The sequence below is a fragment of the Klebsiella sp. K5-306 genome (assembly GCF_051835185.1).
Taxonomy (GTDB): domain Bacteria; phylum Pseudomonadota; class Gammaproteobacteria; order Enterobacterales; family Enterobacteriaceae; genus Klebsiella; species Klebsiella oxytoca.
The window spans coordinates 1-230686 of the sequence record NZ_JAIFJY010000009.1 but is presented as its reverse complement, the minus strand read 5'-3'; the positions used below and the strand labels follow the sequence as shown (position 1 = coordinate 230686).

The window sequence follows — 230686 nt, the reverse complement described above, 5'->3', positions numbered from 1 at the left end:
TGCGGGGCGCGGTTTTTGCGCCGGGCAGGATTTAAATGACCGTAACGTCGACCCCAGCGGGCCGGCGCCGGATCTCGGGCTCTCGGTTGAGCGTTTCTATAACCCGCTGGTGCGCCGTCTGGCGGCGCTGCCGAAGCCGGTAATTTGTGCGGTGAACGGGGTCGCGGCGGGTGCGGGAGCTACGCTGGCGCTGGGCTGCGATATCGTGCTGGCGGCGCGTTCGGCGAAATTCGTGATGGCGTTCAGCAAGCTTGGTCTGGTGCCGGACTGCGGCGGCAGCTGGTTTCTGCCGCGCGTGGCGGGACGGGCGAGGGCGATGGGGCTGGCGCTGCTGGGCGATAGCCTGAGCGCAGAGCAGGCCGCACAGTGGGGGATGATCTGGCAGGTGGTGGACGATGCCGAGCTGAAAGACACCGGCCTGGCGCTGGCCCGTCATCTGGCCGCCCAGCCAACTTATGGCCTCGGTCTGATTAAGAAGGCGCTTCAGCTTGCGGAAACCCAGACTCTGGATCAGCAGCTCGATCTTGAGCGCGATTATCAGCGCCTGGCCGGACGCAGCGCCGACTATCGCGAAGGCGTCAGCGCCTTCCTCGCGAAGCGTCCACCTCAATTCAGCGGGAAATAGCCGATGAGCAAAACGTTACCTACCGTTGCGGTAATAGGCAGCGGCACCATGGGCGCCGGCATTGCCGAGGTGGCCGCCGCCGCCGGGCATCCGGTACTGATTTTCGACATCGATCCTGAGGCGGTGGTTCGCGCCATCGACGGTATTGGTCAACGTCTGGCCTCCCGCGTCAGCCGCGGCAAGCTGGCGGCTGGCCAGGCTGAGGCGCTGCTGACGCGTCTGTCTCCGGCTGAGGATCTGAGCGCTTTAGCCCGCGCGGAGCTGGTTATTGAAGCTGCCTCCGAGCGCCTGGACGTGAAAAAAGCGCTGTTCAAACAGCTGGCTGAAATCTGCTCCCCGTCAACGCTGCTAGTCAGCAACACGTCGTCGATATCGATCACCGCCATCGCCTCTGGAGTCGCGCACCCGGAGCGGGTTGCCGGGCTGCACTTCTTTAACCCGGCCCCGGTGATGAAGCTGGTCGAAGTGGTCAGCGGCCTGGCGACCTCGGCGGAAGTCGTTGAACAGCTCTGCCAGCGGGTCTGCGCGTGGGGAAAACAGCCGGTTCGCTGCCGTTCGACGCCCGGTTTTATCGTCAACCGCGTGGCGCGTCCTTTTTATGCCGAAGCGTGGCGAGCGCTGGAGGAGCAGGTTGCCGCGCCGGAGGTGATTGACGCCGCTCTGCGCGACGGCGGCGGTTTTCCCATGGGGCCGCTGGCGTTGACCGACCTGATAGGCCAGGACGTTAACTTTGCGGTGACCTGTTCGGTGTTTAACGCCTTCTGGCAGGACCGCCGCTATCTGCCATCGCTGCTGCAGCAGGAGCTGGTTCTGGCCGGACGGCTGGGCAAAAAGAGCGGGCAGGGGGTCTACTGCTGGCCTGGCGAAGCGCAGCCTGAGCTGGCGCTGGCCACCGTATCAGCAGAACGCGCAGCAAAGTGCATTAAAAGTGACGTTGTCACCGAGCTGGACGAGGTGCTGCTGCTGGAAACGACCGGTGAAACCGCCCTGGCATTGAGCATCCAGCACGGCCGTCCGGTGGTGGTCTACGACCATAGCGCGGGCGAAACGGTGGTGCTGGCCAGCGCGGAAACGGCCTCACAGGCGGCGACCGACAAAGCCATTTTCTATTTTCAGCTGCAGGGCAAAAAAGTGCTGCAGATCGCCGACTATCCCGGGCTGCTGGTGTGGCGCACGGTGGCGATGCTGGTTAACGAAGCGCTGGATGCGCTGCAAAAAGGTGTCGCCAGCGCCGAGGATATCGATACCGCCATGCGCCTGGGCGTTAACTACCCGCGCGGTCCGCTGGCGTGGGGGGAATCACTTGGCTGGGGCCGGGTACTGCGGCTGCTGGAGAACCTACAACAGCACTACGGCGAGGAGCGCTATCGGCCCTGTACCCTGCTGCGTCAGAAGGCGCTGATGGAGAAACATCATGAGCAATGAAGCCTGGCGTAACGCCCGCGCGATGTATGAGAACGATAACTGCGCGCAAGCGCTGGGGATCAAGATTATCGAGATGGATGACGGCTACGCGCAGATGTCCATGGCGGTTACCGCGAACATGCTCAACGGCCATCATACCTGCCACGGCGGGCAGCTGTTTTCGCTCGCCGATACCGCCTTCGCTTACGCCTGCAACAGCCAGGGGCTGGCGGCGGTCGCGTCGGCGGCGAGCATCGATTTTCTGCGCCCGGCCTTTGTCGGTGAGCTGCTGACCGCGACGGCGAGAGTCAAGCATCAGGGCAAGCTGACCGGGGTCTATGACATCGAAATTGTCAATCAACAGCAAAAAGTTGTTGCCTTGTTTCGCGGTAAATCGCACCGCATCGGCGGCACAATCACAGGAGAAGTCTGATGCGCGACGCTTATATTTGTGACGGGATCCGCACGCCGATTGGCCGCTACGGCGGGGCGCTGGCCAGCGTGCGCGCCGATGACCTGGCCGCCATCCCGCTGCGCGAGCTACTGAGCCGTAACCCTAAGTTCGACCCGGCATCGATTGATGATGTGATTCTCGGCTGCGCCAACCAGGCCGGTGAAGACAACCGTAACGTGGCCCATATGGCGACGCTATTGGCGGGCTATCCCCACAGCGTACCCGGTACCACCATTAACCGCCTGTGCGGCTCCGGTCTGGACGCCATCGGCTTCGCGGCCCGCGCCATCAAAGCCGGAGAGGCGGATCTGATGATCGCCGGCGGCGTTGAGTCCATGTCGCGAGCGCCGTTCGTGATGGGGAAGGCCAGCGCCCCGTATCAGCGCCAGGCCGAGCTGTTTGATACCACCATCGGCTGGCGTTTTGTGAACCCGCTCATGCAGCGGCGATTTGGCACTGACAGCATGCCGGAAACGGCGGAGAATGTAGCTGAATTGTTAAATATCAGCCGCGCCGATCAGGACGCTTTCGCTTTCCGCAGCCAGCAGCGGACGGCTCAGGCTCAGCGCGACGGTATTCTGGCCCAGGAGATCGTGCCGGTCGACATTATCGGCTGGAAAGGGGCGGTAAACGTCGTGCGTGACGACGAGCATCCGCGAGCGGACACCACCATTGAACAGCTTTCGCGGCTAAAAACGCCGTTCCGCCAGGGCGGCGTAGTGACCGCGGGAAATGCCTCCGGCGTCAACGACGGCGCCGCGGCGCTGATTATCGCAAGCTCGCAGCAGGCCATCGTCCAGGGGCTGACGCCCCGGGCGCGCATTGTGGCCATGGCGACGGCGGGCGTCGAGCCGAAATTTATGGGGCTGGGGCCGGTTCCGGCGGTACGTAAAGCGCTGGAACGCGCCGGGCTGAACATTAACGACATGGACTTGATTGAGCTGAATGAAGCCTTTGCCGCTCAGGCGTTGGGCGTGCTCAGACAGCTGGGGCTGGCGGACGATGCCCCCCATGTTAACCCCAACGGCGGCGCCATCGCCTTAGGCCATCCGTTGGGAATGAGCGGCGCCCGGCTGGCATTAAGCGCCAGCCTGGAGCTGCAGCGCCGCAGCGGGCGCTATGCGCTGTGTACGATGTGTATTGGCGTGGGTCAGGGCATTGCCATGATCCTTGAGCGAGTGTGAGCGAATCTACCTGCGAGTACCCTACAAAATGACAACGATAACTCAATTAGACCCGATTGAAACCGCATCGCGCGACGAGCTACAGGCCCTGCAAACCCAGCGTCTGAAGTGGACCCTTAAGCATGCGTATGAGAACGTGCCGATGTATCGCCGTAAATTTGATGCGGCGGGCGTTCATCCTGACGATTTTCACGAACTGAGCGATCTGAGTAAGTTTCCCTGTACCACCAAACAGGATCTGCGCGACAACTATCCGTTTGATACTTTTGCGGTGCCGATGGAGCAGGTGGTGCGCATCCATGCGTCTTCGGGCACCACCGGCAAGCCGACGGTGGTGGGCTATACGCAAAACGATATTGATAACTGGGCCAATATTGTCGCACGCTCCCTGCGCGCGGCGGGCGGGACGGCGAAAGACAAAATTCATGTTGCCTATGGTTACGGGCTGTTTACCGGCGGTCTCGGCGCTCACTACGGCGCGGAGCGTTTAGGCGCGACGGTCATTCCCATGTCCGGCGGGCAGACCGAAAAACAAGCTCAGCTAATCCGCGATTTTCAGCCGGATATGATCATGGTCACTCCGTCCTATTGTCTGAACCTGATTGAAGAGCTGGAACGCCAGATGGGCGGCGACGCCAGCGGCTGCTCCCTGCGGGTGGGCGTGTTCGGCGCGGAGCCGTGGACCCATGCGATGCGGGCGGAAATCGAGCGCCGACTGGGTATTTCGGCGCTGGATATCTACGGTCTGTCGGAGGTGATGGGGCCGGGGGTGGCGATGGAGTGTCTGGAGACCGCCGACGGTCCGACGATCTGGGAAGACCATTTCTACCCTGAAGTGGTGAATCCGGACAACGGTACGCCGCTGACGGACGGCGAACACGGCGAGCTGCTGTTCACTACCCTGACCAAAGAAGCGCTGCCGGTGATCCGCTATCGCACCCGCGACCTGACGCGTCTGCTGCCGGGCACCGCCCGTACCATGCGTCGGATGGATCGCATTAGCGGACGCAGCGACGATATGCTGATTATTCGCGGCGTAAACGTCTTCCCGTCGCAGCTGGAAGAGGAGATCCTCAAGTTCGAACATCTGGCGCCGCACTATCAGCTGGAAGTTAATCGCCGGGGCCATCTTGATTCACTTTCGGTGCGCGTGGAGCTAAAAGAGAGCGGTCTGGCGCTGAACCACGAGCAGCGCTGTCAGATTTGCCATCAGTTGCGTCATCGGATCAAGTCGATGGTGGGGATCTCGACCGATATCAGCATCGTCAACTGCGGTAGCATCCCGCGTTCCGAGGGCAAGGCCTGTCGCGTATTCGACCTGCGCAAGGTTGCCGCTAACGGATAACGTTTTCTCCCGGAGGCGGCGCATTGCGCCTGTCCGGGCTACACGACGACACAACTCCCTGGCCCGGACAGGGGTAGCCCGGGTAAGGCGTTTACGCCGCGACCCGGGGAGTGTGCCGGGATTGATGTATCAGCTCGTCCTCTTCCCGGCTTGCGCTGTGCTTAGCCGGGCTATGTGTTTATCGCCGTCTGCGGGCCGGTAGCCCGGACAGGTGCGCCAGCACCGCCTCCGGGATTTCCTGTGCTATGATTCAAAAAGGACAAAAATAACAACAGAATGAATCAGATGAGTAAACTCGATACCTTTATTCAACAGGCCACGGAAACGATGCCCATCAGTGGAACCTCGCTTATTGCTTCTTTATACGGCGACGCCTTGCTCCAACGCGGTGGGGAGGTCTGGCTCGGCAGCGTAGCGGCGCTGCTGGAAGGGCTGGGCTTCGGCGAACGATTCGTGCGTACTGCGCTGTTCCGCCTGAATAAAGAAGAGTGGCTCGACGTGGTGCGTATTGGCCGCCGAAGCTTCTACCGTCTCAGCGACAAAGGCCTGCGCTTGACTCGCCGCGCCGAACATAAAATCTATCGCGCCAGCGCCCCGGAATGGGACGGCACCTGGCTACTGCTACTGTCGGAAGGGCTTGAGAAGAGCACGCTGGCGGAGGTCAAAAAACAGCTGCTATGGCAGGGATTTGGCGCGCTGGCGCCGAGCCTGCTGGCTTCACCGTCGCAAAAGCTGGCGGATGTGCAATCTCTGCTGCACGACGCGGGCGTGGCGGAAAATGTCATCTGCTTCGAAGCCCACTCCCCGCTGGCGCTCTCCCGGGCGGCGCTGCGCGCCCGCGTTGAAGAGTGCTGGCATCTCACCGAACAGAACGCGATGTATGAGACGTTTATCAATTTGTTTCGTCCTCTGCTGCCGCTGCTTCGCGACTGCGAGCCCGCAGAACTGACGCCCGAACGCTGCTTTCACATTCAACTACTGCTGATTCACTTCTACCGCCGGGTGGTGCTTAAGGATCCGCTGCTGCCCGAAGAACTGCTCCCTGCACACTGGGCCGGGCAAACCGCGCGCCAGCTGTGCATCAATATTTATCAACGCGTTGCGCCCGGCGCGCTGGCCTTCGTCGGCGAGAAGGGCGAAAGCTCGGTGGGGGAACTTCCCGCGCCGGGGCCGCTCTATTTCCAGCGTTTCGGCGGACTGTCGGGCGTATAAGGAGGCACCATGCCCATTTATCAGATTGACGGTATGACGCCGGTTGTACCGGACGAAAGCTATGTTCATCCCACCGCCGTGCTGATTGGCGACGTGATCCTCGGCAAAGGGGTCTACGTCGGGCCTAACGCCAGCCTGCGCGGCGATTTTGGCCGTATCGTGGTGAAAGATGGCGCTAACATCCAGGACAATTGCGTGATGCACGGTTTTCCCGGCCAGGATACGGTCGTGGAGGAGGAGGGACATATCGGCCACGGCGCGATTCTGCACGGCTGTACCATCGGCCGCAACGCGCTGGTGGGGATGAGCGCGGTGATTATTGACGGTGCCAGGATTGGGGAGAATAGCATTGTCGGCGCCTCAGCCTTTGTGAAAGCCAACGCCGAAATGCCCGCCAACCATCTGATTGTCGGCAGTCCGGCCAAAGCCATCCGCGCGTTAAGCGAACAGGAGCTGGCCTGGAAAAAGCAGGGAACGCGGGAGTATCAGATGCTGGTGGAGCGCTGCAAGCAGACGCTGCATCAGGTGGAACCGCTAAAAGAAGCCGAGCCGGACAGAAAGCGTCTCGTCTTTGACGAGAATTTACGGCCAAAGTCATCGTCCTGAGGGGAAAACATGGCAGAAAAATTATCCGCTCAATGCCACTGCGGCGCGGTGGCGTTTACCGTTGAACTCAGCGATGGCTTCAACACCGCTCGACGCTGCAACTGTTCATTTTGCCGGATGCGGGGAGCGGTTACGGTCTCCGCGCCGCTTTCAGGAATCGATATCTTACGCGGGCGGGAGAAGCTCACGGAGTATCGCTTTAACACCGGTGAAGCCGTGCACTTTTTCTGCTCGGTATGCGGGATTTACACTTTCCATCAGCGGCGTTCAAATCCGCAGCAGTACGGGGTGAATGTGGCGTGCATTCCAGGCGTGTCGCCCTTCGATTTTCCCTGCTTAGAGGTCAACGATGGCGTGAATCATCCGAAAGATGGCGGCGGGGGCGTAATGGGGTATTTGCGCTACGAGAAAAAGTGAAACTCTCCTCCCGCCGGGAAGCAGGAGGAGGCAAACCTTATGCGGCAACGACGCTGTCGATAGCGGCTTTCGCATCAGACTGCGCTTTCGCTGCGACTTCCGGACCGTAAGCGATGCCTTCAGCAAAGACGAAGTTCACGTCGGTGATGCCGATAAAACCGAGGAAAGTAGAGAGATACGGGGTCACCAGATCGGTCGGGGTATCTTTATGGATACCGCCGCGGCTGGTGACGACCACCGCACGTTTTCCTTTTACCAGACCTTCTGGCCCTTTCTCGGTGTAGCGGAAGGTGACGCCAGCGCGAGCCACCAGGTCGAAGTAGTTTTTCAGCTGAGTCGGAATGTTGAAGTTGTACATCGGCGCCGCAATAACAATCACATCGTTCGCCTGCAGTTCAGCGATCAGTTCGTCGGACAGCGCCAGCGCTTCCTGCTGACGCGGCGTCAGCGGCGCATCGCTCGGACGCAGGGCGCCAACCAGTACCGGGATCGGATTTGCAGCCAGGTCGCGCACGGTAATAACGTCTTGCGCGTGTTTTTCACGCCATTGTTCAACAAAATAGTCGGACAGCTGACCAGATTGCGAGTACCCTGCCAGAATACTGGATTTGAGAACTAATACTTTGCTCATGGGTGTTTCCTTTTTTAATGTGATTGACGGGCCTGTGCCCTGGTGCTTGATGACACTGTATTCACAATCATGTCACAGAGAAAGCGCAATAAATCGAACTCTGTATTCAGTTTTTTTGAACAAGGCACGAAATGCGCGGATGTGGTACTCTAGCGCAATATTTCATAAGAGATTTTTCCCGGCAGTGCACTGCCCGATAACGCTATGACAGAACAACAAAAATTCACCTTCTCACAGCTCTTTACGCAGCTGGATGGCCTGATGCTGCGCGATAAGTCGCGCTTTGCCCGTCGCCTGCACGGCGTGAAGAAGGTTAAAAATCCTGATGCCCAACAGGCCATTCTGCAGGAGATGGCGCAAGAAATTGAACAGGCGGCAGGGAGAGTCCTGCTGCGCGAAGCCGCGCGGCCAGCGATTTCCTATCCGGATAACCTGCCGGTTAGCCAGAAAAAACAAGCGATCCTCGAAGCCGTGCGCGATCACCAGGTGGTGATTGTGGCGGGGGAAACCGGGTCGGGGAAAACCACCCAGTTGCCGAAAATTTGCATGGAGCTGGGACGCGGCGTTAAAGGCTTAATCGGCCATACCCAGCCGCGTCGTCTGGCCGCGCGTACCGTTGCCAACCGTATTGCCGAGGAGCTGCAAACGGAACCAGGCGGCTGCATCGGTTACAAAGTTCGCTTCAGCGACCACGTCAGCGACAATACGATGGTTAAGCTGATGACCGACGGTATTCTGCTGGCGGAAATCCAGCAGGATCGGCTACTGATGCAGTACGACACCATCATCATCGATGAAGCGCACGAACGCAGCCTGAATATCGACTTCCTGCTCGGCTATTTGCGGGAACTGCTGCCGCGTCGCCCGGATCTGAAAATCATCATTACCTCAGCGACCATCGACCCGGAACGCTTCTCGCGCCACTTTAACAACGCGCCGATTATCGAAGTGTCCGGACGAACCTTCCCGGTTGAGGTGCGCTATCGGCCCATCGTTGAGGACGCCGATGACACCGAACGCGATCAACTGCAGGCGATCTTTGACGCCGTTGACGAGCTGGGACGTGAAAGCGCTGGCGATATCCTCATTTTTATGAGCGGCGAGCGGGAAATTCGCGATACCGCCGATGCGCTTAACAAGCTGAATCTGCGCCACACCGAGGTGCTGCCGCTGTATGCGCGGCTCTCCAATAGCGAGCAGAACCGCGTGTTCCAGGCCCATAGCGGGCGGCGAATTGTGCTGGCGACCAACGTCGCGGAAACCTCGCTGACCGTACCGGGCATTAAGTACGTTATCGACCCCGGTACCGCGCGCATCAGCCGCTACAGCTTCCGGACCAAAGTGCAGCGTCTGCCGATTGAGCCGGTTTCTCAGGCGTCGGCTAACCAGCGTAAAGGCCGCTGCGGCCGCGTATCTGACGGGATCTGCATTCGTCTTTATTCAGAAGACGACTTCCTGTCGCGCCCGGAATTTACCGATCCGGAGATTCTGCGCACCAACCTGGCGTCGGTTATCCTGCAAATGACCGCGCTCGGACTCGGCGATATTGCCGCTTTCCCGTTCGTTGAAGCGCCGGATAAACGCAATATTCAGGACGGCGTGCGTCTGCTGGAAGAGCTGGGGGCGATTACCACTGACGAACAGCAGACCGCCTATAAGCTGACGCCGATGGGGCGCCAGCTCAGCCAGCTGCCGGTGGACCCGCGTCTGGCGCGAATGGTGCTGGAGGCGCAAAAACACGGCTGCGTGCGCGAGGCGATGATTATCACCTCGGCGCTCTCTATTCAGGACCCGCGCGAGCGGCCAATGGATAAGCAGCAAGCTTCCGATGAGAAGCATCGCCGCTTCCACGATAAAGAGTCCGACTTCATGGCGTTCGTCAACCTGTGGAACTACCTGGGCGAGCAGCAAAAAGCGCTCTCCTCGAACCAGTTCCGCCGCCAGTGTCGGGTCGATTTTCTCAACTACCTGCGCGTGCGCGAGTGGCAGGATATCTACACTCAGCTGCGTCAGGTCGTTAAAGAGCTCGGCCTGCCGGTGAATAGCGAACCGGCAGAGTATCGCGAAATTCACACCGCGCTGCTGACCGGTTTGCTGTCGCACATTGGTATGAAAGATACCGATAAGCAGGAATACACCGGCGCGCGCAACGCTCGCTTCTCTATCTTCCCCGGCTCCGGGCTGTTTAAAAAGCCGCCGAAATGGACGATGGTCGCCGAGCTGGTGGAAACCAGCCGCCTGTGGGGGCGTATCGCCGCACGCATAGAGCCGGAATGGGTCGAGCCGGTCGCTCAGCACTTGCTCAAACGTTCTTACAGCGAACCGCACTGGGAGCGCGCGCAGGGCGCGGTGATGGCGACGGAGAAGGTCACCGTTTACGGTCTGCCTATCGTCGCGGCCCGTAAGGTCAACTACAGCCAGATTGACCCGGCGCTGTGCCGCGAACTGTTTATCCGCCATGCGCTGGTGGAGGGCGACTGGCAGACCCGCCACGCCTTCTTCCGTGACAACCTGAAGCTGCGCAACGAGATTGAAGAGCTGGAGCATAAGTCGCGCCGCCGCGACATTCTTGTCGACGACGAAACGCTGTTTGAGTTCTACGACCAGCGCATCAGCCATGACGTCATCTCCGCTCGCCACTTCGATAAATGGTGGAAGCAGGCCAGTCGCGAGACGCCGGATTTGCTTAACTTTGAAAAAAGTATGCTGATTAAAGAAGGCGCGGAGCAGGTCAGTAAGCTGGACTATCCGAACTTCTGGCACCAGGGCAATCTGAAGCTGCGTTTGACCTATCAGTTCGAGCCGGGCGCAGATGCCGACGGCGTGACGGTGCATATTCCGCTGCCGCTGCTCAACCAGGTGGAAGAGGCCGGGTTTGAGTGGCAGATCCCCGGTCTGCGCCGGGAGCTGATTATCGCCCTGATTAAATCGCTGCCGAAGCCGGTGCGCCGCAATTTTGTCCCGGCGCCAAACTACGCGGAAGCGTTTCTCGGCCGCGCGACGCCGCTGGAGCTGCCGCTGCTGGATTCCCTTGAGCGCGAACTGCGGCGGATGACCGGCGTGACTATTGACCGCGAGGCCTGGCAGTGGGATCAGGTGCCCGATCACCTGAAAATCACTTTCCGGGTGGTGGACGACAAAAATAAGAAGCTACAGGAAGGGCGCTCGCTGCAGGATCTGAAAGATGCCCTGAAAGGCAAGGTACAGGAGACGCTGTCCGCAGTCGCCGATGACGGTATAGAGCAGAGCGGGCTACATATCTGGAGCTTTGGCCGCCTGCCGGAGAGCTACGAGCAGAAGCGCGGCAACTATAAAGTTAAGGCCTGGCCGGCTCTGGTGGACGAACGCGACAGCGTGGCCATCAAGCTGTTTGATAATCCGCTCGAGCAGCAGCAGGAGATGTGGCGCGGCCTGCGCCGCCTGCTGCTGTTGAATATCCCATCGCCGATTAAATATCTGCATGAGAAGCTGCCGAATAAAGCCAAGCTGGGGCTCTATTTCAACCCCTACGGCAAGGTGCTGGATCTGATCGATGACTGTATCTCCTGCGGCGTCGATAAGCTGATCGATGAAGCGGGTGGCCCGGTGTGGAGCGAGGAGGGCTTTGCCGCGCTGCATGAAAAAGTGCGCGCTGAGCTCAACGAGACGGTGGTGGAGATCGCCAAACAGGTTGAGCAGATCCTGACCGCGGTGTTCAACATCAACAAACGCCTGAAAGGTCGCGTCGATATGACCATGGCGCTGGGGCTGTCGGATATTAAATCGCAGATGAGTGGGCTGGTGTATCGCGGCTTCGTCACCGGCAACGGCTTCCGCCGCCTGGGCGATACGCTGCGCTATCTGCAGGCGATTGAAAAACGGCTGGAGAAAATGGCGATCGACCCGCACCGCGACCGCGTGCAGATGCTGAAGGTGGAGAGCGTGCAGCAGGCGTGGCAGCAGTGGCTGAATAAGCTACCGCCCAATCGTCGCCAGGATGAGGACGTGCAGGAGATTCGCTGGATGATTGAAGAGCTGCGCGTCAGCCTGTTCGCCCAGCAGCTCGGCACGCCTTATCCGATTTCCGACAAGCGGGTGCTGCAGGCAATGGAGCAGATTACGGCCTGAGCCGCTGCATTCCCCGGTGGCGCAGGCTGCCGGGGAAAGCTGTTGGCGTCAGGCGTTCACCCACGCGAGGGTGAACCCGTCCCAACCTTTGCTGCCCACGGTTTGCAGGGCCGTTACCGTCAGGCGCGGGTCGCTGCCCATCATCGCAATAAACTCCCTGACGCCCTGAACGCGGTCATCTGCGCTATGCGGATCGGTCACTTCGCCGTCGCGCACCACGTTATCGCCAATGATCAGCGTCCCCGGGCGAGAGTAGCGCAAAGCCCAGCGCAGATAGTTTGGGTTATTCGGCTTATCCGCATCGATAAAGATCAGATCAAACGGCGGATGGTCGCCCAGCTTCTCCAGCGTGGCCAGCGCCGGGCCTTCCCGCACCTCAACGAGCTTATCCACGCCCGCCATGCGCAGGTTCTCGCGCGCCACGGCGGCATGGTGCGCATCGGCCTCCAGGGTGACTAATTCGCCATCGGCAGGCAATTCCCGGGCCATCCAGATGGTGCTGTAGCCGCCGAGCGTGCCAATCTCGAGGAGGCGTCTGGCACCTGTCATGCGCACCAGCAGGGCCAGAAACTGCCCCTGATTGGCGGCAACATCGATGGCCGGAAGCCCGGCGCGCTGGTTATTTTCCAGAACCTGGTTGAGCAAGGGATCGTTGGGGATTAACGCTTCCACCAGATAATTATCTACTGCCGACCACTGTTGTTGCATGTCAGATTTCCCGTATTACATCCCTGATGAATCAGACCAGCCGCCTCCCAGCGACCGGTACAAATCGACTTGCGCCAGCAGCAGATTGTTTTTCACCTGCACCACGCTGAGCTGGGTGGAAAACAGCGTACGCTGGGCGTCCAGGACGTCAAGATAGGATGAGTAGCCGTTGCGATAACGGTTTTGGGCAATGCGCAGCGTCTCCCGGGCTACGTCCTCCTGGGCCTGCAGCTCCGTCAGCTGCTCCCCGTAGCGACCAATAGCATCAAGGCTGTCATTGACCTCCTTAAACGCGCCGCGCACCGTTTTTTCGTAGCTATACAACGCCTGATTGCGCTGGGCCATCGACACGTCTACCTGGGCATTCAGCGCCTGGCGGTTGAGCAGCGGCGCCAGGATGCTGCCGCCAAGGCTCCATAAGCGTAGCGGATTATCCAGCAGGTCGGGCAGAGTGCGATCCTGCATGCTGCCGGTGGCGGTAAGGTTGATGGACGGCAGCAGCTGCGCCTGCGATGACGCCAGCGTGGCGTCGGCGGCCACCAGCTGACGCTGAGCCTGAACGATATCCGGGCGGCGATTGAGCAGGGTTGACGGCAGCTGGGACGGTAGCGACAGCGGCGTCAGCTGGGCAAAGGCGTTGCGCTTAACGGCGCCAGGATTAGCGCCGAGCAGCAGGCTGAGCGCGTTTTCCTGCTGGGCGATTTGGTGTTGCAGCGACGGAATTTGCGCCCGCGTCGAGCGCAGTTCGGAATCCGCCTGCATCAGTTCGAGGCGCGATGTATAGCCGGTCTCGAACTGACGTTTCGCCAGATTAAAGGCATCTTCCCGCGCTTTGAGCGTTTGTTGCGTTACCCGCAGCTGTTCGTCCAGCGAGAGCAGAGTGACATAGCCTGTCGCCACCGAAGAGGCGACGGTCAGGTTCGCCGCCGCGGCGGCGGCTTTTTGCGCCGCCAGACTGGCCTCCGCCGCGCTGGCGGCGCTGCGGTTAGCGCCCCAGATATCAACATCGTAGCTGGCGGTTAGCGCGCCTTTATACACCGTACTGTGGATCGGCAGACCGGTGGCGGCCGACTGCGACCGCGCGCGGGTACCGGTCAGGCCGGCGTCTAGTGAAGGAAAGAGGCTGCTGTCGGCGGCGTAGACCCGCGCCTGGTACTCGTTGACCCGTTCGCGGGCAATCAGCACGTCGCTGTTGTAGCGTAGCGCCTGGTCGACGTATTGATTAAGCGTACTGTCGTGAAAATTGCGCCACCACACGCCCTCGACCGGGCTGGCGGGGCCGATATCCGTGCGCCAGGCGGCGGGAATATGCAGCGTCGGCGCGGCCTGTGGGATATCAGCTGACTGGCAGCCAACCAGCGCAAGAATAACGGCGAGGGTGAGCGGACGAATCATCGCGTCTCCTCCTCGCGGGTGTCGATGGTGACCTGCACCGACATCCCCGGCCGCAGGTGCTGGCTGTTTTTCTGCCCCTCATCCACGGCGATGCGTACCGGAATGCGCTGGGCAATTTTGACGAAGTTGCCGGTGGCGTTGTCCGGCGAAATGGCGCTGAACTCAACCCCGGTGGCCGGGGAGATGCTCTGCACCGTACCGGTGAATTTCTCGCTGTTCAGCGCATCAACGGTAAAGGTTACCGGCTGCCCGACGCGGACCTCCGCCAGCTGCGTCTCTTTGAGGTTAGCGATCAGCCAGTGCTGTGGCGGTACCAGCGAGGTCAAATGCGTCCCGGCGGTCACGTAGGCGCCAAGGCGCACTGATATTTGCCCCAGCTGACCATCGGCGGGGGCGATAATGCGGGTATTCTGGAGGTCGATCTGCGCCAGTTCCAGCGCGGCCCTCGCACTGGCGACGTCGGCCAGCAGCGAATCCCGATTAACAATTGTCGATTGCAGATCCTGGCGCGACATTTCCAGCGTCGCTTTGGCCTGCTCGATATCCGCAGTCCCCTGCGCCGCGCTGGCGCGGGCGGAATCGCGTTCGCGGATCGAGAGCGAACCGTCGGCGGTCAGCTCCTGAACGCGTTTTAAATCCGCCTGGGTTTTCAGACTTTGCGCGCGGGCGTTTTGCAGCGCCGCTTCGTTACGTACGATGACCGCCTCGGCGCTTTTGCGCTGCTGCAGATTGTTCTTGAGCGCCGCCTCTTTCATCGCCAGCGTGGCTTCCGCCTGATGTACGCGCTGTTTATAGATGCGATCGTCGATCTGAAACAGCACATCGCCGGCTTTCACCTGATTAAAATCCTGAACCTTGACCTCGGTAATATAGCCGTTGACCTGCGGGCTGATAAACGTGGTTTGCCCGCGAACGTAGGCGTTATCGGTAAACTGGCTTTGCCGGGTAAACGGCGGCAGCTGCCAGGCGTAAAGAATAACCAGAACGCCGACAATACCAATTGCCGCGGCGGTAAAAATAGAGACCACGCGAATATTATTACGGGTGTTGGCCTGTTGTTTGGCCGCATCCTGCTGACTCATAATGACTCCAGAGTAAAAATTTTATTTGCTTCCCGTCGCGCGCTTTAACGCAACGCGGGCGGTAATACGTAATCTTATTAAGCGCCAGAAAACCCACACCAGCGTGGCGGCTGAAATCGCTGCCGTCAGCAGATAGGTATCATTGTAAGCGAGAATATTGGCCTGCAGCGTGGCGGCGTTTTGTAGCAGCGTGGTGGCCTGAACGTTGAGCAGGGTGCTGTCGCCAATCTGGCTTTGATACATTTGGCTGTACTGCTGCAAACGTTCAGTAATCAGCGGATTGAGGGTGGTCAACTGGTCGGCGAGCTGGCTGGAGTGAAACTTCTCCCGCCATGTCTGAAAGGTGCCGAGAATGGCCGACCCCAGCAGACCGCCGATATTCTGACTCATGCCGAACAGTACCGAGAAGCTTACCAGATTGCGCTGGTCGGCAATCACGCCGCCAATCCCTGCCAGCATTGCCGGAGCAAGGAAAAAGGCGCTGCCGAAGCCCAGCAGAAACTGGCTGAACATTAGCTGTTCCGGGCGGGTCAGGATGGTCGACTGGCTGTCGAGCAGCGAGGCAACCATGATCAGCGCCAGCGCCGTAGCGGTGGGCCAGTAGAGACGCTGCGGGTTGAGCGTCAGACAGCTGGCGACGATGCCGCAGATGATGCCGGCGAAAATCGACCACGCCAGATTGGTCATCTGTTCATTCTGCAGGCCGACGTACTGCAGCCAGCCGATGACCCCGGTATTTTGCTCCGCCAGCACGATGCGGATCAGCAGCATAATCAGCCCGAGGCGCAGAATGCTGCCGCTGGAGAGCCATTTAATATTGAGTAACGGGTTGCTGCGGTTATGTTCAAAGGCAATCGCGGAGACGATGAGCACCACCGCTCCCGCCAGCGCCCAGCCGATCCACGGCGCTTCAAACCACCAGTCCAGACGCCCCAGCGACAGCACCGCGGTAACCAGCGCCATTCCCGGCGCCAGCAGGAAGAAGGTGATAAAGTCTTTCTTCTCAAAAACTTTTTTACGATCGCTTGGGGGAAGCTTCAGGGCGATCACGCAGGCCAGCGATACCAGCGCCAGCCCCAGTTCAAAGAAGTACAGTCCGCGCCACTCGTCAATTTGCAGCAGTTCGGTGGAAAACAGGCGCGCCAGCGGGATCGCCAGCGATGAGCCGGTAATACCGATAGTCAACGCTTTTAGCCGATGGCGGGCGGGCCAGGCCTGCACCTGATAGTAAATGCCTAACGAGCTCAGCGCCGCAGCGACCATCCCATGGGCGGCGCGTACCATCAGCGCGGAGCTAAGGTCGTTGACGAACAGGTGAAAGAAGGTCACCAGCACATAGAGGACGAGAAAGCCTTCGGTGAAGGCGCGCAGGCCATACTGCTGACGGAATTTTACCAGCAGCAGGTTGATAGAGACGTTCGTCATCACGTAGACCGCCGGAAGCCAGGCTATCTCGGTGGACCAGGCGGCAAAGGTTCCCTGCAACAGTTGCAGGTTAGCGGTGACCACCGCGTTGCCCAGCGCACCGGTCAGGCAGACCAGCAGTCCAACGATCCCGTAGGCAATGCGCCTGGGCGTGCTGTGAATCGGGGTGGAAGGCGAGCCGAGGATCGCCGGTTTTTCGTGCGGAGCCCAGTCGTGGGGCACATAGGGGTTATCTTTACGGCGAGGCATTATTTTTTCTCTACCTCGCGCAGCAGTTTCTCCAGCACGCGCTGAGTCTGCTGCTGTTCGTCGGGCGTGATAGCGGTGAGGATCTCCTCACGCAGTTCATCGGCTACCGTTTTTACCTGCTGATACACCTCAAGGCCTTTAGCGGTGGCGATCAGCAGCCGTTTACGTTTGTCGCGTTCGGTTTTCACCCGCTCAACCAGCCCCAAATCCACCAGCCGATTAAGCAACGGGACGAGGGTCGCGCTTTCGACGCCCAGCTCCTGGGCCAGCTCGCTTTGCGATAGCGGCTGCGCGTTGCGCGCGATAGCGGAAACGGCGACCCAGCTGGCCTGGCTCATGCCGAGGTCTTTGAGGCGACGGTTGACCGCCAGCCGCCAATGATGGGCGGTCAAATACAAAAGATGGGAGAAATTTAGCTGTCGGTTATCCATAGTTCGGTCTGCAATATCGTTAGAGCTCTAATGATTTTATGTCTGGCCAAAACGAGAATTCAAGTCCGATTGATAAAAACAGGTTAACGGTATGTGCGTTTATTGTGGTAGAAGCTTTGGAAGGGGGGAAGGAGAGTTCTGGTCTCAGCCCGGCTTTAACCGGGCTGAGAAGGGGGATTATCCCGGATAAATACCGCGATCTTTACGCGCCATCAGAATTCGCTCACAGGCCACGATATAGGCGGCAGTACGTAAAGAGCACGCTTTTTCCACCGCTTTATCGTAAACGTGAACGATCGCATCGGTCATAATGCGGTCCATTTTGGCGTTGATCTCTTCTTCGCTCCAGAAGAAGCTGGCCATATCCTGCACCCATTCGAAGTAGCTCACGGTGACGCCGCCGGCATTACAAATGACGTCCGGCACCACCACGATGCCGCGTTCGGCCAGCACGTCGTCCGCTTCCGGATAGGTCGGGCCGTTAGCGCCTTCAAGCACCAGTTTGCAGCTGAGGGTTTCCGCGCGCTCGCGCGTAATCTGACCTTCCAGCGCCGCCGGGATCAGAATATCCATCGGCGTCGTCCAGAACGTTTCTTTGTCAATTTCGCGGGCGCCCGGGAAGCCGGCAATTTGCTTGTTCTCGGCCTGCCAGGCGGTCAGCGCGGCCATATCGATACCGCCTTCGTTATACAGCGTGGCGGTATGGTCCTGAATGACCACAATCCGCGCACCGACGCCAGCGAACAGGCGGGCCGCTTCACTGCCTACGTTACCAAACCCTTGCAGCGCGACCTTCGCGCCTTCGATTTCGATACCGCTGCGGCGGGCCACTTCGCGACCAGTGACGAAGACGCCGCGTCCCGTGGCCTTTTCGCGGCCCAGAGAACCGCCGAGATGAATCGGTTTACCGGTGACCACGCCGGTGATAGTGGTGCCGTGGTTCATGGAATAGGTGTCCATCATCCAGGCCATCACTTTACCGTTGGTGCCGACGTCCGGCGCCGGAATATCTTTTTGCGGCCCGATAATAATGCCGATCTCGCTGGTGTAGCGACGGGTCAGACGTTCCAGTTCACCTTCTGATAAAGAGAACGGATCGACGCGGATACCGCCTTTGGCGCCGCCGTAGGGAATATTGACTGCCGCACACTTAATGGTCATCCAGGCTGAGAGGGCCATGACTTCATTCAGGTCCACATCCGGATGGTAACGCACGCCGCCTTTACCCGGACCGCGTGAGAGGTTGTGCTGGACGCGGTAGCCTTCGAAGTGGCGAATGGTTCCGTCGTCCATTTGTACCGGGATATCAACGATCAGCGCGCGTTTCGGATGGCGCAGCGTTTCGATCCAGTAGGCCAGATCGCCGAGGTAGGGGGCGACGCGATCGATTTGACGCAGGTAGGTGGTCCATGGAGATGTACTACTTTCAGAAGCGTAAGATAACTTTTCCATAAGAGTCCTGTTTTGCAGTGATAATTATTTTGTTAACCGTGGAAAGATACAGCCATAAAATCTGTAACGAGAATGTTATCACCAATTTAATGGGACGGTATTTGGCAAAAATGCAGAATATGCTGCCGTTATCGGTAGGGTTGAAGTTTTTGTGAATAAAAAAACGCAAAACAGCGTCGACTACGGATGAATATGCATCTTTGTGCATTAAAGCCGTAGTTTGGACCCTTTATCCCTATTTATCAGAATCTTGACTTCCTTCAAAAAGTGAACAAAACGCTATATTTGTGTGTTGACTTTGTTGCATTGCAGTGAGCATCCTTCGGCTGCTGCCGGCAGGGTGAATGGGTTGCCGGCAGCGAATGGCTTTATAACATCTCGCTCCTGGTGGCGACAGCGCCGGGAGCCTGCTTTAAGCGGCTGGCGCAGAAAATCGCGATAAGTGAAATCACCACCGTTCCCGCCAGATACCATGCGACCGGTATCCAGTCACCGTCATATTTTGCCAGCAGTCCGGTGGCGATCAGCGGAGCGGTACCCCCGGCGAGCGCGGCGCCAAGCTGGTAGCCAAGGGTGATGCCGGTGTAGCGAACGTTAGCGCTGAAGATCTCGGAGCAGAGCGTCCCCAATACCGCGGTAACCGGTGCCCACAGAATACCGAAGGCGATCACCGTGGCGAGCGCAATGCCCCACGTGCTGCGGGTATCCAACAGCAGAAACCACGGTACGATAAACAATCCAAGCAGCACCACGCTGAGCGTGTACATTTTCTGGCGTCCGATTCTGTCTGAAAGCAGTCCCATCAGCGGGATCATAACCGTAGCAACCAGCGCACCGAGGGTGACGGCTTCAAGCGCCTGGGATTTTTGATAGCTCAGCGTGGTGGTGGCATAGCTGACCACGAAAGTCGAAAAAATATAGAATGGCGCGGTTTCCACTACTTTGAGGCCCGCAGCAATTAACACTTCGCGCCAGTGATACTTGAGCGTATCGCGCAGCGGCGCCTTTGCTACCTGGCCTGACTGCTTCACCTGTTTAAATTCCGGCGTTTCATCAATATCTTTGCGGATCCACAGACCAATAAGAACCAGCACCGAGCTGAGCAGGAAAGGGATGCGCCAGCCCCAGGAGAGAAACTGCTCTTCGCTGAAAAGGGTCATTAGCGAGACGATAAAAGTGGCCATCAGCATGCCAATGGTCACGCCCGCCTGCGGAATGCTGCCGAAAAAACCTTTGCGCTTTTCCGGTGCGTATTCGTAGGCCAGCAATAGCGCACCGCCCCATTCGCCGCCGATGCCCATTCCCTGAACGATACGTAAGGTTATCAGCAGCGCTGGCGCCCATAAACCGATCATCTCATAGGTGGGAAGCAGACCGATGGCGACCGTTGCGCCGCCCATCAGGGAGAGCGTCAGGACCAGCGTTTTCTTACGCCCGATTCGGTCGCCAATATGTGCGAAGACCACCCCGCCAATCGGGCGAATGAAAAAGGTCAACGAGAACGAGAGCCAGGAGAGGATTAAACCGATGACCGGATCGACCATCGGAAAGAAAATCTTGTTGAATACCAGCGCCGCCGCCGTACCGTAAAGGAAATAATCGAACCATTCAATGGCGCTGCCGGTGAGGCTGGCAATGAGCACCTTTTTGTTTTTCTTGAGAATTGATGTGGTGCTGCTCTCGTGCAAGGTCATCTTTTAGCTACTCCCCCAGAGTCATCACAACCCGGTGACACCTGATGATTTTCAGGTGCAACCTGGCGAGCGATGAGGTTATTTAATTGTTAAGGAAGCTAGGGTTGTATGTTGCATTTGGCAAGTCTGGTCGCCGCGTCAGGGAGCCGTTTTTGCCATTTTTACCGGCGAATCGCGCCGTTATTTAGCCGTTTATTTGAACGTATTCGCTAACAATCGGGCGTATGGTGGTGAGTTATTGAGGTGCAACCGTTCTGTTTTTGGACGTTTCTTGTTATTTCAATCTTGTTACCGCTCAGGCTTTATTAACCCTTAAAGGCGGCTCCGGTTTATCATGGTATCCACAATCCCGTGAAGTGTGACATTGGCGCAAAGGAGAGAACATGTCGGAGCATTTTCCATCACTGCCGGAGGCGACGCTAGCCGCGGCGAACCAGCTGGGGGCCTGGCTGGCGCAGCATGATTTGCCGCAGCAGCCATCAATCGATGTCGTGGTGCTGGCGGGCAATGCGGTGATCCCAACCATTGATTTCGCCTGCCAGCTGGCGGCGCATCACGCCGTTCCGCTACTGATCAGCGGTGGTATCGGGCATTCCACTTCGTTTTTATACCACGCGGTGTTGAACGATCCGCGCTATTGCACCATCCCGGTAGCCGATCGCGCCGAGGCGCACATTCTGGCCGATATTGCCCACCGGTTCTGGGCTATTCCTCGCGAATACATTGTCGTGGAAGACCGCTCCACCAACTGTGGAGAAAATGCGCGTTTTACCCGGCAAATGCTGGAACAGAGAGGTATTACGCACCGAACGGGCGTGGTGATCCAGGACCCGACCATGCAGCGGCGAACGATGGCGACCTTTGCCCGCGTCTGGCAAGACGCAGCGCATGCGCCAATGTGGCACAGCGCGCCGGGGTGTTCGCCGGTGTTGTGCAATGGCGCTAACGGCGTCACCTTTAGCGGCGATAGCAGCGGCCTGTGGCCGGTGGAACGCTATCTGGCGCTGATCCTCGGCGAGCCGCCGCGGCTGGCGGACAATCCGCAGGGTTATGGCCCGTTGGGTAAGGGATTTATCGCTCATGTGGATATTCCGCCGCAGATTATTGATGCGTGGCAGACGCTGCGCAAGGACCGTCTGCTGTCCGATACATTGAGCGCACGCCAGCTGGCTTAGCTATTAGCCTTAACGCTGTCAGTCAGCCGTTGTCTTTGGCAAGCGCAGGGATGGTCCGGACGTATCCGCCGCATTGCCCGTTTGCGTTGGCGATATCGCAAACGGGCAGGTAGTGTTACTGAATTGTGATTTTTTCAGCGCCGGCTTGGTCTGTTTTTATGAAATATCTCACAAAAACAAACGTCCGGCCTGTCTCTTTGACCTTTGGACGATAATTTTTAACATCTATTTCACCTGTTAAAAACAATAATCCTGAGGAGCAGACCATGACAGCACCCGTTCAACACCCTATGTATATTGACGGTCAGTTTGAAGCCGGCCGCGGTGATGCATGGATTGAGGTGATCAATCCGGCCACGGAAGCGCTCATATCGCGTATTCCTGACGGCAGCGCGGAAGATGCGCAGCGCGCGATTCTCGCTGCTGAGCGCGCTCAGCCGGGCTGGGAAGCCTTACCTGCGATCGAGCGAGCGGGGTGGCTGCGTAAAATCGCTGCCGGTATCCGCGAACGGGCCGACGAGATCGCCGCGCTGATTGTCGCCGAAGGCGGGAAGATCCAGCAGCTGGCGGCGGTAGAGGTCTCCTTTACCGCGGATTACCTGGATTATATGGCCGAATGGGCGCGTCGTTATGAGGGCGAAATTGTGCAAAGCGACCGCCCGGGAGAAAACATTCTGGTATTCAAACGCGCGCTGGGCGTGACCACAGGCATCCTGCCGTGGAATTTCCCGTTCTTCCTGATTGCCCGCAAGCTGGCGCCAGCGCTGATTACCGGCAATACCATCGTAATTAAACCGAGTGAGTTTACGCCGAATAACGCCATCGCTTTTGCGCAAATCGTTCATGATATCGGCCTGCCGAAAGGGGTCTTTAATCTGGTGCTGGGCCGCGGCGAAACCGTGGGTCAGGAGCTAGCCGGCAATCCAAAGGTCGCGATGGTCAGCATGACCGGCAGCGTCACCGCAGGGGAGAAGATCATGGCCGCGGCAGCGAAAAACATCACCAAAGTATGCCTGGAGCTGGGCGGGAAAGCGCCGGCTATCGTGATGGATGATGCGGATCTTGAGCTGGCGGTAAAAGCGGTGGTCGATTCTCGCGTGATTAATAGCGGGCAGGTGTGTAACTGCGTTGAGCGCGTGTATGTGCAAAAAGGGCTATACGATCGCTTCGTTAACCGTTTGGGCGAAGCGCTGAAAGCGGTGCAGTTTGGCGATCCGGCAGCGCGCGACGATATTGCCATGGGGCCGTTGATCAATGCCGCAGCGCTGGAGCGGGTTGAGCATAAGGTAGCGAAAGCGGTGGCTCAGGGCGCACGTATCGCTCTGGGTGGGAAAGCGGTGGAGGGTAAAGGCTATTTCTATCCGCCGACGCTGCTGCTGGACGTGCGCCAGGAGATGGATATCGTTCATGAAGAGACGTTCGGTCCGGTACTGCCGGTCGTGGCGTTTGATACCCTGGAAGAGGCGCTGGCGATGGCCAACGACAGCGATTACGGGCTGACGTCATCAATCTATACCCGCGATTTGAACGTCGCGATGAAGGCGATTAAGGGGCTGAAGTTTGGTGAAACCTATATTAACCGCGAGAACTTTGAGGCGATGCAGGGTTTCCATGCCGGATGGCGTAAATCAGGGATTGGCGGCGCCGACGGGCGTCACGGCCTGAATGAGTATCTGCAAACCCAGGTGGTCTATCTGCAGGCCTGATTTAGCAGAGGAGCGGCGCGTTCCCCGGAGGCGATGCTGCGCATCTGTCCGGGCTACAGGTTACCAGCCGTCTGCGGTCTCGTAGCCCGGGCAAGGCGCGTTGCGCCGCCCCCGGGAGAAACGTGCAGAACGTGGCAGACATTCCCGGAGGCGATGCTGCGTATCTGTCCGGGCTGGAGGTTACCAGCCGTCTGCGGTCCGGTAGCCCGGGAAAGGCGCGTTGCGCCGCCCCCGGGAGTTATTTGGCGAATTTATCCAGCACGCGAATCAGCTGGGTCACGAAACCGTATTCGTTATCGTACCAGGCGACGGTTTTTACGAGCTGGAGATCGCCAACTTCTGCGATCTCCAGCTGGGTGGCGTCGTAAATTGAACCGAAATGGCTGCCGATAACGTCTGAGGAGACGATCTCCTCTTCGGTATAACCAAATGACTCATTGTTCGCCGCCGCCTCCCTCATCGCCTGATTAACCTCCTCGGCGGTCACTTTTTTCTCCAGCACCGACACCAGTTCGGTCACCGAACCGGTTTTGGTCGGCACGCGCTGAGCGTGGCCTTTCAGCTTGCCGCTAAGTTCAGGGATGACCAGACCGATAGCTTTCGCCGCCCCGGTGGTATGCGGAATGATATTTTCCGCCGCCGCGCGGGATGCGCGTAAATCTTTGCCGCGCGGGCCATCAACCAGCGACTGGGTGCCGGTATAGGCGTGAATCGTGGTCATGGTTCCCACTTTAATACCAAAGGCGTCATTCAGCACTTTCGCCATCGGCGCCAGGCAGTTGGTGGTGCAGGATGCTACAGAAATTATTGTATCGTTGGCGTCCAGCGTATCGTCGTTAACGTGATAGACGATGGTCTTCATATCGCCCGCCGGCGCGGAGATCAGAACTTTTTTGGCACCGGCGGTCAGATGCGCCTGCGCTTTCTCTGATGAAGTGTAAAAGCCGGTACACTCCACAATAAGTTCAGCGCCCGTTGCTTTCCACGGAATATGCCGGGCCTCTTTTTCGGCATAAACGGTGATTTTTTTGCCATCAACGATCAGCGCATCTTCAGTAAAATCAACGCTCCAGGGGAAAGGTCCGTAGTTAGAGTCGTGCTTTAGCAGGTAGGCCAGCACTTTCGGTGAGGTGAGATCGTTAATGGCGACCACCTCTAAGGAACTATTAACCTCCAGTAACCGGCGCAGCACCAGCCGTCCAATACGCCCAAATCCATTAATCCCGAGTTTGCTCATGAAGAATCTCCAGGTCAGTTGAATCGTGATGTGAAAACTTCTCCAGGCTTAGTCCAGCAGTCAGGATAGGGCAACCAGCGAATTTTTTGCCGCGAGAAAGGTGGCCGCTAAATATAGCGGGAAAAGCGTGTAAATCCGGGAGGTTGAGGGTATGACGGAAACGGCTAATAATTTTTTGTTTCAGCGTTATACGCCACGGGCATATTGGCTGCGCAGAGAAAAGGAAAGGGCGGACCCGTAAAGACCCGCCCGAGGGCGATTATCTGGCCAAAGCGCCTGATTCAGCAAAAGCGGCTAGCGCGGCGCCGTCAAGACGATAGCGCACCCATTCACTTTGCGGCAGCGCGCCAATGCTCAGATAAAAATCGATGGCTGGCTGGTTCCAGTCGAGCACGCTCCACTCTAACCGGCCGCATTCTCTTTTAACCGCTAGCTGAGCAATGGTGCGCAAGAGTGCTTTTCCCGCGCCGTTGCCGCGAAACTCGGGCGAGACGTACAGGTCTTCCATATAGATGCCATTGCGTCCGAGCCAGGTGGAATAGCTGGTGAAGAACACCGCATACCCAGCGACCTTATTTTCTATCTCGCAGATCAGCGCTTCCGTTTTGCTGTCGCTGGCGAAAAGGGTGGCCTGGATCTCCTCGACCGTGGTAACCACCTGCTCCGGCGCTTTTTCATACACTGCGAGCTCATAAATCATGTCATAAATTGCTTTTGCGTCCGCCGGGCTGGCCTGACGAATGGTCATATTCATTGAATTACCTGTTGTGCCGTCGTGAGTTTGATACCGCAAAGCATAAACGTTAAGGTTAGAAGAATTAAGTGCAATGAAATCACTGAATGATGAATATTATGCATCCCGCCCTTCGCCGTCTTGATTTAAACCTGCTGCCGGTATTCGAGGCGGTCTACCGCTATCGCTCGGTCCGCCTGGCGGCGGAAGAGTTAGCAATGAGCACATCGGCGTTAAGCCACGCGCTATCCAGGCTGCGCGCGGCGCTTAACGATCCGCTTTTTTATCGTGAGGGTCACCGCATGTGCCCCAGCGTATATGCGACCCAGCTCGCGCCGTCGATATCATCTGCGTTAAAGTTTTTAAATCAGGAGCTCACCCCGCAGCCAAAGTTTGTCGCTTCCGCCAGTACCGACTGCCTACAGATCGCGATCACGGATTTCACCGCGCAGTGCGTTTTTCCAACCCTGATGTCCAGACTTCACCACCAGGCGCCGGGTTTGCGTTTCGAACTGCGTTATCTGCCGCATAGTCCGGCGCTGACGGAACTGCTGGCCGGAGAGGTGGACCTGGCGTTGGGTTTCAGCGCGCTCAATGAAGCGGAACATCCGGAACTGGATGAGATTCGCTGGCTGCAGGATGACTATGTTGCGATGAGTAACGAAAGGCGGAACAGACTCACGCTGGCGGATTATCTGGCGGCCCAGCATCTGGTGGTCACTCCGTGGAATGAAAGCCAGGGGGTTCTCGATGTGCAGCTGGCGAAAATGGGCTTCACGCGACATATCACCATCAAAACCCCCTCAATGCTGAGCGCACCGTTTATTATTGCGCAAAGTGAACTGTTGATGGCGATGCCGCGCTCGGCTGCTGAAAAGATGCTCGCAACCGCCGGGTTGAAGATTTTTGAACTGCCGTTTGAGGTGCCGCCATTTGAAGTGAAAATCTATTCCCATAAGCGCAGCGGTCAGCGCGGCGCAAGCCAGTGGCTGAAAGACACGCTGCGGGAGTGGGCGGCGCCGGAGGGCATCTGATGGCGGGTTTGACGAGTCAGCGATATATGCTTAACTCATGATATCAGAAATGTAAAATCTGTGTTAACAATCAAGGCGTGCATTGACTCTACGCGCTGCGCCGCTCATCCATAAAAGATAAGAGAGACAAATTGAAATTAGCCGGACCTCATCCAGATGAACTGCGTCGTCTGCAATCGCTGCGGGCATCCGGGTTACTGAATAGCGGAAAAGAAGAGCGCTTCGATCGCCTGACCAGGCTGGCGCGTACGCTTTACGATCTGCCGGTGGCGTCGATTAGCCTCGTCGGGGAGAACACCCTGCATGTAAAATCCTGCGCCGGACTTGATGTGGATACGCTGCCGAGGGATATCACCTTCTGCGCGCACACCATTCTGCAAACCGATCCTTTGATCGTCAACGACCTGCAGCAGGATATGCGCTTTCACGATAACCCGCTGGTGACGGAAGCGCCGTTTATTCGCTTTTATGCCGGGTATCCGGTTCAGCTACCTGACGGCGCGACGGTAGGTTCGTTCTGCCTTATGGATCATAAGCCGCGCGCTTTTTCCGGACATGAAATTCAGATATTGAGTGACCTGGCCGCCATTGTAGAAGATGAATTCAAAGTGCTGGACGCGGCGACCGCCGACGAACTGACGGGGTTATTTAACCGGAGGGGATTTTTGTCGTTAGCGGAGTATGCGCTGTTAACAGCCAGACGGCGAAGTGAACCGGCGAGCCTGGTGTTTATCGACCTCGATCGCTTTAAGCTGATTAACGATACCTGGGGCCATGAGCAAGGGGATAAAGCCCTGACGGCAATCGCCGATGTGATGAAGTCTACCTTCAGAGAGTCGGATTTAATTGCCAGACAGGGCGGCGATGAGTTTATCATCCTGCTTGCCAATACCGCCCAGCAGGCCGCGAACAAGGCGATGGAGCAGCTTAGCCAGAATGTTGCCGAGTATAATCAGCAAGCGGGTAATCCGTGGCAGCTGGCGTTCTCATGGGGCTGCGTTGAATACGATCCCCATGAGCACCATAGTCTCAATGACATCGTTGCAGTGGCCGACCGGCGGATGTATCAGGCTAAAACGAGCCATGGCGCAGAGCGCCGGTAGGCGTGTCGCCCGGCGTCGTCTGCCGGGCGTCTGCGGCATCCCCTGCGGTTCAGGCGGGTGATCGCCGCAGCTTGCGCAATCTTAGTGGAGTCCAAGACGGATCAATTCAACGGGCTCGAATTTGCCTTCAGCGCCTTCAACTTCTACTGTCTTATTACGACGCAGCTGGGCAGGAGTAAGACCATTGGCATGTATAGCAACAATTTTACCGGTTTTACCCGTCCCGTTAATCATTACCTGACTACCGTTAGTAATAGGGTTGCGGTTACGATCGTAAGTGATCATGGCTATTTCTCCTCTTAATAATCTGCAAATAAAACTCCGCTTAACCACCAGGCTTACTCCCGGCAACGGACGTATTACAAATACGCCTCTGAGGCTGGCGTTTTTTTGTTTTTGATCAACATCACACTTTTTAGCGGTCAGCGAAGGCCATTTCCTGACCGTTCGTCCGCGCGTTATGCTTCTGCAGGTCTTTGACTTTGTACACTATGGTTGCGGATGCTCAGGTTGCAGACGCGGTTGCGGCTGCTAAACTTTTGGCGGGCATAACGGAGCGGAACGATGAACAACAAAGACGAGCAAACGGGGCTGATCGGGCTTGCGATTGGCGCAGCGGTCATTGGCCTGGTGTCTGACCAGAAGCCAATTAATCGGGAAAGTATTGTTGAGGAACTGATGCGGTTAGGCAGGCAGAAGGGAGATGGCGTCGAGGACGAGATTTTTAAAAAAGCGGCAACGCTGGTGCGAAAGGGGATATAAACCCCGATAAAGAGATAAACGAAGCCCGGGTATCAGAAAACCCGGGATTACACCGGGAGCAAAGTCATCATTAGCCAGGCTAAAAAAATGCATATCAGCGTCATATACCAGACAAAACTCATTTTACCACCTGACTCTACAGCGCCATGCCAATCACTGCGTTAACCACGGATGAAGCCATTAACACGCCGCCAACGATATAACAGGTTCGGTTCTTTCGGCTCGCGGCTAAGGCCAGAAGAACAATAGCTGCGGCAAAGAATGGGATAGCTATGATGCTAAATGTGTTCATGATTCCCTGAGGCCTTATTCGTCAATATTCCCGCAAGTGGCTTCGCGGTTAAGAAGGCATAGACCGCGATTCGAAATCTACCGGAACCCGGTTAATCTTCCTGCATCCACATATCGGCTTCTTCAAACATTTCCTGCACGGCGCGGCTGATCTGCTCCTTCTCGTGCTTGCTGGCGTCGGTATTAATCGAAGCTAAAGTCATCATCGGTTTTACGCGGACGTCGGCATCGGGAAAAATGCGGTGAACTCGCTTCGTCAGCTCATTAAGAATGATCTCTTTAGCGCCGGCCAATCCCTCGAAATTTCTTTTGTCATAAATCAGTTCTACAAACATGCGTTATCCCGGTTATTTTGATGACAGCCAGTATTGTACTGTAATTATATACAGCGTCAAGGCGACAGAATAAGTTCCTCGCGCAGGCGCGATCTCTGCTTTTGCATCAAATGCCGGAGTAGGGCAATTGTTTTTTTATAAGTACGTAAAAGTTAATGAATTTTTAATAAAAGGTGGTTATGTTGACTCCATCACCATCTTTTTAAGGGTTTTCCATGCGCGATAAATACTCTGGCCTGCAGATAGGCATCCACTGGCTGGTTTTTTTATTAGTGATTGGCGCGTACGCGGCGATGGAGCTGCGGGGCTTTTTCCCGCGCAGCGCGCGGCCTGCCATTAATATGATTCACGTCTCGTGCGGTATTTCTATCTTTGTTCTGATGGTGGCGCGCCTGCTCGTGCGCCTGAAATCACCGGCGCCGCCGATAGTCCCCAAACCATCGCCGATGATGACCGGCTTCGCGCATCTCGGGCATCTGGTGATCTATCTGCTGTTTATCGCGCTGCCGATCATCGGCATAGTCATGATGTACTATCGCGGCAACCCGTGGTTCGCTTTTGGTCTGACCATGCCGCACGCAGCGGAAAGCGACTTTGAACTGGTGGATAATCTGAAAGCGTGGCATGAGCTGCTGGCCAATACCGGCTACTTTATTATCGGCCTGCACGCGCTGGCGGCGCTGATGCACCATTATTTCTGGAAAGATAACACGCTGCTGCGGATGATGCCGCGTAAGCGTTAAACCCCGCTAAACCCGCTTCGGCGGGTTTTTTGTCGCTCTTTATTTTAATTGTGATAAAAATGTTATCAACAATAAAAAAAGGGGAAGGGTATGAAAGTCAGACTTGCCATCGCAGAAGAGGCTCCGGCCCTTTGGGAAGTTCGTAATCAGGCGATTCGCCACGGCTGCCGTGAAAGCTATGCTGCGGAAGTCCTCCAGGCCTGGACTCCCGACAACATGCCTGAAGGTTATCGCCATGCGGTGCGCGATAATCCATTTTTTGTTGTTGATGATGGGCAGGGCAAGCCAGTCGCCAGCGGCTATCTGGATATCAAAGCGGGTAGCGTTGAAGCCATATTTACTTTGCCGACCTGGGAGGGTAAAGGCTGCGCCAGCATGATTATGGCGGCGATTATCGGGGAGGCGAAACAACGCAAGTTCAGGCACATTACCCTCGATGCAACGCCAAACGCGGCCGGTTTTTATCTGCGCCTGGGATTCACTTCAACCGGCGAAAAGCGCTGGCATTCGAACATGGCGAACGCCGACTTACGCTGTGAATCGATGATCCTTAGCCTCGACTGAGCGCAAATTCTCGCCGCTATGCTACGGTTAAAGCGGCGAAGCCATTTGCCTCATGGCAATAATAAATATAGTATACCCCCCTATATGATATGGAGGGCGACACCATGCCACATTCACCTGAAGATAAAAAGCGTGCCCTCAGCCGGGTAAGGCGCATCCGCGGCCAGGTTGAAGCGCTCGAGCGGGCGCTGGAATCTGGCGAACCCTGTATGACCATTCTGCAACAGATTGCCTCTATTCGCGGCGCCGCTAACGGCCTGATGGGGGAGATGGTTGAGATTCATCTGCAGGACGAACTGGTTAGCGGCGAAACGACGCCAGACCAGCGCGCCGCCAGAATGGCGGAAGTCGGGCATCTGCTACGATCCTATTTAAAATAAAATCACCACGAGGAAGAGAGATATGAAATCACGTGCAGCCGTCGCGTTTGGCCCAGGCCAGCCGCTTTCAATCGTTGAGATTGACGTCGCGCCGCCGAAAAAGGGCGAAGTGCTGGTGAAGATCACCCATACCGGCGTATGCCATACCGATGCTTTCACCCTCTCCGGCGACGATCCGGAAGGCGTCTTCCCGGCGGTGCTGGGTCATGAAGGCGGCGGTATTGTCGTCGAGGTTGGCGAAGGCGTAACCAGCCTGCAGCCGGGCGACCACGTTATTCCGCTCTACACCGCCGAATGCGGCGAATGTAAATTCTGTAAATCAGGCAAAACCAACCTCTGTCAGGCGGTTCGTGCTACCCAGGGTAAAGGCCTGATGCCGGACGGCACTACCCGTTTCTCTTATAACGGTGAACCAATCTACCACTACATGGGGACCAGCACCTTTAGCGAATACACCGTAGTGGCCGAAATTTCGCTGGCCAAAGTAAACCCGCAGGCGCCGCTGGACAAAGTCTGCCTGCTGGGCTGCGGCGTCACGACCGGCATCGGCGCGGTGCACAACACGGCGAAAGTGAAAGAGGGCGATACCGTCGCCGTTTTCGGGCTTGGCGGCATTGGTCTGGCGGTGATTCAGGGTGCGGTACAGGCGAAAGCCGGGCGCATTCTGGCGGTGGATACTAACCCGGAAAAATTCACCCTCGCCAAAGAAATGGGCGCCACCGACTTTATCAACCCAAATGACTACGATAAGCCGATTCAGGATGTGATTGTTGAGCTGACCGACGGCGGCGTCGACTTTAGCTTCGAGTGTATCGGTAACGTGAACGTGATGCGCGCGGCGCTCGAATGCTGCCATAAAGGCTGGGGCGAAAGCGTGATTATTGGCGTTGCTGGCGCAGGCCAGGAGATCAAAACGCGGCCATTCCAGCTGGTTACCGGGCGCGTCTGGCGCGGCTCCGCCTTCGGCGGCGTCAAGGGACGCACTCAGCTGCCGGGCATGGTGGAAGACGCGATGGCGGGCAAAATTCGCCTCGACCCGTTTATTACCCACCGTATGCCGCTGGATCGGATCAACGAAGCTTTTGACCTGATGCATGAAGGGAAATCAATTCGTACCGTCATCCATTTCGGTGATAACTGATTTTTCAGTCCAAACATAACCCGGGCTTGCCCGGGTTATTTCTGAATATACGCTATTCTCGCCGCAAATTTTCATAACCGCTATGCCACCGCCGCTGTTCCCGACGCTCCCGTTCTCGCTGAATATCTGATTTTTCATCTTCCCAGACCGCGCAGTGCGGGCCGCTAAAAACCTCGCAGGGCGGCTGGTCAGTGGTGAGCGGGTTGGCCGTTTTCTCTTCCCAGATCGTCGGATCGCGCAGGTCCACTTCCGGGGCCTTCAGCGCCTGTGCGGAGGCAGCGGCTAACGCCAAAACGGTGCCTGCGAGCAGGCGGCAGGTTGAACTCTTCATCCATTATCCTTGTTCAGTTTTTATTATTGATAACCATTCGCAATAATAACATGACTGAATGAAAATGGCGCGTTCAGGGAGATGAGAAGACAATTTCGCTGTCGTGATGTCGTGATGTCGTGATGTCGTGATGTCGTGATGTCGTGATGTCGTGATGTCGGGTAGCGGCTGGCGCCTGACCCGACCTGCAACACCGTGGATAACCACCGCTGGTAGGCACAGTAAGGCGTTTACGCCACCGGGCAATATCCAGGAAAGGTACTTCGCCAGTAAAAAGGGCCCCGGCTGGGGCCCTGAGGATTACTTCTGCTCCGGGAGCGCGTAGGCAATAATATAATCGCCGCGGTCCGGGGACTGGCGAGCGCCGCCCGCATTGATGATGATGTACTGCTTACCGGTTTTCGGCGAGACATAGGTCATCGGGCCGGACTGGCTGCCGACCGGCAGACGCGACTTCCAGATCTCTTTCCCGTTGGCGGTATCAAACGCGCGCAGGTAGAAGTCCTGGGTACCCGCGAAGAACAGCAGGCCGGACTGGGTGGCAAGCGAAGCGCCCAGCGTCGGCATGCCGATAGGGATCGGCATATGCATGCGGATCCCCAGCGGACCGGTGTCCTCTACGGTGCCCACCGGAACCTGCCACACCAGCTTGCCGGTTTTCAGATCGACCGCTGACATTGTGCCGAACGGCGGTTTCTGGCAAGGAATGCCCAGCGGCGACAGGAAGCGCTCGCGCATGGCGCCGAACGGGGTGCCTTCCATCGGCACTATCCCCATTTCGATACCGCTGGCGTCTTTCGCCACGTTGGCGCGCGGAACCATATAGTTGGCGAGGCCAAGGCGCATATCGTTGACGAACATCAGGCTATTATTCGGGTCAACCGACACGCTGCCCCAGTTCATCCCGCCCAGCGAGCCAGGATACTGCAGCGAACGATCTTCGCCCGGAGGGGTGAAGACACCCTGATGGCGCATCTCTTTAAACTGAATGCGGCACAGCAACAGGTCGACAGGCGTCGCGCCCCACATATCCGACTCTGTCAGCGTCTCGTTGCCGATCATCGGCATGCCAACGGAATAGGGCTGGGTCGGGGAGTAGCGCTCGCCTTTGACGTTGCCCGCAGGGACAGGGCGTTCCTCAACTTTGGCGACTGGTTCACCGGTGGCGCGATTGAGCATAAAGATCATGCCCTGTTTACTGGTTTGCACCAGTACCGGGGTGGTGCCGCCTTTACCGTCAGGAAGATCGTACAGCAGCGGTTGCGAAGGCAGGTCGAAGTCCCAGAGATCGTGGTGGGTGGTCTGATAATGCCAGCGTACCTGTCCGGTCGTCGCATCAACGGCCACGATGGAAGAGCTGTATTTATCGTCCAGCGCGGTACGTTCGCCGCCAAAGAAGTCTGGGGTAGCGTTACCGGTAGGCAGGTAAATCAGATTCAGCTTCGCGTCATAGGACATGGCCGACCAGACGTTCGGCGTACCGCGGGTGTAGGTTTGCCCTGCAGGCGGTTCACCGGTCAGGTTCGGGTTGCCCGGATCCCATGCCCACGCCAGCTTGCCGGTGTGAACATCATAGGCGCGAACCACGCCCGGAGGCTCGCCGGTGGAGAAGTTATCCGCCACGCGACCGCCAACCACGACCACGTTACCCGCCACCAGCGGCGTAGAGGTTTGCTGGTAGTAACCTGCTTTGATTTCCCCCATCCCCACGCTAAGGTCAACGATACCGTGGTCGCCGAATGCGTCGCACAGTTTACCGTTATCGGCATCAATGGCGATCAGACGGGCGTCGGTAGTTGGCAGGAACAGACGGCGGGAGCAGGCGGCCGGCTGCGTATCGGCGGCCGGCTGCGTATCGGCGGCAGAGGACACCTGGGCCTGGCTGTCTTCGTAATAGCCTAAACCACGGCAGCGCTGCCAGTTCGGCGCGGTGGCTTTTGAATCATAGCGCCACTTCTCTTTACCGCTATCGACATCCAGCGCCAGTACTTTGCTGTAGGGCGTACAGACGTAAAGCGTATCGCCAATCTGCAGCGGCGTATTCTGGTCTTCCGCGCCGGAGCCATTGCTCTGTGGGATATCGCCGGTATGGGCGATCCAGGCGACCTGCAGCTGGTTCACGTTCTGTTTGTTAATCTGGTCGAGGGCGGCGAAGCGATCGCCGTGGGTGGTGTTGCCCCAGTGCGCCCAGTTCTTCTGCTGCTCGCCGGCGGCGACCGGTTTAACCGGCACCGCCTCGCTGGCGCTGACCAGAGGCTGAGATTTGAACATCCAGCCGAAACTTGCCAACAGGACCACTGCCAACACCGCTGCCAGGCCAAACGCGGGCCCTTTATTCGCAGGCTGGCGGGAAAGGAACGGCCACACCAGCGCGCACAGGAAGGCCAGCACGCCGAGCGCGAACAGGCGCGAGAACAGCGGCCAGTAAGTCCATCCCGCGTCGCTAATCGCCCAGACGATCGAGACGATAAACGCCAGCCCATACAGCAGTATGCCGCCGCGACGGTTGCGGAAAATGAGCGCTGAGGCGATCACCATCACCAGGCCCATAATCGCAAAATAGAACGTCCCGCCGACCGAGGCGAGCTTTGCACCAAGAATACCGATAGCCAGACCGATGATCAGCATCAGTCCGGCGAGAAGCCACTGCAGGATCCGTGGGAACCCTCGCGGCACGTTGCCAGTTGCCATTTTTGTCTCCTTAACCACCCCTGAACAGGCGTGAACCAGATGAATCAAATTTTCAAGTTAACTCTTTTGAATGAAGTGACCGTGGCCTTCATAAAAGCGGGTTTTTTGCTGTTATTGATTTCGAGTGAACCATTTGGTGAAATCGTGGCTATGATAGATCTGTTAAATAAATTTGCGCAATTGTTAATGAATGATTTCGCACTAATTGATTATTGTGATGAATGACGTTAGTGAATCGCTGGAAAAAGAGGCTGCGTTTCCCCGGCGGCTGGAGGGGCGGCGCCGGGAGAAAAGCGGAAGACGCCGGTCAGACCGGCATAGATTTGCGAATGGCGCTCAGCAACGTTTGGCTACCGGCGGTGAGGGTGGCATCCACGCGGGTCAGAATACCGATAGGTTCGCCAGCGCCCTGAGTGGGTATGGGCAGCGCGGCGAGCAGTCCACGGCGCAGATCGTCCTTCACCGCGCCGGAGGGGACGAACCACACGTAGTCGTAATCGACGGTGAGCTGGCGCGAGAGCGAGGCCGACAGCGTTTCGATGCAGCCAGTGGGAATTTTACAGCCCTGGCTTTGCAGCAGGGCTTCCGCATTCTGTCGCGGCAGTGTGCCTTTTGGCGATACCACCACCGGCCACTCCATCACCCGGCTTAGGGTAACGGTTTCCTGCAGCAGCGGGTGCCCCGGACGAACCACCAGCTTCAGCGATTCAAGAAACAGCAGCTCATAGTTCAGACCGCTCATCAACTCCGGATCGGACATTCTTCCGATGCCGATATCGATTTCTCCCGATTTCAGGCCCGCCAGCAGCATGGTGTTATTCATGGTCGCGACCTGCAGGGTGATATCCTTTTGCTGCTGGTGAAACTGGCCAATCACCGAGGGCAGAATCCCCAGCGCAGCGGTTGGCAGCGCTCCGATACGCACGATGTCGTTGCTGAGGCCTTCTTTACGATTCAGCGCTTGCCCGGCGGTATTGAGCGCGTCCAGCACTTTCACCGCATGGGTAAGAAACTGTTCCCCGACCAGCGTGAGCTGAGCGCCAAGGCGTCCGCGCTCAAACAGCCGCGTACCGGTAAGCTGCTCCAGTTCATTCAGGGTTTTGGACAAAGCCGGTTGGCTAAGGTTTAAGGTTTCAGCCGCGCGCCCAAGAGTTCCCTGTTGAGCGACGGCCACGAAGGTATGTAGATGGCGCAAGCGAATGCGCTGACTGAAAAGACCATTTTTTTGCATAATCAATGTTAAGAACTGAGGCTGACCGGTGACAAGTAAGGGTGTTTAAATTTGTTAACTTCATAGCAAAATATTATTAACATTTTATATTATTATTTTACAAGTTGATTTTGTTGAGATTGTGGAAAAGCGCCGCCTCTGGCTGGCAGAGGCGGAGAAGGAACGGGCAAATTTAGATATCGAAGAACACGGTTTCGTTGTCGCCCTGTAAGTGAATATCGAAGCGATAAACGATTTCCGTGCCGCGCACTTCGCGCTGCCCGATGAGGGTCTGACGGCGAACTTCCCACTCAATCAGATTGAGTACCGGATCGGCCTGATTAGCGTCCTGCTCGTCGGAGAAGTACATCCGCGTATTAAGGCCAATGTTTATTCCGCGCGCCACCACCCATAAATTGACGTGAGGGGCCATTACGCGGCCATCACGGCCCACCACGGCGCCGGGTTTAATGGTTTCGAAGCGCCAGATACCGCTGGTAAAGTCCGAGCAGCTGCGCCCCCAGCCGCGAAACTCCGCATCCAGCTTTTTGTTTTGCTGCCGATCGTCCGGGTGATTGTAGCGCCCGGCGGCGTTGGCCTGCCAGATTTCCAGTAGCACATCGCGCACCGGCGTTCCGGAGCCATCGATGACTCTGCCTTCAATGGTAATGCGCTCACCCTCGGTCGCAGGGGTCGTCAGCGTTGGGCCAAAGTTATTCTCAAAGATATGAAATCCCGCGGCGTCCGGCGCCAGGCCGATATGCACATAAGGACCGGCGGTTTGTGAAGCGGTTTCGGGTAAAAAATCTCTCATCGGGCGGCCCCCTGCGTGCGGTTTTCAAACAGCGTGGCGCGGTGGCCGCGCAGCACGAGATCAAAACGGTAAGCCAGCGAGTCCAGCGGTACGGCGGCATGGGTATCCAGCTCGGCGATCAGCGTCCTGATGGCATCGTCGTTATTGATGGTTTTGACGATAGGACACTGTTTGATCAGCGGGTCGCCTTCAAAATACATCTGCGTAATTAAACGCTGTGCCCAGGCGTCTCCGGAGAGAGAGAAGTGAATATGCGCCGGGCGCCAGTCGCTTACCTGGTTGCGCCACGGGTAGGGACCGGGTTTGATGGTGCGAAAACAATAATAGCCGTTCTCGTCGGTCAGCACGCGTCCACAGCCGCCAAAGTTCGGGTCGATCGGCGCCAGATATTGATCCTTTTTATGTCGGTAGCGTCCGCCAGCGTTGGCCTGCCAGACTTCGACCAGCGTATTTTTCATCGGCCGACCGAATCCATCGCGTACGTAGCCGTGCACAATAATCCGCTCGCCAATCGGCAGGCCGTCTTTGGCGTAATTCAGGATCAGGTCGTTATCGAGCGCGCCGAGATCGTCGCTACTGAAAACCGGCCCGGTGATTTCCGAAAGTGAATTCTGTAGGGAGATGAGCGCATTGCGCGGCGAGCGCAGAACGCTGGTTTTATAGCCCGGCGCGTAAGCCGGAGGATGGCTGCTATAGTCGCGATGCAGAACCTCGCGCGGTGACCATTTGTCGTTCATCAGGGTACTCCGTTTTATCGGTAGAGAGGCATATCGTTGTTATGTCGCCACAAGCAGTGTGTGTAAATGTTTTGTTAATTTAAAGTGAAATTAAAGGGTGTTTAACATAACTATTGGTTATGAAGTGTTCAGGTGAAATTAAACGGGCAGCTACCGGCATCACAGTTTGTAAATTCTTCCCACCGTCTTCAGACAGCTTTTCTACACTCCAGGGAGAATTCACTGGAGGTAAGACATCATGGCGAACACCATCACGGCTGATGAGATTCGGGAGTGCTTTTCGCAGGCGATGTCGGCGATGTACCAGCAGGAAGTTCCGCAGTACGGGACGCTACTGGAGCTGGTGGCCGACGTTAACCTGGCTATTCTGGAGAATAACCCGAAGCTGCATGAACAACTGGCTAACGCCGATGAACTGGCGCGGCTGAACGTTGAACGCCACGGCGCGATCCGCGTTGGTACGGCGGAGGAATTGGCGACCTTGCGTCGCATGTTTGCCATTATGGGAATGTATCCCGTTAGTTATTACGATCTGTCGCAGGCTGGCGTGCCGGTTCACTCCACCGCGTTTCGTCCCGTTGATGACGCCGCGCTGGCGCGCAACCCGTTTCGTATTTTTACCTCGCTTCTGCGCCTTGAGCTTATCGCTAATGACGCGTTGCGTAAGCGGGCGGCACAAATCCTTTCCGGGCGCGATATCTTCACCCCACGCTGTCGTGAACTGATTGCGCTTTATGAACAGAAAGGAGAATTCACCGCCGCAGAGGCCCGGGAGTTCGTCGAACAGGCGCTGGAAACCTTTCGCTGGCATCGACAGACCCTCGTCGATGAAGAAACCTATCATGCGCTGCACGATGAGCACCGGCTGATTGCCGATGTCGTCTGTTTCCCCGGCTGCCACATCAATCATCTGACTCCGCGCACCCTGGATATCGATCGGGTACAGGCGCTGATGCCTGAATGCGGCATCGCCCCAAAGGCGTTGATAGAAGGGCCGCCGCGCCGCGAAGTGCCTATTTTACTGCGCCAGACCAGCTTTAAGGCTCTCGAGGAGCCGGTGATGTTTGCCGGAGAGCATAAAGGCACGCATACCGCTCGCTTTGGTGAAATCGAGCAGCGCGGGATTGCCCTGACGCCGAAAGGCCGCGCGCTCTACGATCGTCTTCTGGGCGAGGCGGGGGTGGGTAAGGATAACCTCAACCATCAGCGTCATCTGCAGGAGGTGTTTAGCGCGTTTCCGGACAGCGAATTCCTGCTGCGTCAGCAGGGACTGGCATACTTCCGCTACCGCCTGACCCCTGCCGGAGAAGCCCATCGTCAGGCGTTTCGCCCCGGAGACGATCCGCAGCCGCTGATCGAACGCGGCTGGGTGATTGCGCAACCGATTATTTATGAAGACTTTTTACCGGTAAGCGCCGCCGGGATATTTCAGTCGAATCTGGGCAACGAGGTGCAGACCCGCAGCCACGGCAACGCCAGCCGGGAGGCCTTTGAGGAGGCGCTGGGCTGCGCGGTTTATGACGAGTTCACCCTCTATCAGCAGGCGGAAGAGCGCAGCAAACGACGTTGCGGTCTGCTGTAAAATCAGTACTCTGCTGGCATGAGTCGTTAAAGGAAGCAGGTCATGCAGAATCCGTCCACCCCGCTGGTGAAAACCCGGCAGGGGATACTATCCGGCACCTCTGAAGAGAACATTCATATCTGGCGCGGTATTCCCTATGCCGCGCCGCCCGTCGGCGATCTTCGCTGGCGCGCGCCGCAGCCTGCTGCCCGCTGGCAGGGCGTGCGCCGGGCAGAGACCTTCTCGGCCTCCAGCTGGCAGGATATTGAATACTGCCGCGAGCTCGGCGGCGGCGATCCCGGCAGCTTTTCCGAAGATTGCCTCTACCTTAATGTCTGGTCGCCCGCCGCCCGATCGCAGCCGCTGCCGGTTATGGTCTGGCTGCACGGCGGGGGCTATACCATCGGCGCGGGAAGTTTGCCGCCCTATGACGGCAAAGCCTTAGCTTCCCGCGGCGTGGTAGTGGTGACGGTCAATTACCGGCTCGGGCATCTGGGCTTTTTTGCTCATCCGGCGCTGGAAGGGGAAGACGGCGAGCGTATCTATAACTTCGCGCTACTCGATCAGATCGCCGCCCTGCAGTGGGTGCAGGAGAACATTCACGCCTTTGGCGGCGATGCGGCTAACGTGACGCTGTTCGGCGAATCCGCCGGCGCGCGCAGCGTGCTGTCGCTGATGGTTTCGCCAAAGTCCAGAGGCTTGTTCCATAAAGCGATAATCCAGAGCGGCTATACCTTGCCCGATCTGCCGCGAGAGAAGGCGCTGGCGAAGGGGCAGCTTATTGCGGAACACTTTTCTTTGCCGCAGGCCAGCGCCGAACAGCTGCGGGCGATTCCGGCGCAAGCGTTCTGGTCGTTGACCGCGCCGTTGACCATCGGCCCGGCGCCTGTGGTTGGCGATGCCGTGCTGCCGCAGCCGATGCTGGAGACTTTTTTTAGCGGACGTCAGCATCCCCTGCCGGTGATGATCGGTTCGAACAGCGATGAGGCGAGCGTCATGGCGGTGTTTGGCGTCGATATCGCCGGGCAGATCCAGAAGCTTCGCCGTGAACGCCGTTTCGGTCTGGGTCTAATTAAATTGCTCTATCCCGGCGTGAAGGGAGATGAAGCGCTGGGGCGCGAAGTTTGCCGGGATATGGCCTTTACCACTCTGGGCTATGTGGTGATGCAGGCTCAGCAGCGAGTAGGGCAACCGTGCTGGCGCTACTGGTTTGACTACGTGGCCGAGGCGGAACACCAGACCTATCCGCACGGCGCGTGGCACGGTAATGAAGTGGCATACGTTTTTGACAATCTCGACCTTGCCGAGCCGGTACGAAATTATGCCAACGATCGCGACAGAGACTTTGCCGCCCGGGTCGCCGACTATTGGGCGAACTTCGCTCGCTTCGCCGGCAATGACTGTCATGAACTCTCAGGGCCGGTACGCTGGCCCGCCAGCGTGCGCGGACGGGATCGCCTGCTGCGAATCGGGCTGCACAAACGGGCCGGCTTTAAGGTGGAGAACCGCTTTATGCGCGCGCGTCTGGCGCTGTTTCGTCGGGTCATGAAGCATCATGTGACGCTGGATTAACATTATTCACAAAATCTCCGCTAGCCGGGTGGCGTTCTGCAAATGGGACAATGCGTCCCACTTTCGGCGGCTAATCCTCAGCCAGTGATTACACTATGATCAGCCTTATTAACACCATCTCCGCAGAACCGGCGTTCTGACGGAAAATCTGACGTTAAAATGAGGAAGAAATCATGGCCAAACCGTATGTTCGTCTGGATAAAAATGATGCCGCCGTGCTGCTGGTCGATCACCAGACCGGATTGCTTTCACTGGTGCGCGATATTGATCCTGATAAATTCAAGAACAACGTCCTTGCCCTTGGCGACCTGGCGAAGTATTTCGGTCTGCCGACCATCCTGACCACCAGCTTCGAAAACGGCCCTAATGGTCCGCTGGTGCCTGAGCTGAAAGAGCAATTCCCGGATGCCCCCTATATTGCGCGCCCGGGTAATATTAACGCCTGGGATAACGAAGATTTCGTTAAGGCAGTGAAAGCGACGGGCAAGAAGCAGCTGATCATTGCCGGGGTGGTGACGGAAGTGTGCGTGGCTTTTCCGGCGCTATCGGCTATTGAAGAGGGGTTTGATGTATTTGTGGTGACCGACGCTTCCGGCACCTTTAACCCGATTACCCGCGATGCGGCCTGGGATCGGATGTCGCAGGCTGGCGTGCAGCTGATGTCGTGGTTTGGCGTTGCCTGCGAACTGCATCGCGACTGGCGTAATGATATCGAAGGACTGGGCACGCTGTTCTCCAACCATATCCCGGATTATCGCAACCTGATGACCAGCTTTAATCTTCTGAATCAAAAATAAGCTTCTCTGCGGCCGGCGCTCGGCTGGCCGCTTCCCCTTTCTCTTCACTGTCGCTGAATTAAGCAGCAAACGCCGCCGGTTGGCGAAATCATCGCCGCCCCTGGCTATCGGCAATTCGGTCTGGTCCGGTGGACATATTTTTTTCACCTGATTTCTGCCCTCAACAATTGGATTATCAATCGTTTTTGTCTAGAGTGAGCGACATTCACGACGCATGGGTTTGTTACGTCGCGTCTCAATTCACATATGAAGAAGGATGCTCTCTCAGGCATGAACCGCAGACGTTTTCTCAAATCTTCCATGGCTGTTGCCGCCGTATGCGGAACGTCAGGAGTCGCCTCTCTATTTTCTAAAGCCGCATTCGCCGAAGATTCGGGAATTGCCGATGGGCAAACGCGCCGTTTTGATTATAGTGTCCTCCAGTCGATGGCCCACGATCTTGCCCGTCAGCCATGGGGCGGCGCACCTCGCGATCTGCCGCCAACCCTGGCAACCCTGACGCCGCAGGCCTACAACAGCATTCAGTATGACGCCGCGCACTCCCTGTGGAGCAACATTGAAGAGCGCAAGCTGGATATCCAGTTTTTTCACGTGGGAATGGGGTTCCGCCGCCGCGTGAGAATGTTCTCGCTGGATTCACAAACTCAACAGGCTCGTGAAATACACTTCCGGCCTGAACTGTTTAAATACAATGATGCCGGCGTCGACACCAAACAGCTGGTGGGCCAGAGCGACCTGGGTTTTGCCGGTTTTCGCGTATTTAAGGCCCCTGAACTGGCGCGTCGCGACATCGTCGCGTTCCTTGGCGCCAGCTACTTCCGCGCGGTGGACAGCACTTACCAGTACGGTCTTTCCGCCCGCGGCCTGGCGATCGATACCTTTACCGATACGCCAGAAGAGTTTCCTGACTTCACCTCTTTCTGGTTTGAGACCGTTAAACCGGGAGCCACGGTATTTACCGTCTATGCGCTGCTCGACAGCCCAAGCGTCACCGGCGCCTATAAGTTCATCGTTAACTGTCAGGAGACGCAGGTGATCATGGATGTGGAAAACCATATCTATGCGCGCAAAGACATCAAGCAGCTGGGCATCGCGCCGATGACCAGTATGTTCAGCTGCGGTAATAACGAACGGCGAATGTGTGACACCATCCATCCGCAAATTCACGACTCTGACCGTCTGTCGATGTGGCTGGGCAACGGCGAGTGGGTTTGTCGCCCGCTGAATAACCCGCAAAAGCTGCAGTTCAACGCTTTCCAGGATAAGAATCCGCGCGGTTTTGGCCTGCTGCAGCTGGATCGCGACTTCTCCCACTATCAGGATATTATGGGCTGGTACAACAAGCGCCCGAGTCTGTGGGTCGAACCGCGTAACCAGTGGGGCAAGGGGGCCGTCAACCTGATGGAGATCCCGACCACTGGCGAAACGCTGGATAACATCGTCTGCTTCTGGCAGCCGGAGAAGCCGGTGAAAGCCGGGGATGAACTGGACTTCCGCTATCGTCTCTACTGGAGCGCGCAGCCGCCGGTACGCTCGCCGCTGGCGCGGGTGATGGCAACGCGGACGGGGATGGGCGGTTTCCCGGAAGGCTGGGCGCCGGGCGAACACTATCCGGATAAATGGACCCGTCGGTTTGCCATCGATTTTGTCGGCGGTGACCTGAAGGCCGCTGCGCCTAAAGGCATCGAGCCGGTCATTACTCTGTCGAGCGGTGAAGCGAAACAGATAGAAATCCTCTACGTTGAACCCTTTGATGGCTACCGCATTCAGTTTGACTGGTATCCGACTTCGGATTCGACTGACCCGGTTGAGATGCGCATGTTCCTGCGCTGCCAGGGGGAGGCTATCAGCGAGACCTGGCTTTATCAGTACTTCCCGCCGCCGCCGGATAAACGCAACTATGTGGACGATCGGGTAATGAGGTAAGTGTCCGTTACTGCGCCCGTCGGGTAACCGCGCGGGCGCGTATTTTTTTAATCACATCGTTAATCAGAGTGCGCCATGTCCGCCGAAAACAGATCTGCTATCGAACATATCCCCGTTACGGATTCTCTCTCCCTGCGCGCGGTTGACGAGCGTCACGTGCCGGAACTGCATCAGCTGGTGATGAAAAACCAGCGCTGGCTTCAGCAGTCGCTGAGCTGGCCCGCTGAGGTGACTCACGAAGAGGAGACCCGCCGCCACGTGCAGGGCAACGTGATGCTCCACCAGCGCGGCTATGCCAAGATGTTTTTGCTCTTTCTGCAGGAGGAGATTGTCGGCGTACTGTCGTTCAATCAGATAGAGCCAATCAACAAGACCGCTTACATTGGCTACTGGATTGATGAAAGCCATCAGGGGCAGGGGCTGCTTTCGCAGGCCCTGCAGGCGCTGATGGACTATTTTGCCCGCAGCGGTACGGTCCGCCGCTTTGTGATTAAGTGTCGGGTGGCGAACCACAAAAGCAATCAGGTGGCCCTGCGTAACGGTTTTAGCCTCGAAGGGTGCCTCAGGCAGGCTGAGTATCTCAATGGTTCGTATGATGATCAGAATATCTACGGACGCATTATTGATGAATTCCCGGGGCGCGGCTGACGCTTTACCCGGGCGACAGGACGCACGGCCAGGTAGCCCGGGCAAGGCGCGTAGAGCGCCGCCCCCGGGAACAGAGAAGGGGCCGGAGGCTGAAAACCCCGCAGCCGGGCACAAAGGTTAAAGAAAGCCGACAATGGGCGTGCGGGTATAATGTTCGTCGCCGTTAATGACCTTCGCGCCCCGGATAGAAATGGCGTCTCCCGCGCTGGCTTCGATGCGTGCTTCATCGCCGATAGTGACCTGATGCTCGATCACCACATCGCCGCAAATCACCGTATGGCCTTCAATTAACACACTATCGTCCAGCAGAATCGGCCCGCCCCGCAGGTGCGCATGGCCGCCTACCATCACCCGATGCTTCAGCAGGCAGTTGCCTTCGACCACAGCGTGCTCCGCCACCTGCGAACTGTAGCGCAGGGTCGGGATAGCGTCTGCTTCCCGCCCGGCGATAATCCTCGCATGGCCATAAACGCGGGCGTTATCGCAGATCCAGACGTCGTTCTCTTCATTACCTTCGAGTCGCGCATGATCGAAAATTTCCGCCCGGTGCTCGACAAAAGCGTGTTCGACAAACGCATCGCCGTAAATTTGTGCCTGGTGAACGACGCGCGATGCGCTGACCGTGGCCCGCTGATAAATGCGCAGGATTTTATCGTTGTCGGCAGTCAGACCTTGAGCGGCGATAATTAAACAGTGGGGGAGGATCCGCGCGTGGTCGGCCAGGTGGCAGCACCCGCGAATGTGCGAGTGTGAAACGGTGACGTTGTCACCTATTTGCGCATTATGGCTCACTGCGGCGCTATCCAGACAAGCGTTACCGTTGACGATGGCCCCATGGCTGATAATGCACTCGCCGGTTAAGCGCGCATTGCCCTCAATTTTTGCCCCGGCAAATACGGCGCTATTAGGATCATAAACCCAGCACGCGCCCTCGTGGCTAAGGGCTGCTTCATCGTCCAGCCAGCCGCCTTCATCACCGCTTTTTACGTCAGCGAAATCACGTAAGGCGACAATTTGCCGCAGATTTACGCTATGTTTGTTGCCGTCGGCCTCATAGTGAAACTGGCGAACCTTCTCGCTGAGGTAATATTTGCGCATCTGACTATCTCATTACGTATGGTTAACATAAACATAGCAAAAAACTCCGTAGCGCGTTTTTGAAGGTTCCTTTAAAATGCAACTTAATATAATTTTAAATTTTAAACAAAATGAATAAAACGCAGCGCGCGAGTCGGGTGTTGAATCTTCCGGCGGGCTATTTTGGTATGGTACTGGGCATTATCGGCATGGGCTTCGCCTGGCGCTACGCCAGCACCATCTGGCCGGTGAGCCGGGTCGTCGGTGACGCCCTGGTGATCGCGGCTACGCTCATCTGGCTGCTGCTGGCGCTGGCATTTATTACCCGGGCGGTCCGTTTCCCGCACAGCGTACTGCAGGAGATGCGACATCCGGTGGCCAGCAGTTTTGTCAGCCTGTTTCCGGCGACCACCATGCTGGTCGCCATCGGCTTTGTTCCCTGGCTGCGGCCGCTGTCGCTGGTATTATTCGCGATTGGGGTGGTGCTGCAGCTGAGCTATTCGGCATGGCAGAGCGCCGGATTATGGCGGGGGAAACATCCCAGCGAGGCAACTACGCCGGGTCTCTATCTACCGACGGTGGCGAATAACTTTATCAGCGCCATGGCCTGCGGCGCGTTGGGCTTTAACGACGCCGGACTGGTGTTTCTTGGCGCCGGGATCTTCTCCTGGCTAAGCCTGGAGCCGGTGATCCTGCAGCGCCTGCGCAGCGATGGCGAACTGCCGACGGCGATGCGGACTTCTCTCGGCATTCAGCTGGCGCCGGCGCTGGTGGCGTGCAGCGCCTGGCTGAGCGTAAACGGCGGCGAGGCGGATACCTTCGCTAAGCTGCTGTTCGGCTATGGTCTGCTCCAGCTGCTGTTTATGCTGCGGCTGATGCCATGGTATCTACGCCAGCCGTTTAACGCCTCTTTCTGGAGCTTCTCATTTGGCATCTCCGCGCTGGCGACGACCGGGCTGCATCTCGGTCATCAGCATCCGGGCGGCTTTTTCCATACTCTGGCGTTCCCGCTGTTTCTGTTTACCAATCTGATCGTCGGCCTGCTGCTGGTTCGTACCTTCTTGCTGCTGGTGCGCGGTAAACTGCTTATTCGCGTTGAACGCGACGCATTATTAAAAAATAAGGATTAATCATGACGCTTCGTGACGAAAACTACTTTACCGATAAATACGGCATGACCCGCACCCATTCGGAGGTGCTGCACGCCGCCACGCTGATCGCCCCGGGCAGGGCGCTGGATCTGGGCTGCGGCAACGGTCGCAATAGCTTGTATCTGGCAGCCAACGGGTTTGATGTTACCGCGTGGGACAAAAACCCTGCCAGCATCGGTAATCTTGAAAGCATTCGTCAGGCGGAAGGGCTGGAGAATCTGCGGACGGCGATTAAGGATCTTAACGCCCTGAGCTTTGACGGCGAGTATGACTTTATTCTTTCCACCGTGGTGATGATGTTTCTTGATGCGCAGACCATCCCGGGTCTCATCGCCAATATGCAACGCTGTACCAAACCCGGCGGCTACAATCTGATCGTTGCCGCTATGGATACCGACGATTATCCGTGCACCGTTGGCTTCCCGTTCGCCTTTAAACCGGGTGAGCTTAGCCACTACTACCAGGGCTGGGCGTTCCTCAAGTACAACGAAGACGTCGGTGAACTTCACCGCACCGACGCCAACGGCAATCGTATCAAACTGCGTTTCGCCACCATGCTGGCGCGCAAACCGGCCTAACGCGCGGCTAACAGGCAGAGCTGGAACGCGGTCTGATAAGAGGCTTCAAAGGCGCGCAGCGGCAGAAATTCAAACTTCGAGTGGAAGTTATGCGCGCCGGTGAAGAAGTTTGGCGTTAACACCCCTTTTGCCGACAGGGCCGCGCCGTCGGTGCCGCCGCGCATCGGCGTTGGTTTCGGCGTAATGCCTAAGCTTTCCATTGCTTCGAACATCAGATCAATGGCGCGGCGATCTTCGCCAATCGCATTGCTGATGTTGCTGTAGGTATCGCTGACGTGAAATTCCACCTTACCGGTTGGATACTGCGCGGCGATTTTTTGCGCCACTTCGCCGATCTGCTGCTTGCGGCGATTAAAGCTGGCGAGATCGAAGTCGCGGATGCTGGCCTGCAGTAGGGTGCTATTTTGATCGCCCTGGATGCCGTTAAACCACACGTAGCCTTCGCGTCCGGCCGTATATTCCGGCGTTTGCTGGCGATCGAAATGGCTCATGTAATCGGTGGCCATCAGCAGCGGGTTCACCAGTACGCCCTTTGATGACATCGGATGGGCCGTGACGCCGGTAAAACGGATCTCCGCGGCGGCGGCGTTAAAGTTCTCATAGACGATTTCGCCGAGCTCGCAGCAGTCGATGGTCCACGCAAAATCGACGGCAAAGCGCGAGAGGTCCAACGCTTTCGCTCCCCGCAGACCCACTTCTTCATCCGGCACAAAGGCCACCACGATATCGCCGTGGCGATGCTCCGCCGTGAGGTTTTCCAGCACCGTCATCACCACCGTGACGGCGGATTTGTTATCCGCCCCGAGCACGCTGGTACCGTCGCTAAAAATAATCTCTTCATCGGGATAAGCGAGGATTTCCGGATGCTCGACGACGCGCAGCCAGATATCTTTCTCGCTGTTCAAACAGAGATCTTCACCAGTGAAGCGCAGAATTTGTGGATGAATCTCCGGTGACAAACCAACGTCAACGGTATCGATGTGGGTAATAAAGCCAATCCGCGGCGCGTCTGGGACATTGCCTTTTTTCACCGCCGTCACGGTGGCGTGTTCGTCAATCACAATGTCATCCAGCCCAAGCTGGCGTAGCTCATCCGCAAGGGCCTGCGCCATCGCGTGTTGCCCGGCGGTGGTGGGTAGGGTGGACGCTCGCGGATCGCTTTGGCTGGTTATCGCCAGATAGCGAAAGAAGCGTTGGGTTAATTGACTGGCCAGGGCTGATGACATAGTGATTCCTTCTTTATTCGAGTTTTCAGGTGTTTGCAATCAGGCTTTAGTGTTATGTATGGAAGGGAAAACAACAAGCTATTCATTAGCTGACAAATTAAAAAGGAAAACATATGCAACGCAGATTCACGACGCTTGCTCTGGCGGTAGCGGCCCTGACGGCCAGCTCAGCTATTAGCGCAAAAACGCTGGTCTACTGTTCAGAAGGATCGCCGGAAAACTTTAACCCTCAACTCTATACCTCGGGAACCAGCGTGGATGCCAGCGCGGTACCGGTCTATAACCGGCTGGTTGACTTTAAAGCCGGTACTACGGAATTAGTGCCGAGCCTGGCCGAAAGCTGGGAAGTCAGCGAAGATGGCAAAGTTTATACTTTCCATTTACGTAAAGGCGTTAAATTCCAAAGTAATAAATATTTCAAACCCAGCCGCGATTTTAATGCCGATGATGTTATTTTTTCATTTATGCGGCAAAAAGATCCTCATCATCCTTATCACAATGTCTCCAACGGCAATTATTCTAATTTTGAAAGCCTGGAGTTTGGTCAGTTAATTACCGCAATCGATAAGCCTGATGAATATACGGTGCGTTTTACATTAGCGCATCCTGAAGCGCCATTTGTCGCCGATCTTGCCTGGTATTTTGCCTCTATTTTATCGGCGGAATATGCCGATGCGATGTTAAAAGCCGGCACGCCAGAACGCGTGGACATGGACCCGATTGGCACCGGTCCGTTCAAACTCGCACAGTATCAAAAAGATTCCCGCATTCTCTTCACCGCTTTCCCGGAATACTGGCAGGGGAAAGCCCATATCGATCGCCTGATTTTCAGCATCACGCCGGACGCTTCGGTGCGTTACGCCAAGCTGGAGAAAAACGAGTGCCAGGTAATGCCGTTCCCCAATCCGGCAGACCTGCCGCGAATGAAAGAGAACAACGCGATCAATCTGATGAGCAAAGCGGGCCTCAACACCGGTTTCCTGGCGTTTAATACGCAAAAAGCGCCGCTGGACAACGTCAAGGTGCGCCAGGCCTTAGCGATGGCGATCAATAAACCGGCGATCATTGAAGCCGTCTTCCACGGCACCGGTACGGCGGCGAAAAACCTGCTGCCGCCGGGGGTATGGAGCGCGGATAGCCAGCTTAAAGATTACGAGTATGACCCGCAGAAAGCGCAAGCGCTGCTGGCGGAGTCGGGCGTTTCCGGGCCGATAACCATCGACCTGTGGGCGATGCCGGTGCAGCGTCCTTATAATCCGAACGCCAAACGCATGGCCGAGATGATTCAGGCCGACTGGGCGAAAATCGGCGTGCAAACTAAGATCACAACCTATGAGTGGGGTGAATACTTAAAGCGGGTTAAGGATGGTGAACACCAGGCGGCGCTGATGGGCTGGACCACCGCGACCGGCGACCCGGATAACTTCTTTGGCCCGTTGTTTACCTGCCAGTCGGCAAACGGCGGCTCTAACTCGGCGAAATGGTGCTATCAGCCGTTCGATAACCTCATCGCCGAGGCGAAATCGATAACCGATCGCCAAAAACGCGAGACGCTCTATCTGCAGGCGCAGCAGATGATGCACGACCAGATGCCGGCGGTGATGATTGCCCACTCGACAATTTTTGAACCGGTACGTAAAAACGTTTCTGGTTACGAAATCGACCCCTTCGGCAAGCATATTTTTTATCAGGTTGATATAAAATAAATACGAAAAAACGGCCCGCCGGCAGCGGCGGGTTTATTTTTTTACGCTACTTGACGTACCACCACTTTTGCCACAAAACTTACCCCTGTCTTTTGCTATAACACTTGCCGATAGATGGTATTCACAGGGATCAACCTATATGCGTACTCAGTTATTTTTTAAGGTCGCCGCGCTGGCTGGCCTGTTAGCCCTGGCCGGTTGTTCATCAAAACTGGCTAAACCTGAACAATATTCCGGTTTTTTAAAAGATTACTCAGGTTTAAAAGAAACCACCTCCGCTTCCGGTAAACCGGAGCTGCGCTGGATTTCTGCGGATTACAATCCGAACAACTATGACAATATCGTTTATAACCCCATCACCTATTATCCGGTCCCTAAACCGACGACCCAGGTTGGCGAAAAGGCGCTCAGCGATATCCTGAATTACACCAACAAAGAGATGAAACAGGCTATTTCCGAGCGTAAACCGCTGGCTACCACCGCAGGGAAACGCAGCCTGATCTTCCGCGGCGCCATCACCGGCGTGGATTCCAGCAAAGAAGGCCTGCAGTTCTACGAAGTGATTCCGGTGGCGATGATTATCGCCGGTACCCAGGCGGCAACCGGTCACCGTACCATGGACACCAACCTGTTCTTTGAAGGTGAGCTGATTGACGCGGCGACCAAAAAGCCGGTTATCAAAGTGGTCCGTAAGGGCGAAGGTAAAAACCTGTCCAACGAAAATACGCCGCTCACCGTCGAGACCCTGAAGCAGGTGATCGATGATATGGCGATTGACGCGGTGAAATTCGACCCTAATAACCGTTAATCAGGCGTATCCGTGAATAAAGGCGCTAGTAGTTGATAGCGCCTTTTTCATTTCTCCTCGACGGCAGCGCGAGCATCAGCAGCGATCCGAGCGAACTCAGGCCAGCCTGCGCCGCAGCAGCCACTGCTCCGGGCGAGCAAACATCACCAGATTGCCGAGCAGAATCAGCGCTAACCCGGCGACGGCGTTGCTATGCCAGACGTAGCCCTCATAAAAGGTGGAAATCGTCAGCGCGACGAGCGGAAACAACAGGGTACTGTAGGCGGCTTTGCTGGCGCCGATTCGCCCCACTAGCGTGAAATAGGCGCCGAAAGCGATCACCGAGCCAAACACCGCCAGATACAGCAGCGCGCCCATATAGCTTAGCGTCCACTGCGGGGCAAAACTATCGCCGCGTACCAGGGCGATAGCGCCCATGACCAGCGTGCCGTAAAGCATAGCCCAGCTGTTGGTGGTCAAGGTTTCCAGGCCGCGGCGCTGGTGGCGAAGGCTGAGCATATTGCCGAGCGAAAATCCGTAGGTGCCTAATGCGCTGAGCGCAATACCGAGCAGCAGCGATGCATTGAGGCCGTTGGCCCACAAATCATCCCAGAAGAGCGTTACGATCCCCGCCAGTCCCAGCGCGGCGGCCAGCCAGAAACGGCCCGGCGGCTGCTGGCGGAAAAAGAGAAAACTGTTAATCGCGTTAAACAGCACCGCCATGGAGAAGATCACCGACTCCAGCCCGGTATTGATATACGCAGCGGCGGTATAGAAACACCAGAAATTAAAGCAGAAGACACAGCAGCCCTGCAGCAGGCAGAAAAGATGGTCCCGGGCGGCCAGCGGGCGAAGACGGCGGGTAACCAGCAGAATGGTCAGCATGGTGATGCTGGCGACGGCAAAACGCCAGAAAATAGACACCGGCGCGGCGACCGGCCCCTGCTGCAAAAAGATAGCAATCCATGTCGTACCCCAGATAACGACGACTAACCCGTAGAGTAATGCGTTCAAAATGTCTCTCCTGTGAGTGTTGTACCCGTCATTTTGCAGCCTCGCCATGCTCCGCGCTGTCATCCACGTGTTGCTGACTTGCAAATTCTTGCGCTTATTTTGCGTTGGCGGCGGGCGAAAGCTGGTATCCGTCAGCGACTCTTCTTAGACTAGGGATCTGCGGAAACTGAACTGTGAAGGCTATGGCTTACGGGACTTTCGAAACATTGCGTCAAAAAAATGCCGTGCTGCGGGAGACGGTTAAGCTCAACTCCGGGATTCAGCTGGCGGCGTGGTATAACAATCTCGATACCATAACGGTACAAAGCGATCACCACACTCTGAGCCTGTATATTGCCGATGGCTACGAAAGCTACCAGAAGACGCCACATGGCTGGAAAAACGGCGGCGGGCCCGACCGTTTCTGCCTGATGCCGAAAGGCGATGAGAGCACCTGGGATATTCGCGGCGACCTCTCTTTTGTCCACCTTTACTGCACCGATGAACATCTCCGCCGGGTAGGCGAGCAGATTTGGGACCGTAGTCCGGCTTCGTTCACGCTGCAGGAAAAAACCTTTTCCAGCGATGACAAAATTACCGCTGTCTATCGCCAGTTTCTGCTGGACAACGACTGGCAGCAGCAGGCGAACCACCTTACGTTGAGTTCCGCCAGCACGCTGCTGCTCACGCACTTGATTCAGCATTATTCAAACGTTCAGTGGCGTTTGCCGACGGTGACCGGCGGCCTGGCGCCGCACGTCTTGCGTAATCTGCTGGCATGGATTGAGGAGAACCTCGACCGGCCGCTCACCCTTGCCGATCTGGCGCAGGAAGCGGCGCTCAGCGAATACCATTTTGCGCGGATGTTCCGCCAGTCAATGAAAATGGCGCCGCATCAGTACGTGATGCAGCGCCGGATGGTTAAAGCGCAGGCGCTCATTACCCGCAGTCTGCTGCCGTTAACCGATATTGCTATGGCCTGCGGTTTTAGCAGCGCCAGCCACTTTAGCAATCGGGTAAAAAGCGCCACCGGCCTGACGCCCTCGCAGCTACGCTCGGCGCAGCGCTGACAGTAAAACGTAGCTGACGCCGCCGAGAACCAGCCCCCAAAAAGCAGAGCCGATACCGGCCAGCTCCACGCCGCTGGCGGTGACCAGAAAAGTCACCACCGCGGCATCGCGTTCACGCTCATGATTGAGCGCCTGAAACAGGCTGCCGCCGATGGTGCCCAGCAGCGCCAGTCCGGCAAGCATCTGGATCCATGCCGCCGGCAGCGCCGCCATCAACGAAGTGATGGAGCCGCCGAAGATTCCCGCCAGCAGATAAAAAACGCCCGCCGCCGCCGCCGCGAGCCAGCGCTTTAGCGGGTCCGGATGGGCTTCCGGGCTTTGGCAAATCGCGGCCGTAATCGCGGCGATACAGATCGAGTAGACGCCAAACGGCGACAGCAGTAGCGCCAGACCGCCGGTCGCCACGATCAGCGATGAAGCCGGAACCCGATAGCCCGAAGCCTGCAGGGTAGCAAAGCCGGGGGCATTCTGCGAAGCCATGGTAACAAGGAAAAAGGGTACGCCGACGCTAAGCAGCAGCGCGGGCGTAAATTCAGGAGCGATAAAAGCGGGGGCGACAAAGCGCCAGCTGATATGTGACCCTGTCACATCTCCGCTGAGGGCGGCCACCGCGCTTCCCGCCAGTAGGGCGGCCACCACGGCAAATCGGGGAAGGCAGACTTTGCATATCAGCCAGGCGGCTAACATGCTGCCGCATAGCAGCAGATTGCCCTGCAGGCTGGAGAAAGCCTGCATACCAAAACGCAGCAAAATACCGGCCAGCATCGCCGCCGCCAGCGAATGGGGAATGATTTTCATCAGCCGGGCAAACAGACCGGTTACGCCGCACAGTACGATTAAGCCGTTAGCAAAGATAAACACGCCAATCGCCTGCGCCAGCGTGACGCCGTGCAGGCCGCTAACCAGCAGCGCCGCCCCGGGCGTTGACCACGCCGTCAGGATTGGTACCTTTCGCCATAAGGTGAGCGCCAGGGTACTCACGCCCATTCCCAGGCCTAAGGCGGTCATCCAGCCGGCGATTTGCGAAGCATCGGCGCCTGCCGCCGCCGCTGCCTGCCAGATAATGGCGGCAGAACTGGCGTAGCCGACTAAGACCGCGACAAAACCGGCAAGCAGAGTCGGAAAAGGCAGAGTAAAAGAGCGCATAAACATTACCTTGTGCGTTATAACGGTCGTTGTAATGTAGCATTGTGCGCTATAGCGCACAACTGGCTTTGTTGTAGTCCCACGGTATGGCTCGTGAGAGGGAGACAGAACAAACGAGGGCATCCGATCTTGACAATACTGAGCGGCACGCAATAGATATCACTGTCAATCAATTACCAAGGAAACAAGCGATCATGGTTACGACCAGAACAGCTAAGGAGGCCGATGCTCCCGGCCTGCTCGTGCTTTTTCAACAGCTCGGCTATCCGATAGATTTAGACAACCTGCAATCCTTATTACGGGAACAAAACCCCTACCGCTACGCGTTGATTGCCCAGGTAAAAGGACGTTTATCCGGGGTGATTGTAGTGAACCTGATTGACCCGATGCATGAAAAAGGACGTTGGGGGTTAATTTCGGCGCTGGTGATTGATGAGTCATGCCGGGGTATGGGTGTGGGGCGAATATTACTTGTGGAAGCCGAACGGATCGCGGCCGCCAGCGGTTGTCGCCAAATTGAACTCTCCAGCAGCGAACGACGGGAACAGGCGCATAAGTTTTATCAGAACAACGGCTATAAAGAAGTCAGAAAACGCTTTTTGAAATCGCTCATATCCTGAATGGCGGATGGTTCTGAAAACGCATACTAAGTGACCCCCCTGTAGAATCAGGTGAATATGCGTATAATTCCTTCAGATATTATTGGGAGGTTGAATGAATATTGCGCAACATCTGTCGGCGACGCTAAAAACGCTGCGCCAGCAGCGCGGCTGGAGCCTGTCGCGCCTGGCGGAAGAAACCGGCGTATCGAAAGCCATGCTGGGCCAGATTGAACGTAACGAATCCAGTCCGACCGTGGCGACGCTGTGGAAAATTGCCACCGGCCTGAACGTACCGTTTTCCGCCTTTATTATCGCCGATGATAGCGCTGAACCAGCCGCCTTCGACCCGCAGCAGCAGGCGATGGTTGTGACGCCTGTTTTTCCCTGGGACCCGGTGCTGCGTTTCGATCACTTCTCCATTACCCTGGCGCCCGGCGCGCTAAGCGAGTCTACGCCGCACGAGGAAGGGGTTATCGAACATGTGGTGGTGATTAGCGGCGTGCTGGATCTGTGCCTGCAGGGCGAGTGGCTGTCGCTGCAGCCAGGGGAAGGGCGGCGGTTCGCCGGTGATTTAGCGCACGCCTACCGCAATAGCGGCGCGCAGACCGCTCATTTCCATTCGCTGATCCACTACCCAAAAGCACAATAAAAAAGCCGCGAGCAAACTCGCGGCCAGGCAAATGACTGAGACAACAAATCACAACGTGACGAGGAAAATCCGGAATACGCGATGACTGTATCCTCAGGCGCTTTTTGTGGGAAATATCTTTTCCTTCAATACTTTGCTGAAAAGTGAAAATTCCCCCTGCGGCGGCAGTGGAAAATGTTTTGGTCTGCGCGCAGTTCTGACTACAATAGCCGCCATTTCGACCCCCTATAATGGATAACGACGAGCGTATGCGCCTGCAAAACCATCATCTTGAACTATTGAGTCCTGCCCGCGATGCCGGGATCGCCCGTGAAGCGATTTTACACGGCGCGGATGCGGTCTATATCGGCGGACCGGGCTTCGGCGCGCGTCACAATGCCAGCAATAGCCTGAGCGACATCGCCGGACTGGTGCCATTTGCCCACCGCTACGGCGCGAAGGTGTTCGTGACCCTGAACACCATTCTTCATGATGATGAACTGGAACCGGCGCAACGTCTGATAACCGATCTGTACGAAACCGGCGTGGACGCGCTGATTGTCCAGGATATGGGCGTGCTGGAGCTGGATATTCCGCCGATTGAGCTGCATGCCAGCACCCAGTGCGATATTCGCAGCGTGGAGAAAGCGAAATTTCTTTCCGATGTCGGCTTCAGCCAAATCGTCCTCGCCCGCGAGCTGAATCTTCAGCAGATCAAAGCGATTTACGATAATACCGACGCGACCATCGAATTCTTTATCCACGGAGCGCTGTGCGTGGCCTATTCCGGTCAGTGCAATATTTCCCATGCTCAGACCGGGCGCAGCGCCAACCGCGGCGACTGCTCGCAGGCCTGCCGTCTGCCCTATACTCTGAAAGATGACCAGGGCCGCGTGGTGGCCTATGAAAAGCATTTGCTGTCGATGAAAGACAACGATCAGACCGCCAACCTGGCCGCGCTGATCGATGCCGGAGTGCGTTCCTTTAAGATTGAGGGACGCTACAAAGACATGAGCTATGTGAAGAATATTACCGCGCATTATCGCCAGATGCTTGACGCCATCATTGAAGATCGCGGCGATCTGGCCCGCTCGTCGTTGGGACGTACGGAGCACTTCTTCATCCCGTCCACGGATAAAACCTTCCATCGCGGCAGCACCGACTATTTTGTCAACGCCCGCAAAGGCGATATCGGCGCGTTTGATTCGCCGAAGTTTATTGGCCTGCCGGTGGGTGAAGTGCTGAAAGTCGGCAAGGATTTTCTCGACGTTGAGGTGAGCGAAGCCCTGACCAACGGCGACGGCCTGAACGTGATGATCAAACGTGAGGTTGTCGGCTTTCGCGCCAACACGGTTGAAAAAACGGGCGAAAATCGCTACCGCGTATGGCCGAACGAGATGCCCGCGGATTTACACAAAGTGCGCCCGCATCAGCCGCTAAACCGCAACCTCGATCATAACTGGCAGCAGGCGCTGCTAAAAACCTCCAGCGAGCGTCGCATCGCGGTGGATATCGAACTGAGCGGTTGGCAGGAACAGCTGGTCTTAACCATGACCAGCGAGGAGGGCGTCAGCGTCACCCATACTCTGGACGGCGATTTTGCCGAAGCGACCCAGGCGGAGAAAGCGCTGACGAATCTGCGTGACGGCCTGGCGAAGCTGGGCCAGACCCTTTACTACTCGCGCAACATGGAAATTAACCTGCCGGGTGCGCTATTCGTGCCGAACAGCCTGTTGAACCAGCTGCGTCGGGAAACCGTAGATATGCTGGATGACGCGCGGCTGAAAGCCGTGGTGCGCGGCTGCCGCAAGCCGGTTTCCGTCCCGCCGCCGGTCTATCCGGAAACGCACCTGTCGTTTCTGGCGAACGTCTACAACCATAAGGCGCGCGAGTTTTACCAGCGTTACGGCGTGCAGCTGATCGATGCCGCCTATGAAGCGCATCAGGAGAAGGGCGATGTGCCGGTCATGATCACTAAGCACTGCCTGCGCTTTGCTTTTAATCTGTGTCCGAAACAGGCTAAAGGGTCGATTAAAAGCTGGAAAGCCACGCCGATGCAGTTGATTCACGGCGATGAAGTGTTGACGCTGAAATTTGACTGCCGCCCCTGCGAAATGCACGTCGTCGGTAAGATAAAAAATCATATCCTTAAAATGCCGCTACCGGGCAGCATCGTGGCGTCCGTCAGCCCGGATGAGCTTATAAAAACCCTGCCGAAACGCAAGGGCGCCTGATGACTGACAGGTCTTAGGGATAGAAGTGCATTTTCGGCTTTCGCGCATTTTGCCAGCGGTGATGTTCGCGCAGATCGGACGCGGCTTCTTCGCTCTGGCTGCGTAACTCATCGCTATCGGCTTCGTGCTGTAGCTGCTGCTCGAGGCCCTGTACCGGGAAGAAATCGTGTCCGTGCTGGTGGGCCAGCACGTGGCCGGAAAACAGGGCGCACACCAGCAGTAGCGCTGAAACGTATCTTCTGAGCATATCTTTTCCCTTCTGTCGGTGAGTGGGGCTACTATGCCAGGGATTTGTTGAGCTTATTTCCGCGTTTATCAAAGATGGGAAAAGCCTTTGTCAGCGCTCCCTGACGGATGGCGAAAAAAAGCCCGACGGTGGAGCCGTCGGGCCGACTAAAATGACGTCACGGGCGGCTCAAACCTTCAGCCCGGCGGCCGTCATCAGCAGCCGAAACCCCATGCTCACCGCCGCCAGCGCCAGCACGCTGCCTCCCCACAGCACTATCATCCATACCGCTCGCTTAAGCCATACTCGTTGCATCAGTGATACCCCTCGCCGTGTTGAACTTTGCCGCGAAAAACGTAGTAGCTCCAGAAGGTGTAGCCGAGGATAACCGGCAGAATAAGCAGCGCGCCAACCAGCATAAAGCCCTGGCTTTGCGGCGGCGCGGCGGCCTGCCAGAGGGTAATGTCCGGCGGAATAATATGCGGCCAGATACTGATCCCCAGCCCGCTAAAGCCGAGGAAGATCAGCCCCAGCGTGAGAGTAAAAGGCAGCAGGTGGCTGGCGCTGTTGCGAAGCGTTCGCCAGAGCCAGGCGCCGATCGCCGCCACCAGCAGCGGTACCGGCAGCAGGAAGAAGAGGTCAGGCAGGCTAAACCAGCGCCGGGCGATGGCCGGTTGCGCCAGCGGCGTCCAGATGCTGATGGCGACAATGACCGCCAGCAGCGCCAACAGCAAGCCGCGCGCGGTCATGCGCATATTGCGGTGGAGCGCATTTTCGCTTTTCATCACCAGCCAGCTGGCGCCCAGCAGCGCGTAGGCAACGCATAGCCCCAGACCGCAGAACAGGGTAAACGGCGTAAACCAGTCAAACATCCCACCGCTGAAGCTGCGGCCGTTGACCGGGAAACCGTTGATCACCGCTCCGACCACCATGCCCTGGGTGAAGGTGGCCAGAAGGGAACCGACCATAAAAGCGCGATCCCAGAATGGACGATGCGATGGCGTCGCATTAAAGCGAAATTCAAAGGCAACGCCGCGAAAAATAAGACCGATCAACATCAGGGTGAGCGGGATCGCCAGCGCATCGATAATGACCGCGTAGGCCAGAGGAAATGCGCCAAACAGCCCCGCGCCGCCAAGCACCAGCCAGGTTTCATTGCCGTCCCAGACCGGGGCGACGCTGTTTACCATCACGTCGCGGTCCGCCGTGTCCCGGGTAGTGGTAAATAAAATGCCAATGCCCAGGTCAAAGCCATCCATTACGATATACATCAGGGTGGCGAAGACAATGATAACAAACCAAATAACCGATAAATCGATACCCATTAGCGGAACTCCTTCTGCTGTTGATGGCCCGTAGCGGCGGAGAGTGGACGCGCTGGCGTACCAGAGGCCGGCGGCTGCGCGGTCTGCGGACCTTTGCGAATCAGGCGTAGCATATAGCTGTAGCCGACGCCGAACACCGAACCGTAGACAACGATAAAAGTCAGCAGACTGATCGACATATGCAGGTCGCCGTGAGCGGAGACGGCATCAGCGGTGCGCTGAACGCCATAGACGACCCACGGCTGGCGGCCCACTTCGGTGGTCACCCAGCCCGCCAGAATCGCGATAAGTCCCGAAGGTCCCATCCATAGCGCAAAGCGTAAAAAGGGCCTGCTGTGATAGAGGCGGCCGCGATAGCGTAGCCACAAGGCCAGCGCGCCCAGCAGGATCATCAGCATGCCGAGCCCGGCCATCAGGCGGAAGGACCAGAATACGATGGTGGAGTCAGGGCGATCTTCCGGGGCGAACTCCTTCAGCGCCGGCACCTGCTTATCCAGGCTGTGGGTGAGAATCAGGCTGCCGAGGGCCGGGATCTCCAGGCCATAGCGGGTACGCTCCTGTTGCATATCCGGCCAGCCGAACAGCAGCAGCGGGGTGGGCTCTCCGGGCGCGTTCTCCCAGTGCCCTTCAATGGCGGCGATTTTGGCCGGCTGGTGTTTCAACGTATTGAGCCCGTGCATATCGCCAATCAGCGCCTGAATGGGGGCGACAATCAGCGTCATCCACAGCGCCATGGAGAACATCGCGCGGACGGCGGGGGTATTGTTCCCTCGCAGCAGGTGCCAGGCTGCCGACGCGCCGACGAACAGCGCGCTGCTGAGGAAAGCCGCCACCGACATATGCAGCAGGCGGTAAGGGAAAGACGGGTTAAAAATCACCGCCAGCCAGTCCACCGGCACCACCTGACCATTGACGATCTCAAATCCCTGCGGCGTTTGCATCCAGCTATTAGATGCAAGGATCCAGAAGGTGGAGATAATCGTCCCCAGCGCGACCATACAGGTGGCGAAAAAGTGCAGGCCAGGTCCGACACGGTTCCAGCCGAACAGCATCACGCCGAGGAATCCGGCCTCAAGGAAGAAGGCGGTCAGAACCTCATAGGTCAGCAGCGGGCCGGTAATGCTCCCGGCGAATTCCGAGAATCCGCTCCAGTTGGTACCGAACTGGTAGGCCATCACCAGGCCGGAGACGACCCCCATGCCGAAGTTAACGGCGAAGATTTTTGACCAGAAGTGGTACAGCGAGCGCCAGGTCGGGTTTTTGGTTTTTAACCATAAGCCTTCCAGTACCGCCAGGTAGCTGGCTAACCCGATGGTGATGGCGGGGAAGATAATATGAAATGACACGGTGAAAGCGAACTGGATCCGCGCCAGGTGGAATGCATCAAGACCGAACATGCAGAACTCCGCAACAAAATTGACTCAGCGCAATTCTAGGCTTCGTTGATAACGGGTTGCAGGAACAGAAACGCTGTTTTTCCCTATAACAGTTGGGGTCTGTTATGACCTTTTGGCAAAACGCAGAATGGCGCTCTCCCGGTCTGCGCTGCGCTTAGCCGGGCTACGGGCTCCCAGCCGTCTGCGGTCCGCTAGCCCGGATAGATGCGCCAGCAACGCCTCCGGTAAGGTATTATTTCACTACACACCATAACAGTTTTTATAAACTGCCATTATTTCTCATCTGATATATAATTGACCCTACGAATAGCGACACGGATCGACGGATGAAAAAGTACCAGCGGCTGGCGCAGCAGATTACCGAACAGATCGCGCTTGGGGTGTGGTTACCCGGCGACAGGTTGCCCTCGCTGCGCGAACAGGTGGTAAGCAGCGGAATGAGTTTTATGACCGTTAGCCACGCCTATCAGCTACTGGAGAGCCAGGGACGCATCATCGCCCGTCCGCAGTCCGGCTATTATGTCGCGCCGCAGCCCACTAAACCGCGGCAGCCCGCGCCGCCCGCCCAGGTAACGCGTGATGAAGCGGTTGATATCAACACTTATATCTTTGAAGTGCTGCAGGCCAGCCGCCAGGCCTCTATGTTGCCCTTCGCCTCGGCTTTTCCCGATCCGCGACTATTCCCCTTACCGCAGCTCAACCGCTCGCTGGCGCAGGTGAGCAAAACCGCAACCGCCATGAGCGTGATTGAAAACCTGCCGCCGGGGAACGATGAACTGCGCCATGCGATTGCCCGGCGCTACGCGCTGCAGGGAATGAATATCTCGCCGGACGACATCGTGATCACCGCCGGCGCGCTGGAAGCGCTGAACCTTAGTCTGCAGGCCGTCACCGAACCGGGCGATTGGGTGGTGGTGGAAAATCCCTGCTTCTACGGGGCGCTGCAGGCTCTTGAAAGATTGCGCCTGAAAGCGCTATCGGTGGCCACGGATGTTAAAGAGGGGATCGATCTCGCCGCGCTGGAGCAGGCGCTACAGAGCTATCCGGTGAAAGCCTGCTGGCTGATGACCAATGGGCAAAACCCGCTCGGCTTTACCCTCAGCGCGGAGAAAAAAGCGCGGCTGGTGGCACTGCTGGCGCGCTATAACGTGATGCTGATTGAAGATGATGTTTACAGCGAGCTCTACTTTGGTCGTGAGAAACCGCTGCCGGCAAAATACTGGGATCGCGACGATATGACGCTGCACTGCAGCTCCTTCTCCAAATGTCTGGTACCCGGGTTCCGTATCGGCTGGGTGGCGGCGGGCAAGCACGCCCGACGGATCCAGCAGCTACAGCTGATGAGTACGCTCTCCACCAGTTCGCCAATGCAGCTGGCGCTGGTCGATTACCTTTCGACTAAACGCTACGATGCCCACCTGCGCCGTTTACGCCGCCAGCTTGCCGAGCGCAAACAGCTGGCCTGGCAGGCCCTGCTGCGCCATCTTCCCGCAGAGGTAAAAATTCATCATAGCGATAGCGGTTATTTTCTCTGGCTTGAGCTTCCCGCCGGAGCCGATGCGGGGGAGCTGAGCGCCCGTGCGCTGGCGTATAACATCAGCATTGCGCCGGGGAAAATGTTTTCCACCACCGCCAGCTGGACTTCATTCTTCCGCTTTAATACCGCGTGGGGCTGGGGCGAAAAAGAGGAGCTGGGGGTTAAACGCCTGGGCGAACTGATTCGCGAAATGCTGGCTTAGCGTTATTTATTTCCCGCCAGTGATACCGGGCCGAAAAATAAGCCGGCGAACAGGTGGGTTATTATTTTACTGATGCCAACCATAGGAAATTCGCATAGTCGTATTGCCTCGCTAACTCCTTGTCTATAATCCATAAAGTTATTCCGTGTATGCCGTTTTTTGCGTAATGCGCCCCTTGTCACAACCTGAATAAATTTCCCCGGGGGCCCCAGGCGCGCCGTCTACTGTTATGAAGGAAGATATTTTTACGGCACGGCTGCCGCTCATTTTCTTGTGACAGGAGTATGACCCGATGAGCAAAAAAATTGCCCGTGGCAGCCTTTGCGTGCTGGGGATGGTTTTCCTGACGGCGCAGGCCGCCGAGCCGCCGACTTCTCTCGATAAAGGCGAAGGTCGTCTCGATATTATTGCCTGGCCGGGATATATCGAGCGGGGACAAACCGATAAAAGCTACGACTGGGTGAGCCAGTTTGAAAAAGAGTCCGGCTGTCAGGTTAATGTCAAAACCGCCGCCACGTCCGATGAGATGGTCAGCCTGATGGCAAAAGGAGGCTATGACCTGGTCACCGCCTCCGGCGACGCTTCGCTGCGCCTGATTATGGGTAAGCGCGTGCAGCCGATTAACACTGCGCTGATTGCTAACTGGCACTCCCTCGACCCACGCGTGGAAAAAGGCGCGTGGTTTAACGTCGGCGGACAGGTCTACGGCACTCCGTACCAGTGGGGGCCAAACCTGCTGATGTACAACAGCAGAACCTTCCCGACGCCGCCGGATAGCTGGAGCGTGGTGTTCGTAAAACAAAATCTGCCGGACGGCAAAACCAATCAGGGCCGCGTACAGGCTTATGATGGGCCGATCTATATTGCCGACGCCGCGCTATTCGTTAAAGCCACTCAGCCGCAGCTGGGTATTAATGATCCCTATCAACTTACCGAAGCGCAGTATCAGGCGGTGCTGAAAGTCCTGCGCGAACAGCACCCGCTGATCCACCGCTACTGGCACGATACCACCGTGCAGATGAGCGATTTTAAAAACGAAGGCGTGGTGGCCTCCAGCGCCTGGCCCTATCAGGCGAACGGTCTGAAAGCGGAAGGCCAGCCGATCGCCACCGTTTTTCCGAAAGAGGGCGTCACCGGCTGGGCGGATACCACTATGCTGCACAGCGATGCTAAACATCCGGTTTGCGCTTATAAATGGATGAACTGGTCGCTCACCCCGAAAGTGCAGGGGGATGTCGCCGCCTGGTTTGGTTCGCTGCCGGTCGTACCTGCGGGTTGCAAAGCCAGCGCGCTGCTCGGGGATAAAGGCTGCGAAACCAATGGTTACAACGAATTCGCCAAAATTGCGTTCTGGAAAACGCCGGTTGCCGAAGGCGGGAAATTCGTCCCCTACAGCCGCTGGACGCAGGATTACATCGCGATTATGGGCGGTCGCTAAGTCGCCGGAGGCGAAGAACATGCACGCGGTAGAGCTGGATAATATTTCGCGCCTGTACGGCGACGTGCGGGCGGTGGATGGCGTCAGCATCGCTATTCGCGACGGCGAGTTTTTCTCTATGCTGGGGCCATCTGGCTCCGGCAAAACCACCTGCCTGCGCCTGATTGCCGGATTTGAACAGCTTTCGGGCGGGACGATACGTATTTTTGGCCAACCGGCCAGCGCGCTGCCGCCCTGGCAGCGCGATGTGAATACCGTTTTCCAGGATTATGCGCTGTTTCCTCATATGTCGGTACTCGATAACGTCGCCTACGGGTTGATGGTTAAGGGGATCGGCAAAAAGGAGCGCCACGCCCGTGCGCAGGAGGCGCTGGAGAAGGTGGCGCTCGCTTTTGTGCATGCGCGCAAGCCTTCTCAGCTTTCCGGCGGCCAGCGCCAGCGGGTAGCCATCGCCCGGGCGCTGGTGAATCAGCCCAGGGTCCTGCTGCTGGATGAACCGCTGGGGGCACTGGATCTAAAACTGCGCGAACAGATGCAGCTGGAGCTGAAAAAACTGCAGCAGGCGCTGGGCATCACCTTCATTTTTGTGACCCACGATCAGGGAGAGGCCCTGTCGATGTCTGACCGCGTGGCGGTCTTTAATCAGGGACGCATTGAGCAGGTTGATGCGCCTCAGGATCTCTATTTGCGGCCAAGAACGGCGTTTGTCGCCGGGTTTGTCGGTACCGCCAATGTGTTTAGCAGCGAGCTGGCGCAAAAGCTGTGCGCGATGACGGGCGCCTGGTCGCTGCGTCCGGAGCATATTCGGCTGAATGCCGGCGGGGAGGTGCAGATTCAGGGGATCGTGCAGGCGGTGCAGTATATGGGCGCCGCCACGCGCGTCGAGCTGAAGCTGGCTGACGGCGAGAAGCTGCTGGTGAGTCAGGCGAATGTCGATGGTCAGGCTGCGCTGAACGCCCCTCCGGTAGGGCAACAGGTGCTGGCTTCATGGTCGCGTGCGGCGATGGTCCCCCTGGAGAGCGGAGGGTGATATGACGATGGCGATACCCTCTGCCGGAGGCGGACGCCTGGCCGGCACCTTCTGGCGTCATCCCTCGCTGGCTCTGTTTCTGCTACTGCTGGGGCCGCTCATGTGGTTTGGCATTGTCTATCTGGGGTCGTTGTTGACCCTTTTGTGGCAAAGCTTCTATACCTTTGATGATTTTACCATGTCGGTCACCAATGACCTGACGCTGGCCAATCTGCGCGCGCTGTTTAATCCGGCTAACTACGACATTATTGTGCGCACGCTGGTGATGGCGCTATCGGTGACCGTCGCCAGCGCGATTCTGGCACTGCCCATGGCCTGGTATATGGCCCGCTATACCCGTGGCAAGATGAAAGCCTTTTTCTATATCGCCGTGATGTTGCCGATGTGGGCGAGCTATATCGTCAAAGCCTATGCCTGGACGCTGCTGCTGGCTAAAGATGGCGTCGCCCAGTGGTTCCTGCGCCATCTTGGTCTGGAAAGCGTACTGAGCATGGTGCTGACGATCCCGGCGGTCGGCGGCAATACGCTGTCGACCTCTGGGCTGGGGCGCTTCCTGGTGTTCGTCTATATCTGGCTGCCGTTTATGATCCTGCCGGTGCAGGCGGCGCTGGAACGCCTGCCGTCTTCATTGCTGCAGGCCTCCGCCGATCTTGGCGCCCGTCCGCGCCAGACCTTTCGCTATGTGGTGCTGCCGTTAGCGATCCCCGGCATTGCGGCGGGGTCCATTTTTACCTTCTCCCTGACGCTGGGCGATTTTATCGTGCCGCAGTTGGTGGGGCCGCCGGGATTCTTTATCGGCAATATGGTCTATTCCCAGCAGGGGGCGATTGGCAACATGCCGATGGCGGCGGCGTTTACCCTGGTGCCCATTGTACTGATTGCCCTCTATCTGGCGTTCGTGAAACGTCTGGGAGCATTTGATGCACTCTGATCGCGCACCGCTGTTCCTGAAGGTCGCCACCTGGGGTGGCGTGATATTCCTGCATTTCCCGCTGCTGATTATCGCTCTCTACGCATTCAATACCGAAGACGCCGCCTTCAGCTTTCCGCCTGCAGGCCTGACGCTGCGCTGGTTTAGCGAAGCGGCGGGGCGTAGCGATATTATCGATTCCGTGACGTTGTCACTAAAAATCGCCGCGCTGTCGACCGCCATCGCTCTCGTACTTGGCACGCTGGCTGCAGGTGCGCTGTGGCGCAGCACGTTTTTTGGCAAAAACGCCGTGTCGCTACTGCTGCTATTACCGATCGCGCTGCCCGGCATTATTACCGGGCTTGCGCTGCTGACCGCCTTTAAGGCCGTCAATCTGGAACCAGGGCTGCTGACTATCGTCGTGGGACACGCGACCTTCTGCGTGGTCGTGGTATTTAACAACGTGATTGCCCGCTTTCGCCGCACTTCATGGAGTCTGGTGGAAGCGTCGATGGATTTAGGCGCAACCGGCGGGCAAACCTTTCGTTACGTGGTACTGCCCAATCTGGGATCGGCGCTGCTGGCGGGGGGAATGCTGGCGTTTGCTCTGTCGTTTGATGAAATTATCGTGACCACGTTTACCGCCGGGCACGAGCGTACGCTGCCGCTCTGGTTGCTTAATCAGCTCGGGCGCCCGCGCGATGTCCCGGTCACCAACGTCGTCGCGCTGCTGGTCATGCTGGTGACGATGTTTCCGATTCTGGGGGCCTGGTGGCTCACTCGTGACGGCGACATCAGCGCGGAAAATGGAAAATAAAAAACCGATACAGGATAATGCTATGCAAAATAACCTTTTGATAAACGGTAAGTTAGTGGCTGGCGAAGGCGAGACTGTGCCGGTGTTTAATCCAGCCACCGGCGAAGAGATTTTGTCGATTGCGGAGGCCTCTGCGACGCAGGTTGATGCCGCGGTTGACGCCGCTGACCTGGCCTTTGCCGGCTGGAGTCAGACGACGCCGAAAACCCGCGCCGAATGCCTGCTGCGGCTGGCGGATCTGATTACTGAACATGCCCAGGAGCTGGCTCAACTGGAGTCGTTGAACTGCGGCAAACCGCTGCACTGCGTGGTCAACGATGAGCTACCGGCGGTTGCCGATGTTTTCCGATTTTTCGCCGGTGCAGCGCGCTGTCTGCCGGGTATGGCGGCAGGTGAATACCTCGAAGGCCACACCTCGATGATCCGCCGCGATCCGGTCGGCGTGGTGGCTTCTATCGCGCCGTGGAACTATCCGCTCATGATGGCGGCCTGGAAACTGGCGCCAGCGCTGGCGGCAGGCAACTGCGTGGTAATAAAACCCTCTGAGATCACTCCGCTCACCGCGCTGAAGTTAGGTGAACTGGCGCAGGAGATTTTCCCCGCCGGGGTGCTTAATGTCCTGTTCGGGCGCGGAGCAACCGTCGGCGATCCGCTGACCGCCCATGCCCGGGTTCGCATGGTGTCGCTAACCGGCTCGATTGCTACCGGCGCGCATATTATCGGCCATACCGCGGCGTCGATTAAGCGAACCCATATGGAGCTGGGCGGGAAGGCGCCGGTTATCGTCTTTGATGATGCGGATATTGACGCGGTGGTGGAGGGGGTACGGACCTTTGGGTTTTATAACGCCGGTCAGGACTGTACCGCCGCCTGCCGCATTTACGCGCAGGCCGGAATCTATGACCAACTGGTGGAAAAGCTCGGCGCGGCGGTCGCCAGCCTGAAGATTGGACCGCCGGACGATGAAACGACCGAACTGGGCCCGCTGAGCTCGCAGGCGCATCTGGACAGGGTCAGCGCCGCCGTCGATGCGGCTCGTGCCTTGCCGCATATTCAGGTGGTGACTGGCGGCAGCAAAGCGCCGGGCAATGGTTACTACTTCCAGCCCACGCTGCTGGCAGGGGCGAAGCAGGACGATGCGATTGTGCAGCGGGAGGTTTTTGGTCCGGTTGTCAGCATCACCGCATTTAGCGATGAAGAGCAAGCGCTGTGCTGGGCCAACGATTCCCAATATGGTCTTGCCTCGTCGGTATGGACTCGCGATGTCGGCAGAGCGCACCGGCTCAGCGCCCGCCTGCAGTATGGCTGTACCTGGGTCAATACGCATTTTATGCTGGTTAGCGAAATGCCGCATGGCGGGCAGAAGCTCTCCGGCTACGGCAAGGATATGTCGATGTATGGCCTGGAGGATTATACGACCATCCGTCATGTGATGATCAAGCACGGATAGAGGATGAGTGATTCAGATTAGCCTGCTAATAGTTACCATAGCAAAAAATGTTAAAACAGAAGCGTGCGTTTATGAGAATATTCTTAAGCCCCTTCAAGAGCTAAGCCATGATGAGTGCCGGAGATAAGCGCCGGATGGGGCCGGTTAGTCCCCGGGGCGAGGGATGCGCTCTTCCGGGTCCTCTCGTTAACTGACGGAAAAGTTCGCCAGCCCCTGCAGGTAATGCAGGGGCTTTTTGTTGCGCTGGAGATATTAACTTGTTGCTGTGATTTTGCCTGATATCAGGTCATCAGAAATTAAATATGTACGGCGTTATTTATTTTTTGGCAAATGATTAACAGGCTAACGTTTGTTTTTTTTGCTCGGTAAACTTGATTGACGACGCTCGCGAACATAAGAAAAAAGATTATAAATTGCAGCAATAAGTAAAATTAACGCCACAATAAGCACGGCGATTCCGGACATGTACCACCTCAAAAAGCAATGAGTAAAAAACAAGCTTCGCATAACTTGTAATTATGAATGTATGATTTTATGCGAAACAAGGCAAATGATATTTCTTATCATTTAAACTCGACAGAAAAGTTTTATCGCTACTTTGATTTTGTAAGCTATTGATAAGTAATGATGTTTTATCTTTTTAACCCGTTTTACTGCATCTTGGCCGCCATTGAACCCGCTAATTATGATGATCGCCTCTTGGCTCAATGCTGATGATTGGATAAAGAATAGTGAACAATTGCCCTGCGCCAGGAAAGGCCCGTGAGCTTCGGAGAATAGCGCGCAGCGCTGATTGCGGCAAATAAGGCTTATTTAAACTTAAGCCATCAAATATATAACCACATAAATAGAGGTGTTATTAATTGCGGGTTGTGAGAATAAGTTCTGAAAGGCAAGAGATATTCATTTATCGCCATTAATATTTTCGTGCTCCCCTTTAAAGTTAGCGAATATGTAATGTTTATGTTAAATAATACGCGATGGTGACGGCTGGTGGGGCAGGGAAGCGGGTTTGACTTTATATAGCCGCTCATGCGAACATTCGGCGCAATTTGTTGCTTCGACGTTGATATAGTTTTGAAAAAAATAGCGTGTTTTCTCTTCGTGGCCTGCGCCACAGCGATGCTTTACGGGAATTTTCCCGCTAAACAGATTGTTGATTGTGAAAAACAGGGCGTAGCAGAAGCGGTTTGCGCTGCAGCCGCGTGGGACAGTGAAAAAGTTGACCTGCTACCGGCGTGGGATCCTGAATTGCAGAAGCTGATGACCGTGCAACAACACGCCTCTGCAGCTGAGGCAGGCGCTATTAAATCGTAAAAAAGCAGCCTTCAAAGGCTGCTTTTTTAGGTTTCATTGCTGAGTAAAATCGCTAGAACCAACCAAAACGAACGGACAACAGGCCGATTAGCGCAAGCGCTGCGCCGACATTTATCAGAAGGACGGTTTTGCTGGAAACATCCATAACGCCACCTTAATGAATTAGCCTCTACAGTTATAGTACGAGGTCAAAGGTTGCGCTATCGGACTAAGCCGAATCGGGCGTATTTCTGAAAATTAAAGCCGTGACTCGTTTTATTATGCCATAAACTCTGACGTACGCTGGGGTACGAAAAGGCATCGCTTGACGCGAAAATGCCTCTCAGGGAAGGAAGAAGAAAAATGACGTTGTACCAGAAAATGCTGGTTTTTTATGCAGTTATGGGCTGTATCTGCGCGGTAATAAGCTGGTTCTTAACGAAAGAGAGCCGCTGGATCCGCCTGCTGGCGGCGCTGCTGATTGGCGCGACATGGCCGTTCAGCTTTCCCATGGCGTTGCTGGTCTCTTTGTTCTGATTGAAAAATCGATGGCTAACTTTTAGTGATGACTGTATAAAAAAACAGGCTCAACTAACGGATGATCTTCGATGAACAGTTTCTATTCCTCTCAGGCCGGCGGCAACGTGCGCTGGCTGGACCTGCCCGGCCGCGGTGAACCGATTATCTTTATCCACGGCCTGGGCTGCGCCTCAACCTATGACTATCCTCGCGTGGCCGCCGATCCTGCGCTGGCCGGACGGCGAACGATTCTGGTCGATTTACCCGGATACGGCTACAGCGACAAGCCGCCATCTTTCGGCTATCGCATTGGCGATCAGGCCGGAGTGATAGTTGAGCTTCTGGATTGCTTAGGGCTAACGCGCTGCTACTTGTATGGTCACAGCATGGGCGGCAGCGTGGCGATTGAAGCCGCAGAACGGCTCGCCGAACGGGTGCTGGGGCTGCTGGTGGCCGAACCCAATCTCTATCCCGGGGGCGGGATGTACAGCAGGCGCATCGCGGAACAAACCGAAGAGCGCTTTATTGCCCGGGGCTATGCCGAGATGCTCAGTGCCGAAACCTCGCCCTGGGCCGGTTGCCTGCAAAACAGCGCTCCGTGGGCGGTGTGGCGCGGAGCGTCCAGCCTGGTGAAGGGCGCTAATCCGTCCTGGTTTACCCGCTTTATCCATTTATCCTGTCCTAAGGCCCTGATTTACGGAGAGCATTCGTTACCGGCTCAAGAAGCGACGGATACTGTCGCGACGGGGATCCCGCTGTTAGCGATCCCGCAGGCCGGGCATTCAATGGCGTGGGAAAACCCATCGGCGCTGGCCCGCACGCTGGACAATTTTTATGCCAGCATTGAGGCAGAAATCTGATTCGTGATCGCTACATACAAAAAGAAACAATATTTCATTTATTTTGATATTCCGTTTCTTTTATATGTGGCGAGCGTGAAATGCGAATAATCAACATCCTGGGTCTCTCGGCTTTACTCTGTACGCCTCTGCTTCTGCAAGGGTGCGTAACGCAACATCCGCGCGGGACGGCTTCCCGCCCGCAGCTTACGGCGGCGGAAGCGGCAAGCTTCACCATGGAGCGCTATTTTGCGCAGGGCGGCGCGTTGAGTGCCCCGGATGGGCCATGGTCGCCATCGCCAGTTAGCCTTCCGCAAACGGAAAGCGCCTGGCGCGTGGCGCCTGCGGGAGCGCCGTACTCTCGCATTCAGCAGGCGGTTAATGCGGCAATAGCCCAGCATTCGGCAAAGAATGAGCGTATCTATATCCGTATCGAGCCAGGCATCTATCGGGAAACGGTCTATATCCCCGCAGGGGCGCCGCCGATAACCCTTTATGGCGCGGGAGAGCAGCCCGAAGAGGTCAGGATTGAGCTGGCGCTGGATTCACAATTTTCTGCGCAGCGCTATCGCGAGCAGGTGAACGGCCAGCATCAGTATCGTGAAGGCGACCCCGCCTGGTACCAGTATGCGCTTTGCGCCGGGCGTACCAGTAAGACAATAGGCACCAACTGCGCGGCGGTGATGTGGTCGCAAAGCGCTGATTTCCAGCTGGTTAATCTTAGCGTAGCCAACAGTCTGCTGGATACCGTTGATGGCGGTACCCACCAGGGGGTGGCTCTGCGGACGGATGGCGATCGCGTGCAGCTGGAGAAAGTCCGTTTGCTGGGACGCCAGGATACGCTCTATTTGAATACCAGCAACCTGCGTAATGAAGCGGTGACGGATCGCATTAGCCGCGTATACGTCAAAGACAGCTACGTCGAAGGGGACGTGGATTATGTCTTCGGCCGGGCGAATGCGGTCTTTGACAATGTGCATTTCCACACCGTCTCGACGCGCCGTTCTCCCGAGGCTTACGTGCTGGCGCCGAACACGTTGCCGGATAATCCATACGGCTTTCTGGTGAAGAACAGCCGCTTTACCGGCGACAGCGGCTATCAGGGCAGTTTCAAGGCAAAGCTGGGCCGCGCCTGGGATCAGGGGGCAGGCAAGACCGGCTATTTAGCGGGGCAGACCGCCAACGGACAGGTGCTGATCGCCAACAGCGCTATCGATCAAAGCTACGATCGGCTTTCCCCATGGGGCGCTGCGGCCACCACCTCCCGACCGTTCCGCGGCAATATTTCCGCAGAACGACAGCTGGATGACGTGGCCTTTAATCGCCTGTGGGAATTCAAGAACCATTGGCGGCCGTGAAACTTAAAACGGCAGCTCGCGCGGGAGCGTTTGCAGCGTGATCCAGCGCAGCTCAGTAAACTCGGCAATCCCCGCGCGTCCGCCAAAGCGGCCATAGCCCGATGATTTACAGCCGCCAAACGGCATTTGCGCTTCATCGTGCACGGTGGGGCCGTTGATGTGGCAAATGCCGGTTTGCAGATTTTGCGCCAGGTTCCACGCCCGGGCGCTGTCCCGACTGTATATCGCCGACGAGAGGCCATATTCGCTTTCGTTCGCGACGGCCAGCGCTTCGGCTTCGTTCTGAACGCGAATAATCGATTTTACCGGGCCGAACGATTCCTCATGCCAGATGCGCATTTCCCGGGTGACGCCATCGAGCAGGGTGGCGCGCATTTGCGTCGAATTGGATGTGCCGCCTGTGAGCAGGCGCGCGCCCTTCGCCAGCGCATCCTCTATCAAGGCATTGCAGCGGGTGACGGTCTTCATCTCTACCACCGGGCCGAGCAGGCTGGCGGGCAGGGCCGCCGCGCGCCTGGCTAGCAGCGCCACAAACTCTTCCGCGACGGCCGCATCCACAATGATGCGCTCGGTCGACATGCAGATTTGTCCGGCGTTGGCGAATGCGCCAAAAACGGCGCCCGCAGCCGCCTGTTCGAGGTCAGCGTCGTCGAGCACCAGCAGCGGTGCCTTGCCGCCCAGTTCAAGCACCGCCGGTTTCAGATGCTCCCCGCAGGTGCGGGCGATAATCCGTCCTACCGGCGTGGAACCGGTGAGGTTGATGCGACGTACGGCGGGGTGCGCTATTAGAGACTCCACCAGCGCAGGAGCGTCGGCGGGAGTGCAGGTCAGATAATTCACCACGCCGGCGGGGAAGCCCGCCGCCGCCAGGGCATCGATAATTAGCCCCTGAGTCGCCGGCGAGAGCTCCGCGCCTTTGAGAATAACCGTATTTCCGCAGGCCAGCGGCGTGGCGATAGCGCGAGTCGCCAGAATCAATGGTGCGTTCCACGGCGCCATGCTGAGTACGACGCCCGCCCCCTGACGGATGCCCAACGCCAGATTTCCCGGCACGTTAGAGGGGATCACCTGGCCTTCGATTTGCGTGGTCAATGCGGCGGCTTCGCGCAGGATATCGGCGGCCAGATGCACGTTAAAACCGGCCCAGTGCGCGGTGGCTCCCGTTTCGGCCGCCATCGCGGCAATAAACTTCGCCTCACGGCGCAGCATCTCTTCGGCAGCGTCCAGCAGGAGGCGTCGCCGTTCTGCGGGTATCGTATCGCGCCATTGCGGATACGCCGCGCCGGCGGTATCGGCGCAGCGGCGAGCGTCAGCCAGGCTGGCGGCGCTGGCAACGGAGGCGTTTTCTTGCGTCAGCGGGTTGTGGCGGGTAAAAGTGGCATGGCCTTCCGCATCGTGCCACTGGCCGTTGGTGTAGAGAGTGCAGGTTATTGTCATTGTAGGTTTCTCCTGGCGTTGCGATTTGCCGAGTGTACCGGGTTGCGCCGCCGCGTGATGCCGTCCGGGCGGTTATCGCCCTGTTTTTTCGCAACCTTTCGCACGCTTCACATTTATGACTGAAATCGAGGGGGGAGTGAAAGTAGAGATGCTGAATTAATCGGCGAAAATGCGGTTTTTAGCATAACCTGATACCAATTGATTATTTGCCGGTTGAATTCCCCTGTGCTGTTATTAAAGGACTTATAACAAATTCATAAGGCTTATAACCATGTCTACAGGGAAAACGTTTATTGCGCTGGCGTTGAGCGCACTTCTGCCGGCGGCAAGCGCGCTGGCGGCGGGCGATGATACGCTGGTCTATTGCTCCGAAGCCTCTCCGGAATCCTTCAATCCGCAGATTGCCAGTTCCGGGCCCTCTTTTGTCGCCAGCTCTCAGGTGCTGTATAACCGGCTGATAAACTTTGATCCGGTCAAAAACACGCCAGTTCCTTCCCTCGCGACGGAATGGAACGTCTCTCCGGACGGCAAAACCTGGACCTTTACCCTGCGTAAAGGCGTGCAGTTCAACAGCAATAAATTCTTTAAGCCGACCCGCGATTTCAACGCCGATGATGTGCTGTTCTCGGTGCTGCGCCAGAAAGATGCGAATCATCCTTATCACAATGTTTCCCACGGGCAATACGAATACTTTCACGACGTCGGGCTGGATAAGCTGATTAAAGAGGTCAAAAAGATCGATGACTACCACATTCAGTTTGTGCTCAACGAACCGAATGCGGCATTCCTCGCCGACTGGGGGATGGATTTTGCGTCAATTCTGTCTGCCGAATATGCCGATGCAATGCTGAAAAAAGGCACGCCGGAGTATATCGATACCTGGCCTGTCGGCACCGGACCTTACGCCCTCCAGCAGTATAAGGTGGATTCGCTGATTCGCTATGTTGCCAACCCGCACTACTGGGATGGTGAAGTGCCGACTAAACACCTGATCTTCTCGATCACCCCGAACGTTGAGACACGGCTGGCGAAGCTACAAACCAATGAATGCCAGATTATTCCCGCGCCGTCGCCGGTACAATTCCCGGTGATTAAAGGTAATAAAGATCTGGCGCTGCATTCGGTTGAGGCGCTCAACGTCGGCTATCTGGCGTTTAATACCGAGAAAAAGCCGTTCGATAACCTGCTGGTGCGGCAGGCGCTCAACTATGCCACCGACAAGCAGGCGATCGTGAAAGCGGTGTTCCTGGAGTCCGGCAGCGTTGCAAAATCGCCGATCCCTGCCAATATGCTGGGCTATAAGAAAGATCTGCCCGATTACGACTACGATCCGCAAAAAGCGACAGATCTCCTTAAACAGGCCGGGCTGGAAAAAGGGGCCGAAGTCACCCTCTGGTCGATGCCGGTGCAGCGCCCGTATAATCCTAATTCGCGCCGTATCGCTGAAATGATCCAGAACGACTGGAGCAAAGTTGGCATCAAAGCCAAAATCGTCACCTATGAGTGGGGCGAGTACCTCGCCGGTATGCGCAAAGGGGAGCATGACAGCGCGCTGTTTGGCTGGATGTCAGATAACGGCGATCCGGATAACTTTGCCGGTACCCTGTTAAGCTGCGATAACATTAAAACCGGCTCCAACGTTGCCCGCTGGTGCGATAAGCCCTACGATGCGCTGGTGAAAAAGGCTATCCTGGTGAGCGACCCGCAGGAGCGCGCTAAACTCTACGCTCAGGCGCAGGAGATTTTTTATCAGCAGGCCCCATGGATCACCCTGGCAACCGGCAAAACCTTCTACGCGACGCGCAGTAACGTTAGCGGATACAGCGTGAGCCTGATGGGCAGCGATTTTTCCAAAGTTAAACTTAATTAAGCCGGAAGGAGGAAGCATGTCGCATCTGGATGAGGTCGTCGCGCGCGTGGACGCGGCGATTGCCGAAAGCGTCATTAGCCATATGAACGAACTGCTGATTACATTAAGCGACGACGCCGGGCTGGGGCGAGAAGAGCGCTACGTGCAGCAGCAGCGTTTGCGTAACGCTATTGCTCATCATGGCCGCCAGCAGCATGAGGAACAGGAAGCGCGCCGGGAGCAGTTGACCCGCGGCGGCGAGATCCACTAAGCCAGGCGCTAGAACTGGCGTCTGGCCACCAGCCAGGCGCCGATAACCAGCATTACCGCACCGCAGAGTGGGCCAATCAGCGCGCGAAGCGGAACGCCATGCGCGCGAAGTAAATCCATCACCAGGCCACCGATCAACTGACTGGCAATCAATACTGCGATGGTGGTCGCCGCCCCGACGTTCTGATAGCCGCTGATGCTGGCAAAGACAAAGAACGAACCCAGCAAACCCGGAATTAGCGTCCACCACTTTACGCTGACCGCCAGCTCCTGAATCCCTGCCGCGCCGTGCTTCAGCAGCAGTATCGTGACAAAAATCACGATGCCGACCAGCGAGTTCAGCAGCATAGCGATCAGAATGGTCGATGCGGACTGGGTAATTCGTACCATCAGGGTGTTTTGCACGACCAGCCCAATGCCGGCGGCAATCAAACAGGCCAGGGTCAGCGTCTGATTCATGCGCCGCCGTCCGGATCGCGGCGATCGTCAAGCTGTAGCTGCATAAAGGTCAAATCCAGCCAGCGGCCAAATTTCGTGCCGACCTGCGGCATCTGTCCGGTGGTGATAAAGCCCAGCGTGTGGTGCAGATGTAAAGAAGCCTCATTTTGCGCTTCGATACCGGCAACCATCACGTGCTTATTCAATCGCTTAGCTTCGGCGATCAGGGCCACCAGCAGGCTGCGGCCCAGCCCTTTGCCCTGATGCTCAGGATGGACATATACGGAATGCTCGACGGTATGGCGAAAGCCATCAAAGGCGCGCCAGTCTCCGAAGGAAGCATAACCGGTAATGACGCCGTTTTCTTCGCTCACCAGCACCGGATAACCGGCGATCTGTCGGGCTTCATACCACGCGATGCGATTGTCGGTATCGACAGTTTTATCGTTCCAGATGGCGGCGGTATGGACGACCGCATGGTTGTAGATTTCTGCGATTGCCGCGCAATCGTCTTTGCTGGCATGGCGGATGATCATGGTAACCCTCAGGCTTGTACACTATAGTAGTACGCTATTATTACAATAATGTACGCAAGGCTGTCATCTGTTTTAGCCATAAATTTTTCCTCTGGCTTGCCGAATCCGTCGGTTCTCTGTCCAGGACTCTCCTGTCTCATCATTCAAATCAATACTTCCTGTTTTACAACTGATTGAACGTATCACTATTACTCTACAGTCATATTTTCAATTTTTATTTACCAGTTTTATATTTTGATGACATTTAGTAATGAAGTTGTGGCCACGATAACTTCATGATTGTATTGAAGATGATACAAATCATTGTGATAGCATTCCCTTTTTTATTTTTACGCAATAGAAATAGCTTAACCCCGGAAGATATATTGTCATTAATCAGAGTGCGTATGGAAAAATAGACGGCATAACTCTGGTGGATTTTATAACGATATTCCATTCATACCATTATGCGTATTTATACGCAGGGATTCATTTTGCTGATAAGGGTGAAGCAATGGCGCGTAGGAAAAATATGAAAGTAGTAGTGCCTTCGATACTGACAATTATTATGGGTAATGTATTAGTCAATACCACCATGGCGGCTGAAACTAATGTGCTACAGGCGGCACCGGCTTATACCGCAACGCAGACTAAAGGGGAGTCGCTGTGGAGCAATGATGATACGGCGATCGGTATTTTAGGATCCGTACGTTTAATGGCCAAAACGGATTCTCATCATAGCCAGGAACATAATATACAGAATAATGACTCACGGCTGGGGGTAGCCGTACGGCATAATTTTGATCTGAACGGCCTGAGTAATTATGCCGTAGGTTATTATGAGACTGGCGTTCATGGTTTAGATTCCGCAACAGATGACCAGGGCAACGATGTTTATACCCGGCAGGCTTATGCCGGTATTGGTAACGATCGATATGGTGTAGTGACCTTCGGTAAACAATATGCGCCGACAGACTGGGGGCTGGGCATTGACACAACCTATGCCTGGGGTGGAAAGGCGAAACATGATACCGCCGGAATGTCGACGGATATTATTAATTCCGCGGCGATCTACTATTTTAATGATAAAAATATGACCCTTGGCGTCATGGGGCAAGGTAATGACAACGTCGACAGCATCGGCTTTGCGGCCTATGGCGATGGCCCGAACCTGCATGACGCTTACCGCGATGGCTCAGCCACCGTTCACGGCGGCGCCGCGGCCGCCGCGCAGTATCGCTGGGATAACGGATTCTCCGTCTCCAGCGCCGTTGCCTATAATCATTACACGGTAAATAGCGGGTCAGCCAGCGGCTGCCAGAGTTTTGGCCCGAATGGTCACTGCTTTCATTACACCGATAATAACGGTGATGCCTATGACGGCAATACGTATTCCATGGGGATGAACGCAAAATATACCGCCAACGTCGGTGACCACGCCTGGTATAACGGCGCGGAGGTGACGTATTATCTGAATAAAGTTAATGATGTTAAAGCGGCGACCAGCGGTCATTACGATCGTAATACCCGGCATGGTGATGACCAGGAAACGGTGCTTGGCCTGGAATATGACTCCCAGTTTAAAATCACGCCGGCCTGGGGAGTGTACGTTGATTTTAACTGGTCGCAGGGCGGGGATGCCATGGACGGGCAGCACTTCCAGTCGACGGTATTAGGCACTGATTACTGGCTAGGTAATAGCGCGGTGACCTATCTTGAATACGGCTACGAAAAAGCCTGGGGCAACGATAACGAGGCGTGGAATATTGACGATCATCTTGGCGCAGTGGGCCTGCGCGTCTTTATTTAGTCGAGGCGTTTTCTTTTCATTTATTGCCTTAAAGGATGTAAGTTTAATTATCCCCTGATTTCTCCAGATTGCCCGGCGTAATATCACGTCGGGCCTTTTCCTCGGAATAAGCGGCCATTTTCGGCTGGTTGTGCAAACAGACGCCCTACACTATAGTGTCACGCTATGAATACTATAGAAGACAACCTGAACCAGCGCATCAGCGCACGCATCCGTATTGAGCGGGAATCTCGCGGCTGGTCGCTGAGCGAACTGGCGGATCGGGCGGGCGCGTCCCGGGCGATGATCCACAAGATCGAGCGCGGCGAAAGCAGCCCGACGGCCTCTATGCTTGGGCGGCTTTCCGGCGCCTTTGGCATCAGTATGTCGACGCTGATCGCCCGCGCCGAGATGCAGGAAGGCAAGCTGCTGCGGTTGGCTAATCAGCCGGTGTGGCACGACCCGCAGAGCCACTATCTGCGTCGTCACGTGTCGCCGCGTAGCGATTTGCCTATCGATCTGGTGCAGGTGGAGCTGCCCGGGGGCAGCGATATTCCGATGCCGGCGGCTTCTTATGCCCTGGCGCGACAGCTTATCTGGCTGCAGCAGGGCGAGCTGGTGTTTATCGAAGGCACTACGCGCCACGAAATGCAGGCGGGGGATTGTCTGGAGCTCGGGCCGCCGAACGACTGCCGCTTCATTAATGAAACCACGCAGCCCTGCGTCTATCTGGTCGTCCGGCTCAATCAATCTGCCTCATAATGTCAATGCGCGCTGACGGGAAAGCAGCTAGCCTCAATACAGACTTGTCAAAAGAGGAGTTTGTTATGGCTTTTAATCCGCAACGCCACCGCCGCTGGCTGCTGGCATCCCGTCCGCACGGCGAGCCGACCGGGGAGAACTTCCGCCTGGAAGAGGGTGAGGTCGCTTCTCCTGGGCCGGGGCAGCTGCTGCTGCGCACCGTCTTTCTGTCATTAGATCCCTATATGCGCGGGCGGATGAGCGACGCGCCTTCCTACTCGCCGCCGGTCGCCATTGGCGCGGTGATGGTGGGCGGCACCGTAAGCCGCGTTGTAACGTCGAACCATGCTGATTATCAGCCCGGCGATTGGGTGCTCGGCTACGGCGGCTGGCAGGATTATGAGATTTCCGATGGCAGCGGGCTGGTGAAGCTGGGCGATAACCCGGAACACCCCTCCTGGGCGCTGGGTATCCTCGGTATGCCGGGCTTTACCGCCTACATGGGACTGCTCGATATCGGCCAGCCAAAAGCGGGCGAGACGCTGGTGGTAGCCGCCGCCACCGGGCCGGTCGGCGCCACGGTCGGCCAGATAGCGAAGCTGAAAGGATGCCGTACGGTAGGCATTGCGGGCGGCAGCGAGAAGTGCCGTTATGCGGTAGAGACGCTGGGTTTCGACGTCTGTATCGATCACCGCGCGCCCGATTTTGCCGTTAAGCTGTTAGAAGCGTGCCCGCAGGGCATCGATATCTACTATGAGAACGTTGGCGGCAAAGTATTCGATGAAGTGCTGCCGCTGTTGAACACATCGGCCCGCGTGCCGGTCTGCGGCCTGGTCAGCGGTTACAACGCTACCGCGCTGCCCGCTGGCCCGGATCGTTTACCGCTGCTGATGGCGACGATCCTCAAAAAACGCATTCGGATGCAGGGCTTTATCATCGGCCAGGATTACGGTCACCGGATTGCGGAGTTCCAGCAGGAGATGGGGCGCTGGGTGCAGGCAGGGAAAATCAAATACCGCGAGCAGGTCGTTGACGGCCTGGAGAACGCGCCGCAGGCGCTCATCGGCCTGCTGAAGGGTGAGAACTTCGGTAAGGTCGTGGTTCGCGTCTCTCCTGACGAGTAATCATGTACCCGGCAGGCTTCGCGCCTGCCGGATAGTTTGACCATCAGGCGTAAAACGCCAGCCGCTCGGCCAGCAGATCGACAAAGGCCCGGCGATCGATGTCGAGCATCACCGTCGTATTTGGCGTCTTGCCGGTCAGGTTGTAGAAATCGACCACCGTCATTCCCTGCGTATATTTCCCCTGCGTTTCCACGCCGACCCAGCGTTCAACGGTGGTAAACATCTCCGGCTTCAGCAGCCAGGCAATGGTGCAAGGATCGTGCAGCGGAGCGCCGACAAAACCCCATTTTTCATCCTTATGGTACTCAAGGAAAAAGTCGAGTAGTTCGGCGACGATAGTGGATATCGGATTGCCGATACGGCGGAAACGCTCGATATCTTCGACGTGGATTTGCGCTTTGTGGGTGACATCCAGCCCGGCCATCACCACCGGGATCCCGGACTGGAAAACGATCTCTGCCGCTTCCGGGTCGACGTAGATATTAAACTCGACCGCCGGCTGCCAGTTACCCAGCACCATGGCGCCGCCCATCATCACGATGCGGGCAATTTTGCTATGCAGTTCAGGGTGGCTGTTGAGCAACAGGGCGACGTTGGTTTGCGGACCGGTAGCAACGATCGTAACCGGCCCGGCGCTTTCGCGCAGCGTTTTCGCCATCAGCTCGACGGCGGTGCAGGCCTGCGCGGCAAAGCCCGGCTCCGGCAGCGCCGGGCCGTCAAGCCCACTCTCGCCATGCACGTTATCGGCGATAATCAGCTCCCGCATCAGCGGCTTAAGCGCGCCGCCGGCGACCGGAATATCCGGGCGCTTAAGCAGGGTGAGCATCCGCAAGACGTTGCGCAGCGTTTTTTCCGGTGTCTGGTTTCCGGCGGAGGAGGTGACGGCTTTCACATCGAGTTCGGGTGAGGCGAGGGCAAGAACGAGGGCGATCGCGTCGTCGTGACCCGGATCGCAATCGATAATCACTGGCAGTGCCATGGCAGCTCCTTGTTGGCGTTATTTTGTGACAAGGGTAACGCCGCAAAGCGCTATAGACGAGGCTCAACGCAGGATAGTGTGATGGTGTGCACGAATGGTTGCCGATATTTTGGGCTCTCTCGCCAGGACGGATGCGCGATCTGTGCGCAATCAGGGCGTAGCCATGCGGTGGCGCAAGAAGTCGCTTCACGCGGTGGCGTATAATGATAAAACGACTCAACCATACGAATATTATTGGTTTGCTTTCCGCAAATGGATTCTTATTCTAAAGAAAATTTTACGAGGTAACCGCAATGAAAGATGTTGTAGATAAATGCAGTACCAAAGGCTGTGCCATTGATGTAGGTTCGATTATTGATAATGAGGACTGCGTATGGCGAGTTGAGAAAAACTTCGTCAGCCGCGAAGAGGCTGAGTCCACCCTGGCGGCCGTTCGCCAACGTGCCGAAGCCGCCGCACCCGCCAGCGAGCCGCCGCAGGTTGACTATACCATTGAGACCGCCGGTGATGAGGTTAAGCTTGAGGCTTCAATTGCCTTCTCCTGCCAGGCGGAGAAGATTATCTTCGAATTGTCCTTAAGAAACGTGATTTAACGTCAGCAAGCCGCCACAGCTAATCCTCAAGGGGATCATGCAAGCGATCCCCTTGAGGTTCAGCGGTTAAGGGTTACTCAAATCGCCATGCCAGATTGAGCCCGATGCCGTAGTTGCGGCCCGGCGCCGGTTCGTAGTAGCGTCCATTGGATTCGTTAACGATAACCGAACCGGCGTAGCGGCGGTCAAACAGGTTATCGACGCGGCCAAACAGATCCATATCCATCTTTCCGTAGCTCCATTTATAGCCGGTCGTCAGGCCGACGACTGTCCAGGACGGCGCTTTGGCGGTGTTCTCATCGTTAGCCATAATATCGCTCAGATAGCGAATATCGCTGCCCGCGTACCAGCCTTTTTCGGGCTGGTAGCCGAAGGAGGCGTAGCCCATGTTACGGGCGATCCCCGGAATACGATTACCTTTACAGCTGGCATCGTCGCAGACGTTGGTACGATAGGTCGCATCCAGCCAGGTCCAGGCCGCTTTTAAACGCCAGCTCTCGCCGAACTGCTGATCCAGCCCCAGTTCCATCCCCTGGCGACGGGTTTTCCCGGCGTTTTTGTAGCTGGTACGGCCCCCGCTGCTGGCATCGACAACAATCTCATTGTCGGTGTCGGTCTGGAACAGCGCGGCAGTTAACAGGCCATTGCCGATTCGCGCCTTACTGCCAATTTCAACCGTTTCGTTGGTCGACGGCTGCAGGCCAAAATTCAGCCCGCCCTGGTCGCCGGAGCGATAGGAAAGCTCATTGATCGTCGGCGTTTCGAAACCGCGACCGGCGGAGACGTAGACATTCCAGGCGTCGGTTACCGCATATTTCAGCGAGCCTGCCGGCAGCCATTTATGATAGCTGGCTTCGCCGCTGTCATCGCCGTTGCCCGGCGTAATGTAATAATCGTTGGAATCGAACCAGACTGAGCTATAGCGCACGCCGGCGTCCAGAGAGAGCTTCTCGGTGAGCTGCCACTGGGTTTGCAGATAAGGGTCAAGGTTCCACATCAGGTTGCGCTCGTTGCGGCGCAGGTCGCCTTTCTCCCCGTACTGCGGCGCGCCGTTGTTCATGACAAAGTTTTCGTAACCCTTGCGGCGTTCGCTCATGGTCTCGTAGTCGAGACCGGTGGTAAAGGTGACCGGCACCAGAAGCTCGCCACGGTGCGTCCAGCGGGTATCAATGCCCTGATAGTGACGCGTCAGGTCGATCACGCCGCCCGCATGGGTGGGTTTGAGCTGCGGCGCACGCGGGATCGACTGATATTGCGTGGTCTCACGCTCGCCGGCATACATCATCACGCTCAGATCGTCCTGCTCGCTCAGCTGTCGCTCGTAGCGTAAACCGGCCTGGGTCTGTTTGATGGTTTTACGGGTATTGTACTCATCGCCTCTCGGCGACTGGCGCGGATTGTTTTGCCATTCGTCATAGCTCAGGCCGCCCGCGTCATTAGCTTTAATATCCACGCTGTTAAACAGCAGGGTCAGCTTACTGACGTCATTGATGCGCACGCCGAGCTTCGCGTTGGCGAGATTCTTACGCGCGCCGCTATGGTCGCGGGAGCCATGGGTGGTGAAGCGGTTGGTGGAGACCACATAGTCGACATCGCCCGCATGGGTGCCGTCGCCGACCGCGCCGGTTGCTTTCATGCCGTAATGCCAGGTACCAAAGCTGCCATAATAGCTGCTGGCTTCGAGAGTTGGCGGCTGGGCGCCGGTCTGGCTGGTAGCGTTGATCACCCCGCCGGAGGAGTTACCGTACAGGGCGGAAAACGGTCCGCGCAGCACTTCAAGCGAATCGAGGCTGCCAATATCAATATTCGAGGTTTGCCCCTGGCCGTCGGGCATGGTGGCCGGGATGCCATCGACGTAAATGCGCAGCCCGCGCACCCCGTAGGTGGAGCGAGAGCCAAAGCCGCGAATTGAAAGCTGCAGATCCTGCGCGTAGTTCTGGCGGTTTTGCACCTGTAGTCCCGGTACCGCGCCCAGCGACTCGGAGAGGTTAACCCGCGGCGCAGCCTGGCGCATCTCATCGCCGTTAACCACGCTGACGGCGGCGGGGGTATCGAGTTCAGAGACTGCCGACGGCGCGGCGGTAACTACCATGGTCTGTTCAGCGGCGATAGCGGTTGGCGCAGCGGATACCAGCGGTAAAAGCAGAGCGGGGAGCGCGACGGCGCGCACGGAAAGGATTTTCATCAACGTTACTCACAAAACGAACCAAACGGAACATATGTATATATGTTAGCTCTTTTGTAAATTTTTTGAAAAGACTTAACAGGATTTGAGTTAACAAATAGCAAGAATTGCGTGATGCTCAGGACACAACTGGTAATTAACGCTCCACATTGCGATAAATAATGATTACTATTCGCATTCCAAAGAATAGCGCAAAGCGATGATTTTGCGCCCCGGAAGCACTGTCGAGCAGGCATATATTTGTTTTATCAAAGGGAGTCGTCATGTCATTACGTCATCTGTCCGCGCCGCGTCTGCGCCGTTCACTGTTGTTAACTTCATTACTGCTGGCGGGGAGCTTTAGCGCCCATGCGGCGGAAGAAATGCTGCGCAAAGCCGTCGGCAAGGGCGCATACGAAATGGCCTATAGCCAGCAGGAGAACGCGCTGTGGGTGGCCACATCGCAAAGCCGTTCGCTGGATAAAGGCGGCATCGTTTATCGTCTCGATCCGACGACCCTCGAAGTGACCCAGATCATTCATAACGACCTGAAACCCTTCGGCGCGACGATCAATAACGCCACCCAGACCCTGTGGTTTGGCAACACTACCGACAGCACCGTCACTGCCATTGATGCTAAAACCGGTAAGGTAAAGGGACGTCTGGTGCTCGACGCTCGTCAGCGCAGCGAGACCGTGCGCCCGCTGGCGCCGCGCGAGCTGGCGGTCAATGAGAAAACCAATACCGTCTACATCACAGGCCTGGGTAAAGAGAGCGTGATTTGGGTTGTGGATGGCGACAAGCTGACGCTGAAAGACACTATCGCTAATACCGGCGCAATGGCGACCGGCCTGGCGGTGGACGCAGAAGCGAACCGCATCTATACCACCAACGCCGACGGCGAGCTGGTGACTATCGACAGTACCAGCAATAAGATCCTCTCGCGCAAGAAGTTGCAGGATGATGGCAAAGAGCACTTCTATCTGAATCTCAGCCTTGATACCGCCGGTCATCGCGCCTTTATCACCGACAGTAAACAGCCGGAAGTGCTGGTGGTCGATATTCGCGATGGCAAAGTGCTGGAGAAAATCGCCGCGCCGGAGTCCCTGGCCGTTCTGTTCAACCCGACGCGCAATGAAGCCTACGTGACGCACCGCAAAGCCGGTGAAGTGAGCGTGATCGATGGTAAGAGCTACAAGGTGGTCAAAACTTTCAAAACCCCTACTCACCCGAACAGCCTGATGCTTTCCGCCGATGGCAAAACGCTGTACGTAAGCGTGAAGCAGGAATCGACGCGTCAGAAAGAGGCGACCCAGCCGGATGACGTTATCCGCATCGCGCTGTGATCTTCACGGGAGGGGGAAGCCCCTCCTGAAAGTCGTTCTGCCGGGCGGCGGTTTACGTCTTACCCGGTCGGCATAATCCCCGCCTGGTTCGTGCCTTACAGAAAATAGCGTCTTCACCGATATCACCCTCTGTTACAAACGCTTATTAGCCTGACAAATGTAATGGCTATAAACTTACCGCTTTCCTGCGTAAGCGGGACGGTGGCATTAATCCTGGAGATATGATGAAAAGAACATTGATGGTCGTTTGCGCCGGCGCAATGCTGGCTTTGCTGGCAGGCTGTAGCTCAAACTACGTGATGACGACGAAAAGCGGGCAAACCATTGTGACGCAGGGCAAACCGAAGCTGGATAAAGATACCGGCATGACCAGCTATACCGATGAGTCGGGCAATAAGCGTCAGATTAACAGCAGCGATGTTGCTCAGCTGGTGGAAGATAATTAAGTTCTGCAGTTGCGGTTTGCCCCACCGGGCAAACCGCAAAAGGGACGAGTTACGGTTTTTCAATATCCGGCGCAGTGCTGTGAATATCATGCACGCGCTTGCGTACGCCAAACCAGCCGGCGACCAGCAAAACGGCAATCAGCGGAATCGAACCGATGGTATAAGTCCCATTCGGGTAATCGAAAGCCATTAATACCAGCACGCTCAGCAGGAATAGCAGGGTCAGCCAGGAAGTAAAAGGCGCTCCCGGCATCTTGAAGCTGACGTCTGCGGCCTTGCCTTCTTTGATCGCCTTGCGCAGGCGCATCTGGCACACCACAATAAATCCCCACGAGGCGATGATGCCCAGCGAAGCGACGTTGAGGACTATCTCAAACACCTGCGAAGGCACCAGGTAGTTGAGGAATACCCCAACGACATAGACGCCCAGCGTCGCCAGAATACCGGCATAGGGCACGTGATGGCGGCTCATTTTCGACATAAATTTAGGCGCCGAACCGCCCATCGACATGGAGCGCAGAATACGCCCGGTGCAGTACAGTCCGGAGTTGAGGCTGGAGAGCGCGGCGGTTAATACCACAATATTCATCACGCTGCCGATATACGGCACGCCCAGCTTCGAGAAGAAGGTGACGAACGGGCTCTGCCCGGCCTGATAGGCATTCCACGGCAGCAGCAGCACCAGCAGCAGCACCGAGCCAACGTAGAACAGACCAATACGCCAGATGACGCTGTTGATGGCGCGCGGCACCATGGTCTGCGGATCTTTACACTCGCCGGCGGCGGTACCTACCAGTTCAATAGAAGCGAAGGCGAAAACCACGCCCTGAACCAGCACCAGCGCCGGGAGCAGGCCGTGCGGGAACAGACCGCCGTTATCGGTGATCAGATGGAAACCGGTGGCATTGCCATCCAGCGGCTTGCCGGTGCCAAGAAAAATAGTCCCGACCACCAGAAACGCCACGATTGCCAGTACCTTGACCAGCGCGAACCAGAACTCCATCTCGGCGAACCATTTCACGCCGATCATATTCATGGTGCCGACGATCGCCAGCGCGCCGAGGGCAAACACCCACTGCGGAACGTCGCCGAACGCGCCCCAGTAGTGCATATACAGCGCGACGGCGGTGATATCGACAATCCCGGTCATCGCCCAGTTGATGAAGTACATCCAGCCCGCAACGTAAGCCGCTTTTTCGCCGAGGAACTCGCGGGCGTAGGAGACGAAGCTGCCGCTGGAAGGGCGATGAAGCACCAGCTCGCCAAGCGCGCGTAAAATAAAGAACGAGAAGAGGCCGCAGACCAGATAAACCAGCGCCAGCGCCGGTCCCGCCATCTGCAGGCGCGCGCCCGCGCCGAGGAACAGGCCGGTACCAATCGCGCCGCCGATGGCAATCATCTGCACCTGACGGTTGCCCATTGCCTTGTGGTAGCCGGACTCCTGCGAGTTTAGCCAGTGGCGTTTGGCAGCGTGCTGCTCCGCCACGCTAGAGTGTTTTGTATTCATTGATGTCGCTATTTTCCTGTCAATGTCCATGAAGTGGTTCGTGCTGCTGGCTCTCCCATCATTCTGATGAATGAGATAAGCGAGCATGGCGGAGAATCCTACACGTATCGGAAAATGGACGCACGTAAAAGATTTGTCGACAGCACTTGCTTAAATATCAATGAGATCGGCAGGTTTAAGTGCTTCCCCGGCACCCTGGAAATTTTGCTCAGCGTTTTAACGGTATTGCGCTATGCTTTTCCGCCCGCGTTTTGCCCGAGAGGCCACGATGAAAATCAACGTAGTAGGGACCAGCGGCGTCGGCAAATCTACCCTCGCGCGTCGGCTGGCTCAGGAACTGTCTCTGCCTTATATCGAAATGGATGTGCTCTACTGGCTGCCCGAGTGGCAAGGGACGCCGGACGATGAGTTCTACGCTAAGCTCGCCGCCGCGCTCGCCGCGCCAGGCTGGGTGCTTGACGGCAACTATAACCGCAGTCGTCCGGTAAAATGGCGCGACGTGGATCTGGTGGTGTGGGTGGATTACAGCTTCTGGCGCACGATGCGCCAGGCTATCTGGCGCGCGGCATCGCGTGCCAGCCGACGCCAGGAACTGTGGCCTGGCACCGGTAACTGTGAAACCTTCCGCCGCTCCTTCTTTAGCCGGGACTCCATTATTCTCTGGACGCTAAAAACCTGGCGCAATAATCGCCGCCGCTATCTGGCGGATATGCAGGATCCGCAGTATCGACATATTCGCTTTGTGCGCTTACGCAACCAGCAGCAGACCGAGGCGCTGGTGCGCGAGCTTCGGCAGAATAGCCGATAATCCCCCGGCTCGCGCTGCGCTTAGCCGGGCTACAGGCCCGCAGACTGCTGAGGACGCGTAGCCCGGACAGATGCGCAGCATCGCCTCCGGGAAATTCTGCCACTCTGCGCGCTTTCCCCGGGGGCGGCGCCGGTCTACCGGGCCGCAGGCTGCTGAGGATGCGTAGCCCGGACAGATGCGCAGCATCACCTCCGGGAAAGTCTGTCACTCTGCGCTCTTTTCCCGGGGGCGGCGCAAAGCGCCTGCCCGGGCTACAGGCCCGCAGACTGCTGAGGATGCTTAGCCCGGACAGATGCGCAGCATCACCTCCGGGAAAGTCTGCCATTCTGCGCTCTTTTTCCGGGGGCGGCGCCGGGCTACCGGGCCGCTGATTGCCGGGAACTCGTAGCCCGGGTAAGGCGTTTACGCCGCAACCCGGGGAATGCGTCGTGACGTGGCATCGCCTCCGGGGACATTTACCTCACCGCATATCTAATTTTCGGCAGAGCACATGTAAATAAATTGTTTCTCTCCAGCCGCGGGCGCTTCTAATAATGCAGACATGTTAATTCACATGAGCCTGCGAAATGTCTTATCGAATCAGTATCCTGGATAAAAGCCCGCTGGCGGCCGGAGAAACGGCCGCCCAGGCGCTGGCGCGCACATTAACGCTCGCGCAACAGGCGGAAGCCTGGGGATATCACCGTTTCTGGATCGCCGAACACCACAACACCGACCAGCTCGCCAGCCCGTCGCCGGAACTGGCGATTGCCTGGATCCTCGGCCAGACCCGCAGCATTCGCGTTGGCTCCGGCGGCGTTATGCTGCAGCACTACAGCCCATATAAGGTGGCGGAGAACTTCAATATGCTGGCTTCTCTTGCCCCGGGCCGCGTGGATCTGGGCGTGGGCAAAGCCCCCGGCGGACTGCCGCTCTCCACTCGCGCGTTGCAGCAGGGACTTAATCTCCAGCAAAAGGGGAGTTTTGCCGACCAGCTGGCGCAGCTCGACAACTGGCTGTCGCTGACCGAAACCGATGGTGAAGAGAGCGTCCGCGCAACCCCAATCCCGCCGCGTCGCGCCGACGGTTTTCTGCTCGGCGCCAGCCTGGAGAGCGCGCAGCTGGCGGCGCAGCTGGACTGGAACTTCGTCTTCGCCGCCCATCTCAACGGCGATAAGCAACTGCTGCGGGAGGTGTTAACCCGCTGGCGCGAACTGAGCCGTCGCGACGCCATTATCGCCGTTCAGGTTATTGTGGCCGAAGAGGCCGCAGCGGCCGCGGCGCTGGCAAAATCCGTCGAAGCATGGGGCGTTGAGCTGGAAAACGGTCAGCGGGTGACCGTCGGCAGCGAAGCGCAGGCGGCCGCCTTTGCCCGTCAGGCGGGCAGCAGGCCGACGCGTATCGCCCGGCGGGAATCGGCCGTGCTGTTCGGCACCCCCGAGCAGGTGAAAGCGCAGCTGGATGCCTTGCAGTCGGCGTGGAACATCGACGAATTTATTATCGACACGCCCATTAGCGACGGCGCGGCGCGCCTTAACTCCCTGCGTCTGTTGGCCCGGGCGCATCTGAGCGCGGAGGTCCAGCCATGAGCCTTGCTGAACAGTTAATTCGCTGGCGGCGCGAGCTGCATCAGTATCCGGAACTTTCGCTGCAGGAGGTCGACACCACCGCGCGTATTCGCGACTGGCTACAAAGCGGCGGCATCAGCCTGTTGCCATATGATCTGAAAACCGGCGCGGTTGCCGAGGTTGGGAGCGGCAATAAGGTGATTGCCCTGCGTGCCGATATTGATGCGCTGCCTATCGAAGAGGCGGCCAGCGTGCCGTTTCGCTCGCTGAATGCCGGCGTGATGCACGCCTGCGGGCATGATATTCATACCAGCGTGATCCTTGGCGCGGCCTTACTACTGAAACAACGCGAAGCGCAGCTGGCGGGACGCGTCCGCATTCTGTTCCAGCCGGCGGAGGAGAGCTTCGGCGGCGCGAAAACCCTGATTCGAGCCGGCGTGCTGGAGGGCGTTTCCGCCATTTTCGGTATGCATAATGAACCGGGGCTGCCGGTGGGGGAATTCGCCACCCGAGGCGGCGCGTTTTATGCCAACGTCGATCGCTTTGTGTTTAAGGTGACCGGCAAAGGCGCTCACGCCGCCCGGCCTCATGAAGGGAAGGACGCCATTCTGCTGGCCAGCCAGCTGGTGACCCTGCTGCAAAGCGTCGCCAGCCGCGAAGTGAACACCCTCGATTCCGTGGTGCTGAGCGTCACGCGGATTCAGGGCGGCAATACGTGGAATGTCCTGCCGGAAAGCGTCGAGCTGGAAGGTACGCTGCGCACCCACAGCAGCGAAGTCCAGCAGCGGGTGAAGGCGCGGGTGAGCGAGATTGCCGCCGGCTTCGCCAGCGCCTTCGGCGCGCAGATCGATGTCTTCTGGTACGCCGGGCCGACCGCGCTGGTCAATGATGAACGCTGGGCGGCTTTCGCCAGCCACGTGGCCGATCGATCCGGCTACCGCACGCACCATGCGGATCTCCATCTCGGCGGAGAGGATTTCGCCGTTTATCTTCAGCATATTCCCGGCGCGTTCGTCAGCATCGGCAGCGCCAGCGAGTTTGGCCTTCACCATCCGGCGTTTAACCCGGATGAGCGCTTAATCGCGCCGGCGGCGCACTACTTTGCCGATCTGGCAGAGCAGGCGCTGAAAGAACTTTAATTATTCAGGGTCATAGACTAAGGATTAACGATGTCTGAACAACGACAGCTGCGCATTGGCACTATCTTACATGGCGCATCGGGAAATATGTCGGCCTGGCGCCATCCGGCCGCGCTGGCCGACGCCAGTATTAACTTTGAGTTCGTGAAGCAGACGGCGTTAAAAGCGGAAGAGGGCAAGCTCGATTTTATTTTTGTTGCCGATGGCTTATATATTAATGAAAAATCGATCCCGCATTTTTTAAACCGTTTTGAACCACTCACCGTATTATCCACCCTTGCAGCGGTAACCTCGCGTTTAGGCCTCGTCGGCACCTTGTCGACCTCCTACAGCGAGCCCTTTACCACCGCTCGCCAGTTCGCCAGCCTCGATCATCTGAGCGGAGGACGCGCTGGCTGGAACGTGGTGACATCGCCGCTCGAAGGCTCAGCGAAAAACTTCTCCCGGGCGCAGCATCCCGATCATGCGCTGCGCTACCGCATCGCCGATGAATACCTTCAGGTCGTTAAAGGCCTGTGGGATTCATGGGAACAGGACGCGTTTATTCGTAATAAAGAGAGCGGCCAGTTCTTTGATAAAAATAAGCTGCATACGCTTAATCATCACGGTGATTTCTTCAAAGTAGCCGGCCCGCTAAATATTGCCCGCACGCCGCAGGGCCGACCCATTATCTTTCAGGCGGGCGCTTCCGAAGACGGTAAAAAATTAGCCGCCAGCCATGCCGACGCTATTTTTACCCATCAGGACTCGCTGGCGGAAGCGCAGGCCTTTTATCGCGACGTCAAAAGCCAGCTCGACGCGTACGGCCGCCGGGAGAGCGAACTACACATATTCCAGGGCGTCAGCGTGATCGTTGGCGATAGCGCCGACGATGTGGAACAGCAATACCAGACCACCGCCGCGCTGGTATCGATTGAGGACGCGCTGAATTATCTCGGCCGCTATTTTGAGCATCACGATTTCGCCCAATATCCGCTGGATGAGGCGTTCCCGGATATCGGCGACCTCGGGCAGAACAGCTTTCGCAGCACCACCGATGAGATTAAACGCAACGCCCGCGAACGCGGCCTGACCCTGCGCCAGGTCGCGCTGGAGGCAGCCAGCCCGCGACCGCGTTTTGCCGGAACCGCCGCAGAGGTGGCAGATGGGCTACAGCAGTGGTTTGAACAGCGCGCGGCGGACGGTTTTATTATCCAGGGCGGTACGCCGGATACCTTCCCGCGCTTTGTGGACCAGGTGGTACCGATCCTGCAGCAGCGTGGATTATTCCGTGAAGAATATCCCGGCACCACGCTGCGCGAAAGTTTAGGGCTGGCAGAGCCCGTCAATCAATTCCAAAAACAATAATAGAGAACACCCGCTATGCAGAAAACGCAGAAAAAATCGCTATTACTGGCGCTGGCGCTGGCGCTGGCCGTGAGCGCGTCATCCTGGGCGCAGAACGTCACGATCAACGGCACCGGCGTGAGCCTCGAAGCCAACAAAACGCCGATTCACACAGCAAAAAATCCGCAGGCTATCGCCCAACTGCCGAAGGGTCTCCACCTGGCGGTGCCGGGTAAGCTGACCGTCGCGGTCGCCGCGCTGAATTCGCCGCCGCTGACCGTGTTTTCTGATGATAACAAAACCCTGCTCGGCAGCGAGGTGGATATCGCCCGCCTGGTGGCCGACAGCCTCGGGCTGGAGCTGAACGTGGTGCCCACCTCGTGGGAAGACTGGCCGCTCGGCGTCGCCTCCGGCAAATATGATGCGGCGGTCAGCAATATCACCGTGACCAAAGAGCGCAAAGAGAAGTTTGATTTCGCCACCTACCGCAAAGATTCGCTGGGTTTTTACGTCAAGAGCACCAGTCCGCTGAGCAAAATTGAAAAAGCCGAAGATATTGCCGGGCTGCGGATTATCGTCGGCTCCGGCACCAACCAGGAAGCGATTTTGTTGGCGTGGAACGCCGAGAATCTCAAGAAGGGGCTGAAGCCGTTTACGCCGGTCTACACCAAAGACGACGCCGCCCAGACCCTGGCGCTGCAGTCCGGGCGCGCCGACGCCTTCTTCGGCCCGAACGTAATCGGCGCGTGGAAAGCGGCGCTGACCGGCAAAACCAGGCTGGTGGGCAGCGTTGACGGCGGCTGGCCGAAGGCGGCGCATATCGCCGTGACGGTGAAAAAAGGCAGCGGTCTGGTTGAACCGGTACAGACGGCGCTGAACGGCGCTATCCGCAGCGGCGATTACGCGAAGGTGCTGAGTCGCTGGGGCGAAGGCGTGGAGAGCATCCCGCAATCGGAAATTAACCCGGCCGGACTCGGCGACTAACAGGAGGCATGATGAGCGATCTATTCCGCGATGTCTCTCCGGAAGCGCCGGAGCTGCAGCCGATTATTGAGGGCCTGTTCGGCGAGTACGCCGCGCGCTACGGCGACTACTTTTCCCGCGATGCCGAAGTCGAGCTGACTGAATGGTATCTGGCGCCGCAGGGGCTATTTATCGTGCTGGAGCGGGAGGGGGAAATTATCGCTACCGGCGCGTATAAACCGAAAGATGCCCATACGGCAGAAATCAAACGGATCTGGACCCATCGTCGTCTGCGCCAGCAGGGGCTGGCGGCGAAAGTGGTGCAGGAGCTGGAACGTCGGGCGCTGCTGGCGGGCTACAGCCATATCTTTTTGACGACCGGTTTTCGTCAGCCGGAAGCGGTGCGGCTCTATCTGAGCCAGGGCTACGAGGCGCAGTTTGACCTCAACCGCGATCCGGAAGAGTACAGTTTGCCGCCGTTCGATGGTCGGCTGCGTTTTACGAAAGCGCTGGCGGTCAGCGCGCTGAGCCAGAGCGCTTAAGGAGCCAATATGCATACCCAGGAAACGATTAAGGTTGTCCCCGCGCGCTATCCGCTGCGGGCAGTGGGCGCGGTGCTGGCGCTGCTGGTGCTGGCGGTGGTGATTCAATCAGTTGCCTTTAACCCGCGCTGGGAGTGGGGCGTCTTTGCCCGCTGGTTCTTTGACCCGGTGATCCTCGAAGGCCTCGGGCAGACGCTGCTGTTGACCCTGCTGGCGACGGCGCTCAGCGTTATCTTCGGCGGACTGCTGGCGCTGGCGCGACTCTCCAGTTCATGGCTGCTGAGCAGCCTTGCCTGGGGCTATATCTGGTTGTTTCGCTCGCTGCCGCTGATCGTGGTGCTGATTATTCTCTACAACTTCTCTTATCTCTACGACACCCTGTCGATCGGCATTCCGTTCACCGCTATTCGCTGGGCCAGTTTTGAGACCATTAGCGTGCTGGGGCAGTTTTCTACCGCCGTTGTCGGGCTGACCCTGGTACAAAGCGCCTACACCGCCGAAATTATTCGCGGTGGTTTCCTCGGGGTCGATCACGGGCAGTATGAAGCGGCGGCGGCGCTGGGGCTTCCGGCCAGCCGCCGCACGCTGCGCATTATCCTGCCGCAGGCGCTGCGCACCATTTTACCGGCGGGTTTTAACGAAATTATCAGCCTCGCCAAGGGGACAGCGATGGTTTACGTGCTGGCGATGCCGGAGCTGTTTTACACCATCCAGATGATCTATAACCGCACCCAGGAAGTGATCCCCCTGCTGATGGTCGGCGCCGCCTGGTACCTGGCGATCACCAGCGTGCTGTCGCTGATTCAGTATCTGGTCGAGCGCGGCCTGGCCCGCAGCGAGCGCCGCTCGGCGGTTAATAGCGCCCGCAGCAGCCGTCGCGTTGTTGAAACCGTTCATCGTCCCCAACCGCAGGAGTCCGCCCATGCTCAACTCTCGTAACGGTCATATCTCCATTACCGGCGTCAGCAAATACTTTGGCCGCCATAAAGCGCTGGACGATGTATCGCTGGAAATAGCACCCGGTACGGTGACGGTGATCCTCGGGCCGTCCGGTTCGGGAAAATCGACGCTGCTGCGGGCGATCAATCATCTGGAGCGCGTTGATGAAGGCTTTATTCAGATCGATGGCGACTATATCGGTTATCGCCGTAAAGGCGACAAGCTCTACGAACTGAAAGAGAAGGAGATCCTTCGCCAGCGGATCAACGTTGGCTACGTGTTTCAGAACTTCAACCTGTTCCCGCACCTGACGGTGCTGGAAAACCTGATTGAAGCCCCCATCGCCCATAAACAGGCGACCCGTAAGGAGGCTATCGCGCGGGCGTACGAACTGCTGGACGTAGTTGGACTACGCAATAAAGCCGACGCCTGGTCGCGGCACCTGTCCGGCGGTCAGCAGCAGCGCATCGCCATTGCCCGGGCGCTGGCGCTTAACCCGCGAGTGATGCTGTTTGATGAACCCACCTCCGCGCTTGACCCGGAGCTGGTGGGGGAAGTGCTGGATGTGATTAAAAAGCTGGCGCGCTCCGGCACCACGCTGGTCGTGGTCACCCACGAAATTGGCTTTGCGAAAGAGGTGGCGGATCGGGTGGTGTTTATGGTCGACGGCAAGATAGTCGAGCAGGGCAGCAGCGACAATGTGCTGAACCATCCGCAGCACCCGCGTACGCAGCAGTTTTTATCGAGGGTATTAGCGGCATGAAAAACGGATTTTTGACCCTGGCGTTACTCTCTTTATCTGCGGCATCGCAGGCGGCTATCGACCTGCGCGCCAACGAGCAGCCGCTGCCGGTAACCCGCGATGAGCAGGCGGTGGCGAAGATCCCGGCGGATTACGTCTTCGTCGAACCGGGTACTTTAACGGTGGCGATTTCAGCGCTCAACTCGCCGCCGCTGGCGCTGCTGGCCAGCGATAACCGCACGCGTATCGGCAGCGACCCGGATATCGCCCGGCTGCTGGCCGGCAGCCTCGGGCTGAAGCTAAAGCTGGTGCCCACCGCCTGGGAGGACTGGCCGTTGGGGATTACTTCCGGGCGCTACGACGTGGCGCTGGTGAATATTGCGGTAACCGAGCAGCGGAAAGCGAAGTTTGATTTTGCGACCTATCGCGTCGATTCGCTGGCCTTTTCCGTAAAATCGACCAGCGACATCGCCAGCGTGAGCGGCCCGGCGGATCTCGCCGGTAAAAAAGTGATTGTCGGGTCCGGGACTAACCAGGAGCGAATTTTGCTCGGCTGGAACGCCGAAAACGAAGCCGCCGGGCGACAACCTGCGCTACCGGTCTACCTGACCGATGACGCTTCGGGCAACCTCTATATTCAGTCCGGTCGCGCGGACGTGTTTTTTGGGCCGCAGTCGGTAGCCGCTTACAAAGCGGCGCTCAGCGGTAAAACCAAAGTCGTCGGGCTGGGGCCGAAAAAGGCTTATGTCGCCACCACCACCAGGAAGGGTAACGGACTGGTCTATGCGCTTCAGGCCGCGCTGGATGGCGCGATAGCGCGCGGAGAGTATCAGAAAGTGCTGGCCCGCTGGGGTGAGCAGGGCGAAGAGGTGAGGCAATCGGAGGTGAATCCGCCGGGGATTACCTACTAAAAAACCGCTGTTTCGCAGGAGTGTGATGCGAAACAGCGGAGGCGAATGCTCGCCAGAGTTTTAAATCAGGCGGCGCGCGGGGTCAGCGTTAAGCGATCCAGCGGCCCGACGATAAACAGGTAGGAGAACAGGCCCAGTACGCCCATGGAACCGACGTACAGGATGGCGTAATCGAAGGAGTGAGTATTAGCGAGGATCACGCCGATAACCAGCGGCGTGATAATACTCGCCAGGTTGCCGCACATATTGAACACCCCACCGGCAATTCCCAGCATCTCCTTGGGTGATGTGTCGCTCAGCACGCACCAGCCGAGGTTACCGAACCCTTTAGCAAAGAAAGCCAGGCTCATGGCGGCGATCACCACCACTTCCGAAGTGGTGTAGTTGGCGACCACAATGACGCAGGAGAGCAGCATGCCGCAGATCACCGGCAACTTGCGGGCGGTCGTCAGGCTATAGCCGCGTTTCAGCAGCCAGTCCGAGAACACGCCGCCCAGCAGGCCGCCGATAAATCCGGCAATGGCCGGGATGCTGGCGACAAAGCCGACCTTGAGAATCGACATGCCTTTGGCCTGGTAAAGATAGGTCGGAAACCAGGTCAGGAAGAACCAGGTGATTGACGTCACGCAGAACTGGCCAATATATACCCCGATCATCATACGATTGACGCAGACGCTTTTGATTTGCGCGAGGGTTAATTTCTGCTGCGTTTTTTTCGTGCCTAATTCCGGCTCGCCGCCGCCTTCGCGAATATAGTCGAGCTCCTGTTGGTTAATTTTTGGATGATGAGAGGGATCTCTTACTTTTACCAGCCAGAATATCCCCAGCACCACGCCGATAGCGCCAATATAATAAAATACATAGTGCCAGCTTAAATTATGCAGAATAATCGTCATTAGCGGCGTAATAATCCCCAGGGAAATATACTGCGCGGCCTGATAGACCGAAGTGACGAACCCGCGCTCTTTATTGGGAAACCACTGTACGCTCAGACGGCTGTTAGCGGGAAAGGCGGGGGCTTCTATCGCGCCCATCATCAGGCGCAGAATCACCAGTACAATCAGCGGGCTGGCGAACAGATAGATCGTTCCCTGAAACATGGTGACGACTGACCAGCCAATCAGCGCGCAGCCGTAGACCAGCCGCGAACCATATTTATCCAGCAGCCAGCCGCCGGGTATTTGCATAATGACGTAGGAGATGCCAAAAACTGAAAAAGCCAGCCCCATCGCCTCGGGATCAAAACCTAACTCTTTGCTCATAATAGGCGCGACAACGGACAGCGTTGCCCGGTCGGCATAATTAAATACGGTAGCCAGAAATAAAAACAGTAATATGCCGTAACGCACGTTGCTGCGTTTTAAGGGTGTAGTCATCTTCAACTCCTTTGCAGGGTTGTTTATTGTGGGTACAGCCAATAAGAGGTATTTCCCCGGCAGGGCTACGGGTTTTCAGTCGTCCGCGGACCGGTAACCCGGACAGATGCGCAGCATCGCCTCCGGGAGAATGCGGTATTCTCCCGGGGGCGGCGCCTGATGCGCCTTGCCCGGGCTACGGGGCCTGTAGCCCTTATGCCGCCATGCGGGGAATTCGGTTAAGGGCGTTTGCCAAACTCGCAGCTTTGCTGGGTCCAGCGGCGGGCCTGTTCGCTCAGGGTGAAGCCCAGACCGTGGCGTTCGGAAACCCACATCCTCCCGTCGCGCAGTTCCAGCTGTTCGTTAAACAGCGGGTTCAGCCACTCGAAGTGCTCCAGCCAGGGCTCGAGCGGGTAGGCGGCGGCGAGATGCAGGTGTACCTCCATCGCAAAGTGTGGGGCCAGCTTGCGACCGTGCTTCGCCGCCAGATCCATAATCTTCAGGAACGGGGAGATGCCGCCGACGCGCGGCGCATCGGGCTGCACGAAGTCGCTGGCGTTGCCGAGGATCAGCTGCTCATGTTCGCGGAAGCTGGTCAGCATCTCGCCGGTGGCAATCGGCGTATCCAGCGCGGCGGCGAGCTGTGCGTGGCCTTCCACATCGTAGGCGTCAAGGGGCTCTTCAATCCAGATCAGATTGAACTGCTCCATTTTGCGCCCCATGCGGATAGCGGTTTCACGGTCCCACTGCTGGTTGGCGTCCACCATCAGCGGGAAGTCATCGCCCAGGACTTCGCGTACTGCCGTCAGACGGCGAATATCCTCAGCGGTATTCGGCTGACCGACTTTCAGTTTTATCCCGCCAATCCCGTTCTCGCGTGAGATAGCCACGTTTTTCAACACCTGCTCCAGCGGGGTGTGCAGGAAGCCGCCGGAGGTGTTGTAGCACTGCACGGAATCGCGGTGCGAGCCGAGCAGTTTCGCCAGCGGTAGTCCGGCGCGTTTGGCTTTCATATCCCACAGCGCAATATCGATAGGGGAGATTGCCTGCACCGCCATGCCGCTGCGGCCAACGGATGCGCCGGCCCACAGCAGTTTGGTGTAGATCTTGTCGATATCATTCGGGTCTTCGCCGAGCAGATTATCGGCAATCTCCGTGGCGTGGGCGTAAATACCCTGGCCGCCCGCGCGTTTGGAATAGCTGAAGCCAACGCCTTCAAAGCCGTCCCGGGAGCGGATTTCCGCGATGATGATCGCCACTTCGGTCAGCGGTTTTTGCCGACCGGTCAGAACCTTTGCATCGCTGACGGGGGTGGCCAGCGGCAGAAAGGCCAGCGACAGTTTGACATGTTCAATGCGGTCGCCGGTTTCAGCGGCGGTTTTGACGCCGGAAGCTTTGGCGTAGGTCACGGAGTCGGAATTTGCGCTCGAGGTCATAGTGAGTTCCCTTTTGGTAATAAAATGTTTGCGCTAACATTTTTAATCCTGAAATTATCCTGGTGCTACGACAGTGATTTTAATTTGTACAAACGATCACAATTAGCGGTTATAAAGGGTAAAATTATGCAGCGCAGTTCACGTTCCAAAAAGGTTTGTGAAAACTTACAAATCATAATGATAGCGATAACATTTAATTCGGCAGGTCGTTGATTCTATTAGGGATGTACGGACGGGCGCTGGCAATTGCCTGGACCATCATCAATAATGGCCACAGGAAACGACTCAACACAGGGGCTTAGTCGTGAAAAGCAGAAAACCGACGCGCGCGCCGACGCTGGATGATGTGGCCCGCAGCGCCGGGTTGTCGTCGATGACGGTCAGTCGGGCGCTGAATACGCCGCAGCTGGTAAGGCCAAAAACGGTAGAGAAAGTGATGCAGGCGGTGCAGGCCACGGGTTATATCCCCAATGCGCTGGCCGGCGGCCTGGCCTCCAGGCGCAGCAAACTGGTGGCGGTGGTGGTGCCGCAAATCAATAACAATATGTTTGTCGATACCATCCAGGCGCTGAGCGATACCCTGGCGGCGCGCGGCTATCATATGCTGCTGTGCGTGGCGGGCTATAGCCGTCAGACCGAAGCCGAGCTGGTAGCAACCTTACTCTCCCGGCGTCCGGATGGCGTGGTGTTGACCGGTATTCAGCACGCTCCGGCGTTAAAGAGGACGATCCTCAACGCCGCCACGCCGGTGGTGGAAATCTGGGATCTCACCCCGACGCCGCTGGATATGCTGGTTGGTTTTTCGCATGAAAAAGTCGGTGAAACCATTGGCGAATATTTGCTGGAAAAAGGCTACCGTCGTCCGGGACTGCTGTGGGCAGGCGATGCGCGCGCGACGTTGCGAAAGCAGGGGCTCCTGGCCCGGCTGGCCAAAAGTGGAATTAACGTTGCCCCGCAGGTCGAGGTGCCGCTTCCGGCATCGCTGGCGCTGGGGCGACGCGGTCTGGGCGAACTGCTCGCCGATGGCGAGTTTGACGTTATCGTCTGCAGTTCCGACACCCTTGCCCAGGGAGCGATTATGGAAGCGGAAAGCCGGGGGCTGCGCGTGCCGCAGAATCTGGCGGTGATCGGCTTTGGCGATCTGGATTTCGCCGACAGCAATCGTCCGGCGATCACCACCGTCAGCGTCGACCGTCACGCCATTGGCGAGCAGGCGGCTACGCTGCTTGCCGACCGCATAGAAGGCGGAGAAGAAGGGGACGCGATTATTGATATTGGCTTTCACCTGGTGGCGCGCGAGTCGGCGTAGCGCTGTGGTTTAGCCTGGGCGAGGGGGACTCCATAGCGATATTGCTCAATCAAACCTATACTGGAAGGTTGCTAAATCCGTCGCCGCTCTGTTCACGGGCGGCAAATTTCTTGAGGACGCAGAATATGATCACCGTCTATGGCGTACCCGGCTGGGGCTCAACGATAAGCGAACTGATGCTGACGCTGGCCGATATCCCGTACCATTTTGTCAACGTTGAGGGCTTTGACCAACCGGGCCCGCAGCGCGACCGTCTCAAGCTGATTAACCCGCTGTGTCAGGTGCCGACCCTCACGCTTGAAGATGGCAGCGTGATGACCGAATCCGCGGCGATTGCTCTGATGATCCTCGACGTGCGACCGGATCTGGCTCCGGCGCCGGGATCGCCGCAGCGGCATGCCTTTCAGCGTCTGCTCATCTGGCTGGTGGCGAACGTTTATCCCACCTTTACCTTTGCGGATTACCCGGAGCGCTGGGCCGCCGATGCGCCAGAGCAGCTGCGGGAAAGCTGCATCAGCTATCGCAAATCGCTTTATCTGTGGCTGGAGGAGCAGCTTGCCGCCGCGCCGTATGCGCTGGGGGCGGAAATAACTCTGCTGGACTGCTATATTGCGGCAATGTGTGCCTGGGGCCCGCGACGGGAGTGGTTTGCGGCGCAAACGCCAAAATTCGTCGCCGTGGCGGATGCGGTGTATCGCCATCCCAAACTCGAAGCCGTTCTTCGCCGCAACGAGCTGATTTAAAGCACAAAAAGCGATCCAGATGATGCGGGTTATGCTAGCTTTATCATCCTGACAATAAAGGAGCCTGCTATGCCGCATATTGATATTAAATGTTTTCCCCGCGACCTGAATGATGAACAAAAAGCGGCGCTGGCCGCCGATATTACCGAGGTGGTGATTCGCCATCTCAACAGCAAAGAGCGCTCGGTGAGCGTGGCCCTGAATGAAATTAATGAGAGCGACTGGCAACAGGTGTGGGACAGCGAAATCGCCCCGCAGATGGAACAGCTGATTAAAAAACCGGGTTATAGCATGTAACCCGCTTTCTTTCCCGGAGGCGATGCTGCGCATCTGTCCGGGCTACGCGTTCTCAGTGGTCTGCTATCCAGTAGCCCGGGCAGGCGCTGTGCGCCGCCCCCGGGAGAGAGTGCGGAGTGGCAGAATATCCCGGAGGCGATGCTGCGCATCTGTCCGGGCTACGCGTTCTCAGCGGTCTGCGGTCCGGTAGCCCGGGCAGGCGCTGTGCGCCGCCCCCGGGAAGAGGTGCCAGGGCTGATGTATTAAAACCAAATCTCCGTCTGCACGCCAAAGTTCCAGTTTCCTCCGGCGGTAAAGCCTTTACTGCCGAAATCATCGTTGATCGCATAACGATCCAGGTCTTTATCCCAATTCATCCACGTGACAAAGAAACGTATCTCCGGCCTCGCTTTGATATCAAACACATCGCCCACTTTGAACGTCGGGGCGAAGGTCAGCTTGTAAAAATCGCCGCTCACCGCCTGGTATTGATGCACGCCGCTGTCGTAGCGATAGGTTCGGCCGTTGGGATTCAGGTCCATATATTGCCAGGACGCCTCGTATAGCAGGGCGAAGTTGCGGGTGATGCCCTGGGAAACCCGCAGGTTAAAGGTTGCCCAATCGTAGCGGTCTCCATCGCGGTAGCGATCTTCGCTATGCTGGGCGATAACCGATGGTGCAAGCTGCCAGTTTTTCCCCAGCGGCAAAATGCCGTAGGACGCAAAACGCAGGGACTTTGCGTTCTCGGTAAGATCGCCATCGCTGCCGGGCTGGCGCGCCTCGGCGCCCAGCCCGCCGCCGTACTGCAGGGCGCTCTCCGATACGCCCGGCGCGAGGCCATAGAATTGCTGTTTGTCGTGATACGCCAGCATCGCGTAGTAGCCGTTTTTCGCCGTATTATCGCTGCGCAGAGCGTAACTGCCGGTGGTCGAGGTATTATCTTTCAGGTCATCATTGCCCTGGGCGGTCATCGCCGTGGTCATCAGCTGCCAGTTGTTCCAGAAGTGGTTGGCGGTGAACATCAGGTTCTGTATATCGTTATCCTGGTAGTTATCGCTACCCAGATCGCCGAAGTTACGCGCATAGACCGAGTAATCGCCGCGCAGCGTATCACCCCACTTCACGTCATTGATCCCGCCGCCGGTACCGCCGAGGAACATAATATCGCTATCGGTAAAGTGGATATCGAAATTATCGCGGTCGAAACGCTTGCCCGCCCAGATGGACGCGCTCCTGAACGGCCCGGAAAAATCGGCGAAATTGCCCATCTCGACGTACAGCTGACGCACGTTCAGGTGGTGGCTGTCGTTATCCTGTACCCATGGATCCGGGTTGGTTGCCCCGTCGGCAAGCATGGTTTTAAAGTGCGCCCATGACCCGTCGCTGAAGGTCATTTTTTTGCCGAAGCTGAGCTCCACGTAGTTATCTTTCTCGTTGCCGAGACGGCCAACGTGGGCATCGCCGTTGAGCGAACTGGCCGGGGAGACACCCGGGCCGCCGCGCGCGCCTTTACCATGGCTGTCAACCAGCATCCCGGAGCGCGCGTAGGCGTTGAACTCGAAGCCATCGCTGAGGCTGCTTTTCGCCAGCTGTTTGTCAGCAGCCTGCTGCTTTTGCTCGGTCGCTGCGGTGCGCTGACTGAGGGTCTGCACCTGCTTTTCCGCTGCCGCCGCGCGTTGTTCCGCGGCGCTGGTGCGCAGCTCCGCCTGCTGCGCCCGACGTTTGGCCTCTCCGGCCTCCTGCTCCGCATGATTAAGCCGGGCCTCCAGCTGCGCTAGCCGTTGTTCGACGGTGAGCGGGGCCGCATTCGCGCCGTAAGCCGAAAAAAGGGCGCAGCAAACCGCTGCGCTAATCAAAGAGATACGCATATCAATCCTTATTTTTTCAGAGGTATGTAGGGGGTGCTGCGCCTTATAGGGCGTGGTTTTCTCCAGCAACGGACGATGGGTTCGACGGCGCACGGCGTCCAGCGTCAAGGTCGGCGCGGATCTGCTCGTACTGGTCGTCGAGTCGGTAGAAGCGACCAATCCACAGCATTGAAGCCACAATCAGCAGCGCCGGGATATAGAGGTAGCAGGCTTTTATCGCCAGCATCGCGCCGTCGCTTTGCGTCTGGTTAGCGATATAACCGCCGGATGAGAGCAGGGCCCCGGTAATGGCTCCCGCGCCCGCCATCGCCACCTTGCCAAGAAAGCCGTTGATGGAGGTTAAAATGCCGGCGGTATTGATGCCGGTTTTCCATACTCCGTAATCCACCGGATCGGCTTGCATAGAGAAGTAAATTGCCGTGCGCTGTCCGGCGCCAAGCGAGAGTACGACCGCTCCGGCAACCAGACCCCAGCTGTTAACGCCTGCCGCCATCATCATGCCCATGCCGACCAGGTTGATCGCGCTGGCGACCAGATAGACGTGGCGTTTTTTCATCCGGCTGGCGAGCAGCGGAACGGTGAGGGTACCCAGCAGAGGAACGAAGGTGGAGATCCCGGCGACGATCGCCGTGAGATCGTTATTACCGACGTAATAATGGAAGAAGTAGACCAGCGCCCCGGTCTGGAAGAAAAACGCGCCCCACATCAGGAAAATATTGATGGCGAAGACGAACCATGGACGGTTGGCGCGCAGGCTGACCCAGGCGCGTTTTAAGGTCATGCGCTCCTGAGTAATGCTGATATTTTCCTTAACGTTCCGGAAGCTCACCAGCAGAAAAAAGGTGGCAATAACGCCGAAAACCACCGCCGTATAGAAGAAGCCGTGCTCCTGATTGCCTTTCCCCAGCGCGCCAACCAGCGGCAGAGTGGCGACCGCGACAATAGTCGCGCCGAGCGAGCCGAGCAGAATGCGCACCGCCGACAGCGTCGTGCGCTCCCGCGAGTCGTTCGTCAGAAACGGCAGCATGGCGCAGAATGGAATATTAACGAGGGTATAGAGAAACGACAGACACAGATAGGTGACAAAAGCGTAGATCAGCTTACCGGTGGTGCCAAAATCAGGCACGTAAAAGGCCAGAATACACAGCAGTCCGAAGGGGATCGCGCCAATCAGCAGATACGGACGGCAGCGCCCCCAGCGGGTGGCGGTATTGTCGATAACCAGCCCCATTAGCACGTCGGCAACGCCGTCCACCAGGCGCGTCACGAGGAACATCAGGCCTACGTAATAAGCGGGCAGGCCCATCACGTCGGTGTAAAAGAACATCAGATAAAGAGAGATCATCTGCCACACAAGGTTGCAAGAGAGGTCGGCGATGCCATAGCCAAGGCGCTGCCGCCAAAGGGTAAAGGTTGTTTCTGCCATAAAAGTAAACTCGCTTATCGTTGTCGTTAAAGTCCGTACTGGCGAATAAACCAGGCCGGGGTGCAGCTCCACGCATGGCAATAACTGTTTATCAGCTTGCTGCCATAAGGGGAAAAATCAGGATGCGCCGGGTCGAAGATTTCCCAGAAGGTATCGGCACCGTAGTCGACCATTGCTCCCCAGTAGGCTTTGATCTGCGCAATAGCGTCGTCGCGCAGCCCGCACTGCAGAAGGGCGGCAATATAGTGGTGACGCAGGTATGGCGTGTTCATGGCGATCGCGGGGGGATTTTGCTCCAGATTATGCATGATCTCCCGGCGCTGCTGAGGAGTACCGACTTCCGCCAGTACCAGCCAGATTTGCGATGCCCATGAGACCTGCCGCTGCTCGCCGCTGATGTAGAAGCCTTGCTGCTCGTCCCATAAGACATCGAGGGCCGCAGCTTTAAGCTGCTGTAAACGCTGGCGATAGCTGACGGCCAGCTCAGGTTCGAAACGCTCCGCCAGCCAGACGGCGCGCTGCAGGCAGTAAATCAGCACGCCCTGCGCTGCAGCCTGTTTATTCAGCGATGCCTGCCAGTCGATAAACACCCACCAGTCGTCGCTATCGCGCACAACCCCGTAGGCGTCGCAGCGTTTCAGCGCCAGTTCAATCTGACGACGGGCCGTGGGCCACAGCTCGCGGGCCGTAGCAATATCCTCCGCGCTTTGCAGATAGTTGTAGAGAACGTCAACAAAAAACAGAGAATAATCAAAAAGAAAGGTATCGTCAGCAATGACATCCGGCTGCACGAACACGTTGGCCGATACCATACCGTCCTCACGAGTATGCCCGGCGAAAAGGTACAGGCAGCGGCGTACTAAATCGTGACGGGCGAAGGTCACATCGTTCACCAGCGCCTGCAAACGTAAATCGCCGAGCCACAGGCGGCGGTCGCGTTTGGGGCCATCCTCAAACACCTCCTGCATGCAGTTTTGCAGGGTCAGAACGGCAACGCTGTCGATGGCCTTGAGCTGCGGGTCGGCGGTTGTCGCTGCCGGGCATGCGCCGCTGGCAGAGGTAACGGCATTCACCTGAATCTGGTTGAACTGCAGACGAAACTTGCGCGACACGGCTTTGACCTCCACCTTCAGATAGCGGAAGCAGTAGCGGCGCGGCAGATCAACTTCGGCCGGCAGGACATCAAGCCACAGATCCTGCTGCTGCAGCCAGCTGCTGCTTAGCCAGCCCTGGTAATCGCTGAACGGCTCACACACTTCGCTCAGCGTTTCGCCGAAGGTGAACTGCAGATGGGCCGGAGCGTCCGGCGGGCTCCCGACGCTCTGACAGAGAAAATGCAGGTAGCCAACAAAGTGGCTGCCAAAATCAATAATGACGCTATCGCCGCTGCTCAGCTCGCGCTGATAAAACGCGGCCAGGGAACTTACCGGTTCGGCGCGCCAGCCAAACAGTGCCGTGGCGTCGGCGTGGGCTTCCACCACGGCGATCGGCGGGTACGCCTGGCGACATAGCGCGGGCCGGAGCGTCTCGGCGGTGCGTAGAAAATCCGGGTGGCGGGTCATCGAGACCTGAGAATTATGCTGAATTGCCTGTGACATACTGCGTCCTCTGTATTTATTTGTCCGCAGCATAAGATGCCGGCCCCGGGGGCAACCACTCTGGCAATGCCAATGCATTTGCCAGATTGGCACTGATAATGAGATGGGCGGGTTGCCGATCACAATTCCAAAAATCTTGCTCGTGGCGGTCGGGAAAATGCATTATCTTGCCTCTGCGCCGTATGCCGTTTTGGACTTTATAGATGATGATGTTGACCGTTGAGTATTATTTCACCCATCCACAGGATAAGCTGGGCATGTACGCCAGCGATCCGGAAGATAATAGCCATGAACATAGTCATGAATTTGCTGAGCTGGTGATCGTTGAGGAAGGGCACGGTTTACATGTTATTAATGGCAGGCCACTATATATTCAACAGGGCGACGTTTTTTACGTTCAGCCGGGTGACGTTCATTATTATGATGAGCTAGGGACGCTTAAGTTAATTAATGTGCTGATTAACCCGTTGGTAGGGTTTCATTATTTACAGCCTCTCGATACTTTATTACAGACTTTCTCTGCGCAGAATGCGTCCTGCTACGGTTGGCTGGCGCCGGACACCCGCCATATCTGCAAGGAACTGGTGGATAAGATATTTTCTGCCGAGCTGCGGCAGGGGCAAAATATTGCCCTGCGCGAAGCCGCGTTTTTCCAGCTGGTGACGACGATTCTGCATGCCGAAACCGAAGCCGAATATAGCACCACTAAATATAAGCTGCATAAATTGCTGACCTGGCTACAGGAGCACTGTTTTGAAGATCATAACTGGCAGCAGCTGGCGGAAAAATTCCATCTGACCACGCGTACCGCTTTTCGCCATATTAAAGAGGCGACGGGATTGACGCCGGATAATTATTTAAAGCGTCTGCGCTTAGTTTCGGCGCGCGTAAAATTACGCGAGACCGATATGACGATTACCGAAGTGGCTTATCTATGCGGCTTTGCCAACAGTAATCACTTTACCACTTTATATAAAAAGGTTTTTGGCCTGACTCCCAGCGAAGACCGGCGGCGTTTGCAGCGCTAGTTCTCTCCCCGGAGGCGATGCTGCGCATCTGTTTGGGCGACACGTCTGGAGTAACCCGCTCCGGTAGACAGTTTCTGTCCGCACGGTGAGGCTTTTTCGGCGGTCGCCGGGCAATTTCCGATCAGCACCTGGTGCAGGCCGACAGAACCGGTCTGCACAGGCGAGGGGGTTTTCAATCAGATCCCTTCAAAATGCAGGTTTCGTAACATTTATTTTTTCTATTTTTTAGCAATTTGAAGTCCATTTTTGAACTGTCTGAAAAGTGTTCAGGTGGGAAAAATGCACAAGCAAATTCAAGAGCAATCGTTCCATACATCAATCCTAAATGACAGCATCAGTACCCAATGTTTGTTGAGTGCTGACACAGTTAAAGAATTTATTTATTAGCCATACAAAATTTTAGTTGCAAGGATGTCTACCACTTCAGATGGGCTGGGTTGTAATGCAATTTCTGCTGCAACTTGGGCAGCAGTGGATCGTAACGTAGAATCATTGAGAAACATATTGATCAGATCACTGGTCAATCCTTTTTCACCAGGTATAATCCCACACCCACGTTTTTGAACGACGTTTGCATTCACCGGACGGTCAGCGCCTTCACCGAATACGATTTGCGGTATACCGTTATAGAGGGCTGTGAGAGTGTTACCTGCGCCGCCATGATGGATAAAACCATCAGCGCCGTTAAGAAACACCCCCATAGGGATCCAGTCTACAAGATGTACATTTGGTGGTAATTGCCGTAAATCAGAGCGAGCGTTTGCTGCAAGCTGCAGGATGATTTCCGCATCAACCTCTCCAGCGGAATCCATAACCCACTTAATCAAATCCAGCCCGTCAACCATTGGCTTGACGGTACCCAGGCTAACCAGTAGGCGTTTCTTATTTGGTATCCTGTCCCACCAGTTCTCCCATACAGCTCCGCCATTGTAGGGTACATATTTCATTAAAATAATTGGTTCTCCATTATTTTTAAGAATGCTCATACTGGGCGGAGTGATATCAATCCATACGAGATCTTGTTGTGGTCGAGTGACTCCATGGCGCTTGTAGGCATTTGCCAGAGAAGTATTCACCTTATTTATGTGAGCAGGAGTATGGGCAAATCCTACAGTTTGCATCACCGTTGGAATACTATATTTAGCCGCAACTAGTGGGCCTGCGAGGCCAAGTGGTGGATATATGATGAGGTCAGGCCTCCATTGACCTGCAAAATTAACTAAGCCGTCAGCCATCTCGTCGCTGAAGAATGAGAAGTTTCCTGTGATATGGGTCCTCTTTCTCAAATCTTCCTGATGGCGATAACCAGCTTCTGAATCGAGTCCTGGTGCAGCATCGAAAGTAACAAGACCTGCTTCAGCGGCTAGAAATGCAAATTTTCCTGCACTGGCGATAACGACATCATGTCCGTTGACACGGAATGCCTGTGCTAATGAAAGCATCGGGAATAATAATCCATACAGCGGTGGGCCAATAAAAAGAACACGCATAAAAAACCTTCATTTCAATTGGTTATAGTTAGGCAAGCATTGCGGAGCATTACTTGTCGGGCAAAAACACCTGAAGATGTTAAACATTTAAATAGCGAAATAAATCGACAGCTTTAGTTGTGCTCATTTTCTTCTTCAGTTTTTGAGAAATTGCTTTAAGATCAAATTCCTACCTGAATAAATATCCATAATGGATGGGTGATAAATGATGAGGTTTCACCAAGTTCAATAAAAAACAGAGAATTAGAAATCATGTCCACACCCACAACAGCAGGCGCAACCACAGCCACAGATATATTCGCTATAATTATCTGATTCGCCCTCTTTATAAATGGTGCTTCCGTCTGGGGCATTAATAATATTAATGGTTTGAGATGTGCTATTAAAAATTTTGCGTTCCAGGGGGTTGGGATGGACGATTCTTGAATGTAAATCTGGCTTTTCAACTGTTGAAATATACAGTTTTGTTTCTAAGTTAGGATTTTTCTCTTTATGAAGGCTCATTCTGATATCTCCTTGTTCCACCACCGACGGTGTTATTCATTGCCAGGACGCTGCACATGCTTAAGCTTTAAGTAAGAAAAGTACCTGCTTAAGATAAACGTTGAAAACTTACAGAACCTATTATCAAAAAACACTTGACTTTGTGTGGTTACCATGCCAAGTTTGCATGCGAAAGTAAATAGTAATTATTATCTTTTGCATTAGTGTTCACGAGGGGGGTTATAATGTTTATTCCAGATATGAATAATGACCAAAGAAACTACCCTGATATCACACAGCAGATACAGTTAGCCCTGATAATGACGGCCGTAATTCTTGAGTACACTTTATTGATGTGTTGAGCCTGAAAACGAACCCGTAACCTGATTGAGATTTCTGGAGGCCTGGAAGGGATAGTTATGTGCTTAATTTTTAGGGTATGTTTAATGGAACTATCTTGATCTCATTATCACCGAAATAAATCTCATGAAATACTTAACTTATTGCTATATGAATTCGACATTAGGCGTAACTGTGATTAAATCTCATTAGTGTACTGCACCAATACTCTGATGATGAAGGTGATAGCCGGAACAATTTTTATTTTAAAGAGAGCCAAAAATGGATCATAAGACTAAACGGGGATGGATAGATAAAGCTGCTGTTGTTCTAACCGTTCCTCTAACAATTATCTTTGTTTCTTTTTCCTCTTTACAAGTTATCGGTAAAGGTAATTCATTTATTGATGTTTTCCTGGCCTGCATGGTTTATTTGGGTTTGTTTAATTTCTTCAGGGTGCTCAAAAAGGCATTTTATTTCTTTGTCAAGTGAAAGGAAAATAGTATGCGAGAATTAACGCAATATCAAATGGAAAATGTAGCTGGTTCCGGAGGTGCTCCTGCAACTGTAGCAAATGCTGCCGGTGTAGGCATTATTATTGGTTCCCTCGGTGCAATTGCCACAGGTGTTGCGGCAGGAACTCCCGTTGGGCCTGTTGGTATGGTGATTGGTGGCATATTGGGTGGGTTAGGTGTTGCAGTAGGTTCAGCTACAGGTAGCTCGGGAGGTGGTTCTTAACCGATTTAAAATAAATCCTTTCTTATACTATTATCAACGTTGTAAGTTGATAATAGTATTTAATTTTTAAGTGATGTCTTTTAATTCTAAAAAACTATTTTACTGAATATAAATGATATGCTGTATCACTTAAGCGCACATATAGAGACATATGCCTTTAAGTTTAGGTCATGTTAATCACCTATGTCCTTGTGCTAAAGTAGGTTTTTAACTGAATGATGTGCAAGGATTAATTTGGCATGAGTAATAATTTTAACTTTAATAGACTAACTGATAACCTTGTTCCTTTTACTGCCCATAAGGTTATGTCGTCATTAATATGGAGTGCTTCGGATGTGGAGGATATTCAAGAATTACAAAAAAACTGCAGTTATATAATAGATCCAAATAGTTCAGCCTCTACCAGAAAGTTTTATGCCGAGCGCTATGGCGGCAGTGGTATACAGCGCAATGGTGGCGGTGCCCGATGTGGTTTCAATGGATATTATCAGGTCAAGGGCATTGGGGCGAATTGTCTGGTAGGCGAAGGAACTGATCAGCGTCATTCCAATGGCGCACTTGGTGCAGTTCACGCTATTTATGAAGCTATGTGGGGGGAGATTCTGACACAAACCTTACCCTACGGGGCTGTGCGGGCACGGGCTGTTTTACTTACGAATATTTATACCGAAAAATCATTTGATCGTTCCCACGGAAAATCCCGACGTGCTCTGTTAATCCGTGAACCTGTGGTACGTCCTGCACATTTTGAACGCGCTCCTTACTTCAGACCTTTGCCGGAATATGCAGACCAGTTAATTCATGATGCCCGGCGGGTCAGATCTGTGATCCGTATGCTGCCAGAGTATCTACCTGTATCCTCAGAAGGGATTAGCGAAGAAGCGAGACGTGATTTACGGAATTATTGTATTGAGGGGCTATGTGAGCTGTCCCGTCGTGAAGCATGGCAGATGGCATATTGTCGGACACGTTTCCTGAGGCTGACAACATCTCCATCCAATATTGCGATAGATGGCAGGTTAATGGATTTTAACGGACTCAGTTGTTTATTCCCGGGAGACTCTCCCGTTGATTTTGGGCAGCAACTCAGGCTTACCGAGCTGTTGAAAGAACCAATGTTACTTCAGCAGGGGGTATCGGATATATGTCTTTATCTGGGGAAATATCTCTTTGATGCCGAATTTACAACGGTAGCTCGCCAGAGAGTAGAAGAGACGTTCCGGAACGTATTCCACGAAGCCTGTTATTACAGTTATCTGGAGCAACTCGGTATACCCACGAATTTTCTGGAGGATAAAGGGGTCCCGGATACTTTGAGGGAAATGGTCAACAGTTTCGTTGTGTTAATTAATAACCGCTACGAATCATTGTATAGCCCGAACGTTGACAGTAAGGGATATTCACCTTTGCAAAGTCTGGTGGCAGAACTGATCTGCCGGAGCCAGGAGCAATTCTCACCCAAAAGCCTGAATTCGCAGTATGATGTTCATTTCACTGAGGCGTTACGGTGTTTTGCCAGGGGGCTCCGCTGGTTGATTCAAACTGCGAATAAAAGGCAGATTAATAATTCGACTCTCCTGAATGGAATGGAGGAGCATGCAAGGAAAAGACTCCAACCCAGAAAAAAACTTGCAAAAGAATTAATGTATCAGGAAATAGCTTTTTTGCTGGATGAACATGGTGATGCTCCCCACCTTCTTCAGGAGGCATTTTCTGATATGGAATTCCGCATGAAGCAATTTTCCAGTGAAGCATTAGGCCATTTAAATCCTGTAAGGTTTACGGTTTAATTCAAAAGGATACAATTACGATGTCACACATACGAGAAACCATCAGGGGCAAAGAAGAATGGACCGTCTATGAACAGATTGGTTTTGCAGTTACTTGCATGCTCTATAACCGTAATTACAGCTTGTATCCTGTTCTGACCATTCAGTACTGGACCGAGTATGCTATCCAGCATCACCAGATTAAATTTCTTTTTGATACTCGCGGATTTCCACTGGCCTATATTACCTGGGCATATCTTGAGGCTGATACGGAAGAACGTTTACTCAATGATCCACAGTTCATGTTGCATCCTTCTGAATGGGATGAAGATGGAAGGACATGGATTTTGGATTTCTGTTGTAAACCTGGTTTTGGACGAAAGGCCATCGAACGTTTTATTCATCTTCGTCCTTGGGGAGAAGATGAAGTGAGTTGGTTGAACAGAAGGAAGAAAATCATGACATTCAGGCCAGCTCAGCTGAATAAAGAACAGGGTATTCAGAACTAATAGGGAGAATTTTTAATAGCCCAGAGTGCCGCTGTTCAAAGTTTTGAATGTGTTTCTTCATAATATCAATGTGTTATACGTACCTAACAGGTGTGGCAGGGTACCTGGTGACAAAGGACATGTATATTGTTTCGTAAGAATGCTTTAGAAAACAGGAAAATGAAATGGCGGGGACGCGCCATTTTACTTCCAGGAATTCCACTATGGGTAATCATGCTGGGTAGTTTGATTTTCATTATAGCATTTCTGACATTTATTATTACAGGCTCTTATAGTCGTCGTGTCAATGTCAGTGGAGAGATTTCTACCTGGCCACGCGCCGTCAATATATACTCGGGAGTGCAGGGTATTGTAGTCAGACAGTTTGTTCATGAAGGGCAACCTCTTAAAAAAGGGGATCCGATTTATCGGATTGATGTCAGTAAAAGTACAAGTAATGGTGTTGTCAGTGAAAATCAGCGCAGAGATATTGAAAATCAGTTGGTTCGCGTGGCTAATATCATTTCTCGGCTGGAAAAAAGCAAAAAAATTACGCTGGATATGCTGGAAAAACAACGTCTGCAATACAGTGAAGCCTTCCGTCGATCATCAGATATCCTACGACGGGCAGAAGAAGGGATAAAGATAATGAAGAACAACATGGAGAACTACAGGAGTTATCAGTCAAAAGGGCTGATTAATAAGGATCAATTAACTAACCAAGTCGCGTTATATTACCAACAACAAAATAATTTACTCAGCCTGAGCGCACAGAATGAGCAAAATGTTCTGCAGATAACCAGTCTGGATAGTCAGATTCAGATTCAGGCTGCAGATTTTGATAACCGCATATATCAGATGGAACTACAACGTTATGAATTGCAGAAAGAACTGGTCAGTACTGATGTAGGCGAAGAAATAATTATTCGGGCGTTGTCAGACGGAAAAGTAGATTCCCTGAGTGTGACCATCGGGCAAATGGTCAATGCCGGAGACAGCCTGCTTCAGGTTATCCCTGAGAATATAGAGAACTACTACCTTATTCTCTGGGTGCCCAATGATGCTGTTCCTTATATTTCCGTGAACGATAAAGTCAATGTTCGTTATGAGGCCTTCCCTGCGGAAAAATTTGGGCAATTCTCCGCGAAGGTGGTCGCCGTCTCAAGAACCCCTGCTTCAACGCAGGAAATGCTGACCTACAAGGGAGCGCCTCAGAATACGCTGGGAACCTCTGCTCCCTGGTATAAAGTTATTGTTAAACCAGAACAACAGGTGGTTGTCTATGACGGGAAATCTCTTCCACTTGAGAATGGAATGAAGGCAGAAAGTACCTTGTTTCTTGAAAAAAGACGTATTTACCAGTGGATGCTTTCTCCCTTCTATGACATGAAACACAGCGCGACAGGACCGGTAAATGAGTAACGGAAATTTCAGACGAATGATAAACCAGCTTGATATGCGATGGCGTCATCGGGTCCCGGTTATTCATCAGACGGAAACCTCCGAGTGCGGCCTGGCCTGCCTGGCAATGATATGCGGGCATTTCGGAAAGAGTATCGACCTCATATCCCTTCGGCGACAGTTTAATCTTTCTGCTCGTGGAGCCAACCTCGCAGGGATTAATGGCATTGCGGAACAACTGGGGATGGTGACACGGGCACTTTCTCTGGAACTGGATGAACTTGGAGCGCTCAAAACTCCGTGTATTCTCCACTGGGATTTCAGCCATTTTGTTGTACTGGTCAGCGTGAAGCATAACCGTTTTATACTTCATGACCCGGCCAGAGGAAAAAGGACGGTTGGACAGGAAGAAATGACCCGATATTTTACCGGAGTAGCGCTTGAAGTCTGGCCTGGCAGTGAGTTTTCGGTAGAAACCGTTCAGAATCGTATCAGTCTCTGTTCACTGATTAACAGTATTTATGGCATTAAAAGTACACTGACAAAAATCTTTTTCCTGTCGGTGGTTATTGAAGCTATTAACCTTGTGATGCCAGTGGGTACGCAACTCGTTATGGATCATGCGATCCCGGCCGGAGACAGAGGATTGCTGACCCTCATTTCCGCTGGGTTGATGTTCTTCATTCTCCTCAGGGCTGCAACAGGTATGCTTCGGGCATGGTCCTCCCTGGTCATGGGCACGCTCATCAATGTGCAATGGCAATCAGGCCTGTTTAACCATTTGCTTCGGTTGCCATTGGCGTATTTTGAACGTCGTAAATTAGGTGACATTCAGTCTCGTTTCGGCTCTCTTGATACCCTGAGAACTACTTTCACCACCAGTGTTGTTGGTGCCATCATGGACAGTATTATGGTGGCAGGTGTGTTTGTGATGATGCTGTTATATGGAGGCTATCTTACCTGGATTGTTCTGGCATTTACGGCAGTCTACGTGTTGATACGTCTGGTAACTTACGGTTATTACCGGCAAATATCGGAGGAAACCCTGGTCAGGGGAGCGAGGGCAAGTTCCTATTTTATGGAAACGCTGTACGGTATTGCTACAGTGAAAATCCAGGATATGGCTGAGCGAAGGGGAACACACTGGCTTAACCTGAAAATTGATGCCATCAATTCAGGTATCAAGTTAACAAAAATGGATTTGCTTTTTGGCGGGATAAACACTTTTGTTGCAGCCTGCGATCAGGTGGCTATCTTATGGCTGGGAACCAGTCTTGTGATCGATAATCAGATGACAATAGGAATGTTTGTTGCCTTCGGATCTTTCCGGGGGCAGTTTTCAGACCGGGTTGCCACACTGACGAACTTTCTACTTCATCTGAGAATGATGAGTCTCCATAACGAACGTATTGCCGATATAGCTTTACACGAAAGAGAAGAGAGAAAACCGCATCTTGATCTTCAGAATAATTTGCGTCCGGTATCACTGGAAACTAATGACTTGAGCTATCGGTATGACAGTCAGTCCGCACCGATATTCAGCGGCCTGTCTTTGTCAGTTGCTCCGGGAGAAAGCGTAGCGATAACGGGTACATCCGGAGCAGGAAAAACCACGTTGATGAAAGTTTTGTGTGGGTTGTTTGAACCTGATAGCGGAAAAGTACTGGTGAATGGTACTGATATTCGACAACTGGGGATAAATAATTATCATCGGATTATTGCCTGTGTGATGCAGGATGACCGGCTCTTTTCCGGTTCAATCAGGGAAAATATATGTGGGTTCGCTGAGGAGATGGATGAGGCGTGGATGACGGAGTGCGCAAAGGCCAGCTATATCCATGATGTGATAATGAATATGCCAATGGGCTATGAAACCCTGATAGGCGAATTAGGTGAAGGGCTTTCAGGTGGACAAAAGCAAAGGATTTTTATTGCACGGGCTCTTTATCGAAAACCATGCATATTATTTATGGATGAAGCAACAAGTTCTCTCGATACAGAGAGTGAACGTTATGTAAATGTAGCGATCAAAAAGCTTAATGTAACCAAGGTTATTATAGCTCATAGGGAAAGTACGCTTAGAACAGTTAACAGAATTATTAACATATAACTCTTGCAAAATGAATTTTGATGGATCGATGAACATGAGAAGAATACTTCCTTGTTTAATATTTTTTCTTGAAAAATCAAGTTTAATCTATTTCGCATTATCCTGTTTACTGGCGATAAAAGGTGATTTGGATGGACATACCACAGAGGTTTTATTGATAAGCTGTTTTTTTTGGGTTGTTCAAACACTAATAAATCTCAAGAAAATAATTTAATCAATGCAACCCAAATTGGGAGTGTTTCAATTTAAACTTTATTGGTCCGGACTGAAGTTATCTTGTAATTATGACTATTGAGCCTTTATAAGGCACTAGAGGACAGTGGTATGAATTTAAAGAAGAAAACTTTGATGATGATGCTTTTTTTATGCTCTCTCTCAGTTTACTCACATGAAGAACTATCTGAACAGATACGTTTGGAAAAAATAAGTTATTTTTCTGTCGGGCTGAATGGGTTTGTAGGTAAAGAAAGCGAAGGTGAATATCTATATAGATTGATTCTTCAAAGAGATAATGCCATCGACATATTTTATAATATTGCAACAAGCGAAGATGCAACGAATGAATCTAAGCTTTATGCTGCATGTGCACTTCGAAATCTTGGAGTGAAACAAATAAATGAAATATTTAATAAGCCTCAGGGTGGTGAGGCTGTTGTTTTAACTGGTGACATATTAAGGAGGGTTGATTTTAAAGATAAATTATTCGCGATTATAAAACATGGTTGCGATTTAAATGAGTCTAAATAATAAAGGGTAAAGTTATGCGGAAATTAAATGCTAATATGATAACTTATGTGAAAGGTGGGATGATTCTTGATGGTAGGCAAGAATTGTATAAGAGGGAATGACCATGGCTCGTATATTGATGCTAATGGTGCATTTGGATGCCTAACACCTCCTCATTAATTATATATCTAGGCGGAGGAGTAACCTTATCTGAGAACAAGCATCCTACCCTTATCAGCATATTTCTGATATATGGCTGTATAAGGTATATATTCATAATTATACATCTGTCAATCCGTCGATAATCGCTCCACGCCACCAGGCATAATCGTGACCACCAGTATAAATTGAGAGTTCACTTTTCATACCAGCGGCGCGCAACATTTTATGTAGATTTTTTACATGGGAGACCATTGAACCTTCTAAAGATCCTATGCCTAACCGAATGTTAACGTCTCTTTTAGTCATGGAAAGCATCTGTTTGCTCACCCACGAACTATCATTCTCGCTAAACATGACCGGGGTTTTTCTTTCAGGGCTCCACCACATTGATGGAGAATGGCTGATAACCATGCCAAAAATTTGGGGGGCATATAAAGCGGCCATCAGTGCTGAGACACCGCCAAGACTTTGCCCGGCAAAAACGGTCTTAGAACGGCCTGCCCATATTATATTCGGATGGTCCTTATATATTTGTGGTAGCAGATTTCCAGCGATATCGAGAATGAAATCTTTGTTCCCACCCAGTGTCTTCACACGATCAGATTCATTAATATTGTCTATACCCAGAACGGCCATTGGGGGAATACGTCCATTAGTGATAGCAATGTCTATTGCCTTAGTAATATCTAGACGGCCAAACCAGGTTTCTGCGTCAGGTAATACAAGTAATCCAAGAGGGTCTGCAATGGGGGTCTCCGGTAAATAGAAACGTACCCGGCGCTTGCACCCGGCAACAAAGGAATATGATATTGAGAGGGTTCCACGGCATGTGTGGGAAATATCATCCCATTCTTTTTGTTCAGGAGCCTGGTCAAGAGACAGTATTGATTCGCCGAACCCCCGTACGTTTATTTCGGATGCTTTATTAAATAGATCGGGTTGACCGGGGAGCGGTGAGAATCGTCCTCCAAGCTGAGAAATTTCATCGGGGGTCATTCCTGGCGGAATTTCTATGAACGAGTATGAACCGCGATATGTCGCTGGTAACTCCAGAGTCAGTGTCCAGATATCCGTTGAAGGGACGCGAGTCATTAATCCTTTTTTGACATCTTTTTTGTCAGTAACCCGATTCAGACGAACATATACCCCTTGTAGAATTTCTTCTGAGCGCCAAAAAAAAGTAACATTGCGTTTGTCACTATCATTATTACCTTCTGAAATAAAGGGGGTATGGACAGATTTAATATCACACCAGAACTGGTTAAGATCTATTAATGAGAGTTCTACCGGCAAAGAACATAAGCTTGATACAAAACAGGCATGGTGTAAAAGTGAAGGGAGGTTATTCTTCATGATTATCTTCCCTGGAAGTAAACGTGTACTTAGATAGAAGGGTGAATGTATAGTACACTTACAAACTGTAAACTTCAACTGAGAATTTGATGTTACAATGCAAGGGAACATATAACCTCACCAAAAAAGAGAGGCAAAATATATGCAGTCATTATATCTTTGGCTGCAACTTCTCAAAAGAGTGGGTGATGTGTATGATCGTGGATTCTCAAAATATCCAAAATATAAATTATTATATTGTATGCCCTTCACCGAAAGGGTGTTGTTTTTAAATTTTGTACTTAAGTTGATAGTAGTGAATATAATAATAAAAATTGTCAGGTGTGGTTCGATGTTATTTAATCAATCTCTTCGTTTATTTTGATACACTACTTTCTGTACTGAAGCCTGGAATACAACAGTTCTCTGCCGAGTTAAAGCTTCGGGGAATAAAGCATCACGAGCAGTTTTTTAACGTGGGGTTGTATACCAGCCGGCAGAGCTGTGAAGGTGAGGAGATGTCAGTACAGAAACTACGTGCTTTTTTCCGGCGTCTGTCGGAGGAATGCGGTTACGTGGTTTCGCCCTATCGTTTTCGCCACACGATTGCGACGGAAATGATGCGTCAGCCGGACAGTAATCTGCAGACTGTGAAAAATCTGCTGGGCGTTCGAACATAAACACTACGCTTGAATACGTGGACGGCAATGTGAATACGGTGAGAGAGGCGCTGGAAGCGAAGTTTGCGGTGCACAGTAATTTTTTTCACCGGGTTCTGGTACGCCGCCGGTGTTGCAGTTAGTCGACTGAGATGCAGGATGATTTACACGCTATTGACATAAGCATGCTACTAAAAAAATAAGCAATAGAATGCCCGGAGCTTGCTGGAACAAGCTCCGGGCTTTTAGGTAACCTCAATAGTCATGTAGTCAATTTATTGGCTCAAATTGCAGACATGCATAACCGACCGGGAACCCTTTTAACACCCGTTAAACTTCGCGAAAAGTTTAACCGGCGGGTCTTGAAGGTGGTGGTGCCGGACTCGGAATAGAACCAAGGACCCGGGGATTTACTCTTCTGGCGTATTGGCGCGGACGTGGCGGCCGCTGGCGACAAAGTTGCCGGTGCCGAGATGATGGAGGGTATTGATCTTATCATCGTCGAACTGCCAGCGTCCGGTGACAAACGCGCGTTCGTCGGCGGCGGCGGAAACCACTTCGCCAAACAGCGTATCGTACTGCTCCTGAGCCGCCGTTGCCGGCAGCAGTCGGCACTCCATCCACGCCAGACACTTCTCTTCAATCAGCGGCAATCCCAGCTCCGGGCCTTGCACCACCGGAATACCGTAAGCGTTAAATTTATCCTCATCGCGTCCGCTGATGCTACCGACCGCGTAGGTCCAGCTGGCGGCCTCGACGCCCGGGACGACGATGCCGAACGTGCCGTTGCGCTCAATAATTTCCCGCGTCCAGGCGCTTTTATCCACCACGATAGCCAGCCGCGGCGGGGCGAACTCCACCGGCATCGACCATGCGGCGGCCATAACGTTGCGGCGCTGAGTATGGGCGTCGTAGCTGGTTATTAAAATCGTTGGGCCATGGTTGAGCAGGCGACTGGCGTACTGGAGTTCCACGTGGCGAAAACGGCTCATATGCGTTCCTTGGTAAATGGGTCTGATGCCAGACAACACGTTAATCCGCAATGAAAATGTAATCAATACGTCATCAAGGCTCCCTATAGTCGGCGTCACTAAGTCCCAAAGAGGATAACAATATGTTAGCTCCCCTGTCTTTGACACAGGTGAGCGCGGGCCGGCGGATGTTGACCGCCGGCAGAGCCACGCTTTCCCAACGGGAGGGCGAAAATGCGCGCGCTTACCAGCATTAAGCTTGACGGCGTTTCTTTCGCCTTCGGTACCAACACCGTCCTTAATCAGATCGATCTGCATATCGATGCGGGCAGCATCGTGGCGCTGCTCGGGCCTTCTGGCTGCGGCAAAAGCACGCTGCTGCGCCTGCTCGCCGGATTAACCGTACCCGCCAGCGGCAGCATTCACTTCGGCGATCGGCTGGTGGCGAAAGCCGGCTGGGGTATGCCGCCGGAGCAGCGCGATCTCGGCATGGTCTTCCAGGATTACGCCCTGTGGCCGCATATGACGGCGGCGCAGAACGTGGCTTTCCCGCTGCGCATGCGCGGCATCGGGCACAAGGAACGACAGCGACGGGTCGAGGAGGCGCTGGCAATGGTCGGTCTCAGCGGCTTCGCCGAGCGTAAACCGTCGGGCCTTTCCGGCGGACAGCAGCAGCGCGTTGCCCTGGCCCGCGCCATTGTCGCAGAACCGCGCGTGCTGCTGTTCGACGAGCCGCTCTCCAATCTCGACAGCGAACTACGCGAGTCGCTGTGCGTCGAAATGAGCCGCCTGCTGCGCCAGCTGGGCATCACTGCCGTCTACGTCACCCACGACCGTCGCGAAGCCGAACTGTTGGCCGACAAGATTGTTCATTTATCTGCGGGCTGCGTTGCCGCCGTCCGCGCCGTGACTTCAACCTTAGGGGAATCCGCATGAAAACCGTTATTACCGTTACCAAAGGAGCTGCGCTCGCGATGATGCTGTCCGCCACCACGATCTCCTGCGCCCACGCGCTCACCGTCTACACCGCCGGGCCGGGCTCGCTGGCGAAAAGCCTCGCCAGCGGTTATGAGAAGAAAACCGGGGTGAAGGTAAATATTTTCCAGGCTACTACCGGTAAGGTGATGGCGCGTCTTGAGGCCGAGCAGGCCAACCCGCAGGCGGATGTGCTGATTTCCGCTTCGTGGGATACGGCGGAGGATTTGCATCACCGCGGCTGGCTGCTGCCATATCAGAGCAGCAACGCCGATAAGGTGCCGGCGAACCTGAAATCCGCCGATTACGTTGCCCAGGGGATTTCGGCGCTGGGGATCGTCTGGAATACCAATAGCGGCACCCCGGAGCCGAAAGAGTGGCGCGACCTGACCGAAGCGGCGTTCAAAGACAAAGTGACGACGCCGGACCCGGCGCTTTCCGGCGCATCGCTGGATTTGCTGATCGGGTTACAGAATGGCATGGGCGACCAGCCCTGGGCGCTGTTTAAAGACTTGAAGAAGAATGGCATGGTGGTCAGCGGGCCGAATGCCCAGGCGGTGACGCCGGTGATGCAGGGCGCGAAAGCGGCGGTATTCGGCGCGGTTGATTATGTCTCTTACGGCAATATCCATCAGGGCGAATCGCTAAAGGTGATTTTTCCGGCCAGCGGCACGGTGATTGCGCCGCGGCCGATGATGATCCTCAAAACCAGCCCGCATGCTGACGATGCAAAGGCCTTTATTGATTATGTGCTGTCACCGGAAGGCCAGGCGCTGGTCGCCGACGCCTGGCTTATGCCCGCCCGCAGCGATATTCCGGCGAAGCGCCCGCTGCTCAACGAGCTGAAAATTCTGCCGACCGCCGGCGAAGGCACTAGCGAACGTAGTGCGGTGCTTTCCCGCTTTAATACGCTTTTCGCCCAGTAAACCGACTTTTCCCCAAGCTGCGAAATTTGGTTCGGGCACATTCACCGGAGGCGGCGCTGGCGCGCATATGGTCTGCCGGACCGTAGACGGATGTGACCCTGTAGCCCGGCTAAGCGCAGCGCGAGCCGGGTAAGATCGTATCCAGGAATATATCGTGAAACAGAGACTTATTTCAGCGGGCACGCTGGCGGCACTGCTGGTGCTGGTGGCGTTGCCGCTGCTCTTTATCGTCCTCCAGGCGATTTTTCCCCGGTTTAGCGCCGGCTCGCTGAGCGGCGCGTTTAGCGGCGTGTCAACGCTGATTGCCGACCCGCAGCTGCCTACGATGCTCGGCGGTACCCTGTGGGTGGCCTGCGGCGTGGCGCTGATGAGCGTGGTCATCGGTCTACCGCTGGGCGTCGTGCGCGGATTGTTTACTATTCCGCTGCCGCGACTGTGGGATCTGCTCTTTCTGATCCCCTTTCTGACGCCGCCATACATCGCGGCGCTGTCGTGGATGCTGATGCTGCAAAGCAACGGCTATCTGCAGCAGCTGACCGGCTGGGATCTTAACGATCTGCTTTTTAGCCGTTCCGGGATTGTGCTGGTGATGACGCTCAATATTTTCCCGGTGGTCTATTTTGCCGTTTCGCGCAGCCTGCTGGCGAGCGGTCAGCGGTTGGCGATTGTCGCCCGGGTGCACGGCGCCAGCGCCTGGCGGGCGTTCTGGCACATCACGCTGCCGATGCTCTCGCCGGCGCTGGCGGCGGGGATGCTGTTGGCGTTTACCCTGGCGATTGAGGAATACGGCGTTCCGGCGGCCCTCGGGTCGCGGGCAGGGCTGGTCATGCTAACCGTAGGCATTGAGAAAAAGCTTGCCGACTGGCCCGTCGATCTGCCCGGCGCATCGCTGCTTTCGCTGCTGCTGATCGCGGTGGCGCTGCTGGCCTGGTGGCTGCAAAAACGGCTGACTGGCGATAAAGAGGTCACCAGCGTCACCGGCAAGCCGGGAGAGAATAGCGGGGCGGAACTGGGCTGGCTGGCGCTTCCGGCGATGCTAGTGATGGCGGGCGTCGGTGGGTTGGCGGTGGTGCTGCCGGGCGCGTCGATGGTGCTGACCAGCCTGATGAGCACGCTGTCGGGCGGTATCCACGCTGACAACGTTACTCTTCGCCATTTTGCCGCGCTGTTTGCTCAGCAGGGCGATGCGCTGTCGGCGCTGGCAACCAGCCTTTCGCTGGCGCTGGCTTCGGCTGGCGTTGTTGGGCTGGTGGGGCTGCTCGCCGCCTGGCTGGTTGTGGTGCAAAAAATCAAGGGGAGCGCGATAGTCGATGCCTTATCGCTGCTGCCGGCGGCGCTGCCGGGCGTGGTGGTAGGCGTCGGGTTGATTCTGTTGTGGAATCAGCCGTTCTGGCCGCTTTCCCCCTACAACAGCTGGTTTATGCTGCTGCTCTCCTACAGTTGTCTGCTGCTGCCCTGGCCGGTACGCTACGTCGGCAGCGCGCTGCGCCAGCTTGGCAATAATCTTGAGCCTGCGGCAAGGGTACATGGGGCGACGGCCCTGCAGGCGCTGCGTCTGATCGTTCTGCCGCTGGTCTTCCCGGCGCTGCTGGCGGCGATGCTGATGGTGTTCGCCGTCGCCTCCCGCGAGCTGGTAACTTCGCTGCTGCTCGCGCCAGCCGGAACGCAAACCGTCGCGGTGTTTATCTGGCGCCAGTTTGAGCAGGGCTCGGCGGGGCAGGGAATGGCAATGGCGTCGCTGACGCTGCTTACCGGTCTCGGGCTGATGCTCAGCGCGCTGGCGCTGATGCAGCGAGGCACGCGCGGATAAATGCGATCGCACAAAATAGCTGGTCAGGCGGGAAAAACAGGCTATAAATGTCGGACACCGATTGCTGGAGGCATTGATGAGTCCCTTTTTAAGCGCCTATTTTTCTCGTCTGGGCTGGACGGGCACCCCGGACGTTTCACTTCACACCCTGCGCGAATTGCATATTCACCATAACGGCGCGATCCCCTTTGAAAATCTGGATGTGCTGCTGCCAAGAGAGATACATCTCGACGATCGCACCCTGGAAGATAAGCTGATTCACGGTCGTCGCGGCGGTTACTGCTTCGAGCAAAACGGCCTGCTGGAGAGAGCGCTGCGCGAAATTGGTTTCAACGTGCGCAGTCTTCTGGGCCGCGTGGTGCTGGCCAATCCGCCGCATATGCCGCCGCGTACCCATCGGCTGCTGCTGGTGGACGTGGAGGGCGAACGCTGGATTGCTGACGTTGGTTTCGGCGGCCAGACCCTGACCGCGCCGATCAAGCTGCTGGCCGATGTGGAACAAGCGACCCCGCACGGTGAGTATCGCCTGATCTACGAAGGGGAAGAGTGGACCCTGCAGTTCAGCCATCACGGCCACTGGCAGTCGATGTACCATTTTGACTTAGGTCGCCAGTACGCTTCCGACTATGTGATGGGCAACTTCTGGTCAGCGCACTGGCCGCAGTCGCACTTCCGCCATCATCTGCTGATGTGCCGCCACTTACCGGATGGCGGCAAGATGACGCTGACCAATTTCCACTTTACCCATTGGGATAAAAACCATGTGGTCGAAAAGCGGGATTTAGCGGATGTTCCGGCGCTGTATGAAGCGCTGCAAACGCGTTTTGGCCTCGGCGTGGATGATGCCAAATATGGCTTCAGCGAAGCGGAACTGGCGGCAGTGATGGCGGCGTTTGATACCCATCCCGAGGCGGGTAAGTAAATACCCTACAGGAACCGTTGGCTGGATAAGGGGTGGCTGTCAAACGTGGATGTTACCCGGCTTGCGCTACGCTTAGCCGGGCTATGGGTTCACAGCCATCTGCGTTGATGTATCCCGGGTGAGGCGTTTACGCCGCGACCCGGGATGATTGCAGATTTTGCTCAGCGTCTTGAACGTACCACCTGGTAGCGGCGGGTGAAATATTCAAACGGCGCGCTCCAGACGTGAACCAGACGGGTGAACGGGAACAGCAGGAAAATCGTCATTCCCAGTACCAGATGTACGCGGAAAACAAAGGCGACACCGCTGAGCATTTCAGACGAGCCGCCGCGGAAGGTCACGATGCCTTGCGCCCAGCCGACCAGCTTCATCATTTCACTGCCGTCAGGATACTGCGCCGAAAAAGGAATCGTGCTCAGCCCGAGCAGGCACTGAATCAACAGAATGCTCATGATGATGATATCCGGGGTGGTCGAGGTCGCGCGAACGCGCTGGTTGGTCAAACGACGCCAGAGCAAACCGGCGCCGCCGATCAGCGTCAGGACGCCGCAGACGCCGCCGAGCACCATCGCCATCTGCTGCTTGACCGCAATCGGTAAAAACCAGGCATACACCCAGTGCGGCGTTAACATGCCGAACAGATGGCCAAAGAAAATGCCGAGTATGCCGATATGAAAAAGATTCGACCAGATCACCATCCCGCGTTTATCGAGCATCTGGCTGGAGGAGGCGCGCCAGGTGTACTGACCGTAGTCATAGCGCAGCCAGCTGCCGAGAAAAAAGACCGTCGCGCAGATGTAGGGGTAGATGTCGTAAAAAAAGACGTTCAGGTACTGTATCATTTCGGGCCTCCCGCGCTGACGTCGACGTACTGCGGCGCCACGTCCTGGCTAAAGCGTCGTTGATATTGCTGTAACGGTGAGCTGTCACAGGTTGTGGCGTTATCTTCGATAAATTTCACCTGCTCTTCTTCCCAGACCGCATCCAGCGCCTGCCGGGTATCATCACGGGACTCGTTGTTAACCTGCTGCGTGACACTGTCACTTGAGAGGGGGCTCCCGGCGAGGCTCAGCAGGGCGTCAAACAGCGGGTACCACGCTACCTCGCGCTGCTTGAGCCGCCCGCCCAGCAGCGCCAGAATCGGCGCGACGTTTTGCAGCCCCTCACGCGCTTCGTTTTCCGGCAGGATGCTGAGGTATTCCAGATACAGCGGCAGATGGTCTGGAAGTTCGCGACAGTTGAGCACCAGGCCCGCCTTTTCATACTGAGCGAGCAGATCGACCATTGCCTGGCCGCGATCGCGGGACTCGGCGTGCACGTGTTCAAACAGCAGCAGCGACGTGGCGCGGCCCCGGTCGAACACTTCGCACCATTCGGCCTGCTTGTCCAGCAGCGGGGCATTCAGCATTTCCGCGGCGAAGTCGTTGAGCATGGGGGCGTCGTGCCGCACCATGGCCAGCACCTCCTCCTTGCACTGCCAAAGAAACTCATCCGGGTACTCCATCAGCAGGCCGATCGCTTTGAGGATTTGCATTATTCCCCCTCCGCTTTATCGCGTACTTCGGTGATGTTGATGGCATCGATACGGCTACTGTTGAACAGGTTGAATTTGGTGTCGGAGCCGTGGCAGCCGTCGCCAAAGGTAAAACCGCAGCCGTTGCGCTCGGGGAAAGCGTCGCGCGCCATTTCGCGGTGGCTGGTCGGGATCACGAAACGGTCTTCATAGTTGGCGATCGCCAGATAGCGGTACATCTCCTCGACCTGTTCAACGCTTAAGCCCACTTCCTCGATGGCGCGGGTATCCGTGACGCCTTCCACCGTTTGCGAGCGCATGTAATGACGCATCGCCATCATGCGCTTCAGCGCGCGCAGCACCGGGCCGGTATCGCCCGCGCTGAGCATATTGGCGAGATACTGTACCGGAATACGCAGGCTTTCGATGGCCGGAAGCACGCCGTCGCTTTTCGGCAGGCCGCCGGCGTCGGCGTAGGACTGAATCGGCGACAGCGGCGGCACGTACCAGACCATTGGCAGGGTGCGGTATTCCGGATGCAGCGGCAGCGCCAGCTTCCAGTCCATCGCCATTTTGTACACCGGCGAGCGCTGGGCGGCATCAATCACGTTTTGTGGAATCCCCTGTTTCAGCGCTTCTTCAATCACCGCCGGGTCGTGGGGATTGAGGAACACCTCGCACTGCCGCTCATAGAGATCGGTTTCGCGCTCGGTGCTGGCGGCCTCTTCAATGCGATCCGCGTCGTATAACAACACGCCGAGATAGCGGATACGCCCCACGCAGGTTTCCGAACAGACGGTGGGCTGTCCGGATTCGATACGCGGGTAGCAGAAGATGCATTTTTCCGATTTACCGCTTTTCCAGTTGAAGTAGATTTTTTTGTACGGGCAGCCGCTGATGCACAGACGCCAGCCGCGGCATTTATCCTGGTCGATCAGCACGATGCCGTCTTCTTCACGCTTGTAGATGGCGCCGCTCGGGCAGGTGGCGACGCAGCTCGGATTCAGGCAGTGCTCGCACAGGCGCGGCAGATACATCATGAAGGTGTTTTCAAACTGGCCGTACATCTCCTTCTGAATCTTGTCGAAGTTACGGTCGCGGGCGCGCTTTTCAAACTCGCCGCCGAGCAGCTCTTCCCAGTTGGGCCCCCAGATGATTTTATCCATCCGCTTACCATCGATAAGCGAGCGCGGACGGGCGGTGGGCAAATGTTTCCCCTCCGGCGCGTTGTGCAGGTGCTGATAATCAAAGGTAAAAGGCTCATAATAATCGTCGATTTGCGGTATCACCGGATTGGCGAAGATTTTGGTGATGACGCCCATTTTGCCGCCCAGACGCGGGCGTATTTTGCCATTAACGTCGCGCACCCAGCCGCCTTCCCACACCTCCTGGTCTTCCCAGTTTTTTGGATAACCGATGCCCGGTTTGGTTTCGACGTTGTTAAACCAGGCGTATTCCATTCCTTCACGTCCGGTCCAGACGTTTTTACAGGTGACGGAACAGGTGTGGCAGCCGATGCATTTATCAAGATTGAGAACCATGCCGACCTGTGAGCGTATTTTCATTTTTTCACCTCCTGTACCCCGTCGCGACCTTCGTCATCCAGCCAGTCAATATTTTTCATTTTGCGGATCATAATGAACTCATCGCGATTGGAGCCGACGGTGCCGTAATAGTTGAAACCGTAAGCCAGCTGGGCGTAGCCGCCAATCATATGGGTCGGTTTCGGGCACACGCGGGTCACCGAGTTATGGATCCCGCCGCGCCGTCCGGTGACTTCCGATCCCGGAATATTCATCAGACGCTCCTGCGCGTGGTACATCATGGTCATCCCCGGCGGTACGCGCTGGCTGACCACCGCGCGAGCGGTGAGCGCGCCGTTGGCGTTAAAGGCCTCGATCCAGTCGTTATCTTCAATCCCCAGTTCGCGAGCATCGGTTTCGCTGATCCACACGATCGGCCCGCCGCGCGACAGGGTTAGCATCAGCAGGTTTTCGCTGTAGGTGGAGTGAATGCCCCATTTCTGGTGCGGCGTCAGAAAGTTGAGCGCTTTTTCAGGAAAGCCGTTAGGCGGGATCGCTTTCATCTGGCTGACGCTGCGGGTGTCAATGGGCGGACGATAGACCACCAGGCTTTCGCCAAAGGCGCGCATCCAGGGGTGATCCTGATAGAGCTGCTGGCGGCCGGAAAGGGTGCGCCAGGGGATCAGCTCGTGGACGTTGGTATAGCCGGCGTTGTACGACACATGCTCGCTCTCGAGGCCGGACCAGGTCGGGCTGGAGATAATTTTGCGCGGCTGGGCCTGAATGTCGCGGAAGCGGATTTTTTCATCCTCTTTATTCAGCGCCAGGTGCGTGTGCTCGCGGCCGGTAAATTCGCCGAGCGCTTGCCAGGCTTTGACCGCCACCTGGCCATTGGTTTCCGGGGCGAGGGCGAGGATCACTTCCGAGGCGTCGATGGCGGTGTCGATGCGCGGGCGGCCTTTAGCCGGGCCATCCAGCTTGACGTAGTTGAGCTTACCGAGGAAATCGACCTCGTTCTGGGTGTTCCAGGTGATGCCTTTACCGCCGTTGCCGAGTTTGTCGAGCAGCGGGCCGAGGGAGGTAAAGCGCTCATAGGTCGCCGGATAATCGCGCTCAACCACGGCAATCGACGGCGCGGTTTTACCCGGCGTCAGCTCGCATTCGCCTTTCCGCCAGTCCAGCACGTCAAAGGGCTGAGAGAGTTCCGCCGGGGAGTCATGCTGCAGCGGCACCAGCACCACGTCGGTCTCTTTATCGAGGTGGCCGACGCAGACTTCAGAGAAGGTTCTGGCGATATCTTTGTAAATTTCCCAGTCGCTTTTCGCCTCCCACGCCGGGTCAACGGCGGCGGAGAGCGGGTGAATAAAGGGATGCATATCCGAGGTGTTCATATCGTCTTTTTCGTACCAGGTGGCGGTTGGCAGAACGATATCGGAGAACAGACAGGTGCTGGACATGCGAAAGTCGAGCGTCACAAGCAGGTCGAGTTTGCCCTCAATGGCCGCGGTTTGCCACTCCACCTCTTCCGGCTTCACCTCATCGGTAGCCCCCAGCTCTTCGCCCTGAATACCGCTGTCGGTGCCCAGCAGGTATTTGAGCATATACTCATGGCCCTTGCCGGAAGAGCCCAGCAGGTTTGAGCGCCAGATAAACAGATTACGCGGATGGTTTTTGCCGTTATCCGGCTGTTCGCAGGCGAAGCGGATCTCGCCGGACTTCAGCGCCCGGGCGGTGTAGTCGGCGGGGGGCAGTCCGGCTGCGGCGGCCTGCGCCTTGATGGTCAGTGGGTTAACCCCCAGCTGCGGCGCGGAAGGCAGCCAGCCCATGCGCTCGGCGCGAACGTTAAAATCGATCAGATGGCCGCTGAATTGGCTGGCGTCGGCCAGCGGCGACAGCAGCTCCCGGGCGGTCAGCTTTTCATAGCGCCACTGGCTGGCGTGATTGTAAAAAAAGGAGGTGCTGTTCATCTGGCGCGGCGGACGATTCCAGTCCAGCGCGAACGCCAGCGGCAGCCAGCCGGTTTGCGGACGCAGTTTCTCCTGGCCGACATAGTGCGACCAGCCGCCGCCGCTCTGGCCGACGCAGCCGCAGAACACCAGCATATTGATCATCCCACGGTAGTTCATATCCATGTGGTACCAGTGGTTGACGCCGGCGCCGAGGATAATCATCGACCGTCCGTGGGTTTTATGCGCGGTATCGGCGAACTCGCGGGCGATCTGCTCGATGTGCTGGCGCGGGACGCCGGTGATCTGTTCGGCCCACGCCGGGGTATAGGCTTTCATTTCGCCAAAGTCCCTGGCGGCGTTGGGGTCGTCTAAACCGCGATCGAGTCCGTAGTTAGCGAGGATGAGATCATAAACGCTGACCACCAGGCCGGATTCACCGTTGGCCAGCGGGAGCTGCTTAACCGGCAGTTGATGCAGCGTCACCGGATCCTGCTTGATGCTGCGAAAGTGCGGGTTTTCGTTGCCGCCGAAGTAGGGAAAGCCCACCGTCACCACGTCGTCACGGCTATCCAGCAGCGACAGCTTAAGTTCAATCGCTTGCCCTGCGGCCTGCTGTTCGAGGTTCCACTTGCCTTTCTCTCCCCAGCGGAAGCCAATCGAACCGTTTGGCGCCACCAGTTCACCAGCGCTGTTATAGGCGACGGTCTTCCACTCCGGGTTGTTGCTTTCGCCCAAATCGTCGACCAGATCGGCGGCGCGGACCATCCTGCCGGGAACGTAGAAACCCTCCTCGCGGCGCTCAAGCATCACCAGCATCGGCATATCGGTATAGGTGCGACAGTAGTTGAGGAAATAGTCGCTGGGATTATCAAGGTGAAACGTTTTGAGGATCACATGGCCCATTGCCATCGCCAGCGCGCTGTCGGTGCCCTGTTTCGGCGCCAGCCACTGATCGCTGAGTTTGGCAACTTCCGAAAAATCCGGAGTAATCGCGATGGTTTTGGTGCCCTTATAGCGCACTTCGGTAAAAAAGTGGGCGTCCGGCGTTCGGGTCTGTGGGACGTTTGAGCCCCAGGCGATGATATAGCTTGAGTTATACCAGTCGGCGGATTCAGGGACATCGGTTTGCTCACCCCAGGTCATCGGCGAGGCGGGGGGAAGGTCGCAGTACCAGTCGTAAAAACTCAGACAGGTGCCGCCAAGCAGCGACAGATAGCGGGTACCCGCGGCGTAAGAGACCATCGACATCGCCGGGATCGGCGAAAAGCCCGCCACCCGGTCCGGCCCGTAGTTTTTGATGGTCCAGACGTTGGCGGCGGCAATCAGCTGATTCAGCTCTTTCCAGCTTGAGCGGATAAACCCGCCTTTGCCGCGTACCTGCTTGTAGCTGAGGGTTTTAACCGGGTCCTGCATAATGCTATCCCACGCCTGCACCGGATCGGCGTGCTGAGCCAGCGCTTCGCGCCACAGCGCAATCAGCCGCTTGCGCACCAGCGGATACTTCAGACGGTTGGCGCTGTAAAGGTACCAGGAGTAGCTCGCGCCGCGCGGGCAGCCGCGGGGTTCGTGGTTGGGCAGATCCGGGCGGGTTCGCGGGTAGTCTGTTTGCTGGGTTTCCCAGGTGACCAGACCGTTTTTGACGTAAATCTTCCAGCTGCATGAGCCCGTACAGTTCACGCCGTGGGTTGAGCGGACGATTTTGTCGAACTGCCAGCGCTGCCGATAGCTGTCTTCCCAGTCGCGGTTGGTGTTGTATACCTGGCCGTGACCGTTGGCAAAGCTCTCGCCTTTTTGTTTAAAGTAGCGAAAGCGATCCAGTAGTTTACTCATGACATTTCTCCTGCTCCAATAATGTCCAGCCTTACAAGACCGCACTATCCTGTAGGCCAGATAAGGCTTCAGCCGCCATCCGGCAAAGATGTCGTTATTTTTTTGCCGGTTTACGACGGCCGTAGACCAGCCAGGTCACCAGCACACAAACCACGTAGAAAACAAAGAAGACCTTCATTGCCCCGACAGGTGAGCCGGTCAGCGCCAGCGAGGTGCCGAAGGCTTTAGGGATAAAGAAGCCGCCAATGGCGCCGATAGCGGAGATAAAACCGAGCGCCGCCGCGGTGTCGGTCACCGCTTCGTGCTGAGCCTGTTCATCGCTGCCGCCGCGCTTCTTCACGCTGTCGATAGTTATCTGGCGGAAGATCACGGCGATCATCTGGAAGGTGGAACCGCTGCCGAGACCGGCGGTAAGGAACAGTCCCATAAACACCACGTAAAAGGCGAGAAAGCTGCCGGAGCCGGTGCCGGGCAGGGTGAGGAACAGCAGGCCGGTGAACAGCGCCATTAAGATAAAATTGATCAACGTGACCCGCACGCCGCCGAGACGGTCGGAAATAATGCCGCCAAATGACCGCGCCAGCGCGCCGATAAACGGCCCGAAGAAAGCCAGATTCAGAATATTCACGTCGGGGAACTGCGTTTTCGCCAGCATGGCAAAACCGGCGGAGAAGCCGATAAACGAGCCAAAGGTGGCAAGGTAGAGCAGGCTTAACAGCCACATATGCGGGCGCTTCAGTACCGGCAGCTGCTCGCGAATTGAGGCCTTCGAGCTGGCGATATCGTTCATTCCCACCCAGGCTGCGAAGGTGGCGATCGCCAGCAGCGGTACCCAGACGAGCGCGGCGTTGCTAAGGGCGAGAAGAGATCCATCCTCCTGAGGCACCCCATGAACACCGAGAAAAGCAAAGATGGGCAGAAAAATCACCGCCGGCGCGATCATCTGCATCACGCTGACGCCGAGGTTGCCAAGCCCACCGTTAATCCCCAGTGCGCTACCCTGTTTGGCTTTGGGGAAGAAAAAACTGATATTTCCCATGCTCGAAGCAAAGTTCGCTCCGGCAAAACCGCACAGTAAGGCGATAATGATAAATACCCAAAACGGGGTAGCGGTATTTTGCACGGCAATTCCCAGCCAGATGCAGGGAACCACCAGAATAATCGTACTTAATACCGTCCAGTAGCGACCGCCAAATATGGGTACCATAAAGGAGTAGGGCACGCGTAATATCGCGCCGGAAAGCGAAGGCAGAGCGGTTAATAAAAACAGTTGATCGGTAGTGAAATTAAAACCGACTTTATTGAGGTTGACCGCGACGGCGCTAAATAACATCCAGACGCAAAAGGCAAGTAGCAGACAAGCTACGGAAATGCAAAGATTTCTGCGGGCTATTTTCTTTCCCTTATTTTCCCAGAATGCCGCGTTTTCAGGTTTCCACTCGCTTAAAAGATAATGATTCTTTTTCTCATTTTTGCTCAGCATATTGCCCTCGAATGAACATTAACCAGTCAAAAAGAATAAAGATGTAAAACAGTCAATTAATATAAAAGAATGAAAGAAGGGGCCGAACGATGTGTTAGTTGTAATAAATGAAGAATAGATAAGAAAAGCGCGTCGGCAGTCGACGCGCGGAGAATAGAGGGGGATTATTTGTTACAAAGTGTAACCTGGGTCAGAACAGTTCCATCGAAATAAAATAATTGATATGCCGGTTAAAGGTGGCGTCATCTATTTCCTCCATACCCAGCGCGTAAATACCATCCAGGCCACATACCAGCGCAATGAGCCGCCAGGCAATACTTTCCGCATGGTCTTTTGGCGTAAACTCACCTGCTTCGGTTCCGCGCTGAATAATTTTCAGCGTCTCTTCATGCCACATACTCATCGTCAGCAGATATGCGCCTTTGATATCGCTATCGCTGTCGGCCAGCAGCTGCGCTTCGCGCCATAAACGAATATAGGGCTCAAGCTTGCCATCGTCGCTGCCCACCATGGAAAACAGGCGTTCCCGCCACGTGGCGTCGTCAGCGACCAGCGGCATGTCCAGCATTTCACGGATAAGGCGTACAAAGGTATGGGCTTTCAGCTCGCCTGCTGAAGTGAAATGGTGGTGCAGTTGACCGGCGGAGACGCCGGCTTCGGCGGCAATCTGGCGCACGGTCATGGCGCTGAATCCGCCTCTAAGCGCGACGCGCATGGCTGCCAGTACAATAACTTCCCGTCGCGCATCGCGATTTAAGTAGCTCATAGCCCCTGGTGACCCCCGTTTTTGGCCGATAGTAACAAAAAGTTGGACACTCGTTCAACATTGGGGCAGGATCGCCATCCTGGACACTTGTCCAATTTTCAACTTTGAGGAAAGGTAGTATGTCTCGGCAATGGTTGACGCTGATGGCGATTTTGCTGGTTTATATTCCGGTGGCGATTGATGCCACCGTTCTGCACGTGGCCGCGCCAACGCTTAGCGTAGCGCTGGGGACCAGCGGCAATGAGCTATTGTGGATTATTGATATTTACTCGTTGGTGATGGCCGGTATGGTGCTGCCGATGGGCGCGCTGGGCGATAAAATAGGCTTTAAACGCCTGCTACTGCTCGGCAGCGCTATTTTTGGCGCCGCCTCGCTGGCGGCGGCGTTTTCGCCGACGGCCGAAACGCTGATTGCGTCCCGTGCGCTACTGGCGGTAGGGGCAGCGATGATCGTCCCGGCGACGCTCGCCGGTATTCGCAGCACTTTTGCGCTGGCGCAACAGCGTAATATGGCCCTTGGCCTGTGGGCGGCGGTGGGTTCCGGCGGGGCGGCCTTTGGCCCACTGATCGGCGGCATGCTGCTGGAACATTTTTACTGGGGCTCGGTTTTCCTGATCAACGTGCCGATCGTGCTGCTGGTGATAGCGATTAACGCCAAAGTGGTGCCGCGTCAGCCCGCACGACGGGAACAGCCGCTGAATCTATTCCAGGCGCTAATCCTCATCGCCGCCATATTGATGCTGGTATTCAGCGCTAAAACGGCGCTTAAAGGGCAAATGGCGCTGTGGTTAACCGGGCTGGTGGCGGTTGCTGGCGCCGGTATGCTGTTCTGGTTCGTGCGCAAGCAGCTTATGGCGACGCGGCCCATGGTCGATATGCGACTGTTTACCCATCGCATTATTTTAAGCGGTGTGATGATGGCGATGACGGCGCTGATCACGCTGGTGGGCTTTGAACTTCTGATGGCGCAGGAGCTGCAGTTCGTGCATAGCAAAACGCCATTTGAGGCCGGGCTGTTTATGCTGCCGGTGATGGTGGCCAGCGGTTTTAGCGGGCCGATTGCCGGCATGTTGGTTTCGCGCCTGGGGCTGCGCGAGGTGGCAACCGGGGGAATGCTGCTCAGCGCGCTGAGCTTCCTCGGCCTGTCGATGACCGATTTCAGCACCCAGCAGTGGTTGGCCTGGGGACTGATGACGCTGCTGGGCTTTAGCGTCGCCAGCGCGCTGCTGGCTTCCAGCTCTGCCATTATGGCCGCAGCGCCGAAGGAGAAAGCGGCGGCGGCGGGAGCCATCGAAACTATGGCCTACGAGCTGGGGGCTGGTCTGGGCATCGCCCTGTTCGGTCTGATATTGACCCGCAGCTACACCTCATCGATTGTTTTGCCGTCGGGCGTTGACGGCGCAGCGGCGGCGCAGGCGTCCTCCTCCATCAGCGAGGCGATTAAGCTGGCGCAGTCGCTGCCGGCTATTCCAGCGCAAAACCTGCTCGAAGCGGCGAAGGCAGCGTTTATTCATTCGCACAGTATCGTGCTGGCGACGGCCGGTGTCCTGCTTCTGCTGCTGGCGGCTGGTATCTGGCGCAGTCTGGCCAGGGCGCCGGAGCTGAATTAACCCTTACAGCTGAAGAGAAAGCGCCATCGCCGCCCGCCGTAGCGGGGCGAGGGCTTTCTCCTTCAGCGCGGCGGCGTTGGTATAGCCTGCCGGAACGCCAACGTTAAGCGCCGCCACCACCTGACCGCTGCGGGAAAGCAGCGGTACCGCCAGCGAACATAATCCCACCTCAATTTGCCGGTCAGCGAGCGCGTAGCCCTGCATACGCACTCTGGCGATTTCCTGCCGTAAACCCGGCAGATCGCATAGCGTATACGGGGTATAGCGGATCAAGCTGGCTCGTGACAATGTCACTTCAAGCTGTTCTTCCGGCAACGCGCTAAGCAGCACGCGTCCCATCGACGTGGCCCACGCAGGCAGACGGCTACCGCGGCCGATATCTACGCTGAGCAGGTTATTCACCGCTGCTCTGGCAATATACAGGACGTTATCGCCGTCCAGCGTGGCGGCGGAGCAGGATTCTCCGAGGTTTTTACCCAGATTATCCAGGGCGCTCTGCGCGACTTTCGCCAGCGGCGTTCCGGCCAGGTAAGCGTGACCCACCGCCAGCACGCGGGGGAGTAGCTCATAGCTGCGGCCATCCGGGCTATGCACCATTCCCAGCGCGGCGAGGGTATAGAGGCAGCGGCGCACAGCCGCGCGGGAGATCTGCGTTTTTTGGCTAAGCTGGGAAATGGTCAGGCGCTGCCGCTGTGGGGTAAACGCGTTAAGGACTTCCAGCCCGCGCGCCAGGGACAGCATAAAGTTAGGGTCGTGTTCAGACTGGCGGACGCTGAGAGTATCTGGTTTTTTTTCGCTCATACACCCCTCTTTTACTGAAGATAAAGGTTCATGGGGCATCACTATATCGCGGGTGAAAAACGCGGCGATTCCTTGTGCTGTTTTTACCATGTCGATCACATTATTAACCCCAATTTAACAATCGCGTCGATAATCGCACAACATTTCGATTATCGCCGTTGACCGTCCCGACCGTACAGACCTATTGTCAACAGAATCGTTACCCCACGTTATGAACAGGGGTATGAAAAGTTATGTATTTCATCACCAGGAAAAAAAGATGACCGCGACCATTGAACGTATTGAAAGCTGGCTGGTAGATATCCCGACCATTCGACCGCACAAACTCTCCATGACCACGATGGGCTGTCAGACGCTGGCGATCGTCCGCATCACCCGTTCGGACGGGATTTGCGGTATTGGCGAAGCCACCACCATCGGTGGATTGAGCTACGGCGTGGAGAGCCCGGAAGCTATCGTTTCGGCAATTAACCATTACCTGATGCCGCTGCTGAAGGGCCAGCCTGCCGATAATCTCAATTCCCTGACCGCGCGAATGAACGGCGCGGTTAAAGGCAACACCTTTGCCAAATCGGCGATCGAAACCGCGCTGCTGGATGCGCAGGGAAAGGCGCTTGGCCTGCCGGTTTCCGCGCTGCTTGGCGGCGCGCTGACGACCTCGCTGCCGGTTCTCTGGACGCTGGCGAGCGGCGACACCGAGAAAGATATTGCCGAGGGGGAAAGGCTACTCGCGGAGCGTCGCCATCGGGCCTTTAAGCTAAAAATCGGCGCGCGCGAGCTGGCGACTGACCTGCGCCATACCCGCGCGATTGTTGAAGCCCTGGGCGATCGGGCCAGCATCCGCGTCGACGTGAATCAGGCGTGGGAAGCCACCGTCGCGGCAAAGGGCTGCCGCGAGCTGGCGGCGATGGGGGTCGATTTGATTGAACAGCCAGTTAGCGCTCAGGATAACACTACGCTGGTGCGCCTCAGCCATCACATCGGCACGGCTATTCTGGCCGATGAAGCGGTAGCGACCCATTACGAAGGCTATCGCCTGGCGCAGCAGGGATTCAGCGGGGCCTATGCGCTGAAGATTGCCAAAGCGGGCGGGCCAAACAGCGTGCTGGCGCTGGCGAAGGTGGCGCAAGCGGCGGGAATTGAGCTTTACGGCGGCACGATGCTTGAGGGGACCGTTGGCACCCTGGCCTCGCTGCACGCCTGGTCGACGCTCCCCCTACAGTGGGGCAGCGAGATGTTTGGCCCGTTATTGCTGAAGGACGATATTGTCAGCGTGCCGCTCACGTTCGCCGAAGGCGAAGTGACGCTACCGCAAACGCCGGGTCTTGGCGCTGAACTGGATGAAGACAAACTGCGCTTCTATAGCCGCAAAGGATAATGGAGGATTTTTATGCTATTTAAAGTCGATATGACCGTGAATATTCCGCTGGGGTTTCCTGCCGACGAAATTGAGGAAATTAAGCAGCGAGAAAAAAAGTATTCACAACAACTTCAGCGTGAAGGTAAATGGCGACATATCTGGCGCGTCGCCGGACTTTACGCCAATGTCAGTATTTTCGATGTAAAAGATGCTGAAGAGCTGCATCAAATTTTAATGGCTCTACCGTTATATCCCTTTATGCAAATTCGCGTGGAGGCGCTCTGTCGTCATCCCTCCTCGATTCGCGAAGACGACCGTTAATAAAAATAATAACTAACCTCGCGCCGAAACTATTCGGCGAATATCCTACAACGATAAGTGAGAAATATTATGAGTAATGCATTCGTACAACAAGATGCTGTGCAACATTTATTGCGTGAAAGTGCAGGTTTAAATGCAACCGGCGGCGACGAACGTTTTAAAACGATTGTTCATCGTCTGCTGGAAAACATCTGCACGCTGATTGATGACTATAATGTCACTGAAGAAGAGTTCTGGCATGCGGTGAATTATCTGCATGAATTAGGCGGCCGCCAGGAAGCGGCACTGCTGGCGGCGGGCCTCGGCCTTGAACACTTCCTCGACCTGCGCCAGGACGCTATTGATGCCGCAGCGCAGCGGGAAACCGGCACTCCTCGTACTATTGAAGGCCCGCTGTACGTGGCGAATGCGCCGCTGGCAGACGGGCATACCCGCATGGATGATGGTAAAGATGCGGGGGAGGTGATGTGGCTTTATGGCCAGGTTCGCGACACCCAGGGCCACCCGATAGCCAACGCTATCGTTGATATCTGGCATGCCAATACCCTCGGGAACTACTCTTTCTTCGATCAAAGCCAGAGTGAATATAATCTTCGCCGCCGCATTCGCACCGGCGCCGATGGCTGCTATAGCGTGCGCAGCATTATGCCATCCGGCTACGGTTGCCCGCCGGATGGGCCAACGCAAAAACTCCTTGACCTGTTGGGGCGTCACGGTAACCGTCCGGCGCATATCCATTTCTTCGTTTCCGCGCCGGGTCATAAACATTTGACCAGCCAAATCAATCTCAACGGCGACAAATACCTGTGGGATGATTTCGCGTTCGCTACCCGCGACGGCCTGATTGCCGATCCGGTAAAAGTCAGCGACCGCGAGCTTATTCAGCAGCGTGAGCTGGAAGGCGAACATACTGAAGTGCGCTTTGATTTTACCCTGTGCAAAGCACTTAACGCCGATGAAGAACACCGCGGTACGCGCCTGCGCGCGCAGGAGTAGCGCGCGGCGTTAATTCTCTTCTCCGGCCAGGTCGTGGCCGGAGAATAAAGCGAAATTCCGACCTCACAGTTTTCTATTCCTGAATTATGCAGGAGGGCCGACTCATGCAAAAAATGTTCACCACATTAAAAGATAAAATCACCAATGCATTAATTGTCGATCGTGAAAAGCATATTTATCGCTGCCATCGCTCAATATTTACCGATCCGCAGCTATTTGATTTTGAAATGAAGCATGTTTTTGAAGGAAATTGGTTGTTCCTTGCTCATGAAAGCCAGATTGCGCAGCCTGGGGATTATTACACCCTGACTCTTGGGCGCCAGCCGGTAATAATAACTCGCGACAAAAAGAATGAACTGCATGCGCTAATTAACAGCTGCGCCCACCGCGGGGCGATGCTGTGTCGCCGTAAAACCGGTAATAAAAGTTCCTTTACCTGTCCATTTCACGGCTGGACATTCAGTAATAACGGCAAGCTTTTAAAAGCCAAAGATGAAAGTACCGGCGGTTACCCGGAGACTTTCAAGCATGAAGGCTCCCACGATTTAAAGAAACTGCCGAGGTTTCAATCGTATCGCGGCTTCCTTTTCGGCAGCCTGAATGCCGATGTACAGCCGCTGGAGGCGTACCTGGGCGAAACCTGCAAAATTATCGACCTGATCGTTGACCAGGCGCCGGAAGGGCTGGAGGTGCTTAACGGATCATCGAGCTACGTTTATGAAGGCAACTGGAAGCTGGGGGCGGAAAACGGTGCTGACGGCTATCACGTTAGCGTGGTCCACTGGAACTACGCTTCCACCATGTCGCGCCGCAACTACGAAGCGGAAGGGACGCACGCGGTAGACGCAAACGGCTGGTCGAAAAGCGTCGGCGGCGGTTACGGCTTTGACAATGGACATATGCTGTTGTGGACCCGGGTGCTGAACCCGGAAGTGCGGCCGGTCTACGAACATCGTGAACGGCTGCAGGCGGAATTCGGCCAGTCCCGCGCCGAGCAGATGGTCAACGAAACGCGCAACCTGTGCCTCTATCCAAACGTCTATCTGATGGATCAGTTTTCGACGCAGATCCGCGTGATACGCCCCATCGCGGTGGATAAAACCGAAGTCACCATCTGGTGCTTCGCGCCGAAGGGCGAATCTGACCAGGCGCGGGCGCTGCGTATTCGCCAGTATGAGGATTTCTTCAACGTTAGCGGCATGGGAACGCCTGACGATCTGGAAGAGTTCAGCGCCTGCCAGCGCGGCTATCTCGGTGAGAATCTGGCATGGAGCGACCTCAGCCGCGGGGCGCTGCACTGGGTCGATGGCCCTGACGAACACGCTCTTCAGGCGGGCTTCAGGCCGCAGCTAAGCGGGATGAAATCGGAAGATGAAGCTTTGTATATCGCCCACCATCATCACTGGCAAAACGTGATGCTGGCGGCGCTGGAAAAAGAGCAGCAGCGCTACGAGCAATCGATCACGCAACGCGTGGAGGTGGTCTGATGCTGACTCTCGAACAGGTTCGCCAGTTTCTCTATTACGAAGCCCGCCTGCTTGACGATCGTCAGTGGGATGATTGGCTGAACTGCTACAGTCCACAGGTGGTGTACTGGATGCCCGCCTGGGGAGATGACGACAAGCTTACCCGCGACCCTCAGCGCGAAATTTCGCTGATTTACTACCCGAACCGCGATGGCCTCGAAGACCGGGTATACCGCATCAAAACGGAACGCTCTGGGGCCAGCACGCCGGAACCGCGCACCACTCATATGATCGGCAACGTTGAGCTGCTTGGCGAAACCGAACAGGGGATGGAGGTGCGCTACAACTGGGTCACCTACTGCCATCGCTATCAGCAGACGGATACCTGGTTTGGCTCTACCTGCTGCACGCTGAGTGAGAACGCCGGCAAACCGCAGATTATCCGTAAAACCGTGCGCCTGAATAACGATTACATCCGTCAGGTAATTGACGTTTACCACATTTAAGAGGCGTTTATGACCTTTAATATTGCTCTCAATTTTGAAGACGGCATCACCCGCTTTATTCAATGTCACGCCGGAGAGAAAGTACTCGATGCCGCCTATCGTCAGCAGGTTAATCTGCCGATGGATTGTTCGGACGGCGTTTGCGGCACCTGCAAGTGCCGCTGCGTCAGCGGCGAATATGGTCTGGGCGATGAGTATCTTGAAGAGGCGCTCAGCGAAGACGAAGCCGCAGAGCGCCAGGTGCTGACCTGTCAGATGGTGCCATCCAGCGATTGCGTCATTGATGTACCGGCGGCGGCAGCCCAGTGCAAGACCGCGCTGGCAAGCCTGGGGGCGACGGTGAAAGCGGTCAATCTCCTGTCTGACACCGCCATTGAGCTGGCGATCGTGCTGGATGAGCCGCTGGACTTCCTGGCGGGTCAGTACATCAATATTCAGGTCCCCGGCAAGCCGCAGGTGCGCGCCTATTCGTTTAGCTCTCTACCGGGCTCGCGTGAGGGGAGCTTTCTGATCCGTAACGTGCCCGGCGGCTTGATGAGTCAGTGGCTGACGCAGCGGGCCAGTCCCGGCGATCGTCTGACGCTAAGCGGTCCGATGGGCAACTTTTATCTGCGCGGCGGCGAGCGTCCGCTGTTGCTGTTGGCGGGGGGCACCGGCTTAGCGCCGCTGCTCTCGATACTGCAAACGCTGGCTATGCAACGCAGCGCCCGGCCCGTCACCTTGCTCTATGGTGTGACCCGCGACAGCGACCTGGTGAAAACTGATGCGCTTGAAGCATTTACCGGCCAGCTTCCCGCTTATCGCTGGCTGCCGGTGGTTGCCGATGCGCAAAGCCAATGCCCGCAGCGCGGTTTTGTGACCGACCATCTTAATGACGCAATACTCAACGATGGCGATGTGGATATCTATCTGTGCGGGCCACCGCCGATGGTCAATGCGGTATCCACGGCGCTGCGCGAGAGAGGCATTTCGCCGGCGGGGTTCTGGTATGAAAAATTCATCGCTAGCCAGAGTGCGGCGGCATAAGGAGCAACGATGCGATTTAACCATAAAGTCGTGGCCATTACCGGCGCCGCGCAGGGGATTGGCCGACAGACCGCAGAGCAAGCGGCGCGTGAGGGTGCGCGGCTGCTATTGATTGACCGATCTCGCTATGTTCACGAACTGGCGGCGGCGCTGAACGCCGCCGGTTGCCAGGCGCTGGCGCTGGAAGCCGATCTTGAACAATGGGAAAGTACCGAGCGGGCATTCGCCAACGGCGTGGCCCATTTTGGCCACCTGGATGTATTGATTAACAATGTCGGCGGCACCATCTGGGCGCGGCCGTTTGCGGAATATCAGCCGGATCAGATAGAGAAGGAGATTCGCCGCTCGCTGTTTCCGACCCTGTGGGGCTGTCGGGCTGCGCTACCGTGGATGCTGAAGCAGGGCAAGGGCAGTATCGTTAATATTTCGTCGGTGGCAACGGCGGGCGTGAACCGGGTGCCTTATTCCGCAGCGAAAGGCGGCGTTAATGCGTTGACCCGTTCGCTAGCCCTGGAATATAGCGCAAACGGGATCCGCATTAACGCCGTGGCGCCGGGGGGCACCGAGGCGCCTGCGCGCCGGACGCCGCGGAATGAGGAGCTGCCGTCGGCGCAGGAGCAGACGTGGTATCAGCAGGTGGTCGATCAGACGGTGGCGAGCAGCCTGATGCATCGCTACGGTACGCTGGCGGAACAGGCCAATGCCATCCTGTTTCTCGCCAGCGATGAGGCCAGCTACATCACCGGCGTGACGCTGCCGGTCGCCGGCGGCGACCTCGGTTAGCGCCGGGTCGCCTGCCAGCAGAGCAGGGAGCCGGCGCACACCATGCCGGCGCCCTGCCAGAACGACCACGAGAGCGCGGCGCTGAGCAGTACCGCCGCCAGCGCGGAGGAGAGCACCGGCGTAAAGTAGGAGGCGGCGGCTAACAGGCTGACGTTGCCGTGCAGGATGCCGACGTTCCACGCCGCATAGCCCAGGCCCAGGGCAATGGACAGCGCGATCAGTTTGACTATTACCGGCCAGCTAAAGACCATGGGCGGCTGTTCGCTGAACAGAAACTTTAGCCACAGGGTCAGGGCGGTAAGCAGAACAAACAGAGTGATGCCGTTTTTGCCTTGTGCATATTTAGCGGTGACCGTGCAGTAGGCCGCCCAGATAAATGCGCCGACGAACGCCAGAATATAGCTCAGCGGGCTGGAAACCACGTTGCTGATAATTTCGTCAATGTTCAGGCCATGCTCACCGCCTAATACCCAGGTGACGCCGAATAAAGCCAGCAATAACCCCGGGATAACCAGCCAGCTGCTTTTTTGATTGTTAAAGACAATGGCAAATAAAATCGTCAGGCTGGGCCACAGATAATTGACCATGCCCACTTCAATCGCCTGCTGGCGGGTTCCGGCTAGCCCGACCGACAGCGCGAGGCATATTTCATAACTGACAAACAGCACGCTGCCTGCCAGCAAATAAGGGCGGGGGATCTGACGTATTTGCGGAAAACCGACGGTAAAGATGAGCAAAAGGCCGCTCAGGCTGTAGATCATCGCCGCGCCGCCTACCGGACCAAGCCCTTCGCTTACGCCACGAATCAGCCCGACCATGGTGCTCCAGAGGACGATGGCGGCGAATCCAATTAGCGTGGCTTTTTTCTTCTCCATATTTAACCTGATGTTGGTTCAAACGCAGTCGGCTTTTATAACACTTTTTTTTCGCCCTCGGGGGATATTTTCCACAGCGCTTAATCCTAATGGAGTAATGAAATTCGGCGCGGCTGACTATTAAGGGGGCATGGGTCCAGGACATTGATTTGACGCAAATAAAACAGGGTTATTGCTGTTAATTTCCACTCCCGCAATGAATAGACATCCCGCATGGAGGGGAACAATGGACGTCAGCCGCAGAAAGTTTTTTAAAATCTGCGCAGGCGGTATGGCCGGAACAACAGCCGCTGCATTGGGTTTTGCGCCCAAAATGGCCCTGGCTCAGGCGCGTAATTACAAATTGCTGCGCGCCAAAGAGATCCGCAACACCTGCACATACTGCTCCGTGGGCTGCGGGCTATTAATGTATAGCCTGGGCGACGGCGCGAAAAACGCGAAAGAAGCGATTTATCACATTGAAGGGGATCCGGACCATCCGGTGAGCCGCGGCGCGCTGTGCCCGAAAGGCGCAGGGCTGCTGGACTATGTCCATAGCGACAACCGTCTGCGCTATCCGCAATACCGCGCGCCGGGTTCGGATAAATGGCAGCGCATCTCCTGGGATGAAGCATTTACCCGTATCGCTAAATTGATGAAAGCCGACCGTGATGCCAACTTTATTGAGAAAAACGAGCAGGGCGTGACGGTTAACCGCTGGCTGTCCACCGGGATGCTGTGCGCGTCGGCGGCCAGCAATGAGACCGGCATGCTAACGCAAAAATTTGTGCGCTCGCTCGGCATGCTGGCGGTAGATAACCAGGCGCGCGTCTGACACGGACCAACGGTAGCAAGTCTTGCTCCAACATTTGGTCGCGGTGCGATGACCAACCACTGGGTTGATATTAAAAACGCCAATGTCGTGGTGGTGATGGGCGGTAACGCCGCCGAAGCCCATCCGGTGGGATTCCGCTGGGCGATGGAGGCAAAAAACAACAATGATGCGACGCTGATTGTCGTTGACCCGCGCTTTACGCGTACGGCGTCGGTGGCCGATATTTATGCGCCGATCCGTTCCGGTACCGACATTACCTTCCTGTCGGGCGTGCTGCTGTACCTGATCGAAAATAACAAAATCAATGCCGAGTACGTTAAACACTATACCAACGCCAACCTGCTGGTGCGCGACGATTTTGCCTTCGAAGATGGCCTGTTCAGCGGCTACGATGCCGAAAAGCGTCAGTACGATAAGTCTTCGTGGAACTATCAGTTCGACGAAAATGGCTTCGCGATGCGCGATGAAACGCTGCAGCATCCGCGCTGCGTATGGAACCTGCTGAAGCAGCACGTTTCGCGCTATACGCCGGAGGTGGTGGAGAACATCTGCGGTACGCCAAAAGCGGACTTCCTGAAAGTGTGCGAAGTGCTGGCCTCAACCAGCGCCACGGACCGGACCACCACTTTCCTCTATGCGCTGGGCTGGACGCAGCATACCGTCGGCGCGCAGAACATCCGCACCATGGCGATGATTCAACTGCTGCTCGGCAATATGGGGATGGCGGGAGGCGGGGTCAACGCGCTGCGCGGCCACTCCAATATCCAGGGGTTAACCGATTTAGGCCTGCTTTCGACCAGCCTGCCGGGCTACCTGACGCTGCCGTCGGAACAGCAGGTTGATCTGCAAAGCTATCTCGCTGCCAATACGCCGAAGGCGACGCTGCCCGAACAGGTGAACTACTGGAGCAACTATCCGAAGTTCTTCGTCAGCCTGATGAAATCTTTCTACGGCGACGCGGCGCAAAAAGAGAACGACTGGGGCTTCCACTGGCTGCCGAAATGGGACCAGGCTTATGACGTTATCAAGTATTTCAATATGATGGATAACGGCAACGTCACGGGCTATATCTGCCAGGGATTCAATCCGGTGGCGTCCTTCCCGGACAAAAACAAGGTGGTCCGCAGCCTGAGCAAGCTGAAGTACATGGTGGTTATCGACCCGCTGGTGACCGAAACCTCGACCTTCTGGCAAAACCACGGCGAGTCGAACGATGTTGACCCGGCAGCGATTCAGACCGAGGTCTTCCGCCTGCCGTCCACCTGCTTTGCCGAAGAGGATGGTTCCATCGCCAACTCCGGGCGCTGGCTACAGTGGCACTGGAAGGGCCAGGATGCGCCGGGCGAAGCGCGCAACGACGGCGAAATTCTGGCCGGGATTTACCACCGCCTGCGCGAGATGTATCGCACCGAGGGCGGCAAAGGCGTCGAGCCGCTGCTGAAGATGGGGTGGCACTACAAGCAGCCGGATCGTCCGGAATCAGAAGAGGTCGCGAAAGAGAACAACGGCTACGCGCTGGCGGATCTCTACGACGCTAACGGCGCGCCGCTGGCGAAGAAAGGCCAGCTGTTGAACAGCTTCGCACTGCTGCGCGATGACGGTACCACCGCGTCGTCTTGTTGGATCTATACCGGCAGCTGGACCGAGCAGGGCAATCAGATGGCCAACCGCGATAACGCCGACCCGTCAGGTCTTGGCAATACGCTCGGCTGGGCATGGGCGTGGCCGCTCAACCGGCGCGTGCTGTACAACCGCGCGTCGGCGGATATGAACGGCAAGCCGTGGGATGCGAAGCGAATGCTGATCCAGTGGAACGGCAGCAAGTGGGTTGGCAACGATATTCCGGACTTCAATACCGCGCCTCCGGGCAGCAAAACCGGGCCGTTTATTATGCAGCCGGAAGGTCTGGGGCGTCTGTTTGCCCTGAATAAGCTGGCGGAAGGTCCGTTCCCGGAACACTACGAACCGATGGAAACGCCGCTTGGTACCAATCCGCTGCACCCGAGCGTGGTCTCCAGCCCGGTGGTACGCCTGTATGAAGAAGATGCCCTGCGTTTAGGTAAGAAGGACAAATTCCCGTACGTCGGCACCACCTATCGTCTGACCGAGCATTTTCATACCTGGACCAAGCATGCGCGGCTCAATGCGATTGCGCAGCCGGAGCAGTTTGTCGAAATCAGCGAAGGCCTGGCGAAAGCGAAAGGGATCGCCAATGGCGATCGGGTGACGGTCAGCAGCATGCGCGGCTTTATTCGCGCGGTGGCGGTGGTGACGCGTCGTCTGCAAACGCTCAACGTCAACGGTCAGCAGGTGGAAACCGTCGGTATTCCGCTGCACTGGGGTTTTGAAGGTGTGGCCCGCAAAGGTTACATCGCCAATACCCTGACGCCGAACGTCGGGGATTCCAACTCGCAGACGCCGGAATATAAGGCGTTTCTGGTCAACATCGAGAAAGCGTAAGGAGCGAAGCAATGGCGATGGAAACCCAGGACATTATTAAACGCTCCGCCACCAATCCGATCACCCCCGCGCCGCGCGCGCGGGATTTTAAGGCGGAAGTGGCAAAGCTGATTGATGTCTCCTCCTGCGTAGGCTGCAAAGCCTGCCAGGTGGCCTGTTCCGAGTGGAATGATATCCGCGATGAAGTCGGGCACTGCGTCGGGGTTTACGACAATCCCGCCGATCTGAGCGCCAAATCCTGGACGGTAATGCGCTTTAGCGAAACCGAGCAGAACGGCAAGCTGGAGTGGCTGATTCGCAAAGACGGCTGTATGCACTGTGAGGATCCGGGCTGCCTGAAGGCGTGCCCGTCCGCCGGAGCGATTATTCAGTACGCAAACGGCATCGTCGACTTTCAGCAGGAAAACTGCATCGGCTGCGGTTACTGCATTGCCGGATGCCCTTTTAACGTCCCGCGCCTCAATAAAGAGGATAACCGGGTCTATAAGTGCACGCTGTGCGTCGATCGGGTCAGCGTTGGCCAGGAACCGGCCTGCGTGAAAACCTGCCCAACCGGCGCGATTCACTTCGGCAGCAAGCAAGAGATGCTGGAAGTGGCCAACGAGCGTGTGGAAAAACTGAAGAAACGCGGCTATTCCCATGCCGGGGTGTATAACCCGCCTGGCGTCGGCGGCACCCACGTGATGTACGTGCTGCATCATGCGGACCAGCCGGAGCTGTACCATAACCTGCCGAAGGAGCCGCAGATAGATACCTCAATAAATCTGTGGAAAGGCGCGCTGAAACCGCTCTCCGCCATTGGCTTTATCGCCACCTTTGCCGGGCTGATCTATCACTACATCGGGATTGGGCCGAACAAGGAAGCGGATGACGATGAGGAGGAGCATGATGAGTAAATCGAAAATGATTGTGCGCACGAAGTTTATTGACCGCGCCTGTCACTGGACGGTGGTCATCTGCTTTTTCCTGGTGGCGCTGTCGGGGATCTCGTTTTTCTTCCCGACGCTGCAGTGGCTGACCGAAACCTTCGGTACCCCGCAGATGGGGCGTATTCTGCATCCGTTCTTCGGGGTTCTGATTTTCGTGGCCCTGATGTTTATGTTCGTGCGCTTTGTCCACCATAATATTCCCGACAAACAGGATATTCCCTGGCTGAAAGGGATTATCGAGGTGCTTAAGGGCAATGAGCATAAAGTGGCGCGGGTAGGGAAATACAACGCTGGCCAGAAAATGATGTTCTGGACGATCATGAGCATGATATTTGTGCTGCTGGTCACCGGGGTGATTATCTGGCGGCCTTATTTTGCCCACTATTTCCCGATTCAGGTTATTCGCTATAGTCTGCTGATTCACGCAACGTCGGCCATTATTCTTATCCATGCGATTCTGATCCATATGTATATGGCATTCTGGGTTAAAGGATCGATTAAAGGCATGATTGAAGGGAAGGTGAGCCGACGCTGGGCGAAGAAGCATCATCCGCGCTGGTATCGCGACGTGGAGCGCCTGGAAGCGAAAAGGGAAAATCGCGAAGGGCTGAAGTAAGTCTTAACGTATGACCCGTTCCGGTTAATGCCGGAACGGGGGTTAATATCCTCAGGGGCACCAATTAGCTCACCTCTGACAGCGGTGAAACATTGTCTCATTTATTTATGTCCGGGCGCGCGCTCTGACGGGCTCTCTTTTTCTGACGACAGATATTTTCCTTTTTTCCATTAAGCCAGTTGGGTCGCTGTTTCAACGTAGCGCTATTAACGTCATTATTCGTTGTCTCTATAAAAACGCTATCGTTTAGGCGGATCCTTGCGGATTTTGCGCGGCGGCTTCCACAGAAAAGAAAATCACTGAAATTAATATTGTGGGTTGTCTTTACGCAGCGATAAAGAGTAAGCTGTATACGGTTCAAGGAAGTCCGGGTTATATTTGAGTAAAAAATGGAAGATGCTAAATTAATAAAAATCATGCATGAAAGTGGCTTTACAGATAAGCAGATCGACAAGTTAACGGCGAGATATAAGACGCTTTTATACTGTGCCGTTGACGAAGCGGCATCGCGCTTGCCCAGGGCAATATTTGTCCATGTATTCGTTCTTTTAATTATCGGGACCGGCATCCTGAAAGCGGTCCATGAAGGGACCTGGCATCCTGCGCAACTCATTATTTTCGCGCTACCGCTGGTCGTCGCCTGTGGGGTATCGCATCACTTCGCTCCGCTAAGTGAGGTATACAAAGCAGCAAAGGTGATGAAAAAGATCAAACATCAGCAGGTTCACTAATTCACTCGCGGATGAAGCGTTAACGGCGACTGACTGCCCGAGGCAATAAAATCATGAAAGCAATGCTTCGCTATTTTTTAAAGGATATTTATGACGGCATTCGCACTCACGTAATATTAATCTGCGCAATAGTACTTACAGGGCTTATTTACCGGGTTTTCGATTTTGACGTTTGGTTCACGCCTGTCGTTGTCATTGTTATATGGGTTGCCCATTGGGTATTAAGCCAATTCAGGATTTAATGATTGCTGTTTTTATGAACGTTCGATATGAAGTAATCACGCTGTTTTATGGATAAACAGGTTACGGAAGGTTTTAAACTGGTTTACCGCCAGAGAATGCATAATAATGCGACCGGTAAAATCCATAACAAGTGATTAGATGTATGAAAAAGACTATTTTTTCGTTAGCGCTTGGCACTTTTGGTCTCGGAATGGCGGAATTTGGCATCATGGGGGTATTACCTGAAATTGCCCGTGATGTCGGCATATCCATTCCTGCCGCAGGCAACATGATTTCATATTATGCGTCCGGCGTCGTGATCGGCGCGCCGGTGATGGCGATATTCTCCAGCCGCTTTTCACTAAAATCAGTGATGCTGTTTCTCGTAGCGCTATGCATTATAGGCAACGCCATCTTCACGTTCTCTTCCAGCTACTCGATGCTGGCGCTGGGGCGCCTCATCTCCGGGTTTCCGCACGGCGCATTCTTTGGCGTGGGCGCGATCATTCTGTCGAAAATTGCGCCGCCAGGCAAGGTTACCGCAGCGGTGGCGGGGATGATCGCTGGGATGACCGTCGCCAACCTGCTGGGGGTACCGGGAGGAACCTGGCTTGGCCATCAGTTCAGCTGGCGCTATACCTTCCTGGCGATTGCGGTCTTTGACGTCGCGGTGCTGGTGTCCATCGCCTGGTGGGTGCCGACGTTATTTGATAAATCAACCACGCGCTTGCGCTCGCAATTTCATTTTTTAACCTCACCTGCGCCGTGGTTAATTTTTGCCGCCACCCTGTTCGGCAATGCCGGCGTCTTCGCGTGGTTTAGCTATATTAAGCCGTTTATGATCAACGTCTCCGGCTTCGGTGAAAGCGCCATCATAATGATTATGATGCTGGTGGGCCTGGGGATGGTTCTGGGGAATTTATTTAGCGGTAAAGTTTCCGCGCGCTACAGTCCGTTACGTATTGCCGCCGTGACGGATGGCGTTATCGTTTTGACCTTATTACTCCTGTTCCTGCTGGGGGAGAATAAAACCGCCTCACTAACCCTGGCGTTTATCTGCTGCGCGGCGCTGTTTGCCCTGTCGGCGCCGCTGCAAATCATGCTGCTGCAAAATGCCAAAGGCGGCGAGATGCTGGGCGCGGCGGGCGGCCAGATCGCCTTTAATCTTGGAAGCGCCATCGGGGCGCTGTTCGGCGGGATGATGATTACGGCCGGCCTTGGCTGGCGTTCCGTTGCCTTACCGGCCGCGCTGCTTTCGTTTCTTGCGCTCAGTTCACTGCTGATTTATGCCCGCTTTCAGCAGCGTTCTGTCTGACGAAATCCGCAGGCGGCTAATCCTGCCACGGCTCCCCGAGGGTCAGCATTAACCGGTTGGCCCAGGCGAAGAAGGCTGCCGATTGCAGCAGATCCAGTTGGGCAAGGGTATCCAGCTGTTGCTGCTCGACGGTCGCAAGGTGGCTCGCGGCCAGGGCGGGAGGGGTAACGGAAATCGCTGCGGCAAAATCAATGAGCGCCTGCCAGCGCGGCGTCTGCCCATCGCTCAGCTTCTCTCCCGGGGTCACCGCCAGCAGGGTCTCTACCGCCGTTTCATCTTTCGCTAACTGCGCGGCCTTGCGAGCATGCACCGAGGCGCAATAAATACAACCGTTGATTTTACTCGCTACCGTCGCCGCCAGCTCGCGTTCGGCGCGCGGCAGGCCGCCGGGAGTATAAAAAATCCCTTTATCGGTTAACGTACGCTGCTCCAGCACCGGCTGGTTGCGCGCCAGCAGGCGGAAGTAGGGCGAGTCGCCGTGGCCGAATTTCGCCAGCAGCGCCTGCTCATCCGGGGTAAATTCCGCCAGCGGTTTAGCCGCCAGCCAGGGTTCCCAGTGCAGTTCATCGCGGGTGAAGCGCACCGGCGCGCGTTTACCGCTGAGGGTTTGCGGTGAGGTATGCCAGAATCCGGCTACGACCGGGGTCCCGGCAACCGGGGCGTTTTTACCGTTGAGCAGGCGTAGACCGTTCAGCAGACGACTCTGGAAGCTGACAAACGCAATCAGCTGGGCCAGCGTCACGATAGCGCGCGGGCTCCATCCGGCGCGGGTTAATGCCTCCAGAGACGAAGGCGTGGCTTCTACCGGCGCGAAGGTCAACAGCCGGGCAAAGGCCTGCGCCGGAACCAGCCGCGGCGAGGTCGGATCGGCAATCCCAAACCCGGCATAGTGGGCGGCCAGCGCATCACTCTCATGCAGCTTCGCTACCCTGGCGGCAACGGCAAAACGTTCGTCGAGCGGAAAGTCGTTATCCTGCTGACCGAACAGCGCTTCATAGCTTCCCTGAGCATGATGGGTGGCCGCCTCGCGCACGGCTCTCGCCGCCGCTAAGGCGGAATCGGGGGCAATTTCTGCCAGTTCGGCCAATATATCCTGACTGAGCGTCATGGTGACTCCTTATCGTATCTGCGGGACAATATGCTGAGCGATCAGCTCAATGGAACGAAGCGTGTCGCGGTGCGAGGGTTCAACGGAGTGCACCTGGAACGAAATATCGGTTACCCGCCGCAGGACGCTATCGCGCCCCAGCGAAGCGGCGACGTGCTGCGGGTCGCCAACGTGCGCGTCAAGCTGCGGCAAAAAATCAGTGACAGTGTCACCAATAATATGATGACCTGCGGCGCGATGCTGGGCCGCCTGCTGGCGCAGACCGGGTTCTGCGACCTGCAGCGCATACTGCTGGCTATCGGCGACAAAGGCCGTCCGCGAGGCGAGGATCCGTGGCTCGACGCCCGGCGGCAGCGCGGCGAGATAGGCGTCAATAATCGGATTCTGGATAGCGTCCAGCGGCAGCGTGGGCTGCCCTGAAGGACGCGGCTGGGTACGCGAAAGCATCAGGCCGTGTCCGGCCTGAGCCGCGCGCACCGCGCCCTCAACGGAAAAGGTGGCAATCCAGATACGCTCCGCCAACTGCGGTGCCTGGGGATAAAGATGATTATCCGGATGCGAAAGTGAATCTCCGCGCCAGGCGCTTTGAATCAGATGCAGGTGTTCGGCAAAGACTGCGCTGCGCTGGTCGATGGTCAATCCAAAGGGTAAAAACGAGGTCGGCGTGCCGCCAGACCCGAAGCCCACCTCCAGTCGTCCATCGGCGAGCAGATCCAGCACCGCCGCATCCTCGGCAACCCGCAGCGGGTTTTCCATCGGCAGGGTGATAATGGCGGTTCCCAGGCGAATGCGCTCCGTATGCGCTGCCGCGTGGGCGAGAAAGACCAGCGGCGACGGCAGGCCGCCTTCGTGCTCATGAAAATGGTGCTGAGCGACCCAGGCGCTGTCGAAACCCAGTCGTTCGGCGTGGCGAATTTGTTCGGTAGCCAGCCGATAGCGCTCACCTGGCGCGACGTGGTCCAGCAGGCGAGTGAAAAAACCCAGTCGTTTACGCGTCATGCGACCTCCTTGTTCGAGGGGGAAAAGTGGGGAATAGCGGCAATAAGCTCGCGGGTATACTCATGCTGCGGAGCGCTGAACAGTCGGCCCACATCGCCATGTTCAATAACCTGGCCCGCCCGCAGTACCGTCACGCTGTGGGCGATACGGCGAACCGTCGCCAAATCGTGGGTGATAAACAGATAGGTCAATCCCAGCTGTTGCTGCAACTGCTGCAGCAAGGCGAGAATTTGCGCCTGGACGGTAACGTCCAGCGCCGAAGTCGCTTCATCGAGGACAAGGATCGTCGGTTCAAGGATTAGGGCGCGGGCGATAGCCACCCGCTGCCGCTGCCCGCCGGATAGCTCACGGGCGGTTCGCGACAGCAGCTCCGGAGCGAGCGCCACGCGAGCGGCGACCGTTTCGACGCGCTGGCGTCGTATTCCGGCGCTGAAGCGGTCGAAGTTCTTTAACGGCTCTTCAATGATTTCAAACAGCGTTTGCCGTGGGTCAAGAGAGGCAAAGGGGTTCTGATAGACAAACTGAATTTTACGCCGTAGCTGGCGGAGCGCCTCCCGACTGAGATGCCCGGCATCAATACCATCGATGGCAATCTGGCCGCTATCCGCCTTTTCGAATCCCAGCAGGATCCGCGCAAGTGTCGTTTTGCCGGAACCGGACTCACCAACCAGCGCGTGCGTGCAGCCGCGCTTAACCTCAAAACTCACGGCGTCCAGCGCCTGCAAATGCGCCCGGCCTAATGAGAAGCGCTTGCTGATGTCGTCGACGCGAATCGCCGGCGTAGCCAGTACGCGACCGCCGGCGGGAGCCATGGTCAGCGCCGGGCCGTGAAGATCGCTGAGCAGCTGGCGAGTATAGGCATGCTGCGGCGTCCGTACCACATCGCGGGTCGCGCCTTGCTCCTGAATTTCGCCATGACGAAAGACCAGCAGGCGGTCGGCACGTTCGGCTGCCAGCGCCAGATCGTGAGTGACGAACAGCACCGCCGTGCCGGACTCCCGGCGCAGGGTATCCAGCAGATCGAGGATCCGCTTCTGTACCGTCACGTCAAGGGCGCTGGTTGGCTCATCAGCAATGATTAAATCCGGTTTCAGAGCGATGGCGATGGCAATCAGCACTCGTTGCTTCATGCCGCCTGAAAGCTGGTGCGGATATTGATCGAAGCGCTGCTCCGGGTGGCTCAGTCCAACCTTCGCCAGCAGCGCCAGTACCTGCGTTTTACGTTCCGCGGCGCTGCGTTTCTGATGGAGGCGCAGAATTTCACCTACCTGCGCGCCGATGGTTTTCACCGGATTGAGGGAGTTGCCTGGATCCTGGGGCACCAGGCTAATTCGCGCGCCGCGCAGGCCGTCGAGGCGTTTACCTGACCAGCCGCTAATGTCTTCACCGTTAATACTGATGCGCCCGCTGTCGCGCCGGGCATTCTCCGCCAGCAGACCCATTATCGCCTGGGCGGTAGTGGTTTTGCCCGAGCCGGATTCGCCGACGAACGCCAGCATTTCGCCGCGTTTTACCTGAAAACTGACGTTATGCACGACTTCACGCCATTCACTCTGCGAACGATAGCTGATGCGTAGGTTTTCTACGGTTAAAACATTCATCGGCGTTCTCCGCTAAATTGACGGCTAATACGATTGGCGGCAAGCACGACCGCAATCACCGCCATACCGGGAAGGGTTGTTAGCCACCAGGCGGTGGAGAGGTAGTTACGGCCTTCGGCGATCAGTAATCCCCACTCTGGTACCGGCGGCGGCGTGCCGTAGCCGAGAAAACTCAGGGTTGAGAGCGCCAGAACGGCCTGGCCGAACTGGAGCGTGGCGAAGGCCAGCACCGCGGTGAGCGAGTTGGGTAAAATATGCCGCCAGAAGACGGCAAAAAAGGTGCCGCCGCTGCCGTAGGCCGCTTCGACGTAATCGCTGCGCCGTACGCGTACGACTTCAGCGCGCGCCAGGCGGGCAAAGCTGGCTATTGCCGCCACCCCGACCGCGACGGCGGCGTTGAGGGTGCCGAAGCCGAGCAGAATAATGACCGCCAGGGACAGCAACAGAGATGGAATCGCCAGCAGTACGTCGACCAGCCGCATGACGATCGACTCCACGCGTCCCGCCAGCGCGCCGGCCAGCGTACCCAGCGCGGTTCCGATGATCAGGCCAATCGCCACTGCCGCCAGCGCAGCGGAGAGCGAATGGGCAGCGCCGTAGACGATTCGACTCCACAGATCGCGACCAAGCTGGTCGGTGCCCAGCCAGTGACCCGCCTGGGGGGCCAGGCGCTGGGCGCCGGGGAAACCTTCCAACGGGTTATAAGCGGTAAACAGCTGCGGGACAACGGCCATCAGCGCAGCAACGATCATAATCGCCCAGGCCAGCAGCAGGCCGGGCTGGAAGCGTAGCGTGCGCCAGTCTGGCGAGCGGCGGCGGGCGGCGATTGCGTAATCAACCAGACTCATAGCGCACCTCCTTCAGCGGTTTTCAGGCGCGGGTCGAGCAGCGGCATCAGCAGGTCGACCAGCAGATTAATCAGGACAAAACCAAGGGCTGAGATCATCACCACCGCCTGCAGTACCGCGATATCCTGATTATTGACCGCCTGCTGCGTCAGCAGACCCAGCCCGCCGCGGCCAAACACGGTTTCGGTAATCAGAGCTCCGGCGATCAGTTCCCCTAGCAGCAGCCCGGCCATATTGAGCACCGGTAGCAGGGCATTGCCGGTAACGTGCCGCCACAGCACGCCGGTCTCGCTCATGCCTTTAGCACGAGCAACGGCCACAAACGGCAGCGCGGCGACCTGATCCAGACTGCGCATCAGAATCTGCGCCAGCGGAGCGGAAATCGGTACCGCGACGGCGACGACGGGCAGAATGAGTCCCTCAATCGGTCCCGGATTGATCACCGGTATCCAGCGCAGCTGAAAGGAGAAAAGCTGTATCAGGGCGATAGCGAGCCAGAACGTCGGCAGGGAGATAAACAGCACCGGCAGCGATTGCAGCGTATTGCTTAGCCAGCGCAGACCCGGCAGCCGTGAGGCGAAGGCGAGGGTAAAAGCCAGCGCCACCGCCAGCGCCACCGCCAGCGCAAAGGCGGGGAACGCGAGGCTTAGTGTCTGCGGCAGATTGCTGGCGATCAGCGCGCTCACCGGCAGTCCGGCCTGCAGCGAATAACCAAAATCCCCGCGCAGCATGGCGAAGAGGGTGTGGAGATACTGCTTCCACACCGGGCTATCGGCCCCCCAGGCGAGGCGCATTTCGGCGATCTGCTCAGGGCTGAGCCCCAGATCCGGATTCTGAAACTTGATCAGTACCGCATCGCCGGGCAGCACCTGTAAAAGGATGAAGGAGAGGGTAAATGCCGCCCATAGCACCAGTAAACCCTGGCCGGTTCGCCGCAGAAGATAATGGCTCATCGCAGGCTCCTCAGTGCTTTTCCAGCCACGCGCCATAGAACGACGGGCGGCCTACCGCTTCAAAACTGACGCCTTTCACCCACGGGGCGCCGGCGAAGACCTGCGGTTCTTCAAATATCGGGATCACGTAGGCATTATCCAGCAGATAGCGTTGGGCATCGCCGGTGAGCTGGAGCCGTTTTTGCGGTTCAACTTCGGCTGAAATCGCGCTCAGCAATGCGTTGAGCTTATCGTCGCGGAACCCCTGTACTTTGTCGCTGGAGCCGCCTTTTTGCAGCAGCGCGTCGCGGTTAGTGGGGAAAAACATGCTTTTCACCACGTCGGGGTCGGCGCGGCCCACTTCCGACACGGTGAGCGGCGTTTTCAGCGGATCGAGGTTATCCAGCGTACGGCTGCCGGCATCGCCGGCTTTGACCGCCAGCGCGATGCCGACCTGACGCCACTGCTGAGCGACAAGCTGCAAAACTTCTTTATTTTGCGGTTGCGGCAGAGATTCATAGACGGTTAAGGCCAGCCGCTGGCCATCTTTGACCCGAATACCATCGGCAGCCGGTTTCCAGCCTGCATCATCAAGCAGTTGTTTTGCTTTGGCCGGATCGAAAGCCAGCTTGTCGCTGAGGTTAACGTACCCGGCGGCGGTACTGGCGACGACGGAGGTCGCCTGCGGATAGTTGGCGGAGAACAGCGTTTCGACTACCTGCCTGGCGTCGGTGGCGTGCAGCAGCGCCTGACGAACGCGCAGGTCGGCAACCAGCGGATTATCCGGCCGGAAGCTCAGGCTATCGTTAACGCCGCGCGTGGGGGCAGCATAAATTTTAAAGCCTTGCCCGGTGGCCTGCTTTTCATCGTAGGCCTGTACCTGACGGATAAAATCAGCCTGGCCCGCCAGCAGAGCGCCAATGCGCACGCCATCTTCAGGGGTAACGATGTAAGTGATGCCATTGAGATTAGCTGGTCCCTGCTGGGTGAGATTTTTCGGTCCCCATTGATAATCTTTGCGCGCGACCAGAGTGAGTTCGCGCCCCGGCTTTTCATCTTTTACCGTAAAAGGTCCGGAGCCAATAATATGGCGGGCATCGCCCAGCTCTTCAAAATTACGCGCCAGGGTACTGAGGGATACCAGCCCGGAGCCGATGGTGGCGGTGCCCTGCAGAAATCCCGGCGAGGGCTTTTTAAAGTAGAACTTTACCGTCAGCGGATCGATGACTTCGCTGCGATCGTAGTTATTAATGACCTCAGACACCGGCAGGCGGTGCGCTTTATCACCGAGGCCGTAGGTATCAAAGTTTTTGGCGACCGCCCTGGCGTCAAGCGGGGTGCCATCTGAGAAGGTCACCCCGGGGCGAAGCTTAAAGGTATATTCGGTTTTATCCGCGTTGGCGCTCCAGCTTTCGGCGATCCACGGCTCCACCTGCAGCGTTTTCGGGTTCTGCCAGGTGAGCTTATCGGTTATTTGATTAAGAATGCCGCCGTTGGGGTAGAAGCCACCGGCCGGTGGGTAAAGATTAGTATGCGGCTGCTGCTCCAGATAGATTAACGTACCGCCTTTAACCGGGGCGTCGGCGGCCCAGGCGGAAAACGCGCCGGTTAAAAATAGCGCCGCCAGCGCGGGCAGGCGAAAACGGATGTGCATGGTGAATTCCTTTGTTATCTCTTGTTTAGTCATCATCGGGCGCGCGTTTTAACAAAGGAAGTAAGGATTTGCGCTAAGCATTTGCGTAAAAAGCATTTATATCCTGCATACCACAGGCTGCGCATAGCGGGGAGAGCGTTGTTAATGAAGGTGGTAGCCGGTTCGATATTTATCGGCTGAACGATGATGAGCGTAAGAAAGGATTTCTGCCGGGCATCATGTAAATATGCGCAGCAGAGCTACGTGCATAAGGGGATAAATGGAACCTCTCCCGTAGCGAGAGAGGCGAGAAAATTAACGGCGGAAATCAATCACCATACGACCGCGAATTTGTCCCTGTTCCATCTCCTTAAAGATGGCGTTGATATCACCCAGCGGGCGCAGGGTGACCTTCGGTACCACCTTACCCTCGGCGGCAAACTGGAAGGCTTCGGCCAGATCCTGGCGCGTACCCACCAGAGAACCAACCACCTCGATACCGTCCAGTACCAGGCGCGGAATATCCAGGCTCATGGCTTCCGGAGGCAGGCCGACGGCCACTACGCGTCCGCCGGCGCGAACCGCATCCACCGCAGAGTTAAACGCCGCTTTGGCGACCGCCGTCACGACTGCGGCATGGGCGCCGCCGGTTTTCTCGTGGATAATTTTGGCCGCGTCTTCGCTGCGGGAATTGATGGTCAGATCTGCGCCCATTTCTGCGGCCAGTTTCAGCTGTTCATCATTAACGTCAAGGGCGATGACCTTGGCGTTAAAAACGTTTTTCGCATATTGCAGGGCCAGGTTACCCAACCCGCCGAGGCCATAAATGGCGATCCACTGGCCGGGTTTGATATGGGAAACTTTTACCGCTTTATAGGTGGTGACCCCTGCGCAGGTGATGCTGCTGGCTGCCGCAGAATCAAGACCATCCGGCACTTTGACCGCGTAATCGGCAATGACGATACACTCTTCGGCCATCCCGCCATCAACGGTGTAGCCCGCATTTTTTACCGAACGGCACAGCGTTTCGTTACCGCTGTTACAATATTCACAGTGACCGCAGCCTTCGAAGAACCATGCGACGCTGGCGCGATCGCCCGGCTTGAGCGAGTGCACGCCAGGGCCGACCTGCTGCACCACGCCCACGCCTTCATGGCCCAGAATGACGCCGGTTTTATCGCCAAAATCGCCGTTCTTAACGTGCAGGTCGGTATGGCAGACGCCGCAGCAGTCCATTTTTAAAAGGGCTTCGCCGTGCTGTAATGGGCGAAGTGTTTTTTCCGTAACATTGACCTGATGATCTTGCGTGACGACGGCAGCTTTCATTCTGTTCTCCTTATTAAACATAAGCGTATTAACACAATATTTGTTTTTACGCATGTTAACCAATAGCTTAAATTGCCAATAAATCAAGGTAATAATAGATTTTTATGCTGGTTAAAGGTTCCTTTTGTTTGTTTTTCGAACAGTTTTTCTTATGTTTCTGCGCGTCATATTTATGTCACTTGCATGTCATGAAATTTTCATCCGCGATCTCTATCGTTCTGTTTTTCAATTTCTTATTAACGTAGAGCGACATGACAATGCATCTGGCGAAAACCCTCCTGGCCGCAGGCCTTCTGCTTTCTACCGCCGTTGAGGCGCAAAACGTGCTGGATTTTCCGCAGCCGAACAACAACCCTGAAGAGTTTTACGCCGTAACCGAAATCCCGGCAGGCGGCATTATCAAATACGAAACGGACGCCAAAACCGGCTTTCTGATCGCCGATCGTTTCCAGTCGATGCCGGTGGCCTATCCGGCTAACTCCGGCTCGCTCACTCAATCGCTGGCAGGGGATGGCGATCCGCTGGACGTGGTGTTTTATACCCGCGCGCCGATGGCCCCGGGAACGCTGATTAAGCTGCGCGCGATTGGCGTGCTGAAGATGATTGATGGCGGCGAGAAGGACGACAAAATCATTGCCGTTCCGGCAAGTAAAATCGATCCAACCTACGATGACGTGATTAACATCAGCGATCTGCCGAAAATTGAGCAGGAGCGTCTGCAGGCTTTCTTCCGGGTTTACAAACAGCTGCCGGACGGACGCAAAAAAGTCGAGCTGGACGGCTTTAACGATGCCGCCGCCGCGAAACAGGAAATCAAAGCGGCATGGGAAGCGTGGAAAGAGAAAAATCCGCAATAAGTACAAAAGCGGGTAAAGCCGGCAGGCGTCTTTTTCCCCGCAAGGTGGGTATCGGCATGGTGTCACGCGCGAGTAAAGTGCGAGCATTCACCCCGTTCAGTTGAGGCCAGTTCAGGGAGGAGGCAACACGGCGGCTTGACAGCACGCAGCAGAAAATGGTTGTATCATGCAACTATTTCTGACAGAGCTGACCTCAGATGAACTCACCCGCGCTTGTTGATGAAATTCGTACCGCTTCCCGCCTGATGGTGCGTGAACTGGGCTTTATGAGCACCACGCTGGCCGCTACGGCGTACTCACCTTCGGCGGTACATACGCTTGTGGAAATTTCTCTACGCGGCGCGATGACGGCCGCTCAGCTGGTGCAGATCCTGGGGCTGGAAAAGTCTAGCGTCAGCAGGATGCTTTCCCGTCTGCTTGCCGCCGGGGAACTCCGGGAAAAAACGTCCTCCCGCGACGGGCGGATTAAGCAGCTTGCGTTAACGGCGCAAGGTGCGGCGACGGTCAAAAAAATTAACGCCTACGGCGCTATGCGGGTAGTGGATGCGCTGGAACACCTGAGCGATGCGCAAAGACAGTGCGTCGCTCAGGGCCTCACAACCTGGGCCTGGGCGTTGGAAAAATGCCGCGACGTCGAGGCTACAGGCTCGAAAAAGACGATTGATATCGCTACCGGCTATCGGCCTGGAATGATTGGCCGCATAGCGCAAATGCACGGCGAGTATTATGCAAAACATTATCAGTTTGGTGCTTTTTTCGAGAGTAAAGTCGCCAGCGGGCTGGCGGAATTTTCAGCTCGTCTCGATAAACCGTGCAACCGTGTTTGGCTGGCCGTTCAGGGCGAGCAAATTGTCGGATCGGTAGCGATTGACGGCGAGGATCTGGGGAATAACCAGGCGCATCTGCGCTGGTTTATTCTCGACGATAGCTGCCGGGGTAGCGGCATTGGTCGGCGCCTGCTGAGCGAAGCCATGGCTTTTTGCGATAGCCGGGACTTTGCATCAGTACAGCTATGGACCTTCAGCGGCCTGCACGCCGCCCGCAGGCTGTATGAATCCTTTAGTTTCACGCTGGATAAAGAGTGGCAGGGCGAACAGTGGGGCAGGACGATGACCGAGCAGCAGTTTAGTCGAATCAAACCGCGACCGGCGACTCATGCTAAGTAAAACCCCGGCGCAGCGGGCTGCGCCGGGGAACAAACATTTAGCTTAGCAAAGCGTTGAGGGTGGCTATCTCCTTACGCCACTGCGCCTGCAGCTGCGGTTTTTGATGTTTTGGTTTACGGGCCAGATCGTCGGCCAGCAGTTGCTCAAGCGACACTAACCGTTCCAGCAGCGTATCATGGTCTTCCTCCGCTTCGCGGCGGTTCTCCGCCACGACCTCCGGGGCCGGACAACGAACGGCGGTGCGTAAAACCTCATACACCTCTTCGGCGCTGTGCCATTCGCTCAGCCCGCGCTCGTCAATAAGCCAGAAGCGATTGCAGCTATGGTTAATGAGTTCGCGGTCGTGGCTCACCAGCAGCAGTCCGCCTGGGTAGTCGCACAACGTTCTTGCCAGCGCTGTTTTGCCGTCCATATCCAGATGGTTGGTTGGCTCATCCAGAAGCAGCAGGCTATAGCAGGCCAGAGACAGGCCGACAAATAGCAGACGCGAACGCTCGCCGCCGCTTAAGGTGGCGACCTTTTGCCCGTGACGAGCCCAGCTAAATCCGGCTGAGATCAGCGCCCGCTTGCGCGCGTCCGCCGCCGGCTCAAAAGGTTCCAGCGCGTCGAGAAGCGTGTCGTCATCCGCAAGCTGATGCAGGGTCTGATCGTAATAACCCGGTTTCAGCCGCGGGTGCAGGCGTAAGCCGTCCTCCGCTGATTCCTGCTGCATATGTCGCCACAGTAGACGCAGCAGGGAGGATTTCCCGCCGCCGTTACGGCCCATTACCGCGACCCGATCGCCGCTTTTCAGACGAGCCAGACCCGCAGTAAACAGGACCGGCAGACCCGGCGCGGGCGGGACGGGAAGCTGGTCCATCTCCAGCAGCCTGTCTGCCCGCAGCATGTCGCCGCGCAGCGTTAGCCGCCAGGGTGTTCCGGCGGTGAGATCGGTTTGGCTCTCCTTCAGGCGCTGAACCTGCTTTTCCATCTGCTTAGCTTTACGCGAGAGATCTTCGTTGTCATAGGTGCGCCCCCAGATAGCCAGTCGTTTGGCGCTGGCGGCGACCCGATCAATCTCTTTTTGCTCGGCTTTATGGCGCAGCGCATCGCTGGCATCTCGCTCATCCAGCGCCTGACGGGCAGCGCTGCAGGGAAGGGAGAAGGCATGCAGGGTTTTGTCGCGCAGGATCCAACTCGCATTAGTTACAGCATCCAGTAAGATGTTGTCATGAGACACCAGAACGAAACTCCCCTGCCAGGTTTGCAAGAAGCTTTCCAGCCACAGGAGGGTCGGCAGGTCGAGGTGGTTTCCCGGTTCGTCCAACAGCAGGAGATCCGGTTGCTGAATCAGCGCCCTGGCAAGCAGCAGCCGGGTATGCTGACCGCCGCTCAGGGTTGATGCCCGCTGCCGGGCCTCATCGGCCGTAAAGCCCATCTCCGCCAGCAGCCGCTCCGCTTGCCAGCGCTGGTTCTCTCGCTCAAGGGCGGGAAGTTTTTCCAGGACCACCTGTAGCAGAGGTTGCGCTAACAGCGTATCGGGTAGATGCTGTTCCACCCGCGCCATCAGGCAGTGGCTGGCCAGCGCCACGCTGCCCCCATTCGGAATCATCGTGCCGTCCAGCACTCTAAGCAGGGTACTTTTTCCGCAGCCGTTATAGCCAATCAGGCCAATGCGGTCGCCTTTTTTGAGGGTAAAGGAGAGGTTTGTGAACAGCGGGCCTAACGCCGTATCAACATGGAGAGATTGTGCAGTTAGTAATGTACTCATGGTGAACTTACTCAAGAGTTACAGGCATGTTTATGCCTCGTCAAACATCGCTGACGATAACCCGGTAAGCCCGAGGGAAGGGATTCAGTCTTTGGTTTCTTCGCTCAAGCTGAAGTTATCGCAGCACGATACCGATAACGCTTGAGCAGGTGCGATCGCCAAATGCACGTGAAAAAAACATTTCACGGTACGACATGGGATCCTCCTTTTTTTATTCAGTAAGTTGATAGGTGCAGGCAGTGTAATGGGTGAAATCCGTTTTGGCTAGCGATCCGTTTACGCCGGGCACGCTTTTGCCACTAACATCCTGGGCGCTTGAACCCTATCAGGCTTAGCAGCGCTGCTTTGGCGCAACGCAAAAGCGATAACGCAGAAGAATTATTCATGAAATCAATATAACTTACGTAATCTCGCTCATTTCATAATCGATTCGACAGAAAAGAAGAATATTTCCGCTACCAATTGATATATATCATTATTTTTCTGCAAACTGTAATGGTTCAAAATCAATTATTTGTCATACCTATAGCTATTTATGCTTCAGATAAAATGATTATCGGTTTTATATACTTTAAAAACCGGGCTCACTGTTTTCATGCTGCTAAATAAATCTGTTTGCTTAGATTTTGATCATCAATAGCTAACGTTGAATAAGCCACGGCATGTGGTTTAATATTTGTTTCGTCTGTATAAGCCTGGCGAGATAATCTGACAGCAGGACTGATTATCCTCAATAAACGTTAGCCAGGCCGTTTCCTGAGATAACTATATCAATTGTCTGGTGCTTTATATCCTTATAAAGCGCTTTGGATTTTTATTCGCCGTGAGCCGGGTTTATGAAAAATTTAATTATCACCGCTAAAAACTATTTATTAGCGTTTTTAATGCCGCATGCTACTTAACGTACAGCAACAGCCGCACAATATAGTTATTAAAAAATAAAAAGGTCACGCCTGTTAATTACTATCGAAATAGGGGGGGAGATGCGCATACTTGTCTTTGCGGATAAGGCTCTGCTGCGTCATCATTTGAAAGTACAGCTAACGCAGCAAGGGCATATCGTCGATGATGCACAAAACGTCAAGGAAGCGAATTACTATATCGTAGAGTATCCGCCTGACATCGCCATTATTGATCTGGACGCGACAAGTGAAGCGGGTCTGGCTCTGATCCGCGACTGGCGCGGCCAGGGGGTTTCTGTACCGATATTGGTTATGAGCGCAGGCGAGTGCTGGCAGGATTGCGTTAACGCCCTCAACGCCGGTGCGGACAACCACATCCGTAAGCCATTTCATATTGATATTATGGTTGCGCGTATCAATGCGCTTTTTCGCCGCAACTATGGATTGTCATCAGAATTAATCTCAATACCGCCATTTCTGCTAAATCTTTCGCGTCGGGAATTGTCGGTAAATGGTGTTACGTTAAATCTGACCGCTTTTGAATATATTATTATGGAAACATTAATCCGCAACTGCGGTAAAGTTACCAGCAAGGATGATCTTATGCGCCAGCTGTATGCAGAAGGAGAGCTATATTGCAGCAGTTCACTAATGGTCCTTATTGGGCGGATACGTAAAAAGATTCGGGCGTGTTATTCATCTGAGTCCATCGTGACGATTCGCCGGCAGGGCTATAGATTTGATATCAAAAAATAGCGAACCAGAGAATTATTTCCCAGGTAACCAGGAGCATTAACGCTCCCGGTTACGCTAGTGGTTATATTGACGTCCGGCGATAGTTGCGATATTCCGGCTGCCAGAAGTTATCGGCGATCGCCTGCAGCAGCGCTTCGGCGGAGGTTTTCACCGCCACGCCTTGCTCCTGGGCAATTTTACCCACCGCAAAAGCGATAGCGCGCGAAACGCTCTGGATATCTTTCAGTTCCGGCAGAACCGGACCTTCACCGTTATTCACCAGCGGCGAATGTTTCGCCAGCGTTTCGCTGGCGGCCATCAGCATCTCATCGGTCACGCGCGAAGCGCCTGAAGCGATAACCCCAAGGCCGATCCCCGGGAAGATATAGGAGTTGTTACACTGGGCGATGACGTACTGCTTGCCTTTGAGCGTTACCGGAGCGAACGGACTGCCGGTAGCGACCAGCGCTTCTCCGTCGGTCCAGCTGAGGATATTTTGCGGCGTGGCTTCCACCCTTGAGGTCGGGTTTGACAGCGGCATCACGATTGGTCGTGGGCAATGCTTATGCATCTCGCGGATAATCTCTTCGGTGAACAGCCCATGCTGCCCGGAGACGCCGATCAGGATATCCGGTTTTACATTTCGCACCACGTCAAGCAGCGACAGCACGTCACTGGTGGTGTCCCACTCTTGCAGGTGTTCGCGTTTCTGCACCAGTTTGCTCTGGAACGGCAGAAGATTTGGCATCGCATCCGTGAGCAGACCGAAACGGTCAACCATAAATACGCGTTTGCGGGCTTCTTCTTCGCTTAACCCTTCGCGCTGGATCTGGGCGACGATCTGCTCCGCGATACCGCAGCCTGCGGAACCGGCGCCGAGGAAGACAATTTTCTGCTCGCTCAGCTGACTGCCCGCGCCGCGGCTGGCGGCAATCAGCGTACCGACGGTGACCGAGGCGGTGCCCTGGATATCATCGTTGAAGGAGCAGATTTCGTGGCGATAGCGGTTAAGCAGCGGCATAGCGTTTTTCTGCGCGAAGTCTTCGAACTGCAGCAGCACATCCGGCCAGCGGGCTTTAATCGCCTGAATAACATCGTCAACAAACTGGTAATACTCATCGTCGGTAATGCGCGGGTGGCGCCAGCCCATGTATAACGGATCGTCGAGTAGTTGCTGATTATTGGTGCCCACGTCAAGAACGACCGGCAGGGTGTAGGCCGGGCTGATCCCCCCGCAGGTGGTATACAGCGACAGTTTGCCGATAGGAATGCCCATTCCGCCGATGCCCTGGTCGCCGAGGCCGAGAATACGTTCGCCATCGGTCATCACGATAACCTTGACGTTATGGTTCGGTACGTTTTGCAGAATATCGTCGAGATTATTGCGGTTCTGGTAAGAGATAAACACGCCGCGGGCGCGACGATAGATCTCAGAGAAGCGCTCACAGGCGGCGCCGACGGTCGGGGTATAGATGACCGGCATCATTTCATCGAGGTGGTTGCCGACCAGACGGTAGAACAGGGTTTCGTTGGTATCCTGAATGTTGCGCAGGTAAATGTGCTTGTCGATCTCGGTTTTAAATCCCTGGTATTGGATCCACGCGCGTTCGGCCTGCTCTTCGATGGTTTCGACCACTTCCGGCAGCAGGCCCAGCAGATTAAAGCTGCTGCGCTCTTCCATGCTGAAGGCGCTGCCCTTATTGAGCAGCGGAAATTCAAGCAGCACAGGGCCGGCGTAAGGGATGTAAAGAGAGCGGTTTTTCTTATGAGTGAATTGCATCGCACTAACTCCTTGATAATCGCTTCAGCCCGGGCGCGGCGACAGGCGGGGGGCTGGCAGGGAATGGCAGCGGGCAGAGTATAAAGCAGAAGACATCAAAGGAGGGTAAACATGAGGTGGATAGTCTTAAAAAAACACCATCCTGGAGAAAGGACGGTGTTTTTATCATCACTTAGCTGAAAGATTAGCCACCGCGGCGCTTGCGGCCGGTGGCGCGAACATGGTTAACCGTGGTTTCCGCATCGCCTTCCAGCAGGACCTTTTTCTGCTGAGAAAGTTTGTAGTTCAGACCAAGAAGATGACGTGCCTGTTGGTTCGATTTCATTCTTACTCCTTTATCCTGTGTCGGTTTCAAGGACAAGCCCGACGACTGTCGGACGAAATTTAACCCTCAATACGCCGCTTATTTTTCACGCGGCGATCATTAGCGTGGCCCATTTTGCCGGGATTGGCAACATTGAGACGGCACAATCAGCCTCATTTTCAGAGTGGTCCGGGGTCACTCTGCTTCTGCGGATCGTGCCCGGTAAGGCGTTCGCCTTTCCGGGCCGACGGGCGGGTGGCGGGTTTACCCCCTGGATATAGCATTAACCTTCACCAGGCAGAAATCCCCGCGTAATACCCAGACTTACCACTTCATTTCGCCGGTATTCACTTTGGCGCTCAGCTCCAGCGAACTCTCTTCCACGAGCCCCGCCCAGCGCTGTTTCATCGCCTTAATGACGCCAGCGGAATCTTTATGCTCTTTGAGCGCCTGCTCAAACTGGGTCAAATAATCGCGAGTAAAAGTAATCGCCCGGTCACCGGCTGGCGGCGTACCGAGATAATGGCCGGGGATCACCTGCTGCGGATGCAACGCGGCCATCTCGTCGAGCGTATTTATCCACTGCTGACGGCTTTTGACGCTCTGAGTGTCCGCCGTCCAGACGTGCATACCCCACGCCACGCCGGTACCGCCAAGAATGGCTTTATTCGCCGGGATCCACACATAGGCGGCATAATTTTGCGGCTGGCGGATCTCAACCTTTTCGCCGTCGATAGTGAAGGTATTAGCCGTCAGCTCCTGCGGGACATAAACCTGGGTCGGCGCGCCGTCCTTCATCTGCGGGCCCCAGTACGCCAGTTTGGCCTGTTTGGTGGCGTTAATGTGTTTAACCACTTCTGCGGTTGCCACCACTTTGGCTTCCGGGAACGCTTTGACCAGCGGCTGCAGGCCAAAATAGAAATCCGGATCGCCGGAAGTAATCACGATGCGGGTCAGTTTTTTACCGCTTTTCTGAATCATTTCAACCAGCTTCTCGCCATCCTTCACGCTGAACTGAGCGTCAAACAACACCGCTTCATGCGGGCCGGAGGCGAGGGTGGAGTTAACCGCGAAAATACCGTTCTCCTGCGGGTTATAGGTTTGCAACGTTAATGGGGCTGCCAGAACTGAAGCGCTGAACAGCGTAGTGGCGATGGCAAGGGCAGATAATTTCATGTTCGTTTCTCTTCGTCAGGTGAATAAGCGCTATTTTACGGATTTCCTGATTTGCGAAAATTCCTGAAAAAAGAGATGCTGAGTTTCATAAAACGTGCAGATGGAATCAAGTTATGGATCGAGTCATTGCCGCGCAGGTCTATATGCGTATTTGTGAGCTGGGAAGCTTAAGCGCCGCCGCGCGGGCGCTGGGGATGTCGCGGCCGATGGTGAGCCGCTATCTGGAACAGATGGAGCAGTGGGCTGGCACCCGACTGGTTCATCGCTCTACCCGTAAGCTAACGCTCACGGCTGCGGGGGAAAAGGTACTGCAAAAAACGCGCACCCTGACGCAGCTGTCGGATGAGATCGCCGGGCAGAGTGAACGAGCGATCCCCAGCGGAACGCTGCGCGTAGCCTGCGCTCATTTTACCGCGATGCAGCTGATTTCTCCGCTTTTGCCCGATTTTCTCGCCCGCTATCCGCAGTTGCGTCTTGAGCTGGATATCAACAATCATCCGGTAAGCCTGATAGGCGAAAGGATCGACGTGGCGATTCGGATCACCGACAATCCGGAGCCGGGAGCTATCGCCCGCCGTCTCGGCGTTTGCCGTTCGGTGCTGTGCGCGTCGCCGCGCTGGCTACAGCAGAATGGGCCGCTGCATACGCCGGACGATCTCACTCGCCACAACTGCCTGCATTACAGCCATTTTGCCAGTCAGACCTGGCAGTTTAGCGACCCCAGCGGCGAAAGCGTGACGGTGGCGGTTTCCGGCAACCTCAGCGCCGGGATCTCCTCGCTGTTGATGGAGGCGGCGGTAGCCGGCTGCGGCATCGCAATGCTGCCGGAGCTGGAGGCGCAGCGGGCGCTCAACAGCGGGGCGCTGAAACAGGTTTTACCGACCTGGCGGCCAAAAGCCTTAAACGTGTATGGGATTTATCTCTCGCGGGACTACCAGCCGAGCGCGCTGCCGCTGTTTCTTGAAGAGATTCAGCAAAAACTGGCGCAACCTAACGATATAAAAGGACCCTTGTGATGATTGTTATTCGCCCAATGCGCGATGAAGAGTACGCCGCGTACCTGAACTATTTTATTGCCGATTATGCGGCGGAGATCGCGACCAATTACGCGCTTTCTCCGGAGGCGGCATTGGCCCAGGCGCAGCGCGAAATTGCCGAGGATCTGCCCGATGGCGTCAATACTCACGGCCAGGCTTTACGCTGCTTATTCGATGAAATTGACGGTACAGAAAAGCGGGTTGGCTATCTCTGGTATAAGCCTGACGCAGAAATACGCTCCGCCTTTATCTGTGATTTTTATATTTTTCCGTCCTTGCAGGGGCAGGGATTGGGTAAACAAGCGATGGCGGCTTTTGAGCATGAATTAAAAAACCAGGGTATCCGCCAAATAAAACTGCGCGTCGCCGGCGATAATCCGCGCGCTCGCCGACTCTATGAAGTCACCGGATTTCGCGTTACCGGCATCAATATGAGTAAAAATATCGCTGCGGATTGATCCTAAAATCGCCGCGTGCCGCCCAAATGCGTAAGGGAGTTCTATACTTAACCCTTTCATGTCACAAAAGGAGCGATATCATGGCAATCCATAAGAAAGGTCAGGCGCATTGGGAAGGGGATCTAAAAAGCGGTAAAGGAACCGTCTCTACCGAGAGCGGCGCGCTGAACCAGCAGCCTTATGGTTTTAACACCCGGTTTGAGGGTGTGAAGGGGACTAACCCGGAAGAGCTTATCGGCGCCGCACATGCCGCCTGTTTTTCCATGGCGCTATCGCTGATGCTGAGCGAAGAGGGCTACACCGCGACCTCCATTGATACCGTGGCAGTGGTAACGCTGGATAAATCCGGCGGCGGTTTCGCCATTACCCAGATCGCGCTACAGAGCAAAATTGTGCTGCCAGGCATTGAGGCCGACGCGTTTGACAGCATTATTCAGAAAGCAAAAGCCGGTTGTCCGGTTTCTCAGGTGTTGAATGCTGAGATAACCCTCGATTATCAGCTCAATTCCTGACCTCTCGGGTGCCCGCCTCCGGCGGGCGCTCTTCTTCAAAGCCGTTTCAGGCCAATGCCCCCGCCGTTGATTAATGTTATCTTTCCCGCTCACGAATGAGAGCAGGTGGGTCATGATCAGCATACGCGGAACGATTGAAGCTCAGGTTCTGGGCTTAACCGGCATGGCGCTAAAAGAGATCGATTTTGAACATCCCAAAGGCGAACCGGGGCTTTTTGGGCCGCAGTCGGCTATCTGGCAGGTTCACGGCGATTTCACTTCCATGCTCTGCGGCGGGGTCAGCGCGCTGTTGTTACAGATGCTGCATCCGCTGGCCCTGGCGGGCGTCTGGGATCACTCAAATTTCCGTGAAGATATCTTTGGCCGCCTGCGCCGCACCAGCCAGTTTATTTCCGCCACCACCTTTGGCACCACCGCCGATGCCGAACGGTTGATTGCAAAAGTACAGGGGATCCATCTGCGGGTAGGCGGCCAGGACAAAGACGGCACGCCCTATCAGGCCAGCGATCCGCACTTGCTGACCTGGGTGCACGTCGCCGAATGCAGCAGCTTTATGGCCTCGCATCTGCGCTACAAGCGGACCGTGGTCAGCGCCGCCCGTCAGGAGCAATACTATGAGGAAGCGGCCGAAGTTGCCCGTCGCCTCGGGGCGCGGGATATCCCGCAGACGCCGCGGCAGATTGCTGATTACCTGCAGGATATGCGGCCGGTGCTGCGCTGCGATGAGCGAACCCAGGAAGTTGCCCACGTTCTGCTGTCGACCCGTCTGCCGGGCCGTATGAGCCGGCCGGTGGGGCGAATAATGATGCGCGCCGGAATTGACCTGCTGCCGCCGTGGGCGCAGGAGATGCTTAATTTGCCGATGAGCACGCTACAGCGGCACAGCGCGCGGTTTGCGGTTCACGGCGTCGCTCGCATACTGCGCGCCTCGGTGCGCAACGGCGCGTATCATTGCGCAATGCGCCGGATGAATCAGTTTTAATTTTGCCCCTTTGTTGAATACGCGGAAATATAGCCATGGCTATTATTGATATGGCTATGTTGTTTAAAAACAAACTATTCTCATTTATATATTTAAGGTCGGAAGAAATAATTAAACACTCTCTTAATGGCGGCGACTTATTCAGGAAAAATTAAGCCTGAACGCGTAGTCTGGCTCTTTTTCTTCGGGGAAGTGTCGGTAATGAAAATAAGTAACGATAAGCAGCGTTCCCAGGTTGCGCGTAAAACGACGCTGGTCAGCGTGATGGTCAATCTCTTTTTATCCAGTTTTCAGATACTGGCCGGGATATTCTCCGGCTCGCAGGGCTTAATCGCCGATGGTATTCATTCTCTTTCCGATTTGGTGGCCGATTTCGTTGTGCTGTTGGCCAATAAAAAAAGCGGCAAACCTTCGGATAGCGACCATCACTACGGGCACCGGCGCTATGAAAACGGCGCTTCACTGGTGATTGGCGCGCTGCTGTTACTGGTTGGCGCGGGTATGCTGTGGTCTGCTTGCGGCAAACTACTGCAACCGGAATCTATTCAGAGTGTGCATATTACCGCGCTGTGGGTGGCGCTCGCCGCGCTGACCGCCAAAGAGATTTTATTCCGCTATATGCTAAGGGCGGCTAAGCAAATCCAGTCCTCTATGCTAATTGCCAACGCCTGGCACGCCCGCTCAGACGCCGCGTCTTCGGTAGTCGTTGCGGTCGGCATCATCGGTAATCTGGCCGGTTACGCCTGGTTTGACCCAGTGGCCGCACTGGTTGTCGGCGCGCTGGTCACCCGCATGGGCTATACCTTTTCGTCTGACGCCCTCCATGACCTGATGGATCGGTCAGTGGATAGCGATAGCGAGCGGCAAATAATCGCCACTATCCTGGCAACGCCCGGCGTCGTGGCGCTGCACGACCTGAAAACCCGTCGTGCCGGGGATTTGATCCTGGTCGATGTGCATGTCGAAGTACCCGGGCATTTATCGGTAGCGGAGGGGCACGATATTGCGCTGCTGGTGCGGACCCGGGTGCTAAGCCACCATAACGTTCTGCATATGATGATTCATATTGACCCGTGTCGCGCAGAGAGCGCCGCGATTGTCGCGTAAATTATTCCCCTGGATTTTCGAGGGTTATGTCGGATTGCGGATAATATTGCCTGCGAAATAAAATAGGACCATAATTCAGCGGCTATTCTTTCATCGCTGATAAATAGCCGGCTGACACAATGTCGTGTTTTTAAACAATATAAGAAACCAATCGGTTAATAGAAACGCTCTATAGCCTGAATAATTCAAGTTACAGGAAGACGGCGGCGCAGGGAGTCCCCAGAATCTGACTTCTGTCAGCGAATGGGGTGCGAGGAAAGCCAATGTCCAGGTAACTTGCCGTTTGACAGGGATATTAACCGTGCGAAATTTCAGGAAGTAATACAATGATTATCCGGCCAGAACAACACTGGTTCCTTCGCTTGTTTGACTGGCACGGCTCCGTGCTGTCCAAAATTGTTTTTCGCCTGCTGCTTAACGTAATGATGTCGATTATCGCCATCATTAGCTATCAATGGTATGAGCGGCTGGGGATCCATCTTACCGTCGCGCCGTTTAGCCTGCTGGGGATCGCCATCGCTATTTTCCTCGGATTTCGCAATAGCGCCGGATATAACCGCTTTGTTGAAGCGCGCAATTTATGGGGGACGGTGCTGATTGCCCAAAGAACGCTGGTGCGCCAGCTGAAAAATATTCTGCCGACGGAAAGCGCAGCCCATCAACGCCTGGTGAGCTATCTGGTGGCGTTTAGCTGGAGTCTGAAGCATCAGCTGCGTAAGACGGATCCGAGCGCTGATTTAGCACGTCTGCTGCCGCCGCACAGCGTAAAGGAAATTCTCGCCAGCTCGATGCCGACCAACCGTATTCTGCTGCTGGCAGGTGATGAGCTGGGGCGTCTGCGCGCAGAAGGGAAGATTGGCGATATCACCTTCAGCCTGATGGACAATAAACTTGATGAGCTGGGCCACGCGCTGGGGGGCTGCGAGCGGCTGGCCAGCACCCCGGTGCCCTTTGCCTATACGCTTATTTTGCAGCGCACGGTGTATCTGTTCTGCGCGCTGCTGCCGTTTGCGCTGGTCGGCGATCTTCACTATATGACGCCGTTCGTGTCGGTGTTTATCTCCTACACCTTCCTGTCGTGGGATTCGCTGGCGGAGGAACTGGAAGATCCGTTCGGTACCGCCGCTAACGATTTGCCGCTGAACGCGATGTGTAACACCATTGAGCGCAACCTGCTGGATATGACCGGACAGTATCCCTTACCGGAGAAACTGGTGCCGGACCGCCACTACAATCTGACCTGATTTTGTGTGTTTATTATTCGTTAAATAAGTTAAATCTAACGCGTGATAGATAACATTGATTATACAGTCATGGCCCTGATTGTTATGCTTTCGTTAACAAAACGCCCGCTATTTTGACGGATAGCGGGTGATAAGACATCAGGCGGCATTTCACCTGCAATCCGCCGCCGAAAGCGCATCAGGAGTCAACATGAGTAGTAGAAGACGCGTCGTTCCCGGCGTCCATCCCTATGATGGTCCGGCGGGCGGCTGGGGTGCCTTAAAAGCCACCGCGATTGCCGTGCGTACGCAAATGGACGCGCTCGATGCTCCCGCCACGCTGCTGCGGACCAATCAGCCGGATGGTTTTGATTGCCCTGGCTGCGCCTGGCCCGACAAAGAGCATAAATCAACGTTTCAGTTCTGTGAAAACGGCGCCAAAGCGGTGACCTGGGAAGCCACCAGTAAACGCGTGACGGCAGAGTTTCTGGCAGCCAATACCGTGACCTCGCTGCTGGCGAGGAGTGATTTCGAGCTGGAAGGCTACGGGCGCTTAACTCAGCCTCTGGCCTATGATCAGGCCAGCGATACCCTGCGTCCTGTCTCATGGGAAGCGGCGTTTGCCCGTATCGGCGCCATTCTCCGGACGCTGCAGCCTCATGAAGTCGAGTTCTATACCTCCGGACGCGCCTCTAACGAAGCGGCCTTCCTGTTCCAGCTGTTCGCCCGCGAATATGGCACCAACAACTTTCCGGACTGCTCCAATATGTGCCATGAGTCGACCAGCGTCGGCCTGCCGCAGTCCATCGGTATCGGTAAAGGGACGGTCTCACTTGATGATTTTGATAAGACCGAGCTGGTGATTTCTATCGGCCACAATCCCGGAACCAACCATCCGCGCATGATGGGCACGCTGCACGAACTGGCGCGCCGGGGCGTGCCGATTATCGTCTTCAATCCGCTAAAAGAGCGGGCGCTGGAACGTTTCGCCGATCCGCAGAACGTCATTGAGATGGCGACCTACAGCTCAACCAACATTGCATCGACTTACTTCCAGGTCAAAGCGGGAGGCGACGCGGCGGCGCTTAAGGGCATCGCGAAGGCGCTGCTGCAGCTGGAAGCAGAGCAGGGCAAAGTGCTGGATCGGGCGTTTATCGATGAGCATACGCTGGGCTTTACCGACTTTGCGCAGGATCTACAGGCGACGCAGTGGCAGGATATCGAGCGCGAGTCGGGTTTAACGCGGGGCGATCTTGAACGGGTAGCGGCGGCCTATGCCAAATCTCACGCCACCATTATCACCTACGGCATGGGCATTACCCAGCATAATAAAGGCACCGCTAACGTCCGCCTGATAGCCGACCTGCTGTTGATGCGCGGCAATATCGGTAAGCCGGGTGCCGGAATCTGCCCGCTGCGCGGACACTCCAACGTGCAGGGTAACCGCACCGTCGGCATCACGGAAAAGCCGAGCCCCCAGTTTCTGGCCAACCTGCAGCGGGTGTTTGGTTTTACGCCGCCGCAGGAGCATGGTCATGATGCGGTAAAAGCGCTGCAGGCGATGATCGAGGGTGAATCGAAAGCGCTTCTCTGCCTGGGTGGTAACTTCGCGGTGGCTATGCCGGATAGCGAACGGGCTTTTCCGGCGATGCGGGGACTGGATTTGAGCGTGCATATTGGCACCAAGCTCAATCGTTCGCATCTTCTGGTGGCGAAAGAGACCATCATCCTGCCGTGTCTTGGGCGAACCGAACTCGATCTGCAGGAGACGGGACGGCAGTCGATCACCGTCGAAGATTCGATGTCGATGGTGCATGCATCGTCGGGCAAACTGAAACCCGGTTCGCCTGAACTGCGCTCGGAACCGGCGATTGTTGCCGGGATGGCCATGGCGACGCTGACGGAGAGCAAAATTGACTGGCTGGCGCTGGTCGCCGACTACGATCGGATCCGCGATCTGATTGAGCAGACCATCCCCGGCTTTGACCACTACAATCAGCGCATTCGCCATCCCGGCGGTTTTCGCATGCCGCTGCCGCCGACGGAGCGTATCTGGCCCACGCCGACCGGCAAAGCGATGTTTTCCGTTTTCGACGGGGTGCACGAAAACCAGCAGGTAGAAGGGCATGAGGTGATGCGCCTGGTGACGCTGCGCAGCCACGATCAATACAACACCACCATCTATGCCATGGACGATCGCTATCGCGGCGTGTTTGGCCGTCGCGACGTGCTCTTTATGAACGAACAGGATATGGCTGAGCTGGGATTTGAACACGGCGACCGGGTGGATATCCGCTCCGCGCTGCCGGGACACCATCAGCGGCTGGAAGATATCACGCTGGTTGCCTACAACATCGCCCCGGGCACCGTTGCGGCCTACTACCCTGAAGCTAACGTTCTGGTTCCTCTGGATTACCTTGATAAAGAGAGTGGAACGCCATCGTATAAATCGGCGCCCGTGCGCTTAACCTTGCGCTCGAAAGAGATTCGCGCGCTGACAGCGCTTCGCTAACCCCTTTTGCCCACGGCGATCGTCGCGTCGTGGGCAAAATCGCTACCTCTGCGCCAGAATGAGCTTAACCCCCAGCCCGACGAAACCGGCGGCAAAGCAGGCTCTCAGCCCCTGTAAAACCCCCGGACGCGTCAGCACGTATCCGCGCATCGCTGCAGAAAAGGCGCCGTAGAGCAGAAAAATCAGCAGCGTCATCAGCATAAACACAGTGCTCAGGATCAGCATTTCGCCGATCGGCGACCTCGAGTTGCGCTGGATAAACTGCGGCAGAAAGGCGAGAAAGAAGAGCGGCAGTTTGGGGTTGAGCAAATTGATCAGGATCGCGTGGCTGATGACCTGACGCGAGTTGCGTTGCTCGATGCCTGTCACGCTCAGGCTCCCGCGCTGGGTCAGGGTGGCCCACGCCAAATACAGCAGCCAGGCAACGCCGGCGTACTTAACCAGCTCGAATGCGCCTGGCGTACCGTGGAGGATGGCCGCCAGCCCGGTTATCGCCGCCAGCATATGTGGAATAATGCCCAGCGTGCAGCCGACGGCCGCGGCAAAACTCATGCGTCTGCCCGCCGTCAGGCCGGTGGCAATGGTGTAAAGCGTCCCGGTACCGGGAGCGATGACGACGATAAGCGACGTTAAGAGAAACTCAGGGCTGATAAATGCCATGATGTCTTCCTGTGGGAGAGAATCGAGGCCCTGAGTATTTCGCAAAGCGCCGCGCGGGTATTGAACAAAATTGCACAGTTTCAGCTAGCGGCTCGCCTGAACGATAGCCTGGTAGCTGCCCGGCGTGACGGCAAACTGTTTTTGAAATGCGCGGGTCAGGTGGCTTTGGTCGGCAAAACCGGCCATGAAGGCGGTATCGGCGAGGGAGTGACCCTCCATCAGCAGACGACGCGCCAGACGAACGCGGGACTGTATCAGATAGGCGTGCGGCGTGATGCCGGTCGCGCGCGCGAAGCCGCGGATCAGCTGAAAGCGGCTGAGACCGCAAAGCCTGGCAAGCGCCTCAAGAGAGATTTTCTCTTCGGGGGCATCATCGAGATATTGTCTGGCCAGCACGATGGCGGGGGAGCCGATTTTGCCCGGCCGCCTGGCGCAGAGATGAAATTGGCAAACCTGCATCAGGCAGAGCAGCAGCGCTTCTTCCACGGCGGCGTCATCCGGCGCGCTGGCAACGATCTCGCGAAACAGCCACTGCATTTGCCCGCGCAGCATCGGGTCTTCGACTACCGGGCGCAGGAGGATCTCTTCAGCCTTCATCTCTCCCTGCAACTCGTCAACGACACGCTCAGGATCGAGATAGACCATCTGCCAGCTGCGCGGGCCATCCAGTGGAATACCATCGTGCATCTCGCCCGGATTAACCATAATGATATCTCCGGCGACGGCCTCAATTTTGCCCAGATGGCTCCACGAACGCTGCGCGCCCTGAGTGAAAATCCCGATACCGAACTGGTCATGGGAATGGCGCGGAAAGCGCTGATCCGTGGCTAACGATATGGCTTCCAGGCCTGGCATGGCCAGCCGGTGCTGCTGAACGTGATGAAGGCGGGTTTTCAACGGTTTCTCCTGCCGGTGCATCCCATGAGTGTAGCCTCAGGCACGCAGGACGAGCAACGGTCGACCGGCGCTTGAATTTCATCAAGGCTGAACATAACATTTAACTAACATTTTTCCTGCTGCACCGGCAGCAGATTGCGCAAACAGTGGATGATAATGGATATTAAACAGCTTAAGTACCTGATTGCGCTCGACAGAACACGACATTTTGGCCAGGCCGCAGCGGCGTGCCACATTACTCAGCCTACGTTATCAATGCGTATTCGCAATCTCGAAGAAGAGCTCAATTTAACCCTTATCCAGCGCGGACAGCGCTTTGAAGGATTTACCCCGGAGGGCGAGCGTATTCTGGCCTGGGCGCGAGCGCTGCTGGCGGCGCATGACGGATTAGAAGCCGAGGCGGCTATCTGTCGGGGGCAGATGGTCGGCCAGCTAAGGGTGGGGATGGTGCCTTTAGCCAGCCTTAATCCGATGCAGTTGATAAAACCGCTGGCGGAGAACTATCCGGAGCTGCAGTTCAGCCTGCTGTCCATGACGTCGGAACAGATTATCGACGGCGTCAGCCGCAACCAGCTGGATTTAGGGATCTGCTACCTGCACCACGTCGATAGCCAGCTGTTCAACGTGCTCTGGCTGCCGCATACGCGTATGGGGCTGCTGCATGATAAACGTCATTATCAGTTTACCGATGCGACGCCGGAGTGGGAGACGCTGGCGGCGCTGCCGCTGGGCTTTCTGACCAAGGGCATGTACTACCGAGAATCGATTGAAATGAGCTTTAAGGCCAAGGGACTGGCGCCAAAATACGTTTTTGAAAGCGATTCAACGTTTCAGATCATCCAGGCGGTGCAGGCCGGGATCTGCTGCGCGATTATGCCGCTGAATAACGGACTGGAAGCGTTAAGCGATAACCTGGAAATCAGGCCGATCGCCGAAACGGAGGTCGACTCGATGCTGGCGCTGATCATGCGCAACAAAGAGCCGGTGTCGTCGCTGGCGGAAAAATGCTTTGCCGATGCCCAGGCGATTTTTAGCGAACGCCAGCAGGATGAAGGCGCTTAGCCTGCCATCTGCCTCTGGATAAATTCAAGCCAGACGCGCATTCTGGCGGGCATAAAATGGCGCTCCCGATAGAGGGCTGAAAGCTGTAACGGCGCCGGCGGTAACTCAAGCGTGACTTCCTGTAGCTCCCCGCGATTAATAAACGGGCGGCAGGGCTGTTCCCCCAGAATAGCGAATCCGACACCGGCAAGAGCGGCATGCAGCGCCATTTCGCCACTGTTGACGCGATAGTGCCCGTTGACGTTAACCTTTTTAAAGCTCCCGTCCGCCGCGGCAAACTGCCAGGCTTGCCCCGCGAGGGCGCTGACGGTGGTTATACAGGGTAGCGAGGTTAATTGCTCGCTGTCTGTCGGCATACCCGTTCTGGCTATCAGCTGCGGAGAAGCGACCACGCAGCAGGGAAACGAAAAGAGCGGGCGCGCAATAACGCTGATGTCTTCCATTTTGCCGCGAGTGATGATCACCGCAATATCCACATCCTCTTTTAACACCTCCATGCCCGCCAGATTAGTCGTACAGCTCACGGTTATTTTTGGATAGCGCAGGGCAAATTGCGCCATTAGCGGCGCAAACAGCGAGGGGCCAATTTCGTTAGGGAGACACAGGCGTAGGAGCCCTTCGGGTTCAGCCTGCTGTTGCGTTAGCTCAGCTTCCGTAGCGGCTAGCTGCTCCAGCACGGGTCGCATACTGGCGAGCAGCGTCTGACCGGCAGAGGTCAGCTTCATATGTCGGGTACTGCGCTGTATCAAGCGCAGCTGAAGGCTCTGCTCAAGCTGGGATATCTGTCGGCTCACGTTCGATGAGGGCATCTGCAGCGCTTTTGCGCCGGCGCTAAACGAGCCATTTTCCGCCACGGTGACGAAGACCCGTAGGGCGTTGAGATCCAATCTTTTCACTCTCGATTATCCCAATTTTGATAACTAACAACCCCATTTTTACCGTCTTATGTCCGGTTTTACCAGACGCTAGACTCCCCGTATTACACAGTCAGGAGTGTTACATGCCCGGATATCTGGTACGAATAACGTTGATCATGGCTTTTGTTCAATTCATCAACGCGCTCGAATATATGATTTTTAATCCCTTATTTGCCTGGATGGCGGCGACGTTTCAGGTGCCGGTAAGCCAGGCGGGTTACGTCACCGGCATTTATACGCTGGCTTCCGTCATTGCGGGGGTCAGCGTCTGGCGATGGGTCGGTAACGTTAAACCGCGGCGCTTTTTGCTCTGCAACATGGCCCTGCTGGGAGGGTTAACGATAATGACGCTGACCACCACCAGTTTTAGCGGATTGTTGTTTTGGCGTTTTCTCGCCGGTCTGGTCGGCGGAACAACGATGGGGGTGGGCAGCAGTTTGCTGGTCAACATTATGCCAGCACACCTGCGTCCTCGGGCGTTGGCCTCAACGATTGCCGCATTCTCGCTGGTCAGCATCGTCGGCATGCCGACGATGTTATTTCTCAGTGAAAAAATCGGCTGGCAGATAGCCCCCGCGACGATCGGCGGACTCTGCCTGATTGCGTTGCCACTGATAAAACTCGCGCTGCCGGAACAGCCCGTTGCGGCGAACCGTCAGGCAGATTTGCGCTGGTCTTCATCGGTGCTGTTTTACGCCTCCGGCAACGCCCTCGCGCAGTTCAGTGCGATGTTAATCATTCCGCTGCTGGTTCCGTTACTGACGGCGAAAATGGGGGCCAGCGGCGATCAATTACCGTGGTTCTTTTTCGCTGGCGGACTGGCGGGGCTGTGCGCCACTAAACTCACCGGCAAGCTATGCCAGCATTACAGCGGCTACCGCATCAGCCTGCTGGCCAGCCTGCTGTTTATACTGAGCCTGAGCATCGCTTTTACCTTCAACCACGGCGGCGGGCTGTTTATGGTGTTGTTTCTGGCGGCCGCCTACTGTCGCCTGGTGGCCTCATCGGCAGTGGCGATGCGTTTTCCAGAGGATGGCGCCAGGGCGGGGTTTACCCTTTTACAAAATACCCTGATGTCATTAAGTACGGCGGCGGCTTTTCTGCTTTCATCATGGTTGTTATCGGTTGCCGGGAATGGCGAGCGGGCGATGAATGGGATATTGCTGTTCTGCGCCCTGAGCGCATTGCCGCTGCCGTGGCTACTACGGGTTCAGGAGAAAAAATTAGCCGCGCGCGCCGCCGGTTAAACCGGCGGCGGCAGTCATCAAATATTCTCCAGGCTAATCCCTCGGGTTTTTGGTCCAAAGGTGCCTACTGAGAGCATCACCATCAGCATGCTGGCGACGATAAAGCTAATTACCCCGGGTGTACCGGCGTATTGCAGAATAATGCCGATCAAAATGCTGGTGATCGCCGTGGACAGGCGGCTAAAGGAGTAGCAAAAGCCGACCGCCCGCGCGCGAATATGGGTCGGGAAAACTTCGGCCTGGTAGGCGTGATAGCTAATGGTCAGCCAGGCGTTTGACCAGGTGATCATAAACCCGCAGATCACCAGCAGCACCGGACTGTTCTGAAGCGCAAACAGGGTACCAAATACCACCGTCATCAGCGCGGAAAGCACAATTTGCCATTTGTTTTCAAAACGATGGACGAAGCGGGTACAAAACAGGCAGCCAATCGGATAGGCGAGGGTAATAAAAAACGCATACAGCAGGCTGTGGGTGATGCTCGCTCCCTGGCCGGAAAGCAGGGCCGGTAGCCAATTGCCGAAGCCAAAGAAGCCGATGGCCTGGAAGAAGTTCATCACCATCAGCATAATCGTGCGTTTGCGGTACTGCGGCGCCCAGATCGCTTTAAAACTTCCCAGCCTGCGCGGATGCTCCTGCGTCTGCACCTGATGGCGCGGCGAGGGAGAAACGCCGCAGCGCTGTTCCATTTCGCACATGACCTTATGGGCCTCATCATGGCGGCCCTTTTCCTCCAGCCAGCGCGCCGATTCCGGCAGCTTCTTGCGGATGACCCAGATGATCAATGAGCAGAGCGCGCCGAAGATAATCACCCAGCGCCAGCCGGTCAGGCCAAAAAGGGTAATCGGCACCAGCATCCACGACATCAGCGCCACGGCGGGAACCGATAAAAACTGAATAAAGAAGGCGAAAGCGAAGGCTTTATTGCGCAGATGCGTCGGCACCCATTCGCTTAAGTAAGTGTCGATGGTCACCAGCTCAATACCGAGACCGATGCCCACCAGAAAGCGGCAGAAGATAACCCCTTCAGCGCTGCTTTGCAGGGCCATCATCAGGGAAAACACGCCGTACCAGGCGAGGGCGAACATAAACGTCAGGCGGCGGCCCAGTTTGTCCGCCAGCGGCGCAAGCAGGCTGGCGCCGATAAACAGCCCCATAAAGGTAGACGAGGCGAAGGCGGCCTGGTCTGAAATCCCGAAAATACCCTGTTCGCCGGTATGGAAAATATTCTCTGCCAGCAGCCCGGTACTGATATAACCGGTCTGAAAAAGATCGTAGAGCTCGAAGAAACCGCCCAGCGCCAGAAGGGTGATAAAAGACCACAGGCCAACGGAGGCGGGCAGCGCATCAATGCGAGCGGTCAGGCTGGAGTGGGAGCGTCCCGGAGAGGCGAACGCGGCGTCGCCCAGGACCTGGGTGGTAGACATATTATTATTTTCCTTAGATGAAATGTTTGCCTGCTAATGTTATTTGATTGTTAATGGTTTTAAATTTTTAATCGCATCGGTGAAAAGGCATTTGCAGAATAAAATAACGTGAATAAGGTTTGGTTGGCGTTGTATGCTGGTTTCTGCGTTTGACCCGCCCAAAGGTTGAAGGAATTCACCATCATGCCGCTAAGTTTTGACCAGAATTTCATTTAGGAAAACGAGAGATTGTTGCGCTGAGGTTATTCATCTACATTCATAGCGAGTACTCCCTCTCAGGAAAAAAATCATGTCCAGAAAGCAAGTTTTGCAAGCGGCGCTGGCGGCGGCGCTTTCGCTGACCATGATGGCGACGCCTGTTTTCGCCAACCCCGGTAACGGCAACGGCGGCGGTAATCATGGTAATAGCGGTAACCATGGGAATAACGGTAACAACGGCAATAGCGGTAAAAACAACGTTGATAAGGGCAACAAGGGTCATAAAGAAGGAAACCCGGGGCAGAGAAAAAATTACGGCAAACCCGATCATGTCTCTGCCGATATCAGCTTCTCCAGAGCGCGTTCGCTGGCGGTAAACTACGGTTTAACCGGCTATCAGTCGCTGCCGCCGGGGATAGCAAAAAACCTGGCTCGCGGAAAACCTCTGCCGCCGGGGATTGCCAAAAAAGCGGTTCCGGCATCGATGCTTAACGAACTGCCGTACTATCCTGGCTATGAATGGCGCGTGGTGGGCCAGGATTTGGTGCTAATCGCGCTGAGTACGGCGATCGTGACGTCGATAATTAATGGCGTCTTTGATTAGTCAATTAACCCCGGTTCGCGCCGGGGTTAAGGTTATCGTGGCGGGAGTTGCGCATTAAGGTCATTCTAAACAAATCGTCACTAAAGCGAGATTTTAACTTTACTCGAATAATTGAATGACTATAATGAGCACAAATTCACGCAGGAGAAATATGTTGGACAGTCACCCTTACTTAAACATCAAGGCAAGCTGACGCTATTTTTTCTGCGCTGCTTGCCAACCGGCGGGCAGCAATCTCCTCATCCAGACGATTGCATCCCATAAAAATAACGCAGCATGGCTGCGAGGATAATCGTCATGTTCATGTTTAAAAATACATTATTCCCTCCACCGTCAACACGACGTTAATCGCCTTCCGGGCGACAATTTGTCGTGTGCTTAATAAAGCACATAGTTAATTCTTCCAGCAAAAATGGAGGAAACTATGTTGATGTTTCCTTATATCGCAAATTTACTTGCCGCGATGCTGTTGGGCGCGCTGATTGGCGCTGAAAGACAGTGGCGTCAGCGTATGGCCGGCCTGCGCACCAACTCGCTGGTCGCCACCGGCGCGGCGGTTTTTATTCTGAGCTCCATTTCAACATCGCCGGACAGCCCCGGACGTATTGCCGCGCAGGTGGTATCCGGAATTGGTTTTCTCGGCGCCGGCGTCATCATGCGTGAAGGCATGAACGTGCGCGGCCTGAATACCGCCGCAACCCTGTGGTGCTCTGCGGCGATTGGTGTACTGTGCGGTTTAGGCCAGTTCTGGCAAGCAGCGGCGGCAACGCTGATAATCCTCTGCGCCAATATTCTACTGCGCGAAGCGGCGCAGAGAATTAATCAGATCCCCGGCGCGACAGAAGAAGAGAAATGCTACGTTCTGAATATTGTCTGTCAAAGCGAATATGAAAATGCGATTCGTCAGCTATTGCTTAATATCAGTAAAGAGATGACGCTCAGCCTTCAGGGACTGGTGTCGACAGCAGCAAAAGAACAAGGGCATAAAGAAATCCGCATCGAACTGGTGGGAAATACCGACTGTCGAAAAGCGCGAGATCTCATTATGACAAAAATTGGCGGGGACGAAAACATTACGTCAGTCCGCTGGTGCGTCGAGGGGAGTTAACCTCGTGACTATTTCACTCTGACAATCATTTGTCTAAGGAGGGAATGATGGATATTCCCAGGCGATTAAAGTAATAAGCGTTTAATAACGTAAAAATGAATTATGCATAAGTCATTTATGCAGGGATAACGGCGTCTTAAATTTGAGGATTAATCATGACTGACATGAAAATAGAAAACCGGAAAATAAACCGGTCTGCGTCAGAAAATGATAAGCAGCATAAAAAAAGCTTCGCCATTGAAACCGAGGCATTTAACAGTCCGGATCATACGCTGGCGCGGTTAAACAGCAGTCGCCACGGGCTCACCACCGAAGATGCCCTTGAACGACTGGATGAATACGGCCGCAATGAAGTGGCGCATGAGCAGGCGCCGCCGGCGTTGATCCAGCTTTTGCAGGCATTCAATAACCCGTTTATCTATGTCCTGATGGCGCTGGCCGCCGTCAGCTTCGTGACCGATTACTGGCTACCGCTGCGTAACGGCGAAGAGACCGATCTGACCGGGATCATCATTATCGTCACGATGGTTAGCCTGAGCGGGTTATTGCGTTTCTGGCAGGAGTTTCGCACCAACAATGCGGCGCAGGCGCTGAAATCCATGGTCCGCACCACGGCGACGGTGCTGCGTCGCGGTCCCGGGAATATGGGGCCGGTGCAGGAAGAAATTGCCATTGAGGAGCTGGTGCCCGGGGATATCATCTTCCTGGCGGCGGGGGATCTGGTTCCGGCAGACGTCCGCCTGCTGGAATCCCGGGACCTGTTTGTCAGCCAGTCGATACTCAGCGGCGAGTCGCTGCCGGTTGAAAAGTATGACGTTCTGGCCAGCGTTTCCGGTAAAGGATGCGACAGGCTTCCCGAGCCGAACAAAGATAAAAGCCTGCTGGAGATGGGCAATATCTGTCTGATGGGCACTAACGTGACCAGCGGCAGGGCACAGGCGGTGGTGGTGGCCACCGGAAACCGTACCTGGTTTGGTTCGCTGGCGAAATCCATCGTCGGCACGCGTACTCAGACGGCGTTCGACCGCGGGGTAAACAGCGTCAGCTGGCTGCTGATCCGCTTTATGCTGGTGATGGTACCGATTGTGCTGCTGATTAACGGCTTCAGCAAAGGTGATTGGGTTGAAGCCTCGCTGTTTGCCCTGGCGGTAGCGGTTGGCCTGACGCCGGAAATGCTGCCGATGATCGTCAGCTCCAACCTGGCGAAAGGCGCTATCGCCATGTCGCGGCGCAAAGTGATCGTCAAGCGGCTGAACGCCATCCAGAACTTTGGCGCTATGGACGTGCTGTGTACCGATAAAACCGGTACGTTAACTCAGGACAATATCATCCTTGAGCATCACCTTGATGTCAGCGGTCATGAGAGCGACCGGGTGCTGACGCTGGCCTGGCTTAACAGTAGCAGCCAGAGCGGGGCGCGCAACCTGATGGACCGGGCGGTGCTGCGCTTTGGCGAGGGGCGGATTGCGCCAGCGACCAAAGAGCGTTTTGTCAAACTTGATGAACTGCCGTTTGATTTTGTCCGCCGTCGGGTCTCGGTGTCGGTGGAAGATGTCCGCCACGGTGACAAAAGCCTGATCTGCAAAGGCGCGGTCGAAGAGATGCTGATGGTCGCCACGCATCTTCGTGAAGGCGATAACGTTGTGGCGCTGGATGAAACCCGACGCGATCTGCTGTTAGCCAAAACGAAGGACTATAACGCCCAGGGCTTCCGCGTGCTGCTGGTCGCAACCCGCAAGCTGGATGACTCCGCGCTGACCACGCCGCTATGCACCGCCGATGAGCAGGGATTGACGGTTGAAGGGATGCTGACTTTCCTCGATCCGCCGAAAGAGAGCGCGGGAAAAGCCATTACCGCGCTGCGCGATAACGGCGTGGCGGTGAAAGTGCTGACCGGCGATAACCCGGTGGTTACGGCGCGTATTTGCCTGGAAGTGGGCATCGATGCCCACGGTATTCTGACCGGCGCCCAGATTGAAGCGATGACGGATCGCGACCTGGAGCGAGAAGTGGAAACGCGCTCGGTATTCGCGAAGCTGACGCCGCTGCAGAAGTCGCGCATCCTGAAAACACTGCAGAAAAACGGCCACACCGTCGGCTTTCTCGGCGACGGCATCAACGATGCGCCAGCCCTGCGCGATGCGGACGTCGGCATTTCGGTTGACAGCGCGGCGGATATCGCCAAAGAGGCATCGGATATCATCCTGCTGGAAAAGGATCTGATGGTGCTGGAAGAAGGGGTGATCAAAGGACGTGAGACGTTCGGCAATATCATTAAGTACCTGAATATGACTGCCAGTTCTAACTTCGGCAACGTCTTCTCGGTACTGGTGGCCAGCGCGTTTATTCCGTTCCTGCCGATGCTGGCGATTCATCTGCTGATTCAGAACCTGATGTACGATCTCTCCCAGCTCTCGCTGCCGTGGGACAAAATGGACAAAGAGTTTCTGCGCAAGCCGCGCAAGTGGGATGCGAAGAATATCGGCCGTTTTATGCTGTGGATTGGCCCAACCTCGTCCATTTTTGATATCACCACCTTCGCGCTGATGTGGTACGTGTTTGCAGCAAATCACGTCGAAGCCCAGGCGCTGTTCCAGTCCGGGTGGTTTATTGAAGGACTGCTGTCGCAAACGCTGGTGGTGCATATGCTGAGAACGCAGAAAATTCCGTTTATCCAGAGCCGGGCGACCTTGCCGGTGCTGCTCACCACCGCGGTGATTATGGCTATCGGGATCTACATTCCGTTCTCGCCGCTGGGAGCGATGGTCGGACTGGAGCCGCTACCGCTGAGCTACTTCCCATGGCTGGTCGCGACGCTGCTCAGCTATTGCCTGGTAGCGCAGGGCATGAAGCGTTTCTATATCAAACGTTTCGGTCAGTGGTTCTGATGATAAGGAGGCGCAGAGATGAATCGTTCTCCGGACACCATCATCGCGCTGATATTTTTCCTGATGGGTTTGCTGGTGCTGCTGTTGGCAATCTGGCAAATCCTGTTCTGAAAGGGGGCGCGATGCGCAGAGGATCGCTGGATAAAGTCTTTATTCAGGTGGCGATTATTGCGGCCATCATTATTCTGCTGACAATCTGGATTAGATAAGAGGATTTTTGTCTCGTCTGTTTGTCGGGCAGCGTCTGACGTCTTGCCCGGCAAACCGTTCAGGTCAGATATTTTCCCTGGCCCGGTATAGCGCAAACTACCACCGGGCAATTTTACAGAGCTGCGCCTTATGCGATACGAGAAACAGGACGCTACTCCCGGAACTTCTCCGCAATACGCCGCTATTTCATCAAAGGTAATTCGGCAAGCATCTGCTTAAGGTTAATGGCGTCCCAGGGCAAATGTTCAGCCACGGTAACGCCGACGGGCGCCGCCAGCGCGATAGCCTGATTAACCAACCTGACCACCTCCGCCATTGTCAGTTTTCCTTCCGCTACATCGCCGAAATCATGTTCACCGCGTCCAGGTTTGGCAAAGAGCACCGAGCGGAATAGCTCGGGATTCAGCACATCGAGATCAAGATGGATTGCCAGATATTGAATATCTTCGCGCCTTATCCATTCATCCACCGTCTGAGCGCCTTCTCTCACTGCTTGCGGCTCGCAATAGGCAATTGCGTGGTCGGCAATAAACTGAGCTTCGTATTCCAGAGGACGATGAATCCCCGCAATCATAACTTTGTCTGGCGACAACGGAGTTTTAACGCTGCAGGTCAGTTCGCTATCACCGACCCCCATCAGAGCGCCAAGAACGTGCGCGTGGGAATGGGGATATTGAGCCGGGGTCATCACATCAGGGTGGGAGTCTATCCACAGAACGCCGAGTTTATCGCCATATTTTTCCAGCAACCAGGTGAAAGGGGCCAATGATACCAGACAGTCACCGCCGAGCGTGACGATAGTGTCCGGACGATATTCGGCGATTTCCTCGCGTGCGTGGCGCAATTGTTCGACAACCTGACTGCGCCCCACAATGCCACGCATCTAGCCAGTATGGCGTAAAAGAGGCTAGAATCGCCTATCGCTGGAGGAGACATAAATGTCTAAAGATTCAGAAACGTACCATAAACTGATCGTCGCGGCTGCGGCCTGTTTCTCTGAAAAGGGCTTTAACGGCACCAGCGTGCGGGAGATTGCTCAGCGGGCTGGGATCAGCCAGGGGGCGATGTACACTTATTTCAAAGGTAAAGATGAGCTGATTGAAGCCATCATTCTGGAGGAGCAGAAATCCGCGCTGGCAAAGCAGCAAGAATCGCAGAAGGGAACCTGCTTTGAACTGATTTGTCGTCTTGCCATTTCCTGTATCCAGGATGTCGGCTATCCCTCATCCCATTCGCTGTGGGTGGAGATTATTGCGGAGTCAGCCAGAAAAGAGAACCTGCGCGCGACGTTTGTCGCCAGCGATATCGTGATGCGTGAGGGCATTGGGCAGATTATTCGCCAGGGCATCGCTGCCGGGGAGTTCAGCAAGCAGGTCGATCCTGAAGAAGCCACGATGACCCTTTTTGCGCTAATTGATGGTTTTATCGGACGTAAGGCTATGACGCCTTCATTCAACGTTGAAACGGAGATTCCCCGCTTTAGCGAAGTAATGGCGGCGATTTTACAGAAAACTCCCGGAACCAGCGACGAGAGATATGGGGGATTAAAGCCCCAGCGGGCGTGAAGCCTGCCGGGGTAATCTCTTACAGATCGAAGCGGTCGAGGTTCATCACTTTGGTCCATGCGGCGACAAAGTCACTAACGAACTTTTGCCGCGCATCGCTGCAGGCATACACTTCTGCCAGCGCACGCAGGACGGAGTTAGATCCAAAGACCAGGTCAACGCGGGTCGCGGTGTATTTCTCTTCGCCGCTCTTACGGTCGCGACCGATAAACAGCTCAGCGTGCTCATCAGCGGCTTTCCAGACGGTGCCCATATCGAGCAGATTGACGAAGAAATCATTGCTCAATACGCCCACGCGGTCGGTAAACACGCCGTGACGGCTGCCGTCGAAGTTAGCGCCCAGCACGCGCAGGCCACCCACCAGTACCGTCATTTCCGGCGCCGTCAGCGTTAACTGCTGCGCCTTATCAATCAGCAGCGTTTCGGTGGAAATGCCGCCGCCAATGCGGCGATAGTTGCGGAAACCATCGGCCAGCGGCTGCAGCAGATCCATCGCTTCGACATCGGTCTGCTCCTGGCGCGCATCGACGCGGCCAGGAGCAAAGGGGACGCTAACCTGAACGCCCGCCGCAGCGGCAGCCTGCTCAATGCCCACTACGCCAGCCAGAACGATGATATCGGCCAGCGAAGCTTTACCGGACGCCTGCTGAATCGCCTGCAGGGTCGGCAGCACGCGGGTTGCGATAGCGTTCACCGGCCAGGCATTCTGCGGTTCCAGCGCCAGACGTGCGCCGTTGGCGCCGCCGCGTTTATCGCCACCGCGGAAGGTGGAAGCCGACGCCCAGGCCACGGAAACCAGCTCGCTGACCGACAGACCAGCATCGGCAATAGCGGTTTTCAGCGCGGCGATGTCTTCTGCGCCCGGATTGTGGATCGCTGCCGGTAACGGGTCTTGCCAGATCAAATCTTCTTTCGGTACTTCCGGACCCATATAGCGGGATTTCGGCCCCATATCGCGATGGATCAGTTTAAACCACGCGCGGGCGAAAGCCTCGTTAAAGGCCTGCGGATCGTTAAGGAAGCGACGGCAAATTTTATCGAATTCCGGGTCAAAGCGCAGCGTCAGGTCAGTCACCAGCATGGTCGGCTTACGTTTTATCTCTGGATTAAAAGGATCAGGGATAATTTCGGGGCCGTCTTTCGCTTCGAACTGAATCGCGCCTGCCGGGCTACGGGTTTGTACCCATTCATATTTGTACAGGTTTTCTAAGAAGTAGTTGCTCCACTGAGTCGGCGTTTGCGTCCAGACAACCTCAAGACCAGAGGTGATGGCATCCGCGCCTGCGCCGCTGTTGTAGCTGTTCGCCCAACCGAGACCCTGCGCTTCAATCGGCGCCGCCTCCGGCTCTGCGCCTACGTGGGTGGTCACCGCAGCACCGTGCGTTTTACCCAGCGTATGGCCACCGGCGATCAGCGCGACGATCTCTTCATCATTCATCGCCATATTACCGAAGGTAGCGCGAATCGCTGCGGCTGCGGAGAGCGGGTCGCCGCTGGCGTTGGGGCCTTCCGGGTTAACGTAAATCAGACCCATTTCAGTGGCGCCAATGGCCTGCTGATTCAGGCTTTCCGGATGGCGGTGAGCCAGCCATTCGGTTTCATTACCCCAGTCAACATCCAGATCCGGTTCCCAAACGTCTTCGCGGCCGGCCCCGAAGCCAAAAGTACGGAAGCCGGAATTTTCCAGCGCCACGTTGCCCGCCAGCATATAGAGGTCGGCCCAGGAGATTTTCTGACCGTATTTCTGTTTTATCGGCCACAGCAGGCGACGGGCCTTATCGAGGCTGACGTTATCCGGCCAGGAGTTGAGCGGAGCGAAACGCTGCTGACCGCGTCCGGCGCCGCCGCGACCGTCAACGGTGCGGTAGGTACCGGCGCCGTGCCATGCCATACGAATAAACAGCCCGATATAGCTGCCCCAGTCCGCTGGCCACCACTCCTGCGAGTCATTGAGCAGGGCATGCAGGTCGGCTTTCAGCGCTGAATAGTCGAGCTTTTTAAACTCTTCCCGATAGTTAAAGTTCTCCCCCAGCGGGTTAGAGCGATTGGAGTGCTGGTTCAGCAAATCGACGCGTAGCTGATTAGGCCACCAGTCGCGGTTGCCGGTACCACCGCCCGCGCTCTGCGTTGGCGTTGGCGTTTCGGCGTGAAAAGGGCATTTCCCTGCGGATGGGGTGTTCGATGGATCGTTTGACGTGCTCATATCAGGCTCCGTTTGCTTTTGTGAATGCCATTACGATATACACTGCTTCGAGTAAACGATATGTGAATAAAACTACGGATTTAATAGATAATTCCGTTCAATTGCTCTTGTAAAAACCGAACATATGTCATTGTTGAATGATTAGTTTTCGGTATTAACGCGAACACAATAATAGGAACCTCAGGGTAAAGGAATCGTTAAAACCGCTTCAGCGCCGGGGAAGACGCATTGTTTGCGTTACGACAATTTTCATGCGTAAAAAAGCTTAGCGCTGCCAGTATAAAGGCGTACCAAAAACGTCGACAAAATAGTCAATTACCGTCCGTACGTTTAGCGAAGGGTGGCGAGCGTGAGGATAAATCGCCGACACTGGCGAAGGCGTGCTGCTAATCGCGGCGGTGTAATGAGGCATCAAATGAATCAGTCTTCCCGCGCCAATGGCTTCGTTGACCATCCAGTCGGGAAAAAGTACTACCCCCATGCCGCCCAGCGCGGCGGTCAGCAACGCATCGGCGTTATTGGATGCCAGCTGGGGGGTTTGCGGATAGTGAACCCATTCGCCTTCCGCGAGGCGAAATAACCAGCGGTTAGGCCCGTTTGAACCGCTGTACACCAGCGTACTGTGCTGGCGAAGATCTTCCGGCCGCTGCGGAACACCGCGACGCTGCAGATAGCGCGGGGCGGCAACCAGATAGTGATGCTGCATCCCCAGCACTCTGGCATGAACGCTGGAATCGGGCAGGCTACCGATGCGGAAAATAACATCGGTCGCCTCCCGGTGCGGATCGATAAAGTCATCGGTCAGCGCCAGCTCAATTTGCATTTGTGGATAACGTTCGCTCAGACCCGGTAGCCATGGCGCAATATGGCGCTGGCCAAAGTAGACCGGGGCGTTGATTCGCACCAGCCCCCCAGGCTCAAGGCTCCGATCCTGCAGGTCGCGTCTGGCGGCGCTGAACTGTTCGCTGATGCCTCTGGCATGTTCGGCAAAAAGACGTCCGGCTTCGGTGGGCACCACTGCGCGGGTATTACGATAAAACAGCTGTTGGCCGAGGGAGTCTTCAAGCTGATGAATGACGCGCGACACCATGGACGGGGAAACGCCTTCCCGTCGCGCCACCACGGAAAAGCTCTGGCTGTCGTACACGGCGATGAACAGCTGTAGCGCCCGAAAATTCACATTACCCGCATCGCTCATTTATGCAATATCCGCAAAAGTGTTTCCCTGATTGTACCGTTTTTCACACTACTTCGCTGTTTTATGCTCTGCCGCCTGATTAATAAGCGGAATTTAATGATGCAGTTATTACTGATTTTTCTGGTGATTGCCGGCGGCATGGGTCTGTCCGTCGAAGCCGGGCTACTGGGACCGCTGGCCGGTCAGGTAGGGGATTTATGGGCAACGTTCAGTATATTTGGCGTCGGGAGCGCCCTCACGTTTTTGCTGATGCTGCTGTTTGGCCCGCGCCAGAGCCCCTCATTTTTCTCTTTACCCGGCTGGCAGCTCACCGGAGGCGTGCTGGGACCCATTTACGTCGTCATTTTAACCGTTGCCGTACCGGTGATCGGTATCGCTATGACCATGATCGGCATTCTTGCCGGCCAGGTCTGTAAAAGCCTGCTGATCGACCATTACGGTCTGTTCGGTTCGCCAAAACGTAAAATCGATGGGCGGCGGCTTATTGCTCTGCTGTTAATCGTTGTCGCCCTGGTTCTGATTGCCACAAGCTGAGGTTGTAAAAAATGAGTAGCATAATGATTTTGTTGGCGCTGGTCGGCGGCGCGATGCTGAGTATGCAGGCGGCGATCAACGGCCGTTTAGGTAGTCAGGTTGGCGTGTTTCGTAGCGCATTTCTCACCTTTGCCGTGGGAGGATTGATCACCGCGCTGCTGATTTTGTATTTTGAGCCTCACCAGACGATGACGCTGCTCGATGTGCCGAAATGGCAGCTGCTGGGGGCGTTTTGCGGTGTACCCTATATCGTGATTATGGTGCTGGCGGTTCAGCGTATCGGCACCGCGACGGCTACGGTAGCGGTGATTTTTGGCCAACTGGCCATGAGCCTGCTGATTGATAATTTCGGCTGGCTGGGAAATGACGCCATCGCTTTCTCCCCGGGCAGGCTGGGGGCGATCGTCTGTCTGGGGCTGGCGTTGTTCTTTATTTATCGCTCCAGTTCAGTGGCCGCAGCTGAAGATAAGCAGTAGAGAAACATCTGTTTTGCCCGGTAGCGATACGCTACCGGGCGCCCCCTGTCAGCCAGACGTCGGCCGTTATCAACTGCGAATGCATTTTCGCTTCGGGCATCATCGACAGTAGACCGGCCATCAGCATTTCTCCCGCCTCATGAAGCGCGCTAAGCGGCATTTCCGGCAGACTTTCAAGAATAAACCACATCCGCGGACTCTCCACGCTCAGGCGAGTGCGTACCCCCTGTCGCCAGTTCCAGCGTCGGCAGGTCACCCCTGCGTCATCGCACCAGACCACTTCACCCGCGTCGGGGTTTTCGAAGACGATCTTTCCCTCTTTGACGGTATCGAACGGCTCGCTGCCGTCGGCGATCTTCAGTTGCGGGACGCCAACGTAAGCCGCCAGGTTTTCCCCACCGACCGGCACGGCGTAGCGCAGGCTCACCGCATTATAGAGATCGACGATCGGATCGAGCGATGCCATTTCGCCATCGCGCAGCACCCGCCTGCGCAAGGCTTCCGCCGAGCAGGGCGTGCGCTTAGGCTTTGCGCCAAAGGCGCGGAATACCTCGTTCCAGGCCTGCAAATGTGCTTCCGCCCACTGCGGCTCACCGGCGATAACCGCACGGCAGGCGGAATGGAGCGCTTCTGCACCAACCTGCGGCGCGCGTACGGGAGCAGAGATAACATCAATGCTCAGGGCGCGAAAGCCGGGAGCCAGCCCCGACACCTGTGGGCTGATTGACGGTAATACGTTATTCATTGGATAATCCTTTAACGACTATTTTAAAGCATGATATCGACCGATGACCATAAAAGTCAATATAACGACCGGGGCGGGCGCTGATGCCGCCAGCATCAATGAAGCCGTTGCGGCGCGCATTAAGCGCTATCGGGCGGAAAAGAAGATCTCCCTCGACGAGCTATCAAGGCGCGCGGGCGTCAGCAAAGGGATGCTGGTAGACATTGAAGCCTGCCGGGCTAACCCGAGCATTGCGCTGTTATGCCGTCTGGCGTCAGCCATGGGCGTTGCGGTGGCCGATTTCGTCAATGTTGCCACCGCGCCGCCGGTGAAGGCGATCGCCGCAGGCGATATCCCCACGCTGTGGCAGGGTGAACAGGGCGGCCACGCGCGACTGCTAGCCGGAACCAGCGGTCCTGATATGGTGGAACTCTGGCAGTGGAGTCTTTATCCGGGCGAAATTTTTACTTCTCCAGGCCACGGAGAAGGGACCACGGAGCTGCTTTTTGTGACCGAGGGCGCCCTGACATTAACGGTGAACGACAGCCTCTATTTGATTCCCGCCGGTGATTCAGCCGTCGCACGTACCGACGCCCCGCATAGCTACGCTAACGCCGGCGAGACGGTGACGCGATTCACCATGACGGTCAGTGAAAAAGCGCGCTAGCCATTCGCCTCCGTCGATCTTACGATGGAGGTTATTTCAGTGACAGTGTCACTTTAAATCTCTAACATGCTGATACATTTCTGCCAAATCATTAGCAACCTTTCGGTAGGGCTCCCGCTGCGATAACGCTATTCTTCCCCGCTTTTCCTTTTTCAGGCCCTTTGTAACCCAGGTAAATGACCGCTAATGTCCCTTATGAGAGATGAAATTCGCGACCATTCAGCGGAAGAGATGTTATTTATCCGCCGTGCTGTCATTGCGTTTCTACTGGTGGTGGTCTGCTTTGCTGTCCTGATTGTTAACCTCTACCGCCTGCAGGTAGAGCAGCACGACTTTTATCAGACCCGTTCAAACCAGAACGACATTAAAATGCTGCCCATCGCGCCGAGCCGCGGGCTGATTTTCGACCGCAACGGCATCCCGCTGGTACAAAATATTACCCTCTACCGTTTACAGGTGATCCCGAGCAAAATCGCCGATATGACGGCGCTGCTGCAGCAGCTGACGCCGATTGTTGATTTAACCCCGCAGGATATCGCCGACTTCCGCGACGATATGCACCACACCAGCCGCTACAAAGAGGTGACCTTAAAATCGGACCTGAGCGATATTGAGGTGGCGCGTTTTGCCGTCAATGAGTTCCATTTTCCCGGCGTTACCGTAGAGAGCTACCAGCAGCGCGCTTATCCCTACGGCGCCGAGCTGGCGCACGTGGTTGGCTATGTCTCGAAGATCAACGACAGCGATTTGCAAAAGCTGGCCAAAGCCGGCGAAGAAGAGAACTACGCCGCCGACCATAATATCGGTAAGCAGGGCATCGAAGGCTACTATGAGAAAGCGCTGCACGGCACCACCGGTTATCAGGAGGTTGAGGTGGATAACCACGGGCGGGTGGTGCGTCTGCTAAAAGAGGTGCCACCGGTGGCTGGGAAGAACATCTACCTGACGCTGGATTTGCATCTGCAGCAGTATATCGAGTCGGTGCTGAAGGGGCAGCGCGCGGCGGTGGTCGCCGTCGATCCGCGCGACGGCGGCGTGCTGGCGATGGTTTCCAGCCCCAGCTATGACCCGAATCCCTTTGTCAGAGGCATTGGCTACCAGGCCTATCGTTCGCTGCTCGAAAACCCCGACCGTCCGCTGATTAACCGTGTCACCCAGGGGCTCTATCCGCCCGCGTCGACGGTGAAGCCCTACATGGCGCTGTCGGCGCTATCGGCGGGCGTAATCACGCCAACCACCTCCTTCTTCGGCGCGCCGACGTGGACGCTGCCGGGAACCCAGCGCCGCTACCGCGACTGGCTGAAGAGCGGCCACGGCATGCTTAACGTCACCAAAGCGATCGAAGAGTCGGCGGATACGTTTTTCTATCAGGTGGCGTTTGAGATGGGGATCGACCGTATTCACGAGTGGCTGAGCAAGTTCGGTTACGGTCAGTCTACCGGTATCGATCTTAACGAAGAGTATGCCGGGGTGCTACCGAGCCGGGAGTGGAAACAGCGGGTGCATAAAAAACCGTGGTATCAGGGGGATACCATTTCCGTCGGCATCGGCCAGGGCTACTGGATTGCCACGCCGATCCAGATGGTTAAAGCGCTGACGACCCTGATAAATAACGGCAAAGTGCAAAATCCGCATCTGCTTTACTCCATGAAGCAGGGGAATAGGGTCGAGCGCTATCAGCCACCGCAGAATCTGCCGCAGATTGGCGATCCGCATTCGCCATACTGGGACGTAGTGCGCAACGGTATGTACGGCATGGCGAACCTGCCAAACGGCACCGGGTATAAGCTGTTCCATACCGCGCCGTACCAGATCGCGGCAAAATCGGGGACGTCCCAGGTCTTCAGCCTGAAGGAGAATCAGACCTACAACGCGAAGATGATCCCGGTGCGCCTGCGCGACCATATCTTCTACACCCTGTTTGCGCCGTATCAGCATCCGAAGGTGGCGATGGCGCTGATTCTGGAGAACGGCGGCGGCGATGGCGTAGTGGCAGGACCGACGGCACGCGCCATCCTCGACCATATCTTTGACCCGGCCAACGCGCCGGCTGAACAGGGTGCTGCGGCTGCGGTGCCGCAGGTGGAGAGCGCGGACGCGCAGTAGACGTTATTCGCCCGGAGCATAAGCGTTAGCGGATAGGTTATTTGCCCCCGCTGGCGCTTTTGCTCATAGTAGGGCTCTGTGTTGTTGTGAAAAAAGGCCCTCCGATGTCGTTAAGCCGAAATACGCTTCTTATTGTGCAGACCGGCACCCCGCCGGATGAAATCGCCTCCGACCACGGCGATCTTCCCTCCTGGTTTGCTCATTTACTGGCGCCGTGGCGCAATAAAATCAGCGTGGCGCGAGTGTTTGCCGGGGAGACGCTTCCCGCCCCGGATAACGCGACCGTCGCGGTGATTACCGGCTCATGGGATATGGTGACCGAACGCCTGCCGTGGAGCGAAATGACCGCGGCCTGGATCCGCGAGGCAATGGCAATAGAGATGCCGCTGTTTGGCGTCTGTTACGGGCATCAGCTGATGGCGCATGCGCTGGGCGGCGAGGTGGATTACCATCCTGCCGGGCGCGAGGCCGGAAGCAAAACTATTTCGCTGTCAGAAAGCGGGCGGGCGGATCGTCTTCTGGCCGATCATCCGGCGCCGTTCAGCGCGCATCTGACTCATATGCAAACGGTCACCCGATTACCGCCGGGGGCGAAGGTGCTGGCCTCGTCGCAGCACGATCCGCACCAGATTGTGCGCTACGGCGCCCATGCCGTCTCCACCCAGTTCCACCCGGAAATCACGCCGGCGATTGCCCGCTCGCTGATCGCGTACCGTCAGGCGGCACTGCGCAACGAGGGTATTGACCCGGATAATCTGAGCCTTGAGGTTGAGGAAAGCCCGGTGGCCTCGGCGATTTTGACCCGCTTTGTTGCCGGCTATCTGCCGCCGGATCGGGAAACGGCGTAACGTTAGCGCTGGTTTTCCTCAAGCCAGGCCGCTGTTTCTCGCAGGATTTCATCTGAAAACGCCGAATCAGCGGTCATTCGCGCCAGAATCAACGCCCCGACCATGGCAGACCAGTTGCCAATCGCCGCACGACGGCTCTTTTCCGGGTTTTTCTCATTAATCGCTTCGCTGAGATAAGCTATCTGCTGCTGCAGTCGCGCGGTCATTTCATCGCGTGCGGATTCAGACTGGCGGATGGTCTCCGCCGCCAGCGCTGCCAGCGGGCAACCGCTGGCAAAATTATCCCGGTGCTCGGGTGAGAGATAACGTGCGATAAGCAATTCGACGTCGTTATCCGCCGCTTCGCTCTCTATCTTCAGTTCAGCAAGGGTTTGTGCGATCAGGTCATCCTTCGATTTAAAGTAGCCGTAAAATCCGCCGTGGGTCAGACCGGCTGATTTCATAATATCAGTGACCGTGACCGCGTCAAAACCGCGCTCACGAAACAACCGGCCGGCGGCGGTCAGGATTGTCTGCTTATTCTCTTCAACCTGTTTTCTGCTCACTCTCATGGCGCGTTCCTGCGATAAATTATTTATGATGACCATCATATAACAATATTTACAGCTTACCCAGCTCGTGCCATTATACATGGCGGCCATCATGTATAATTCAGGAGTGTCGTTATGAGCAGTCAATCAGCAGTACTGGTGACCGGGGCATCGACAGGTATTGGCGCAGTCTATGCCGAACGTTTTGCTCGCCGCGGTCATGACCTGGTGCTCGTTGCGCGTCATCTCGAGCGGCTGACGGCGCTGGCCGAGCGGCTGCGCGGTGAAACCGGCGTTCAGGTCGACATCCTGCAGGCCGACTTAACTCAGGATAGCGACATTACCGCAGTCGAGCAGCGGCTGCGGGAAGACGCACAAATTGGGATTCTGATTAACAATGCCGGCACGTCGATACCAGGCGATTTTCTTAACCAGAGCAGCGCCGATATCACTCGGCTGATTACCCTCAACGTTACTGCCGTGACCCGCCTGGCAAACGCTATCGCACCGCGTCTGACCCGGGCCGGAGCAGGGGCCATCGTCAATATTGCATCGGTGGTTGGGCTGGGCCCGGAAATGGGCCTGACCGTATACGGCGCGACAAAAGCGTTTGTGCTGTTTCTTTCGCAGGGGCTCGACGTTGAGCTAAGCGCGAAGGGCGTATACGTGCAGGCGGTCCTGCCTGCGGCCACCCGTACCGAAATCTGGCAGCATAGCGGTAAAGATGTCAACGCCATTCCCGGCGTTATGGAGGTGGAGAAACTGGTGGATGCCGCCCTGGTCGGTTTTGACCGCCGCGAATTGGTCACCATACCGCCGCTGCAGGACGAAACGCAGTGGCAAATGCTTAACGCGATGCGTCAGGCTATGCTGCCCGCTTTCGTGCAATCTGAGCCAGCGGCACGTTATCTCGCCTGATCGTTTGTTTGTCTCACCGTGTATCGGAAAGGAGAGTCGATACACGGTGCGACAACATCGCGCCATCGCACGTCCGGCGCAGATATAACGCCTCGGGGAAAGCGCCCGAAGTGGCAGAATTTCCCGGAGGCGATGCTGCTTATCTGTCCGGGCTACGCGTCCTCAGCAGTCTGCAGGACTGTAGCCTGGGCAGACGCTTTGCGCCGCCCCCGGGAAATGGCGTGACAACGTCACAAGCTCAGGGCGAAACCCAATAAAAAAGCCGATAAGGTAAGTTATCGGCTTTCGTGGTCAATGCGAAAAGCTTACTGCGCCAGCAGCTCCTGGGCGGTGCGGTCGACCAGGCTCAGCAGCACCTTCACGTCATCTAACGTAACGATCGGGTTCAGCAAGGTTAGCTTCAGGCAGGTAACGCCGTTGTGCTCGGTCACCCCGACGTTAGCGCGGCCGGAAGCCAGCAGCGCATCGCCAACCCGCTGGTTGAGCAGGGCGATGGCGGCGTCGTCGCTGCCCGCCATCTGCTGCGGACGGGAACGGAACAGCACGCTCGCCAGCTGCGGCTGCATCACCAGTTCCAGCGTCGGCTGCGTTTCGACATAATCCGCTACGTTCAGCGCCATCGTCACGCCGTGATCGATGATTTCCGCGTACTGCTTCTGGCCCAGCGCCTCAAGACCCATCCACAGCTTCAGCGCGTCGAAGCGGCGGGTGGTCTGCAGCGATTTGGACACCAGGTTCGGTACGCCATGCTCTTCATCGAACTCAGAGTTCAGATAGGCCGCCTGATAGCGCATCAGCTCGTAGTGACGGGCTTCTTTTAACAGAAACGCGCCGCAGCTGATGGTCTGGAAGAACTGCTTATGGAAATCCAGAGTGATGGAATCCACTAAGTCAATGCCGTCCAGACGATCGCGATACTTCTCAGACATCAGCAGCGCGCCGCCCCAGGCTGCGTCAACGTGCAGCCAGATCTGATGCTCTGCCGCGACAGCCGCGATTTCTCGCAGCGGGTCAATGGCCCCCGCGTCGGTAGTGCCAGCGGTAGCGACAATCGCCATAATCTGCTCGCCGTTAGCCTGAGCCTCGGCGATTTTCGCTTTCAGGTCCGCCACGTCCATCCGCGCGAATTGGTCGGTTTTCACCAGCGTCACGGAACGGTAGCCGAGGCCCATCAGCGCCATGTTCTTCTGCACCGAGAAGTGGGCATTTTCAGAACACAGTACTTTGTAGCGACGAACATCGCCCGGCAGACCATCCTGCTGGATGGAGTGGCCCTGGCGGGCAAAGAAGGCATCGCGCGCCAGCATCAGCCCCATCATGTTGCTCTGGGTACCGCCGCTGGTGAACACGCCCGCATCGCCAGCGCCGTAGCCGACCTGCGCACGCAGCCATTCAATCAGCTTGATCTCAATGATGGTGGCTGACGGGCTTTGATCCCAGGAATCCATGCTCTGGTTGGTGGCGTTAATCAGCACTTCCGCCGCCTGGCTAATCACCAGGCTCGGGCAGTGTAGATGCGCCACGCACTGCGGGTGATGTACCGACAGGCTGTCTTTCAGGAAGTACTCGATCGCACGTTCAATCGCCGCCTGGTTGCCCAGACCCTGTTCGTTGAAATCAAGGGTGATGCGCTCACGCAGTTCGTCAACGCTTTTCCCCTGATACATTTCAGGCTGCTGCAACCACTGCGCGACAGCCTGGCTGGTCTGGGCGATCGCTTGCTGATAGGCATCAATACTCTGTGCGGAACCAGCAAGAATCGGATTCAACTTGGACATTGCGGTCACTTACTCCACTCAGACCGGTTTTACGCCGGCGGCCAGCAGGGCCTGTTCAAATTTGTCGAAGAAAATTTCCAGCTCAGCGTTGCTGATCAGCAGGGACGGCAGCAGACGCAGCACGCAGCCGTGGCGACCGCCGCGCTCGAGGATCACACCCGCTTCGAAGCATTTCTTCTGCAGCAGGGCGGAGAGTTCGCCGTCCGCCGGGTAGCAGCCCATGTGATCCGGCGCTTCGTTCGGTTTAACGATCTCAATACCGATCATCAGGCCCAGACCGCGAACGTGGCCAATCACCGGATAGCGTTTCTGCATCTCGGCCAGCTTGCCCTTCAGCCATTCGCCCTGAGCGGCGGTTTTATCCGCAATGTTATTGTCTTTCAGGTGGCGCAGGGTGGTCAGGCCGGTCGCCATCGCCAGCTGGTTGCCGCGGAAGGTGCCGGTGTGGTGACCCGGTTCCCAGGCGTCGAACTGCTTTTTGATACCGAGAACGGCCAGCGGCAGACCGCCGCCGACGGCTTTCGACATCACGATAATGTCCGGCTCGATGCCCGCGTGTTCGAAGGCGAAGAATTTACCGGTACGCGCAAAGCCCGCCTGAACTTCATCGACGATCAGCAGAATGCCGTGTTCCTGAGTCACTTTACGGATGCGCTGCAGCCACTCGACCGGAGCCGGGTTCACGCCGCCTTCACCCTGAACGGCTTCAAGGATCACCGCCGCCGGTTTACGCACGCCGCTTTCGACGTCGTTAATCAGGTTTTCGAAGTAGTAGGTCAGCGCTTTTACGCCGGCCTCACCGCCGATACCCAGCGGGCAGCGGTACTGGTGCGGGTAAGGCATAAACTGCACTTCCGGCATCATGCCGTTAACCGCCGCTTTGGGCGACAGGTTACCGGTGACGGACAGCGCGCCGTGGGTCATCCCGTGGTAACCGCCGGAGAAGCTGATTACGGAAGTACGGCCGGTGTATTTTTTCGCCAGCTTCAGCGCCGCTTCTACGGCGTCAGCGCCGGAGGGACCGGTGAACTGCAGGCAGTATTCTTTACCTTCGCCCGGCAGCAGGGAAAGCAGGTATTCAGAGAAGCGATCTTTTAACGGAGTGGTGAGATCGAGAGTATGTAACGGCAAGCCGCTGGTAATGACACTTTGGATGCTCTGCAGCACATCAGGGTGGTTGTGACCGAGAGCCAGAGTACCTGCGCCGGCAAGGCAGTCGAGATACTGTTTGTTATCCGCATCGGTCAGCCAGACGCCTTCCGCTTTAGTAATCGCAAGGGGCAGCTTGCGCGGGTAGCTCCTGACATTCGATTCGAATTCAGCCTGACGGGCCAAAAAGGTATCGTTGTTTGCATCTAATAAATCTGCGCCTAAAGTATCAATACGGACTTTATCCGTCATCATATCACTCCCACAACCAGCGTTACGGTTGAGCGCTGGTTGAATAAAATGGTGTAAGAAAATGAATCGCCATGCATTAAAGCGGGCACAATATATGGCTTTTTAGAACCGCGTTCAACGTTTTATTGATTAAGCTATATTTACGTTATTTTTACACTGCAAAATTAACGCATAACGCATTGATAAAAAAGAAGTGTTTTAAAGGATGAAAGACCTTTAAAATTGTAATTATTAGTGAGGGATTCTCGCAATTTTTATTACTGCCGCCTGGCTATTGCTGGCGAAAGATTTCCGCCAGCAATGGTATGACTTAGTGCAGTTCAACCGCATAATTCGTTAAAGGTGTGACTTTTTTCACCAACTTGTTGTTATATAAAAACTGTTCATAAGCTTCATAACGAGGTTTATCCAGCGCTGCCGGATCGCTGGCAAACAGAGGAAGAGTTTTCAGCCAGGCCTGCTTGTTCAGCTCCGTGTTAAGTTCAGGATGCGCGTCGGCAAACGCCTGCCAGGTTTCCTGCGGATGAGCGCGAAGGTAAGCAACGCCTTTTTGCAGCGCTTGCAGGAACGTCCTGATTTTCGGCGCGTTGACGTCGTCCCGGTTGGCGACAATCACCAGCTCATCGTAGGCCGGGACGCCGTAATCCTCGACGTTCATCACCTGCGGATCTTTCCCCTGAAGCTGCAGTTCCAGCGCTTCGATATTACGATAGCCGCCAATCACCGCATCGACCTGTCCGGCCAGCAGGGCGCTGGTCAGCTGAAAGTTAACATTGATGAGCTTGATGCTTTTGGGATCGATTTTCGCGTGCTGTGCCATAGTGGCCAGCGTCGCTTGTTCGATTCCGCTTACCGAATACCCCACTTTTTTGCCCTGCAGATCGGCGGGAGATTTGATGCTTTTATCCAGCGCGATCACCGTGTTCAGCGGCGAATTAATCAGCGTGCCGACGCGGACCAGCGGCAGACCTTCATCGGCAAAAAAATGCACCTGCGGCTGGTAGGTAATCGCCAGGTCCGCCTGGCGGGCGGCGACTAATCGCGGCGGCAGCGCCGGGTCGGACGGTGGCACAATTTTAACGTCCAGACCCGCCTCTTTAAAGGCGCCAATCTGTTCAGCCACCACGATCGGCGCGTGGTCGGGATTGATATACCAGTCCAGCACCAGGGTGAGTTTTTCATTGGCCAGCGCCTGACCGCTGAACAGCGCGGCAAGCGTTATACCGGCATAAACACGTTTACGCATGGTTAGTCCTTTTATTTAAGAGCGTCATTCCGGCGTCCAGTTAATCAGCCGGTGTAAAAAAGCATCCACCGCCAGCCACAGCAGGACGGTCAGTAGCACCAGAATAAACAGGGCTGCAAAGCAGATATCGGTTTGCAGACGGGCATTGGCGTTAAGCATGACGTAGCCCAGTCCTTCGGCTGAACCGACCCATTCGCCGATAATCGCCCCGATGGGCGCAACGGCGGCCGCCATCCGCAGACCGGAACCGAGGGCCGGAAGGGCAGCCATCATGCGGACGTGGCGCAGCTGCGCGCCAAAAGAGGCGCCCATGGTGCGCGCGAGGTCAAGATAGTCCTGGTTAACCCGGCGCAGGCCGTCAAAAAACGCCGAGGTGACGGGAAAGAAGATCACCAGCACCGCCATCATAACCTTGGCGCTCATCCCGAAGCCGAACCACAGCACCAGCAGCGGGGCAAGGGTAAAGACCGGGATCGCCTGGCTGGTCAGCACCAACGGCATCAGCCAACGCTGAAGGCGCGGCGAAACAATCATGCACAGCGCCAGTATCACGCCGAGCAGAACGCCGAGCGCGAGACCGCTGAGGATCTCGCTTAATGTGATCAGCGTGTGCCCACCGAGGTAGGCGCGGTTGACCCACAGGGCGCTTGCCACTGCCGAAGGCGAAGGCAGCAGAAAGGCGGGAATGCCGCTGCGGGTCACCAGCCACCAAATCAGGAGCAGGCCGCAGAACACCACGGCGGCGCGAAACAGTTTTGCGCTCATTCGTTAGCCCTTATCAGCTGTTGCAGCAACTCCGCCTGACCGGCTAATAGCGCCGGATCGTCCGGCGCGCGCGGCGGTATGCCGGACAAGCGATGCGTGTCGTCAATCCCGCCGGGGGCCGGGGAAAGGACGAGCAGACGGTGGCTCAGACGGCAGGCTTCCATCGGATCGTGGGTGATCAGTACAACGGTCCGGTTCACCAACAGCCGGGCGGCCAGGGACTGAATACGCGTGCGGGTGATCGTGTCGAGCGCGGAAAAGGGCTCGTCCATCAGCACGATGGGCCGGTCTTCGTAGAGCGTACGCGCCAGCGCCGCACGCTGACGCATGCCGCCGGAGAGAGCGGCCGGGCGGTCATCGGCGCAGTGTTCAAGCCCAACCTGCTGTAGCAGCGTGGTCACGCGCAGGTGATCGATGCGCTCCCCGCGCAGGCGCGCCCCCAGCGAGACGTTGTCGCGCACGCTTAGCCACGGGTAAAGCAGATCTTTTTGCCCCATCCACGCCAGGCGTCCGGCAATCGCCAGGCCATCGCTGGCGCGAACTTCGCCCCCAGAGGCTTTCGCCAGCCCGGCGATGATGCGCAGGAGGCTGGTTTTACCGGCGCCGCTGGCCCCCAGCAGCGAGCTCCACTGGCCGCCAGGAATAGAGAACGTCAAATTGTCGAAGATCGGTCGTAAACCAAAGCGCAGGCTCAGTCCGCGTACTTCGATGCCGGGAGCCATCACGCCTGGCGCTCCGCGAGGGCGTTAAGGCCCATTTGCCAGAAGTTAGCCTCCAGGCGCGTAGCGGTCGTGAAAATGGCGCTGAGTTCGGCAAAACGCGCTTCACCGCCGCGCTGCTGCCAGAGGGTTTCCAGCAGGTTTAAGGCTGCATTGACGCCGTTAAGGTAGCCCTCATCACCATAGTTGCGGATCCACGAGGCATACGGGTTGGCAGTCAGCCGGGTCGCCGGGTCGTGCAGCAGACCGAGGCCGATTTCCGCATAGCCGGCCACGCAGGGCATCAGCGCCGCCAGTAGATCCAGCGCATCGCCGGCGTGGCCAATGTCCAGTACGTAGCGGGTATAATTTACCGTTTCAGCGGCTTCCTCTTCAGCCGCCATCGTCGCTTCATCCAACCCCCATCCCGTACAGTAGCCGACGTGCAGCGGCAGTTCGTCGAGAATGGCGTTCATGGACGCGGCGGCAACGCGCATTTCCGCGAGGGTACGCAGCTTGCTCACCAGCAGCGCGTAGCTGCGTGCAAAGTGGATCAGGAACAGGTAGTCCTGCGTCAGATAGCGACGGAAAGCGGGTTCGGGAAGGGTGCCGTCGGCAAGCTGGCGCAGGAAGGGATGGGCGATGTAGCGCTGCCAGTCAGCACCGGCCTGCAGGCGCAGTCGACCATAAATACCCTGAGTAAATGCGGGAAGAATCACAGGACCTCCTGATAATAGGGAGATCCGGGCGTGCTAAAAGAAGTGTGAACAGGCAATGGCGCAAAACTGGCGGAAATGCCGACCCGTCCCTTCGCTGGCATGACCCAGATCAGGTTCAAAGGGTTCGGCTTACGCCATCTCAGCCCTCACGGGACACCCCTCGGTTTGGCACCTGTTATACGACATTCGCTTTTTGATTACAATGCTGTGAATTTGCTGAGAGTTGGTGACACTGTCACGTTAAGACACTGCGATAAATGGCCGTTGTGCATCATTTTGGCCCGGTGGCGGCTGGCGTCTTGCCGGGCGCAGAACGGCCCGATTCTCTTTGGCCGGGCAAGGCGTCAGCCGCCGCCCGGCAAATATTATTTATGGATTAATGGAAATCGACCCAGCTGGCGCCACTGTCTGCTGAACGTACGCAGTTCTCAACCCAATGCACGCCGAGAGCACCGGCTTTGGCATCCGGGTACCAGAAGTTTTCCAGCAAAGCAGCGTCGCGACGATCGGTAGCATCCATGGCGATGGCGAAGCGGCGGTACAAATTCGACCAGGCCTCAAACAGCCCTTCGGGATGGCCGCCGCCGATCCGGTCATCCTGCAGAGCCAGCGGGTCCAGATAGGGCATACCGCGTTCGAGAATGCGCACCGGCTCGCCCTGAATCTCATAGCGCAGCTGATTCGGCTGTTCATCCCACCACTCAAGGCTGGCTTTTTCTCCGACGATACGGACTTTCTGCCCGTGCATTGAGCCGCTGTTGACCGCCGAGCACCACATCGAACCCACGGCGCCGTTGTCGTACTCCATCAGCACATGCGCGTTATCCTCCAGCGGCGCGCGGCTTTTGACAAAGCTCTGGCGGGAGCACATCAGGCGAGTGATATTGAGCTTCGGCGCCATGGTCTCCGCCAGAAACAGCGGGTGAGTGGCGAGATCGCCCAGAACGTAGCTGGGACCAACAAACTTCGGGTCCACTCGCCAGCGGGTACTGGGGTTTTCCTGCTCCACAGGCTGGTTATGAAAACCGTGGGCGAACTGCATATTGATAATGCGTATCTCGCCCAGCAGCCCCTGCTCAATCATCTGCCGCGCCTGCAGAATCAGCTGATGACCGGCGTAGCCGTAAGTCACGCCGATGATTTTGCGCTGTTTTTCGCTCAGGGCCACCAGCGCATCGGCCTCTTCGCCGGTAAAACAGAGCGGTTTTTCGCAGACCACATGCAATCCGGCCTCCAGCGCCGCGCGGCAAATGGCGTAGTGGGTATTGTTCGGCGTAGCGATGGAAACCGCTTCAATACCGTCCTCCCGCGCGGCCTCTTCGCGAAACAGCGTTTCGTAGTCGGGGTAACAGCGCCCGGCCTCCACGCCCAGCTGCTGGCCAAACTCACGCCCGCGCTGAGCGTCAATATCGAAGGCCCCGGCCAGCAGGGTAAACGTGCCGTCGCGCAGCGCCGCGGAGCGGTGAATATAGCCAATCTGGCTGCTTCCGCCGCCGCCCACCATACCCCAGCGTAACGACCGGCCAACAGGTTTAATACCGTTAATCATGTTTCATCTCCCGATTAAAAACCAACCGAATGCAGGTAGCGCAGGCTTTCCGTGACCGCCTTAAGGCTGCCCTCGACGTTGCGCGGGTCGCGCTCTTGCTCAATGGTGATCCAGCCTTGATAGCCGCGTTTGTCGAGAAAGGCGCGCACCGCCGGATAATCAATGGCGCCGCTGCCGAGCGGACACATCACGCCCTCCGCGCAGGCAGAGAAGAAGTCGATGCCGCGGGAAATCACGCGCCTGAATACCTGCGGATCGACATCTTTAAAGTGCAGGTAGTCAAGGCGATCAAAATGGCGATCCAGCCAGCTGATGGGGTCCATACCCGAATAGAAGAGATGGCCGGTGTCGAGACACAATCCGGCAACATCATGGGGGATTTGCGCCGCGAGCAGGTCGATTTCGTCGGCAAACTCGATGCAGCCGCCGGCGTGAGGATGGATAACCGGGCGAACGCCGTACTCCTGCCACGCCAGTTGGCTGATGGTAATAATATGGCCGATCATCCGCTGCCAGTCGTCGGGAGAGAGGCGGGGGGCCAGTTCGCTGTGTCCGGCGTATTTCGCCCGCAGCGGATTGCCGAAATCAATAATCACCAGATAAGGCGGCTGGAAGGGGTTGCCCGGCGTCTTCTCCGCCGACGGAACCTGCGACAGGTTGCGGCAAATGTTATGCGTCAGTGCGACAATATTCGCAAAGTTCTCTTCGCTGACCAGATCGTCAAAGATCGTTCCGGCCACCAGCGACAGCCCCTGCTTATTCAGCGCGGCGCTGAGTTCATCGGCTCGGGTCGGCAGATAGCTCCACGGCCCCAGTTCAATACTTTTATAACCGGCCGTCGCCGCCTCTTCCAGCACCTTGGTCCACGGCGGCAGGTAAGGATTTTTGGGATCATCGACGCCCCAGCTGCACGGCGCGTTGGCAATATGTATGGTCATGATGGCTTCCTTTTCAGATGAGGAGAAAACATGACCAGTATTGAATGAAAATTTCATCTTCAACAATCATGAAATTTAAATTCTTTGATGGAATTCAAGGTTTATTTTGATGTTTTAATTGATAGTTTTTTATCAAATGTAGCGCTGAAGCGGAGCGCGGAGAATATACCCGCGCTTTCGTCGATCAGAGGTTTTCTTTGGTAAGTAAATCAAACGGCTGCAGGGCGTTAATAAACGTCGCCTGCGGCTGGTGAGCGCACTGGACAAAGGCGTCGACGGTCGCTGAGGCGAATTCGGCAAGCCGATGAGCCAGCATCAGATCGATTGTCCCGTCGATTAGCGCCAGCTCGCCGTGGTCTACCGGGCCATGACAAATCAGCGTGACCTGATGCTGACGCTGATGCGCATGCAGCGCGGCGATAATCCCTTCCACGCCGCCGCAGGGCGCGTAGATGGCCTCCAGATCGGGATAACGCTGCAGCATCTCCTCCGTCACCCGGCGGGCGATATCGGCGCGTTCGTGGCTGCGTACAGGCTCCAGCACCCGGTCGCCTTTGCCATGTTCGCGCAGGTAGGAACGGAAACTTATCTCGCAGCTTTCCTGACAAATAAATCGGTTATCGCCGACGATAATACCGATTTCGCCGCTTCCATGACACAGTCTGTCCACCGCCCAACCGGCGGTGCGGCCCGCTTTCTGATTATCCAGCCCAATGTAGCCGGTGCGTTGCGGGATGCTCATATCGGAGAGCAGGGTAAAGACGCGCACGCCTTTATCAACGGCCTGAGCAACGGCATGGCGGATAAGCGGATTATCCAGCGCCACAATACCGATTGCGTCAACCTCTTCGCTGAGGCGGGCGATTGCGGCAACCATGTCGTCAATGGCGTTAATGTCATAATGCAGAAACACCGGCGCCTGTGCCGGACTATGCCAGGGCAATGCCGCCTGCTCAAGCGCCTGCGCCAGCTGATGGTAAAACGAGTGCGACTCCTGCAGCAGGATGAACCCCATTCTCAGCGGGATCGCCGACTGACCGGCTGCCAGCCGATACTGCGATTGTTCGAGCGCAAAGCCTAAGCGCCTGGCGGACTCAAGCACTTTACGTTCGGTGCTCTCTTTCACGGGAGTTCGTTTATTCAACACTCTGTCCACCGTCGCGATACCGACTCTGGCGTCTCTGGCTATATCCTTCATGGTGACTTTTTTCGCTGACATTGTTCTCTTCCTGTGAGGTTATTGATAAAAATCTATCATTTTTGTGGCGGATAAAAAGCGAAGCCACTCAGGGTTTATGCAAATCAGCAAAATGACCCGCTTCATTGAGCTGGTATTCAGGCGCCAGGGTCTACACTAAGTGCATCCCCATTATGGAACAGGATGTCATGACTTATTCCCTCTCAAAAAAATTCCTTACCGCCACCTCTGCGCTGCTATTGCTTTCCATGAGCGCTGTTCCGGCTAGCGCCGCTACCGACAGCACCGATGCCGTCTCTCCGCTCAGCGCGGAGAACGGGTTAAGCGAAGCGGCTAAGCAATATTTTCTGCGTTATCCTTCCCACAGCGGCGTGAACGGTAAAACCGCGCGCGAAGATACCGCGGCGGTCTTTATTCCCTTTGGCGCCACGCCGGAAGGGGGATGGCCAGTGGTGGTCTGGGCTCACGGTACCGTTGGCGTGGCGAATCACTGCGCGCCGTCGTTAAACCCGCGCAGCGATCGCGATAAGCAGTATCTGAACACCTGGCTGTCGCTGGGCTATGCGGTGGTCGCGCCGGATTATGCCGGTCTGGGCTCGTCCGGGCTGCACCACTATCTGAACGCCCGCGGCGAAGCGTGGAGCGTACTTGACAGCGTTCGCGCCGCCCTGAAACAGTTTCCGCTCAAAAATGAACTTATTCTGGTAGGACAGTCGCAGGGGGCGCATGCCGCCTTCGCCAGCGCGGGCTATCAGCCGCAATATGCACCCGAGCTTAATATTCGCGCAACGGTGCTGACCGGTACGCCTTATTTTGAAAAAGGGACCACCGCAGCCGACATTCTTCCGCCGGCAGGCGGCAAAGCGCCGAGCGGCGGCGATCCGAAAATTCCGTATATTTTCTATATTTATCTTTCAGCTGCCGACAGCAACCCGCAGCTCAATCCCGCCGACTATTTCCAGGACAAAGCGCTACCGCTGCTGAAAGAGGCGAACCATTTATGCATTACGCCGCTTAACGATGAGGTGATGAAGGCCGGTCTCAATGCGGCGAATGCCCTCAAGCCGGGAGTGGATTCGCTGTTAAACGCCAGCGTAGAAACCATGCTCTACCCGACGCTAAAAATCGATCATCCGGTATTTATCGGTATAGGCAGCGTCGATATCAACGTACCGACGGCGATGCAAAAACGCTTTGCGGATGCGGTCAAAAGCGCGGGAACCCGGGCGGACGTGCATATTTATGAGGGGCTGGATCATAGCGGAACGGTTAACCCGTCATTGCGCGACTCGGTGCCGTTTTTGATTAAGACGCTCAACGATAAGCGGTAATGGCGAGGGTCGATGAGCCGCCCTGAGCGATGGGGCGGTTCAGCGCAGGTATGACGTCGATTACCAGTATTTGGGGATCAGATAGCCATACATAACGACCGCGACAACAATCATCAGCGTAATAATTGCCCAGTCTGCTTTTAATGATTTTACTGCCTTCATAAGTTCCTCTTTTTTCGATGAATCACCGGGTAACGTTACCGCCGCCGCCCGCACCGAAAGGTGATGAAGATCACACAATAACATTTGTCGTACAAATAAAGTGTGTCGATTTTTAAATATTGTTAGCAATATTTTGTCCGCTCATTCGTCTACCTCTGCACAGGTTACTATTCACAAGCGTTATGAGGTATACAAAGCATGAGAGATTTCGACAGGCGCGAGCAGCGCCATCAGCACCGTTTTGGTGACCACAGAATGGCAAAACCGCTTCTCATCGGCGCGGCGTTAATCATCGTTCTCGGGCTGCTGGTCATGTCGCTATGGAATGCGCTACTGCCCGCTATCCTTGGGGTAAAGAGCATCGGCTTCTGGCAGGCGATAGGTCTTCTGGCGCTGTCGCGGATCCTGTTTGGCGGTCTCGGTTTTCGCCCGGGAATGTTCGGTATGGGACAGGCGCGGCGTCGAATGCATGAACGCTGGATGAAGATGAGTCCCGAGCAGCGCGATGAGTTTGTACAGCGCTTTGGTCATCGCGGGCATCGTGGCCACTGCGGCTGGCGCGATCGTCGTAGTGAAAATGCGCCGCAGCAGGAGCCTGCGGTGAAAAATACGGATCCCGAGTGAGCGCAATGAAAAACGGCATCGCGACGCCATCGCGGCTGATTTCCGCTCTCGACGCCTGCCGGACGAAGCTGAAGGCGTTTATTCGCGCCCGGATCCCGCAAAGGGATGAGGCGGACGATAACCTGCAGGAAGTGACTTATCAGCTGATCCGCGTCGAGCAACCGGTGGAGAATATTGCCGCCTGGCTGTTCCGGGCCGCGCGAAACGAGATGACCGACAGGGCGAGAAAAAAGCGTGAGCTGCCGCTGGCTGGCGATTTCAGCGAGGAAGAAGAGGGTGGCTTTCCCGAGGATGAGCTGGCCGAGACGCTGTTTGGCGTTGCGCAAACGCCGGAGGAGGCGTATCTGAAAACGCTGCTCTGGGAGGCAGTAAACCAGGCGCTCGCGGAACTGCCGCCCGCCCAGCGCGAAGCATTTGAGAAAACCGAACTGCAGGGCTACAGCTATCGGGAGTTGGCCGAAGAGACCGGCGCAAGCGAGCAGGCGCTGCTGTCGCGTAAGCATAAAGCGGTACTCTACCTGCGAACCCGCCTGCGCGCGCTGTATGACGATCTGCTCGCCGATTAGTCTTTCTTCGGCCTCTGGCGCGGGGCCGAAGACCTGGTCTTTATCCGCTTAGCAGAATAAGGGCGGCGACAGGCCTGAAAGTGGCTGCGTAAACCTGGATTATGGCCGGTAGCCCCAGGCCTTGAGAAAGACGGTAATCGCGCATTCCGCGAGCTGTTCCAGCTTCTCTGGCTCCACCGCTTTTTGCGCAATTAAGGCCCCCGGCAGCGGATAGCCCATAATCGCGCCGAGAAACGCCGTTGCTTCGAGCTCCGGATCGCTGATGGTCAGCAAACCTTCGTTTTTTTTCTGCGCCAGTATCTCGCTCAGTGCCTGCAAAACGCGCCCTGAGGGGCGCTGTTCGAGCGTGACGTAGAGTTCGGGCTTTTGCACCAGCACCTGGATCAGCAGGCGTTGAAAGTGAATATTCTCCGGCGCATAAAAGTGCGCTTGCACCACTTTCGCAAACCCGCGCAGCAGCGCGGGAAAATCCTGCTGACGCTCCTGCAAAAGCTGGCGCAGAGGCGGCTGCATGGTGTCATTGAGAAACGCAAATGTCTCCAGCAGCAGCGCGTCTTTACCGCCGGGGAAATGACTGTAGAGCGTCGGCCGCGAGGTTCCCGCTTCGGCGGCAATCGTATCCAGCGACACATCAAGCCCGTGCCTGAGAAACAGCTCGCGGGCGGTTTGTAAAATGCGTGGGCGGGCTTTCATTGGCCGCCCGCGTTGATTTCCCATCAATTGAGTCCTTACCGTTTGCGCCCTTTAAGGCGCATCATTCCTTGCTGTACCAGCAGGAAAAAGAGTGGAACGAAGAGCAAGGTCAGCAGCGTCCCGGTGAGCATACCGCCGATCACCGCGGTGCCAATCTCTCGTTGGCTGGAAGCGCCGGCACCGGTAGAGAGTACCAGAGGGATAACGCCGACAACAAATGCAAGTGAGGTCATAATGATGGGGCGTAAGCGCAGACGAGCGCCCTCCAGCGCCGCGTCGGATAAGGTTTTTCCTTGCTGAAACTGCGCCAGCGCAAATTCAACGATCAGAATCGCATTTTTGGCGGAAAGCCCCATGGTCGTCAGCATACCGACCTGGAAGTAGATATCGTTTTCATATCCGGCGAGCAGCGACGCGCTCACGGCCCCCAGAATCCCCAACGGCACGATCAGCAGTACGGCGACCGGAATCGACCAGCTTTCATACAAGGCGGCCAGACACAAAAACATAAAGGCCAGCGAGGCCAGATATACCCATAGCGTTTGCACTGAAGAGGCCTGCTCCTGCCAGGACAAACCGCTCCATTGCAGATCAAACCCACTCAGCGTGCCCACCAGTTCGGCCATTTCCGCCATCGCCGAACCGGAGCTGACGCCCGATGCCGCATTGCCCTGGAACTGCACGGCTGACAGTCCGTTAAAACGCTGAAGCATCTGTGGCCCGGTGGTCCAGCGCCAGGATGAGAAGCTGTCGAAGGAGGCCATGTTGTTGCTGTCGCCGCGGACAAACCAGGCGGATAAATTTTCCGGCGTCGAACGCCAGGCTGCGTCTCCCTGCATGTACACGCGCTTGACGCGCCCGCGATCGATAAAGTCGTTAATGTACACGCCGCCCCAGGCCGCAGAGAGAGTGCTGTTTATCGCGGCCTGATCCAACCCCTGGGCCTGCGCTTTCTGTCTGTCAACATCGACCTGCAGCTGCGCCTTCTCCTCCAGGCTGTTAATGCGCACCGCATCCAGTTCTGGCTGTTGTCTGGCGGCAGCGAGCAGGGTGTTTTGCGCCTCGATGAGCGACGGGCTGCCGTTTTGCGCGCTATCCTGTAGCCAGAGTTCAAAGCCGCTCGACTGCCCGAGCCCGCGCACGGTGGGTGGCGACATCACGCTGATGCTGGCCAGCCGGGAGGTTTTAACAAAGTACTGGTTCGCCCGGGCAATGATCGCCTGAGCGCTGTTCTGTTCTCCGGGACGCGCATCCCAGTGCTTGAGTTCGGCGAAGGCCATGCCGACGTTCTGCCCGCTGCCGGCGTTATTTCTGCCGGTAACCATAAAGATGACGTTGAGGTTATTCTCTTCCTCGCTCATGAAATAGCGGCTAATTTCCGCGCCGACCTCTTCGGTCATCGACATCGGCGAGCCGGAGGGAAGCGTAAACTGAACCATCACCGCGCCCTGATCCTCTTCCGGCAGAAAGCCGCCAGCCAGTTTCTGATACTGCCAGAGCATCAAAAACGTCAGCGCCAGGGCCAGCAATACAAAGCGGAAGGGGCGGACCGCTATCCGCCGGAGAATCGCCAGGTAACGATTCTGAGTGGCGGCGACGCCGCGGTTGAAACCGGAGAAGAACGGCCCTTTTTTAAGATTGCCGGGTTTGAGCAGATGGGCGCACAGCGTCGGCGTCAGGGTCAGTGCGACCAGCGCGGAAAGCACCATCGCCGAAACGATGGTCACGCTGAACTGCCGGTAGATAATCCCCACCGAGCCGCCGAAAAACGCCATCGGGATAAAAACCGCCGAGAGTACCAGCGCGATGCCAATCAGCGCGCCGGTTATCTCATTCATCGAGCGCAGCGTGGCTTCAAGCGGGGTAAGATCCTCTTCCACCATCAGGCGTTCAACGTTCTCCACCACCACGATAGCGTCATCAACCAGCAGACCGATTGCCAGAACCATCGCGAAGAGGGTGAGCGTATTGATGCTGTAGCCCAACAGGCTAAGGATGCCGAAGGTACCGAGCAGGACGACCGGCACCGTGAGGGTCGGGATCAGCGTTGCCCGCCAGCTCTGGAGAAAGAGATACATGACCGCCACCACAAAAAGAATCGCCTCAATCAGCGTGCGCACTACGCTTTCGATAGAGACCGTCACGAACGGCGTGCTGTCGCGCGGATAAGCGGCGACAACGCCCTGCGGAAAGCGGGGCGTCAGGCGTTCGACTTCTGTCCGGATCTTCTCCGCCGTCTCCAGCGCGTTGGCCCCGGAGGCCAGCTGAATTGAGATTCCGGCTGAGGGGAAACCGTTGAGCGTGGTTTGGTTTTGATAGTTTTCCGCGCCGATCTCCACCCGGGCGACATCGCGCAGATAGACCACCGAGCCGTCGCTGTTGGTGCGCAGAATAATGTTTTCAAACTGTTCGGGATGCTCAAGGCGGGACTGCGCGGTGACCGTCGCGTTCAGATACTGCCCCTCCAGCGTAGGCAGTGAACCAATTTCGCCGCTGGTGACATGAGAATTCTGCGCCTCGACGGCGGCCTGCACATCGGAGGGCATCAAACCGTAGCTGGTCAGCTGCAGCGGATTGAGCCAGATGCGCATCGCGTACTGGGCGCCGAAAACGGTCGTTTCCCCCACGCCTTCCACCCGGCTCAGCGGCTCCTGCAGGGAGCTAACGAGAAAGTCGCTGATATCAAGGCTGGTTAGCGTTCGCGTTTGATCGTACAGGGCCACCACCATCAGGCTGTCACCCTGTGACTTGGTTACCGTAAGGCCTTGCTGTTGCACCTCTTGAGGCAAACGCGTAATGGCCTGATTAACGGCATTTTGTACCTGCACCTGCGCCATATCAGGATCAATGCGTTGATCGAAACTGAGGCTAATACGCGCCTGGCCTGCTGAACTGCTGCTGGAGGAAAAATAGAGCAGGCCGTCGATGCCTTTAATCTGCTGCTCCAGCACCTGGGTCACGCTGTCTTCAACGGTTTCAGCCGAGGCGCCGGGGTAGTTGGCGGTGACGTTGACGCCGGGAGGAGCAATATCCGGATATTGTTCAACGGGCAGGGTCAGCAGGGCGAAAGCGCCGGTCGCCATAATACAGATGGCGATGACGGCAGCAAAAACCGGGCGAAACACAAAAAAGCGAGCCAGCATCGTTATGCACCTACGGTCAGTTGAGGGATTCTTGTAGCGCAAACACGGCCGGCGGTTCGCTTAGCCCGGAGGATGGGGGAAATGCCGGCGTGGGTGGAGCCGGTAGCGCCGCATCCAGCGCCCTCGACAGAAAAAAGCGGCTGATTTCAGAACATGCAGTCGTACGCTGGTATTCACCCCACAGAAAGTCATAGGTCTGAATACTGAAAATATTCTGCTGCAGTAAAAAATGCAGATAGCGTTGGCGCTGCTCCGCCTGCTGGCTAACGAGCAGGGCGTGACATAGCCTGGCCTGAGCCGGCTCATCTACACGTGAACATGCCGCCTGAATCTGCTGATCCTGCGTAGCCAGACTCAGCAGTGAGGCCTTCGCTACGCAGGGAAGAAATGATAATCCAATGAAACAAAACAGCTTTGCCCATTTTCCTTCGTTGAACATCCGCCTTACCCCGTCAGTTTATTTACTTTACAGTAAAGTAAATAAACTGTTTAAACAAGTGCCCATCTGTACGAAGCGAAAATGGGTAAAGCGGAGGGAATGATGAGCAGAGGAGCTCTGCTCAGGCTCAGAACATGCCGTTGCCGCTGGCGGTTTTCTGCGGAACGTTCTGGGTCACGTCCCAGTGCTCAACGATTTTATGCTGTTCATCAACGCGGAAGATATCGATAATCGCCCGCGTCACTCCCGGCTCGCGACCGGTTACCTCCACGTGGAGGTAACCGGTCGCCGTCGACAAAGGCCTGCTTGATAACGCTGCGCGAGTCGGGATATTTACTCTTCAGGAAGGCGATAAACTGCTGAAAGCCTTCAACGCCGTCTTTCGCCATCGGGTTATGCTGTATGTAGCGGTCTCCGAGATAGGGCCTGGCGGCGGCAAAGTCCTTGTCATTTAACGCTTTGTTATAAAAATCAATGACGTTCTTCTTATTCAGCTGTTCGCTTTCACTGTTGCCCGCAAAAACAGCGGGCGACAGGGCGCAAAACAGGGAAAAGGCGATGAGCGATTTTTTCAACATACATCCTCCGGCGGTGATTGTAGTAACAGGCATCTGGCCTGTCAGGGGGAATCAGCCTCCCCAGCGGCCTTTGAGGTAGTTAACGGCCTGCTGGGTCTGCGGCTGATTAAGGTAATTCTCTCTGAACAGAATAGTGCCCTGAATTTGCGGCATGGATTCATTCAGATCAAGCTGCTTTTTCAGCTCCGGCACGCCGCCGCTAATCATCCAGTCAGGCTCGCTCTTTGACGGTTCGCCAACTTTGTACAGCGCCACGCCGATATAAAGCCGGGTGTGGGTAGGCTTCACCACCTCAGCCCACCACTTTGCCAGCACATCGTAGCGCGCGGCGTCGCGGGCGAAGGGCCAGTAAATTTGCGGCGCGATATAGTCCAGCCATCCCTGCTGAACCCACAGGCGGGTATCCGCGTAAGACTCATCGTAGGCCGCCGCGCCGCGGGTATCGGACCCGGACGGATCGTGAGAGCGATTGCGCCAGACGCCCGCCGGGCTGACGCCAAATTCTACGGCGGGGTTCAGCTGCTTGATAGTGCGGGAAACCTGCTCAATCAGCAGCTGGGTATTGTGCCGCCGCCAGTCCGCTTTGGCAGCAAAGCCCTGGCCATACTGCTGGAACGTCCGATTGTCGTTCAGCTTCGACCCCGGCGTTTCGGTATAGAAGTAATCATCGAACTGGACGCCGTCTACCGGATAGCGCTCTACGACCTCTGCCACGATGCTGGTGATCCAGTCGCGCACTTCCGGGATCCCCGGGTCGAGAACGAAACGGTCTCCGGAGGTACGGATCCACTCCGGATGCAGGACATAGACGCTGGCGGGAAACTGCGAAAGGGTACTGTTAAGCTCGGTGACGGTTTTGGGGCGAGTATTGACCGAGACGCGATAGGGGTTGAACCATGCATGAACGCGCATGCCGCGCTTATGGGCTTCATCCAGCATAAACTTTAACGGATCGTAGCCCGGGTCCTCGCCGATTTTACCGGTCAGCATATCGGACCACGGCAGGATCTTCGACGGCCAGAGCGCGGTGCCATCAGGTTTCACCTGGAAAAAAACGGTATTGATACCGAGGCTTTTTAAATTATCCAGCTTGGCAATCAGCGCCTGCTGCTGCAGGGCGATGCGGCGATCGGCGGTAATGCCGCCGTTCACGGATTCCAGCGGCGGCCAGTCGAGGCGCGAGACGGTTGTCAGCCAGACGCCGCGCACCGGCTCGTGGTTTTTGGGTAACGTCGGCTGCTTTGTCGCGGGCGGCAGCGGCGTGACAAGAGAAACGGGCGGTTTACTGCCGCAGTGCGACAGCAGCAGCGCTGCAGCGATAGCTACGGCGGATGCTTTTACTTTTTTCAGGATGCTATTACGGGAGTGAATCGTCATATTTGCCAGCATTTCTGGTCAGCGCACAAAGAAGTCATTTTCGTATTATTCTACTTTAAGTCAATAATTTAGCCATAGACAGCGCCGCTTTTGCCTCAGCAAATTTCGCAGCCAGTCGTCTGCGCCATCACGCAACGGCTGGCCATGATATATCATTGATATGCATTAAAACTTGATCGGTTCAGGGCGAGTTTAAAAAGGATTTGTTAAAATCTGGCCAAACAATTGACCGCCGGCCCCCGATGGCGAGTCTAACTGGATTAGCATAATGAACTACTCATCGTCACGCCATCGTCTGTGGATAATCCTATTTCTCATGGCATTAATCAGTCTTGGCACCGGTCTTTGCTACTGGCAGATGCAAAAAAAGGTGGATAAGGATATCCAGTCACGGCTGCAGCAGGCGATAGCCAGCCTTGATGTGACCGTTTCCCACGCCGAACAGGCCGCCGACCTGGCGGAACCTTTTATGGGAAAAAACTGCAATGAGAACGTCCTGACGGAGCTGCGCACGCTGGTGGCGACCATTCCCGACGTGCGCTCGGTAAATTTAGGGCGGGATAACGAGATCTACTGCACTTCGGTTTTTGGCGGACGCAAATTTCAGTTTGATAGTACTCAATATACCCAAGGGTCGTTGCAGTTATTCCAGGGGAACGATATTACGCCGTCTCATCCGTTAATGGTGTATAGCGAACAGGACGACCGGGGGAATACCACGCTGATAGGTATTGATGGCTATTATTTATACAATATTTTATCCGTTCTGGATGGCGATGCTCATCTGTATCTTCAGGTTGGTAATCGAGTAATGAACCGCAAAGGGGAAGTCACCACGACGCCGAAGATCAAAATTCCCGTGCGTCTGACCTCTGAGCAATTTAATTATTCGGTCATTGCCGATCGCGGCTTTGCCTCCGGCGCAGTCGCATTTATCCGCTATGAACAGCATACCCTCATCGCCATTCTTCTCGCTTCCTTGCTGCTCGCCTTTTTGTTCAGAAACTATCTCCGCTATCGGCAGACGATTGAGTACCAGCTGAGGAAGGCGATCGAGCTGAAGCAGCTCAAACCGTATATTCAGCCGATAATTAACGATGAGGACGGCGCCATTATCGGCGGCGAGGTGCTGGTACGCTGGGAACATCCCAAACAGGGATTTATTGCGCCGGATAAATTTATCTCCGTTGCGGAACAGACCGGTTTGATTAAAGACGTGACGGCGATTTGCTTTGCGGAAGTAAGCCGACAGCTCCGTCGCCAGCAGTCCCTGCTCCCTAAAGGACTCTTTATTTGCTTTAACACCAGCTCGGTTAACTTTCAGGATGACGAAATAGTCCAACTCTGCCAGACGTTTATCCAGGAGCTGAAAGAGGCGGAAGTTCGGCTCGTCCTTGAGATAACCGAGCGGGAGTCGATTGAAAATACGCTGCAAACCTCGGAGGTGACGGATAAGCTGCGGCGCATCGGGATTCAGTTTTCGTTGGATGATTTCGGTACCGGTTACGCAAACTACAGCTACATCCAGCAGTTTAATCCTGAGATTATAAAAATCGATAAGGTGTTTACCTTCAATATCGTCACCAATAATGCTTCCGCGCTGGTGGTCAAGAATATGGTGAATCTGGCGAAGAAGTTTAACTGTCAGATTATCGCCGAAGGCGTGGAGGATAAGGAGCAGCTGACAATGCTCAGGAATATGGGCATCGCTATTTACCAGGGCTACTACTTCTCACAACCGGTGCCGGTTGGCGAGTTTATCAAAATGCTGCCACGTTCATTTCGCTAGTCAGGAAAGGGCTGGTTTGTTCGATCACAAACAGGAAATTAAAAGGTGATCGACTCGGCAAAACCGAATCGTAATTTCCTGTTTCACCTGAAAATTTGTCATCATTGAGGAACAACTCAACAACACGGAGGTTGTCTTGTTCGAATCTCACCTGAATATTTTTATCCGCGCGGTTTTCGTTGAAAATATGGCGCTCAATTTTTTCCTTGGCATGTGTACTTTTCTCGCTATTTCCAAAAAGATCGATGTCGCATTTCGGCTCGGGATCACCGTGACGGCGCTGCTAGCCATTGCGACGCCGATTAACAACCTGATTTATCATCACCTACTGAAAGAAAATGCTCTGATTGAAGGCGTGGATCTCAGTTTTCTCGATTTCATCACGTTTATCGGCGTCCTTGCGGCGCTGGTGCAGATCCTGGAGATGGTGATCGACAAATATTTCCATGCGTTAAACCATGCTTTAGGGCCGTTTCTGCCGCTGTTGACCATCCACTGCGCCATTTTTGGCGCGACCATATTTATGGTGCAGCGTGAATACAGCTTCCTTGAGTCGCTGACTTATGGCACCGGATGCGGTATTGGCTGGACGCTGGCGATTGTGGCGCTGGCTGGCATTCGCGAAAAGCTGAAATATGCCAATATGCCGAAAGGGTTACGCGGATTAGGCAGCGTGTTCATTACCGCCGGACTCATGTCGCTGGGCTTTATGTCGTTCGCCGGTATTTCCCTGTAAACAGAAGTCGGGAACCATGAGAGAGTGCGTCTGGCCTGACGAAGTTTTACCGAAATTCTGCCGTACACCTTTGGGCGCGCACGGCAGAAGAGGGCGCTGGCGGGCGATGAACGCGCGTCGCGGGTTCATCGCACCGGGCTTGCTGGCGGATTTCAGGGGTAGTTGAAAGCCTCTGGATGGTTTTCCAGACTGCCGCTCAGGGCTGCAAAGAGTACCGTTTTCCCATCGATGGATAATGGATCGCTAACGTTAAGCCAGGTCAGCTTTTCCTGGGATGTCTTATCGTCAACGGTGGAAAAAACTCCGGACATTTGTCTGGATTTTTCCGACCACAGCACCGCGAGCCTCTCCGCAGCGCAATCGTGAGGTTTGCAGACGCTGAGCACCTGATAAATATCCTCGCCAAGCTTTACCGTACGCGCGGGCGTGGTCGTGCCGCCTGAACTGACCCAACCGGGCAGGTGATGTCCTTTGAGCATCTGATTAAACGCGGCGGGCTCCTTTTTGGCGAGGCTGTTCAGTGTAATATCGTCCTGTGCCATAGCGTTTGCTGACGTCGCCAGAATAGCCAGCGCGGTAAACATTTTAAGCATAATAATACTCCTGTGATCTTTCCGATTCCGTTTAACGCCTGTTAATCATGGCTCTGGTTGGCGGTGAATGCAAATTTGCTCAGCTGGCTTCTCTATATTCCGCAAATGGTCGGAAAGTGGTGATTTCATTTCTTATGGTTTTGTAAAAAAGAATGTCACTATAGAATGCGAATTACTTATAAAGCATATAAAACCGGCAGTGATTATTACTATCGCGAGCTTTTATTCAACATTTTCGTGCCGTTGGTTGAATCACCATTAAGATAACGCGTCAATAATGGCTCAATCACGGTGCTTATTCGCTTGACCGCTAACGTATAATAGAATCCAGACTATTCTGCTGTTATTTTTCGGTAAATTATTGACGGTGTCATTTCACAAAAGAAAATTTGATCGCCGGCATCGCGCTTGTTAAAGTTCGCGCCACTTTTCAGGAGGGTATGATGAAAAAGACTCAATTCATTATCGCGTGTTCTTTAATTATGGCTTCAGGCTCTGCCCTGGCAATGGGTTTTACCGCTGAGCAGGGGAAAAACTTTACCAATCTTAATATGGAAATCGGTAAGAGTTCTTCCGGCCTGTATGCGGAAAGTAACTGGATTAAAAATACTCACGACGGAAGTCAGCTTGGCGGCGTCGGCGTTGGCTACAATCTTGCGCTGGGTCCGCTCACGGCGAATATTGGCACAAAAGCCGTATATCTCGGGCCGAAGAAAGGGGACAACGGCGTCGCCTTCCCGATTGGCGGCGGCATCGATCTGGCGCTGACTGACAGTATCCATCTGTACGGCGAAGGATATTCCGCGCCGGAAGGGTTAACTAACAGCGTTAAAAATTACGTCGAAGCAAATGGCGGAATTAGCTGGACGCCGCTGACGCCGCTGACTATCAAGGCTGGCTATCGACACGCGAGCGTTGATGGAAAAGATGGCCGCCCGGGACATACCATCATTGATGGCGCTTACGTAGGCGCTGGCGTGACTTTCTGATATGACGGTCGGGAGCGTGGGCTCCCGACATATTACTGAGCACTGAGAAAATCTCAAAAGGCGCTTTCAGATGCTTAGCTGTTTTTGGTCTGTACCCAAAAAGCGTGAATGAGCCCTGGAATGTAGCCGAGGATCGTCAAAATAATATTGAGAATAAACGCCCAGCCAAACCCTTTTCCCAGCAATACTCCCAGCGGGGGTAGAATAATCGTTAAGACAATTCGCCAGAAACCCATAATATCTCCCTGTGTTGTTAGCTAACTTAATACTATTTTAGTGGCTGACGGTATTTTTGCAAATTTTAGCTTTTTAAATCATAAGCCTGCTAACTTTTCTGAGTTTCAAATACTACATATTTAATAAATTTCAAAGCGCTAATTTACGCCAGATATCTATATGGGATTATTCCAGGTTATTGCTTAAATTATGTTCTTCAAAGCTCAGTGGAAAATTTGTACGGAAGAGGGGGGAATTACGCGCAATGATAGCCTGCCGGGTGGGGTAAATTGCGCTACACTGCCCGTCCAGGGGATAAGATATTGACGGCGGGGTTACATGGACCACATCGTTCTTCAAAAGGTCATCGCCATCTTTCTGATGGTTTGGTGGGGTTGGGATATTCTGAGAAGAAAAAAGAAAAAGCAGAACCCCGATCCCCTTATTGCGCAGGCAAACGCTGCGGAGCGCTATCAATGGCGCTACTTGCGTTGGGGATGGCGGCTCTTGCAATTCGCCTGTGGCGGGTATTTGCTGATAATGATGGTCACCTTTCTGTTACGCTAGCGCTGGCAGGTGATAAGAGAGCCGCTACCGCGGCTCTTTTGCTGACCAGGCACGTATCCGGAGGAGTTGCGCGCCAGCTCTTTTAGGCTACGCCGGTACCGCCATCTGAGCACCAGACCTGACCCGAAGCGTAGGAGCAGGCGTCGGAAGCCAGAAGGACGTAAAGCGGCGCAATCTCAACCGGCTGTCCCGGTCGGCCAAGCGGCGTATCCTCACCAAATTTTTGCACCTTCTCCTGCGGCTGGCCGCCGCTCGACTGCAACGGTGTCCAGTAAGGGCCAGGGGCAACGGCGTTAACGCGAATACCGCGCGGGCCAAGCTGCTGCGCCAGGGATTTAGTAAACGCCACGTTGCAGGCTTTGGTCTGGGCGTAATCCAGCAGAATCTCGCTGGGTTTAAACGCCTGCACGGAAGAGGTATTGATGATAACCGCCCCCGCAGACAGGTGACGGAGGGCGGCTTTGGTTATCCAGAACGGCGCATAGACGTTGGTTTTAAAGGTGGCATCAAACGCAGCGGTGCTCAGCTGTTCAATGGATTCGCAATACTGCTGTCTGCCGGCATTGTTCACCAGAATATCCAGCCCGCCCAGCTCGGCTACCGCTTTTTCAACCAGGGTGTCGCAAAAAGATTCAACCCGAATATCGCCGGGAATGGCGACGGCTTTTCGTCCCTCGGCCTGAATCAGCGCGATAACGGCAGCCGCGTCCGACTCTTCTTCCGGCAGGTAGCCGATGGCGACATCCGCGCCTTCACGCGCATAGGCGATAGCGACAGCGCGGCCAATACCTGAATCACCGCCGGTAATAAGCGCTTTTTTTCCCGCGAGCTTCCCGGAGCCGATATAGCTGGTCTCACCATGGTCGGGAAGGGGCTTCATTTCAGATGCCAGCCCTGGAGCCTGCTGCGGCTGCTCAACAAACGGCGGAAGAGGATAATGTAGCGATGAATTATTTCCTGTTGTCATACCGGCCTCCTGATAAATGAAATTTAAGATTAGCCAATCGTTGTGATTGAGCGAGCAAAAAGCGTAAACCAGGAATAATTAACTTTGTAAAACCAGGAATTATTTACCTGACAATTAGTTCAACATGTAATACCAGAACAGCGCAATTTCATCTTTTTCCGCTAAAGCGTTGTAGAGATATCGATCGTATCCTCCAAGAGTAAAACCATAATTTCGATAGAAGAGGCAGGCGGGCACGTTAACGTTCTGCGTCTCAAGTTTTAATCCAGCAGCGTTCATACTGCGCGCCCAGATATGGGCGGCGGCCATGAGCTTGTTGGCCGCGCCGGCTCTGCGATGTGAGCTTTCAATGGCAATATAATCGACGGAAATAAACCTGTTCCAGCTCAGGGATGCGGTGATAAAACCGGCCACCTGTCCCGCTTCGGTTTCGGCAATCAGGAATATTGCATCCGGATTAATACAGTGGTTTTCCAGCGTCTGGATATCCAGCTCATAGGTTTTATTATAAGCGCAGGGAAGTGTCTCAATTTTCAGATCATTATTGATGAAAGGGCCTCTGGCAACCTGGCTGACCGTGAAGGAAAAATCACAATATTCGAGGCGAGCAAGGTCGGAATTTAATCCTTTACGAATCTGCATAGCATTCCTTATTTTTTAGCGATTTATTAATGATAGACAACGTCGTTAAAAATAACAGTCAGGTCATCAACAGCGCATTCGTCCAAACCTGGGCTAATCTTATATTTCATGCTGCATTTCCTGCAGGTCGTTTGAGGACATTGAATGGAATCCATATCGTTTAAAAAGCATTGGGGGGCGGAATTCATTTCCGCGGATATTGTCCGCTTTCGCGTCTGGGCCGAAGGTCAAAAGTCGATGACGCTTAGCCTGAGACACCGGGATATTGCGATGGAAGCCGTGGGAAATGGCTGGTTCCAGATCGATGTCCCTGGCGTTAAGCACGGGGATGAATATCAGCTTCGTTTAGCCGACGGCCGCCTCATTCCCGACCCGGCCACCCGCGCGCAGCGCGATGATGTCAATGGCCCCTCAGTAGTGATCGATCCCCGACGCTATCAACCGGTTAACCGTGACTGGAAAGGGCGTCCCTGGGAAGAAACCGTGATATATGAACTTCATCCGGGCACCTTTACGCCAGAAGGCACCTTTGTCGCCGCTATCGAAAAGCTTCCCTGGCTGGCAGAGTTGGGGATCACCCAGATAGAGGTTATGCCGGTGTCTCAGTTTGGTGGTTCGCGCGGCTGGGGCTACGACGGGGTACTACTTTATGCCCCGCACTCAGCTTATGGTATCCCGGCGGATTTTCACGCCTTCATTGATGCCGCTCACGGGTTAGGGCTTTCGGTGGTTCTCGATATCGTGCTGAACCATTTTGGTCCGGAAGGCAACTATCTCTCTTTGCTGTCGCCGGGCTTTTTTCATCAGGACCGAATGACCCCCTGGGGTAATGCCATTGCCTATGAAAACGAGGCCGTGCGTCAGTATATTACCGATGCGCCGCTGTTCTGGCTTACCGAGTATCAACTTGATGGGCTGCGCTTTGATGCTATTGACCAGATTGAAGATCGCTCCGCCCGGCACGTGCTGATAGAAATAGCCGAGAATATCCGCGCGGCTATACCCGACCGCCATATTCACCTGACGACGGAAGATAGCCGTAACGTGATTTTCCTTCACCCGCGCGATGAAAACGGGCACACACCGCTGTTTACCGCTGAATGGAATGATGACTTCCATAATGCCGCGCACGTTTTCGCGACCGGTGAAACCCATGCGTATTATCAGGATTTTGCGCATCAGCCGGCAAAGAATGTCGCTCGGGCGCTGGCGGAAGGATTTGTCTATCAGGGGGAGGTCTCTCCACAAACCGGGCAACCTCGCGGCGTCTCCTGCGCCGTTCAGCCACCGCAGTTCTTTGTCGACTTTATTCAGAATCACGATCAGACCGGGAACCGAGCCCATGGCGAAAGGCTTATCTCCCTGGCCGGCGCTGAGAAAACGCGCGTGCTGCTTGCCGCATTGCTTCTCTCTCCCCACATTCCCTTACTGTTTATGGGCGAAGAGTATGGTGAAACCCATCCTTTTCTATTTTTTACCGATTTTCAGGGTGCTCTCGCCAAAGCGGTAAGAGAAGGGCGGGCAAAAGAGTTTGCCGGACACGCAGGGCATGATGCCTCCGTTCCGGATCCGAACGATCCTCAAACCTTTATCCGCTCTAAGCTCGACTGGCAGAAGGCGGCAAGCGAGGAGGGGAAATCCTGGCTGCGCTTTACCCGCAACCTTATCTTACTGCGCCATCGCTATATCGTCCCGCTGCTCGCGGCAGGGGGCACCGTGGAAGGCAGGATCCTGCACGCGGCGGCGCATGCGCTGGCGGTGAGCTGGCGCTTCCCCGACGGGACGCTCTCCGTGGCGCTGAATATCGGCGCGGACCCCGTGACGATGCCGGAGATACCGGGAGAGGTCATTTTTAGCTGGCCGGAGCGGCAGGAAGCGTTAACGCCAAACAGCATTGTTGTCCGTTTTGCACATGGAGAAGCTTCATCATGATCCCTTCCGCAACCTACCGTATTCAATTCCGTAATGGTATGACCTTCGATCGCGCGGCGGCGCTGGCCCCGTATCTGAAAGCGCTGGGTATTAGCCATCTTTACGCGTCGCCGATATTTACGGCGACCACCGGCTCCACCCATGGCTATGATATTACCGATCCAAACGAAATCGACCCGGCTATTGGCGGGCGCGAAGGGTTTGACCGGCTGGTAAAGGCGCTGCGGAGCGCACAAATTGGCCTGATTCTGGATATTGTCCCCAACCATATGGCGACCTCTCTGGAGAATCGCTGGTGGCGGGACGTCATTGAACAGGGTAAGCACAGCGCCTGGGCCAATTATTTCGATATTGACTGGACGCGTCCCGTTACGCTGCCGTTTCTGGGGGATACCTTTGAGGCAGAGCTGGAGAGCGGGGCGCTTGAGCTTAAGCGCGATCCTGAAACGGGGAAACCGGCGTTCGTCTATTACGACCAGGCCTGGCCGCTGAATCCTGAAAGTCTGGCAACAGGTGAGCAACTACTAACTTCGCCGGATCGCGACGCGATTGTGGCGCTGCACGAGGCGCAAAGCTGGCGGCTGATGTCGTGGCGGGAAGCGCCCAGACAGCTCTCCTGGCGGCGCTTTTTCGAAATTACGGGCCTGATTGGCGTCAGGGTCGAAGAACAGGCGGTATTCGACGATACCCACCGTCTTATTCTTGAACTGGTACATGCCGGTATCGTCGATGGTCTGCGCATCGATCATATCGATGGGCTTGCCGACCCATTAGGGTATTTGCAGCGTCTGCGCCAGGCCGCCGGGCCAGAATGCTACATTACGGTGGAAAAAATTCTTGCGAAAGGCGAGCAGCTTCCCGCTGATTGGCCCGTCTCCGGCACCACCGGATATGAGTTTATCGCTTCGTTGGCTGAAGTGCTGGTGGATGACAATAATCTCGACCAGCTGCAGCAGGTGCATGACGAAGCGCTCGGCGGCGCGGTAGATCGTCACCAGGCGCTGCGTGAGGCGAAAGGGCTGATGGCGGATCGCAACTTTGAGGGCGAATTTACCACTTTGTTGAGGCTGGCCATCGAACTGGCGCAGCGTAATAGCATGGAGGTTGAAAGCGAAGCGCTGCGCCACGCATTACGTGAACTGCTGCTGGCCTTTCCGGTATATCGCACCTACGGTACCGCTGAGGGGATGAGCGCCGAGGATATTACGCTATTAAACCGGGTCGTCGATCGGGTTAACGCTCGGGAAAACCGCCCCGATCCAAGGGCCCTTGAGGTCATTATCGCTATCCTGACCGGCAATTTACAAACAAGTAGCCTCGATGCCGCCTCGCTTTTCAGGACCCGTTTTCAACAGCTGACTGGGCCGTTAATGGCTAAATCGGTCGAGGATACGCTGTTCTTCCGCCATAACCTCGATCTGGCGCTGAATGAAGTCGGCGCGGATCCCACGCCGCGCGCTTTCTCGCTTTCTCGTTTCCATCAGGAGATGCGTATTCGCCTTGCTCGCCAGCCCGACGCGCTGCTGGGCACTTCGACGCACGACACTAAACGCGGGGAGGATGCGCGCGCCCGTCTGTATACCTTAACGGAAGCTCCGCAGCTGTGGGCGACCAATCTTGCGCGCTGGCGTCAGATGAATCAAACCCTGGTGCGTTTTTTGAACGACGGTACGGCGCCGAACGCGGCAGATACGTGGATGATCTATCAGGCGCTCGCCGGCGTGTGGCCTGCAACGTTGCTGCCTGACGATAGCGCAGGGCTGAAAGCCCTCGAAGAACGTTTTCTCGCTTTTATGGAAAAAGCGCTGCGCGAGGCTAAGCAAAGAACCGATTGGATCGACAGCAATGAAAGCTATGAAAGCGTCGTACTGAACTATGTTCAACAGCTGTTTTCTGCTGATAACGCGCTGTTTCTCAATGATTTTTACACCTCCCTGCAGCCTTTTGTCCGTGCCGGTCTGGTGAACAGCCTTAGCCAGACGGTCATCAAACTGACTGTGCCCGGGGTACCGGATATTTATCAGGGGAGCGAGGCGCTGAACTTTAGCCTCGTCGATCCGGATAACCGCCGTGAACCTGACTTCGCCGCCCTGGCACAACATCTTGATAGCGGAAGCGCGGAACTGTTTCATCATGAAAGCGCATGGCGAGACGGACGGTTGAAGCAATACGTCACCGCTTCGTTTCTCAGATTAAGGCAGCAGCATTCCGCGCTCTTTCATTATGGTGACTGGGTACCATTAAAAGTCGCGGGTGAAAGAGCAGATAATTTTATCGCCTACGCGCGTATCAAAGACGAGGAAGCCCTCATCGTGGTGGTTCCTCGGCTGGTGTTTGACGTGGCGGCGCACGGGTTGGTCGAGTCATCGGCGCAGGCGCAACTGTGGGGCGAGACGGCAGTATCGCTCCCGGAAGATCTGGCCGGAAGGCGTTATTGCGATGCATTAACCGGTGAAAGCCGTCTGGTAGAAGAGACGCTCGATCTGGCGTCAGCAACCGGGTGGTTATTGACACTTATTAGTGAAAAGGAACGTGGGGAATAACAATGTCAAAGGAAAATGCTTTTATCATACGGCCAGGCCACGGCCAGCAGTTGGGGGCTAATTTCGACGGGAAGGGGGTGAACTTCGCACTGTTTTCAGCGCATGCTGAACGCGTTGAGCTGTGCTTATTCGATCCTTCCGGTAAAACCGAAATAGCCCGGCTTGAACTGCCTGAATATACAGATGAGATCTGGCACGGCTATGTACCCGATCTGCAGCCCGGCGCATTGTACGGTTATCGGGTTTACGGACCTTACGATCCGGAAAACGGTCATCGCTTTAATCCCAATAAATTGCTTATCGATCCCTACGCGCGGGAGCTGGAAGGCGATGTTGAGTGGAACGATGCACATTTCGGCTACGAGTTGGGCCATGAGGAGAGCGACCTGAGCTTTGATAGTCGCGATAGCGCGCCCTATACGCCAAAATGTAAGGTTATCGACCCGGATGCCTTCGACTGGCAGGGGGAAAACCGTCCCAATGTCCCCTGGCCGAAGACGGTTATCTACGAAACCCATGTCAAAGGTTTTACCCGGCTTAATCCGGCGCTTCCTCAGGAGCTGCGCGGCACATTTGAGGGGCTTGGGCATCAGGCTTCCGTCGATTATATTAAAAGTCTGGGCATTACTTCCGTCGAACTGCTCCCCATACACTGGTTTCCCGATGACCAGCATCTGCTCGATCGGGGGCTGAAAAACTTCTGGGGTTACAATACGCTAGGCTTCTTTGCTCCCGCTTCCCGCTATTATGGCCCTGAAGGTATAGCGGGCTTTCGCAACATGGTGCGCGCTTTTCATGATGCCGGCATCGAAGTGATCCTTGACGTGGTGTATAACCACACCGCGGAAGGCAATGAGCTGGGCCCGACGCTCTCATTTAAAGGTATCGATAATTTCTCTTATTACCGGACGATGCCGGATCAGCATCGTTATTACATTAATGATACCGGGACCGGGAATACGGTGAATACATCGCATCCCCGGGTGCTGCAGATGGTTATGGATTCGCTACGGTACTGGGCGCAATCGATGCACGTTGACGGCTTTCGTTTCGACCTCGGGACTATTCTTGGACGCGAGCCAGAAGGCTTCGATCCGCGAGGCGGTTTTTTCGATGCGGTAACCCAGGATCCGGTTTTATCGAAGCTTAAACTGATTGGTGAGCCGTGGGATATTGGCCCCGGCGGCTATCAGGTCGGCGGTTTCCCGCCTGGCTGGGGCGAGTGGAACGACAAATATCGTGATACGGTGCGGGAATACTGGAAGGGAGATAACGTCTCCAACGACTTTGCCGCCCGCTTACTGGGCTCGGGCGATCTGTACGATTTACGCGGTCGTCGTCCGTGGTCCAGCGTCAATTTTATTACCGCCCATGACGGCTTTACGTTGAACGATCTGGTTTCATATAACGAGAAGCATAATGAAGCCAACGGTGAGGACAATAACGACGGGCACAACGATAATCGTTCCTGCAACTATGGCGAAGAAGGCCCAACGGAAAATCAGGATATTATTGCCGTCCGTGAACGCCAGAAGCGTAATTTTCTGGCAACGTTATTTTTCTCCCACGGTACGCCGATGCTGTTGGCCGGCGATGAGTTTGGTCGTTCGCAGCAGGGCAATAATAACGGCTACTGCCAGGACAGCGAGATTTCATGGTTCAACTGGGAAGCGCAGTCTGAGCGGGATCGTGCATTACGAGACTTCACCCAGCATCTGATTGCACTGCGCGCGGAGCAACCGCTTTTACGTCGTGAAAGCTGGCGCGACGGACTCGAAATACGCTGGTTTAACGCCGGCGGCGGTTTGCAGCAATCAGAGCAATGGGATGAGGGTTCGACCTTAGGCCTTGCCATCAGTCGGCCCGATCTTGAGAAGGAGGAGGGCATCTGGCATGACGTGCTGATGCTGTTCAATCCCTTTGAAGGCGATGTTCCGTTCCAGATCCCGCAGTTTGGCGAAGGCGGCTGGGTTCTCGAGCTGTCGACCGCAGAGGAAAAAACAGACGGCGCGATTATTACCGAGACGATTGATTTTGTTCTCGCCGGGCGCAGTATTGCGCTATTCAGACGGCCTTAGCCTACAAGACAACCCGGCGCAGATGGCCGGGTTTTTGTCATGTTGAAAAAGAGGTAATAATGTTCGATCCCGTAAACCTGCAATTGTTTGAGTTAATTTGCCACCTGGAAGTTAGCCTGCATCAGGCATCAACACGCCGCAGCGCGCAGCTTTTGCAGCAGTTGTTGCATGACGAATTTCTGGAGATAGGCCGTAGCGGAGAACGTTACGATAAAACGCAGACCGTAGCAGCATTAATTAACGAGGACGTGGAGGCCATCACTGCTTACAGCTTTCAGTTGGCTTTACTAACCAAAGATTGCGCGTTGCTTACGTACCGCAGCGAGGTTATCGATTCAGACGGACGCGCTGCTAAAAAAACGCTTCGTTCGTCAATCTGGCAGAGGAGCCATATTTGTGCAAATCATCAGGAATGCTGGCAGCTCAGATTTCACCAGGGGACGCCAGTGAAAGAAGTTCAGGAAGAAGAGCAGGCGAGCAAGACGGCGAATTAAGAACCAGGTGTACAGGCGTTAAGCTTCGAAAAGTCCATTTAACATAATATACATTATGCGCACCAATGATGTCAGCACAAAGCGTTATTGTCGTCTCAGCACAATTCACACGCGTCGTGTACGCTAAGCCTTCATTTTGCTCAGCACAGGACCGCGATCTTATGTTGGTGACTATGACAGACAAAGAACTTTACCG

At 55.9% G+C, this 230686-nt stretch carries 209 protein-coding genes, 2 pseudogenes and 1 riboswitch (1 of these 212 cut by a window edge); of the genes and pseudogenes, 122 read left to right on the top strand and 89 right to left on the bottom strand.

Annotation, left to right across the window (positions count from 1 at the left end):
• The 8 genes from paaG to K2184_RS15840 form a co-directional block, all read left to right on the top strand.
• On the top strand, window positions 1-625 hold the 3' portion of the coding sequence (gene paaG, locus K2184_RS15875) for a 2-(1,2-epoxy-1,2-dihydrophenyl)acetyl-CoA isomerase PaaG (RefSeq protein WP_004101686.1). Its footprint begins 164 nt before the window's first position; the window shows 625 of its 789 coding nt (coding positions 165-789); the start codon falls outside the window, past its left edge; the stop codon is at window positions 623-625.
• 3 nt (window positions 626-628) lie between these two features.
• On the top strand, window positions 629-2050 hold the full coding sequence (locus K2184_RS15870; RefSeq protein WP_163525558.1) for a 3-hydroxyacyl-CoA dehydrogenase: 1422 nt from the start codon (window positions 629-631) through the stop codon (window positions 2048-2050).
• A complete protein-coding gene (gene paaI / locus K2184_RS15865; protein WP_004101689.1) occupies window positions 2040-2462 on the top strand; it encodes a hydroxyphenylacetyl-CoA thioesterase PaaI in 423 nt (140 codons plus the stop codon). Before K2184_RS15870 ends, paaI begins: the two co-directional genes overlap by 11 nt.
• Window positions 2462-3667, top strand: coding sequence for a 3-oxoadipyl-CoA thiolase (gene pcaF, locus K2184_RS15860; RefSeq protein WP_163525560.1), 1206 nt, complete (start codon window positions 2462-2464; stop codon window positions 3665-3667). The genes paaI and pcaF overlap by 1 nt, the downstream gene beginning before the upstream one ends.
• Window positions 3668-3695: 28 nt before the next feature.
• Complete coding sequence (gene paaK / locus K2184_RS15855) at window positions 3696-5012, top strand: phenylacetate--CoA ligase PaaK (RefSeq protein ID WP_004101693.1); 1317 nt, start codon at window positions 3696-3698, stop codon at window positions 5010-5012.
• 285 nt (window positions 5013-5297) lie between these two features.
• On the top strand, window positions 5298-6224 hold the full coding sequence (gene paaX, locus K2184_RS15850) for a phenylacetic acid degradation operon negative regulatory protein PaaX (protein WP_024274100.1): 927 nt from the start codon (window positions 5298-5300) through the stop codon (window positions 6222-6224).
• Between the two features lie 9 nt (window positions 6225-6233).
• Complete coding sequence (gene paaY, locus K2184_RS15845) at window positions 6234-6830, top strand: phenylacetic acid degradation protein PaaY (protein WP_004101697.1); 597 nt, start codon at window positions 6234-6236, stop codon at window positions 6828-6830.
• Window positions 6831-6839: 9 nt separating this feature from the next.
• A complete protein-coding gene (locus tag K2184_RS15840; RefSeq protein ID WP_163525562.1) occupies window positions 6840-7247 on the top strand; it encodes a GFA family protein in 408 nt (135 codons plus the stop codon).
• A 37-nt stretch (window positions 7248-7284) separates the two neighbouring features.
• Here K2184_RS15840 and azoR read toward each other — a convergent pair whose 3' ends face one another.
• Window positions 7285-7878, bottom strand: a complete 594-nt coding sequence (gene azoR / locus K2184_RS15835) for an FMN-dependent NADH-azoreductase (protein WP_439237762.1) — start codon at window positions 7876-7878, stop codon at window positions 7285-7287.
• 204 nt (window positions 7879-8082) lie between these two features.
• Between azoR and hrpA the strand changes: the two genes are divergently transcribed.
• The gene (gene hrpA / locus K2184_RS15830; protein ID WP_023320875.1) at window positions 8083-11985 is read left to right on the top strand and encodes an ATP-dependent RNA helicase HrpA; all 3903 of its coding nucleotides are present in this window, start codon (window positions 8083-8085) and stop codon (window positions 11983-11985) included.
• Window positions 11986-12033: 48 nt separating this feature from the next.
• Here hrpA and K2184_RS15825 read toward each other — a convergent pair whose 3' ends face one another.
• From K2184_RS15825 to K2184_RS15795, 7 genes are all read right to left on the bottom strand, one after another.
• Window positions 12034-12693 (bottom strand): O-methyltransferase, encoded by a 660-nt coding sequence (locus tag K2184_RS15825; RefSeq protein ID WP_163525564.1) that lies wholly within the window; start codon window positions 12691-12693, stop codon window positions 12034-12036.
• Between the two features lie 15 nt (window positions 12694-12708).
• The gene (locus K2184_RS15820; RefSeq protein ID WP_163525566.1) at window positions 12709-14088 is read right to left on the bottom strand and encodes an efflux transporter outer membrane subunit; all 1380 of its coding nucleotides are present in this window, start codon (window positions 14086-14088) and stop codon (window positions 12709-12711) included.
• Window positions 14085-15170, bottom strand: coding sequence for an HlyD family secretion protein (locus K2184_RS15815; RefSeq protein WP_163525568.1), 1086 nt, complete (start codon window positions 15168-15170; stop codon window positions 14085-14087). Before K2184_RS15815 ends, K2184_RS15820 begins: the two co-directional genes overlap by 4 nt.
• A gap of 21 nt (window positions 15171-15191) precedes the next feature.
• Window positions 15192-16844, bottom strand: a complete 1653-nt coding sequence (locus K2184_RS15810) for an MFS transporter (protein WP_024274105.1) — start codon at window positions 16842-16844, stop codon at window positions 15192-15194.
• Window positions 16844-17275, bottom strand: a complete 432-nt coding sequence (locus tag K2184_RS15805; protein WP_004101713.1) for a MarR family winged helix-turn-helix transcriptional regulator — start codon at window positions 17273-17275, stop codon at window positions 16844-16846. Before K2184_RS15805 ends, K2184_RS15810 begins: the two co-directional genes overlap by 1 nt.
• A gap of 177 nt (window positions 17276-17452) precedes the next feature.
• A complete protein-coding gene (locus K2184_RS15800) occupies window positions 17453-18727 on the bottom strand; it encodes a Glu/Leu/Phe/Val family dehydrogenase (RefSeq protein WP_064351524.1) in 1275 nt (424 codons plus the stop codon).
• A gap of 368 nt (window positions 18728-19095) precedes the next feature.
• Window positions 19096-20421, bottom strand: a complete 1326-nt coding sequence (locus K2184_RS15795; RefSeq protein ID WP_004101717.1) for an MFS transporter — start codon at window positions 20419-20421, stop codon at window positions 19096-19098.
• Between the two features lie 383 nt (window positions 20422-20804).
• On the opposite strand from K2184_RS15795, the gene K2184_RS15790 reads away from it, so the two are divergent.
• Both K2184_RS15790 and aldA read left to right on the top strand, forming a co-directional pair.
• Window positions 20805-21596 (top strand): YdcF family protein, encoded by a 792-nt coding sequence (locus K2184_RS15790; RefSeq protein WP_163525570.1) that lies wholly within the window; start codon window positions 20805-20807, stop codon window positions 21594-21596.
• 266 nt (window positions 21597-21862) lie between these two features.
• Window positions 21863-23302 carry an aldehyde dehydrogenase gene (gene aldA / locus K2184_RS15785; RefSeq protein WP_032728167.1) on the top strand — a complete coding sequence of 480 codons (1440 nt, stop codon included), beginning with the start codon at window positions 21863-21865 and terminating at the stop codon, window positions 23300-23302.
• A 238-nt stretch (window positions 23303-23540) separates the two neighbouring features.
• Here aldA and gap read toward each other — a convergent pair whose 3' ends face one another.
• On the bottom strand, window positions 23541-24539 hold the full coding sequence (gap, locus tag K2184_RS15780; protein WP_163525572.1) for a type I glyceraldehyde-3-phosphate dehydrogenase: 999 nt from the start codon (window positions 24537-24539) through the stop codon (window positions 23541-23543).
• A 259-nt stretch (window positions 24540-24798) separates the two neighbouring features.
• Window positions 24799-25293, bottom strand: a complete 495-nt coding sequence (locus tag K2184_RS15775; protein ID WP_004101724.1) for a GNAT family N-acetyltransferase — start codon at window positions 25291-25293, stop codon at window positions 24799-24801.
• Between the two features lie 86 nt (window positions 25294-25379).
• Between K2184_RS15775 and K2184_RS15770 the strand changes: the two genes are divergently transcribed.
• Complete coding sequence (locus K2184_RS15770; protein ID WP_032705087.1) at window positions 25380-26306, top strand: LysR family transcriptional regulator; 927 nt, start codon at window positions 25380-25382, stop codon at window positions 26304-26306.
• A 131-nt stretch (window positions 26307-26437) separates the two neighbouring features.
• Window positions 26438-27409, top strand: a complete 972-nt coding sequence (locus K2184_RS15765; protein ID WP_004101728.1) for a GGDEF domain-containing protein — start codon at window positions 26438-26440, stop codon at window positions 27407-27409.
• An 81-nt stretch (window positions 27410-27490) separates the two neighbouring features.
• Here the strand turns inward: K2184_RS15765 and ydfZ are convergent, their stop codons facing one another.
• Window positions 27491-27694, bottom strand: coding sequence for a putative selenium delivery protein YdfZ (gene ydfZ / locus K2184_RS15760; protein WP_004101729.1), 204 nt, complete (start codon window positions 27692-27694; stop codon window positions 27491-27493).
• 279 nt (window positions 27695-27973) lie between these two features.
• Between ydfZ and K2184_RS15755 the strand changes: the two genes are divergently transcribed.
• Complete coding sequence (locus K2184_RS15755) at window positions 27974-28171, top strand: hypothetical protein (protein ID WP_004101732.1); 198 nt, start codon at window positions 27974-27976, stop codon at window positions 28169-28171.
• Window positions 28172-28554: 383 nt separating this feature from the next.
• Here the strand turns inward: K2184_RS15755 and K2184_RS15750 are convergent, their stop codons facing one another.
• Entirely contained in the window at window positions 28555-28797 is a 243-nt protein-coding gene (locus tag K2184_RS15750) for a DinI family protein (protein ID WP_004101739.1), read from the bottom strand.
• A 215-nt stretch (window positions 28798-29012) separates the two neighbouring features.
• Between K2184_RS15750 and cybB the strand changes: the two genes are divergently transcribed.
• The 4 genes from cybB to K2184_RS15730 all read left to right on the top strand — a co-directional run bounded on the left by cybB (window position 29013) and on the right by K2184_RS15730 (window position 31625).
• A complete protein-coding gene (cybB, locus tag K2184_RS15745) occupies window positions 29013-29540 on the top strand; it encodes a cytochrome b561 (RefSeq protein WP_163525574.1) in 528 nt (175 codons plus the stop codon).
• 90 nt (window positions 29541-29630) lie between these two features.
• Window positions 29631-30104: a GNAT family N-acetyltransferase gene (locus tag K2184_RS15740; RefSeq protein ID WP_004101741.1), complete on the top strand. Its 474-nt coding sequence runs from the start codon at window positions 29631-29633 to the stop codon at window positions 30102-30104.
• Window positions 30105-30208: 104 nt separating this feature from the next.
• Window positions 30209-30484 carry a metal/formaldehyde-sensitive transcriptional repressor gene (locus tag K2184_RS15735; RefSeq protein ID WP_004101746.1) on the top strand — a complete coding sequence of 92 codons (276 nt, stop codon included), beginning with the start codon at window positions 30209-30211 and terminating at the stop codon, window positions 30482-30484.
• 22 nt (window positions 30485-30506) lie between these two features.
• Window positions 30507-31625, top strand: a complete 1119-nt coding sequence (locus tag K2184_RS15730) for an S-(hydroxymethyl)glutathione dehydrogenase/class III alcohol dehydrogenase (RefSeq protein ID WP_004101749.1) — start codon at window positions 30507-30509, stop codon at window positions 31623-31625.
• Window positions 31626-31677: 52 nt separating this feature from the next.
• Here K2184_RS15730 and K2184_RS15725 read toward each other — a convergent pair whose 3' ends face one another.
• Window positions 31678-31956, bottom strand: coding sequence for a hypothetical protein (locus K2184_RS15725; RefSeq protein ID WP_004101752.1), 279 nt, complete (start codon window positions 31954-31956; stop codon window positions 31678-31680).
• A 300-nt stretch (window positions 31957-32256) separates the two neighbouring features.
• Window positions 32257-34647, bottom strand: a complete 2391-nt coding sequence (locus K2184_RS15720) for a membrane-bound PQQ-dependent dehydrogenase, glucose/quinate/shikimate family (protein WP_163525576.1) — start codon at window positions 34645-34647, stop codon at window positions 32257-32259.
• Window positions 34648-34686: 39 nt separating this feature from the next.
• Here K2184_RS15720 and K2184_RS15715 point away from each other — a divergent pair, with 39 nt between their 5' ends.
• Window positions 34687-34872 carry a hypothetical protein gene (locus K2184_RS15715; protein WP_004112716.1) on the top strand — a complete coding sequence of 62 codons (186 nt, stop codon included), beginning with the start codon at window positions 34687-34689 and terminating at the stop codon, window positions 34870-34872.
• Window positions 34873-34954: 82 nt separating this feature from the next.
• On the opposite strand, the gene K2184_RS15710 is transcribed toward K2184_RS15715, so the two are convergent.
• The 3 genes from K2184_RS15710 to pcaH form a co-directional block, all read right to left on the bottom strand.
• The gene (locus K2184_RS15710) at window positions 34955-35878 is read right to left on the bottom strand and encodes a LysR substrate-binding domain-containing protein (protein ID WP_004101757.1); all 924 of its coding nucleotides are present in this window, start codon (window positions 35876-35878) and stop codon (window positions 34955-34957) included.
• A 172-nt stretch (window positions 35879-36050) separates the two neighbouring features.
• Window positions 36051-36671 carry a protocatechuate 3,4-dioxygenase subunit alpha gene (gene pcaG, locus K2184_RS15705; protein ID WP_004101759.1) on the bottom strand — a complete coding sequence of 207 codons (621 nt, stop codon included), beginning with the start codon at window positions 36669-36671 and terminating at the stop codon, window positions 36051-36053.
• Entirely contained in the window at window positions 36668-37408 is a 741-nt protein-coding gene (pcaH, locus tag K2184_RS15700) for a protocatechuate 3,4-dioxygenase subunit beta (protein ID WP_004850552.1), read from the bottom strand. The genes pcaG and pcaH overlap by 4 nt, the downstream gene beginning before the upstream one ends.
• Window positions 37409-37646: 238 nt before the next feature.
• Here pcaH and hglS point away from each other — a divergent pair, with 238 nt between their 5' ends.
• From hglS to rimL, 5 genes are all read left to right on the top strand, one after another.
• A complete protein-coding gene (hglS, locus tag K2184_RS15695) occupies window positions 37647-38990 on the top strand; it encodes a 2-oxoadipate dioxygenase/decarboxylase HglS (RefSeq protein WP_017145966.1) in 1344 nt (447 codons plus the stop codon).
• 42 nt (window positions 38991-39032) lie between these two features.
• On the top strand, window positions 39033-40541 hold the full coding sequence (locus tag K2184_RS15690; RefSeq protein ID WP_047719877.1) for a carboxylesterase/lipase family protein: 1509 nt from the start codon (window positions 39033-39035) through the stop codon (window positions 40539-40541).
• Window positions 40542-40714: 173 nt separating this feature from the next.
• Window positions 40715-41338 carry an isochorismate family cysteine hydrolase YcaC gene (gene ycaC, locus K2184_RS15685; RefSeq protein WP_004101775.1) on the top strand — a complete coding sequence of 208 codons (624 nt, stop codon included), beginning with the start codon at window positions 40715-40717 and terminating at the stop codon, window positions 41336-41338.
• A gap of 270 nt (window positions 41339-41608) precedes the next feature.
• Window positions 41609-43264, top strand: a complete 1656-nt coding sequence (locus K2184_RS15680) for a glucan biosynthesis protein D (protein ID WP_004101777.1) — start codon at window positions 41609-41611, stop codon at window positions 43262-43264.
• Window positions 43265-43339: 75 nt separating this feature from the next.
• A complete protein-coding gene (gene rimL / locus K2184_RS15675; RefSeq protein WP_004101779.1) occupies window positions 43340-43912 on the top strand; it encodes a 50S ribosomal protein L7/L12-serine acetyltransferase in 573 nt (190 codons plus the stop codon).
• A gap of 117 nt (window positions 43913-44029) precedes the next feature.
• Here the strand turns inward: rimL and ydcK are convergent, their stop codons facing one another.
• Window positions 44030-45010, bottom strand: coding sequence for a YdcK family protein (gene ydcK / locus K2184_RS15670; RefSeq protein WP_064370553.1), 981 nt, complete (start codon window positions 45008-45010; stop codon window positions 44030-44032).
• A 110-nt stretch (window positions 45011-45120) separates the two neighbouring features.
• On the opposite strand from ydcK, the gene tehA reads away from it, so the two are divergent.
• Together tehA and tehB are read left to right on the top strand one after the other, a co-directional pair.
• Window positions 45121-46119: a dicarboxylate transporter/tellurite-resistance protein TehA gene (tehA, locus tag K2184_RS15665; protein WP_017145963.1), complete on the top strand. Its 999-nt coding sequence runs from the start codon at window positions 45121-45123 to the stop codon at window positions 46117-46119.
• 2 nt (window positions 46120-46121) lie between these two features.
• Complete coding sequence (gene tehB / locus K2184_RS15660) at window positions 46122-46718, top strand: tellurite resistance methyltransferase TehB (RefSeq protein WP_004101785.1); 597 nt, start codon at window positions 46122-46124, stop codon at window positions 46716-46718.
• On the opposite strand, the gene pepT is transcribed toward tehB, so the two are convergent.
• Window positions 46715-47944, bottom strand: a complete 1230-nt coding sequence (pepT, locus tag K2184_RS15655) for a peptidase T (protein ID WP_017145962.1) — start codon at window positions 47942-47944, stop codon at window positions 46715-46717. The two genes, tehB and pepT, sit on opposite strands and share 4 nt — an antisense overlap.
• A gap of 113 nt (window positions 47945-48057) precedes the next feature.
• Here pepT and K2184_RS15650 point away from each other — a divergent pair, with 113 nt between their 5' ends.
• Together K2184_RS15650 and K2184_RS15645 are read left to right on the top strand one after the other, a co-directional pair.
• Window positions 48058-49650, top strand: coding sequence for an ABC transporter substrate-binding protein (locus tag K2184_RS15650; protein ID WP_023320885.1), 1593 nt, complete (start codon window positions 48058-48060; stop codon window positions 49648-49650).
• Window positions 49651-49789: 139 nt separating this feature from the next.
• Window positions 49790-50458: a DUF3313 domain-containing protein gene (locus tag K2184_RS15645; protein WP_032728184.1), complete on the top strand. Its 669-nt coding sequence runs from the start codon at window positions 49790-49792 to the stop codon at window positions 50456-50458.
• Between the two features lie 96 nt (window positions 50459-50554).
• Here the strand turns inward: K2184_RS15645 and K2184_RS15640 are convergent, their stop codons facing one another.
• Entirely contained in the window at window positions 50555-51451 is an 897-nt protein-coding gene (locus tag K2184_RS15640; protein WP_004101793.1) for a DMT family transporter, read from the bottom strand.
• A 182-nt stretch (window positions 51452-51633) separates the two neighbouring features.
• Here K2184_RS15640 and K2184_RS15635 point away from each other — a divergent pair, with 182 nt between their 5' ends.
• Entirely contained in the window at window positions 51634-52500 is an 867-nt protein-coding gene (locus K2184_RS15635; RefSeq protein ID WP_023329644.1) for an AraC family transcriptional regulator, read from the top strand.
• Here K2184_RS15635 and K2184_RS15630 read toward each other — a convergent pair.
• Complete coding sequence (locus K2184_RS15630) at window positions 52480-53769, bottom strand: benzoate/H(+) symporter BenE family transporter (protein ID WP_263441856.1); 1290 nt, start codon at window positions 53767-53769, stop codon at window positions 52480-52482. The two genes, K2184_RS15635 and K2184_RS15630, sit on opposite strands and share 21 nt — an antisense overlap.
• 71 nt (window positions 53770-53840) lie before the next feature.
• Between K2184_RS15630 and K2184_RS15625 the strand changes: the two genes are divergently transcribed.
• From K2184_RS15625 to K2184_RS15615, 3 genes are all read left to right on the top strand, one after another.
• Entirely contained in the window at window positions 53841-54266 is a 426-nt protein-coding gene (locus tag K2184_RS15625; RefSeq protein WP_016807857.1) for a GNAT family N-acetyltransferase, read from the top strand.
• A 94-nt stretch (window positions 54267-54360) separates the two neighbouring features.
• Window positions 54361-54897 carry a helix-turn-helix domain-containing protein gene (locus K2184_RS15620; RefSeq protein ID WP_004101801.1) on the top strand — a complete coding sequence of 179 codons (537 nt, stop codon included), beginning with the start codon at window positions 54361-54363 and terminating at the stop codon, window positions 54895-54897.
• 248 nt (window positions 54898-55145) lie between these two features.
• Window positions 55146-57110 (top strand): peptidase U32 family protein, encoded by a 1965-nt coding sequence (locus K2184_RS15615; protein WP_016807856.1) that lies wholly within the window; start codon window positions 55146-55148, stop codon window positions 57108-57110.
• 13 nt (window positions 57111-57123) lie between these two features.
• Here K2184_RS15615 and K2184_RS15610 read toward each other — a convergent pair whose 3' ends face one another.
• From K2184_RS15610 to K2184_RS15595, 4 genes are all read right to left on the bottom strand, one after another.
• Window positions 57124-57357 (bottom strand): DUF2554 family protein, encoded by a 234-nt coding sequence (locus K2184_RS15610; RefSeq protein ID WP_004101803.1) that lies wholly within the window; start codon window positions 57355-57357, stop codon window positions 57124-57126.
• A gap of 168 nt (window positions 57358-57525) precedes the next feature.
• On the bottom strand, window positions 57526-57651 hold the full coding sequence (locus K2184_RS15605; protein WP_004112746.1) for a DUF2474 domain-containing protein: 126 nt from the start codon (window positions 57649-57651) through the stop codon (window positions 57526-57528).
• Window positions 57651-58661, bottom strand: a complete 1011-nt coding sequence (gene cydB, locus K2184_RS15600) for a cytochrome d ubiquinol oxidase subunit II (RefSeq protein ID WP_004101805.1) — start codon at window positions 58659-58661, stop codon at window positions 57651-57653. The genes K2184_RS15605 and cydB overlap by 1 nt, the downstream gene beginning before the upstream one ends.
• Window positions 58661-60058, bottom strand: a complete 1398-nt coding sequence (locus K2184_RS15595; RefSeq protein ID WP_064344654.1) for a cytochrome ubiquinol oxidase subunit I — start codon at window positions 60056-60058, stop codon at window positions 58661-58663. The genes cydB and K2184_RS15595 overlap by 1 nt, the downstream gene beginning before the upstream one ends.
• A 326-nt stretch (window positions 60059-60384) precedes the next feature.
• Between K2184_RS15595 and K2184_RS15590 the strand changes: the two genes are divergently transcribed.
• From K2184_RS15590 to patD, 6 genes are all read left to right on the top strand, one after another.
• Window positions 60385-61797 carry a PLP-dependent aminotransferase family protein gene (locus K2184_RS15590; RefSeq protein ID WP_004101808.1) on the top strand — a complete coding sequence of 471 codons (1413 nt, stop codon included), beginning with the start codon at window positions 60385-60387 and terminating at the stop codon, window positions 61795-61797.
• A 292-nt stretch (window positions 61798-62089) separates the two neighbouring features.
• Complete coding sequence (gene ydcS, locus K2184_RS15585; protein WP_163525580.1) at window positions 62090-63235, top strand: putative ABC transporter substrate-binding protein YdcS; 1146 nt, start codon at window positions 62090-62092, stop codon at window positions 63233-63235.
• Window positions 63236-63254: 19 nt separating this feature from the next.
• Window positions 63255-64265 carry an ABC transporter ATP-binding protein gene (locus K2184_RS15580; protein WP_196552888.1) on the top strand — a complete coding sequence of 337 codons (1011 nt, stop codon included), beginning with the start codon at window positions 63255-63257 and terminating at the stop codon, window positions 64263-64265.
• Window position 64266: 1 nt separating this feature from the next.
• Window positions 64267-65196 (top strand): ABC transporter permease, encoded by a 930-nt coding sequence (locus tag K2184_RS15575; protein ID WP_004112757.1) that lies wholly within the window; start codon window positions 64267-64269, stop codon window positions 65194-65196.
• On the top strand, window positions 65186-65992 hold the full coding sequence (locus K2184_RS15570) for an ABC transporter permease (protein ID WP_004101815.1): 807 nt from the start codon (window positions 65186-65188) through the stop codon (window positions 65990-65992). The genes K2184_RS15575 and K2184_RS15570 overlap by 11 nt, the downstream gene beginning before the upstream one ends.
• A gap of 22 nt (window positions 65993-66014) precedes the next feature.
• Window positions 66015-67442, top strand: coding sequence for an aminobutyraldehyde dehydrogenase (patD, locus tag K2184_RS15565; RefSeq protein WP_016807853.1), 1428 nt, complete (start codon window positions 66015-66017; stop codon window positions 67440-67442).
• Between the two features lie 342 nt (window positions 67443-67784).
• Here patD and K2184_RS15560 read toward each other — a convergent pair whose 3' ends face one another.
• Window positions 67785-67907, bottom strand: coding sequence for a small membrane protein (locus K2184_RS15560; RefSeq protein ID WP_004101819.1), 123 nt, complete (start codon window positions 67905-67907; stop codon window positions 67785-67787).
• Between the two features lie 567 nt (window positions 67908-68474).
• Between K2184_RS15560 and K2184_RS15555 the strand changes: the two genes are divergently transcribed.
• A complete protein-coding gene (locus tag K2184_RS15555) occupies window positions 68475-68759 on the top strand; it encodes a hypothetical protein (RefSeq protein WP_016807852.1) in 285 nt (94 codons plus the stop codon).
• A gap of 52 nt (window positions 68760-68811) precedes the next feature.
• On the opposite strand, the gene yncL is transcribed toward K2184_RS15555, so the two are convergent.
• Entirely contained in the window at window positions 68812-68904 is a 93-nt protein-coding gene (yncL, locus tag K2184_RS15550) for a stress response membrane protein YncL (RefSeq protein ID WP_004101822.1), read from the bottom strand.
• Window positions 68905-69101: 197 nt separating this feature from the next.
• On the opposite strand from yncL, the gene K2184_RS15545 reads away from it, so the two are divergent.
• The 3 genes from K2184_RS15545 to K2184_RS15535 all read left to right on the top strand — a co-directional run bounded on the left by K2184_RS15545 (window position 69102) and on the right by K2184_RS15535 (window position 71454).
• Entirely contained in the window at window positions 69102-69275 is a 174-nt protein-coding gene (locus K2184_RS15545; protein ID WP_004101823.1) for a GhoT/OrtT family toxin, read from the top strand.
• Window positions 69276-69346: 71 nt separating this feature from the next.
• Window positions 69347-70117: an alpha/beta fold hydrolase gene (locus tag K2184_RS15540; protein WP_163525584.1), complete on the top strand. Its 771-nt coding sequence runs from the start codon at window positions 69347-69349 to the stop codon at window positions 70115-70117.
• A gap of 80 nt (window positions 70118-70197) precedes the next feature.
• Window positions 70198-71454 (top strand): putative acyl-CoA thioester hydrolase, encoded by a 1257-nt coding sequence (locus K2184_RS15535; RefSeq protein ID WP_049127777.1) that lies wholly within the window; start codon window positions 70198-70200, stop codon window positions 71452-71454.
• Window positions 71455-71457: 3 nt separating this feature from the next.
• On the opposite strand, the gene K2184_RS15530 is transcribed toward K2184_RS15535, so the two are convergent.
• Window positions 71458-72891: an aldehyde dehydrogenase gene (locus K2184_RS15530; protein WP_163525586.1), complete on the bottom strand. Its 1434-nt coding sequence runs from the start codon at window positions 72889-72891 to the stop codon at window positions 71458-71460.
• A 271-nt stretch (window positions 72892-73162) separates the two neighbouring features.
• Between K2184_RS15530 and K2184_RS15525 the strand changes: the two genes are divergently transcribed.
• Entirely contained in the window at window positions 73163-74761 is a 1599-nt protein-coding gene (locus K2184_RS15525) for an ABC transporter substrate-binding protein (protein ID WP_049127778.1), read from the top strand.
• Window positions 74762-74777: 16 nt separating this feature from the next.
• Window positions 74778-75011 carry a DUF2526 family protein gene (locus K2184_RS15520; protein WP_004101835.1) on the top strand — a complete coding sequence of 78 codons (234 nt, stop codon included), beginning with the start codon at window positions 74778-74780 and terminating at the stop codon, window positions 75009-75011.
• 8 nt (window positions 75012-75019) lie between these two features.
• Here the strand turns inward: K2184_RS15520 and K2184_RS15515 are convergent, their stop codons facing one another.
• Both K2184_RS15515 and K2184_RS15510 read right to left on the bottom strand, forming a co-directional pair.
• Entirely contained in the window at window positions 75020-75469 is a 450-nt protein-coding gene (locus K2184_RS15515) for a DMT family transporter (protein ID WP_004101838.1), read from the bottom strand.
• Window positions 75466-75984: a GNAT family N-acetyltransferase gene (locus tag K2184_RS15510; protein WP_004112774.1), complete on the bottom strand. Its 519-nt coding sequence runs from the start codon at window positions 75982-75984 to the stop codon at window positions 75466-75468. The genes K2184_RS15515 and K2184_RS15510 overlap by 4 nt, the downstream gene beginning before the upstream one ends.
• Window positions 75985-76477: 493 nt before the next feature.
• Between K2184_RS15510 and K2184_RS15505 the strand changes: the two genes are divergently transcribed.
• From K2184_RS15505 to K2184_RS15495, 3 genes are all read left to right on the top strand, one after another.
• Window positions 76478-77773, top strand: coding sequence for a porin (locus K2184_RS15505; RefSeq protein ID WP_053064855.1), 1296 nt, complete (start codon window positions 76478-76480; stop codon window positions 77771-77773).
• A 165-nt stretch (window positions 77774-77938) separates the two neighbouring features.
• Window positions 77939-78514 (top strand): helix-turn-helix domain-containing protein, encoded by a 576-nt coding sequence (locus K2184_RS15500; protein WP_004101846.1) that lies wholly within the window; start codon window positions 77939-77941, stop codon window positions 78512-78514.
• A 65-nt stretch (window positions 78515-78579) separates the two neighbouring features.
• A complete protein-coding gene (locus K2184_RS15495) occupies window positions 78580-79617 on the top strand; it encodes an NADP-dependent oxidoreductase (RefSeq protein ID WP_004112778.1) in 1038 nt (345 codons plus the stop codon).
• Between the two features lie 43 nt (window positions 79618-79660).
• Here the strand turns inward: K2184_RS15495 and rihA are convergent, their stop codons facing one another.
• Window positions 79661-80596: a pyrimidine-specific ribonucleoside hydrolase RihA gene (gene rihA, locus K2184_RS15490; protein ID WP_004101849.1), complete on the bottom strand. Its 936-nt coding sequence runs from the start codon at window positions 80594-80596 to the stop codon at window positions 79661-79663.
• Window positions 80597-80889: 293 nt separating this feature from the next.
• On the opposite strand from rihA, the gene K2184_RS15485 reads away from it, so the two are divergent.
• A complete protein-coding gene (locus K2184_RS15485; RefSeq protein ID WP_017145949.1) occupies window positions 80890-81189 on the top strand; it encodes a DUF406 domain-containing protein in 300 nt (99 codons plus the stop codon).
• Window positions 81190-81262: 73 nt separating this feature from the next.
• On the opposite strand, the gene pqqU is transcribed toward K2184_RS15485, so the two are convergent.
• The gene (gene pqqU / locus K2184_RS15480) at window positions 81263-83374 is read right to left on the bottom strand and encodes a TonB-dependent receptor PqqU (protein ID WP_004101853.1); all 2112 of its coding nucleotides are present in this window, start codon (window positions 83372-83374) and stop codon (window positions 81263-81265) included.
• A gap of 263 nt (window positions 83375-83637) precedes the next feature.
• Between pqqU and K2184_RS15475 the strand changes: the two genes are divergently transcribed.
• Window positions 83638-84699, top strand: a complete 1062-nt coding sequence (locus tag K2184_RS15475) for a YncE family protein (RefSeq protein ID WP_016807844.1) — start codon at window positions 83638-83640, stop codon at window positions 84697-84699.
• Between the two features lie 224 nt (window positions 84700-84923).
• A complete protein-coding gene (locus K2184_RS15470) occupies window positions 84924-85145 on the top strand; it encodes a YgdI/YgdR family lipoprotein (protein ID WP_004101857.1) in 222 nt (73 codons plus the stop codon).
• A gap of 49 nt (window positions 85146-85194) precedes the next feature.
• On the opposite strand, the gene ansP is transcribed toward K2184_RS15470, so the two are convergent.
• A complete protein-coding gene (gene ansP, locus K2184_RS15465) occupies window positions 85195-86652 on the bottom strand; it encodes an L-asparagine permease (RefSeq protein WP_016807843.1) in 1458 nt (485 codons plus the stop codon).
• Window positions 86653-86920: 268 nt separating this feature from the next.
• Between ansP and K2184_RS15460 the strand changes: the two genes are divergently transcribed.
• From K2184_RS15460 to K2184_RS15425, 8 genes and pseudogenes are all read left to right on the top strand, one after another.
• On the top strand, window positions 86921-87460 hold the full coding sequence (locus K2184_RS15460; protein WP_023329650.1) for an AAA family ATPase: 540 nt from the start codon (window positions 86921-86923) through the stop codon (window positions 87458-87460).
• 566 nt (window positions 87461-88026) lie between these two features.
• Window positions 88027-89028, top strand: coding sequence for an LLM class flavin-dependent oxidoreductase (locus tag K2184_RS15455; RefSeq protein WP_004101863.1), 1002 nt, complete (start codon window positions 88027-88029; stop codon window positions 89026-89028).
• A complete protein-coding gene (locus K2184_RS15450) occupies window positions 89025-90146 on the top strand; it encodes an amidohydrolase (RefSeq protein ID WP_004101864.1) in 1122 nt (373 codons plus the stop codon). The genes K2184_RS15455 and K2184_RS15450 overlap by 4 nt, the downstream gene beginning before the upstream one ends.
• Before the next feature lie 30 nt (window positions 90147-90176).
• Window positions 90177-92456, top strand: a pseudogene (locus K2184_RS15445) (NtaA/DmoA family FMN-dependent monooxygenase).
• Window positions 92457-92467: 11 nt separating this feature from the next.
• Complete coding sequence (locus K2184_RS15440) at window positions 92468-92977, top strand: GNAT family N-acetyltransferase (protein WP_016807839.1); 510 nt, start codon at window positions 92468-92470, stop codon at window positions 92975-92977.
• Window positions 92978-92986: 9 nt separating this feature from the next.
• Window positions 92987-93916, top strand: coding sequence for an amino acid ABC transporter permease (locus K2184_RS15435; protein ID WP_004101870.1), 930 nt, complete (start codon window positions 92987-92989; stop codon window positions 93914-93916).
• Window positions 93900-94679 carry an amino acid ABC transporter ATP-binding protein gene (locus K2184_RS15430; protein ID WP_004101872.1) on the top strand — a complete coding sequence of 260 codons (780 nt, stop codon included), beginning with the start codon at window positions 93900-93902 and terminating at the stop codon, window positions 94677-94679. Before K2184_RS15435 ends, K2184_RS15430 begins: the two co-directional genes overlap by 17 nt.
• The gene (locus K2184_RS15425) at window positions 94676-95569 is read left to right on the top strand and encodes a transporter substrate-binding domain-containing protein (protein WP_004101874.1); all 894 of its coding nucleotides are present in this window, start codon (window positions 94676-94678) and stop codon (window positions 95567-95569) included. Before K2184_RS15430 ends, K2184_RS15425 begins: the two co-directional genes overlap by 4 nt.
• Window positions 95570-95634: 65 nt before the next feature.
• Here K2184_RS15425 and K2184_RS15420 read toward each other — a convergent pair whose 3' ends face one another.
• Together K2184_RS15420 and K2184_RS15415 are read right to left on the bottom strand one after the other, a co-directional pair.
• Window positions 95635-96945 carry an MFS transporter gene (locus K2184_RS15420; RefSeq protein WP_004101876.1) on the bottom strand — a complete coding sequence of 437 codons (1311 nt, stop codon included), beginning with the start codon at window positions 96943-96945 and terminating at the stop codon, window positions 95635-95637.
• A gap of 218 nt (window positions 96946-97163) precedes the next feature.
• On the bottom strand, window positions 97164-98360 hold the full coding sequence (locus K2184_RS15415) for an L-talarate/galactarate dehydratase (protein ID WP_049592000.1): 1197 nt from the start codon (window positions 98358-98360) through the stop codon (window positions 97164-97166).
• 304 nt (window positions 98361-98664) lie between these two features.
• On the opposite strand from K2184_RS15415, the gene K2184_RS15410 reads away from it, so the two are divergent.
• From K2184_RS15410 to pptA, 3 genes are all read left to right on the top strand, one after another.
• Window positions 98665-99669 (top strand): LacI family DNA-binding transcriptional regulator, encoded by a 1005-nt coding sequence (locus tag K2184_RS15410; protein ID WP_163525589.1) that lies wholly within the window; start codon window positions 98665-98667, stop codon window positions 99667-99669.
• Between the two features lie 125 nt (window positions 99670-99794).
• Window positions 99795-100412, top strand: a complete 618-nt coding sequence (locus tag K2184_RS15405; RefSeq protein WP_004112808.1) for a glutathione S-transferase family protein — start codon at window positions 99795-99797, stop codon at window positions 100410-100412.
• A 69-nt stretch (window positions 100413-100481) separates the two neighbouring features.
• On the top strand, window positions 100482-100709 hold the full coding sequence (gene pptA, locus K2184_RS15400) for a tautomerase PptA (RefSeq protein ID WP_064396072.1): 228 nt from the start codon (window positions 100482-100484) through the stop codon (window positions 100707-100709).
• A gap of 242 nt (window positions 100710-100951) precedes the next feature.
• Here pptA and K2184_RS15395 read toward each other — a convergent pair whose 3' ends face one another.
• The 3 genes from K2184_RS15395 to K2184_RS15385 are packed head-to-tail and all read right to left on the bottom strand — an operon-like array spanning window position 100952 to window position 105580.
• The gene (locus K2184_RS15395) at window positions 100952-102556 is read right to left on the bottom strand and encodes a carbohydrate porin (protein ID WP_016807833.1); all 1605 of its coding nucleotides are present in this window, start codon (window positions 102554-102556) and stop codon (window positions 100952-100954) included.
• 43 nt (window positions 102557-102599) lie between these two features.
• Window positions 102600-103982 carry a glycoside-pentoside-hexuronide (GPH):cation symporter gene (locus K2184_RS15390; protein WP_004112819.1) on the bottom strand — a complete coding sequence of 461 codons (1383 nt, stop codon included), beginning with the start codon at window positions 103980-103982 and terminating at the stop codon, window positions 102600-102602.
• A 26-nt stretch (window positions 103983-104008) separates the two neighbouring features.
• Window positions 104009-105580 (bottom strand): alpha-L-rhamnosidase-related protein, encoded by a 1572-nt coding sequence (locus K2184_RS15385; RefSeq protein WP_049593163.1) that lies wholly within the window; start codon window positions 105578-105580, stop codon window positions 104009-104011.
• A 203-nt stretch (window positions 105581-105783) separates the two neighbouring features.
• Between K2184_RS15385 and K2184_RS15380 the strand changes: the two genes are divergently transcribed.
• On the top strand, window positions 105784-106608 hold the full coding sequence (locus K2184_RS15380) for a helix-turn-helix domain-containing protein (RefSeq protein ID WP_004112826.1): 825 nt from the start codon (window positions 105784-105786) through the stop codon (window positions 106606-106608).
• A 383-nt stretch (window positions 106609-106991) separates the two neighbouring features.
• Here K2184_RS15380 and K2184_RS15375 read toward each other — a convergent pair whose 3' ends face one another.
• Window positions 106992-108098, bottom strand: coding sequence for a glycosyltransferase (locus tag K2184_RS15375; RefSeq protein WP_049129387.1), 1107 nt, complete (start codon window positions 108096-108098; stop codon window positions 106992-106994).
• Between the two features lie 243 nt (window positions 108099-108341).
• Entirely contained in the window at window positions 108342-108602 is a 261-nt protein-coding gene (locus K2184_RS15370; RefSeq protein WP_163524984.1) for a hypothetical protein, read from the bottom strand.
• 600 nt (window positions 108603-109202) lie between these two features.
• Between K2184_RS15370 and K2184_RS15365 the strand changes: the two genes are divergently transcribed.
• The 7 genes from K2184_RS15365 (at window position 109203) to mchS3 (ending at window position 116173) form a co-directional block, all read left to right on the top strand.
• Window positions 109203-109412, top strand: a complete 210-nt coding sequence (locus K2184_RS15365) for a hypothetical protein (protein ID WP_049129388.1) — start codon at window positions 109203-109205, stop codon at window positions 109410-109412.
• A 12-nt stretch (window positions 109413-109424) separates the two neighbouring features.
• A complete protein-coding gene (locus K2184_RS15360; protein WP_074184719.1) occupies window positions 109425-109658 on the top strand; it encodes a hypothetical protein in 234 nt (77 codons plus the stop codon).
• 239 nt (window positions 109659-109897) lie between these two features.
• Window positions 109898-111448, top strand: coding sequence for an MchC protein (locus K2184_RS15355; RefSeq protein WP_163524982.1), 1551 nt, complete (start codon window positions 109898-109900; stop codon window positions 111446-111448).
• A 20-nt stretch (window positions 111449-111468) separates the two neighbouring features.
• Window positions 111469-111936 carry a toxin-activating lysine-acyltransferase gene (locus K2184_RS15350; protein WP_049129390.1) on the top strand — a complete coding sequence of 156 codons (468 nt, stop codon included), beginning with the start codon at window positions 111469-111471 and terminating at the stop codon, window positions 111934-111936.
• A 126-nt stretch (window positions 111937-112062) separates the two neighbouring features.
• Window positions 112063-113337, top strand: coding sequence for an HlyD family secretion protein (locus K2184_RS15345; RefSeq protein ID WP_224261031.1), 1275 nt, complete (start codon window positions 112063-112065; stop codon window positions 113335-113337).
• A complete protein-coding gene (locus tag K2184_RS15340; protein WP_368082940.1) occupies window positions 113330-115426 on the top strand; it encodes a peptidase domain-containing ABC transporter in 2097 nt (698 codons plus the stop codon). The genes K2184_RS15345 and K2184_RS15340 overlap by 8 nt, the downstream gene beginning before the upstream one ends.
• A gap of 324 nt (window positions 115427-115750) precedes the next feature.
• Window positions 115751-116173 carry an MchS3 family protein gene (mchS3, locus tag K2184_RS15335; protein ID WP_049129393.1) on the top strand — a complete coding sequence of 141 codons (423 nt, stop codon included), beginning with the start codon at window positions 115751-115753 and terminating at the stop codon, window positions 116171-116173.
• Window positions 116174-116431: 258 nt separating this feature from the next.
• Here the strand turns inward: mchS3 and K2184_RS15330 are convergent, their stop codons facing one another.
• Entirely contained in the window at window positions 116432-117667 is a 1236-nt protein-coding gene (locus K2184_RS15330; RefSeq protein ID WP_049129394.1) for an alpha/beta hydrolase-fold protein, read from the bottom strand.
• Window positions 117668-118164: 497 nt separating this feature from the next.
• On the opposite strand from K2184_RS15330, the gene K2184_RS15325 reads away from it, so the two are divergent.
• Entirely contained in the window at window positions 118165-118326 is a 162-nt protein-coding gene (locus K2184_RS15325) for a hypothetical protein (protein WP_224238688.1), read from the top strand.
• Between the two features lie 389 nt (window positions 118327-118715).
• Here K2184_RS15325 and K2184_RS15320 read toward each other — a convergent pair whose 3' ends face one another.
• Window positions 118716-119297: a flavin reductase family protein gene (locus K2184_RS15320; protein WP_004112829.1), complete on the bottom strand. Its 582-nt coding sequence runs from the start codon at window positions 119295-119297 to the stop codon at window positions 118716-118718.
• A 213-nt stretch (window positions 119298-119510) separates the two neighbouring features.
• Between K2184_RS15320 and K2184_RS15315 the strand changes: the two genes are divergently transcribed.
• From K2184_RS15315 to nhoA, 4 genes are all read left to right on the top strand, one after another.
• Window positions 119511-120212 (top strand): ABC transporter ATP-binding protein, encoded by a 702-nt coding sequence (locus K2184_RS15315; RefSeq protein WP_049129395.1) that lies wholly within the window; start codon window positions 119511-119513, stop codon window positions 120210-120212.
• Window positions 120209-121177 carry an ABC transporter substrate-binding protein gene (locus K2184_RS15310; protein ID WP_163524978.1) on the top strand — a complete coding sequence of 323 codons (969 nt, stop codon included), beginning with the start codon at window positions 120209-120211 and terminating at the stop codon, window positions 121175-121177. The genes K2184_RS15315 and K2184_RS15310 overlap by 4 nt, the downstream gene beginning before the upstream one ends.
• Window positions 121178-121331: 154 nt before the next feature.
• The gene (locus K2184_RS15305; protein WP_163524976.1) at window positions 121332-122987 is read left to right on the top strand and encodes an ABC transporter permease; all 1656 of its coding nucleotides are present in this window, start codon (window positions 121332-121334) and stop codon (window positions 122985-122987) included.
• A 76-nt stretch (window positions 122988-123063) separates the two neighbouring features.
• On the top strand, window positions 123064-123909 hold the full coding sequence (nhoA, locus tag K2184_RS15300) for an N-hydroxyarylamine O-acetyltransferase (RefSeq protein ID WP_163524974.1): 846 nt from the start codon (window positions 123064-123066) through the stop codon (window positions 123907-123909).
• A 161-nt stretch (window positions 123910-124070) separates the two neighbouring features.
• On the opposite strand, the gene narI is transcribed toward nhoA, so the two are convergent.
• The 6 genes from narI to K2184_RS15270 all read right to left on the bottom strand — a co-directional run bounded on the left by narI (window position 124071) and on the right by K2184_RS15270 (window position 132973).
• Window positions 124071-124751, bottom strand: coding sequence for a respiratory nitrate reductase subunit gamma (gene narI, locus K2184_RS15295; RefSeq protein WP_017145935.1), 681 nt, complete (start codon window positions 124749-124751; stop codon window positions 124071-124073).
• Window positions 124748-125443: a nitrate reductase molybdenum cofactor assembly chaperone gene (gene narW / locus K2184_RS15290; RefSeq protein ID WP_004112845.1), complete on the bottom strand. Its 696-nt coding sequence runs from the start codon at window positions 125441-125443 to the stop codon at window positions 124748-124750. The genes narI and narW overlap by 4 nt, the downstream gene beginning before the upstream one ends.
• Window positions 125443-126987 carry a nitrate reductase subunit beta gene (gene narH, locus K2184_RS15285; RefSeq protein WP_004101903.1) on the bottom strand — a complete coding sequence of 515 codons (1545 nt, stop codon included), beginning with the start codon at window positions 126985-126987 and terminating at the stop codon, window positions 125443-125445. The genes narW and narH overlap by 1 nt, the downstream gene beginning before the upstream one ends.
• Window positions 126984-130724 (bottom strand): nitrate reductase subunit alpha, encoded by a 3741-nt coding sequence (locus tag K2184_RS15280; RefSeq protein ID WP_004112847.1) that lies wholly within the window; start codon window positions 130722-130724, stop codon window positions 126984-126986. The genes narH and K2184_RS15280 overlap by 4 nt, the downstream gene beginning before the upstream one ends.
• A gap of 94 nt (window positions 130725-130818) precedes the next feature.
• Window positions 130819-132207 carry a NarK family nitrate/nitrite MFS transporter gene (locus tag K2184_RS15275; protein ID WP_004112849.1) on the bottom strand — a complete coding sequence of 463 codons (1389 nt, stop codon included), beginning with the start codon at window positions 132205-132207 and terminating at the stop codon, window positions 130819-130821.
• Window positions 132208-132397: 190 nt separating this feature from the next.
• Window positions 132398-132973, bottom strand: coding sequence for a TetR family transcriptional regulator (locus K2184_RS15270; protein ID WP_004101906.1), 576 nt, complete (start codon window positions 132971-132973; stop codon window positions 132398-132400).
• Between the two features lie 119 nt (window positions 132974-133092).
• Here K2184_RS15270 and K2184_RS15265 point away from each other — a divergent pair, with 119 nt between their 5' ends.
• Window positions 133093-134583 (top strand): SmvA family efflux MFS transporter, encoded by a 1491-nt coding sequence (locus K2184_RS15265; RefSeq protein ID WP_047719856.1) that lies wholly within the window; start codon window positions 133093-133095, stop codon window positions 134581-134583.
• 3 nt (window positions 134584-134586) lie between these two features.
• Here K2184_RS15265 and K2184_RS15260 read toward each other — a convergent pair whose 3' ends face one another.
• Window positions 134587-135423 carry an IclR family transcriptional regulator domain-containing protein gene (locus tag K2184_RS15260; protein WP_371315359.1) on the bottom strand — a complete coding sequence of 279 codons (837 nt, stop codon included), beginning with the start codon at window positions 135421-135423 and terminating at the stop codon, window positions 134587-134589.
• A 172-nt stretch (window positions 135424-135595) separates the two neighbouring features.
• Here K2184_RS15260 and K2184_RS15255 point away from each other — a divergent pair, with 172 nt between their 5' ends.
• The 7 genes from K2184_RS15255 to benD all read left to right on the top strand — a co-directional run bounded on the left by K2184_RS15255 (window position 135596) and on the right by benD (window position 141842).
• Entirely contained in the window at window positions 135596-136762 is a 1167-nt protein-coding gene (locus K2184_RS15255) for a muconate cycloisomerase family protein (protein ID WP_163524972.1), read from the top strand.
• Between the two features lie 12 nt (window positions 136763-136774).
• Window positions 136775-137065, top strand: coding sequence for a muconolactone Delta-isomerase (catC, locus tag K2184_RS15250; protein WP_004101911.1), 291 nt, complete (start codon window positions 136775-136777; stop codon window positions 137063-137065).
• Window positions 137066-137134: 69 nt separating this feature from the next.
• Window positions 137135-138061 carry a catechol 1,2-dioxygenase gene (gene catA, locus K2184_RS15245; protein ID WP_004101912.1) on the top strand — a complete coding sequence of 309 codons (927 nt, stop codon included), beginning with the start codon at window positions 137135-137137 and terminating at the stop codon, window positions 138059-138061.
• Between the two features lie 104 nt (window positions 138062-138165).
• Window positions 138166-139548 carry a Rieske 2Fe-2S domain-containing protein gene (locus tag K2184_RS15240; RefSeq protein WP_439237761.1) on the top strand — a complete coding sequence of 461 codons (1383 nt, stop codon included), beginning with the start codon at window positions 138166-138168 and terminating at the stop codon, window positions 139546-139548.
• A complete protein-coding gene (gene benB, locus K2184_RS15235; protein ID WP_017145930.1) occupies window positions 139548-140033 on the top strand; it encodes a benzoate 1,2-dioxygenase small subunit in 486 nt (161 codons plus the stop codon). The genes K2184_RS15240 and benB overlap by 1 nt, the downstream gene beginning before the upstream one ends.
• A 9-nt stretch (window positions 140034-140042) precedes the next feature.
• A complete protein-coding gene (gene benC, locus K2184_RS15230; RefSeq protein WP_163524970.1) occupies window positions 140043-141059 on the top strand; it encodes a benzoate 1,2-dioxygenase electron transfer component BenC in 1017 nt (338 codons plus the stop codon).
• A gap of 9 nt (window positions 141060-141068) precedes the next feature.
• Window positions 141069-141842 carry a benzoate diol dehydrogenase BenD gene (gene benD / locus K2184_RS15225; RefSeq protein WP_004101916.1) on the top strand — a complete coding sequence of 258 codons (774 nt, stop codon included), beginning with the start codon at window positions 141069-141071 and terminating at the stop codon, window positions 141840-141842.
• On the opposite strand, the gene yddG is transcribed toward benD, so the two are convergent.
• Window positions 141839-142717 carry an aromatic amino acid DMT transporter YddG gene (gene yddG, locus K2184_RS15220; RefSeq protein ID WP_004101917.1) on the bottom strand — a complete coding sequence of 293 codons (879 nt, stop codon included), beginning with the start codon at window positions 142715-142717 and terminating at the stop codon, window positions 141839-141841. The two genes, benD and yddG, sit on opposite strands and share 4 nt — an antisense overlap.
• Before the next feature lie 226 nt (window positions 142718-142943).
• Here yddG and fdnG point away from each other — a divergent pair, with 226 nt between their 5' ends.
• The 5 genes from fdnG (at window position 142944) to araJ (ending at window position 149804) form a co-directional block, all read left to right on the top strand.
• The gene (gene fdnG, locus K2184_RS15215; protein ID WP_148673694.1) at window positions 142944-145991 is read left to right on the top strand and encodes a formate dehydrogenase-N subunit alpha; all 3048 of its coding nucleotides are present in this window, start codon (window positions 142944-142946) and stop codon (window positions 145989-145991) included.
• Between the two features lie 11 nt (window positions 145992-146002).
• Window positions 146003-146887 (top strand): formate dehydrogenase subunit beta, encoded by an 885-nt coding sequence (fdxH, locus tag K2184_RS15210; RefSeq protein WP_064370572.1) that lies wholly within the window; start codon window positions 146003-146005, stop codon window positions 146885-146887.
• Entirely contained in the window at window positions 146880-147536 is a 657-nt protein-coding gene (fdnI, locus tag K2184_RS15205) for a formate dehydrogenase-N subunit gamma (protein ID WP_004101923.1), read from the top strand. Before fdxH ends, fdnI begins: the two co-directional genes overlap by 8 nt.
• Before the next feature lie 389 nt (window positions 147537-147925).
• On the top strand, window positions 147926-148267 hold the full coding sequence (locus K2184_RS15200; RefSeq protein WP_049128744.1) for a hypothetical protein: 342 nt from the start codon (window positions 147926-147928) through the stop codon (window positions 148265-148267).
• 385 nt (window positions 148268-148652) lie between these two features.
• Window positions 148653-149804, top strand: a complete 1152-nt coding sequence (gene araJ, locus K2184_RS15195; RefSeq protein WP_049128742.1) for an MFS transporter AraJ — start codon at window positions 148653-148655, stop codon at window positions 149802-149804.
• A 16-nt stretch (window positions 149805-149820) separates the two neighbouring features.
• Here the strand turns inward: araJ and K2184_RS15190 are convergent, their stop codons facing one another.
• The 7 genes from K2184_RS15190 to adhP form a co-directional block, all read right to left on the bottom strand.
• On the bottom strand, window positions 149821-150912 hold the full coding sequence (locus tag K2184_RS15190) for an alkylhydroperoxidase domain protein (RefSeq protein ID WP_049128741.1): 1092 nt from the start codon (window positions 150910-150912) through the stop codon (window positions 149821-149823).
• 9 nt (window positions 150913-150921) lie between these two features.
• On the bottom strand, window positions 150922-151911 hold the full coding sequence (locus K2184_RS15185) for a putative FMN-dependent luciferase-like monooxygenase (protein WP_049128740.1): 990 nt from the start codon (window positions 151909-151911) through the stop codon (window positions 150922-150924).
• Window positions 151908-153512 (bottom strand): dipeptide ABC transporter ATP-binding protein, encoded by a 1605-nt coding sequence (locus K2184_RS15180; protein WP_049101486.1) that lies wholly within the window; start codon window positions 153510-153512, stop codon window positions 151908-151910. Before K2184_RS15180 ends, K2184_RS15185 begins: the two co-directional genes overlap by 4 nt.
• Window positions 153509-154360 (bottom strand): ABC transporter permease, encoded by an 852-nt coding sequence (locus tag K2184_RS15175; protein WP_163524963.1) that lies wholly within the window; start codon window positions 154358-154360, stop codon window positions 153509-153511. The genes K2184_RS15180 and K2184_RS15175 overlap by 4 nt, the downstream gene beginning before the upstream one ends.
• Window positions 154357-155313, bottom strand: a complete 957-nt coding sequence (locus K2184_RS15170; protein ID WP_163524961.1) for an ABC transporter permease — start codon at window positions 155311-155313, stop codon at window positions 154357-154359. The genes K2184_RS15175 and K2184_RS15170 overlap by 4 nt, the downstream gene beginning before the upstream one ends.
• A 10-nt stretch (window positions 155314-155323) precedes the next feature.
• Window positions 155324-156946, bottom strand: a complete 1623-nt coding sequence (locus K2184_RS15165) for a TIGR04028 family ABC transporter substrate-binding protein (protein ID WP_163524959.1) — start codon at window positions 156944-156946, stop codon at window positions 155324-155326.
• A 294-nt stretch (window positions 156947-157240) separates the two neighbouring features.
• Window positions 157241-158251, bottom strand: a complete 1011-nt coding sequence (gene adhP / locus K2184_RS15160) for an alcohol dehydrogenase AdhP (protein WP_004101944.1) — start codon at window positions 158249-158251, stop codon at window positions 157241-157243.
• 257 nt (window positions 158252-158508) lie between these two features.
• Between adhP and K2184_RS15155 the strand changes: the two genes are divergently transcribed.
• Window positions 158509-159108: an inorganic diphosphatase gene (locus tag K2184_RS15155; protein ID WP_163524991.1), complete on the top strand. Its 600-nt coding sequence runs from the start codon at window positions 158509-158511 to the stop codon at window positions 159106-159108.
• Between the two features lie 197 nt (window positions 159109-159305).
• Window positions 159306-160274, top strand: a complete 969-nt coding sequence (locus tag K2184_RS15150; protein ID WP_004112899.1) for a bifunctional helix-turn-helix transcriptional regulator/GNAT family N-acetyltransferase — start codon at window positions 159306-159308, stop codon at window positions 160272-160274.
• Between the two features lie 37 nt (window positions 160275-160311).
• On the opposite strand, the gene K2184_RS15145 is transcribed toward K2184_RS15150, so the two are convergent.
• Window positions 160312-162024, bottom strand: coding sequence for an ABC-F family ATP-binding cassette domain-containing protein (locus K2184_RS15145; protein WP_163524957.1), 1713 nt, complete (start codon window positions 162022-162024; stop codon window positions 160312-160314).
• Window positions 162025-163007: 983 nt separating this feature from the next.
• Here K2184_RS15145 and K2184_RS15140 point away from each other — a divergent pair.
• Window positions 163008-163682 (top strand): response regulator, encoded by a 675-nt coding sequence (locus tag K2184_RS15140; RefSeq protein ID WP_016807809.1) that lies wholly within the window; start codon window positions 163008-163010, stop codon window positions 163680-163682.
• Between the two features lie 61 nt (window positions 163683-163743).
• Here K2184_RS15140 and K2184_RS15135 read toward each other — a convergent pair whose 3' ends face one another.
• From K2184_RS15135 to K2184_RS15125, 3 genes are all read right to left on the bottom strand, one after another.
• Window positions 163744-165441: an NAD-dependent malic enzyme gene (locus K2184_RS15135; protein WP_163524955.1), complete on the bottom strand. Its 1698-nt coding sequence runs from the start codon at window positions 165439-165441 to the stop codon at window positions 163744-163746.
• 184 nt (window positions 165442-165625) lie between these two features.
• Window positions 165626-165766, bottom strand: a complete 141-nt coding sequence (gene sra, locus K2184_RS15130) for a stationary-phase-induced ribosome-associated protein (protein ID WP_004101955.1) — start codon at window positions 165764-165766, stop codon at window positions 165626-165628.
• 303 nt (window positions 165767-166069) lie between these two features.
• Window positions 166070-166921 carry a Vmh family MBL fold metallo-hydrolase gene (locus tag K2184_RS15125; RefSeq protein WP_163524954.1) on the bottom strand — a complete coding sequence of 284 codons (852 nt, stop codon included), beginning with the start codon at window positions 166919-166921 and terminating at the stop codon, window positions 166070-166072.
• Window positions 166922-167034: 113 nt separating this feature from the next.
• Between K2184_RS15125 and K2184_RS15120 the strand changes: the two genes are divergently transcribed.
• The 7 genes from K2184_RS15120 (at window position 167035) to K2184_RS15090 (ending at window position 174752) form a co-directional block, all read left to right on the top strand.
• Window positions 167035-167937: a LysR family transcriptional regulator gene (locus K2184_RS15120; RefSeq protein WP_017145918.1), complete on the top strand. Its 903-nt coding sequence runs from the start codon at window positions 167035-167037 to the stop codon at window positions 167935-167937.
• On the top strand, window positions 167937-168416 hold the full coding sequence (locus K2184_RS15115; protein WP_004101960.1) for a GNAT family N-acetyltransferase: 480 nt from the start codon (window positions 167937-167939) through the stop codon (window positions 168414-168416). The genes K2184_RS15120 and K2184_RS15115 overlap by 1 nt, the downstream gene beginning before the upstream one ends.
• An 80-nt stretch (window positions 168417-168496) precedes the next feature.
• Complete coding sequence (locus K2184_RS15110) at window positions 168497-168928, top strand: OsmC family protein (protein ID WP_004101962.1); 432 nt, start codon at window positions 168497-168499, stop codon at window positions 168926-168928.
• A gap of 112 nt (window positions 168929-169040) precedes the next feature.
• Window positions 169041-169910: an oxygenase MpaB family protein gene (locus tag K2184_RS15105; protein ID WP_004112913.1), complete on the top strand. Its 870-nt coding sequence runs from the start codon at window positions 169041-169043 to the stop codon at window positions 169908-169910.
• A gap of 201 nt (window positions 169911-170111) precedes the next feature.
• Complete coding sequence (locus K2184_RS15100) at window positions 170112-171017, top strand: cation diffusion facilitator family transporter (protein ID WP_004112917.1); 906 nt, start codon at window positions 170112-170114, stop codon at window positions 171015-171017.
• Between the two features lie 326 nt (window positions 171018-171343).
• Window positions 171344-172261, top strand: a complete 918-nt coding sequence (locus K2184_RS15095) for a bestrophin family protein (RefSeq protein WP_004101970.1) — start codon at window positions 171344-171346, stop codon at window positions 172259-172261.
• Window positions 172262-172451: 190 nt separating this feature from the next.
• Entirely contained in the window at window positions 172452-174752 is a 2301-nt protein-coding gene (locus K2184_RS15090; RefSeq protein WP_133497748.1) for an FdhF/YdeP family oxidoreductase, read from the top strand.
• A 42-nt stretch (window positions 174753-174794) separates the two neighbouring features.
• Here K2184_RS15090 and K2184_RS15085 read toward each other — a convergent pair whose 3' ends face one another.
• A complete protein-coding gene (locus K2184_RS15085; protein WP_133497747.1) occupies window positions 174795-175412 on the bottom strand; it encodes a LysE family translocator in 618 nt (205 codons plus the stop codon).
• 84 nt (window positions 175413-175496) lie between these two features.
• The gene (locus K2184_RS15080; protein ID WP_123829655.1) at window positions 175497-176309 is read right to left on the bottom strand and encodes a helix-turn-helix transcriptional regulator; all 813 of its coding nucleotides are present in this window, start codon (window positions 176307-176309) and stop codon (window positions 175497-175499) included.
• 156 nt (window positions 176310-176465) lie between these two features.
• Between K2184_RS15080 and K2184_RS15075 the strand changes: the two genes are divergently transcribed.
• Window positions 176466-177371 carry a LysR family transcriptional regulator gene (locus K2184_RS15075; protein WP_004101980.1) on the top strand — a complete coding sequence of 302 codons (906 nt, stop codon included), beginning with the start codon at window positions 176466-176468 and terminating at the stop codon, window positions 177369-177371.
• On the opposite strand, the gene K2184_RS15070 is transcribed toward K2184_RS15075, so the two are convergent.
• Window positions 177368-178267, bottom strand: coding sequence for a LysR family transcriptional regulator (locus tag K2184_RS15070; protein ID WP_064344694.1), 900 nt, complete (start codon window positions 178265-178267; stop codon window positions 177368-177370). The two genes, K2184_RS15075 and K2184_RS15070, sit on opposite strands and share 4 nt — an antisense overlap.
• Window positions 178268-178371: 104 nt before the next feature.
• On the opposite strand from K2184_RS15070, the gene K2184_RS15065 reads away from it, so the two are divergent.
• Complete coding sequence (locus K2184_RS15065; RefSeq protein ID WP_163524951.1) at window positions 178372-179535, top strand: MFS transporter; 1164 nt, start codon at window positions 178372-178374, stop codon at window positions 179533-179535.
• 17 nt (window positions 179536-179552) lie between these two features.
• Here K2184_RS15065 and K2184_RS15060 read toward each other — a convergent pair whose 3' ends face one another.
• Entirely contained in the window at window positions 179553-180962 is a 1410-nt protein-coding gene (locus K2184_RS15060; protein WP_163524949.1) for an MFS transporter, read from the bottom strand.
• 289 nt (window positions 180963-181251) lie between these two features.
• On the opposite strand from K2184_RS15060, the gene K2184_RS15055 reads away from it, so the two are divergent.
• From K2184_RS15055 to mgtU, 5 genes are all read left to right on the top strand, one after another.
• Window positions 181252-181764: an anti-virulence regulator CigR family protein gene (locus K2184_RS15055; protein WP_004101986.1), complete on the top strand. Its 513-nt coding sequence runs from the start codon at window positions 181252-181254 to the stop codon at window positions 181762-181764.
• Between the two features lie 412 nt (window positions 181765-182176).
• On the top strand, window positions 182177-182872 hold the full coding sequence (locus K2184_RS15050) for an MgtC family protein (protein WP_024274155.1): 696 nt from the start codon (window positions 182177-182179) through the stop codon (window positions 182870-182872).
• A gap of 155 nt (window positions 182873-183027) precedes the next feature.
• Window positions 183028-185760, top strand: a complete 2733-nt coding sequence (gene mgtA / locus K2184_RS15045; protein ID WP_023329682.1) for a magnesium-translocating P-type ATPase — start codon at window positions 183028-183030, stop codon at window positions 185758-185760.
• Window positions 185761-185778: 18 nt separating this feature from the next.
• Complete coding sequence (mgtR, locus tag K2184_RS15040; protein WP_004101989.1) at window positions 185779-185871, top strand: protein MgtR; 93 nt, start codon at window positions 185779-185781, stop codon at window positions 185869-185871.
• An 11-nt stretch (window positions 185872-185882) separates the two neighbouring features.
• Window positions 185883-185969, top strand: coding sequence for a magnesium transporter protection protein MgtU (mgtU, locus tag K2184_RS15035; protein WP_251009858.1), 87 nt, complete (start codon window positions 185883-185885; stop codon window positions 185967-185969).
• Between the two features lie 182 nt (window positions 185970-186151).
• Here mgtU and K2184_RS15030 read toward each other — a convergent pair whose 3' ends face one another.
• A complete protein-coding gene (locus tag K2184_RS15030) occupies window positions 186152-186853 on the bottom strand; it encodes an arginase family protein (protein ID WP_163524947.1) in 702 nt (233 codons plus the stop codon).
• 55 nt (window positions 186854-186908) lie between these two features.
• Between K2184_RS15030 and K2184_RS15025 the strand changes: the two genes are divergently transcribed.
• On the top strand, window positions 186909-187535 hold the full coding sequence (locus tag K2184_RS15025; RefSeq protein ID WP_004112942.1) for a TetR/AcrR family transcriptional regulator: 627 nt from the start codon (window positions 186909-186911) through the stop codon (window positions 187533-187535).
• A gap of 19 nt (window positions 187536-187554) precedes the next feature.
• On the opposite strand, the gene katG is transcribed toward K2184_RS15025, so the two are convergent.
• Entirely contained in the window at window positions 187555-189738 is a 2184-nt protein-coding gene (katG, locus tag K2184_RS15020) for a catalase/peroxidase HPI (protein ID WP_023329685.1), read from the bottom strand.
• Between the two features lie 265 nt (window positions 189739-190003).
• Window positions 190004-190936 carry a LysR family transcriptional regulator gene (locus tag K2184_RS15015; RefSeq protein WP_004101991.1) on the bottom strand — a complete coding sequence of 311 codons (933 nt, stop codon included), beginning with the start codon at window positions 190934-190936 and terminating at the stop codon, window positions 190004-190006.
• Between the two features lie 99 nt (window positions 190937-191035).
• Between K2184_RS15015 and K2184_RS15010 the strand changes: the two genes are divergently transcribed.
• Together K2184_RS15010 and K2184_RS15005 are read left to right on the top strand one after the other, a co-directional pair.
• Window positions 191036-191470 carry a DMT family transporter gene (locus K2184_RS15010; RefSeq protein WP_016809042.1) on the top strand — a complete coding sequence of 145 codons (435 nt, stop codon included), beginning with the start codon at window positions 191036-191038 and terminating at the stop codon, window positions 191468-191470.
• Window positions 191471-191481: 11 nt separating this feature from the next.
• On the top strand, window positions 191482-191946 hold the full coding sequence (locus K2184_RS15005) for a DMT family transporter (protein WP_004101994.1): 465 nt from the start codon (window positions 191482-191484) through the stop codon (window positions 191944-191946).
• Window positions 191947-191977: 31 nt separating this feature from the next.
• Here the strand turns inward: K2184_RS15005 and K2184_RS15000 are convergent, their stop codons facing one another.
• The gene (locus tag K2184_RS15000; protein WP_163524945.1) at window positions 191978-192691 is read right to left on the bottom strand and encodes a B3/B4 domain-containing protein; all 714 of its coding nucleotides are present in this window, start codon (window positions 192689-192691) and stop codon (window positions 191978-191980) included.
• 43 nt (window positions 192692-192734) lie between these two features.
• Between K2184_RS15000 and K2184_RS14995 the strand changes: the two genes are divergently transcribed.
• The 3 genes from K2184_RS14995 (at window position 192735) to K2184_RS14985 (ending at window position 196291) form a co-directional block, all read left to right on the top strand.
• A complete protein-coding gene (locus K2184_RS14995) occupies window positions 192735-193337 on the top strand; it encodes a helix-turn-helix domain-containing protein (RefSeq protein WP_064372092.1) in 603 nt (200 codons plus the stop codon).
• Window positions 193338-193523: 186 nt separating this feature from the next.
• Window positions 193524-195443: a penicillin-binding protein 2 gene (gene mrdA, locus K2184_RS14990; protein WP_024274158.1), complete on the top strand. Its 1920-nt coding sequence runs from the start codon at window positions 193524-193526 to the stop codon at window positions 195441-195443.
• 104 nt (window positions 195444-195547) lie between these two features.
• Window positions 195548-196291 (top strand): glutamine amidotransferase, encoded by a 744-nt coding sequence (locus K2184_RS14985; RefSeq protein WP_004102001.1) that lies wholly within the window; start codon window positions 195548-195550, stop codon window positions 196289-196291.
• 2 nt (window positions 196292-196293) lie between these two features.
• Here the strand turns inward: K2184_RS14985 and K2184_RS14980 are convergent, their stop codons facing one another.
• On the bottom strand, window positions 196294-196842 hold the full coding sequence (locus K2184_RS14980) for a TetR/AcrR family transcriptional regulator (RefSeq protein ID WP_004102003.1): 549 nt from the start codon (window positions 196840-196842) through the stop codon (window positions 196294-196296).
• A 114-nt stretch (window positions 196843-196956) separates the two neighbouring features.
• Here K2184_RS14980 and K2184_RS14975 point away from each other — a divergent pair, with 114 nt between their 5' ends.
• Entirely contained in the window at window positions 196957-197739 is a 783-nt protein-coding gene (locus K2184_RS14975; protein ID WP_004102005.1) for an SDR family NAD(P)-dependent oxidoreductase, read from the top strand.
• A 305-nt stretch (window positions 197740-198044) separates the two neighbouring features.
• Here K2184_RS14975 and K2184_RS14970 read toward each other — a convergent pair whose 3' ends face one another.
• The 9 genes from K2184_RS14970 to K2184_RS14930 all read right to left on the bottom strand — a co-directional run bounded on the left by K2184_RS14970 (window position 198045) and on the right by K2184_RS14930 (window position 208052).
• A complete protein-coding gene (locus K2184_RS14970; protein ID WP_160886463.1) occupies window positions 198045-199526 on the bottom strand; it encodes a pyridoxal phosphate-dependent decarboxylase family protein in 1482 nt (493 codons plus the stop codon).
• 9 nt (window positions 199527-199535) lie between these two features.
• The gene (locus K2184_RS14965) at window positions 199536-200921 is read right to left on the bottom strand and encodes a diaminobutyrate--2-oxoglutarate transaminase (RefSeq protein WP_017145898.1); all 1386 of its coding nucleotides are present in this window, start codon (window positions 200919-200921) and stop codon (window positions 199536-199538) included.
• Window positions 200922-201228: 307 nt separating this feature from the next.
• The gene (locus K2184_RS14960; protein ID WP_024274159.1) at window positions 201229-202164 is read right to left on the bottom strand and encodes an ABC transporter substrate-binding protein; all 936 of its coding nucleotides are present in this window, start codon (window positions 202162-202164) and stop codon (window positions 201229-201231) included.
• Between the two features lie 24 nt (window positions 202165-202188).
• Complete coding sequence (locus tag K2184_RS14955; protein WP_024274160.1) at window positions 202189-202929, bottom strand: ABC transporter permease; 741 nt, start codon at window positions 202927-202929, stop codon at window positions 202189-202191.
• Entirely contained in the window at window positions 202926-203654 is a 729-nt protein-coding gene (locus tag K2184_RS14950; RefSeq protein ID WP_024274161.1) for an ABC transporter ATP-binding protein, read from the bottom strand. The genes K2184_RS14955 and K2184_RS14950 overlap by 4 nt, the downstream gene beginning before the upstream one ends.
• Complete coding sequence (locus K2184_RS14945; RefSeq protein WP_047719841.1) at window positions 203651-204346, bottom strand: TenA family protein; 696 nt, start codon at window positions 204344-204346, stop codon at window positions 203651-203653. Before K2184_RS14945 ends, K2184_RS14950 begins: the two co-directional genes overlap by 4 nt.
• Before the next feature lie 69 nt (window positions 204347-204415).
• Window positions 204416-204517, bottom strand: a riboswitch (TPP riboswitch).
• 205 nt (window positions 204518-204722) lie between these two features.
• Window positions 204723-205895 (bottom strand): Gfo/Idh/MocA family protein, encoded by a 1173-nt coding sequence (locus K2184_RS14940; protein WP_016809030.1) that lies wholly within the window; start codon window positions 205893-205895, stop codon window positions 204723-204725.
• A 14-nt stretch (window positions 205896-205909) separates the two neighbouring features.
• Window positions 205910-206833, bottom strand: coding sequence for a TIM barrel protein (locus K2184_RS14935; protein WP_024274163.1), 924 nt, complete (start codon window positions 206831-206833; stop codon window positions 205910-205912).
• Between the two features lie 184 nt (window positions 206834-207017).
• Complete coding sequence (locus K2184_RS14930) at window positions 207018-208052, bottom strand: LacI family DNA-binding transcriptional regulator (protein ID WP_016809028.1); 1035 nt, start codon at window positions 208050-208052, stop codon at window positions 207018-207020.
• Between the two features lie 167 nt (window positions 208053-208219).
• Here K2184_RS14930 and K2184_RS14925 point away from each other — a divergent pair, with 167 nt between their 5' ends.
• Entirely contained in the window at window positions 208220-209362 is a 1143-nt protein-coding gene (locus tag K2184_RS14925; protein WP_004102018.1) for an alpha/beta hydrolase, read from the top strand.
• Window positions 209363-209422: 60 nt separating this feature from the next.
• On the opposite strand, the gene ykgR is transcribed toward K2184_RS14925, so the two are convergent.
• Entirely contained in the window at window positions 209423-209524 is a 102-nt protein-coding gene (gene ykgR / locus K2184_RS14920; protein WP_004102022.1) for a small membrane protein YkgR, read from the bottom strand.
• 198 nt (window positions 209525-209722) lie between these two features.
• On the opposite strand from ykgR, the gene K2184_RS14915 reads away from it, so the two are divergent.
• A complete protein-coding gene (locus K2184_RS14915; RefSeq protein WP_004102024.1) occupies window positions 209723-210148 on the top strand; it encodes a hypothetical protein in 426 nt (141 codons plus the stop codon).
• A 5-nt stretch (window positions 210149-210153) separates the two neighbouring features.
• Window positions 210154-210714, top strand: coding sequence for an RNA polymerase sigma factor (locus tag K2184_RS14910; protein ID WP_163524989.1), 561 nt, complete (start codon window positions 210154-210156; stop codon window positions 210712-210714).
• Window positions 210715-210813: 99 nt separating this feature from the next.
• Here K2184_RS14910 and K2184_RS14905 read toward each other — a convergent pair whose 3' ends face one another.
• The 5 genes and pseudogenes from K2184_RS14905 to K2184_RS14885 form a co-directional block, all read right to left on the bottom strand.
• The gene (locus tag K2184_RS14905) at window positions 210814-211431 is read right to left on the bottom strand and encodes a TetR/AcrR family transcriptional regulator (protein WP_023329693.1); all 618 of its coding nucleotides are present in this window, start codon (window positions 211429-211431) and stop codon (window positions 210814-210816) included.
• 11 nt (window positions 211432-211442) lie between these two features.
• A complete protein-coding gene (locus K2184_RS14900) occupies window positions 211443-214550 on the bottom strand; it encodes a multidrug efflux RND transporter permease subunit (protein WP_163524940.1) in 3108 nt (1035 codons plus the stop codon).
• A gap of 16 nt (window positions 214551-214566) precedes the next feature.
• Window positions 214567-214989 (bottom strand): hypothetical protein, encoded by a 423-nt coding sequence (locus K2184_RS14895; protein ID WP_004102033.1) that lies wholly within the window; start codon window positions 214987-214989, stop codon window positions 214567-214569.
• A gap of 127 nt (window positions 214990-215116) precedes the next feature.
• A pseudogene (locus K2184_RS14890) lies at window positions 215117-215567 on the bottom strand (nuclear transport factor 2 family protein).
• Between the two features lie 51 nt (window positions 215568-215618).
• On the bottom strand, window positions 215619-216944 hold the full coding sequence (locus K2184_RS14885) for a glycoside hydrolase family 10 protein (protein WP_024274168.1): 1326 nt from the start codon (window positions 216942-216944) through the stop codon (window positions 215619-215621).
• A gap of 268 nt (window positions 216945-217212) precedes the next feature.
• On the opposite strand from K2184_RS14885, the gene K2184_RS14880 reads away from it, so the two are divergent.
• Together K2184_RS14880 and nqrE are read left to right on the top strand one after the other, a co-directional pair.
• Window positions 217213-218733, top strand: coding sequence for an EAL domain-containing protein (locus K2184_RS14880; RefSeq protein WP_023320946.1), 1521 nt, complete (start codon window positions 217213-217215; stop codon window positions 218731-218733).
• 136 nt (window positions 218734-218869) lie between these two features.
• On the top strand, window positions 218870-219469 hold the full coding sequence (gene nqrE / locus K2184_RS14875; protein ID WP_004102040.1) for an NADH:ubiquinone reductase (Na(+)-transporting) subunit E: 600 nt from the start codon (window positions 218870-218872) through the stop codon (window positions 219467-219469).
• A 152-nt stretch (window positions 219470-219621) separates the two neighbouring features.
• Here nqrE and ivy read toward each other — a convergent pair whose 3' ends face one another.
• On the bottom strand, window positions 219622-220062 hold the full coding sequence (ivy, locus tag K2184_RS14870; RefSeq protein ID WP_163524938.1) for an Ivy family C-type lysozyme inhibitor: 441 nt from the start codon (window positions 220060-220062) through the stop codon (window positions 219622-219624).
• 443 nt (window positions 220063-220505) lie between these two features.
• Between ivy and K2184_RS14865 the strand changes: the two genes are divergently transcribed.
• On the top strand, window positions 220506-221051 hold the full coding sequence (locus tag K2184_RS14865) for a YfaZ family outer membrane protein (protein ID WP_004102044.1): 546 nt from the start codon (window positions 220506-220508) through the stop codon (window positions 221049-221051).
• A gap of 74 nt (window positions 221052-221125) precedes the next feature.
• Here K2184_RS14865 and K2184_RS14860 read toward each other — a convergent pair whose 3' ends face one another.
• Entirely contained in the window at window positions 221126-221287 is a 162-nt protein-coding gene (locus K2184_RS14860) for a YqaE/Pmp3 family membrane protein (RefSeq protein ID WP_004102047.1), read from the bottom strand.
• Window positions 221288-221606: 319 nt separating this feature from the next.
• Here K2184_RS14860 and K2184_RS14855 point away from each other — a divergent pair, with 319 nt between their 5' ends.
• Entirely contained in the window at window positions 221607-221834 is a 228-nt protein-coding gene (locus K2184_RS14855; protein ID WP_004102052.1) for a hypothetical protein, read from the top strand.
• A gap of 82 nt (window positions 221835-221916) precedes the next feature.
• On the opposite strand, the gene K2184_RS14850 is transcribed toward K2184_RS14855, so the two are convergent.
• Window positions 221917-222801, bottom strand: coding sequence for an SDR family oxidoreductase (locus K2184_RS14850; protein WP_004102064.1), 885 nt, complete (start codon window positions 222799-222801; stop codon window positions 221917-221919).
• Between the two features lie 114 nt (window positions 222802-222915).
• Complete coding sequence (locus K2184_RS14845) at window positions 222916-223443, bottom strand: GNAT family N-acetyltransferase (protein WP_004112983.1); 528 nt, start codon at window positions 223441-223443, stop codon at window positions 222916-222918.
• A 144-nt stretch (window positions 223444-223587) separates the two neighbouring features.
• Here K2184_RS14845 and treZ point away from each other — a divergent pair, with 144 nt between their 5' ends.
• The 4 genes from treZ to K2184_RS14825 are packed head-to-tail and all read left to right on the top strand — an operon-like array spanning window position 223588 to window position 230490.
• Window positions 223588-225375 carry a malto-oligosyltrehalose trehalohydrolase gene (gene treZ / locus K2184_RS14840; RefSeq protein WP_163524934.1) on the top strand — a complete coding sequence of 596 codons (1788 nt, stop codon included), beginning with the start codon at window positions 223588-223590 and terminating at the stop codon, window positions 225373-225375.
• Window positions 225372-227918 (top strand): malto-oligosyltrehalose synthase, encoded by a 2547-nt coding sequence (gene treY / locus K2184_RS14835; protein ID WP_163524932.1) that lies wholly within the window; start codon window positions 225372-225374, stop codon window positions 227916-227918. Before treZ ends, treY begins: the two co-directional genes overlap by 4 nt.
• Window positions 227919-227920: 2 nt before the next feature.
• Window positions 227921-229996 (top strand): glycogen debranching protein GlgX, encoded by a 2076-nt coding sequence (gene glgX / locus K2184_RS14830; protein WP_017145885.1) that lies wholly within the window; start codon window positions 227921-227923, stop codon window positions 229994-229996.
• A 59-nt stretch (window positions 229997-230055) separates the two neighbouring features.
• Window positions 230056-230490, top strand: coding sequence for a nuclear transport factor 2 family protein (locus tag K2184_RS14825; RefSeq protein ID WP_024274173.1), 435 nt, complete (start codon window positions 230056-230058; stop codon window positions 230488-230490).
• Window positions 230491-230686 lie beyond the last annotated feature (196 nt).

Excerpts from the sequence above, each read along its gene's own strand:
- K2184_RS15870 (WP_163525558.1), top strand. The coding sequence starts at position 629 with ATGAGCAAAACGTTACCTACCGTTGCGGTAATAGGCAGCGGCACCATG.
- paaI (WP_004101689.1), top strand. The coding sequence starts at position 2,040 with ATGAGCAATGAAGCCTGGCGTAACGCCCGCGCGATGTATGAGAACGAT.
- pcaF (WP_163525560.1), top strand. The coding sequence starts at position 2,462 with ATGCGCGACGCTTATATTTGTGACGGGATCCGCACGCCGATTGGCCGC.
- paaK (WP_004101693.1), top strand. The coding sequence starts at position 3,696 with ATGACAACGATAACTCAATTAGACCCGATTGAAACCGCATCGCGCGAC.
- paaX (WP_024274100.1), top strand. The coding sequence starts at position 5,298 with ATGAGTAAACTCGATACCTTTATTCAACAGGCCACGGAAACGATGCCC.
- paaY (WP_004101697.1), top strand. The coding sequence starts at position 6,234 with ATGCCCATTTATCAGATTGACGGTATGACGCCGGTTGTACCGGACGAA.
- K2184_RS15840 (WP_163525562.1), top strand. The coding sequence starts at position 6,840 with ATGGCAGAAAAATTATCCGCTCAATGCCACTGCGGCGCGGTGGCGTTT.
- azoR (WP_439237762.1), bottom strand. The coding sequence starts at position 7,878 with ATGAGCAAAGTATTAGTTCTCAAATCCAGTATTCTGGCAGGGTACTCG.
- hrpA (WP_023320875.1), top strand. The coding sequence starts at position 8,083 with ATGACAGAACAACAAAAATTCACCTTCTCACAGCTCTTTACGCAGCTG.
- K2184_RS15825 (WP_163525564.1), bottom strand. The coding sequence starts at position 12,693 with ATGCAACAACAGTGGTCGGCAGTAGATAATTATCTGGTGGAAGCGTTA.
- K2184_RS15820 (WP_163525566.1), bottom strand. The coding sequence starts at position 14,088 with ATGATTCGTCCGCTCACCCTCGCCGTTATTCTTGCGCTGGTTGGCTGC.
- K2184_RS15815 (WP_163525568.1), bottom strand. The coding sequence starts at position 15,170 with ATGAGTCAGCAGGATGCGGCCAAACAACAGGCCAACACCCGTAATAAT.
- K2184_RS15810 (WP_024274105.1), bottom strand. The coding sequence starts at position 16,844 with ATGCCTCGCCGTAAAGATAACCCCTATGTGCCCCACGACTGGGCTCCG.
- K2184_RS15805 (WP_004101713.1), bottom strand. The coding sequence starts at position 17,275 with ATGGATAACCGACAGCTAAATTTCTCCCATCTTTTGTATTTGACCGCC.
- K2184_RS15800 (WP_064351524.1), bottom strand. The coding sequence starts at position 18,727 with ATGGAAAAGTTATCTTACGCTTCTGAAAGTAGTACATCTCCATGGACC.
- K2184_RS15795 (WP_004101717.1), bottom strand. The coding sequence starts at position 20,421 with ATGACCTTGCACGAGAGCAGCACCACATCAATTCTCAAGAAAAACAAA.
- K2184_RS15790 (WP_163525570.1), top strand. The coding sequence starts at position 20,805 with ATGTCGGAGCATTTTCCATCACTGCCGGAGGCGACGCTAGCCGCGGCG.
- aldA (WP_032728167.1), top strand. The coding sequence starts at position 21,863 with ATGACAGCACCCGTTCAACACCCTATGTATATTGACGGTCAGTTTGAA.
- gap (WP_163525572.1), bottom strand. The coding sequence starts at position 24,539 with ATGAGCAAACTCGGGATTAATGGATTTGGGCGTATTGGACGGCTGGTG.
- K2184_RS15775 (WP_004101724.1), bottom strand. The coding sequence starts at position 25,293 with ATGAATATGACCATTCGTCAGGCCAGCCCGGCGGACGCAAAAGCAATT.
- K2184_RS15770 (WP_032705087.1), top strand. The coding sequence starts at position 25,380 with ATGATGAATATTATGCATCCCGCCCTTCGCCGTCTTGATTTAAACCTG.
- ydfZ (WP_004101729.1), bottom strand. The coding sequence starts at position 27,694 with ATGATCACTTACGATCGTAACCGCAACCCTATTACTAACGGTAGTCAG.
- K2184_RS15755 (WP_004101732.1), top strand. The coding sequence starts at position 27,974 with ATGAACAACAAAGACGAGCAAACGGGGCTGATCGGGCTTGCGATTGGC.
- K2184_RS15750 (WP_004101739.1), bottom strand. The coding sequence starts at position 28,797 with ATGTTTGTAGAACTGATTTATGACAAAAGAAATTTCGAGGGATTGGCC.
- cybB (WP_163525574.1), top strand. The coding sequence starts at position 29,013 with ATGCGCGATAAATACTCTGGCCTGCAGATAGGCATCCACTGGCTGGTT.
- K2184_RS15740 (WP_004101741.1), top strand. The coding sequence starts at position 29,631 with ATGAAAGTCAGACTTGCCATCGCAGAAGAGGCTCCGGCCCTTTGGGAA.
- K2184_RS15735 (WP_004101746.1), top strand. The coding sequence starts at position 30,209 with ATGCCACATTCACCTGAAGATAAAAAGCGTGCCCTCAGCCGGGTAAGG.
- K2184_RS15730 (WP_004101749.1), top strand. The coding sequence starts at position 30,507 with ATGAAATCACGTGCAGCCGTCGCGTTTGGCCCAGGCCAGCCGCTTTCA.
- K2184_RS15725 (WP_004101752.1), bottom strand. The coding sequence starts at position 31,956 with ATGAAGAGTTCAACCTGCCGCCTGCTCGCAGGCACCGTTTTGGCGTTA.
- K2184_RS15720 (WP_163525576.1), bottom strand. The coding sequence starts at position 34,647 with ATGGCAACTGGCAACGTGCCGCGAGGGTTCCCACGGATCCTGCAGTGG.
- K2184_RS15715 (WP_004112716.1), top strand. The coding sequence starts at position 34,687 with ATGAATCAAATTTTCAAGTTAACTCTTTTGAATGAAGTGACCGTGGCC.
- K2184_RS15710 (WP_004101757.1), bottom strand. The coding sequence starts at position 35,878 with ATGCAAAAAAATGGTCTTTTCAGTCAGCGCATTCGCTTGCGCCATCTA.
- pcaG (WP_004101759.1), bottom strand. The coding sequence starts at position 36,671 with ATGAGAGATTTTTTACCCGAAACCGCTTCACAAACCGCCGGTCCTTAT.
- pcaH (WP_004850552.1), bottom strand. The coding sequence starts at position 37,408 with ATGAACGACAAATGGTCACCGCGCGAGGTTCTGCATCGCGACTATAGC.
- hglS (WP_017145966.1), top strand. The coding sequence starts at position 37,647 with ATGGCGAACACCATCACGGCTGATGAGATTCGGGAGTGCTTTTCGCAG.
- K2184_RS15690 (WP_047719877.1), top strand. The coding sequence starts at position 39,033 with ATGCAGAATCCGTCCACCCCGCTGGTGAAAACCCGGCAGGGGATACTA.
- ycaC (WP_004101775.1), top strand. The coding sequence starts at position 40,715 with ATGGCCAAACCGTATGTTCGTCTGGATAAAAATGATGCCGCCGTGCTG.
- K2184_RS15680 (WP_004101777.1), top strand. The coding sequence starts at position 41,609 with ATGAACCGCAGACGTTTTCTCAAATCTTCCATGGCTGTTGCCGCCGTA.
- rimL (WP_004101779.1), top strand. The coding sequence starts at position 43,340 with ATGTCCGCCGAAAACAGATCTGCTATCGAACATATCCCCGTTACGGAT.
- ydcK (WP_064370553.1), bottom strand. The coding sequence starts at position 45,010 with ATGCGCAAATATTACCTCAGCGAGAAGGTTCGCCAGTTTCACTATGAG.
- tehA (WP_017145963.1), top strand. The coding sequence starts at position 45,121 with ATGAATAAAACGCAGCGCGCGAGTCGGGTGTTGAATCTTCCGGCGGGC.
- tehB (WP_004101785.1), top strand. The coding sequence starts at position 46,122 with ATGACGCTTCGTGACGAAAACTACTTTACCGATAAATACGGCATGACC.
- pepT (WP_017145962.1), bottom strand. The coding sequence starts at position 47,944 with ATGTCATCAGCCCTGGCCAGTCAATTAACCCAACGCTTCTTTCGCTAT.
- K2184_RS15650 (WP_023320885.1), top strand. The coding sequence starts at position 48,058 with ATGCAACGCAGATTCACGACGCTTGCTCTGGCGGTAGCGGCCCTGACG.
- K2184_RS15645 (WP_032728184.1), top strand. The coding sequence starts at position 49,790 with ATGCGTACTCAGTTATTTTTTAAGGTCGCCGCGCTGGCTGGCCTGTTA.
- K2184_RS15635 (WP_023329644.1), top strand. The coding sequence starts at position 51,634 with ATGGCTTACGGGACTTTCGAAACATTGCGTCAAAAAAATGCCGTGCTG.
- K2184_RS15630 (WP_263441856.1), bottom strand. The coding sequence starts at position 53,769 with ATGCCCTCGTTTGTTCTGTCTCCCTCTCACGAGCCATACCGTGGGACT.
- K2184_RS15625 (WP_016807857.1), top strand. The coding sequence starts at position 53,841 with ATGGTTACGACCAGAACAGCTAAGGAGGCCGATGCTCCCGGCCTGCTC.
- K2184_RS15620 (WP_004101801.1), top strand. The coding sequence starts at position 54,361 with ATGAATATTGCGCAACATCTGTCGGCGACGCTAAAAACGCTGCGCCAG.
- K2184_RS15615 (WP_016807856.1), top strand. The coding sequence starts at position 55,146 with ATGCGCCTGCAAAACCATCATCTTGAACTATTGAGTCCTGCCCGCGAT.
- K2184_RS15610 (WP_004101803.1), bottom strand. The coding sequence starts at position 57,357 with ATGCTCAGAAGATACGTTTCAGCGCTACTGCTGGTGTGCGCCCTGTTT.
- K2184_RS15605 (WP_004112746.1), bottom strand. The coding sequence starts at position 57,651 with ATGCAACGAGTATGGCTTAAGCGAGCGGTATGGATGATAGTGCTGTGG.
- cydB (WP_004101805.1), bottom strand. The coding sequence starts at position 58,661 with ATGGGTATCGATTTATCGGTTATTTGGTTTGTTATCATTGTCTTCGCC.
- K2184_RS15595 (WP_064344654.1), bottom strand. The coding sequence starts at position 60,058 with ATGTTCGGTCTTGATGCATTCCACCTGGCGCGGATCCAGTTCGCTTTC.
- K2184_RS15590 (WP_004101808.1), top strand. The coding sequence starts at position 60,385 with ATGAAAAAGTACCAGCGGCTGGCGCAGCAGATTACCGAACAGATCGCG.
- ydcS (WP_163525580.1), top strand. The coding sequence starts at position 62,090 with ATGAGCAAAAAAATTGCCCGTGGCAGCCTTTGCGTGCTGGGGATGGTT.
- K2184_RS15580 (WP_196552888.1), top strand. The coding sequence starts at position 63,255 with ATGCACGCGGTAGAGCTGGATAATATTTCGCGCCTGTACGGCGACGTG.
- K2184_RS15575 (WP_004112757.1), top strand. The coding sequence starts at position 64,267 with ATGACGATGGCGATACCCTCTGCCGGAGGCGGACGCCTGGCCGGCACC.
- K2184_RS15570 (WP_004101815.1), top strand. The coding sequence starts at position 65,186 with ATGCACTCTGATCGCGCACCGCTGTTCCTGAAGGTCGCCACCTGGGGT.
- patD (WP_016807853.1), top strand. The coding sequence starts at position 66,015 with ATGCAAAATAACCTTTTGATAAACGGTAAGTTAGTGGCTGGCGAAGGC.
- K2184_RS15560 (WP_004101819.1), bottom strand. The coding sequence starts at position 67,907 with ATGTCCGGAATCGCCGTGCTTATTGTGGCGTTAATTTTACTTATTGCT.
- K2184_RS15555 (WP_016807852.1), top strand. The coding sequence starts at position 68,475 with ATGCGAACATTCGGCGCAATTTGTTGCTTCGACGTTGATATAGTTTTG.
- yncL (WP_004101822.1), bottom strand. The coding sequence starts at position 68,904 with ATGGATGTTTCCAGCAAAACCGTCCTTCTGATAAATGTCGGCGCAGCG.
- K2184_RS15545 (WP_004101823.1), top strand. The coding sequence starts at position 69,102 with ATGACGTTGTACCAGAAAATGCTGGTTTTTTATGCAGTTATGGGCTGT.
- K2184_RS15540 (WP_163525584.1), top strand. The coding sequence starts at position 69,347 with ATGAACAGTTTCTATTCCTCTCAGGCCGGCGGCAACGTGCGCTGGCTG.
- K2184_RS15535 (WP_049127777.1), top strand. The coding sequence starts at position 70,198 with ATGCGAATAATCAACATCCTGGGTCTCTCGGCTTTACTCTGTACGCCT.
- K2184_RS15530 (WP_163525586.1), bottom strand. The coding sequence starts at position 72,891 with ATGACAATAACCTGCACTCTCTACACCAACGGCCAGTGGCACGATGCG.
- K2184_RS15525 (WP_049127778.1), top strand. The coding sequence starts at position 73,163 with ATGTCTACAGGGAAAACGTTTATTGCGCTGGCGTTGAGCGCACTTCTG.
- K2184_RS15520 (WP_004101835.1), top strand. The coding sequence starts at position 74,778 with ATGTCGCATCTGGATGAGGTCGTCGCGCGCGTGGACGCGGCGATTGCC.
- K2184_RS15515 (WP_004101838.1), bottom strand. The coding sequence starts at position 75,469 with ATGAATCAGACGCTGACCCTGGCCTGTTTGATTGCCGCCGGCATTGGG.
- K2184_RS15510 (WP_004112774.1), bottom strand. The coding sequence starts at position 75,984 with ATGATCATCCGCCATGCCAGCAAAGACGATTGCGCGGCAATCGCAGAA.
- K2184_RS15505 (WP_053064855.1), top strand. The coding sequence starts at position 76,478 with ATGGCGCGTAGGAAAAATATGAAAGTAGTAGTGCCTTCGATACTGACA.
- K2184_RS15500 (WP_004101846.1), top strand. The coding sequence starts at position 77,939 with ATGAATACTATAGAAGACAACCTGAACCAGCGCATCAGCGCACGCATC.
- K2184_RS15495 (WP_004112778.1), top strand. The coding sequence starts at position 78,580 with ATGGCTTTTAATCCGCAACGCCACCGCCGCTGGCTGCTGGCATCCCGT.
- rihA (WP_004101849.1), bottom strand. The coding sequence starts at position 80,596 with ATGGCACTGCCAGTGATTATCGATTGCGATCCGGGTCACGACGACGCG.
- K2184_RS15485 (WP_017145949.1), top strand. The coding sequence starts at position 80,890 with ATGAAAGATGTTGTAGATAAATGCAGTACCAAAGGCTGTGCCATTGAT.
- pqqU (WP_004101853.1), bottom strand. The coding sequence starts at position 83,374 with ATGAAAATCCTTTCCGTGCGCGCCGTCGCGCTCCCCGCTCTGCTTTTA.
- K2184_RS15475 (WP_016807844.1), top strand. The coding sequence starts at position 83,638 with ATGTCATTACGTCATCTGTCCGCGCCGCGTCTGCGCCGTTCACTGTTG.
- K2184_RS15470 (WP_004101857.1), top strand. The coding sequence starts at position 84,924 with ATGAAAAGAACATTGATGGTCGTTTGCGCCGGCGCAATGCTGGCTTTG.
- ansP (WP_016807843.1), bottom strand. The coding sequence starts at position 86,652 with ATGAATACAAAACACTCTAGCGTGGCGGAGCAGCACGCTGCCAAACGC.
- K2184_RS15460 (WP_023329650.1), top strand. The coding sequence starts at position 86,921 with ATGAAAATCAACGTAGTAGGGACCAGCGGCGTCGGCAAATCTACCCTC.
- K2184_RS15455 (WP_004101863.1), top strand. The coding sequence starts at position 88,027 with ATGTCTTATCGAATCAGTATCCTGGATAAAAGCCCGCTGGCGGCCGGA.
- K2184_RS15450 (WP_004101864.1), top strand. The coding sequence starts at position 89,025 with ATGAGCCTTGCTGAACAGTTAATTCGCTGGCGGCGCGAGCTGCATCAG.
- K2184_RS15440 (WP_016807839.1), top strand. The coding sequence starts at position 92,468 with ATGAGCGATCTATTCCGCGATGTCTCTCCGGAAGCGCCGGAGCTGCAG.
- K2184_RS15435 (WP_004101870.1), top strand. The coding sequence starts at position 92,987 with ATGCATACCCAGGAAACGATTAAGGTTGTCCCCGCGCGCTATCCGCTG.
- K2184_RS15430 (WP_004101872.1), top strand. The coding sequence starts at position 93,900 with ATGCTCAACTCTCGTAACGGTCATATCTCCATTACCGGCGTCAGCAAA.
- K2184_RS15425 (WP_004101874.1), top strand. The coding sequence starts at position 94,676 with ATGAAAAACGGATTTTTGACCCTGGCGTTACTCTCTTTATCTGCGGCA.
- K2184_RS15420 (WP_004101876.1), bottom strand. The coding sequence starts at position 96,945 with ATGACTACACCCTTAAAACGCAGCAACGTGCGTTACGGCATATTACTG.
- K2184_RS15415 (WP_049592000.1), bottom strand. The coding sequence starts at position 98,360 with ATGACCTCGAGCGCAAATTCCGACTCCGTGACCTACGCCAAAGCTTCC.
- K2184_RS15405 (WP_004112808.1), top strand. The coding sequence starts at position 99,795 with ATGATCACCGTCTATGGCGTACCCGGCTGGGGCTCAACGATAAGCGAA.
- pptA (WP_064396072.1), top strand. The coding sequence starts at position 100,482 with ATGCCGCATATTGATATTAAATGTTTTCCCCGCGACCTGAATGATGAA.
- K2184_RS15395 (WP_016807833.1), bottom strand. The coding sequence starts at position 102,556 with ATGCGTATCTCTTTGATTAGCGCAGCGGTTTGCTGCGCCCTTTTTTCG.
- K2184_RS15390 (WP_004112819.1), bottom strand. The coding sequence starts at position 103,982 with ATGGCAGAAACAACCTTTACCCTTTGGCGGCAGCGCCTTGGCTATGGC.
- K2184_RS15385 (WP_049593163.1), bottom strand. The coding sequence starts at position 105,580 with ATGTCACAGGCAATTCAGCATAATTCTCAGGTCTCGATGACCCGCCAC.
- K2184_RS15380 (WP_004112826.1), top strand. The coding sequence starts at position 105,784 with ATGATGATGTTGACCGTTGAGTATTATTTCACCCATCCACAGGATAAG.
- K2184_RS15375 (WP_049129387.1), bottom strand. The coding sequence starts at position 108,098 with ATGCGTGTTCTTTTTATTGGCCCACCGCTGTATGGATTATTATTCCCG.
- K2184_RS15370 (WP_163524984.1), bottom strand. The coding sequence starts at position 108,602 with ATGAGCCTTCATAAAGAGAAAAATCCTAACTTAGAAACAAAACTGTAT.
- K2184_RS15365 (WP_049129388.1), top strand. The coding sequence starts at position 109,203 with ATGGATCATAAGACTAAACGGGGATGGATAGATAAAGCTGCTGTTGTT.
- K2184_RS15360 (WP_074184719.1), top strand. The coding sequence starts at position 109,425 with ATGCGAGAATTAACGCAATATCAAATGGAAAATGTAGCTGGTTCCGGA.
- K2184_RS15355 (WP_163524982.1), top strand. The coding sequence starts at position 109,898 with ATGAGTAATAATTTTAACTTTAATAGACTAACTGATAACCTTGTTCCT.
- K2184_RS15350 (WP_049129390.1), top strand. The coding sequence starts at position 111,469 with ATGTCACACATACGAGAAACCATCAGGGGCAAAGAAGAATGGACCGTC.
- K2184_RS15340 (WP_368082940.1), top strand. The coding sequence starts at position 113,330 with ATGAGTAACGGAAATTTCAGACGAATGATAAACCAGCTTGATATGCGA.
- mchS3 (WP_049129393.1), top strand. The coding sequence starts at position 115,751 with ATGAATTTAAAGAAGAAAACTTTGATGATGATGCTTTTTTTATGCTCT.
- K2184_RS15330 (WP_049129394.1), bottom strand. The coding sequence starts at position 117,667 with ATGAAGAATAACCTCCCTTCACTTTTACACCATGCCTGTTTTGTATCA.
- K2184_RS15325 (WP_224238688.1), top strand. The coding sequence starts at position 118,165 with ATGTCAGTACAGAAACTACGTGCTTTTTTCCGGCGTCTGTCGGAGGAA.
- K2184_RS15320 (WP_004112829.1), bottom strand. The coding sequence starts at position 119,297 with ATGAGCCGTTTTCGCCACGTGGAACTCCAGTACGCCAGTCGCCTGCTC.
- K2184_RS15315 (WP_049129395.1), top strand. The coding sequence starts at position 119,511 with ATGCGCGCGCTTACCAGCATTAAGCTTGACGGCGTTTCTTTCGCCTTC.
- K2184_RS15310 (WP_163524978.1), top strand. The coding sequence starts at position 120,209 with ATGAAAACCGTTATTACCGTTACCAAAGGAGCTGCGCTCGCGATGATG.
- nhoA (WP_163524974.1), top strand. The coding sequence starts at position 123,064 with ATGAGTCCCTTTTTAAGCGCCTATTTTTCTCGTCTGGGCTGGACGGGC.
- narI (WP_017145935.1), bottom strand. The coding sequence starts at position 124,751 with ATGATACAGTACCTGAACGTCTTTTTTTACGACATCTACCCCTACATC.
- narW (WP_004112845.1), bottom strand. The coding sequence starts at position 125,443 with ATGCAAATCCTCAAAGCGATCGGCCTGCTGATGGAGTACCCGGATGAG.
- narH (WP_004101903.1), bottom strand. The coding sequence starts at position 126,987 with ATGAAAATACGCTCACAGGTCGGCATGGTTCTCAATCTTGATAAATGC.
- K2184_RS15280 (WP_004112847.1), bottom strand. The coding sequence starts at position 130,724 with ATGAGTAAACTACTGGATCGCTTTCGCTACTTTAAACAAAAAGGCGAG.
- K2184_RS15275 (WP_004112849.1), bottom strand. The coding sequence starts at position 132,207 with ATGCTGAGCAAAAATGAGAAAAAGAATCATTATCTTTTAAGCGAGTGG.
- K2184_RS15270 (WP_004101906.1), bottom strand. The coding sequence starts at position 132,973 with ATGAGCTACTTAAATCGCGATGCGCGACGGGAAGTTATTGTACTGGCA.
- K2184_RS15265 (WP_047719856.1), top strand. The coding sequence starts at position 133,093 with ATGTCTCGGCAATGGTTGACGCTGATGGCGATTTTGCTGGTTTATATT.
- K2184_RS15260 (WP_371315359.1), bottom strand. The coding sequence starts at position 135,423 with ATGCCCCATGAACCTTTATCTTCAGTAAAAGAGGGGTGTATGAGCGAA.
- K2184_RS15255 (WP_163524972.1), top strand. The coding sequence starts at position 135,596 with ATGAACAGGGGTATGAAAAGTTATGTATTTCATCACCAGGAAAAAAAG.
- catC (WP_004101911.1), top strand. The coding sequence starts at position 136,775 with ATGCTATTTAAAGTCGATATGACCGTGAATATTCCGCTGGGGTTTCCT.
- catA (WP_004101912.1), top strand. The coding sequence starts at position 137,135 with ATGAGTAATGCATTCGTACAACAAGATGCTGTGCAACATTTATTGCGT.
- K2184_RS15240 (WP_439237761.1), top strand. The coding sequence starts at position 138,166 with ATGCAAAAAATGTTCACCACATTAAAAGATAAAATCACCAATGCATTA.
- benB (WP_017145930.1), top strand. The coding sequence starts at position 139,548 with ATGCTGACTCTCGAACAGGTTCGCCAGTTTCTCTATTACGAAGCCCGC.
- benC (WP_163524970.1), top strand. The coding sequence starts at position 140,043 with ATGACCTTTAATATTGCTCTCAATTTTGAAGACGGCATCACCCGCTTT.
- benD (WP_004101916.1), top strand. The coding sequence starts at position 141,069 with ATGCGATTTAACCATAAAGTCGTGGCCATTACCGGCGCCGCGCAGGGG.
- yddG (WP_004101917.1), bottom strand. The coding sequence starts at position 142,717 with ATGGAGAAGAAAAAAGCCACGCTAATTGGATTCGCCGCCATCGTCCTC.
- fdxH (WP_064370572.1), top strand. The coding sequence starts at position 146,003 with ATGGCGATGGAAACCCAGGACATTATTAAACGCTCCGCCACCAATCCG.
- fdnI (WP_004101923.1), top strand. The coding sequence starts at position 146,880 with ATGAGTAAATCGAAAATGATTGTGCGCACGAAGTTTATTGACCGCGCC.
- K2184_RS15200 (WP_049128744.1), top strand. The coding sequence starts at position 147,926 with ATGGAAGATGCTAAATTAATAAAAATCATGCATGAAAGTGGCTTTACA.
- araJ (WP_049128742.1), top strand. The coding sequence starts at position 148,653 with ATGAAAAAGACTATTTTTTCGTTAGCGCTTGGCACTTTTGGTCTCGGA.
- K2184_RS15190 (WP_049128741.1), bottom strand. The coding sequence starts at position 150,912 with ATGACGCTCAGTCAGGATATATTGGCCGAACTGGCAGAAATTGCCCCC.
- K2184_RS15185 (WP_049128740.1), bottom strand. The coding sequence starts at position 151,911 with ATGACGCGTAAACGACTGGGTTTTTTCACTCGCCTGCTGGACCACGTC.
- K2184_RS15180 (WP_049101486.1), bottom strand. The coding sequence starts at position 153,512 with ATGAATGTTTTAACCGTAGAAAACCTACGCATCAGCTATCGTTCGCAG.
- K2184_RS15175 (WP_163524963.1), bottom strand. The coding sequence starts at position 154,360 with ATGAGTCTGGTTGATTACGCAATCGCCGCCCGCCGCCGCTCGCCAGAC.
- K2184_RS15170 (WP_163524961.1), bottom strand. The coding sequence starts at position 155,313 with ATGAGCCATTATCTTCTGCGGCGAACCGGCCAGGGTTTACTGGTGCTA.
- K2184_RS15165 (WP_163524959.1), bottom strand. The coding sequence starts at position 156,946 with ATGCACATCCGTTTTCGCCTGCCCGCGCTGGCGGCGCTATTTTTAACC.
- adhP (WP_004101944.1), bottom strand. The coding sequence starts at position 158,251 with ATGAAAGCTGCCGTCGTCACGCAAGATCATCAGGTCAATGTTACGGAA.
- K2184_RS15155 (WP_163524991.1), top strand. The coding sequence starts at position 158,509 with ATGCATCTGGCGAAAACCCTCCTGGCCGCAGGCCTTCTGCTTTCTACC.
- K2184_RS15150 (WP_004112899.1), top strand. The coding sequence starts at position 159,306 with ATGAACTCACCCGCGCTTGTTGATGAAATTCGTACCGCTTCCCGCCTG.
- K2184_RS15145 (WP_163524957.1), bottom strand. The coding sequence starts at position 162,024 with ATGAGTACATTACTAACTGCACAATCTCTCCATGTTGATACGGCGTTA.
- K2184_RS15140 (WP_016807809.1), top strand. The coding sequence starts at position 163,008 with ATGCGCATACTTGTCTTTGCGGATAAGGCTCTGCTGCGTCATCATTTG.
- K2184_RS15135 (WP_163524955.1), bottom strand. The coding sequence starts at position 165,441 with ATGCAATTCACTCATAAGAAAAACCGCTCTCTTTACATCCCTTACGCC.
- sra (WP_004101955.1), bottom strand. The coding sequence starts at position 165,766 with ATGAAATCGAACCAACAGGCACGTCATCTTCTTGGTCTGAACTACAAA.
- K2184_RS15125 (WP_163524954.1), bottom strand. The coding sequence starts at position 166,921 with ATGAAATTATCTGCCCTTGCCATCGCCACTACGCTGTTCAGCGCTTCA.
- K2184_RS15120 (WP_017145918.1), top strand. The coding sequence starts at position 167,035 with ATGGATCGAGTCATTGCCGCGCAGGTCTATATGCGTATTTGTGAGCTG.
- K2184_RS15115 (WP_004101960.1), top strand. The coding sequence starts at position 167,937 with ATGATTGTTATTCGCCCAATGCGCGATGAAGAGTACGCCGCGTACCTG.
- K2184_RS15110 (WP_004101962.1), top strand. The coding sequence starts at position 168,497 with ATGGCAATCCATAAGAAAGGTCAGGCGCATTGGGAAGGGGATCTAAAA.
- K2184_RS15105 (WP_004112913.1), top strand. The coding sequence starts at position 169,041 with ATGATCAGCATACGCGGAACGATTGAAGCTCAGGTTCTGGGCTTAACC.
- K2184_RS15100 (WP_004112917.1), top strand. The coding sequence starts at position 170,112 with ATGAAAATAAGTAACGATAAGCAGCGTTCCCAGGTTGCGCGTAAAACG.
- K2184_RS15095 (WP_004101970.1), top strand. The coding sequence starts at position 171,344 with ATGATTATCCGGCCAGAACAACACTGGTTCCTTCGCTTGTTTGACTGG.
- K2184_RS15090 (WP_133497748.1), top strand. The coding sequence starts at position 172,452 with ATGAGTAGTAGAAGACGCGTCGTTCCCGGCGTCCATCCCTATGATGGT.
- K2184_RS15085 (WP_133497747.1), bottom strand. The coding sequence starts at position 175,412 with ATGGCATTTATCAGCCCTGAGTTTCTCTTAACGTCGCTTATCGTCGTC.
- K2184_RS15075 (WP_004101980.1), top strand. The coding sequence starts at position 176,466 with ATGGATATTAAACAGCTTAAGTACCTGATTGCGCTCGACAGAACACGA.
- K2184_RS15065 (WP_163524951.1), top strand. The coding sequence starts at position 178,372 with ATGCCCGGATATCTGGTACGAATAACGTTGATCATGGCTTTTGTTCAA.
- K2184_RS15060 (WP_163524949.1), bottom strand. The coding sequence starts at position 180,962 with ATGTCTACCACCCAGGTCCTGGGCGACGCCGCGTTCGCCTCTCCGGGA.
- K2184_RS15055 (WP_004101986.1), top strand. The coding sequence starts at position 181,252 with ATGTCCAGAAAGCAAGTTTTGCAAGCGGCGCTGGCGGCGGCGCTTTCG.
- K2184_RS15050 (WP_024274155.1), top strand. The coding sequence starts at position 182,177 with ATGGAGGAAACTATGTTGATGTTTCCTTATATCGCAAATTTACTTGCC.
- mgtA (WP_023329682.1), top strand. The coding sequence starts at position 183,028 with ATGACTGACATGAAAATAGAAAACCGGAAAATAAACCGGTCTGCGTCA.
- mgtR (WP_004101989.1), top strand. The coding sequence starts at position 185,779 with ATGAATCGTTCTCCGGACACCATCATCGCGCTGATATTTTTCCTGATG.
- mgtU (WP_251009858.1), top strand. The coding sequence starts at position 185,883 with ATGCGCAGAGGATCGCTGGATAAAGTCTTTATTCAGGTGGCGATTATT.
- K2184_RS15030 (WP_163524947.1), bottom strand. The coding sequence starts at position 186,853 with ATGCGTGGCATTGTGGGGCGCAGTCAGGTTGTCGAACAATTGCGCCAC.
- K2184_RS15025 (WP_004112942.1), top strand. The coding sequence starts at position 186,909 with ATGTCTAAAGATTCAGAAACGTACCATAAACTGATCGTCGCGGCTGCG.
- katG (WP_023329685.1), bottom strand. The coding sequence starts at position 189,738 with ATGAGCACGTCAAACGATCCATCGAACACCCCATCCGCAGGGAAATGC.
- K2184_RS15015 (WP_004101991.1), bottom strand. The coding sequence starts at position 190,936 with ATGAGCGATGCGGGTAATGTGAATTTTCGGGCGCTACAGCTGTTCATC.
- K2184_RS15010 (WP_016809042.1), top strand. The coding sequence starts at position 191,036 with ATGCAGTTATTACTGATTTTTCTGGTGATTGCCGGCGGCATGGGTCTG.
- K2184_RS15005 (WP_004101994.1), top strand. The coding sequence starts at position 191,482 with ATGAGTAGCATAATGATTTTGTTGGCGCTGGTCGGCGGCGCGATGCTG.
- K2184_RS15000 (WP_163524945.1), bottom strand. The coding sequence starts at position 192,691 with ATGAATAACGTATTACCGTCAATCAGCCCACAGGTGTCGGGGCTGGCT.
- K2184_RS14995 (WP_064372092.1), top strand. The coding sequence starts at position 192,735 with ATGACCATAAAAGTCAATATAACGACCGGGGCGGGCGCTGATGCCGCC.
- mrdA (WP_024274158.1), top strand. The coding sequence starts at position 193,524 with ATGTCCCTTATGAGAGATGAAATTCGCGACCATTCAGCGGAAGAGATG.
- K2184_RS14985 (WP_004102001.1), top strand. The coding sequence starts at position 195,548 with ATGTCGTTAAGCCGAAATACGCTTCTTATTGTGCAGACCGGCACCCCG.
- K2184_RS14980 (WP_004102003.1), bottom strand. The coding sequence starts at position 196,842 with ATGAGAGTGAGCAGAAAACAGGTTGAAGAGAATAAGCAGACAATCCTG.
- K2184_RS14975 (WP_004102005.1), top strand. The coding sequence starts at position 196,957 with ATGAGCAGTCAATCAGCAGTACTGGTGACCGGGGCATCGACAGGTATT.
- K2184_RS14965 (WP_017145898.1), bottom strand. The coding sequence starts at position 200,921 with ATGATGACGGATAAAGTCCGTATTGATACTTTAGGCGCAGATTTATTA.
- K2184_RS14960 (WP_024274159.1), bottom strand. The coding sequence starts at position 202,164 with ATGCGTAAACGTGTTTATGCCGGTATAACGCTTGCCGCGCTGTTCAGC.
- K2184_RS14955 (WP_024274160.1), bottom strand. The coding sequence starts at position 202,929 with ATGAGCGCAAAACTGTTTCGCGCCGCCGTGGTGTTCTGCGGCCTGCTC.
- K2184_RS14940 (WP_016809030.1), bottom strand. The coding sequence starts at position 205,895 with ATGATTAACGGTATTAAACCTGTTGGCCGGTCGTTACGCTGGGGTATG.
- K2184_RS14935 (WP_024274163.1), bottom strand. The coding sequence starts at position 206,833 with ATGACCATACATATTGCCAACGCGCCGTGCAGCTGGGGCGTCGATGAT.
- K2184_RS14930 (WP_016809028.1), bottom strand. The coding sequence starts at position 208,052 with ATGTCAGCGAAAAAAGTCACCATGAAGGATATAGCCAGAGACGCCAGA.
- K2184_RS14925 (WP_004102018.1), top strand. The coding sequence starts at position 208,220 with ATGACTTATTCCCTCTCAAAAAAATTCCTTACCGCCACCTCTGCGCTG.
- ykgR (WP_004102022.1), bottom strand. The coding sequence starts at position 209,524 with ATGAAGGCAGTAAAATCATTAAAAGCAGACTGGGCAATTATTACGCTG.
- K2184_RS14915 (WP_004102024.1), top strand. The coding sequence starts at position 209,723 with ATGAGAGATTTCGACAGGCGCGAGCAGCGCCATCAGCACCGTTTTGGT.
- K2184_RS14910 (WP_163524989.1), top strand. The coding sequence starts at position 210,154 with ATGAAAAACGGCATCGCGACGCCATCGCGGCTGATTTCCGCTCTCGAC.
- K2184_RS14905 (WP_023329693.1), bottom strand. The coding sequence starts at position 211,431 with ATGGGAAATCAACGCGGGCGGCCAATGAAAGCCCGCCCACGCATTTTA.
- K2184_RS14900 (WP_163524940.1), bottom strand. The coding sequence starts at position 214,550 with ATGCTGGCTCGCTTTTTTGTGTTTCGCCCGGTTTTTGCTGCCGTCATC.
- K2184_RS14895 (WP_004102033.1), bottom strand. The coding sequence starts at position 214,989 with ATGTTCAACGAAGGAAAATGGGCAAAGCTGTTTTGTTTCATTGGATTA.
- K2184_RS14885 (WP_024274168.1), bottom strand. The coding sequence starts at position 216,944 with ATGACGATTCACTCCCGTAATAGCATCCTGAAAAAAGTAAAAGCATCC.
- K2184_RS14880 (WP_023320946.1), top strand. The coding sequence starts at position 217,213 with ATGAACTACTCATCGTCACGCCATCGTCTGTGGATAATCCTATTTCTC.
- ivy (WP_163524938.1), bottom strand. The coding sequence starts at position 220,062 with ATGCTTAAAATGTTTACCGCGCTGGCTATTCTGGCGACGTCAGCAAAC.
- K2184_RS14865 (WP_004102044.1), top strand. The coding sequence starts at position 220,506 with ATGAAAAAGACTCAATTCATTATCGCGTGTTCTTTAATTATGGCTTCA.
- K2184_RS14860 (WP_004102047.1), bottom strand. The coding sequence starts at position 221,287 with ATGGGTTTCTGGCGAATTGTCTTAACGATTATTCTACCCCCGCTGGGA.
- K2184_RS14855 (WP_004102052.1), top strand. The coding sequence starts at position 221,607 with ATGGACCACATCGTTCTTCAAAAGGTCATCGCCATCTTTCTGATGGTT.
- K2184_RS14850 (WP_004102064.1), bottom strand. The coding sequence starts at position 222,801 with ATGACAACAGGAAATAATTCATCGCTACATTATCCTCTTCCGCCGTTT.
- K2184_RS14845 (WP_004112983.1), bottom strand. The coding sequence starts at position 223,443 with ATGCAGATTCGTAAAGGATTAAATTCCGACCTTGCTCGCCTCGAATAT.
- treZ (WP_163524934.1), top strand. The coding sequence starts at position 223,588 with ATGGAATCCATATCGTTTAAAAAGCATTGGGGGGCGGAATTCATTTCC.
- treY (WP_163524932.1), top strand. The coding sequence starts at position 225,372 with ATGATCCCTTCCGCAACCTACCGTATTCAATTCCGTAATGGTATGACC.
- glgX (WP_017145885.1), top strand. The coding sequence starts at position 227,921 with ATGTCAAAGGAAAATGCTTTTATCATACGGCCAGGCCACGGCCAGCAG.
- K2184_RS14825 (WP_024274173.1), top strand. The coding sequence starts at position 230,056 with ATGTTCGATCCCGTAAACCTGCAATTGTTTGAGTTAATTTGCCACCTG.